The following is a 230,686-nucleotide window of genomic DNA, read 5'->3' as shown; positions in this document are numbered from 1 at the left end:
ATTTTAATTCTTTAGCTAGTTCTTCTTGACTCATACCCATTCTTATTTCTTCATGATCTTCTATATAACCAGCACGTATATCATTCGCATAATAGTCAAAGTCTAAAGGATATTTTGCAAACATTGATTTTTTATAATCAATTAAATAATGGGTTGCTATACGATAAACCCATGTATTAAATTGTGAAGCATAATGAAATGATGATAAATGAGTTATCACTTTTATTAATATATCTTGGGTTGCATCTTGAGCATCAGCAATTGTTCCTAACATTCTTAGTGAAAGGTTAAAAACAAAATCTTGAATATCTGATATAACTATTTCTAATGCTTTTTTATCTCCTTCTACTGCTAATTTAATAATTTCTTCTAATTCTTTATTTGTCATTCTTTTTCTCCTCTCTGTAATTAGACATGAATTTCATATTTTGTGACATTTATATAGTAAAATGGTATGACTTTTTTTAATCATACCATTAAATAACTTCTTTTTTCATATAAATATAGGGATAATACCATATATTATTGTAAATTAATTGATAACATTCTATCAAAATTATAATTGGTATCTTAAGTTAGTAGATTTATGCCAAATTCACCCTTGTATTTAACTATCTCATAATTTGTCAAAGTAATAAAGATAATACTACCAATTCATAACCTGAAAATTATCTTGTCACCATCAATATTTTCAAATGTCGAACTATGTCAATTTACAATCATTGACAGTTTAGAATATTTAATGCTATTCTTAAAGTAGATAAGACTAATCTTTAATAAATAGAAATGCTAATATAATAATCAAACTTCATAATTTATTAAATAATTATAAGAATATACAAAAAAATTCCCAATAACTCCCATTACAATCCCATTGAGATTTGTACAAGGTCTACAAAACTTTATAGAAAGGAGGAAAATGTCCTTGCATTATAATAACTAATGTAAAGTTTTTAAGTTATTCACAATTTTATACAAGGAGGGATTTATTTTGAAAAGAACAATTTCTATTTTTACAATCTTATTCTCGCTTTTCATAGCAATCAATTCTGTTTATGCTACTGATTCAAATACTGGAGTCAGTAATGAAGACGAAGTACAAGACCTTCCCCAAGAAGAGATTGATTCTAAAATAGCAGAAACAGAAAAAGAAGCGCTTAAGACAACTATGGCTACTAATAATCAAATAAGCCCTAGAGCAGCCTACAATGATCGTACTTATAGTATGTATGTAACTAACTTCAAGCAAGAGAAAACAACTTGGTGTGGACCTGCAGTTACTCGTCAGGCATTAAGTTTTCATAGAGCTTACAATCACATGACTATTTCTTTGCCATCTCAATCTACATTAGCTTCTAAATTAGGTACAATATCTGCTGGGGCTACATCTAGTGCTGCAATTGCCAATGTCATGAACAGTTACAAGACAACATTTCGCTTAAAACAGTCTTATACAGCTACAAACGTTTTAGATAAAACAAGTCCAAGTGCATTCTTTTCATCAGCACTTAAGTCTCAAATTAAAGGCGCTTATACTGCACCTATAATCTTAATAGACACTGGTCATGATTCAGGTATCTCTCAGTATAGAGGGGTTCGCTATAGACACTATAACACTATAAAAGCGGTAGTTGATAGAGAAAATTATTCAACTGGCACAAGTATAGTCATTAGTGCAACAAGAGTTGATCCTCATTATGACAATAAATACTATGGTGTATATAGCAATCCAATATCTCAAATCTATCAAGCGGTCACTCAAGCTGAAAGAAACGGATCTAATAAAGTTTTGGTATATTAGAATGATGAAACGAATAATTATTGTATTTCTTTTCATTCTATCAGGATGTACACCAGAAAAGAAGAATCCAGAGTCTCAAAAAGAACCACAAGCTGAAAACGTGAATATAGAATGCATTTATGAGATTCAAACACCATATATTGATATATGGTCTCCCAAGGTTATCGAACCTATGATTTATATGGGAGCATCTGACCGTAGTAAAAATTCAGATATTATTGATACGAGATTGCTAGTTGAATATAATATTGAAACCAAGAAAACAGAAATCCTATATGAAAGCGAGTATGACAGTGCAAATATTCAGGGAATAGAAGTTAACGACAATTGGCTCGTTTGGCAAGATATGGAGATATCTGGGACGCAGGACAATATTTATGTCATGAATAGAAAAACAAGAGAAACGAAAAAAGTGAATTCTATAAAAACCAGTGCTCCATCATTCACAATACCAGCTTTGATTGATGATTCAGTCTATTGGATTGAAGAAGAGGAATTAATAGATAATACAATTAAGGGCAGTATCAAGAGATATGATTGTATCAACGGTAAAGTAGATGTTATTTCTCAATTAAATAGTATAGGAGTTCATAATATTCATCTAGAAAGAAATGCAAACAAATTATTATGGAGTGATGAGAAAGATAACAAGTCATATTATTATATTTATGATACAACAAATGGTAAAAAAGATATAATTCAAGCATCATCAAATGCTGTAATGCATCCTATCTTAGTTGGTGATTATATTATTTCTATGGAGGCTAAAAACCACTCAGAAATTCATGATCTTTATATTTATAACATCAAAACAAAAGAAAGTAGAAAAAACAATCAATACATCAATGGTTATTATCGCTTTAACAATATGATTGTGTGTAATGACGGATTGATAACATCACTATTTTCTATTGATGAAGATTTAAGCATAACACCAAGAAAGGTATTTAGCAATCAGGCAGATAATTATGAAGTAACAAATGGTGAGTACATTATATTTTATAAAGAAAATGAAAAAGGAATTATAATATATATTTATGCTTCAAAAGATAATTAATCTGTATCATGACTAAATTAATACAATCATAAATAATATCTTATGACCTTTTCATTTCAAATAAATGCCCAACATATTCACTTGTGTGTTAGGCATTTTTAAATTATGAGAATGTAACTAGTGTTTTCAATAAGATTTGAGAAAATTTATAAAAATTAAATCATTTTTATTGATATTGTCCAGTAAAAGCTAACAATATCAATATATTTTACAATACATATTAAGCTATTTTTTTCTTCATATAAACATGAGGACAATACTCATCTAGATATTCTTCACCAAAATTAATATACCCATTTTTTTGATAAAAAGATTTTGCTCTGACTTGAGCTGATAAACAAACAGTTTGATAATTCAATTCTTTAGCCTTTAATTCTAATACGTGCAATATATCACTTCCAATGTGTAATGCTCTATATTCTTTTAAAACTGCTATTCTTCCTAAAATCATATTCTCTCTTTCAGGATACATTCTGGCACAGCCAATTGGTTCATTATCTTGATAAACAACGAGGTGTAAACTTCTTTGATCAATATCATCAAATTCATTTTCAAATCCTTGTTCTTCAACAAATACTTTTTGTCTAATCATTTTAGCATCTTCTATTAATTCTTTATAAAACACAAACTTCATCTTTAATCTCCTTTGGAAAAAATACTTTCTTATCTGATTTATACAATTTAGAGTTTAAGATAGCTGAAACAATTTCCGATTTGCTTGGTAATGGTGATAATTCACCACTAGGAGATAATATTTCAATTTCACTTAATTCTCCACTCTCTCCATAATGTAAATATGGTACCTGCTTTTGATTATCACTAATAATATAGTAACGAGGGTCATATCCTAATGAAGATGATATATGTTTGATATCATCAAGTTCTTCTTGATTTCTTAATTGTTTATATTTAAATAATTTTCGATTTAGAAATCTTGCTGATAAATCTTTCAAAATAAAATCATCTTCATTCATAAACTCTCTAAAGTAATACAAAACAACTGCTTCATCTAATCTTGTAAAATCATCAACAGTTAATTCATCATATAAAAAAGGTAATAAATACTTCAAATCTGTTTTGTAAGAATATCCTTCTGAGAATAAATCTTTAACACGCTGAAACACACTTTGTAATAAATGTTCATAGCTTCTTGCAGTTGGATGATAATAAACCTGCCAATACATGTGATATCTCGCTAAAATATAATTTTCTATAGCCTGAACACCAGACTCTTTATAAACTATCTTTCCATCACAGATTCTCATTGTTCTAAGAATACGAGACATATCAAATTGTCCATACGTTGTCCCTGTCATATAAGAATCTCTTAGTAAATAATCCATACGATCAGCATCAAGCTGACTAGATACCATTTGAATAAGAATCTGATTTTTATGTGTATGTTGAATAATAGCTGCAATATCCGTTGGCAAATCTTCATGAACTGTTATCAAGATATTATGAACTTCGCTGTCTTCTAAAATCATTCTCACAGTTATATTTTCATGATCTTCTTTAAATACGCCTTCAAAAGAATGAGAAAACGGACCATGTCCAATATCATGTAACAAACCAGCACACATGACACATAATTTATCATAATCATTTAATTCATTATCTAAACATTCTGTTTCCAACATTCTGCGTACAACTTGATAAACACCTAATGAATGTACAAAGCGGGAATGTTCTGCACTCTGAAAAACCTGATAGGTTCCTCCTAATTGTTTGACTCTTCTTAATCTCTGCATTTCTTGTGAATTGATCAAATGCCAAATAACCAAATGATCAACATGAATGTAATCATGAATAGCATCTCTTAGTACCCTTTTTTCATTCATTTCTATATCTCTTAATGAAAAATTTTCTTTATTCATATTTTCACCTTCTTTACTATATTTTACCAAATCCTAAGTAGCGAAGTCTATTCTTTATTGACAAATCAAAAAGATTGTTTGAGTTTAAAAATAGGCGTATACTATATATATAGGAGGAAAGAATAATGTTAGATAAGAAAGTTGCTGATCTTTTAAATGATCAAATCAACAAAGAAATGTATTCAGCTTATTTGTATTTGGATTTTGCAAATTTTTATACGCATAAAGGTTTAAATGGTTATGCCAACTGGTATAATGTGCAAGCGAAAGAAGAGATGGATCATGCGATGGGGATTTTGCAGTACTTACAAGATAATGATTATGAAGTGACTCTATCAGCAATTGCAAAACCTGATAAAGTCCTTGATAAACTTGATGATGCTCTTAAATATGGTTTAGAACACGAACAATATGTGACAAGTTTAATTCACAACATATATGACGCTGCTCATAGTGTGAAAGATTATCGTACCATGAAATTCCTTGACTGGTATGTGAGTGAACAAGGTGAAGAAGAAAAAAATGCAACTGAACTTATAACTCAATTTGAATTATTTGGTCATGATCCAAAATCTCTTTATTCTTTAAACAATGAACTTATGCAAAGAACTTATACACAAAGCTCTATATTAGTTACTGAATAGACCAAAAGGTCTTTTCTTTTTGGTATAGACTTTGATATAATAATGAGTAAGGAGGATTTATATGTACAATAAAATTAATGAAGCTTATAAGTATATTTTCGAACAATATAGTCAACCTATTGACATTGCAATTATTTTAGGATCAGGTTTAGGACCATTAGCTGATGAAATTGAAAACCCTATTGTTATTGATTACCAGGATATTCCTTTCTTTCCCAAATCAACAATTCCAGGTCATGAAGGAAAACTTTATATTGGGAAAATTGCTGGTAAAACTGTCTGTGCTATGAAAGGTCGTTTCCATTATTATGAAGGGCATGATATGGATATTGTGACTTTACCAATCCGTGTTTTTGCAAAACTAGGTATTCAATATCTGTTTGTAACAAATGCTTGTGGTGGTATCAGAGAAGATTTAAACCCAGGACAAATTACATTGATTACTGATCATATTGGATTTATGGCACCAAGTGCTTTACGTGGTCCAAATTTAGATGAATTCGGTCCTCGTTTTAAAGATATGACAGAAGTTTATTCAAAAGATCTAAGACAGATTGCAAAAAATGCTGCTGAAAAAACAAATGTGAATTTAAAAGAAGGTGTTTATTGTTTCTTTAAAGGACCAATGTTTGAAACACCTGCTGAAATTAGAGCACTGAAAGTGATTGGTGCTGATATGGTTGGAATGTCAACTGTTCCAGAAGCAATCGTTGCTAGACATTCAGGAATGACAACCTTAGGTATTTCTTTAGTGACGAATAAAGCTGCTGGGCTTGGTGCAAATGAATTAGACCATAAAGAAGTTATGGAAGCTGCAAACTTAGCTGAAGTCAATCTTGTCAAATTAACAAAACAAATTATTAAAGATATGTAAAAACAAGGACCTTGCATCTTCAGATGTAAAGTCCTTTTGTTATGTTTACAATTATGTTTTTATTTATAAATCTTATAATGGCAAATCACGTTTTTGAAAAATACGACATGCAATGATAGCCATAAGAATCGCAGCTACAAACAAGATGACTATATTGATAAGTGCCATTGAATCAAAACCAGTTAATCCTGTGGCATCAAACAAGGTTAATGGTGTTAAATATTTTAAGAAATCCATTTTATCTCCAATTTGTGATAACATCTGGATAAGAATAAATACCAATCCAAGTCCTGCACCAATACCAATAGAAAACTTTGTTTCATTAAAACTACAAGCAAATAGAAAACACATAGTCGCAAGAAATGCATGTAAAGCATATAACCCTAAATTCAATGTCAATAACTCTTTTAAAGGAATAAGTTCATCAAACATAATCTGTCCACTCATTAATATAAGCCCAGTGACATAGACAACTAAAATCAATAATCCCCCTAATAAGACAATAAGTTGGGTTATGATAACACTGAATCGACTTCTTGGTGTTGCTAATAAATACGCCATAGAACCTTTGTCAATATAACGTGCAACTAAACGCTGACACATAATAATTGTAAAGACAAAAGGTATTGCAATCAAAATAAATCCATAAAGATAATTCGTAATTAGATCTAAAAGAGTTGTTCCTGGATTTGACATTCCAAAAGCAGAAAAGATTTCTGGCATACTTTTAGCTAACATATTCATACTTTCACCAAGTTTTGGATCATACATAGCCACAATAATAACTGAATACATCGATAATAATGCCATAAAAATTATTAAGATAAGAAGATTAGCCTTGAATTCTTTTTTTAATAATGTCCCAATCATGATTGATTCCCTCCATAATAATGTAAGAATAACTCTTCAAGTGATTGTACCCTTACACTCAAATCATCAATAGTATACTGTGATAACGCTTTGATTAAAGTATCTGCACTTCCTTGAAGAGAAAGTGAGACAACGGTATCTCTGACTTGACTCTCAGGATATTGTTGATGGAATAAAGTTGCTTCTTTCACATCATGGAAACAAATCTCATAATATTTTCGACGACTATGTCTTAAATCTTCCATCTTTTCAGTTGCTACAATTTCACCTTCTTTAATAATGACAACACGATCACAAGTATGCTCTACTTCTTCAAAAATATGTGATGACATTAAAATTGTCTTACCTTCTTTTTTTGCCTTATGAATCAGTTCAACAAATTTATTTTGCATTAATGGATCTAATCCACTTGTAGGCTCATCTAAAATCAAAATGGGTGCATCTTGCATAAATGCAATCACAAGACCAATCTTTTGTTTCATTCCTTTAGACATTTTCTTCATTTTATTTTTAGGATTCAATTCTAAAAATTCTATTAATTCCTTGGCCTTACTCATATCTTGAATATTTTTCATATTTGCTACAAACTCAATAAAATCCATTCCTGTCATATCATCCATAAAGGCAATTTCTCCAGGTAAATAACCTAATTGCGCTTGAACTTCAGGAGCGTTTTTAAAACAATCCATCCCCTGTATATGAACAGTTCCCTGATCTGGTTTAATAAATCCCATTAATTGACGGATTGTTGTTGTCTTCCCAGCCCCATTTGGTCCCAAGAACCCTAAGACTTCACCCTTCTCTACAGTAAAATTCACATCAAAGACACCCTGATGATTGCCATAGTCTTTAGTGATTCCATTGACTTCTATTACACTCATAAATATTCCTCCTTATAACACATCTTTTTAAACATATTTTTCCAACTATTAAAATCAACTAACATATCTTCTACACTAATATCTTGCTGTGTTCTTTGTTTATCCAGCATATATCCATCTATCATCCACAATAACATTTGATAGATTTGCTGTGGATCAATTTCGTCTCTAAATTTACTCCAATCTGTATTTTTAAAATATATATCAAATGTTGTTGAAATTGTTTCTTCAATCATATGATTAATATCTTCAGTGACCGCCTCTTTTTGTGAATAATAAGCCTTCATAACAAAGCTCATTAGATAAGGATAATCTACAATCATTCTCATTTTTAATGCTGCACCACAATCCATAATATCAAAAAAATCTGTAATTTCTTGAATTCTACTACTATTAATATAATCCAGCATCAATTCTGCACAATAATCATATAAATATAAGTAAAAGCTTTTTTTGTTATGGAAGTAATAAAATAACAATCCTTTTGATATTTCTGCTCTTGCTGCAATATCATCAGTACTTGCACTTTTATATCCATACTTACCAAAATATTCCATACCAGCATTAATAATTTTCAATTGTTTTTCTTTTGGTAATTCAAGAAATTTCTCATTCATAAATGATCCCCCCCTTTAACCAAATGAGTCAAACTCTTCTAGTCAATTCTTATTGTACTTCATTGACTATTTTTTACAACCCCATCTCTTCACGAAATAAACAAAAGAGGTACTCTAGAGTACCTCTTGAAAACGATAAATCTGTTGTATATATGGATATTTTTCTTTATCTACTTTTGATATAAACATATCATATGGTCTTGCATATATTTTATCTTGATCATGAAGATCTTGATAAATGACCATTGTTTCATTTGTCTCTGTGTGCATTGCTATACACAAAACCAAATATTGATGACCTTTAAAATGTTTATAAACTTTCCCCACATGAACTTCCTGCATTGGTTTCTCCTATAAAAACTCTTTTAATTCTTCTATATATCTTTTTGAAATATCTTCAAAATCATCAGCAAAAGCTTTGATTTTTGGATCAACATTCTCCTCTTTATTTAAAAGATGAGTCATTGTCATAATAGCTTGATTACTACCTTCTGTTAGCATTTTTGCTATTTTAGCATCATCACTTAAAATAGTTTTCATTTCAATCATTGATTCTAACATAAATTTATTTTTCACTTCATCTTCTGTATGAGGAAATGTCTGCATAATTTTTTCTTTTAAATCATCATAATTTTTTCTTTGATGAACAGCAATTTCTTTCAACTTTCTGTTCTCAATCTTATCAACCAAATGATCAATTGCAATCTTTCCCATATTTAAACCATTAATTAATTCTTCTATACATGTATCATTATTCATATCTATCACCATTTATAGTATGGCTTATATTGCTTTTAAATATTCATACTTTATCCAGCCAACTTGATTTTTATAAATAACATATGCATATTCATCATAGACACCTAAAAGTTTAACATATTCTCCTGATAAAGCAGAAATCATAAAATCCGTATAATCATCTAAACAATATGTTTTATTTTTTTTCTGATATAAAAATTCATTTTTAATAAGTAATCTTTGATGGGTTTCAGCTTGATAACATTCAGAAAATTGTGACCCACTTTTTTCAACCTTGACTTCAAAATGAGGATAACCTATTTTATGAACATATTCCATTGGTTCATAAACATCTTCAATAATCCAATAAATTGGTAATGGCTGAACATGTTCACATGTATACTGAATCTGATTGTTTTGACTTTCAATAATTAAAGCATTCAACTGTGAAACTGCTTTAACTCCTGTTCCACCATCTATACAAATGATCTTTTTCTTTTGATCAATAATAATATCATTACATATATGGTCTGCAAAATAATTGGAAGTTGGCAAATGTCCAACAATAACTGTTTCATCTAATATATGTCCTTCATCATAAAAATACTGCATCTCTAATAAAGAAGATAATGAACTCTCTTGATAATCTTTTCTTTTTTCTACACCAGCATGAACAAATATAAATTGATTGAATTTTAATGTAACTGGTAAATGAGAAATAAATTGAATTTCTTCTTTTAAATACTCTGCGAGTTTCTTTTGAACACCAAGCATTGTTTCACTACCGTCATCTAAATGAAGTAGATGATAGACATCTCGAATACATCCATTTGTAGAAACTCTTTCTAAGTATTGAGGGATTTGCCCTGCCAGTTCTGGAACTGTTAACAATGCATCAAGTGCCCACTCACAATTCCCTGCAAGTACAAAAGTTCTTTTGTTTTGACTTAATTGTTTAACATAATGGATTGTCTCTATAACTTGATCACCTTTTTCTACAAAGTCACCTAAAATAATTAAATAATCATCTGGTGTGTATTTGACTTTTTGTAGAAGTGCTTTGAATCGATCTAAGTGTCCATGAATATCGCTTATAACAATCAAACGATAATCACCTTTTATACTCTTTTTTATATGTTTTGGAGTTATCATCATATCACTTCCTTAGTATTAGTATACACTATTTATGAAAATGATGAATACAATTTTTTATGACTTCTCGTTTATTGCTTTATAAACAAAAGATTTATTTTCTAATAATCTTCTTTTGGCTTCTTCAATATTACAATTTAAAAGTTTCATAACAATAGCATATTTAGGTTTTTGCTCAGATTTTAGAAAAACATCTCTTGCTGATTCATAATCACATTCACATGCTTCCATGATCATTTGTATTGATCTTTCTATGAGTTTTTCATTTGATGCATGTAAATCAACCATTAAGTTTTGATAAGTTTTTCCTATCCCAATCATAGAAACAGTTGATAACATATTTAAAACAAGTTTTTGAGCAGTTCCTGCTTTTAAACGTGTTGAACCTGTAATAACTTCAGGTCCAGTTTCAACCTCAATTGCTATATCGGCAATCTTTCCAATTGCACTTTGATGATTACAAGCCACCGCAACTGTATAGGCTCCTAAATCTTTTGCTTTTGTTAATGCCCCTAATGTATGAGGCGTTCTTCCACTTGCTGCAATCCCCACCACAACATCCTTATCTGTCACATGAGCATGAGCAATATCTTTTTGACCTTGATCAAAACTATCTTCCACACCTTCCTGTGCCTTGACAAATGCAGTCTCACCACCAGCAATCAAACCTTGGACTTCATATGTTGTAGAAAAGGTAGGTGGGCATTCAACTGCATCCAACACCCCTAGTCTTCCACTTGTTCCACTTCCTATATAGATAAGTCTACCTCCTCTTTGTAAGGCGGATATTATATGTTGAATAGCGATTTCAATATGCTCAATTTCTTTTTTTACACATAAAGGAACCTGGCAGTCTTCCTCATTCATAATTTCCAGACATTCCCGAATACTCATCTGGTCCAATGAAAATGTATGAGGATTTCTTTGTTCAGTTGTTAATTGTTTAAGATTCACTTTCATAGTGATTATACCTCTCTTTCATTGTAGATAATGGAACAAGACGAATAGATGTACTTCCATCAATAGACTCTAAAGCTTCTACATACTCAGGATGAACAAACCCAATCACATTGACTCTTGCATCACTTGGCAAATCACATTTTAAGATTTGAACTTCTCCACAATATCTTCCCATAAGATGATTGTCAATGGTGATATCACCTTTTTTCCTTCTATCATTATGATAAATATCAATATCTTTGACTCTTGGCGTCTGAAGTCTAATGACTGCTTCAGACAAATCATCTCGACATGTCAATATTTGGTTATAATAATGTTTATATCTTTCATCAAGATGAACCTTTAATGTCAATATATGATGCTCCATATAATCTTTGATATATTTCAATGTTTCATATTGAATTCGGCTATCACCTATCATAATATCATCTATCTGATATTTTTTCATTAATTCAAGAGAAGCAACATAGGGATGTATATCCCTATGTTTTTCTAATGTAGGTAATCCTTCATATAAAGGAAATCTCTTTAAGTCATCACCACAAACAAAAGCCTGTATTTTTAAACCATATTTATGAAAGAGAGCATTTTTTTCTCGAAATGTCTCTACTGATAAACCCGTATGAGTCTTAGGGTAGAAATTATGTGATAATATGAATTGATGAAGTTGAATACCAGACTTCTCTGCTTCTATTAATAATGATTCATTAACAACACTCGCATTTAATATAATCTCAAAGTCTTTTGATAATTGTTTTATATTCTCTATATCATCAAATCCATAATCTAATCTTAAAGCCTGAATGCCCATCTGCTTCAATGCAGAAAAATCACCTAACTTTAAGTTTAATTTTTCAAAAGTAACAGGAGATACATCAGGAACAATTTTCAATTCTAAATCTTGACAAAGTAAAATAAATTGAGGGAGTTTTTTATCTAATTGACTATAATCTTCTTCAGGTATATGTAAAGATGTAAAGACATATTGAATACCTATTTGGGCACAAGTTTTAATATACTGCTCATCTAAATCTTGAAAATATACTGAAATTCCTAACATATTTATATTCTCCTTTACTTATTCATTATCAAAAAGCGGAGCATGCATATAAGCTTTAACAGGATGAGGACATCCACCTTCTATAGCTCGAACTTTTAACTGAGCCTGATAATATTCCTGATAAGGGACAGTATTCACTTGACCATTAAAAATAGTATAGTTTTTCAAAGCATTAAACCAAGTTTCAACAATAATATCATCTAGTGAAACATAGCATGTAGGAATAAATCCTATCAGATCTTCACAATTTTCACCATACAGCAATTGAATAGAATGACCTTCTTGTCTCAATTGCAAAACAGCTTGCGTAACTGTTTCATATGTATAGTAGTGACGAGGGTGCATCGTTCCACGCCAATGTGTAATTACACAATCAACTTTTTCTTCTCTCATATAGGCTTTTAGAATTTTTATAAATTCATTTTGAGCTGGTACGGTTGCAGATGTGTATCCCATATTATAAATATCACACCCCATCTTTTCAGCCACTAACTGATTCTCTTTTCTTATATTTTCCAGATAGGCTAACTTTTCTTGTTCAGTGACCTGATTGCCTTCTAATCTTCCTTCAGTGACATTAACCATTGTGCAATGAGCACCTTTTTGAGCATATTTAATCATCAGTGGTCCACCCATGAGTTCTGCATCTAAATGATGCCCACCAATACTTATAATCCTATTATATTTCATCTTGAATAACCTTTCTATATAAATGATATGTTCTTAATACTTTCATTTGATGACGATCGTAAAATCTTTGTGCTGCACCACTTGTCCATAAGAAGTACAGATAAGGAATACCTCTAGATTTCATATCATACATCATACATTCAAACAAAACGCCTCCAATACCTTTGGATCTTAATGATTCATGAATTCCTACAGGTCCAAATCGTGCATCATTCCCATCAATCTTTCGCATACAAAAACCTAAAATATGTTCATCTTGATCTATACAAAGGAGAATTGTTTTTTCAGCCTCTTTCTTTTGCATAGCCATTAAGACATTTCTTTTCCAACCAGAGCCAAACTCTTTAAGCACAAAATCCAATAAATTTAACATATATTTCTTTTGATAAGGAATGATGTGAATTCCTTCTGTTTCTAAGTCTTTACGTTTTGTTTTTATATTTTCAGACATTTGAAAATCCCAAAGGTCTCTTTGCATACTTACTGCCTGATTTTGATATTGATAACCATGCTTCTCAAAGAATAACAATCCTTCTTGATAACGTATATCAATACCAGGTGTAAAATAATTTGGACTATAAGCACATAATGTTATTTCTTTAACACCTTGTTTTTCAAATTCTTTCTCAAGGCATTGGACAAGTTTTGAAGCTATGCCTTGATGACGTAAATGAGCATCAACTGCAATCATATTTATCCAGCCACGTGTTGGTTCTAATCCTCTTTCTAGATAAGGAATTTTTCTTTTAATGCCAAAGCAAAATGCTATAATTTTATCTTCAACAATAGCAACTTTTAAAAGTTGAGGATCAAAATTATCATCTAATAAAATCATATCTGTAAATCTTTCTTCATTTATCAAATCATAAATAAGGTTTTCATTCCAACATCTTAATACCTGCTGTAAATATTCCATTTGAAATGATTGAATTTGAACATTCATTATTATCCCACCTTTCTATTCATTTTCTATAAACATTTCTTCTTCATTTGCTTTTTGAATAGCAAGTTCTTGTCTTTCCATAACTTTAAAGAATGGTAAGAAGATAAAGAAGAGAATAATCATATTCATAATACTAATGAGCAACGCCACAAAATTAAATCCTGAGCCAATAAATGCCATAAGTGGCACTGGCATTGTCCATACAACATTAGCAACAATTGGAGGTGCTATGCCAATAACAGTTAAAATTGCATTAAAGATAAATAAAACAGCAAACCCTAATACCCAAGGAACAAACATTAAAGGATTTAAAACAATAGGTAATCCATACATAATTGGTTCAGCAATATTAAATATAGAACCAGCAATAGATAACTTTCCTAAAACTTTAAATCTTTTGACTTTTGAAATAACTAACAAAACAGCAATTGGGAAAACACTCAAACGAACATAACTATTAATCCATAATGAAGAAAACAGATATGTAATATCTTGACCAGCCATAAAATCAGCAAGATTTTGACCCATCATCGTTTCCCAAATTGGTGTCATAATAGACCCAACAATATTAGAGCCATGTAAACCAACAAACCAGAAAATTCTATCTAATACAAAGGCAATAAACTGTGCAATTGGATGACTTCCTCCAACAACCAAATGAGAACTCGCATCATTAATAAGTGTTAAAAAATGAATATTAGGAATATTTCTTCCAACAAAAGCTGAAAGAATAACAATAACACTGACAGGAATAATACTTGTAAATGCATCAGCAACCATTGGTGGAACACCAGCAGGCATTTTGATTGTTATTTTCCTTGCAATAAACCAACGATAAATTTCAACAGAAACAATACTTAAAATAATTGCACTAAATAAACTAGGTGCCCCTAAAATATAAGATGGCCAATCAAAGTTTTCAGATAATGTTGTAAAATCTATAAAACTAAGAAAACTTATTAAACCAACAATACCACAAACTATTGGACTGATTTGACTATCTTTGTCTTTATAGTAATCACCTAAAAAATAACTATTCAAAACAACACATAAGAATGCCATAAGATTAATACTTACAAACACAATCTGTAACAATGCAGGCTGTATATTCGCAATAACTGCATTAATCATATCTGCAACTTCAGGCATATTTAGCCCTGTTCCTTCAGCAAATAAACCACCTAAATTGAGAATGAGTGTTGCGGTTGCACCAAGAATCATATATGGCATCATGACCATAAAGGTTCTTTGAAGAGTCTGTAGATATCTCACTTGAGAAATGCGAATGAGTGGTGGAGCTAACTTATTTTCGATAAAATCTGTTAGTCGCTCTAATAATGTGATTTTCTTTGTTTCAGTACCCATATTTATCCTCCTTTTTCCATATCCAGTATAACGATCGTTTTTGGGACTTTTGTCAATTCCATTGGAACTAATTTTATTATACACACAAAAGAAACCGTTTACAATACTTTTTCTAAAATTTATGGAACTTTTCCCAGAAAAACCAAAAAAGTTCTTAGAATAAAAAATTTCATTAATACTTATCCAAAATATGGTATAATAAAACAAAGTATAAACAAGGAGGTTTATATGACACCTATACAACATATTCAATTACATAAAGATGAATTTACAAAATCAGAATTAATTATCATGGATTACATTCTTTCAAATCTTCATGATATTTCTTCATATCCAATATCAACCATTGCAGAAAAATGTAAAGTATCTAAATCTGCTTTATTGCGTTTCTGCCAAAAATGTGGATTCCAAGGTTATAGTGAATTCAAATATGAAGTCTCTAGATATTTACAATCTATTATACATATTACTGAAGGTGAGATTGCTAAAACACAAACAATTGTTGACTTATATACAGAACAAATGAATAAATTACCTCACTTATTAAGCACTCAATTTTTAGATCAATTTTCTCAACTGATGATAGATGCTAGAAAAATAAAAATATTTGGAGTTCATGAAACAGGCCTTTCAGCACAATACTTTTCATATCGTTTAGCAAGTCTTGGCATTGATTCAGAACCTGTTTTTGATTCAGGAATCTTTACTGAAAAAGCAACGATGTCAACAGATAAGGATTTAAATGTATTCTTAAGCCTTTCAGCTGAAACAACTGTCATTAAAGATTCTATTCATTATGCTAAAGAGAGTCAAAGCCACACTGTATTGATTACACAAAATGATCATTATCGCAATAAAAATAAAATTGATTTGGCATTCATTTTACCAGCATTTCAGCTTGATAAAAAGAATATCTTTGTTGATTCTCAAGCCCTTGTCTTTTTGACAATAGACCTTATTATTAATAACTTAGCATCACATTTAAGAGAACAAGATAGTCATAAGATTTAATTTCAACATAAATATCTATTATAATTAGAAATTTTCTACAAGCAAAAGGATACTTCTGTAATAAAAGTATCCTTATTTATTGTAGAATTTGCAAATATAAACGTTATATTAAAGGAAATAATAAATGAATACTTAAACTTCCCTCCTTATAAGAAGCCGTTATTTTGCCATTCATTTGTTCAGTTAATCCTTTGGCAATCGATAATCCTAAACCAGTAGATTTTTTTGCTGTAGTCACAGTATAGAAACGATTAAATAGTTTTCCAACGAGAACTTCATCTAATTGTACAGCCTGATTTCCTAGAAGGAAATCATTAATAATTTCAAAAACAACTCTTTTACTCCCTCTTAGATAATTATCATTAGGTATTTTCTTATCAGTTTCGAAAACTCTTTCTTCAGTTGAATATTCCAAATTATATATCTCAGGCTCATTTAACCTCCCATTAATATAATTAGCTACAAAAAGACATGAAAAAGCAATAAAATCGTCAAGAAAAATAATAGTAAAAAAAGATACCTCTTAATGAAGTATCTTTCATATCCTATAAATAACTATTTCTTATAGTCCTTTTTCAGTAATTTCTCTTGCAACATCATCTTTAATAGTGACACCTGCTGCTTCTAATTCTGCAATCTTTTCTGCAAATTGTGGTAAGTATTTCTTATGTGCTAATAATAATTCATCTAACACTCGTTTTGCATTTTCACCTGAAGGGATTTGTGGATTTAAGATGAATGCCTGTAATGCCATTCCATAATCTCCTGTCACTGCTGCTGCTTCAACACAGTGTTCCATGTTCTTCATACATTGTAACCATCCTTTTTCAGCTGGTTGTAATTCTCCAAAAGCGATTGCTTTTGCTCCTGTTGATCCAATATATGCAGAGACTTCTACTGCACAGTCTGCTGGTAAATCTGGTACTGCTCCATTATTCTTTGTTGTCACAACAATGTGTCTATTGGCATTTGAATAGATTGATGCAATTGTTTCACATGCTGCATCTGAATAATGTGCTCCACCACGTTTTGCTAATTGTTCTGGTTTATGATCTAAATTTGGATCTTTATATAATTCAAATAATTCTGCTTCTGTTTGTTTCACTTGTTGTCCACGTGTTCCCACTTCTGGATCACTGTATTCTTCTAATCCATGTGCTAACATTTCTTGTTGACGATAATAGTATCTATGATATCCACAAGGAATCATTTTCATAGTATCTAATTGTTCTTTGAAGAATGGGATGTCATGAATGTTAGCTGGTAATCCACCATCTTTACCTTCATACATTGCATCAATAATATCTTGAGTCACTTCTTTTCCATTTTCATCATAAACTTTATGCCAATGGAAATGATTTAATCCAGCAAACTTATAAGTCAATTGATCTAATGTTTTTCCAATTGTTTCTGGTTCTTTCATCATTGCACCAACTGGTACATTACATAATCCAATAACTTTATCCCATTTTCCATATTTCATAACTGCTTCTGTAACCATTCCACTAGGATTTGTGAAGTTGATTAACCATGCATCTGGACATAATTCTTTCATATCTTCAACAACACCTAAGATAACTGGAATTGTTCTGAAGGCTTTAAAGATTCCTCCAGCACCATTTGTTTCTTGTCCTAACATTCCATAAGAGAAAGGAATTCTTTCATCTTTGATACGAGCATTCAATAAACCAACACGGAATTGAGTTGTCACAAAGTCAGCACCAGGTAATGCTTCTCTTCTGTCTAAAGTCATATGAACTTTCACATCATAAGGAGATGCATCCCACATACGTTGAGCCATAGCCCCAACGATTTCCATTTTTTCTTTACCATCTTCAATATCTACTAACCAAATTTCTCTGATTGGAAGTTCATCATATCTTTTGATAAATCCTTCCATTAATTCTGGAGTATAACTACTTCCTCCACCAATTGTAACAATTTTTACAGGTTTCTTTTCCATTATTCGTCCTCCTTGTTTTTACACTTACAGTATAGTCAAAATCACATCACTTTGCACATTATTTTCACTTATTGAAAAAACTTTATCTTTTGATATCTCTTTTTCCGTTTTTCATAAAATCAATAATTTCCTCTTTAGAAACAATTAGATTGTGACTATATGTCACATGAGTAGAAATACTATAGAATCTGAATATATAAATACTTGTATTATTTCATGATAATTAATGAGACATTTTTCTATATCTACCCTTCCACAACAATTACAATCCTTTGTTTTGTTAATCTTTTCTATTTTTACAGTTACATTCAACGCTATTATAACAAAAAGCAAAAATACGTTTAATGAAGTAACATAAATGGAAAATAGATAATAATTGGAGAAATATAGACAATAATGTTATTCAATCCTGAATTCTCTCTACCTATCCACTATATTTTAGCATCTCCTCAAAATTGCCAATAAATATACCTACCATTTTCACTTTTGGCTGTAATTAAAAGAAAGATTCTTAGATTTGATTATAGGACAGATTATTATATTTTTAGAAATCTTCAATAAAATCCCTAAAATCGCAGTATGCTTTTCAAAAATATTTTTTCGAGCATTATCTCAGTTGTTTCACTTCTATATAATTAAAACTTAGTTCGTCAAAATAGAAAAAGTAAGTATTTCATCTATTTATTTTATCACTACTTTATTATACGTTTAACAAAAAACAATTTTGATTTAAATAGATTCAATATTGAACACAACTCATTGCAAATTAGCATTTTTGATGTTAAACTAAAAATAGATAAAGACATTTAAAATAATTGTAATATGCAGCCACATTTAATGTTACAAAGGAGGGATTACCATGAAGAAAATATATTTATTTATTGGCTATATGGCATCTATAATTTTGTTTCCTATTATAGTTTTTATGTTACCTGTTCCAAGTTCTATCTTGCATGATGCAGGGATAATCTATATCACATATTATATTGCAGTCATTTTCTCTTTTACAATAGCTGCATCAGTTGCATATGTAAAATTTTGGGACAGTATCTAATATTTCATATATATTGATATTGAGTTCAAGAGATTACTACTCAGCAATCACTTAAGACCTGTGCCATATCATATACAACAAGTGGGTATGCATACAAATATTATAATGAAGTGTACACTTTGCTTATAAATGAATTAAATATTTTTAGTAACTTCTTAGACTCAATTTCAAAAAAGCCTAATCATTTTGACTAGGCTTTTTTCATATCTACATATTTAAATTGAACAGATAAGGATTTTATACTGAGGAAATTTCTTATATCAACTTCTTCATAACATTAGAATCAGATTACTTCCTTAGCAATCTTTTCTACAAACACTTTGATGTTAGGCAATTGATGCCAAATAATGTGCATACCTACTAAATAAGCCTTGTTTTAACTATTTACATTAAGATTTAATACATTTTATCTTTTGATATCTCTTTTTCCGTTTTTCATAAAATCAATAATCTCCTCTTTAGAAACAACTGGACTGTCCCCATATGTCGTATGAGCTAAAACACCACTTGCTGTTGCATAATGAATTAATTCCTGTGGCTCCATATGTGTTAAATAACCATCGATAGCTCCTGCTGCAAAACCATCACCACCACCAACACGATCGAAAACAGTCAATCTCATTTTTGGACTCATCACCATTTTTGTTGAAGTCACCATATATCCTGTTAACTCTTCATCTTTACGAATGGTTCCAAAAATAAATTCTATATGATAATCCTGACACATTTGCATAAGAATATTTCTAAGTTGTTTATCATAAGGGAGAGATTGATCAACTTGTTTATGTAATAGAAGGGTAGCATCTTTATAGCCAGCAAAAACAATATCTGCTAAATTGAGCATCTCTTCATAAATATGTTTTATTTCATCATGCTCACCTGTCCATAATGATGGTCTAAAATTACAATCAAATATGACCTTAATATGTCTTTTCTTTGCTTCTTTTGCAAATGCAAATGCAACTTCTCTTAGATTTTCACGGAGCGCTAATGAAATGCCACATATATGCAAAGCATCCATTCCATCTAAACAGGAAAAATCATAATCAGAGATTTGACTTTTACCAAAAGAACTATCCAATCGATTAAGATATGTGATTTGACTTGCACGATTACCAATTCCTTGTTCTAAAAAATAAATACCAATATGATTTGTTCCATAACAAACATAGTCATCATGAATACCCAATTTACGAATATGTGCGCTCGCTGCTTGCCCTACAATATTATCAGGTAAACGTGTTGTTAAATATACCTCATGCCCCATTTGATATAATCCTGATAAAACGTTAACTCCTGTTCCAGTATATAAGAATTCCAATGTATCAACTTGAGATAATTTTTTATAATTTGGTGGCATCATACGCATCATGACTTCTCCAAATGCTATTATTTTCATTGTCATCACCTATAATCTTTTCATGATTTCTAATAAAGTTTGAATATCTTCTCTCTTTGTCTCACCAGTTTCTTTATCTACAATAGAAGTATAGACATGAGGAATAATTCTTTTCACCCCTGCCTCAAGCGCAATACGACAAATCTCTTCAAAATTTGTTAAATCAATACCTCCAGTAGGTTCCATCATAAAGTCCTCTGCTGCACAAGCCTCACAAACTACTCGATATTCTTCTTTTGTTGATAGACCTTTCATGGGAAAAAACTTAACCGAACTACAGCCCATATCCTTTAACATATCTATCGCAGTTTTAACAGGCACAAGAGCTGGTTTATCTAAAGAACTTAAAGGTCCTGTAGACACTTTAACCAATCCTGCTGTTCCACTTGGAGAAATTAATCCATTAACAATTGTTTCATCTTGCCCTAGCAATGCACGTGTATATCCAACACCAGTGAACACTTGATTGACATGTTGGGGTTGAATGTCTTTTGAAATTTCAGCAACCATTTTCCATTGATGAGGGTCACCCGCACCCAATCCAACTGAAATAGCATTATCAATAGTTTCAGCATAAGTTTTCATATCTTTTATAGCCGCTTCAACTGTTTCATAATTCTTTGAAAGCAAGCCAACAAGTACATGTCCCTCTGCTGCTTCATAAATTGCTTTGGCATTCTCTAATGAATTTGCCAAAACATTTAAACATATCTTGTCATTTAAATAATGAGGAGTTTTATTCATCTTTTCTACCTCCAATAATCTTCACTATTTTTTCATAAATCATATTTAATTCTTGGTCATTGACATCTCTTATATCAATTTCTATTTTTCCTTCATTGGCACGATAATCACGCGTATAAATATGAAGTTCTCCTTCTTTTAATGCCTGTGCAATCTGCAGTGCATTCTTAGACAATTTCTTCTCATCAAACGTTATTTCACTTCTCATAATCAGACGACCAGCACCATCTTGTATAATCCGTGCCGATATGCCATCATTGGCATTTAGTTTTTGGTTAAATATTTCTAAACGTTGAGATTGTTGTTGTAATGTCAAATGTTCTTTTGATAAATATTTTTCAATCGCATAAGTCAAGCCTAAAATATTCTCTTTGCCTACTTTCATGACACGGCCAATCCCCTGACTTTGTTTTTTCACTTGATCAATAAATACCTTTTTCCCAATCAGTAAACCAGAAGTCGGACCTTCAAAAGCTTTTGTCCCACTATAAACAACAGCATCTGCTCCTAAGTTGTCATAAACCTTTAAATCTTCCTCAGCAGCCGCATCGACAATCACAGGCAAGTGATAACGATGACCTAACTCAATGAATGCTTTCATATCCGGCATACCTTTTTGAACACAATGATGAGACTTCACATAGATAAGTGCAACTGTATTTTCATTGATTTTTGCTTCAATATGTTCTAATGTACATTTATTTGCATAACCAGCTTCAACAACATGTCCTCCACCCATTCCAATCGTCACTTCAATAGGTGTTCCATAATCAACATTATGCCCTTTACAAATAATAACTTCTCTTTTTTTGTTTTCAGGATTATAAATATCTAAGATGTACTGTAGCTTACCTCTTGATACACAGGCAGCAACACTTTGGGCAATAGCGCCAGAAGCACTATTGACAATATAAGCAGATTCTACACCAATAAGCGCTGCTAAATAATTGCCAGTTTTATCCAACAGATCTTTAACTTCAAAGAAATGTGATGCACCAATATTCATCTGCTGACAAATATCTTCACTGACTCGTGAACCACCTAAAATTGTCATTTTCCCAGAAGCATTAATAACTTGTTTAACTTGATATTTTTCATATATATCTTCCATTAACAATCCTCCTCAAGTTGAATATATTCGTTACGTATGATCACTGCAACTGGTTGAATATACTCGGATACAATGATTCTCTTTCCAGTCGAATCAACCAATTCTTTATTTTTATGAATAATCTTAAATATTGTAAACTCACCACAATAGCCTTTTTCAATCCGACCAAGATGTGATAAATTCAACATTTTTGCAGGATGGCTTGTCACACAAGCTATAACTTCCTTCAAATCATATCCTTTCCTATAAAGTTTTGACATTGTCGTCGCAAGATCATAAACAGGCCCATTTTGACGATTACGATAATAAATATCACTGCTAATACTGTGAACTTTTAGATCATTTTGATTCGCCTTATCTAATACATCAAATGAAAAACTATCTGTACCATGACCCAAATCAAAGAACACACCTCTTTGATAAGCATCAAATACACATTCTTTAATGTGACTATCTTGAATAATACCATTCGTTTTCGGATTGAAAATATGAGTGACAATATCCCCGCTTCTGATATTCGCTAAAACTGTCTCCAGTTTTGAAGGTGCAGTTCCAATGTGCACCATCAATGGCAGCTTTGTTTGTTCAGCAATTTTTAACGCTTCAAATAAAGGCAAATCACCACTTTCTTCAACAACACTCTTACTCATTCTGGCCTTCACACCAATAATAAAATGGGGATGTTTTTGATACGCCTGCATAAAAGCATCGCTATCAACATGTCGCATATCTGCCAATTCATTTTGTGCGTATAGCCCTGTTTTAGAGATATTTAATAATGAATATACATGTGTTTTACAATTTTTTACACTATCATAAAACTCATCAACATTATCTGCACCAGATGTTCCTGCATCTATCACAGTTGTTACACCTTTTTTATAGCCAATACTTTCGCAATTATCAGCATAGAGTTCAAACTTATCAAAACAATGCGTATGAGTATCTATCCAGCCAGCACTTACATAACTCTCATTATCTAAATGAATAACCTGAGTCTCATTGTCTACCTTTATAGAAGAAGCAACTTGTTGAATGACACCATTTTGAACAAAAATACTCACAATTCTGCCATCTACAAGTCTTGCATTTTCAATCATAAATTTATTCATGCTCAACCTTCTTTCCTAAAAAAATTTTAACACTTTCATGAATACACTTCAATCAAATCACAGTTATCAAACAAAATGTTCATTCATGAAAATTGAAATTTTTATACTTATCAATTTATAAACATTATATCATTAAATCTTATTCATTATGCACTTTGATTTTTTTATTTGATTATGTTATGATAAATACAATAATGAGTCATTTATCTGTATCAATAGATCTTCAAATAATGACTGAAAGGAGTCTTATATATGAATAAAAAAACACCTTTATATTACTCTATTATGGAAACCATTAAAGATTCAATTATTAATGGTGTCTACCCTATAAATAGTTTATTACCCACTGAGACTGAATTTGAAAAAATCTTTAATGTTAGTAAAATTACAATAAGAAAAGCTATTGACCTTTTAGAAAAAGACGGTTATGTTTCAAAACAAAGTGGTAAAGGCACAACCGTTATAAGCAATAGCATTTTCAATAAATTATCAAATGGTTATTCTTTTGCTAATCTTTTAAAACAGCAAGGATATCAAGTGACAAAGGAAAATACACAATTTGAATATATTTCATTAGATCCTCAACATGAGTTATTTCCTTATTTTGGGAGGAAAAGTCTAGAAATTACTCGCTTTTACTATCTAGATGGACAACCTTATATCCATCTGACACATTATTTACCAGGTGATATTGAAATCCCTGTTATTAAGAATCATAATGATTTTTCATTGTATATGTTCCTTTATAAGAATCACTATTTTATTGCTCATTTTCATGATGACTTTCTTGTTGAGTTTCCTCCAGTTCGTATATTAGAGGGGCTTAATCTAGAAAAAGGACCAGTCCTTGGAAGAAAAAGAATATCACATGATATTAATCAAAAAGTTGTTGAAGTCTCATATGCAAGATACAATACAAGAATTCATAGTTATCAAATTCAGTATGATGTTTAGTCATACTGAATTTTTATATTTATGCACCACCTAAATGCAACACAATTCCGACAACTGCACTTATAGCAACGAGAATAATTGGTGACCAAGTTGTTTTCTTAGATAACGTATAGAGAACGATAGCTAAAATAATTCCAGGAACAACAAATAAATCTAAGAGATGCCCTGTTGACTCAAACAGTGGGATATTCACTAAGGCAATTTTAATGACTCCAATTCCAGCTGATGCTATCATAGCAACAGAGGCTGGCCTTAAACCAAAGAAAACATCTTGAACAAGTTTATTTTCTTTAAACTTTTTTAACAATCGTGCAATCACTAAAATAATAATAACAGATGGTGTAATCAATCCAATTGTGGCAACTATACCACCAAGTATACCATCAACTTGATAGCCTGCATAAGTAGACATATTAATACCAATGGCTCCTGGTGTTGATTCTGCAATAGCAATCATATTGGCAATATCGCCATGTGTAAACCAGCCAAGTGTATTTGAGATATCATATAGAAATGGTAAAGTGGCTAATCCCCCACCAATGGAAAAAAGTCCTACTTTGAAGAATTCAAAAAACAATTGTAATAAAATCATTTTGCTTCTGCTCCTTTCCAGCGGTTTAACAAAGCTCCGACAACAGATGAAGAGAGAACAATGACATATAAAGGAATATCAGTAAACAATGTTAGTCCTAAAACCACAACAAATATAAGCAATGCCTTATGATTAATCATTGATTTTTTCCATAATCGTTCTACAGCATTAAGAATTAAAACACAAACACATACTCTTACACCAGCAAAAGCATTTTTGACAATGGCATAATCTGCAAAGTTATTTAAAAATATGCTAATAACCAGCAATAAGGCAATAGGAATTGTTATAAAGCCTAGACTTGCAACAATCCCACCAATTGTTCCTTTTCGTTTATTGCCAATGAATGTTGAAACATTCAAAGCAATAATTCCAGGTGTACATTGACCAACTGCAAAATAATCTAGAAGATCTTCATCGCTTTCCCATTTTTTATTTTCTACAATTTCTCTTTGAAGAATAGGCAACATAGCATACCCACCTCCAAAAGTTATACTGCCAATCTTGGCAAAGGTTATATAAAGTTCAAATAAATCCTTCATATATCTGTTTCCCCTCCATTTTCTATATTTCAGGCATTGCAGCACCATCTGCTCGTGGATCACTACCTCCTAATCTCAAACCATCTTCCTGAATTTCAATAATTTGACAAGCCCCTGAACAAGTAAATGGTTCAATCACTTTCAAAGTATGTCCCATCTGTCTTAATTTTTCTAGAACTTCTTCACCAACCTGTGATTCAATCTTTAACACATGATGAGATTTCCCTTCTTCATCAAACGTATGCATATCAGCCCATTTTCCATGTTCAACAGAGCTTTGAACATCTAATCCAAAATCTAATAGATTACAAACAACTTGCATATTCCACTGTGGTTGATTATCTCCACCAGGTGTATTTCCAACATATTTTAAACGACCATTGGAATCTGTAATTAAATATGTATTGAGTGTATGCATGGTTTTTTTATAAGGGGCAATAGCATTTGGATGACCAGCTTGTAAATTAAACCCAGTCCCAGCTCGATTGTTTAATAAAATACCTGTTCCATCAACAATCTCTCCTGAACCCCATGTTGCTGAAATACTATGAATAAAAGATACAGCATTGCCTTCTTGATCAACAACTATCATGCTTGTTGTATGTCCATTTTCATGTTCAAAGACATCATCTTCATTGGCGCAAGAATCCATATGGATACAACCTGCAACTTGCGAAGCATACTCTTCACTCAATAGAATTTCAGTTGGATTTTCAACAAATTCAGGATCTCCAAAATACTTCATACGATCTCTAAATGCAATTTTCTTTGCCTCCACCATCAAATGAATAGCTTCAGCACTATCTGGCTCATACTGTGACATATTAAATTGATTAAGAATAGACAATTCTTCTAGATGAATAATACCTTGTGAAACTGGTGGTGTTTGAAAAATACGATAACCTCGATAATCAACAGAGATAGGTTCTAATATTTGACAATGATAATTTTCAAAATCAGACTTTTCAAAAATCCCTCCATGCTCATGTGAATATTCTACAATCTTATCAGCCAGTTTACCTTTATAGAAACCATCTCGCCCATGTTCTTTTAAATAACGTAAACTCTTTGCATAATCCTTATTATAAACAAGTTCACCATAAGGATATGGTTTTCCATCTTTGAGATATAAATTTTTTAAGTTTTTAAACCTGCACATTTTTTGATAATCTGTATGCATGTGTCTGGCAACCTTTTCTGATACAGGTACACCAGTTTCTGATAATTCAATAGCATCTTCACATAGATCAGCAAAACTTAATGTTCCAAATTGTTTTAATGCCTCAAAATAAACATCAACAGCTCCTGGTACGGTCACTGAGAGCATACCATCTTTAGGAACAGATTTAAGTCCCAATGACTGATAATATTCAATCGTTGCCTTTGCTGGAGCTCCACCCGAACCATTCATTGCAGTTATTTTTTGAGTCTTTGCATCATAATAAAGCAAGAATGCATCGCCACCTAACCCACACATATCTGGTAAAACGACACCACTTGTTAAAGCCATTGCAATACAAGCATCCATGGCATTTCCACCTCTGTTTAAAACTTTTAAACCAGATGCTGAAATAAGTGTATGGGCTGATGAAACCATCCCTTTTTTACTCATAACTATGCCTCTATGTTTCATTTTTTATCCTCCAATCTTTCTATAAAAAGAGAAAGTTGAGAGTTTGCCCCAACCATCTCAAGTCTTTTATATTATTCAGTTGCTTCTGTTCCATTTTCTTGAGCAGCTAAACGTTCACGTTCTACAATCTTTACAAATGGATAGTAAACAATACCAGCAATGACGATTCCACAGAGTGCCCAAACGGCAGCAGGAATATTTCCTCCTGTTGCAAGATAAGAACCTATAACTGGAGGCATAATCCAAGGAATCTGCACAACAGGTCGACCAATAATATTAAAGAACATCAAGAAATAAGTTCCAGTAACTAAAATGGCATCAATTAATACAAATGGAATCATCATAACAGGGTTCATAACGATTGGTAATCCAAATGTCACAGGCTCATTAATTTCAAAAATACCTGCTGGTAATGATAAACGTCCTAAAGTACGCAAAGATTTTTCTTTTGAACGGCACATGATGATAACTAAAGCCAATGTTGCACCAGCTCCACCTAAACTCACAAACCAAGGAATGAAACCTAATGCAGTAATATAAGGAATTGGCTGTCCAGCCAAGAATGCTTCAGTATTTGCAGTAATGAATGTTGTAAAAATTGGTGTACCTACCGCATTTAAAACAGATTGACCATGTATACCAACACACCATAATAATTGTGAAACAACCATATAAACCAAAATACCAGGATATGAATTTAAAGCAAAGACTAATGGTGAGAACAATTGTGTAACAAGTTCTGGTATTTGAATTCCCAGTACACAACGTAAAATGAAAAGAATTGATAAAGCTACAATACTTGGAATTAATGCTGAAAAAGATTTAGATACTGCAGGTGGAACACCTTCTGGAAAACGAATAACCCAGTTATGTTCAACAAACAATTGTAAGATTTTAACACAGAATATAGCAACCAAAAGCGCTGTAAATATCCCCTTAGAACCAAAATATGTAGTTGCCATAGCAAATTCTTCATCAACCTGTAAAATCATAAATCCAATAAATGAAATGATACCTCCCATTAATGGGTCTTGTTTAAAAGATTTTGACAAGTTATATCCAACTGAAAAAGCAACAAACAAAGCAATGATACCAATCGTCATTTGATTTGGAACATTCAACATAGCCTTATATGGTTCGACAATTTTCGCCCATGTATCATTTGGAAACTGTGCAATAATAATAAACAAACTACCAAAAATAGTGAAAGGGACAGTTGCAATCATACCATCTTTAATACCTGTTAAATAGGGATTTGTCGCTAATTTAGCAAATATTGGAGCAACTTTATCTTCCATAAATGACATAAATTTCTTCATATTTCTTCATCCTCTCCTCTGAATTTGTTATTCAGATCCTTTCTTAACTCCATATTATCATAATAATGTTTTAAAGTAAAGGATATAATGTTTAATTATTTAGATTATATTGTTAATACATTATTATCATATTTATATTCAACAATATTTTCTATACTGAAAAATTGATGAATTTCTCTTTGAAAAAAAGTTGAATGAGTAATTTATCAAAAAATAAAGAGGAATAGGATAAGTCAAAAGTTTATATTTATTATGCTATATGTTAGAACATTTCCTTTAGCAGTTATACACCATACCAGGATTATTAATTAATGATAGATATCTTTCTATATATTCATTATGAATGCAAAGCAAAGACTCTATCTGATCATTTGACCAAATAGAGCCTTTTTTATTTACCTTTATTTGTATAGTATTTTCTAACCAAAACTTGAGTTTTTCTAATATGTTTTTGAATTGTTTCTTTAGCAAGTTCTTTATCATTAGCAATAATAGCATCTAAAATAGCTTTATGTTCCTTTAATGCTGTTTCTAATCTTTCAGGTTGTGTAATAGAATGACGACTTGTCACAGAAACATAATAATGAACATCTTTTAATAATTGTTCAAAATATTGTGACTGAGTTGCCTGATAGATTGTCTCATGATAAAGAATATTTAAATCATTAATTTTCTCTTGTTCTTTTTTTCCAGTATAGAACTCCATCAATTCAAAAACATCCTTAATCTTAACCAAATGAATTTCATCCATACGATCAATTGCTAATTGAATAGCAAGCCCTTCTAAAGCCAAACGAATTTCAAACATATCATCTATATCCCTTGGTGAAAACCCTTTGACATAAACACCTTTATTAGGAATACTTTCCACCAAACCCTCTAATTCTAATTGTTTTAATGCTTCTCTAATTGGCGTTCTACTGATTTTTAATTCATTCGCTAAAGATAATTCATTGAGTTTTTGTCCATTCTCATATTCTTCATTTAAAATACGATCCCTCAATATATCAAATATCTTATTTCCTAAAGAGCCGTGCGATACCTGATCAAACAAACTGTGTGACGGCATATAATTTTCCTCCTATAATTTTTCAATAATAGCTTGAGTAAATTCAGTCGTTGTTGCAGTTCCTCCAATATCAGGAGTTACGATTTTTCCTTCCTCAACAACTGCTGCTAAAGCATCTCTTAACTGATTCGCTTCTTCTAATTTCCCCATTGCTTCTAACATCAATGCAAAAGCTAACAATAAAGCACTTGGATTTGCAATGTTTTGACCAGCAATATCTGGAGCACTTCCATGAACAGCTTCATAAATACGATATTCGTCTCCTATATTACCACTAGGAGCAAACCCTAATCCCCCAATTAATCCTGCACATAAATCTGAAACGATATCACCATATAGATTAGGTGCAACCAAAACATCAAATGTCTCAGGTCTTAGAACAAGCTGCATACACATATTATCAACAATAACTTCTTGTGCTTCGATATTTGGATAATCTCTTGCAACATCTCTAAATGCTTCCAAAAAAAGTCCATCTGTATATTTCATAATATTTGCTTTATGAATAGCTGTCACTTTGTGTCTATTATTCATTTTAGCATACTCAAAAGCATATCGGCAAATCTTTTCACTCGCTTCACGTGTAATTAATTTAATACCATTCGCCATATTATCATTAATCATATATTCAATACCTTTATATAAATCTTCAGTATTTTCTCTTATCATAACCAAATCAATATTTTCATATTTAGAATCAATTCCCTTAAATGAACGAATTGGTCTTACATTTGCATAGGTTGCAAACTGTTGTCTTAAAGCAACATTAACACTTCTAAATCCAGTACCAATTGGTGTTGCAGTTGGACCTTTTAATGCCCATTTATATTCTTTTATCGCATCAACCAATCCTGGTTCAAAAACTTCTTTTGTCGTTGTGGCATATTCAGCCCCAGCCTGATATGTGATCCATTCAATATCTAATTTCATTGCCTCGGTAATATTTTCGACACTCTTTGCAATTTCTGGTCCAATGCCATCTCCAGGTATTAAAACTGCTTTCATTAAAAATCTCCCCCTAACTCTTTAATTGCATTTAATAATCCACCTTGTAAAATCATTACTTTTTCTCTAGGTGCCAATGATAACTTGGCAACAATAGTTTCTTTTGTATTTATATTTTGAACAGTCACATCTGTCCCATTTTCTACTGCATCTTTGACATCTAATAAAACATATTCATCTTGATCATTGAAGAAATCATATCCTACTTGATCAATTATCAATGGTAAGATTCCATTATTAATTAAGTTTGATCTATGAATTCTCGCAAATGATAAGGCAAAAATAGCTTTGATTTTCAAGTAATTAGGAACTAATGCTGCATGTTCTCTTGAAGAACCTTGACCATAATTGTCTCCTCCAACAATAAATCCTCCACCATTTTCAATTGCACGATGATAGAATTGATCATCAACTTTACAGAAAGAGAATTTAGCCAAATGAGGAACATTTGAACGATAAGGTAATAATTTAGAATCTGAAGGAACAATATGATCTGTTGAAATATTATCTCCAACTTTAAGCACCATCTTTCCTTGAATATTTTTTGCTAATTTTTCTCCTCTTGGAACAGGTTTTATATTTGGTCCCATATAAACCTCTGTATAAGGATCGTAATCATTAATAAAGAAGTTTGCATTCTTAATAAATGGTGTACTTGGAACTTCCTCTAAATACATATCATCTTCAAACATTGATGAAAAACATCCTTTCACAGCTGAAAGTGCAGCAACTTCTGGTGAAACCAAATAAACACCTGCATCATTTGTTCCAGAACGTCCTTTAAAATTACGATTAATCGTTCTTAATGAGACACCCTTTGATAATGGTGCCTGCCCCATACCAATGCAAGGTCCACATCCACATTCAAGAATTCTTGCGCCAGCCTGAATCATATCAGCCAAAGCTCCATTCTCTGATAGCATTGCTAGAATACTTGAAGAACCAGGTGCAATAACAAGTGAAACATGCTCTGCAACTTTTCGCCCTTTTAAGATTTTAGCAGCTCTCATCATATCAGCAAATGATGAATTCGTACATGATCCAATAACAACTTGATTGATAGCCATTCCTTCTAATTCTCTAGCTGGAACAACAGCATCTGGACTATGTGGCTTTGCAACCATAGGCTCTAATGTAGACATATCAATTTCTAATACCTGATCATAAGTTGCATCAGCATCAGCTTTCATTTCAACATAATCATTCTCTCTACCCTGTTGTTTTAAATATTCAAGAGTTCTTTTATCAGTTGGAAAAACTGAAGTTGTTGCACCAAGTTCTGCTCCCATATTACAAATTGTTGCACGATCAGTTAAAGACAGTGTTGCAATTCCTTCACCTGTATATTCAACAATTTTATTAACGCCACCTTTAACGCTTAATTCTTGTAAAACTTTTAAAATAATATCTTTCGCACTAACCCATGGTGCTTTTTGACCAGTTAAATTGACTTGAATCACTGATGGACATTGTAAGTAATATTTTCCTGTTGCCATTGCTACAGCAACATCTAATCCCCCTGCTCCAATCGCAATCATTCCCATTGCTCCACAAGTTGGTGTATGTGAATCACTTCCCACTAATGTTTCTCCAGGTTTAGAAAAGTTTTCTAATTGAAGTTGGTGACATACACCATTTCCTGGCTTAGAAAATGTAATTCCATGTTTTTTAGCCACACTACGAATAAACTCATGATCATCCATATTTTCAAATCCAGTCTGTAACATATTGTGATCAATATACGCCACTGCTTTATCCACCGCTACATGTCCCACTTCCATAGCTTCTAACTGTAAGTATGCCATCGTTCCAGTTGAATCCTGTGTAAGTGTTTGATCAATCTGTATACAAATTTGTTCTCCCGGAACAAGTTTCCCCTCTTTTAAATGTGAACTTAAAATCTTATATGCTAAATTCATATAACCCCACCTTTCTTTATTGTATACAATTATACATTATAGAGTATATACAATCAATATTATTATTTTATTTTTTAGCAGATTTTGATAACAACAAATATTTATTTTAAATATAGGGTGTAATATGTTACAATAGTTGCGGTGATAAAAATGATATTAGCTTGCTCATCTTTAAAGAAATCATTCCAAGGGATTGATTTGCTTAAAGATATAACTTTTAAAATTGAAGAACATGATAAATTAGCTATCATTGGTGTTAATGGTGCTGGAAAAACAACACTTCTTAAAATTCTTTGTGAAGAAGAATCTTATGATAGTGGTGATATTTTTAAGTCCAAAGAATCAACGATTGGCTATTTATCTCAACATAATACAATTGATCCTCAATTAACAGTCTATGACGCCTTACTCAATGTATTTCAACCACTTATCAAAAAAGAAGAACGTCTCCGCGTTTTAGAACAACTCATGACAACAACTCAAGATTTAGATTCTATTATGAAAGAATATGACCAACTCTCTTATGAGTTTGAAAGAGATGGTGGATATACATATCAAAGTCAAATTAAAGGTGTCTTAAAGGGGCTTGGCTTTGAAGAAGAGACTTGGAATATGACAATGAGTATTTTATCTGGTGGTCAAAAAACCAGAATTGCATTAGGAAGATTATTGTTGTTAAAACCAAGTTTACTTTTACTTGATGAACCAACCAATCATTTAGATGTTGAATCTATTGAATGGTTAGAAGCTTATCTTAAAAGTTATCCTCATGCGATTATTATGGTTTCTCATGATAGATACTTTATTGATCAAGTCACGAATCAAATTATTGAAATAGAAAACGGAAAATCAACCTTATATAAATGCTCATATCAAGAATATGCTATTATAAAAAAGCATAATCGTGAAGTTGATTTAAAACATTATATAGATAATCAAAAAGAAATCAAAAGAATGCAGGAAAGTATTGATCTTTTAAAATCATATAATCGTGAAAAACAAGTTAAACGTGCTGAAAGTAAAGAAAAAGCCTTAGAAAAAATGGAAAAAGTAGAAAGACCTGATGCCTTACCTCAATCCATGAAGATTCAGTTTCAGCCTGTTGTAGAATCAGGTTATGATGTTTTAAAAGTCAAAGATTTAGCTATGGCTTTTGATCAGCCACTGTTTGAAAATATTCATTTTGAAGTGAAGAAACAAGAAAGAGTCGCTTTAATTGGACCTAATGGGATTGGGAAGACAACACTTTTTCAAATTCTATTAGGGCGCCTTTCTCAAAAAAGTGGAAAAATCAAATTAGGTAGTAAAGTCATGATTGGGTACTATGACCAAGAACATACATCACTCTCTTTCAACAAAACAATATTTCAAGAGATTAGTGATACATATCCTCAAATGAATAACACTGAAATTAGAAGTGCCTGTGCTTCATTTCAATTCAAAGGCGATGACGCTTTTAAAACCATTGATGTTTTATCTGGTGGCGAACGTGGTCGTGTTGTTTTAATGAAGTTACTGTTATCAAGATGTAATTTCCTTGTCCTTGATGAACCTACCAATCATCTAGACATTGAATCAAAAGAAGTTTTAGAAGATGCTTTAATGTCTTTTCAAGGAACAATTCTTTTTATTAGTCATGATCGTTATTTTATTAATAAGCTCTCTACAAAAGTGGTTGAAATGACTGCTCATGGCTCACATACATATTCTGGTAACTATACAACTTATCTAGATCATAAAAATGAAGTTAAGGTTGAAAAAGAAAAAAACACTTCATATCTTGAACAAAAGAAAAGTCAGTCAGAGACTCGTAAACAACAAAATCAAATCAAAAAGATTGAAAAACAAATTTCTGAACTTGAATTAAAAATAAGTCAATATAATGAATCTCTTCATAATGAAGAGATATTAAATGACTATCAAAAATATAATGAAACTATAAAATGTATAGATGATTCTCAATATCAATTAGAACAATTATTAGAAACATGGGAAGAGTTACAGTCTTAGTTGGATATTATTATCCAACTTTTTATTTTCTCTTGTTCAAAGCAAGATTTTTTATATCTGAAATATAGCATAAGTTAAACGGATGACAATCCAAAAAAGATATGAAACTGATAAATTGCCTTGATTTATAACAAGATAGTTTGTTAAGAGCCATAAAATGAACAAAAAAAGCATCTTATGATGCTTAAGAAATGATTGTCTGCTTGCCTAAATAATCTTCTAAAAAAGATAATTTCCTCTTTGTCCGCTTCCATGCTAATGTTTCATAAATAGCGCAGTATTTATCAGCTAATAAAACAATATAACTCTCACGATATTTTGGCAGTTTTAATGTGAGCGGAAACATATGCTTCAAAATAATGTCTTTCTCACATTCAGTTAATTCAAAATCTTGACTCGCATTTTCCCATGCACGACGAGGATGATCAAACGCATGACGTCTATTTTCAGTTGATGGTATATGCCAATCATAGAGAAAATAATCATGAAGAAGTGCTCCACGGACAAGACTCCGCTCATTAATTTTGATACGAAGTTTTCCAGCTATACAAAGACTCATATAAGCAACAAACAAAGAGTGATTATATGTGCTTAACCTACCATGTTGTATAAATGTTTTTTCTAATTGCATATTCTTGGAGTTTAAGATATCAAAACCATGTTCATTTAATTGTATGATTGCATATATATTTTTCACAGTTTTCACCTCTTTGTATATCTATTGTACAAATATATGTTCTTATTTGCAAATAAATTCATGATTATTTTCATATCTTAAAAACTTTTTTCACAAAATGAAAGAACGTTATTCAAACCATCTTTTTATGTATAATGACAATGTAAATAAAATGCAAAGGAGAATGAATAATGTTACACAAAAACTTAAAACCATTTCCTCAAGATTTTCTTTGGGGAGCAAGTACTTCTGCATATCAAGTAGAAGGTGCAAATTTAGAAGACGGAAAAGGACCTTCTTGTCAAGATGTTAAAGAAGTACCAGAAGGAACATCTGATTTAACAGTTTGTGCAGATCAATATCATAGATATAAAGAAGATATTGCTTTAATGGCTGAAATGGGATTCAAAACTTATCGTTTTTCTATTTCTTGGTCAAGAATTATCCCTGAAGGAACAGGAGCAGTCAATCCAAAAGGAATTGAGTATTATAACAATCTGATTGATGAATGTTTAAAATATGGTATTGAACCATTAGTCACAATGTTCCATTTCGATATGCCTGCTGCATTAGATGAACGTGGTTCTTGGTCTAATAGAGAATCAGTTGATTGGTTCTTAAACTTTGCAAAAGTTATGTATGAAAACTTTGGTGACAGAGTGAAATACTGGTTAACAATCAATGAACAAAATATGTTAACATTAGTTGGACCAGTTATTGGTACATTAACTATACCTGAAGGTTGTACAAATGAATTAAAAGAAATCTATCAGCAAAACCATCATATGTTAGTTGCTCAGGCGAAAGCAATGGCATTATGTCATGAGATGTTACCAGGAGCGAAAATTGGACCCGCACCAAATATCTCATTAGTTTATCCAGCAAGCTGTAAACCAGAAGATAACTTAGCTGCACAAAACTATAATGCTGTGAGAAACTGGTTATATTTAGATATGGCAGTTTATGGTGTATATAACAATTTAGTATGGGCTTGGTTAGAAGAACATGATGCTACTCCTGATTTTGCTGAAGGTGATGCAGAAGCTTTAAAGAGTGGACATCCTGACTTTATTGGTTTTAACTACTATAATACAGCAACTTGTGAATGGGAAGATGGTTCTGTTGAATGTGATGGTGCAGCTGATCAACAAACAGCTCGTGGTGAAAAAGGAATGTTCAAAGGATTTAGAAACCCTCACTTACCAACAACTGAATTTGGATGGGAAATTGATCCTATGGGATTTAGAGCAACTATTCGTGAAATGTATTCTAGATATCGTTTACCAATGATTGTTACTGAAAATGGATTAGGTGCTTATGATAAATTAGAAGACGGAAAAGTACATGATCCATATAGAATTGAATATCTAAGAAAACATATTGAACAAGTTCAATTAGCAATTAGTGATGGTTGTGAAATGATGGGATATTGTCCTTGGTCTGCAATTGACTTAATTTCTACTCATGAGGGTATGGTAAAACGTTATGGTTTTATTTATGTAGATAGAGAAGAATTTGATTTAAAAACATTAGATAGATATAGAAAAGACTCTTTCTATTGGTATAAAAAAAGTTATTGCTACAAATGGTGAAGATTTAACAGATTAATAAGATGAGAACTTGTCAGTTATGACAAGTTCTTTTATAATATATCAAGAGGTGCTACCATGAAAAAAATAAAATATTTTATCCCATCTATACTATTTATGATTATTATCTTTTGGTTTTCACATCAAACAGGAACTGAATCATCTGGTTTGAGTACATATATTGTCAATTGGCTTGAGAATCATTTACATATTATTGTTCCAGAACTGATTATAAGAAAGATGGCTCATATGGGCGAATATGCCTTACTCACATTCACTTTTATTTATGGGTTTTCTAAGAATAAATTCATATTGCAAAAAGTTCTCCTTTTCTCTTTGTCTGCAACGTTTCTATATGCTTGTAGTGATGAGTTTCATCAATTATTTATTGTTGGGAGGTCTGGTCAATTGGCTGATGTCATGATTGATACGACAGGTGGAATAATCGCCATTATTCTCTTTTATTTCATTAAAAAGAAAAAGTGTTATTCGCAAGAATAGCACTTTATTCATAAGTTAATAAACCTTGTTTCTTTAGAATGGGTTTAAATATTTTCATAAAGATACCAAGTGTAGGACCAAAAGTCAACATTCCTAAAATTGTTCCTATCCCAATAGACCATGAAATATTAAATATAAGTGTTAATATCACAACAATTAAGACACTGATAACATCTGCTGCCTGTCTGACAACATGAAACTTAACTGGAATGATATCTGTTAAAGCCATACAAAATCCTTCTAATGCAAATGTAACTTCATCTAATAACATAACAATGGAAACTCCAAATGCACAAACAGTACTTGCTATGATATACATAATAATCCCACCTGCAAATGATTGAAATTCAAAAATTAAAAGTTCATAAAACACAAAATTAATAACCATCCCTAATAAAACACTCAGAGGAATCTGTAATAATTGAATCCATCTAAATTTCTTTCTTAAGATAATAATCTGACCAACAACACAAGTACAATTAAAGATCATCCCCATTGTTCCAACCTCAATACCAATTAAATCTGATACTGATTTTGCCATTGCATCCCAAGCTCCAACTCCAATTCCTGATTTCAGTGTAAATGCACAGCCTGTTCCAACAATCATAAATGCCAAAACAATCAATATATATCTTTTACTTTTTACATTCATACTTCTTCCTCCACAGTGTTATCTATTATATAGAATCTCATGAAATTGTCTCAATTATTTCACAAAATGAAAAAAGTTTTCAAAATAGAAAAAAAGAAACTAAAGTTTCTTTTCCATTAAGTAACGTCTTAATCTGACACCTCTTCTTTCAACAGTTTGTTCTGATAATTCAATAAATCCCTTCGCTTCAAAAAAGGGTTTAGATGTAATAGAAGCAGCAGTATTTATAAAAGCAATTCCCTTTGCCCTCACATACTTTTCTAACTGCTCCAAAATAAGCGAAGCAACACCTTGATGTAAATATTCATGACTTACATAGAGTCTGTCTAAATATCCAGTTTCCCCTACATTACCAAAGCCTATAATTTTCCCATCTTCTTCAACAACTAAAGTATGATTCTTATTTAAGGATGCCTCCCAACGATAAATATCTGGATCTTGAGGCGCCCAAGCATCTAATTGTTCCTTAGCATAATCATTTATACATACAGAATGTACATTATCATAAAATAACTTCAGAACAACTTCTAAATCAGTTGGCATATAAAGTCTTGTTTTCATTTTACCCACTCCTTCCTTTGAAAAATATTATACCACAAAATCATGAATTAAAAAAGGAGTTCATTAACTCCTTATCAGTTAGATTCCAAATAACAAATCCATATATGTTGGCATTGGCCAATATTTTTCATCAACTTTTGTTTCAATAATATCTACTGTTTCACGCAGTGCATTCATTGCTGCAAATACACCATCTCTCCAAATAATAGATTGATCCATGATATCAGCATCGCAGGCCTGCGCTCTGATAATTTCAGTATCTAAATTTTCCATTTTTATCTTCATATCTGAAATTAATTCTGATAGCACTTTAACATCATCTACTAAGAAGCCGTTATCAACACCAGTTTGTTTTACTTTTAATGCTGTTGATGCTAACTCTTTTAAATAAGCAAGAGCAGCAGGATAAATCTCATTTCTCGCCATCTTACTTGCAGTTAGAGCTTCTACCTGTATTGCTTTATTATAATTATCTAATAATATTTCATAACGTGATGCTAACTCAATTCTAGAATAAACACCTTGTCTATCTAGCATTTCAATATTTTTTTCTTCTTTCAAACATTTCATAGCATCTACTGTATTTTTATGATTAGCTAATCCACGTCTTACTGCTTCAGCTTCCCATTCTGCAGAATATCCATCGCCATTAAAAATAATACGTCGATGCTCTGAAAGGAATTCCTTAATGACTTCCATTGGTGTTTTTCCACCTTTAATTTCTTTAGCCATAATTCCCATTTCTTCAGCCAAAATCGTATTAAGAATTGTATTTGGTCCTGCAATAGATTGTGATGAACCAACTGCACGAAATTCAAATTTATTCCCTGTAAAAGCAAATGGAGATGTTCTGTTGCGATCAGTATTATCTTTAGAAAAATCTGGAACAACTGATACACCTGTCTGGAAACGTCCAGTATTGATGTCCTCTAATTCTTTTCCATCAACAATTGCATCAATTAATTTATCTAGTTCTTCTCCTAAAAACATTGAAATAATTGCAGGGGGAGCTTCATTAGCACCTAATCTATGATCATTACCAGCACTAGCAATAGACATACGTAATAAATCTGCATATTCATCTACTGCCTTAATTGTACAAGCTAATGCAGCAATAAAAGGTAAGTTATTCGCTGGATTATCTCCTGGATTAAATAAATTCACACCTGTATTTGTGATAACTGACCAGTTATCATGTTTACCAGAACCATTGACTCCTTCAAATGGTTTTTCATGCAATAGACATCTTAAACCATGCTTTTTTGCAATATCTTGCATTAATTGCATGAGAAGATGATTATTATCTGTTGTAATATTTACATTTCGATAAACACATGCAACTTCATGCTGAGCAGGAGCAACCTCATTATGTTTTGTTTTTGATGGAATCCCATACTTCCACAATTCTTTATCTAATTCTTTCATAAAAGCTGAAACTTTACGTTTAATACTTCCAAAATAATGATCCTCTAACTCCTGACCTTTTGGTGCCATAGCTCCAAATAAAGTTCTACCAGTTAATTTTAAATCCATTCGCTTTTGATAATATTCATCAGCAACCAAGAAATATTCTTGCTCGCTTCCTACAGATGCACTAACTTGTGTAACACCTTCCAAACCTAATAAAGGCAACAATTCACATGATGCTTTTGACAAAGCATCAACTGCTTTTAATAAAGGTGTTTTTTTATCTAACGCCTCTCCTGTATATGAACAAAATAATGTTGGGATATACAACGAACCATCTTTTACAAATGCTGGAGATGTACAATCCCAAGCAGTATATCCTCTTGCTTCGAAAGTTGCACGTAATCCTCCTGATGGGAAAGAAGATGCATCTGGCTCCCCTTTTCTTAACGTTTTTCCACTAAATTCAAGTAAAGCTTTATTCCCATCTGGTTCTAAAAAAGCATCATGTTTTTCTGCTGTTAAACCAGTCATTGGTGTAAACCAATGCGTAAAATGAGTTGCACCATTCTCAACAGCCCAGATTTTCATTGCATTAGCAATAACTGTTGCAGTTTCTTTAGGTAAAGGTTCTCCATTATCTAGAGCCTCATGAAAAGCTTTATAAGTAGATTTAGGAATACGTTCTTTCATAACATCATCACTAAATGTTAAACAGCCATAATCTTCTAGTAATTCATTCATATCCATTGATTAGTTCCCCCTTGTCATCACCCATTGTATCAATTTATGTCGACTCTGTCTACACAAAATAATCAATGTTTTTGAGGCTATTATATAGCCTTTGTGTAGGCATGTCAACATCGTTATAATATTGAAATATTGATATAAATATATTTATATTCCTATTGTATTTTTAAAAAGAAAGATTATACTTATATGCAGAGGTGAAAATTATGTTTAGTCAATTTAAAGCATTAATCATTCATAGCCATAAGGAAGCGAATGATCAAATAAAAGCATTTCTGGAAGATAAAGGATATCTTTGTAATCAGGTTATTCAATTCAAGGAACTTGAAGAATATTATGAAAATCATAGTTATGATTGTATTATTATTGAAGATGAGTTCCCTAGATTAAAAACGAATGAATTTCTTGTTCAGACCAAATTACGTGGACAGCCAATTCTCATTGTTATTAGTGATACATTATCATCAGATTATTTAGAGTCATTACTAAATGCAGGAGCAGATGATTATGTCACGATCCCATATAAACTCAAGGATATAGAATCAAAAATACAATCAGTCTATAAAAATGGGATTTTGAAACCAAGACGTATTTATAGATTTAAAGATATTGTTGTAGATACAACAGCAAGAACTTGTTCATGTGCAAACAAACCGCTTAATCTTACTAAAAACGAATTTAAACTATTAACAATTCTTATTTCTCACCCATATCAGCCTTTTTCTATTTCTTATCTATTTGAAGAAGTGTGGGGTTCATCTATTTATGAAGATGGAACTTCAATTCCTGGACTGATGAGTAATCTTATCATGAAATTAAGACTCATTAATAATGATCAAGAATATATTAAACGTTTTGGTAAAGATAGCTACAAAATGGCATTTTAAAAGGAATCGGATGATTAATCTGATTCCTTTTGCTTTTCTCTAGCAGCTTTTTTTTCTGCTTTTCTTTTTTCTTTACGTTGTTGTTTTTCTAATTGTCTATGAACATCAGTATATGCTTTCACTGTACAGTGAATTCTTTTATTTTCTTTCATAACAGCTGCTACGAACTCTACACGTTGTTTAGGGAAGCAGCAATAACGTTTTTTTGTATTTGTATATATTTCAATAGCATGTGGTCTTGTTGCAATATCAGCCCAACGAGAAACTGGATCACAAATTGTTTCACATTCCATCAAATCAACTTGACGTTTTCTCCATAAACGATAATGTATAGATAAACTCTTCTTTCCTATGATATATTTATATGGTCTAAATCCTAAGAAGAAAATACAACATAGTACACCAAATATTGCTATTGTTATGAATGTATTCATATCCTTAGTCACGGCAACATAGATTGTATATAATGCATATGCACATAAGAATATGATCGTTGCAACGTTCATTCTGACTTTAAATTCTTTTTCCATAAAAGCCTCACTTTCTTTTCTATTATACATGATTTATTACCAAATAACAACGCTTATTCATTACAAACATTATCCTATTGGTCAGATAGAAAAGAGATATTTTTTATTAAAAAAGGACGGTGTGTACCGTCCCTTTAATTTTTACTATCTTACAAATCTTATTCTGCAGCAGCAGCTTGTTTGTTTTGATATTTTTCGTAAGCAATTAAGAATGGGATATAAATTACTGTTGCAAAAGCAATTGCAATAATTTGGCTTACAGCTCCCATAATGTTTCCACCTGTTGCTAAGAATCCTAACAAGATTGGTGGCATTGTCCAAGGTACTTCAAGTACAACTGGTGGACAGAATTTCATAGTTACTAACAAGTATCCAAGACCGATACAAAGTGCTGGAGCTAAGATAAATGGAATACCTAAGATTGGGTTTAATACTAATGGAATACCGAATGTTACAGTTTCATTAATGTTGAATAAACCAGGAACGATAGATAATGTAGCGATTGCACGGTTATCTTCACGTTTAGAGAAGATAAAGATTGCAATAACTAAACCTAAAGTTACCCCAGAACCTCCCCATTCAGCAAACATTTGCATCATACCAAGGTTGAATGTATAGTATCCATGAGCTTTAATTTCTGGAGTTAAAGGAACTGATTTACCATCTGTAAATAATGCAGTATTTGCATATAACATAGGTTTGAAGATTGGTTCTTTAACAGCAGCTAACATGTTGTTACCATGAATACCTACTAACCAGAATAAAGAGATAAGTACATACATGAACATAACAGCGATTACATTGTCACCGATGATATTCATTAATGGTTCTTGAACAGAAGTTTTAATTAAGTCATTCAAGTATGAACCTGAAGCTAATTTCACTAACCATCCAATAGTACCTACAACTAATAAAGTTAAGAAAGTTGGAATTAAAACTTCGAATGCACGAGCAACACCAGGTGGTACTTGTTCAGGCATTTTAATTTTTAATGCGTCCATCTTACGGAATAAGTTATAGATTTCAAGAGCGATGATACCTACTAATAATGCAGTAAATAACCCAGTTGCTCCTAAATAACTACCTTCGAAACCACCTACAGTAGTGATAGCTTCAGTTCCAGCTGGTAATACAGCACCAGATGCTAAAGCATCAGTACCTTGCCAGATGTTTGTTGTAGTTGGAGTAACAACAGCCCATGACATGAATCCAAGAACTGCAGGGAAAGCACCAGTTTCACCATTAGCTTCTCCGATTTCTTGAGCTACTAACATTACGATACCAATTGAAATACATGAGATTGTACAAAAAGAAATTGCAGCAAATACGTCATTGATAGGTTTTAAAGCCATAATTGGTTCAAAAATTCCACCAAGACCTTGTGCGTTACCTTCGACAACGTTATCATTAACTAAAACGTTTGTCCAAAGTACACCGATAGCACCAGCGATAGTTGCTGGCATGAAGTTTTGGAATGCGTTCTTGATTGCGCCTAAATATTTATTTTGACCACACCAAGCACCAACGCGTCCAAGCTTATCAGCAAAAGCGTCCATATTTTTTTCCTCCCTTAAAATATTTTTGACACTAATAGTATAAGATTTATTTTATAAAAAGTCAATGCTTTTAAAACAAAAGTATGGTACTTTTCAAAAAAAGTACCATTTTAGGCTATAATTTGTTTTGATTTTTTTTCGACATTTTATGCGTAATCATAACCACGCCTAAAAGAAGTGGTATGTACAGACCCTATAAGGGTCTTTTGTTGCGGAGGTCTTCACCTATCGAAGCCTGACAGCCGCAACGTCTTTACTGGCTAGCCCTTAAAGGGCTTTTTCTTTTTGCCTTCTTCTACTGGCTCACCCGTAAACGGGTCTATAAACTCTTTTAAACTCATCTGATCATATAATTTGTCCTCCTGCAATTGATTTTGTATATATTCCCTTATCATTTTCTCATTTTTTCCAACTGTATCCACAAAATATCCTTTTGCCCAGAAATGTCTACTCCCAAACTTGTATTTCAAATTTGCATGTCTGTCAAATATCATTAATGTTGATTTTGATTTTAACTGCCCCATAAAATCCGATACTGCATATTTGGGTGGTATTTCCAATAACATATGTATATGATCTGGACATGCATGTCCCTCTATCAATTTGACATCCGGTTTCCTATTGATAAGCATAACCAATATGTTGATAACATCTTTTTTCAACCTATTGTAAATAATGAGCCTTCGATATTTTGGCACTATGACAATATGATATTTACATCTGTATGACGTATGTGATAAACTGTTTGTGTCTTTCATTAGACGACCTCCTCTGATGATTTTGTTTAGCTGCCAGGCCAAACCTATCTTATCATTGGAGGCTTTTTTACACAACGCTAAAGCTAAAATCTTTACCACGCGTATAACACGTGGTATCAATTTATAATAAAGAAAACCTATGATTTCTCATAGGTTTACTGTTGTACAACGATAGTTTGAAATTCGAAATCTGCATAATGATGACGTGCTAATGTATATTCAAAAATAGCTCCATTACTCAAATATGAGATTTGTTCTTCCTGAATATATGGTTCATATTCATTCAATTCTAAATATTGTTGTTCCAATGGTGTTGATAAAGCTGCATTAATTGTTAAATGACAACTTTGAATTTTTAATTTTAAAACTTTTTCAATATATTCATAAACTGAGCCTTTCAAATGCTCTAATTTTAGATTTGGAATTAAACTAATTGGCATATAGCTTATATCGATAAGATGTGGCTTTTTATCTAAAAATCTTAAACGAATAATATGATAAACAAAATCTCCAGGTTCAATCTGTAATTTTTTAGATAAATGCTCATCTGCAGGTATAACTTCAAATTCCAATACTTGACTAGTTACTTCTTTAATACCTTCATATTTAGCAGTTAATCCACGGGCAAATTTATTTGTTGCATTTTCGATTGAACTATCGTAATCCTTTACAAATGTTCCTGCTCCACGTCTTCTAATGATCAATCCTTCTTTGACCAAAATATCCAATGCCTTTTTCATTGTTTCCTTATTGCAATGATAGCTCATGCATAAAACATATTCATAAGGGAGTTTTTGACCAAAAGTATATTCTTGATTTTTAATTTTTTCACGTATATCATCTGCAATATCTTTATACTTTGCCATACTCTCACCTCACCAATATAAAAATACCATACTTTTACTTTGATTTCACGGTTTTTTTATATATTTTTATAATTTTATACTTTCAATCAACTCTTTTTCTAATGAAAAAATCTTTAACTCATCATTTTCATAAACTCCATAACTTTTGACTCCAGCTTTTGGCAAAGATATTGATGATGGATTAAAAATAACGATACCATCAATTAATTTTGCAACTGGTTTATGGAAATGACCATACATGAAAATATCACCTTGATTTAATAATGGCATCTCATCTTCATTATACAAATGACCATGAGTCACAAAGAAACGATGTCCATCTATATATAATTGCGTATAATCTGCACGCATTGGAAAATCCAAAACCATTTGGTCTACTTCTGCATCACAGTTCCCTCTCACAGCAATAATTTTATCTTTATAATGATTCAATAAAACAGCCGTTTCTTTAGGGTTATAACCCTCAGGGAGTGGATTTCTTGGCCCATGATATAATAAGTCACCTAATAATATAAACTGCTCCATATGCTCTTCTTCAAAGATTTCAACAATCCTTTTGAAATCCTCATAAGAACCATGAATATCAGAAACAATCATACATTTCATTCTAACCCCTCCAATTCAACTCCAACTGGACAATGATCAGATCCCATAATCTCAGTATAGATATAAGCATCCTTAATATTCTCTTTTAAATCTTCTGATACAACAAAATAATCAATACGCCAGCCTGCATTCTTTTCTCTTGCCTTAAACATATAAGACCACCAAGAATACATTTCAGTTTCAGGATATTTATATCTAAAAGTATCAATAAATCCTGAATTCAATAATTCACTAAACTTTGCTCTTTCTTGATCTGTAAAACCAGCATTCTTATGATTGGTTTTATCATTTTTTAAATCAATCTCATTATGTGCAACATTTAAATCACCACATAGGACAACCGGTTTAGATTCCTTAAGCTTTTGAACATGCTGTCTAAAGGCATCTTCCCAAACTTGACGATAATCTAATCTTTCTAACTCTCTTTTTGAATTAGGCGTATAAACAGCAACAAAATAAAACTTTTCAAATTCAAGTGTTATTAATCTTCCTTCTTGGTCATGTTCTTCAATTCCCATACCATATATAACATTCATTGGTTCTTTCTTTGTATAAATAGCAACGCCACTATACCCCTTCTTGATTGCATCATTATAATAAGAAGTATATCCTTCAAACTCTAAATCAATTTGATTTCTTTGTAATTTCGTTTCCTGAATAGCAAAAATATCAGCATCAACATCCTTAAAAAAATCTTCAAAACCTTTTTTCAAACAAGCTCTTAATCCATTAACATTCCACGATACAAATAACATGATAATCTCCTCCTTAACAAGAAAAGGGGTTATACCCCCTCTTCCTCAATAGCATATCTGACAATTGTTTTTAATTTATCTGGCGATACCTTCTCTGGATCATTCAAATAAATCTCATGATGGAGTCCAATTAACTTCATATTTTGAATTGTAATATACTCCATAATTTGAATTGTTGTATCAATCTCTGTATTATACGCACCCTTATGTAACATCTGAACGCATTTGCCTTCAGTATACTTCTTTAAATATGCATCAACAATATATGGATTGTCTTTTTTAGCAGCTACATACTCTTTAATCTTCTCAAATGTTTCCTCATTCAAAACCTTTGGCTGAGCAATCATTAAAGTAAACTTTATCATTTTCTTTCTTGTGACATCAAATTGACTATTATCATACGTATCCCATAATCCCTCTAAAGGTGATATCAAATATAATAAATCTAATTCTTGCTTAAAGTAATCCTTAATAGCTTTAGATAATAAATGCAAAGCTTCAGATTTTAATTTAAACTCTTCTACATTAGGATTTCCGATTCCATCAATCATAATGAAATTGAATTCTGGCACATCAACAACATCTATTCTTCTAGTTGAAGCATCATATTGTGCTTTATACTCTTTTCTTATGCCTTCTTTCATTGGAGAATTCCTCCTTTCATTGCCTTACCATTATATATAATTTCAAGATAAATTTCCACCCTATTTTTAGGATTTTTTTATTTTTAAAGATAATAATTTTCATTTTTCACACAAATAATAAATTATTCAACTTAACGACTAAAAAAATAACCTTTTAGGTTCCCCTAAAGATTATTTCTCATCCCATAAAACGATTTGATTTTGTTCACGTGTTTTCTTCATATCAATCACACGTTGATTATTTGACCCTCTAAACTTCAAACGAATATTTTTTTCAGCCTGTATAAAAGGTCCATCCACTAAAACATCAATATAACTTAAAAGTTCATCACTCACAAAACAATGTGCCCGTCCACCTTCTAAAAGATCTTCTAAATCATAGCCAGTATAACACCAAACATCTTTGGAAGGAAGTTCCTGATGCATTTTTTGTAATAATGGTAATAATCCTTCTTGATTAGTCGGTTCCATGGGTTCTCCACCCAGCAAACTTAAACCTTGAATATGTGGTTGTCTCATAAGTTCAATCAAATCATCAATTGTCTGACTTGTAAATTCTTCTCCATAGTGGAAGTCCCAAGCAACTTCATTAAAGCATTCTGGACAATGATGTGTGCAACCAGAAACAAAGAGTGAGACTCTCACTCCCGTTCCATTGGCAATATCAACCTTTTTTATTGTTGCGTAATACATAATTATAAGTGAAGAACACGTTCTTTAATTTCTTGTGTTCTACCTTGATTCCAGAATTGCGTACCAATATATCCACATGTACGTCTTGCCACACTCATCTTGTCTTGATTTGTATTTCCACAACTTGGACAAACCCAAATTAATTTTCCATCTTCATCTTCCTTAATTTGAATTTCTCCATCGTATCCACATTCCATACAATAATCACTCTTTGTATTTAATTCAGCATACATAATATGATCATATATATGCTTCATAACAGTTAAAACAGCATCTAAATTATCTTGCATATTTGGTACTTCAACATAACTAATTGCTCCACCTGGTGATAGTTTTTGGAATTGTGATTCGAATGTTAATTTTTCAAATGCATCGATTTCTTCAGTTACATTGACATGATAACTATTTGTAATATAGTTTTTATCAGTCACACCAGGAATTTTTCCAAATCTTTTTTGTAAACATTTAGAAAATTTATATGTTGTAGATTCGATTGGTGTACCATATAAACTAAAATCCATATTCTCCTGTTGTTTCCATTCATTACATCTATCATTTAAATGTTGCATAATTTCTAAAGCAAATGGTGTGATTTCAGGATCAGTATGTGATTTTCCAGTCATGTATTTTACACATTCACAAAGTCCCGCATAACCTAAAGAAATTGTAGAGTATCCACCATATAATAATTTATCTAAAGTTTCACCTTTTTTAAGTCTTGCTAATGCACCATATTGCCATAAAATTGGTGCAACATCGCTAGGTGTCCCTTTTAAACGTTCATGACGGCACATAAGCGCTTCTTTACACAAATCTAATCTTTCATCCATAATACGCCAAAAAGACTTCATATCGCCCTTAGAAGAGCACGCAACATCAACTAAATTGATTGTCACAACGCCTTGATTAAAACGTCCATAATATTTTGCACGTTGTGTCTCAGGATCAACAAAAGGTGTCAAGAAACTACGACATCCCATACATGTATAACAATGCCCATCCCCATTTTTATCAACTTTTAAGCTTTTCATTATCTTTTCAGAGATATAATCAGGAACCATACGTTTTGCAGTACATTTTGCTGCTAATTTTGTTAAATTCCAATACTTACTTCCTTCAGTAATATTATCTTCTTCTAAAACATAAATTAATTTTGGGAATGCTGGTGTCACATAAATCCCTTGTTCATTTTTAACTCCAACAATTCTTTGATTTAAAGTTTCTTCAATAATTAAAGCCAAGTCATCTTTTGTTTGTCCATCAGCAACTTCATTCAAATACATAAAAACCGTTACAAATGGTGCTTGTCCATTTGTTGTCATTAAAGTAATGACTTGATACTGAATCATTTGTACACCACGATTGATTTCTTTACGAACTCTGTATTCAGCCAATTCATTGACTTGCTGATCACTCACTTCAATTCCTTCTTGGTCAAATTCCTCACGCACCTCTTTTCTAAACTTTTGGCGACTCACGTCAACAAAAGGAGCCAAATGAGATAAACTGATACTTTGACCACCATACTGTGAACTTGCAACCTGTGCAATAATTTGTGTTGCAATATTACAAGCAGTTGAAAAACTCTTTGGTCTTTCAATCATCGTTTCACTAATAACAGTTCCATTTTGTAACATATCTTCTAAGTTTACTAAACAGCAGTTATGCATATGCTGAGCAAAATAATCAGAGTCATGGAAATGAATAATCCCTTCTTCATGAGCTTTGACAATATGTTCTGGTAATAATAAACGTTTTGTAATATCTTTACTCACTTCACCAGCCATATAATCTCTTTGAACACTATTCACAGTTGGGTTCTTATTAGAGTTTTCTTGTTTGACTTCTTCATTATCACACTCTATTAAACTTAAAATTTGTTCATCTGTTGTATTCGCTTTACGCACTAACGCTCTTTTATAACGATATGTAATATATTTTCTTGCAACTGCAAAAGCATTTAATTTCATAATTTCATTTTCAACTAAGTTTTGAATTTCTTCAACACTTAATGCACGTCGCATTTTTTCACATTGATATTTCACATTATTTGTAATGTTGTCAATATCCTCATCAGATAATCTTTCTGTCTCAACAGCCTCAGCATTTGCCTTTTCTATTGCAGCTGTAATCTTGAGTTCATCAAAACTGACCTCTGAACCATTTCGCTTAATAATTTTCATATTTCATTTCCTCCCTCACTCTTCGAAAATATAACAGCAGTTTTATTTTAACAAATTCATTTGTTATGAAATATTTCGCTATGTCATCATAACACACGCTTTCTCTATTATAAAGCAATATGAACGATAGGTCATGCAAAATTTTCAGCTTTTTTATTCATAAAATAAAAAGCATTGAATATATCAATACTTTTTCTATTTTAATTTTTTTATTTCATTTTACAGATACCATGTACCTATGAGGATATCTAGTATTTAATTTCAAAAGAATGCTCATTATTTAAAACATCCAATAATTCTATTTCCATCTTATCAATATGAATATACCGAATTGTTTGCATATGCTCAATTAACTGATCAATACGTCTTTCCTCACCTTGAAAACATGCCTCCACATTTCCATTAGATTGATTTCTTACCCATCCAGTTAAACCTAAGCGTGAGGCCACCTGATAAACCGTAATACGGAAACCTACACCTTGTACACGCCCATGAAAAACATAGTGTTTCCTAACCATAAACATCACCTCTTTTTTATTTTATCACAAAGAAAAAAAGAGCCAAGCTCTTTTAATGTTTTTTAGCAAAGTTCCAAGTATCACGGCACATATCTTCTAAAGTTTTTTCAGCAACCCAGCCAAGTTCTTCTTTTGCACGTGTTGGATCAGCATAACAAGTTGCAATATCTCCAGGACGTCTTGCTTTAATCTCATAATTGACTTTAACACCATTGACTTTTTCAAAGGCCTTTACAATGTCTAATACACTATAGCCTTTTCCAGTTCCTAAATTACAAATATGAACTCCTGGCTGACTGTATTTTTCAATTGCTGCAACATGTCCTTTTGCTAAGTCAACAACATGAATATAATCACGAACTCCTGTTCCATCAGGAGTGTCATAATCATCACCAAAAACACCTAAACATGATAATTCCCCAGTTGCCACTTTCATAACATATGGCATTAAGTTATTAGGAATGCCTTTAGGATTTTCTCCAATTAATCCAGAAGCATGTGCCCCAATCGGATTAAAATAGCGCAGTAATGTAACTGACATTTGTGGATAAGCATGTTGAACATCAGTTAACACTCTTTCCATCATAGCCTTACTTGTTCCATATGGATTTGTTGTTTCTCCTAGTGGACAGTCTTCTGTTAAAGGCACAACTTTTGGGTCACCATAGACAGTTGCACTAGAACTAAAAACAATATTATTGACATGATAATCTCTCATCATTTTTGTAACAATTAAAGTTGTCATGAGATTATTTGTATAATATTCAATTGGTTTTGATACTGATTCTCCAACTGCTTTGAATGCTGCACAATGAATAATTGCATCTAGTTGATTTTCCTGAAAAACTTTTTCAGTTTTTGCTTCATCTAAAATATTAAACTCATAGAACTGAACATTTTTTCCTGTAATTTCATGAATATACTCCAAAACCTCAGGCTGTGAATTTGAAAAGTCATCAATCACAACAACATCATGCCCAGCTTGAAGTAATTCTACACAAATATGACTTCCAATATACCCTGCTCCACCAGTAACTAATATTTTCATTATTTTTTCCTCCTTAAATAATCATCGAAAATATTCTGTATAATTTCCTTGCTAGCAACACCTTCATGTAACTTTTGATCTCCATCAAAAAAACAAGGAACATAATAATAATCATAAGAGTCAGCCAATTCTACTTCTCTTGATTCTTCAATCATTTCAATCAGAATTTCTTTATAGATAGGATTTTCCACATACAATTCCTGCATCCAGTTTCTCGCTCTTTGGCAGTGTGGACAATTTTCCAGATAAAAAAGTTTCATTATATTAACCTCATCGTTTTTATCACAATTGGTGTCTTTGGACAATCCTGAAAATTTGTTTGAGCACTTGCAATTTCATCAACGACATCTAATCCATCTATAATTTTACCAAAAGCAGCATATTCGCCATCTAAATGCGGTGCAACATCATGCATAATAAAGAATTGTGAACTCGCTGAATCTTTGACCATTGTACGAGCCATTGATAAAACACCACGTGTGTGCAATAAATCATTTTGAACACCATTACTGCGAAACTCACCTTTAATTGATGGACATGCTTTTTCTTTCATTTGAGCATCTAATCCACCACCCTGAATCATAAATCCAGGAATCACACGATGAAAGATTAAACCATCATAAAAATTTTTTTCAATTAAACTTATAAAGTTTTTCACTGTTATTGGAGCAACATCTGGATATAATTCTCCTGACATCATTTTTCCATTTTCCATTTCAATTTCAAATTTCACTGTTTCCATTATTTATCCTCTTTTTCTTCAATAATTCGATCAGTAGCATCAATGATAATTGGTGCATCTTTTTTCTTTTTCAAATATAATTTAACCCCAAAAAATAAAGCAACCAATCCTGCACATCCTAATAATAAATAGAATATCTTCTCCATTTGTTTAAACTGATAAGCTAACGCTACAGTTAAGCACAAATTAAGAATAATCAATGCACCTGTCGTCTTTATTCTATGGTTATAAAGGCAATCTAATGCTAAAGCATTTGATAAAAATAATATAATAATTAATCCAACTTCCATATTTTGCCCTCCTCTGTAAACATCATATCATTTTTTTAAATAAATTTCACTATAATTATACTGTAACCGTTTTCATTAAAAATGAAGTGTGTTAGAATAAAAGAAAGAAAACTTAAAAAAGGAGCGTGATATTATGAGAACTTATCACTCAAACGAAATTGGAAATGTTGTCGTGTTAGGCCACTCTGGGAGTGGTAAAACCAGCGTGATTGAAGCTATGGCTTATCGGGCTGGAATTACAAATCGTATAGGTACGATTGAGGATGGAAACACTCTGAGTGACTATTCAGCAGAAGAGGTGAAAAGACAAACCTCGATTGGTTTAACAGTTATTCCTTTAGAATGGAATGATTGTAAAATCAATATTATTGATACACCTGGTTCATTTGACTTTATTGGTGAAGTTGAAGCTGCGCTTAAAGTTACTGAAAGTGCTTTAATTGTTGTTCCTGCTACAGAAGGTATTAGTGTAGGAACAAAACAAGCTATGCATAAAGCACACAATAAAGCAAAAATCATTTATTTAAGTGGGCTTGATTATCCAAATGCAGCTTATAAAGAGAAATTAGAAGAATTAAAATTAACTTATGGAAAAGCAATTGCCCCTATTCAAGTCCCAATTATGGAAGGCAACAAAATGGTTGGCTATGTGAATGTAGCAAAAATGGAAGGACGTTATTTTGAAGGTGAACAAACCCACCCTTGTCCTATCCCTGATAATATGTGGGATGAAATTACTCCAATCAAAAATATGATTGATGAAGCTGTGGCCAATACAAATGATGAACTTTTAGAAAAATATATTAATGAAGAACCTTTTACAAAAGAAGAAATATCATGGGCATTAAGACAAGGTGTTATGAATCATACTTTAATTCCTGTTTTGTGTGGTACCAATCAAATTGGCATACAGATTGTTTTAAATTCGATGGTTGCTTTCTTTAGTGCTGCTGGTGATATGGTCAATTCTATGGTTGTAAAGAACGAAGACACTGGTGAAGAAGACTTAATTGGCTTTGATGAGTCTTTACCAACATCTCTATTTATATTTAAAACAATTGCTGATCCTTTTGTTGGTAGAATTTCTCTATTTAAAGTTTGTACAGGTTGTGTTCATACAGGTACTTCTTTATATAATGTTCGTAAAAAAGAAGTTGAAAAAATGAATAAACTTTATGTTATGAAAGGGAAAGAATTGATTGAAGTTGATACTTTGAATGCTGGTGATATAGGTGCTTTATCTAAATTAACACATACCCAGACAAATGATACTTTATGCACTTTAGATTATCGTGTTTTATATGAACCTATTCGTTTCTCTCATCCATATTTTGGTAAGGCGATTAAACCTGTTGGAAAAAGCAATGAAGAAAAGATTGCAAATGCACTAAATAAATTATTAGAAGAAGATCCAACATTACGTTTTGAAAACAATTCTGAAACAAAACAACAATGTCTCTATGGATTAGGCGATATTCATATTGAAACAGTTGTTGCAAAACTGAAAGAAAGATTTAAAATTGATGTTGCTTTAGATGATATTATTATTCCATATCGTGAAACAATTCGTGGAAGTGTCACACACCGTTATAAATATAAAAAACAATCTGGTGGTCATGGTCAATATGGCGATGTAGAAATGACATTTGAACCACTCAATGATTATAGTGTTCCTTTTGTATTTGAAGAAAAAATTTTCGGTGGAGCTGTTCCAAGAGCTTATTTCTCAGCAGTAGAAAAAGGTATGCTTGAAGCAACGAAAGCTGGTATACTTGCTGAATATCCTGTTCTTGGCATTAAAGCCACTCTTATTGATGGTTCTTATCATAGTGTTGATTCATCTGAAATGGCCTTTAAAACAGCTACTATCATGTGTTTTAAAGAAGCAATGCCAAAAGCAAAACCAGTTTTATTAGAACCATTTGTCACATTAAATGTTTATGTTGATGAACAGTATACTGGTGATATTATGGGACATTTCAATAAAAAGCGTGCTCGTGTTATGGGTAGTGAAATTTTAGAAGATGGCATGATTAAGATCACTGCTGAAGCACCTCAATCAGAAGTCATGAACTATGCTGTTGATTTAAGATCAATGACACAGGGTCAAGGATTCTTTGAAATGGATTTCTTAGGATATGAATTTGCCCCTGATATTGTTGCTAATCGTATTATTGAAGATAGAAAAGTCTAAAATACATCAAATGTTTTGGGTCATATGTTTGCTGATTATGATATAACAATGGTACGGAAGACTTCGAGGATGAAATGAATATACATGTGATATGTATCTTCGTTTTATCCTTTCTTTGTTCTACTGAAAAGAGTCCATTATGCCTAAGATCTCTATCTTATCAACCCATGTTTATTATTATCAACTGTCTATTAACCATTTATTATGATATCAGTATTTATCAGTCCATATCAATGAAGAAAAAATAGACTTATAGACAATGAATACTATTTGATAGACAGTCCGATATCATTTATAGCATAATCTAAAGGGCAAAAAATCAAACAGAGTTGATCTATTATCACATCAAATAAACATGATTTCCCAAATATTTTCTATGTGTTTCAATTGACACATACGCAAAAGTGTTTAGAATAAGAAGTGTAGATAAAAAGGAGGGATTGTCATGTCTCGTCAAAAAAAGATATTTATAGGCTTTTTTACTCTATGTCTTATGACTGCTTTTTCTTTGAGTTATATATCAGTTCAAGCAGAAGATTTTAAAGGTCAAGAAGAAAAATACATAAAACTCTGTTCATCTTCCAAGTTAACAGACAAACAACAAAAAACATGTCAAGAATTTAATACATATCTCAAAGATAAAAACAAAGAACTAGCCAAAGATACAAAAGAAACTCAAAAGAATGTTAAAAATACAGAAAATACGATTCAAGATATTATTAAACAAATGACAGATTTAGAAGCCAAAGCAGCTTCCACACAGAAAGAATTAAAATATATTCAAGATAGTATTGAATCATATAATAAGAACATTACAAAAAAACAAAAAACGCTTGAAGAACGTATGTATGCAATGCAAACAACAATGAATTCTGGCATTTATGTTTCTTATTTATTAGGGGCTGAAGATTTTACTGATTTCATGAGTCGTGCAGCTAATTTTAAAGAATTAACTCAGTATGATAATGATATTATAGAAGAACTTACAAACGCAATGAAAGAAGTGCAAAAGCAACAAGATACACTCAAAATTCTTAAAGAATCAATAGAGCAAGATAAACTTGCTCAAGCAGAACTGAAAGAAAAATTCACTGCAAAATTGAAAGAACAAAATAAAGAATTAGCAGCTAATAATGCTGAAGTCTCTAAAAATCAAGAATCTATTGAGAGTATTCAATCAAATCTTGCAGCCATCAAAAAAGCAGCTGAAGAATCAAAGGTCAATAATGTGACTCAAGCAACTCCAAACAAAAAACCATCAAAGCCTAATAACAACAATACTACTAACAACAATCAGAATAACCCAAAACCTCCTGTTGATTCTAACAATTCACAAACTGATAACAATCAATCTGATAACAATGATCAATCAAATAATGATTCATCAGATGATTTATCATCAAATGAAAAATTAGGATTACAGATAGCTAATAAAGCATTAACACGTCAAGGTTATTTATATGTATGGGGTGGTGGTCACTCAACAAGCAGTGTTCAAAATCCAAACTGGACAAAATTTGACTGTTCAGGATTAGTTAACTGGGCTCATTATCAAAGTGGTGTTAATATTGGTGTTGGTAATACCAAAACATTAGCAAACTCAGGAAAAAGTATTTCCAAGAATCAATTGCAGGCTGGGGATATCATTCTTTTCAGTAGTAATGGAACTTATAGTGGAATCCATCATGTTGGTATCTATATTGGAAACAATCGTATGGTCCATGCCCCAACTGAAGGCGAACCAGTTCAAGTATCTAGTTTAAATAACAGCTATTGGCAAAGAGAATGGTATAGTTGTAGACGTTTATATTAAACAAGCATCGAGATGCTTGTTTTTTTATGGTATAATAAAAATAGAAATGAGGGAGAATATGAAATTATTATTTAAACAAAGATTATTTTCATGGTTGGATAGCTATGACATTTTTAATGAGAACAATCAAATAACTTATAGTGTACATGGAAAATTAAGTTGGGGGCATTGCTTACATATCCATAACCAAAATAATGTGCATATTGGTACAATAAAAGAAGAGGTTTTCACTTTCTTACCTAAATTTAATATGTATATTCAAGATGAATATATTGGTCGTATTTACAAAGAATTTTCATTCTTTAAACCTGTTTTTCATTTAGATTGTAATGATTGGAAAGTACAGGGCAATTGGTTAGAGTGGGATTATCAGATTGTTAATTCTCAAGGAATTATTATTGCAACAATCTCTAAAGAAATTTTCCATTTTACAGACACTTATGTTATAGATGTTGTTCAACCTGATAATGCTTTATATGTTTTAATGATTGCTTTAGCTATTGATGCTGAAAAATGTTCACGCCAAAACTAACCGTTAATATAACGGTTTTTTTACTCAAACAGCTATAATCTTCATAAGAACTCAATAATATCAATCAAAAAAAGATAAAGCTGGGCTAGTTCTCAACGAACTGAAGATGAAACACCTTATTGGCGCCAATGGTGAATTGAATCCCAAATACCCTGGTGGTATTATTGCTCAAAAAGAAAGCAGAGGGACATACCATTATTCAAAAAGGTCATAAAAATATCAGGAGGTTCTTTTTGAACTCAATAACACTACAATCTTAATATGAATATTCAAAAAGCAGTCTTTCAAATATAAGAAAAACTGCTTTTTAACATTTATATATTTTTTTGACACTGTGGACAAAAATAAATAGTTCCTCCCAAATAGTTTGCTTTTTCTATAGGAGTTTGACATCTTGGACAAGGTTGATGAAGTGTTTTTTTACTCAATCGTGTTCTATATCCACCAAAATAACCAAAAATATTTTTCTCCGTATCTCTGCCACCTTGTTCAATCATTTCACCAAGAATACTTTGGATAGCTTGAAAAAGCTGTTGACTTTCTTGCTTTGACAACGAATTGACTTTACGTTTTGGATGAAGAGACGCTTCCCATAAAATATCCTGCAATACACCATTACCAATCCCTGGAAAACGCTGCTCAGTTGCTAAAAAAGCTTTGATGCTCATGGTTGGCTTTACATTTTCTAATACACTCACAAAATAATGATATGTAAACTGACTTGAAATTGGTGAAATCTTCTCTAAACTTTTCAAATAGTATTCATTTTCATAGTTTCCATGATGGCAAATAAGACTTCCATACATCGCAACTTGAAAAACCAAACTGGTTTGATCTTCAAAAAGTATAGCTAACTGATATTTTTCTGGTATCTCATCACAGGCAGTAAATACAGTCATATTCACACCATCATTGACACACATATAAACACCTTGATCACACTCAATCTCTACAAAAATCCCAAATCCTCTTGCTCCTTTTATCATATGTCCTTCTAATTGAGCAGGATAAGAAGCCACATCCCCTTGAAACCAACAAAACTTATGAGGTGATGTCGGTAACAAAACTTTAACAATCTTTTTGCCTATCAAAGCATTATTCAACTCTTTAGCACGTGACAAAGCCTCTGGTAATTCTATCATCGTTTTTCTCCTTTATTATCAAAGAGATGATGTTGCATCCCTTCTGGATTATCTAATACCAATTTATATGTTTGATAAATATCTGTTTCCTTAAATTCCACTTTTTGAAAATAGGAATTCAAATCATAAATGATGCCATCTCGATAGGAAAGCAAAATGGGTGAGTGGGTACTTATAATAAACTGTGAACCCTCTTTAACCAAGTCATCTATTAAGACTAACAATGCCAATTGTCGTGATGGTGATAATGCCGCTTCTGGTTCATCTAAAATATATAAACCTTTTTTTGAAAAGCGATTCATCATCAATTGAATAAATGACTCTCCATGTGAACAAGCATGCAGACTTTTTCCACCATAACCATTATACATTCTTGAATCTTCAGTCGCAATCTGATCTATTTCAGTCGCAACATTATAGAAACTCTCAGCCCTTAAAAAGAATTTTGTTTGTGGTTTATATACACCTTTAGAAACTTTTAAATAGTGATGAAGTTGGGAATGTGTTTCAGCAGTATGAAAATAAAAATTTTCAGTTCCCCCTTCAGCATTCAATCCTAATGCTACTGCTAGTCCTTCAACAAAAGTGCTTTTACCCACCCCATTTTCACCTATAAAAAAAGAAACTGGTTTTTCAAAAGATAAAGAATCGAAGTGTTGAATGAGATCAATACAAAAAGGATATTGATCAGTCATACTTTCATCTTTTACAAGTGTTACCTGTTTCACAAATAAATCATTCATAATTATCACCCATCCTATAATCTATTATATCAAACAATAGAAAAAGGTTAACAATTTTCAAAATTATATATTAGATTTCTTTTTAATTTCCAATGATATACCACCTATCGTCAATGCAATAGAAAGACTTAGAAAAACAGAGACAATAATAACTTTTATATTCCCATCTAAATAATACTCATTCCATACTCTTAAATTGATTGGTGAAAATGCAAATGACTGATGATGAATCAACATCATCAATACACTATTCATACCAAAACTAAAGACTCCTATAATAAATAAACATATAGCTGTTTTCCATAAACTATTTATATGCAAATAGCGTATGATAAACATCATTAGCCAAAATGGAAAAACACATACCAGTGTCACAGGTAATCCTATAGATATAATTTCAGTTCTATAACCACTATAAAACATTGTTGTTCCTACTAATATCAGCAATAAGATTGTCATGATTGTAAAATAAATCACTGTTTTATGCTGATAAAATGGGCTTGGCAAAGGTAAATCTCTAAGCAAAAAAGGCAAGACTACAAAAGCAAATCCAAAGAATAAACAAACTGCTGTTACGAAAAACCAGTCTCCACCTGTATATATGCAACTCGTTAACAGCAAGAGATTTAATGAAATATAAAAACTTCCTAAGATAATCCATTGTTTATTCTCCCCTTTCACAAGATTAGGTAATGAAGTGATTGTAAATGCCACCATCTCACCTGATAAAACAATAAAAAACCATGACAATTGCTGTTCAAGTATAAGATTAACAATCATGCAGACAAATAATGAAACCGCATAACAAATATAGAAAAAAACTGAATATGTTTTCATAAGACGACGAAAATATTTGGCTTGGCGTTCTGTTTCCCTTTGTTGAAAATCTTCACTGCAAGTAATCAATTCATGCTCACTCACTTCTAAAATTTCACATAGCGATGATACTAAAGATATATCTGGATATGACACTCCAGTTTCCCTTAGTTAAAGATATGAACCCTCTTTATCAGTCTACTTTTCCAATAAATCGGTAGTATATCTCTATTTCCTGTATTCTTTCGTTCTCCTCATTCGTTGTTGCTTCGTGAATAAGGATTTTTTCTATCATTGCATTTAATAACGGTGCTGTCAGTTCCTTTGGTACGGAATACTCCTTGATTAACTCAATCCACTTTTCAGCACCTATCATATCCTGTTCCATTTTACTTAATTCTTCTCTTAGGTTGGTTATCTGCTGTTCAAGTTCTATCTGCTCTTTTTGATATTTCCCCGACAGCATGATGAAGTTTCGTTCCGTTATCTTCTCACAGGCTCTATCTTCATACATTTTTGCAAATAAACGGTCAATCTCATTTTGTCGGTTCTCGGCTTTCTTCAAGGCACTTGCCTTTTTCTTCTTTTCCCGTATTCGCTCTGCATTGCCGACTTTCTGTATTTTGTTCAATACCTTTTCTTCGTCCTGCTGTACTGCCTTAGCCCAATACTGCAATCGTTCCAATACAGCTTGATACAGCACATCATAGCGGATATAGTGCATAGAACAATAACCTTTGCCAAACTGTCCGTAGAAACTACAAGAATAATAACTATACGGTGTTTTATTTGCCTTATTTGTCGCAAACCTCATAGACCAGCCACAATCCGCACACTTGACAAGCCCTGCAAATATCGGCGTTGCCTTTTCCTTTGTCTGTCTACGCCTTGATTTTATCTGCTCCTGCACACGATAGAACACTTCCTTGTCAATAATCGGTTCGTGCGTGTTTTCTACTCGAAACCATTCGCTTTCGGGCTTTCGTACTTTCTTCTTGCTTTTGAAAGAAACGGTTGATTGTCGATTATGAACGCTGTTTCCGATATAGACTTCACTTTTCAATATCGCCTTTACATGAGCAATCGTCCACTCATAACGCTTGCTTTCGGGCTTTCCCTCAAAGATATGAGCAAAAGTACCGTACCTTGTAAAATTCAACCAAGACGCTGTCGGGACTTTTTCTTCTCGCAGTATTTTTGTGATTTTGGCACTACCGTAACCTTGATAGGCTAGAGAGAAGATTTTTTCAACAATCCATTTTGTTTCCTCATCAACCAACAGTTTCCCTTTGATGTCGGGGTGTTTCTTATATCCTAACGGAGCATAAGCCCCATAATACGCACCCTCTGCAAATTTCGTCTTAAAGGCTGATTTCACTTTACGGCTCGTATCTCTTGCCACCCATTCATTGATGATGTTCTTAAATGGTGCAATCTCACTTTCGCCTTTTTCGCTGTCCACACCGTCGTCAATCGCTATGTAACGGACATTATGGCTGGGAAAATACAATTCTGTATATTGTCCTGTCATAATATAATTTCTACCAAGTCGTGATAAGTCTTTTGTTACAACACAGTTGATTTTTCCTGCCTCTATATCCTCAATCATTCTTTGAAAACTCGGTCTGTCAAAATTTGTTCCCGACCAGCCGTCATCAATATATTCATCAATCACATTCAAATGATGTTCTTTTGCATATAGACGCAACATACTTCTTTGTGTGGTAATGCTGGAACTTTCGCCCTGTAATTCATCATCTCGGCTTAACCTAAGATAAAGTGCAGTATTGTAAATCTGTTGTTTCATTGTCAGTTATCCTCCTTTATAACTAACCCGTGTTTACAATACCTGCTTGCAAGTAAAGTATAACACGGGTACTTTTTGTCATTCAATCTATTTCTTACAACTGCACCGATTTTATGCGATTGTCTGCTTTGCTTTTTCCAACATGACATCAGTTAGAAGTTCTTCCATTGTCTTTCCCTTTTCGGAGAAATGCTCTTTTACAACAATCTTTGTCTTTCCTCTGTTGCCAATGCCACACTTGTTATTTTTCTTTTGAATTGTTTTTACAGCATTATCAATAACACATACCCCCTTTCTGTAAAATCTTTCTAAGCAATTCAACGGCTTTTGTCATAGCCCACAGGACTTCCACCTCTGCATAGTTCTTATGTAGCCGTACCCATTGCGTGCGACGCTTTTAACGCTCAAGCTGTGGCTGTACGGGAGTATCATTATCTGACAGCACAGGTCATGGCGATAAAAGAGGACAAATCTTTTACAAGAACACAGATAGGTTGTCGCTCACTTTTGCAGGAGAAAGGTCATGGCGTATCTGTTTCAACGGCTCGCTGTCTGTCAAAGGTATTGAATTGCTTTATTCAGTTGTCAAAGAGCGATTGAAAGAAGAAAATCATCTTTCCTATATATCGCGTTGGAAAAGAGTAAAAGCGTAACCAATATTCAAAACTTTTTTCTTTTCTTGTACCATATAGGGAAAGAAATTGTCATTCTGCTAAGTTGATGATGAAAAGATTTCTTTTCACACCCTAACTACCTATGCAATACCGTTACTGCCAACTATGAAATGAAAGATTTTGTTTGCTCCATATAGGGAACGACAACTACCAAATGTTAAGTTGAGAATGAAAATATTTTCTTCTTTTCACATCAACACTCAACTGCTAATACCTGTTTGAATACAAATTGAAGATACTTTGTCTTCTTTCACATAACACTGTCCACTCATCTTGAATTTCCGACATTTTTTCAAAACTTTTCTTCTTTCACTCCATATAGGGAATGGAAACCTTGATTTGATGACCTATTTTCAAAAAAAGTTAGATTTCCTTTTCTCGTACCATATCTGTACACAAGTTGATGTTTTGTTGCAGATATTTTGAAGAAATTAAAAAATACCGTCATTCTCTTGTGGGACAGCGGTATCTATGCGTTCTTCTATGGTTGATTTTTCTAATTGTAATAAGTGTTTATGCTTATCTTTGAGTTCTGCCTGCTCAATCATATCTTTCAGTATCGTTGTATGATTTTCTCTGTCTAATGCTTGTACCATTTTTATGGTTGGTGCAACCTGTCTTTGTAACCAATGTAATGCCTTTTGTAAAGTATAAGGTTCTGGTTTAGTCGTTAATCGTATCGGCTCTCTATTTTCCCCTATAAACCATGCCCAATCATCATTTGTTTCCCATTGACTTTTCGGTTTATCATCTTCTCTATCAACAAAGCGGACATAATGATTGATGATAGAAAAAGCGGTGCGTTCAGCGTCCCGATAGGTCAGTAAATCTACAACCGCATAATAGGCTCGTTCATTCTTCATGCGTATTTCAAAACGGTTCTTGATTTCTGTATCTTCAACTTCTATGCCATTTTTGACATACTGCTCGTAATTTTTCTGATAGGCACACATATATAACTCACTACTGGTTGAACCGAGATATAAGGTTTCTCCTGTATTCTTTGGTAAATCGCTACCACATTTTTCCGTACCGCTGTAATCTTTCTGCATACGAAAGTAGGAGATACATTCGCCAGCCTTGTATTTTTCCTTTAACTTTGGAATATCTAATATTCCTGCTTTATCATTGATTGCCAAGTCAAGTCGTTTCATCTTACCACCTGCCGTTAAACAATCCAGCATAAAGTCATACCATGAGCGTTCCTGTGCCAATAGATAACTTTCCATTTGCCGACACCCTCTGCCTTTTAGTTCTAATAAAACACCTAAATGCTCTTGCATGGAACACATGATGTTGATGTCGCCTAAAACATATTTGCTTTCATATCCGTATTTTCCAAAATCTTCATAAAGCATATAATCGGCTTTTAGTTGTAATACTTCACGAATAATCTTTAATGCGTCTGTCGTAGGAAAGCGGACACGGAAGTAATCAATCAACAGAAATAGTGGTTCTTGCGGATTGAAACGCTCAATCTGTTTTTCTATCGTTTGTTTTAGTTCAGCAGAGGGAACAACAGTCCCATTCTCTATCTGGTTAAAATATGTACGACTGATACCACAGGCAACAGCAAGTTTTCTTTGTGTTACTCCATATTCTTCACGCTTTTGTCTTAATTCTTCTATAAAGTTTTTATCATTCATTCTTCAATTCCTCCAATCAAAAAAGGCAACTACCATATTTGATAATTGCCTATACTTAAATTTCCGCAAAAGAAAAGACAATCAATTTCTCGTTTGAAATCAACTGTCTTTCCTATGTCTTATTCAATTTTTATGTATTAAATGAGTGCTTTTTAGTTAACACCCTATTAAAAGCGATTTTACCTTGTAAATACAGCGTTTTCCGCTTAGTAGTGTATATTGTTTCTTGTTTTTTGTGCCCCCCTTGTTAGATAACGGGGGCTTACTGTTCGCTCGCAAGCTCGCTCAACTGCCGGAGTGAACCAGCCACTAAAAACGGTGGAAAAATCTAAGAGATTTTCCCACCGCCGTGTCTGGATCACTCCGCCTATTATGCTTTTTCGCTTTACCTTTTAATCCCCAATCATATTATACCTCTAATGCACGAATTAGATTTACCATTTCAATAGCTCCCTGTGCACATTCAGAGCCTTTATTTCCTGCTTTGCTACCAGCTCGTTCTATCGCCTGTTCAATCGTATCTGTCGTAAGAACACCAAACATAACTGGTGTTTCGGTATTTAAACTGATTTGAGCAATTCCTTTTGATACCTCACTACACACATAATCATAATGGCTTGTACTACCTCGAATAACTGCTCCCAAACAAATAATCGCATCATATTTTTTACTTTTTGCCATTTTAGACGCTATCAAAGGTATTTCAAATGCTCCCGGAACCCAAGCTACCTCTATGTCCTTTTCACCAACATTTTCTCTTTTCAAATTATCTAATGCACCTGCTAATAGCTTAGAAGTTATAAACTCATTAAATCTTGCTACAACAATACCGATTTTTATATTTTCTGCTACTAAATTTCCTTCAAAAGTGTTCATTTATTTTTCCTCCATATTCAAAATGTGTCCCATTCGGTCTTTCTTTGTCTTTAGATAAAAACTATCATAAGGATTTGCTTCTATTTCAATCGGTACTCTGCTTGAAATTTTCATTCCATAATCTTCTAACTGATAAACTTTATCAGGATTATTTGTAAGTAAATGCAATGATTTTATTCCCAAATCTCTTAAAATCTGTGCACCGATATAATATTCTCTTAAATCGCCTTGAAATCCTAATGCAAGGTTGGCGTCAAGTGTATCCATACCGTTATCCTGTAAATGATAGGCTTTTAGTTTATTGACAAGCCCGATACCTCGTCCCTCTTGTCGCATATAAAGCAATACACCAGAACCATTTTCTGCAATCATTTTCATTGCTTTATCTAACTGCTGTCCACAATCACAGCGTAAAGAGCCAAAGGCATCTCCTGTTAAGCACTCTGAGTGGACACGACATAGCACATCGTTTCCATTATTCAAATCTCCCATAACCAATGCAACATGATGTTCTCCATTCAATTTATTGATATAACAATGTGCTTTGAAATTCCCATATTTTGTAGGCATTTCTACAACCGAAACACATTCTACAAGCAAATCATATACTTTTCTGTATTCCTGTAATTCTTTAATTGTGAGGGTAGGTATATGGTGTGTTTGAGAAAACTGAATTAAATCAGGTGTTCTCATCATTTTCCCGTTTTCATTCATAATTTCGCAACATAAGCCACATTCTTTTAAGCCAGCCAACCTCAATAGGTCAACCGTTGCTTCTGTATGTCCATTTCTTTCCAAAGCACCTCCGTTCTTTGCAATCAGAGGAAACATGTGCCCCGGTCTACGAAAGTCAAAGGGATTTACATTCTCAGTCACACACATACGAGCCGTTAATCCTCTTTCTTCGGCAGAAATACCTGTTGTAGTATCCTTATAATCAATAGAAACTGTAAAGGCAGTTTCATGGTTATCTGTATTATCTTCAACCATAGGGGAAAGCATGAGCCTGTTAGCCAGACTTTCACTCATAGGCATACAGATTAAGCCTTTTGCATAAGTCGCCATAAAATTAACATTTTCTGTTGTCGCAAATTGTGCCGAACAAATTAAATCCCCCTCATTTTCTCTCTCTTTATCGTCCATAACCAAAACAAGTTTTCCCTCTTGTAACGCCTGCAATGCCTCTTTTATTTTTTGATATTTCATAATTCCTTTATCCTTTCTGCTAAAATCCGTATCGGCATAACAACTCTTTCGACAACTCTGTTTCATTGCTGTTGTCTATGAGTTTCTGCACATATTTCCCTAATATATCATTTTCAAGGTTTACCATATCCCCGACTTGTTTATTCTTGAGAATTGTTTGCTCCAAAGTATGAGGGATAACGGATACCGAAAAATCTGCTTTCGATACTTTTGCGACAGTAAGACTAATACCGTCAATAGCAATCGAACCTTTTTCAACAATTAGATTTAAGATTTCTCTTTGCGTATTGATTTGATACCACACCGCATTTTTGTCTCTACGCACAGACGATATTCTGCCTGTCCCATCAATATGCCCCGTAACAATGTGACCGCCCAACCTGCCATTCATAGGCATAGCTCTTTCTAAATTCACAAGGCTTCCATGTCTTAACAGGCTAAGAGCCGTTCTGTTCCATGTTTCATTCATCACATCAACTGTAAAAGATTGTCGAGTGAAACAAGTAACTGTAAGGCAGATACCATTGACTGCTATGCTGTCGCCTAAATGTATATCCTCTAATATTTTTGAAGCTTTAATGGATAGTTTACAGTTACAAGTATCTTTCTGTATTCTTTCTACTTTACCGATTTCTTCTATTATTCCTGTAAACATGGATAAATCACTTCGCTTTCTATGAAATAATCATTTCCCACTTGAGAAAAAGCATATGGTTTAAGCATAATGGCGTCATTAGGAAAAGCAACACCTTGACCACTTACAGGGCTTTTTGCACTCCCACCAAATATTTTAGGTGCTATATAAATTTGCACCTCATCAACAATCTGTTGCTCAAGAGCACTCCAATTCATTGCACTTCCACCCTCTAAAAGTAGACTGTCTATCTGCATATTTCCTAAACATTGCATTAAATTCATTAAGTCAATATGATTACCTTTTTTCTTCGTATAAATAATTTCACAACCACATTTTCTGTAAAGAGCAATCTTACTTTCATCAATAGAAGAAGTAGCGATATATGTTTTAATGTCATTCGCTGTTTTGATAATTTTTGATGTAATGGGTGTTCTTAAATCTGTATCACATACGATACGAATAGGATTTTCCCCGTTTTCTAATCGGCATGTCAGTAAAGGGTCATCTTGAATAACGGTATTCACTCCTACCATGATCGCAGTAACCTTATGCCTGAATTGATGTACTTGTTTTCTCGCTTTTTCGCCACTTATCCATTTTGATTGATTTGTATAAGTTGCTATTTTCCCGTCCATTGTCATTGCATATTTCATAAAAACATAAGGAATATGCCTTGTAACATATTTTCTAAAAACTTTGATTAACTGTTGACACTCCATTTCTAAAATTCCTATCACAACTTGAATGTTGTTTTCCTCAAGTACCTTTACACCTTTTCCAGACACAATAGGATTACAGTCTAAAGTTCCGACGACTACTCTTGTAATGCCACTTTTAATAATTGCTTCTGTGCAAGGTGGTGTCTTACCATAGTGACAGCATGGTTCAAGTGTTACATAAAGTGTTGCTCCTACAGGTGACTCCCTACAATTTTTTAATGCATTTCTCTCTGCATGCAATCCACCAAAGATTTCATGGTATCCCTGTCCTATAATTCGATTATCTTTTACAATTACTGCCCCAACCATAGGATTAGGATTGACATAGCCAGCACCTTTTTTTGCCAGTTTTATTGCTAATTTCATGTATTCTGTATCGCTCATTTTTACACCTCCAAAAAAATACATGCCTTGAATAAAATCTATCCAAGACATGCAAAAGAGGATTTATGCGATTAAAGAAAATGCTCTGAAACAATATAAAATCATTCCAGAGCACGCAAAAAAAGCATAAACTTACTTTCATCTTCTTTCATCCAGACTATACTGTCGGCTTTGGAATTTCACCAAATCATGCCTTTCGGCTCGTGGGCTATACCACCGGTAGGGAATTACACCCTGCCCTGAAGATAGTTATTCAATTACGGACAATTATAATATCTGATATTATATCTGTCAATAAAAAGTTTTTTTCTCGTTTATCCAAATACAATAATTTGCAAGCAGGTAAACACAGGTTATTTCTTAATATCCTTTTGTTTGGGAAACTCCCCTTTCCCATTTTGAAACAGCTGATTCAGTTACATATAATTGTTCTGCTAATTCTTTTTGAGTTAAATTTCTTTCTTTGCGTTTCTTCACAATAAATCTTCCAAACGTACTCTTCTCTTTCATAATAAGCCTCCTCATACTTTAACTCAGTTATATAGTGTGTAAACAATTTTGTCAACAAAATGACCAAAATAACAACTCGACTCTTAAGCCAGTCTCTATTCTATTACGATTTTGACAAAAAAAATGAAGTATAAATAATACCTCATTTACTTATGATAAGTTTCATTTTTCATAATCTTGAATGCACGATAGACTTGTTCAATAAGAATAAGTCTCATTAATTGATGCGGAAAAGTCATTGGAGAAAAACTTAACCTCAATTGAGCACGAGACAGTATTTCTTCACCATGTCCTAATGAGCCACCAATCACAAAAACAATTGTACTTTTTCCATCAATCATACATTTTTCAATATGTTTAGAAAAAGCCACAGAATCCATTTCTTTGCCACTGACATCTAATAAAATCATATAATCATCTTGTTTGACTTTATCTAAAATTTTTCGTCCTTCTTTAGCTTTCACTAACATTTCCTCTGCCAACGAAGCCTTATCAGGAATTCTTTCATCCATAACTTCAATCATTTCTATATCTGCATAAGCAGATATTCTTTTTGCATATTCCTTAATACCATCTTTTAAATACTTCTCTTTCAGTTTCCCTACAGTTATAAATTTAATTCTCATGCTTTCCTCCAGAAACAACATCAACTTGACTTGCAACCTTAATATAATCAAATTTTATATTTTGTTCATCAAAAATAGAGTAATAAGTTTCTAATGCCTTTTCAGCTGTATTTGCCTCTTGCGATAAGTGGGCTAAAATAATCTCTTTGGTTTTGTCACCAATCATTTCACTCATTAATCTTGCACTATATTCATTATTTAAATGGCCAACATCATTTAAAATCCTATTCTTTAAAAACATTGGTCTTTTTGTATTCATTAACATCTGAATATCATGATTACTTTCAATTATATAATAATTTAAATTATTCATATATTTTCTATTCTTTTGTGATACATAACCTGTATCAGTCATATACAATAAAGTTTCATCTGTTGAAATGACGAATCCTATAGGGTCACTTGCATCATGGGAAGTTTTTAAAGTCAAAACATCAAAAACATCAAATTGACGATGTGTATATGGTATAAGTGTATGATACTCGTCTAAATCAGGCATATTTTTCTTTGCTGTATATATCTTATCCTGATCAAATATATGTATATTTTTATTATGATCATAATGATCATGTGTTAAGAAGACATATGTGATATCTTCTTCATGAAAACCTAATTGATTTAATTTAAATAAAAGCTGTTTTCTTGTAATACCGCAATCTATTAAGATTCCACAGCCATCTTCATAAATAAATGTCGCATTACCTTTTGATCCACTTGCTAAAACATGAAATTCCATTGCTATTCTCCTCGTATAATATATTTTGTAAAGATGACTAGTCATCTTTACAAGTTTATTTCAATATTGGATTTTCCTAAGTTATAATAGAGTTACTAGTCACTCTATTATTGGAATTTATTCTAATTCTCCTTGAAGTATCTTCATGATATCTTCTATAGAAAGTCTGTTTCTCAACTTTAGAATGTCTCTGCTTACCGAATGTTGTTTGTTCAATACTTTTGTGATACGTAGCCTTTGATCTGTATTGTTCTATTCTTATGGCGAGGTCGCATCATGTCTAAAGAACGGAGGTCTTTCCAATATTTTGTTTCTAGTTTTATCTTTTTTGAAAGGTGGTGATCCCATGAACACTCTCTTTGTAGGTATTGATGTTTCAACCAAAAATAATCAAGTCTGTGCTGTTAACTTTAATCAGGATGTTTTCTTTAATCTCTCTTTTCCAAATAACCCTGATGGATGTGATCTTCTCATTACATCTGTCTTGGCTTTTGTTGATAAAGAAAAGTTCGATTCCATCATCATCGTTACTGAATCAACTTCTATATATGACTATCATATTTGTGCTTATCTTTCATCTCAGCTTTCGATTGTCGGCACTTCTGTCATCATATATTCTGTTAATGCCAAATCCATTGCCAATTATAAGAAGTCTTATATTGAAATGGAAAAAACTGATCTGGGTGATGCTTTTTTGATTGCAGATTTTGCTCGTGTTGGTCGCTGTAAAAAGCTTCGTCCCTTTAAAGCTGCTCAACATATCGCTCTTAAACGTCTCACTCGTGAACGTTATCATTTAGCTGAGCAGCTTATTAGAGAAAAGAATTACGTTCTCAACAATATCTATTTAAAGGTTTCTGGTCTTATGACCCTTCCTCATAAGGATTTGCCTTTCAGTGATAATTTTTCTGCTTCCAACACGAAATTTTTAACTGATTATGCTTCCCCTTTTGATTTGGCTGAAAAACCTTTGGATGAAATCATTGAATATTTCAAATCTGCTTCTCAAAACAGATGTGATGATTATGGTAAAATTGCTTCTCTTTTTGATAAAGCGATTCGTTCTTCCTATAGACTTGATAAAACTGCATATGACCCTATAACTATCTCAATTACTGCTTCTATCAACCTGATTCAATGCATTGAATCTCAAATCAAGATGGTTGATAAGGCCATTGAGAAGGAAATGAAAGGTCTTTATCCTAACGGATATCAATCTCTGATGTCTATAACAGGTATCGGACCTGTCTTTGCAGCAGGTATACTTTCTGAAATTGGTGATATTTCCTATTTCAAAAGTGATGCTTCATTGGCTAAATATGCCGGTTTCCATTGGAAGAAGAATGACTCGGGCAATTTTATTGCTGATGAAAAACATTCAGCGAATTCATGTAATAAATATTTAAAATATTACATAACTCAATCCACACAGATGTCAGTGATGCATGGCTTTGATTATACGACTTCTTTTTATCGTAAGAAGTATAACGAAGCCTCTACACACAAGCATCGTAGAGCACTCGTCCTTACATCAAGAAAACTAGTTCGTTTAATTTATGTCTTGCTACGTGACAGTAAATTATACGTTTCTGTGTCTCATGACACAGTCATTGAGTAATTTGTCAATTTCATAAATTTTTTCATACTTCTTTTTAGTGTACTCTTTTTTAGATGATGGTTTTTGATTTATCTAAAAAAGATTTTATTTATTTTCTTGACATTTTACCGAATGACTTTATGCTTTTATTATACAAATTTGTTTTCTTAAAAACAATAAATTTATCTTGTGAAAATAATGTCATCATTTTTTGATTTATGTTAGAATAGAATTATAAAGGGGGAATGTTTTATGCCTAGAATTATGACTATCGCTAGAGAATATGGTTCAGGAGGACGCTTAATCGCTCAAAGAGTAGCAGAGAAATTAGGTCTTGTTTATTATGATAATGAAGTTATTGATATTGCTGCTAGGGAACTTGGAATTGATGTTGATACGATTCGTAAGGCATCGGAAGAAAAAACATCAAGTTTTATGTATACTATGTCATCTTCAGCTTTTACTTTACCATTGAACGATCAGGTCTTTGCTATGCAATCAAAGATTATTCGTCATTTAGCTAAACATGATTCTTGTATTATTGTCAATGGATGTGCTGATTATATATTAGAAGATTACGATGATGTCTTTACTATTTTCATACATGCACCTTTAGAATCAAGAATCAGACGTGTTCAAGAAGATTATAAAGAAGAACAGGAAGACTTTAAGAAATATGTTATGAAGAAAGATAAAAGAAGAAGCAATTATTATAATTACTATACAACAAAAAAATGGGGTCAATTAAAGAACTTTGATTTAACAATCAATAGTGATTTAGGAATTGAGAAAGTTGCTGATATCATTGTTGAGTTGTTTCAACAAGGAGATAAATAAGTAATGGTACAAGAAAATAAAATGGGGACAATGCCCGTTAATAAACTTCTGATATCCATGTCATTACCAATGATTATCTCCATGTTGGTACAAGCAATGTATAATGTTGTAGATAGTGTATTTGTTGCCCAAATTAGTGAAAATGCATTAACTGCTGTCTCTTTAGCCTTTCCGCTGCAAAATCTGATGATTGCTTTTGCTGGCGGAACGGCAGTTGGCGTTAATGCATTATTATCCAGAAGTTTAGGTGAAAAGAATCAAGAACATGTCAATCATACAGCAACCAATTCAGTCTTTATTTTTCTTATGACTGCACTTATTTTTATGATTGGCGGTCTTACACTTTCTCATCTTTTCTTTACCGTCCAGACAAGTAATGCTGAAATTGTAACTGCTGGAACACAATATTCCATGATTGTTGTAGGATGTTCAATTGGATTGTTTAGCCAATTCTTATTTGAAAGACTTTTACAGGCAACAGGAAGAACAATCCATACAATGATTACACAGGGACTTGGAGCAATTATTAATATTATATTAGACCCTATTTTTATTTTTGGACTGTTTGGAATGCCTAAAATGGGTGTCGCTGGAGCGGCAATTGCAACTGTAACTGGTCAAATCATTGCATGCCTATTGGCAATTGTCTTAAATCTCAAATATAATCATGATATTCAATTTCAATGGAAATCCTTTAAACCAAATATACAAATTATTAAACAAATTTATTCTGTTGGTATTCCATCTATCATTATGCAATCTATAGGAAGTGTCATGACATTTGGAATGAATACAATTTTAATTGGATTCTCTACAACAGCAACAGCTGTCTTCGGAGTTTACTTTAAACTGCAAAGTTTTGTCTTTATGCCTGTCTTTGGATTAAATAATGGTATGATTCCTATTATTGCTTATAATTTAGGTGCCAGACAAAGTAAGCGAATGTTTGATACAATAAAATTAGCTATGATTTATGCAACTGGAATGATGTTAATTGGTGTTATTCTTTTTGAATCCATACCTCAAATCCTCTTAGGATTCTTTAATGCTTCACAAGCCATGATTCAAATTGGAACACCAGCATTAAGAATTATTGCTATTCACTTTCTCTTTGCTGGTTATTCAATTGTCTGCAGCGCACTCTTCCAAGCTGTTGGAAAAGGTACATATAGTTTATTAACATCACTTATTAGACAATTATTTGTCTTATTGCCTTGTGCATATCTTTTGTCATTAACAGGTAATATTCATCTTATTTGGCTATGTTTTCCAATTGCTGAAATCGTTTCAGCAACAACATCAACAATTCTTTTTAAGAAAATGAAAAAACAGATAAGCTTTTAATCTCTCTTGAATCAGGAGAGATTTTCTATTAAAGTGTCATATCATACAAGAAAATGAATTGACAAAATGCTAGAATGAACACAAGGAGGAAATCCATTTATGTCTCAAATTCAAGAACAACGTCATGTCTATTATGATTGTGACTTAGCTATAGAAGCCTATAACCTCAGTGGAATTGTTCAAAAGTTTCCAAATCATTTTCATGAATATTATGTCATTGGTTTTGTTGAAGGTGGCAAACGCCACCTTTGTTGTAAAGGTCAGAATTATGAAGTAACAGCTGGTGATTTGCTTATCTTTAATCCCCATGATAATCACTTTTGCGCACCTGTAAATGGTGAAATATTAGATTATCGTGCAGTAAATATTAATCCTGATATTATGTTAAAAGCTGTTGAAGAAATTGCTGGTCATGCCTATATGCCACATTTTACTCAAAACGTTATTTTTCAAAGTGATATTACACAATCTATTGGAGAATTGTATGATGCTATTGTACATCATGCTCCTAAATTAGAAAAAGAAGAAGCATTTTTCTTTCTTTTAGAACAAATTCTTCAAGAATATGCAACTCCTTTTGATTTTGATAATATCGATGAACCTAATGATGAAATTAAAAATATATGTATTTATATTGATGAACATTTTGCTGAAAACATCACATTAGATGATTTATTAAAAATGACTCATTTCGGAAAGTCCTATTTATTACGCTCTTTTACAAAACAGATTGGTTTATCACCTTATCGCTATTTACAAACAGTTCGACTTGATAAAGCAAAGAAATTTCTTGAGCAAGGTATATTACCAATTGATGTTGCATATATGACTGGTTTTACTGATCAAAGTCATTTTACACACTTTTTTAAGTAATTTATTGGTTTAACCCCTAAGCAATATCAAAAGATTTTTATTCATGAAGAACCTATATTAGAAAAAGGCATAAAGCTATGAAAAACAAAATAACTTTTGGCCACTGTGCTGCATTGATAACAATCATTATTTGGGGAACAACCTTCATATCAACAAAAGTTCTTCTCAATATTTTGAGCCCAATAGAAATTCTATTTATACGTTTTTTAATAGGTTACATAATCTTGTGGTCTATTTATCCTCATCATCTCCATTTAACCCACAAAAAAGAAGAACTCTACTTTATGGCTGCAGGTTTATGTGGTGTAACATTATACTATCTCTTTGAAAATATTGCATTGACCTATACATTAGCATCTAATGTTGGTGTCATTATTTCCATTGCTCCTTTTTTTACTGTTATTTTCGCCTGCCTCTTTTTACATGAAGAAAAGCCGCATATTCGCTTTTTTATAGGCTTTATCATTGCAATGATGGGAATCTATTTGATTAGTTTTAGCGGTTCACAATTACAACTCAATCCTTTCGGTGATTTTTTAGCAATCATTGCTGCTATTATTTGGGCTGGCTATTCTACATTAACAAAGAAACTCGCTGGTTTTGGTTACCATATTATTCAAACAACAAGACGTACATTTTTTTATGGACTCCTGTTTATGCTTCCATTTACATTAATGATGGGATTTGATGTTGATTTTTCACAAATTGTAATGCCAATCAATCTTTTTAATTTATTGTTTTTAGGACTAGGTGCATCAGCACTCTGTTTCGTCACTTGGAACTTAGCTGTTAAAATTTTAGGTTCAGTCAAAACAAGTGTTTATATTTATATTGTTCCAGTTATTACAGCTATGACATCAACTTTTATATTGCATGAGAAAATGACTTTCACAACACTACTTGGAATCATCTTAACATTAGTAGGTCTATTGTTATCTGAAAACAAGAAAACAAAAAAGGAGAATATAATTTATGAATATACAGAATGAAAAATGTGTTATGGTTTTTAATGAGGAACTCCCTTTAGGAATCATTGCTAATACAGCTGGTATCCTGGGAATAACACTTGGAAAATATATTCCCGAAACAGTAGGACCAACAGTATTTGATAAAGATCAATATCAACATCTTGGTATTATTACAACACCAGTTCCTATTTTAAAAACAACACAAGAGAAGATAAAAGAAATAAGACAGCAGCTTTATCTGCCTGATTTTAAGGATTTAATCGTTGTTGATTTCTCTGATGTTGCTCAACGCTGTAATATTTATGATGAATATATAGAAAAAGCAAATCAGACACCTGAAGATGACTTTACTTATTACGGGATTGCGATTTATGGAACGAAGAAACTTGTTAATAAATTAACTGGGAGTCTCCCACTATTAAGATAATCTATATTTTCTACTTAAAAACTGCTAACAAAGTTAATTCTTTGCTAGCAGTTTTCATTATATTTTATGTTTTCTCATAAAAATATTTTTAATTCCTCTTTGAATGACTTGAAAAAAACTCAATGAACGGACTAAGCGTTCTGATGATATATATTGATTCACTGAACGTAATAACGCCTTATTATGACGTGTTGAAAACGTAAATCTTCCATTATTTTTAGTCTCAATTGCAAAGCGAGGAATCCATTTACCTTTAAACATGACAGAGGCCATAATATAGTCAACTTCTTCCCATGGAATTTGAATATAATCTCTGATATTTTTTTCATTATAAAATTCAAAGGCTTTATCTCCTACCATCACTTTACCATAACTTGCTATACCTAGATATGAAGTTGCTTCAATTGTGAAATCAACTTTTGTATTTAATGATTGTACCATATTTGTCCTCCATCATAATGTTTAGAAAAATTATAAAACACGCATCTTTTTACATAATACCAACAACACGTGCCAACACACCAATAATAAATAATGTGACAATAATAACAATTGGTGAAACCTTCTTCTTTAATAACCAGCAGCATAATAATGTTAACAATAATGCTGATAAGCCTGGAATTAATTGATCTAAGTTCTGTTGCAATGTTGTGACCTTTTCAGGATTTAAGCCATTGGCTCCTAAAGTTGCATATTGTTCTAATGCTGATTTTATCCCATCTGCACCTGCCTGAATTTTACTCCAATCAATATATGCTCCCTCTGATTGAACAACTCGAGAGACAACTGGCGTAAATGAAATACTTACCCAACGTTGGACCAATGCTCCAATAATGAACATCCCAAGAATTGATGCTCCCTGTGTGATTTTTCCTAACAACCCACCAGATAAATCCTGAGCAATAGATGTTCCAACTTTATAACCAAATTCTTGTGTATACCAGATAAATGCCATACGAATAATATTCCATGCAAAGAAGAATAACAATGGTCCAACAATGCTTCCACTTAAAGCCAAAGAGGCTCCTAGTGCACCTAGAATTGGTCGAAGTGTAAACCAGAAGACAGGATCTCCTACTCCAGCCAAGGGTCCCATCATTCCAACTTTAACACCTTGAATAGCTTGATCATTAATTTCAGCTCCATTTGCACGTTCTTCTTCTAATGCTAATGTCACTCCCATAACTGGTGCTGATACATAAGGATGTGTATTGTAAAATTCTAAGTGTCTTTTTAAAGCTGCAATTCTATCTTCTTTTTGAGGATATAATTTTTTAATAGCTGGAATAATTGAATAACACCAACCACCATTTTGCATACGTTCATAGTTCCAAGATCCTTGAAGGAACTGATGACGCCAAGCAACTGCTAAACGATCTTTTTTTGATAATGCGATTTTTTCTGCCATTTTTCTTTCCTCCTTCAAGATTAATAATCATTTAAGATATCGCCTAATGGATCTCCAGTTCCACCAGAGCCACCACCATGAGTTCCACTGTTTTCTTTTAGCCCTAAGTAAATAAGTGCTAAAGCAACACCGATAACCCCTAATGCGATTAATGTTAATTGTCCAATTGCTGCCAAAACAAAGCCAATTGCAAAGAAAGGCCATGTTTCTTTAGAAGACATCATGTTAATAACCATGGCATAACCAACAGCAGCAACCATTCCACCACCGACAGCCATACCACCTGATAACCAGTCAGGCATTTGATTCAACGCACCTGTGACAACAACTGCTGGCACAACGCATAAAGCCGCTGCTGGAATGGCAATTCTCACACCTTGTAAAACAATTGCAAGAATCTGCCACATTTCAATTGTACGGAAACTTCCTTTTTCAGCTGCTACATCCATAAAATGAACCATTGGAATTGCGATTGTACGACAAATCATCGTTAAGAATAAACCTGCAACTGATAAAGGGATAGCAACAGCAATTGAAGTTGTAATAGCTGTTGATGAATCAACACTTCCATCCTGCAACGCCAAAACCATTATAATAGCTGAAGCAACTGAAGCCAATGCGGCATCAGGTGCAACTGCTGCTCCTACATTCGCCCATCCAAGAGCAATCATCTGTAAAGAACCACCTAAAATAATTCCTTCACTTAAGTGTCCTGTGACCAAACCAATTAAAGTACATGCTACTAATGGTTGATGGAATTGAAATTCATCTAGAACTCCTTCCATTCCCGCTAGTAAGGCAATGATAATAATTAAAATTATTGTAATAATAGACATTTCATTATCCTCCTTTTAAGAATTCTTTAATTCATCTTTTGCCTTTTTCAAAAGATGATCCATATTTTCTTTTGAATCAGCTGGGACTTTACGAACATCAAAAGTCATTCCAAGTTCCTTTAATTTTTCTAGAGTCTCAACATCATCTTTTCCCATTGCAATGGCTTTATTGACAACAACTTTACCAAGTGAATGAGCCATTGATCCAATATTTAATTCTTGAATATCAACACCACCTTCAATTGCACGTAATGCATCTTGAGGTGTTTCAAACAACAACATTGCTTTCGTATTTCCAAAACGTGGATCCTTAGCAACTTCAATCATTTTTGAAACAGGGACAACATTTGCCTTCACACCTGGTGGGGCCGCCTGTTCAATCATCTGTTTACGCAAATTATCTTTTGCAACCGAATCAGAAACAACAATAATACGATTTGGTTGTGTCATTTTTGTCCAAGTCGTTGCAACCTGACCATGTAATAAACGTGTATCAACACGTGCCAATACAAACTTAATATGGCCATCTCCTAAAACTGTTCCTTCTGGAATAGCACCCTGTGGTGAAGCCACTTGTACAACCTCTTTCACTTCTTTTTGTGGTTCTAATGTTTCTGGACGTGTTTTGACACCTTCTCTTGCAACTTCACAAATATGTGTTGCAATTTCATGTGCAGTTTCCATACTCATGCGTGATGCATAAGCTTCAATCAGCATAGGTAAGTTTAAACCTGTGACAATTGCCCATTGATCTTCATGACCATTGATTAATCCATTTGCCTGATTAAATGGTGTTCCACCCCATAAGTCAACCAAGAAAAGAACTTCATCTTGATTATCAAATGTTGCAATTGCCGCTTCTAATTTTGCTTTTAAGTCATCGGGCCCTTCGCTTGGCTCTAAAGTCACTGCTTTCACATCAGGCTGTTCACCAAAAATCATCGTTCCTGATTGTAAGATTCCATTTGCGAATTCACCATGACTAGCAAGAATCATTCCTACCATTAATATTTTCCTCCCTTTCTTTTGACATTTAATAATGCAAAAAAAGGCAGACAATCTATGCAGACAATCTATTTTAAAAGGAGTTAAAAACACACTATAAAAAGGGTTACTCTCTTCTAAAATAGTTATTGCCTGCCTAACAGTTACACACTATTAAATATTCATTTTTCTAAAAAAATATTACCATTAATTGTAAAACGTGTCAAGCACTGTTTTGATTATCTAATGTTATTGATAAAATTCTTTCTAAATGCAGTGCCAAATAACCAATCTCTGTTTCAGGTAAGTCTTTATTTAAAACTTTAGATAAAGCTTCACACATATGACGGGCCTGTTCATATGCAAATGGAAATTTATCTTTCGTAAATTCACTGATATCCATCTGTAATTTTTCATTTGTATTTAATCGTAAAATTAAGAATTTAATATGATTCATAAGCCTTACATAGGAAATAGATTGAACATCAATAATAATATGTAAATCACTTTGCAATTGCAGAATTCCTTCATGAATCACTCGTGTTGCTTCCATAGATTCAGCAACTTTATTTGAGGAAATAGCAGAATGAATGTGAAGTGTTATAAAGCCAATTTCATCATCATTAATCACTTTTCTTACATATTTTTGAATAACATCTTTGCCTTGCGTAGCAACTTCATACTCATCTGGAAATAATAATCTTATATCATTTGTAAATGGATTAGATGGCATAATATTTTCATCCATCCGTTTGATTGCATAATAAATATGATCAGCTAATGGCAGTAAAATATCATGACTTACTTTTGCAAATTTTATCTCTGCTAATCTAATGATTTCAGCTGCTATTTCTAAATAAATAGGTTCAATATAATTAATAATATCATAGATATTGTTTTTTGTTTGATAACTCTTCTGCATTAAATACCTTTTCGCTTGATTTGGGATTTCAAAATACTCCCCTGCTTTTTTACCAAAGCCTATTCCCTTATACATGACAATGACTTCTTCATTATCTCTATGAGCAAGAATTGTATTATTATTGAGCACTTTCACAACCTCATACATAAAATCCCCCCATTCTTTAACTCTGTATCTTTAATATTGTTTGACCTCTTTTTTTATCCCCATATATTTTTTCTATGAATGCACCTTCATCTAGTTTGGTCATCACCATAAGAAGACTTTCATCAGTTGCATTTTCTTTAATATACTCAAGATCTGCATTCCAAAGCAAGTCTCCTTTTTGAACTCTTTGATGAAGTTTAACCAACAGTTCAAAACCAACACCATTTAAATTAACAGTATTTGTACCAAAATGCAATAATAATTCAATTCCATTATCTAATTTTAATCCAATAGCATGTTTAGTTGGATAAATCATAGTAACAATTCCATCACATGGAGAAACAATTAACCCATTATAAGGTTTAATCATAATACCATCACCTAATAACTTGTGAGAAAAAATTTGGTCACAAGCATTTTCAATTGGTAAAACTTCACCATCTACAACATTACCAAGTTCAAAAGTTTTATCATTATACAATGTTAAAACCTCTTGATAATCATCATACTCTTCTGGAACAGTTAATAAATATTCATCTAGTTTACTTTTGATTGAGGAAGCCTTAGGACCATAAATAATCTGAATGCCTCCACCCTGTATCATGATAGCTGCAGCTCCTGCTTGTTTTAAAAGACCTTCATTAATCAAGTCTTTATCATCGATAGTTGCTCTTAAACGTGTAATACAGCAATCTAAATCACTAAAATTATGTCGTCCACCTAATCCTTTAATAATCATTTGAGATTGATGATCAATTGTTGATTTATCAAAAGTATAATCAAATTGACTCTTTTTGAAAATTGTTAATTTATTATTGTCATCACGACCTGGTGTTTTTAAGTCAAATTTTTTAATTAATATTTGAAAACTAATATAGTATAAAAAGAAATAGAGAATCCCAAAAACAATGACCCATACCCAATTTGTCTTATCATTGCCTTGCAGAACACCAAAAACAATAAAATCAATGAAACTGGCAGAAAAGGTAAAGCCAATTGCAATTTGAAAAACATGTGCAATAACAAAAGCAGTACCAGCTAAGAAAACATGAACACCAAACAACAATGGTGCCACAAAGATAAAAGTAAATTCAATTGGCTCTGTAATACCTGTTAAAATACTTGTGAGAGCAGCTGATAGAAAAAGACTACCAATGACTTTTTGAGATTCTTTCTTTGCTGTTTGATACATTGCCAATGCAGCACCAGGTAATCCAAACATCATAAAAATAAATTCACCAGAAAAATAACGTGTTGCCTCACTACTAAAGTGACGAATTGCAGGATCAGATAACTGAGCAAAAAAGATATTTTGTGCACCATTTACCAAAACACCATTGACAACCATTGAACCACCAATGGCAGTTTGATAAAATGGCATATAGAAAACATGGTGGAGCCCAAAAGGAACAAGTGCTCGTTTGATAATACCATATATAAATGTTCCAAAATAACCTGAATCAACAATAAATTTTCCTAATCCAAAAATCATATTTTGGATAAACGGCCAAATAAAGAACATGACAATTCCAACAAACAAATAAACAATTGTAGAAATAATTGGAATAAATCGTTCTCCTTCAAAAAAGGGTAAGATATCAGGAAATTGCACTTGATAGAAACGATTATGTAAAAAACTAACTCCTAACCCAACTATAATGCCACCAAAAACACCCATTTCGAGTGATAGTATCCCACATACCGAAGTCACTGTTCCTTCTAAAACTTTACTATCAACAATTTGATTATTAACAATACTCCCATTAATTGTCAGCATTCCATTGATTGTGGCATGCATCACAAAGAAGGCAATCACTGCTGATAATACCGCAACTTCTTTTGATTTTTTTGTCATCCCCAGTGCGACAGACGCTGCAAAAATAATTGGTAAATTATCAAAGACAATATTTCCAACAAGCATCAAAAGAGTTAAAAACTGATAAAGAAAAGTCCCTTCCTGTAAAATAGCTTCTAAATGTAAAGATGTCATTGTTGCCTCATTTGTTAAAGAACTTCCAATTCCTAAGAAGAGTCCTGCAATTGGTAAAACTGCAATTGGCAACATAAAACTCCGACCTATTCTTTGTAAAACACTAAAAATGCCTTTTTTCATTTGCATCTCTCATACCCCTCAATTTCTCATTTTTATATGAAAATATGTATAATTTCACTCTTATTTTAAGGAAAGGATATAAAAATGTCTATAAAATTATCAATATTTTCCAATTCTTTACGTCTTCTATGAACAAAAGCTATGTTCTATAACTCGCAGAATCAATCTTATATATGAATAAAAAAGGCAAAAAGAAAAGAGCAGATATCTGCTCTTGGTTTCTTATTTAAGTCCGTATTTTTTGTTGAATTTATCAACACGTCCATCTGCACTAGCAAATCTTTGTTTCCCAGTATAGAATGGATGACAATTAGAACAAGTATCAACACGAATTTCGTCTAATACTGATCCAGTTTCAAATTCGTTTCCACAAGAAGTACAAACAACTTTTACTTTTTTATAATCTGGATGAATTCCTTTTTTCATTTTTACGATCTCCTTCCGCCTTGAAATATTTGCTACTTCAAAGTAAGTTGCTCAATTATAATAGCATTTCTTATTGATAAATACAATACTTTTTTCAACTTTTTCAATGATTATTCATCATCAATTTCATAACGAGAAATATGTGCACCTAAAGTAATTAATTTATGATCAATATTATCATATCCTCGATCAATATGATAAACATTTGTAATCTCAGTCTTTCCTTCAGCAATAAGCCCTGCAATAACCAATGCTGCTCCACATCTTAAATCAGTTGCCTGAACTCTTGCTCCATGCAATGATGTTGCACCATGAATATCACTAGAAGCTTCTCCTACTTCAATATAAGCTCCCATTTTATTTAATTCAGCACAATGTTTAAAACGCTCAACATATATCGTTTCTTTTACATGTGACTCACCTTGTGCCTGTGTTAATAAAGTTGTTAATGGTTGCTGCAAGTCAGTAGCAAACCCTGGATATGTTTGGGTTTTAATATCAACTGGATGAAGATTTTCTTGGCTTCCAAAGATAACTATACTATCACCAACAACATCCATTTTCACACCCATTTCCTTAAGTTTAGAAATCAATGCTTCTAAATGCTGTGGAATAATATTTTGAATAATGACTTTTTCACCAGCTGCAGCTGCAATAATCAAGAATGTTCCTGCTTCAATACGATCTGGTATAATTTCATGAAAAGTGCCATTTAAATGATCAACACCCTCAATTGTAATACTATCTGTCCCAACACCTCTAATTTTTGCTCCCATTTTTGTTAAAAGATTAGCAACGTCAATAATTTCAGGTTCTTTAGCAGCATTTTCAATAACTGTTTTTCCTTTAGCTCTCACAGCTGCTAACATAATATTAATAGTTGCTCCAACAGAAGCAAAATCTAAATATATCTGTGTTCCAATCAATTCTTCTGCTTCTAATAAATAAGTATCATCTTCATAAGTGATTTTAGCCCCTAAAGCTTCAAATCCCTTTAAATGTAAATCAATAGGACGTGGTCCTAAATAACAGCCACCAGGCATTTTAATTTTTACTCTTTTATATTTACCTAACAATGCTCCCATAAAATAATAAGATGCTCTTAATTTATTGACAGCATCACTCACAAGTGGAATATCCTCCATATGTGTTGGGTCAATTTTTATATGTTCTCCATCAACTTCTACTTCGCATTTTAATTCTTCTAATAATATCGCAAGAGCTTCGACATCTGAAATTTCAGGAACTCCAAATATCTCTACAGGTCCATCTGATAACACTGCTGCAGGAATTAATGCAACAGTTGCATTCTTTGCTCCACTAATTCTCACTGTACCATTTAATTTATATCCACCTTCAATAGCAATAACTTCTGACATTGATTTCTTTCCTTTCTCTCTTATAAATATATAAAAATGTATAATAGATTATACATACGATTTTGATTTCATACTGATTATACACGGGAATGATATAAATATCAAAACAATTTAAAAAAACATCTTTTTTCCATATCAAAACAATTTTTGACTTCTAAAAACATTCCAAATATTCTATAATTTTACAATTCTTATTATACATGCTTGTTCCTCATGGAACAAGCAAATAAATAAAAACTCTCAAAGTGAGAGTTTAATAAATAGTATATCCCATAGATGACCCATATCTTATTTCCTTAATTTGTGAATAAAGAGAATAAGTTTGTCCATCAATAATAGTTTCAATATCAAATACAATTTCCTCTTTATTTTTAATTTTTCGACTTAACTTCAATAATCTCTTCTCACTTAATGGTATTTTTTGATTCAATAAAACTTCATTCTTATTATTGTTCATTGAAGTTACTTTAAGATGCAATTCACCTGCCATTTTGCCTTCATATTTTATTTTTTCTTCCTGATAATAAGGCTTGATATCAAACTCAATACAATCAGCCATTAAATTCCATTGACCATCTTGAGGCAGATAAACACTCACATAATCTTGTAGGAAACGACTTAAATACATATAATCTGCTTGATAAAAAGAATCAACTTTTTTTGTTTTTCCATTATCAATATAAACCTTTATATCTTGATAATTGACAAATGGAATTTTATCATTAAATATAAAACGATTTCCTTCATTATGAGATGCTTCAAATATATATTCTTTATTATTCTCATCTATAAATCCAAACTGTACTTTAGTTTGCTCAGTATACTCTTTTAATACACATATACAGTTAACGTATATCAAAAGATGACTCAAATCATATTTTTCAACCTGTAAGGAAGAATTAGCTATATCTATAAGTGTTTCTGGTTCTGATACAGGTATGGAAGGATTGTTAACAATATATTGAGTCTCTGGATTAAAATAAATCAGCCAAAAAAACATACACATAATAACAATACTCGATATACATGTTCCAATAATAATCCAATCTCTTGTTCTTCTCTTTTGAGTTTCTTTTGTTAATTTATCTAACACCACTTTTGTTTGTTCATATATATGTTCAATTGACTCCTGAGAATTTTCTTTTTCGTCTACACCTAAAAGTTCTGTAACTGAAACATCATAAAATTGACTTATCGATAACATCATTTTCATATCAGGTAAACTTAAATCTGATTCCCATTTTGAAATCGTTTGTCGAGAAACGTGTAAAGCACTTGCTAACTCTTCTTGAGAAAGCCCTCTTTGTTGTCTTAAATATAAAAGCTTTTTTCCAATACTCATATCAACCCCTCCTCAACTCTCGTTTACAGCATCCTATGAAATAGTCTATCAATTTTCATTAACATTTTGCTATTTAACTTAACAATTCAAAAAAATAAAAAAAGTCTCTTTACACAATCTTGTAAAGTGCTATACTTATAATATGGTCCGTTGGTGAAGCGGTCAACACACTAGGTTCTCATCCTAGCATTCACGGGTTCGAACCCCGTACGGACTACCAAATAATGCATAAGGGGCTGTAACAAATTGTTATAGCCCCTTTTTTTACTTTATTCTTTTAAATTTCATACCACTATAAACTCTGATAGGGTTTCCTCTGACTATTTGATTGTGTTTATTCCAATTCAGATAGTCTATTCTTTTATGGTGAGATGAATTCACTTGATTTATTTTTTCCATCAATCTTAAATAAGCAATCTTTTTGTTTTGTAATTGACTTCTTTGATCCATTGCTACAACAGATATCCCTGTTGGTATATGAATAGCTCTTATGGCAGTAGAGACTTTGTTGACGTTCTGTCCGCCTTTACCAGAACTTCTAAAAGTTTCAAATTTTATATCCTCTACATTTTCTATTTTTAATTCTTCCTTTATTATTGATATATCTACGAACCAATTCCTTCTTTTATGATGTGGTCGAAAAGGACTTTGACATATCCACTGTACTGTCCCTTCTAAATAAGATAAATCTTCATGAATAGAGAACGTTATACTTTTCAAACATTTTTGATCACTCACATACCTTGAAACCACTTCTAATGATGAATATTCTTTTAATAGTTCTTGATAAAGCATATAACACGCATATTCGCATTCTTTTGGTCCTTGACCACTATTTATCTGAATTAACATTTATAAGTCACCATAGGCTTAAGTCGGACAACTAATTCTATACATTGATATTCTAAAAGTGTATTTATAACATCATCAATATTCTTATATGCTTCGGTTGCTTCTTCATATAAAAGTGATTTATGATGAGTGACAACTGTGCTTCCTAATTTAGATTTTTTAAGCTCATCTTTCTTGTATTTGTTTTCAAGTCTCCCTTTACAAAGGCTTCTTGCCCATTTTCTACCTGCTCCATGTGAAATCGAAAAAAGTGTATCAGATTGTGGTATACATTTGACAATATACGAATAACTTCCTCTTGACCCTGCAATAATAGCATACTCATTTTCAAGTGCAGAAACACTTCCCTTATGATGATAATAGTTACCATCAATAATTTCTAAATAATTATGCGTACAATCAATACACAATTGATTTTTATATTGAATATGAATTAATTTCATAAAGTCATTAGCCACTTCTTGTCTATTTTCTTTTGCATATAGAACTGCACTATTGTGCTTTAGAAGATAATTATAAAACTCTTCAGTCCCTTCTATTAAACCATGAATTGAGCTATATTGGCGGTATATCTCTTCTCCCATAGTTCTTGAACCACTATGAATAAGTAAATAAACATGACTTTTTTCAAGTGATAAATGATTAGCAAATTCTTGATTATAAATCTTATCTATTAATTGAATTTCTGCAAAATGATTACCTCCTCCAATAGAATATTTTCCAACAAGATTTGTATGTTCTAATCTTTTTAAGACTTTATCAATATGCATTTTCTTTAACTTGATATTGGTATCAAATAAGGACATACCACATCCTATATCATTTCCAATCAAAAACGGATATATTCTATGTTGACTACAAATCGTTGCTCCAATTGGTGTCTTTCCTGGATGTAAATCCGGTAATCCAGCAATATCATATACACCTTCAAAAGAAGCAATATTTTCAAGTTGATGAATAGCTTCATCTTCCATCCATAACTTGTTATTTTTTATTATTTTTATTCCCATTTTTCCTCCTGTGTCAATGATTACAAGAGTATAAGAAAACACAGTAGTTATTTACTGTGCTGTTAAAATCATACACTTGTGATTGACTACTTTTATTTTATTTATTCTATTTTGATTATGATTTCTTAACATAGCCATCACGTCCTTCCTCAATTGAAATAAGTATATCATATTTTCTTCTTCATGTAAATATTGGTTTATTTTCATACAATGCTTAAACATAAAAAAATCCTAAGATGAGACTCAGAAAATAATCTTCTGCCAGTTTATTTCTTCATCAATACAATTTTCTTCTACTGATGCAAAACAACATTCAGGGGATGATATAATGTATTTACCAACAAATACTTTAGCTCCAAGATATTTTGTCTTTGCTCCATTATGAATTTCTAAAAATAGAGTCTTAGTAGAAATCAATTCTACAACAAAAGTCACATGAGTTCTTTTTAATCTTGCCCATGACTCAAACAAACCAAAGCGTTCATTACCATATTCTATAAAGAAACCATCATAGAGACCCTAACAGATAATTGGTACAGCAAAACTTTTTTATTCATCGAATCATCGATAACTGCTAAAATTTCTGATTTTTATAGCCTAGTGAATCCACTTTTATCAGGAAATTTAATCTATAAGATATATTCATGATTTATTATCGATTTGTAAATAACATTATCTATGATTATTATTCTATAATAAGACTATTGAAAAAAACTCTATAAATGGTAATATATAGAAAGGACAAATAGAGATAAAAACTAAAAAAGTCGCTTTCACGACTTTGCTTTCTATTGGCTGGGGTACTTGGATTCGAACCAAGGAAATGTCAGATTCAGAGTCTGATGCCTTACCGCTTGGCTATACCCCAATAACCACATACTCTATTATAGAACCTTTTTTTAAAGTTGTAAAGGAGAAGAATATGAAAATGAGAACACGTTTTGCCCCTAGCCCTACAGGCTATATGCATATTGGAAATCTAAGAACTGCTTTGTACTGTTATTTAATTGCAAAACATGATCATGGTGATTTTATTTTGAGAATTGAGGATACTGATCAACAAAGGGAAGTTGAAGGTGCTATTGATTTGATTTATCAAGTTATGGAAGAAACTGGTCTTCATTATGATGAAGGACCTGATATTGATGGCGGTGTTGGTCCATATATCCAATCACAAAGATTAGATATCTATCATGAGTATGCTCAAAAACTCATTGATTTAGGTGGTGCACACTATTGTTTCTGTGAAGGTGAATTAGAAGGAGAAGATCCATGTTTACATTTATCACAGCAAGAGATTCAAGATAAGTTAGATGCAGGAATCTCTCATGTGATTAGACAAACAATTCCAACAACAGGAACTACTTCATTTGATGATGAAGTTTATGGTCACATTGAAGTAGAAAACAAGACTTTAAATGAAGGAATACTTATAAAAAGTGATGGTTATCCAACATATAACTTTGCCAATGTTATTGATGATCATTTGATGAATATCAGTCATGTTGTAAGAGGAAATGAATATTTATCTAGTACTCCAAAATATAATTTAATTTATAAAACTTTTGATTGGGAAATTCCTACATATATTCATCTACCACCAGTCAATAAAGATGAAACACATAAATTAAGCAAACGTAATGGTGATGCTTCTTATCAGGACTTAAAAGAAAAAGGATATCTTAAAGAAGCCATTATTAACTATATTGCTTTACTTGGATGGTCACCAGCAGATGAAGAAATTCTTTCTTTAGATGATCTCATTGCCCAATTTAATATTGAACACATTTCTAAGTCACCTGCTATTTTTGACATAGATAAACTCAATTGGATGAATGGAATGTACTTAAGAGAAATGCCTCTTAATCAATTCCATGAATTGTTATTGCCTTATTATCACTCAATAACAAGAAAAGTTGATTTATTAGAATTGTCTAAAGTATTACAACCAAGATTAGAAAAACTATCTGATGTTGAAGAAAGTATTGATTTTATCAATCAGGCACATCCGTTTGATGCCTCTATCTATACACATAAAAAAATGAAAACAAATCCTGAAAATTCTTTAGAAGCTTTAGAACTTGTTAAAGAAAGAATTGCTGATTTTGATGATTTTAATAACGATGAAGCTATGACAGAATTCTTTGTGAATCTCGCAAAAGAAAAAGAATTAAAAAATGGACGCATTATGTGGCCCGTTCGTGTCGCATTAACAAACAAATCATTTACACCTGGTGGTGCTGTAGAAATTGCTCATATTCTTGGTAAAGAGGAAACATCAAGAAGAATAGATCAAGCAATAATAGATTTACAAAATGTTATACAATAAACCATAAAACTCTTATCATTTTGGATAAGAGTTTTATGGTTCGGTATTTTTCTCCTGAAGTATATAGTTTATTATTTCTTGTTGATTTGATGATTGAATAAGCATATCAATATTTCTTTGATCTGACAAAAATCTTTGTATACACTCTATCATCTCTTCACTATGCATATGAATGTATAAAACAATAATTACTTTTATAAATTTGTTTTTCCATAAAATAGGTTTATTTAACACATAAATAACAATATGACTGTTATCATTATCTCTAACATAATGAATTAAAATCTGATGAGAGAGTTCAATTTCTTGAATCTCTTTTTCTTGATGATATATATACCCATAGACTTCTTCTTTAGACTCAACATTAATATAATATATATCTTCGCTCTTTATAAAATCTTTTAATGAATATGGAATATGAAAATGAAGATATTCTTTCAATATTTCTAAATCTTTTTCTGTACTAATTGGATTGACTTTAATAATTGGAATATGTGATTGTGTTATGATTGGAACAGTCGTTATGAGACAATCATAATCTAACAAATTATAATTATCAAGTTCACTTGCTGAAATTGTATTTTCAATAACCAAAAGGTCCCGATATGTCTTTAAGATAGAAAAACTCAATAATTCACTAATTGCAATACTATAATCATTAACCAATAAAACTCTTTTCTTAGATAAATTACGTTTTCTTCTTTCTAAAGCATACTGAAAATGAATAGCAATATAACCTATCTCATCTTCAATATTCACATAATTATTATGTAAAGCAATCGCTTTCCATGCTTCTAAACTCATCATATATGCCAATAAATATTTTTCTTTAATAAAATCAATTAATGGATTTCTTAAATATGTATTGAATTTCAAACGATTTTCCATGGGATGTATATGAATACCAACTGCTTTTCTTAAATACATATCCAGATGCAAATCAACATGAAAAACATGATTCACACGTTCTAACATATTTTGAACAATATCATCTATTTCTTTCTTCAACTGATTATTAATACAGCTTTCAATAGCACTTGTTGAATTACTCTTCTTACCAATAATATGAATAGCTAAATAAGCTGTTTCTTTTCTATTAAAATCAATTCCAAAATATTTTTTAATAAGCTGAGTGACATCTTTGGCAACCAAATACTCATATTCATTTTCTATATTTTCAATTTCATTCTGCATAAAATCAATAAAGCAATGATTTTCTATACGATCTAACTGGACTTGAATATGAATCACAAAATTTTGAAAAACACGTTCTGGCATGGTCATTCCATCATTAAAAATAAGTTCTTTTAAAGCATTCATAAACTTTTGATTTTTACCAATTTTTGTTACTAATATATCTGGTTTATGATAAATATATTCAGCCATGCATTGTCTATATCTAAATTCATTACCAATAATTTTTAATCCTCTACCAGTTTTTTGAATAATTTCTAAGCCATATACTTCTAAACATTCTCGCATAATTTTCACACTTCGACTGATAGATGTTCTTTCTATATATAATAATTCAGATAAATCATCAATCTTAATAAAATCTTGATTCTTTAACATTAAGCCTAAAATATAATACGCTCTTTCTAAGGGATTAGAAGGAACAAAGTCACTCCATTCATGACGAAAAGTTTCTTGAAATTGATTCAATAACTCATCATTATAAATCCTTAATTGATATCCTTTTGAGGGTATAGATTGTATTTCTGCAAAATCTTTAATCATTTGATTTAAGATTTTAATATCATTTTGGATTGTTTTTTTACTTACATTTAAAAGTAAAGATAACTTCTGACTTGTCAAACATTCTAAACCATCAAGAAATAATAAGAAAATACGTTGTTGCCTTTTTGTCATTGAATTGGACATATGTTTCACCCCTTTCTTTCATCTTTTTTATATTATAAAGTGAGATAAATTATGGATGCAAGTGAAAAGAAATCAGTTTTAATAAACTGATTTAAGCAATACGTGTTCCTGCTGTTGTTACAAAATCTCCATAAATAGGATCAGATGAATTCATACCATTGATTTCTGGTAAATATGTACATATAACTTGGAATATGACAACAATATTTAACCAAGATGAAGTCATAGGATATTCACCAATATGAATTGTTTGCTGATTGGCTTCTTGGAGTGTAGAAATGATAAGATGATTTTCTGTTTTTGATTTCGCAAAATGAATCAGATTTTTCATTAAGACTTCTCCAGCACCTTTTGTTTCTACCATAATCAAATATGAATGATTTACAATTGTACGATGTGGACCATGCATAAATTCTTCCATATCAAAATTCATTACAGGAATTTGCATAGTCTCTAATATTTTCAGTGTCCCTTCACGTGCAGTTGGATAATTGATTCCAAATCCAACAATACTCATTGCTTTTGCTCTCCCATTCATTATGTTCTTCACACCATTTTTTTGCATGTTGTATATTTTGAGGGAGTTCATTTATGCTTTGATGATATTCTTTGATTATGGACTGTGATGATAATTGGAAAAGTTTCATAATCATAAGATGAAGAGTCAAGACTGTGGCAGTAAATCCTTTTGTTTTTGGACCAACAGGTTCTTTACCACATGGCATATTGATATGTGTATCAGCTTGAATGGCAATTGGACTCTTATTATCTGCTGTAATGGCAATTGTAGGAATATAGTTATTTTTAGCGATTTGTAAGCATTCTAATGTTCCGATACTTTTACCTGTTTGGGATAAAACAATGAGTAATTTATGCTTATGGGGAAGATGTAACAATGGTGAATAATATCTTAATTGAAATGGTGTTTCTACTTGAATCAAACAACCTATTTCCTTTTCTAACATTGTTTTCACTAGCATTGCTGCATTGAGGGATGACCCTGAGGCTGTAATGATAATTTCTTTTTTATTAATGAATGCATCAGGAAGAGAAGATAGAATCTTTTCTTCTTGATTGAGGATATTTGTTAATACATCCTTTTGTTCATCAATATATGTCCACATCTTATTTTCCATTTTTATAAAATTGTGGAAGATAATCTCGATGTGCTTCCAGCATCTCCTCTAATAATGGTTTAGCAATATCATAATCTCTGACTAATGGATGAGCCACTAATGCTTGTAATGCAATATCTTTATTACCCGTAATCGCTGCTTCTACTGCTAATGATTCATATGTTTTCACTGCACTGATTAATCCAACAACAGCCTTAGGATAATCAGGAATGGTTAATGGCTGCATACCATTTTTACTGACATAACATGCTGTCTCAATAACTGCATCATCATCTAAGAAACGGACTGTCCCATTATTCGCAACATTGATAACCATCCATTTCCCAGTATCATTATAAATGGCATCCATGACACCAATAGCGACTTTGGAATATCCTCCTCCACCTCGTTTGGCTAATGTCTTTGGTTTATCATTATTAGACTCATCAGCATATTCTCTAAAGATTTGTTTTTCTAATTCTAGAATAGCTTCTCCCCTTGTTTTATCCTGTTCTTTTAACTGCTGTACTCTTTCTTTGGTATGGAAATAATATTGTGTATACTGACTTGGTATTAGATGCAATGTTTCCATCCATTCCTGAGATACAGTTGTACATTTCTTGATCACCTGACTAAATTCTTCATCTGTGATTGGTCTTCCATCAATTGTCATATGATATGTGAAATTCATATGATTTAAACCTAAATAATCATAATAAATTTTTTCTTCTGGCACATCCAATGCCTCAGATGCCCACCATCTTGGTCTTATTCCACCAGCACATAATCCAGCAATTTTAACATTGCAGATCTTATTTAATGCTTCAGTCACTAAACCTGTTGGATTTGAGTAATTAATAATCCATGCATCTGGACAATACTTTTCTACATCCTTAGCAATTTCAATCATGACTGGAATGACTCTCAATGCATTAAACATACCGCCTACTCCTGTTGTTTCTTGACCAATCAAACCATACTTTAAAGGAATCTTCTCATCATTAATACGTGCTTTATTTCCACCCACACGAATTTGTGTTGAAATAAAATCTGCTCCTGTAAAGGCTTCTTCTCTTGATGTTGTACTCCAAACCTTCACATCATAATTGAGATGTTGAATATAACGTTTAACAAAACCTTCCATAATGCCTAGTCTTTCTTCATTAATATCTAACAAAACTATCTCTTTTACTGGTAATGTTTTTCGATGTTGAGACAATCCCTCAATTAATTCAGGAGTATAAGAACTCCCAGCTCCAACAATCGCAATTTTTAAATTTTTATTCATCATTCATACCTCCACTTAATTCACCTGATAAACGTTGTCTTTCCATCGCTTTAAAGAATAGGTAATAAATAGCACCAGCAATGATTAACGAGAGTATATGCAGGAATATTTCCACCAGTGACGAAATAATGAGAAAAAATAGGTGGAATTGTCCAAGGAATATTAGCAACTGGTCTCCCAATAATATTCAGCATCATTAATAAATAAGTTCCTGCAGATAACGTTAATGTTGTAAGTGTATAAGGAATCATCATATATGGATTCATAACAAGAGGAACCCCAAAGACAACAGGCTCATTAATTTCAAATAAACTGGCTGGTAAACATAATTTTCCAAGAGTACTAAATCCTTTTTCTTTAGAACGAATCATCATCATGACAAGTGGTAATGTGGCTCCTCCTCCACCCAGGAAAACAAACATAGTAAATCCACTAGCTGTAATATATGGAGGCAATGTTCCAGCAGCATAAGCCGCAGCATTTGCTCCAAACATTGTTAAGAAGAATGGATCTGCAACAGCAAGAACTGCCCCACCATGGATTCCCACACTCCATAACATAGAACGAATAAACATAAAAACTAAGAATCCAGGTAATGTATTCAATGCGAAGACAAATAGTGAAAAACAATTCATTAGGATTTGGTTAACATCTAGACCTAATATAACTCTCACAATCCACACCAATGTCAAAACAGCTAAAGCTGGAATTAAAGACATAAATGATTTTGATACTAATGGAGGAACTGTATCAGGGAAATGAATAACCAGATTTCTCTTTTGGAAAAAATGCATAATTGTTCCTGTTAGCAAAGCCACAATAATGGCTGTAAATAAACCTTTTGTTCCAAATAGTTCTGTATTGATGCCAAACTCTTCATTCACAGTAATTAAAAGAAAAGCAGCAACAGAAATAATGGCAGTAATTAAAGCATCAATTTTTATATCTGTATATCCTTCTGCAAAATAGTATGCAACACTTGCTGCTCCTACTAAACCAACAATCCCAATCGTTACACTATTAACAGTTGTAATCATAGCAGCATAAGGTTCAAAAAATGATTTAATAAAATCTATTGGAATATTGGGAACAAGCAAAAACAGACTTCCAATAATTGTTAATGGTACAGTGACCATCATCCCATTTTTGACAGCATTCAAATGATGCTGATTCGCCATTTTATTTAATGGTGGTGCTAGTTTTTCTTCAACAAAATTTAATATTTTATTCATATTCTTTCCTCCTTCTCTTTCTTTGATGAGATCTCTTTTCTTGTACATTCATATCATACTATGTATTCGCTTTCATATGAATAGTCGAAACTTCTTCTACCTAGTGGAAATTATTGCACTAAAAAAATGGTTATAGAAACTAACCATTTTCAATATTTATACTTTTTAATTCACCTGTCACAGAATCCATAACATATCCATAAATATTCACATCACATGGAATTAATGGATGTTCCTGTAATAATTGTACACTTTGCCAAACAGATTCACTCACATTGAGAAAGCCTGATAACCATTGTTCAAAGTCAATCCCACAATATTTCATAGTCTCGATAATCTCCGAAGATACACCTCTTTCTTGCATTTTTACTAACATCTGCTGACTATCCATATGTTGAACTCCACAATCCGTATGTCCAATCACTAAAATATCTTCTACACCTAATTCATAAATAGCAATCAATAAACTTCTCACTGCACTTCCAAAAGGATGTGAAATAACACCACCTGCATTCTTTATAATTTTTGCATCGCCATTTTTAATACCAAGAGCAGCAGGTAACAGTTCAAGTAAACGTGTATCCATACATGTCACAATAGCTAATTTTTTATCTGGATATTTCGTTGTTTCATAAGGCTCGTATAGTTTGTTTTTCACAAACATTTGGTTATATTTTAAAATATCATTTATCATCTTTTTCTCCTTTGCCATGTATTATAACATTATCAAAAACAAAAAAATATAAGAAAAGAAGATTTTATCATTATCCATTGATAATAATAAGTCTTCTTTTCATGTTAAATATCATTCTCTTTTTTCTTTTTTAATAGGACATATCCTAACCCTAACATTCCTAACATTATAGCTACATAAATTCCCGTAGATGTTGTATCTCCTGTTTCTGGTTTCTTTTCTTCTCCATATGATACAATTCCATATGTTGAGAAATGTTCAGCTGTAAAGATAATTCTATTTCCTTCTACTCTTGATGGTATCTTTGTGATGTTACCTTGTTCATCTATATAGATGATTCCAAGTTGCTTATCTTTCAAGCTTTCATCAATTGTCAATGATACCTCAACTTCTTTTTGAAATCTATAGACTTCCTCATTTAACAGGAATTTCATGTCATAGAGTCTTTCTATTTGAGCAGTTTGTAAGAATTCTGAGTTTTGCTTCTCAATCTTTTTCATCAATTCTTCAATTTGCTTGTCATCTAACACTTCAGCTATCAATTGAATATCTCTTGGTAACTGTCCTTTTACTGTGACATCCTTATTGTTGTTATGGACTGTGATAACTTTATCTTCATCTGGTACATTGATTACTGGATCATCTTTCTTCTCTAATCCCTTGATTGCTGCCTGTAATGATTTTACAGCCTTATCAACTTCACTCTGTGAAACATTGACATTTTTATTGATGTCATTAGCCTTCTTTAATGCGGCTTCAAGTTCTTTGACTGTTTCTTTTGTATACTGATTCTTATCTATCGCTTCGGCTTTCTTGATTTCCTTGATCAATGCATCTTTATTGGCTTTCTTCACCAATCCATCAATAGCCTTCTGTAAACCTGAAACTGCTGTTGTCACTTGTTTTTGTGTTGCATTTTCATCAGCATAAACATTCTTTGCATCTTTTAACGCTTCATTCAAGACTTTGACTGTCTTTTCTGTATAGACATCAGTAGATATATCATTAGCTTTCTTAATAATATTTTCAAGTGCTTTCTTATCTGCCTTTAATGTTAATCCATCAATTGCATCTTTCAATTGTTGTTTAGCATCTATAATCTGTGAAGATGTTGCATCTTTATTCTTATAGACTTCAACCACATGATCTAATGCATCACGATATGCTGCCACACTCTTTGGTGTATAGTTAGAAACATCGATATTTTTATTTTCATCATAATATTCTTTGAGTTCTGACTTAAGTGTGAGACCATAAACCTCAAATTCCCAAAGTGAGTATCCATACTGACCAACTGGCACAATACCTAGCATTCTCACATAGCGCCCAACTGCTGAATTCTCATATGTGAATTCCTTGATACCAGCTTTTCCATCAGTGACATGACTGATATCTGTCCATGTTTGACCATCATCAGAAACCTGAATCTTATATTCTTTTCCACAGGCACCTTCCCAATTGAGCACAACTTTAGAAATATTATAGACATCCTCTAAATCAACTTGAATATATTGTGAATCAACATTGACACCTGGGTTATCTTTTCTTGTTGTTGAAACCCATCTTGATTGGAAATTATCTCCTCTATTTTCAGTACTTCCATCAAATGCATATTTTGATTCTAATACAAATCCTGTGACTGGATTCTTACGTTCACTACTGGCTGTTGATGGCTTATTTAAAGCAATATTAACATCTTCAAGTTTTACTAAATCACCATATACCTCAAACTCCCATAGTGAATAACCATACTCTCCTGCTGGAGCAATCCCTTGCATTCTGACATATCTTGCATAAATATCTTCTTCATAAAGATATTCTCTCACGTTATGTTTTGAACCTTTAGGAGCACTATTATCTCTCACCTTGGTAATAGTGGTCCATGTTTCACCATCTAATGAAACTTGTAAATCATAGTCTTTTCCACAAGCTTCTTCCCAATCTAAGACAATCTTTGAAATATTATATGTGTCTGTAAGATCAACATAAATCCATTCATCATTTGTCTTTCTATTAGATGCCCATCTTGATTGTTTAGAACCAACTTTATCATAATTTCCATCAAATGCTAATGATGAATAATAAACCTTATTACCATCTTTAGTATCCAAATATTCTGAACTTGCCTTTGAAGTTTTATTCAATGCAATATTAATTTCTTCTTCAACATCTGGCTCTTGTATATCTTTTACTTCACCTAAAACATCTAATTCCCAAATATTAATACCATATTTAGTTCTAGAAAAATAGGAATGAATTTTAATATATCTTGCTTCTAAAGTCTCATCAAACATAACATTATCAATAAAATGTTTATCACTTGCTGCGACAGTATTTGATTTCAATCTTTCTTTAACAGTTGTCCAATTTTCATTATCATTAGAAACTTCAATACTATAATTCTCTGAACATCCACTTTCCCAATCAATTTTCACACCATCAATATATGAAATTTGTCCTAAGTCAACACTCATCCATTCTTCTTGAGTCTCATACCCAGGGTCTTTTCTTCCTGATGACCATTTCGATTGTGTATTACCATCTACTGCTTTTGCAACCACCGTGTCAGATTTATAATCCGAACTACTATCCGCTGTTTTATTCAAAGCAATATTTCGACTCAAATTTTGACCATAAATACTTAGTTCAAAAATACTAATTCCATATTTCGATGCAGAAGCATATGAATGAATACGTACATATCTGCCTTCTACAGACTTATCTAAAACAATTTGATTGTTTAATGATGAATCAGGTTTTAAATTTTGTTGAACAGTTGTCCATGTTTCATTATCATTAGAAACTTCAATTGTAAAATCATTAGAACATGCACTTTCCCATAATACTTCTATCGCATCAATACGCGCTTTTCTACCCAAATCTACACTAATCCATTCCTCTTGCTTATCAAATCCAGATTCCTTTCTCAGTGAAGACCATCTCGTATTGGTATTTCCATCGACTGCATTTTCCTTTACATTTCCTGGATCATTGGTAGAAGTAGAACTTACCTCAACAGTTTTATTAAGTGAAAGTAATTGAGAATCGTGAAATTTCACTTCCTTAACTTGATAATGACTTCCATGACTATTCTTCATAGCAACCTTTATATATTTATAAAGACCACCAATAGTTATATTTTCTGTATTTCCCTGACCATCTGTTATAGATTTAATTTTTTTATAATTTATACCATCACTTGAACCATAAACATCATACTGAGTTGCATAATTATCACCCCATACAACATCAATACTATTGATATATTTACCTGATCCAGCGAATATAGAAATCCATTCATCACTACTTCCTTGACTTTCCCAATATGTTGATTCATTACCATCTATAACATTTTTAACTGGATGTCCAGTTGTTGAACTGCTCGCTAAATAACGATCATCCTGACCTTCAGTTAATGTGATTGGTTGTCCTGCATATGGTAAACCTTTTGAAACAAACTTCGTTGTTGTTTCTTGACCTTCATAAAAAAAATCAACATTAACTACTTTACTATCTTCAGTATCATTAACTGCAACTGTTATTTTTCTTGTTCCATTAGATTCGTCAATAATAATGTTACAAGCTTTATCTACACTGACTGTATAACCATCTTTATACTCTAAAGATCCAGCCTTATAGAAATTAATTTGTGTAATATTAAGATCTTTATGACGAACTGCTTGAATATCCTTCGTATTTGCCAAAATATCAATAGGGATATTCTTTGAATAAGTATCAACTTCTCCAGTTGTTTTATTAGGTAAAACAATATATTCATAACTTTCATCAACTGGTTTTACACCATGGTCTACCCATGCTGTAAATGTTTCTGGAGTTGCTTCCTTTTCTGCTTCCTTCCATAAAGATGGATTATCTTTTTGAAGTCTATTGCTTACTTTAAATGCTGTTTCTTTAGGGAAAATATATCCAATCTTATCATTATGAATCCATTTTCCTGTATAACTTCCTGCTTTTGTACCAGTTGGAACTGTTTGTCCATCCACTGTGACTTGATTAGCTTTACTTTGGTTCAATGTTGTATGAATCGCTGTTGATTCTTTAGAATTAATTCCAGCTCCCAATGCTACAAACTCATCATCAAAGAAGAAATAACTTTTTGTTGCCTGAGTTTCTTTTTTATTCATCACATAAGATATACTTCCGTATTGACCATTAGAAGCACCAATCATATGTGTTGATCCATTTGTTAATCTTCCTGAATTGGTATAATCAGGTGGTATTCTATTTGGAGTTGTAGTTCCTGGTGTATGTGCCCAATCAAAAGTTGGATAAACTGATGTATATTCATCACCATCTACTGTTACTGTTGATGATGCTGAAGAACTCCAGTAAATGAGATTTCCACCATCAGGTTGTCCTGACCAGCTACCACGCCATTCTCCACCAATGACACTCTTAGAATCCATTTTAATATTGACTCCATAGCCATCTTTCATATGTGCTCCATATCCAGAACGCCACATATAATAATTACCATTTTTACCATTAGATTCAGTTGGATTTTGAATGTTATTCAAAACCTTCTGATATTCATTTGCTCTACTTGGATCAGCAGTAATCATTCTTTTTAAAGGTTCAATATATTCTTCAGCATAATTTTGATAACCAACATCAAACTTATATGGACGATATCCTAAATACAATTCAATAATATCACCTCTAATTGTCCAGCTTGTTCCATTAAGCATATAATTGCCCATTCTTGTAACAACTTCCTGTCCAATTGAGAATTGTGTTTCACGCAATATATAAATCCAAAAACTCATATCTCTAAACATTGACATTCCATATCCATTAGAATAAAACTGTTTTCCATGCATATAGAAACTATTGTCAATCTGTACTGCTTCAGCAGTCTTATCATCTAATTGTGTAGATAAACAATAATTTAAGTAATCATCAACCATTTCTTTTAAACGTGTTTCATTCTTTGTCAATAAAGCATGATAAACATGATTTTGATCAAACCATAAATTATTTTGACCTGTTCCGTATTTAACAGGTGTTTTTTCAACTAACTTTGTTAAAATAATATTAAACGCTTCATCACTCATAATATCTTCCATAAACAAACCAATTCTTGAGAAACGGAGTTGAACACCAACTTCATTTTCCCACCAGTTTGAAGAATATGGTCCATCAGGTTTACCATTTCTCTTTCCATGTGTTACCCAATTTTTGATAGCTTTATCAAGACCATTTTTAGCAGCATCACTATGATATAAAGAATTTCCTTCTTTATGATAAGCAATCGCAATTGCCTGTAATCTATCTAATGCAAGATAAGGCGACCATGCTGCTCCATTGGCTGCATTGTTATGCGCATCATAATCAACATCTGCAAAACTGCCATCTTCTTGAATAAGCTTTAAATAATCTTCTGCTTTACTTACATAGCATGTTTCTACTTTTGAGCCATCATCAATTGTATCAAGTTCTAAAAAATAATCTTTAAGTCTTGTCTTGATTGTTGCGATGGCTTCCTGACCAGTTAAAACAGTTTGACTAGCCGCTTGGACAGTATTCCCTTGTCCAAAAATAAGACTTAAAAATAATGTCATCGCTAAAATGATTTTACTTAATTTTTTTGTCATTTCCCTTCCCTCCAATTATAAAGCGCTTACTTTATAATCCTATTTTTATTTACTTTTACTTGAATTTCAATTCACAATTACTTGAATTGCATTAAAAAAGAACATTTTTAAAGTCATTACAACTTTAAAGATGCTCTTTCGACAATCTTTACACTTAATAGTTGTGTCATCGGAGTATTCTCCTTACGATGAATTCGATCCATCAAGTTAGAGACAGCCACTTGCCCCATTAATTCTTTTTGTACTTGCACAGTTGTGATTTGTGGATTTGCTTTTTCACAAAGGGGTGTATCATCAAATCCCGTCACTCCAATATCTTCAGGAATTTTCAATCCCATATCTTTTAATGCAGAAATCACTGCAAAAGCATTTGAATCATTCGCACAAATTAAAACTTCTGGTAATTTTTTAGATTTCAGTATTTTCACAATTTCAGTAATTTCATTTGCTAAAATATATTTTTCTATATTATGAAGAAATGAATGTTCCTCTATATATGAATCTACCTCCTCTGAACTCACAATCTGATTTTGAATCAGTGCTTGTTTATATCCCATAAATCGATCCTGAAAACTAAAAGAATAATCCAAATCACCAAAGAATCCTATTGTCTTATATCCTTTTAACACAACATAATCAGTCAACATATATCCACCTTGACGATTATGTGTTAAAACACAATCACATGGATCACCTAAAGATGTAAAATCAACAAGAACTACTGGAATCCCAACCTTTTTTAATGCTTTTAAATGACTATCAGAAATCTTTCCCACAACAAGAACTCCAGCAACCTTCCTATCTACAATACATTCTGGCATATGAAAATCATTATCTTCAAAATAATTTAATATTGAAAAATAGCCAAAATTCTTTGCTTGTTCAACAATTGAACATAAAACAATTGAATAAAAATGCCCAGTATTTGCATAATAACTTTGCATTAAAACACATATATTAGACTTAGAAAATATAGAAAGATATTGTTTCTTTTGATTAATATATCCCATTTCATCTGCGGTACGCAATATTTGTAATCTCATTTCGTCGCTTACTCCTGGTTTATCATTAAGAGCTATGGAGACTGCATTAATAGAAACATTTAATCTTTTTGCAATATCTTTCATTGTTATTTTCATATCATTATTCTCCCTTCAGTACTCTTTTCTATAGTTTAACAACTTCATACCCATACAACATATAATTTCTATAACTCTTCACCGTTTGTTTCAATAACATGTTTAAACCAATGAAATGATTTCTTTTTTATTCTTCTCATATCTTTAAGATCGTCATTATCTCTGTTTACATAGATAAATCCATAACGTTTCTTCATTTGAGCACGACTACTTAAAATATCAACTGGTCCCCATGATAGATATCCACGACAGTCCACACCTTCTTCAATCGCAAGTTTCATTTCTTGAATATGTTTTCGCATATAATCAATACGATAATCATCAATAATTTCACCATTTTCATTGACTTGATCATCATATCCAAAACCATTCTCAACAATATAGATAGGCATTTCATATCGATCATAAAGTTGTCTTAATGTAATTCTTAGACCAATAGGATCAATTGTCCATCCAAATTTAGACATTTCTAAATAAGGATTCTTTTTAATAACAACATCATTCACATTTGTTAAACTTTCTTCACCATAATGAGAAATTGTAGACATATAGTAACTAATAGATAACGAATCAGTCATTCCTTTCTTCAAGATATCCAAATCGCCTTCTTGTATTTCAGGCATAGTTCCTTCATTTTTCATATTTGCATAATAATAAGAATTGTAATGTCCTCTTGCAAAGACATCTAGAAAAACATAAGCTTCACTTTGTGCTTTCATACTTTCTAATGTGTCTAAAGGATGACATGTTTCAGGATAACTTTGAACCACCGTTGCCATCCCCATAACTTTTCCACCCTTTGAATGAATATATTCATTTACCAAACTATGTGCAATTAATGTATTATGCATAATTTGATTATCAAAAGTTTGAGGATTGACATCTTTTGGGTAAACTGCTCCAAAAAACATTTTAGGTCCTTTTTGTAAAATTCCATTTTGTTCATTAAAAATAATCCAATGATGAACTTTAGAAGCATATCTGTCTACAATCTTTTTGCATAGTTCAACAAAAATATCAACAACTTTTCGACTCGCAAATCCATTATATTTTTCATATAACTCCACTGGCATTTCAAAATGATAGAGAGTGGGAATAGGTTCCATTCCTCTTTCTATCAAAGCATCAATAAACTGGTCATAAAATTCAAAACCTGCCTCATTATAAGTATTCTCATCACTCATCATTCTTGACCAATCAATTGAAAAACGATAAGCATTAAATCCCATTTCTTGAAACAAATCAAAATCTTCTCTATATCTATGGTAAGCATCTATACCATCTTTAAAATCTGAAAATTCTCCTGTTGATGTTAAATCACAAACCGCAGGAATCTTTCCACCTTCTGTATATCCACCTTCACTTTGGTGAGCAGTCACTGCTCCACCCCATAAAAAATCTTTTCTTAACATTTGACTTCTCCTTATCCTGTAAAGCTATTTTTAGATTCATTACATATGAAGGAGTTTTAAATTGAGGTAGTTTTGAATTACTTCTTCATATGTAAAATGATATCTATCATTAGTATGACAGTCATTAACTTGAATCTCAATTCTCATTTACTTGAAAAAACAGACTTTTTACTTGAAATACAATAACTTATCATAGAGATACATAATGTATCTCTATGATAAGTTATTGATTATACTTCTTTTTGGTATTCTTCAAAAGAATATAAATTCCTATAATTGATATTAATGATAACCCACTATATGTAATGAATTGTGTTTGATCACTTGTATTCACTTGCTCTTGAATAACTGTCTGACTGTCTATTTGATTATATGAAACAATAGCATACTGTGAAAAATGAGTTGTTTCAAAATTAATATATTGTCCTTCTTTTACTGAATCTAACTTATGAATATGTCCAGATTCATCAATATATATGACTTCTAAATTTTTATGACGTAAGTTATCATCTATCTGAATAGCAACTTTTACTGTTTCGTCTAAATTATATTTTTCTCCCTTTAAGAACAAATGAAGATCATAAACTTTTTCTAATGTTGCCCGTTTAAAAAATTCCGGATTTTTGTTTTGTAATTCTTTGAATACTTTCATCATTTCTTTTTGATTAAGAATAAATGACTCTAACTGGATATTTTTTGGTAATGCTCCAGAAATATGAACAGACTGATCTACACTTGAAATAATCACTTCATTTGGTTTTACATCAATTGATGGTTTTTGGATCAGATTATCATAGGCACTCTTGAGTTCCTGATAAATATTTTGAATTTGTTGTTCAGTAGCATCTTGATTGTTAAAAATATTTTGAGCATTGTTTTTAGCTGTCATTAATCCTTTTAATGATTCTTCAGTATAAAGAGATTGATTCAATTGATTAACTTCTTTTAATAAATTTCCAAGTTTTTGCTTATCTCCTCTTGTTATTAATCGACTTATAGCCTCTTTTAATTGTTGACATACCTCATCAACTTGTAATTGTGTAGCATTTTGATCTCGATAAACTTTTGTAGCTTGTTCAAAAGCCATTTGTAAATTTTTAAAACTACTAGGTGTATATTGTTCTGATTTTATAGTCTGAGCCTTATCAAGTTCAATCTTTAAAAGATCAGTTTGCGCTCTATAAATAAGTGCTTCGTAAACTTCATGAAGTTTTTTTAATATACTTGTAACATCAGTCTCTGATGCATCTTCTTTTTTCAAAATAATATCAGCTTGTTTTAATATATCTTGAAAAGCATGATAGTTATTAGGTGTATATAAGGATGCATCTGTATTTACAATGGCATTATAGAAGACTTCAAGATCTTCTTTTAATGCTTTTCCATATATTTCAAATTCATAAATAGAATATCCATAACCAATTGCTCTTTTGATTCCTTGCATTTTTACATATTTCACAAGTGTTGTATCAAAATAAATATTTTCTAATGATCCTTGTCCATTTGTTTCATAATGAATATCAAAATAATTGTGATCATCTAAAGAGCCTTGAATTTTATATCCCTTTGCATAAGCATTTTCCCAAAGGATTGAAACTTGATAACAAGGTTGTTCAAGATCAATAGTTATAGATTCATTATCGTTATTTTGGGCAGCCCAACGTGTATTGGTTTTTCCATCGGTAACTTTGTTAGCATCATTACTATCGGTTTGACTTGTAGCAGTAGCTGTCTTTTGGAATGCAATATTTTTAGCATCCTGACCAGTTATTGTAATCATAATTTCTGTTTTGATTCCACTACCATCGGTTGCTTGTGCAACGACTTTTACTATGCCGTTTTGTTTTGGAACTAGTTTGCCATCTTTAGTTATTGTCGCTAAATCAGTAACACTCTCATCTTGATTATAAACCGCCCATTCAACTGTCGTGATTGTCGCATCAACGGGTTGTATATTGGCAATCAACTGTAGCGGTTTATTTTTTACGGTTATTGTATTTTGACCCGATTCTGTTGAAATATTAATTTTATCAACATATGTTTTCTCATAATGGTCGCCATACACTTGGAATTCCCATAATGAACTTCCATACTGACTACTACTTTTTACACATTGCATTTTCACATAACGTGCTGGTTTGGCATCAAATGTTTTCTCTTCAATATTTCCTTGTCCTGATTTTTCAACATATAAATCATAGAAAGTTTTGTTATCCATTGAACCTTGAATTTTATATTCCAAAGCATATGACTCCCAGTACAAGACAACTTTATTCACTTGATAAACATCACCTAAGTCAACTGTAATCCATTGGTCATCACTTTGTTGCCCAGAAGCCCAGCGTGTATCAATTTTCCCATCAAAAGCATCTTGCAATGGATTTGCACCTTCAGCATGAGAAGCAAATCCCGGCTTTTGATATGCAAGATTTTCTTTATCTTGATTTTCAAGTGTTATAACCTTTTCCCCTTGAATATGACTACCATCTACTGCTTTCGCTACAACTTTCACTTTTCCATTTTTAAATGGAGTTAATTTACCCGAAGATGTTATTTCAGCAAGTTTTGTTTCCTGATTTTCCATATCAGTGACACTCCACTCTACTCTCTTATCAGTTGCTGTATCAGGTAAAACTTCTGCATACATTTGTAATGGTCTATTCTTAGTTGTAATTTTATCAACCTGATTTTCAGTACAAGAATTGAAGAAACTTCTGTTTCTATCTGATAATTACCATAAACATCAAATTCATACAATGAACAACCATATTTAGATTTCTCATTCGCATAAATACGGACATAACGCCCTAGTTTCGTTTCATCCATTAGTAATCTCACAATTTTCTTTGAATTTCCTTCATCTTCTACTCTTGCAATTTCAGTCCAATTGGATTTGTCATCTTAAACTTCTACAACATATCGTGGTGGTCTTGCATCTTCCCAATTCAAAACAATCAAATCAATTTTTGCTTGTGTACCCAAATCAACATAAATCCAAGGATTTTTTTCACCAGAATCAGCTATCCAACGTGTTGTTTCATCACCATCAACAGCAAAGCTTCCAGGATGATTATCTCCTACTGAGGAAGTCACTGTCGGTTTATCTTGAGATAGACTTGCTAAAGTTTGTCCTGAAATAGTCACAACCTTTTCTCCAACTATTCCACTACCATCTATTGTTTTAGCTAAAATTTTTATCTGTCCATTTTTCTTAACTGTCAACTCTCCATCACTTGTAATTGTAGCTTTATCTGTTTCTTGTCCATTGATGTCAGTAACTGACCAAATCACTCTTGGATCCATAATATTTGTAGAAGATGTAAGAAGAACTTGATATGATGTCACTTGTCCTCTTTGCATGATTTCACTTAAACCTTCAATTGCTACATTTTGTATCAACTCTGTTCCTTGATCAGGAAGAACTTCTGCAGTTGAATGAGCAACTTATTTATTGTTAATCCTTGTTGTGTTCCCATCATATTCAACTTGACTATTAGGCTTAGTTAAAACAATGACTCTAGCAGAATCTGCAAGCATTTTTAGTGTTTGTTTTCCAGTTACATTTTTAGCTAAATATTGTCCAGAAACAGAATCATATAAATCATAGTATTGATGCCCTAAATCAATTTCAACATCTTTACTTTCCATGAATGGATTATAGTATAAATATGTCTCATACATATCATCCTGATAATAATCTGTTTTATTACAATCTAATTTTAAAATCCCTTCAACATTCGTTTCCTCTACCAAAGCTCCTAAGAATCCAGTATAAAAACCACCATACAATCCAAAGTTTGTTGTATTTTCTCCTGCCATCCAACCAGATGTTGCATTCTGTTTAGTATCTCCTGTTGCATAGAAGTTTTTTCCATTACTATTTTTTCTAAGTGATTCATAAGCCAGAACATTGGCTTCTGTTTTCCCTATATAATCGCCATCTGTTTGGTGATCCTCACTCCATTCATTAGGTAAAAAATACTTCATAGCATTCGTAATATTAATCGCCCATTTTCCTGCCATTCTGGCATAACTTGGATCATATTTAGCAGCTGGTAAAATTGATGTCATTGGATAGATAGAATTGAAGAAATATGAATAACCATTATTGGGTTCTCCTGTCATTCCATAAACATCAATACCATCTTGAGTATAATTCACTCCTCCCCAATTTCTCACTGAACTTCCGCTCTTTGACGTAATCCAATTCCAAAACTTAGAAATATCATAATTTGTTCCCACTTCAGCATTCATCATTGCAGCTAAATAAACAGCATCAATCAGCATATTCTCATAATAAGGATTTGCGGTTAAGTTTTGTAAATAATCCATACAATATTGAGCATATTCCAAATATTGAGCAGCTTTTTGAGGTTGACTATCTTTAAATATTTTATAAGAATAATACAAAATAGGCTCTATAATTTAACTGGAGGATTTAAATAAATCTTTCAGTTTTATTTTATATTAAAATAGACATAACTATAACCTTGCTATAAAATTTATGTGCTACCAAAATTCTAGGAGGTTATATATTATGTCCAATACTGATTATATCAATGTTATTCTTGAAATTCTACAAATTAATGTTTTTTCTCATCTTTTTGTCCCTGCACCTTTTATGGATTCTTCTTCCTGTATTAAAAAAATTCCTGATTCCAATGGTGTCATTACCTTATTCATTCATCTTCAGTCTCCTGTCGCTCCTCTTGTCTGTCCTCACTGTGCTTCCTTTAACCATCATATCTCTAAAGGTTTGAGATCTATCGAACTTAAACATTTCTCCTTTGGCTCTATCCCTGTCGTTCTTGTCGTTTCCTATCACCGTTATATCTGTAAAGACTGTTCTTCCTATTTCTCTGAAAATATTCCTTTCCAGTTCGACAACAGAAAAGCAACTGTCCCTAATGTTCAGTCTGCTCTTTTTGAAATGAAGGAAAATCATTCTATGGCTTCCATCTCCAGAATGCATGGTCTTGGTAAAAATACAATATATCGTATCTTTAATGAAAATATTCATATCCCTGACAGGTTCTATCATCTCTCCTCTGTTATCTCCATTGATGAATTCAAGGCAACTTCCGATAAAGGAACTTATGCTTTCAATATCGTTGATCCTATCACTGGTAAAACTCTTGATATTATTGAAGATAGAAAAGCTTCTTTCCTTAGAAACTATTTCCTTAGATTTCCTTTCCATGAAAGAAAAAAAGTAAAATTCATTATTATGGATCTCTCTTCTTCTTTTTACTGTATTATGCATTCTCTTTTTCCTCATGCCCAGATCATATGTGACAGATTCCATTATATAAGACTTGCTGGTCAGAATTTCATACAGTCAAGACTTGATGCTTGTTCTTTCCTTCGTGACAAGCCTTTAGCTAAATCCATTAAAAGAAATTTGAGATTATTCTATAAATATAAAAAAGATCTGGATAATGACAAAACATGGTATGATTTTCATCTCAAAAGATATTTTACCTGTGCTTCATATATTGACTATCTTTACACTCTCAGCGAAAGAAGAAACAAGGATAACTGTCATCATAATACTATGTTTGATTCTCTCATTATTATGGAAATGCTTGACAACTATGAAATCTATCAGAATCTCTTAAAACTTATTCATGAGAAACATGATGATTATAAAAATGAATTAAACAGATGGCTTGATTATATCTTTGATACTCAAAACAGTTATTATCTTATAACTGCAAAGAACTTCAGGAAGAAATGGTTTATTCCTCTTTTGTGTTCACTTTCCTATACAACTATTTATAAAAGAAGAACAGGCTCATATAAGACAAGTTTCAATAATGGCTTTATTGAGGGTATGAACAATAAAATCAAACTTATCAAAAGAAATGCATATGGTTTCAGATATTTCTACAATTTAAGAAAACGCATATTTTTACATCTTGGTTATTCTTACTCTTTTACTTACAAAGATACGAAAAAAGGAATCCCTATTTTTCAATAGTTATTCCTTTGTCCTCCACTCTTGACACAGAGCCAGAATAATACAAAATACATCCTGTTCCAACCGCTGCATCTGGTTGATGCCATCCCTTAACAGCTTCCATATTCTCAAAATCAAAACATTGAATATTAAACAAATCATCTGGATATTTTTGTTTTAAAACATCAACCATATCAATCATACGATCTGCAACTGTTTCTTGTAATTTCAATACTTCTTCAGGTTTCCAATCCGGATTTAAGTAAGCTAATCGATAAAAATTCTGATTAGCAATTAATAAATACCAAAAATCTCCATAAGCATTAGAAACATTTTCCATATTCTGAAGTTTACTTTCAGATCCATTTGGAACATTAGTAAATACATTTCCCTTATCACCATTCCAAAAATATTTCAAAGCATTATCAAGATACGTATTAATTTCATAACCACCTTCTATTGTTGTTTTTCCTTTTAATTCCTTAGGTAATTCTTTATTCATATTAATACCTAATAATGATGCAACAATTAAAGCACTTGTTACAGAAATAGATTCTTGATCATCTTCACCATCATGTTTCTCTGTACTTCTTAATGGTCTATCTTCACCATAGAATGCTGGAATCATATACCCACCATATTTATCATCTCGATAAATTGTTGAGAATGTTCTTCCTTCTTTTACTGAAAATTCAGTTTTTTTATCAAAATTCGTTGCTGTATAATCAAATACAAAATCATTTAAATCTTTCCCTCTTTTTGCCCAATCAAGAATTTTATAATGACTTGATATATTTGGCATATTTTCTACAACTTCTAATGATCTTTGCTTTAAATTTCTTCCTGTTAATTCCTCGCTAGCATGGACTCGATTGAATTGAGACATAATCATCAAACACGACAAAGATAAGACTAATAATTTTTTACCTATTTTCATTTCAAATGCACCCCTTTCCTTAATACTATTATTTCAATATTCTTGACTTCAAACAATTCCCATTTACTTGAAAAACGAATTCTTTTACTTGAAACTTATAGTTGAAAATAAAAATAGATGCTATAATCTTGATAAAAGAGGTGAAAATAATGTCGAAAAATACCACTATGCAAGATATTGCCCATAAACTCAACATTTCTATTAATGCCGTTTCTATAGCATTAAATGATAAAGAAGGTGTTTCTCATGAATTAAGAATGCAAATTTTAGAAGCTGCCTCTGAAATGAATTATACTTTAAAAAACTCAATATTAAAGAGACTTTAAAGAATAAAACATTAGTTATTATGATTGAAAATAAGAAAAAGAATGATAAACATTATTATTTAGATTTACTTCACCATATGACAAACGAAGCACGTATTTTTGGTTATCGTATTTTAACTGAGTATTATGATTTTGCTCATTTTAATGTCCCTGAATGTGTGAGTGAACATCATGTGGCAGGCGTTATACTTCTAAGTGATGAAATGATTTATTCATTACATTTATATATTAAAGAAATTATTTGTGTGAATCATTCTATCCCTTATTTTAATATAGATACTGTTATCACAAATAATTTTTTAGGTGGATATATAAGTTGTGATTATCTTATTAAAAAGGGATATAAACAAATTGGATTTGTAGGCGAAGTTGAAAGTTCCAAGAACTTTAAAGAAAGATATCAAGGTTATCGACAATGTATGATTAATCACTTCCCTCCTCAAAAACATGAATTGATTTGTTTAACAAAGGGCATTGAAAAAGCAGTTTTAAATGATGATTATCGCTATATTCAAAAAATGTTATTAACATATCGAAAAATGCCTGAAGCTTTTGTTTGTGTTAATGACCGCAATGCAGCAATTGTTATCAATGCACTACAATATAATGGTTATAAAGTTCCACAAGATATTAAAGTTATTGGATTTGATAACATGCAATTTTGTCAATCTATGACACCAACACTTTCAACACTTGAAGTAAGTCGTTATGAAATTGCTAAAAAAGTTATTCGTAGAATTCATGAAATGCAACATGAAGTCACAATCCCAGAAACTATTATGCTATCCCCTCAAATTATTGAAAGACAATCAACGATTTCAACAAAGCTATAATCATGACTTTAACTAAGTATGTAATTACAAATACCCATTTGATGAGTATTTACAATTTATTTACCCATAACATGAGTAATTAAGTTATCGATAAATATGAACAATATCATAATATTTCATTGAAATAAGATAAAAGTCTCTTTCACATTATACTGAAAAGAGATTTTCTTATCTTTATACTATATTAAACGAAATATTTATTGGAACATTGGGGTAGATAAATAACGATCACCTATATCAGGTAATATGACAACAATATTTTTACCCTTGTTTTCTAATCTTTGTGCAACCTGAATAGCTGCATAAACTGCTGCTCCAGAAGATATTCCCACTAATATACCTTCATTATGTCCTATTTCTTTTCCTAACTGAAAAGCATCTTCATTAGAAACAGTTATAATTTCATCATAAATTTTTGTATTAAGCACTTGTGGAATAAATCCTGCACCAATTCCTTGAATCTTATGGCTACCTGCTTTCCCTGTGGATAAAATGGCAGAATCTTTTGGCTCAACTGCAATCACTTGGATATCTGGATTTTTGGATTTTAAATATTCACCAACACCACTAATTGTCCCACCTGTTCCAATACCAGCTACTAATATATCTACCTGACCATCAGTATCTTCCCATATCTCTGGACCAGTTGTTAAAGTATGGACTTGGGGATTAGCTGGATTTTCAAATTGACTAGGAATAAAACTATTCATAAGTTTTTCACTGAGTTCTTTTGCTTTTGCAATAGCGCCCTTCATCCCTTTAGCACCTTCAGTTAAAACAAGTTCAGCTCCATATGCTTTCATTAGTTGTCGTCTTTCAATACTCATTGTTTCAGGCATGACAATAATAACGTGATATCCTCTGGCTGAAGCAACCGAAGCAAGCCCAATACCAGTATTTCCAGAAGTTGGTTCAATAATAACAGTGTCTTTATTTATCAATCCTTTTGCTTCTGCATCATCAATCATTGCTTTTGCAATTCTATCCTTAACACTCCCAGCAGGATTAAAATATTCTAATTTTGCAATAATATTTGTTTCTAAGTGATATTTCTTTTCAATATTTGATAATTCTAATAATGGTGTTTTGCCAATCAATTGATCAGCTGATTTATATATATTCATAACTATTCTCCTCGTATAATATATTTTGTAAAGATGACTAGTCATCTTTACAAGTTTATTTCAATATTGGATTTTCCTAAGTTATAATAGAGTTACTAGTCACTCTATTATTGGAATTTATTCTAATTCTCCTTGAAGTATCTTCATGATATCTTCTATAGAAAGTCTGTTTCTCAACTTTAGAATGTCTCTGCTTACCGAATGTTGTTTGTTCAATACTTTTGTGATACGTAGCCTTTGATCTGTATTGTTCTATTCTTATGGCGAGGTCGCATCATGTCTAAAGAACGGAGGTCTTTCCAATATTTTGTTTCTAGTTTTATCTTTTTTGAAAGGTGGTGATCCCATGAACACTCTCTTTGTAGGTATTGATGTTTCAACCAAAAATAATCAAGTCTGTGCTGTTAACTTTAATCAGGATGTTTTCTTTAATCTCTCTTTTCCAAATAACCCTGATGGATGTGATCTTCTCATTACATCTGTCTTGGCTTTTGTTGATAAAGAAAAGTTCGATTCCATCATCATCGTTACTGAATCAACTTCTATATATGACTATCATATTTGTGCTTATCTTTCATCTCAGCTTTCGATTGTCGGCACTTCTGTCATCATATATTCTGTTAATGCCAAATCCATTGCCAATTATAAGAAGTCTTATATTGAAATGGAAAAAACTGATCTGGGTGATGCTTTTTTGATTGCAGATTTTGCTCGTGTTGGTCGCTGTAAAAAGCTTCGTCCCTTTAAAGCTGCTCAACATATCGCTCTTAAACGTCTCACTCGTGAACGTTATCATTTAGCTGAGCAGCTTATTAGAGAAAAGAATTACGTTCTCAACAATATCTATTTAAAGGTTTCTGGTCTTATGACCCTTCCTCATAAGGATTTGCCTTTCAGTGATAATTTTTCTGCTTCCAACACGAAATTTTTAACTGATTATGCTTCCCCTTTTGATTTGGCTGAAAAACCTTTGGATGAAATCATTGAATATTTCAAATCTGCTTCTCAAAACAGATGTGATGATTATGGTAAAATTGCTTCTCTTTTTGATAAAGCGATTCGTTCTTCCTATAGACTTGATAAAACTGCATATGACCCTATAACTATCTCAATTACTGCTTCTATCAACCTGATTCAATGCATTGAATCTCAAATCAAGATGGTTGATAAGGCCATTGAGAAGGAAATGAAAGGTCTTTATCCTAACGGATATCAATCTCTGATGTCTATAACAGGTATCGGACCTGTCTTTGCAGCAGGTATACTTTCTGAAATTGGTGATATTTCCTATTTCAAAAGTGATGCTTCATTGGCTAAATATGCCGGTTTCCATTGGAAGAAGAATGACTCGGGCAATTTTATTGCTGATGAAAAACATTCAGCGAATTCATGTAATAAATATTTAAAATATTACATAACTCAATCCACACAGATGTCAGTGATGCATGGCTTTGATTATACGACTTCTTTTTATCGTAAGAAGTATAACGAAGCCTCTACACACAAGCATCGTAGAGCACTCGTCCTTACATCAAGAAAACTAGTTCGTTTAATTTATGTCTTGCTACGTGACAGTAAATTATACGTTTCTGTGTCTCATGACACAGTCATTGAGTAATTTGTCAATTTCATAAATTTTTTCATACTTCTTTTTAGTGTACTCTTTTTTAGATGATGGTTTTTGATTTATCTAAAAAAGATTTTATTTATTTTCTTGACATTTTACCGAATGACTTTTTCTATTTTTTCAAATCCAAGACTTAAATCATCTATAATATCATCAATGTGTTCTGTACCAATTGATAAACGAATTGTTGTTGGCGTAATTCCTACTGATAATAACTCCTCTTGACTCAATTGAGAATGAGTTGTAGAAGCTGGATGAATAACAAGTGACTTTGAATCTGCAACATTAGCAAGTAATGAAAACAAATGAAGTGACTCTGTAAATTGTTTAGCTTGCTGTTCAGTTCCATTAAGTTCAAATGTAAATATAGAACCGCCACCACTTGGATAATATTGATTATATAAACGAAGTTGTGTCCCTGTTGATAATGATGGATGATTTACCTTTTTCACAAGTGGATGATTTTTAAGATGCTCAACAACCTTCAATGCATTTTCAACATGTCTTTCCACTCTTAATGATAATGTTTCAAGACCTTGCAACAACAAAAATGAATGAAAAGGTGAAAGACATGCACCCTGGTCTCTCATTAAGGTTGTACGTATTTTCATAATATATGCAATATTTCCACAAGCTTTACTAAAAACAATACCATGATATGATGGATTCGGTTGTGTCAATCCAGGAAATTTATCATTCTGCGTCCAGTCAAAATGACCACCATCAATGATAACACCGCCCATAACCGTTCCATGTCCACCAATAAATTTTGTAGCTGAATGGACAACAATATCTGCTCCATGTTCCAATGGTCTCAATAAATATGGTGTTGCAAATGTATTATCCACAATAACTGGAATTCCATGCTGATGTGCAATATCAGCTATTTTCTCCAAATCTGCAATATCACAATTAGGATTTCCTAACGATTCTAAATAAATTAATTTTGTATTATTTTGGATTGCTTTCTCAAATTGATCTATAGACTGACTATCTACAAAAGTCGTCGTAATTCCTGCTTCTTTTAACGTATTTGCAAATAAATTATACGTTCCCCCATACAAAGATTGCGATGCAACAATATGATCTCCAACTGTTGCAATATTTCTTACAGCATAATCAATAGCTGCTGAACCAGAAGCTGTTGCTAAAGCAGCAATCCCACCTTCCAAAGCTGCAATCCTTTGTTCAAAAACATCATTGGTAGGATTCATCAATCGTGTATAAATATTACCCTCTTCAACTAGTGCAAATCTATTTGCTGCTTGTTGACTATTCTCAAATACATACGATGTTGTTGCATAAATAGGTACAGCCCTTGCCCCTGTTGCTGTATCAACTTTTTCCTGTCCTACATGAAGTTGTAAAGTCTCAAATCTTAATTGTTTTGCCATCATTATATTCCCCTCTTTTTTAATTACCTATATTATCAATAGGTTTATAGGTATTATAGCACTTCATACCTATCTATTCAATAGGTATTACAAAAAAAAGAAAAAGATTCCTAAGAACCTTTTAAATACTATAGTCATTCCCGTCAATTGATGAATTCATTAAATCTGCAAGTGTTATCCCTTCAAAATACTCATCAATCATTTGATCAAGTTTTTGCCACATCGGTAAAGTTTTACATAACTGAGAACGTTCACATGTATTTGGTGAACATTCCAAACACGCAACTGGTGCCAAACTCCCTTCAGTCAATTTAAGAATACTTCCAACTGTATATGTATGAGGATCACGAACAAGTCTATATCCTCCTCCTTTTCCCCTTAAACCTTGTACAAAACGCGCTTGAACTAATATTTTTATAATAATTTCTAAATATTTTTCTGATATGTTTTGACGTTGAGCAATTTCTCTTAATGGTAAATATACTTCACAATCATGTTCTGCTAAGTCCAACATAATTCTCAATGCATAACGTCCCTTTGTTGAAATCATCATTGTTTTCACCTCAAACCTATTATACAACAGGGGTTATAAAAAACAAGTAAAACTAATGAGAGCTAACTTTCTCTTTTCTCCATTCTTTACATTTTTGAAGTCTTGGTGCTGGATCAAATCCCATATCTTTTCCCATTTCAGCACACATTTTACATGGAAATTCGTCACATTCTCCACAATGATGAAGTTGTTTACTTTCACAACATGATTTCACTCCGCACTGACCACCCCAAAATGGGAGTTCCATATGGATACATCCTGTACAATGAACACTTTCTTTTCGTTCACACTCATCACAACAAATACCACACCTTGATTGATACATTTTATTCTCCTCCTAATTCTTGCATTTTTTCTAATGATTCCTCATTTTCAATTTCTTGTTTAAATTCTATACACCATTTTTGTAAAGAATCTAGAACCATTATTTGTTGTTTCATAATCGTTCGCCCAACAAGCGGAATATTTTTCTTTTGCTGTCTTGTTATAGTTATGAAAGATAATGATTCTTCAATATTCTTTTGAATATTTTCAACATATTGCAAAGCTTCTCCTTTAGAAACCTTATTTAAACCTACAATAACAGCATTAAAGTCAAATAAAACCTGAAAACTTTTCTTAGAAAATTCTTCCATCATAATATCGAAATATTCTAAACCTTTCTGCGTTATTTTATAAATTGCTTTTTCAGGATTTTTTCCATTCTTAATAATCTTTTTTTTTAAATAACCACTTTCCTCTAAAACAATCATTCTTTTATAGATAGATGGTGTACTAATTTTAACCCAATAAGATAAATTCCGATATTCTATATGCTTTTGAATATCATAAGCACTTCTTGATTGATCATGAACCAATCCTAATAATACTAAATCTACAGTTGATGCCATAGCAGCCCTCCTATACTATATAGTATACTACTATAACATATATTAATCAATAATATATAAAAATTATATAAGATAAACGTATAGACATCCTTAATACTTATTTACGCATAAAGAAAAGGAACTTTCTTTTTTTAGAAAATTCCTATCAATATCATTAAATAAAGATATTACTAATTATCTATCTTGTTTTTTTATGTAACATATAAATTCCTATGCTGACACTTAATAAAATAACAGTTCCCCATATTTCTATAGCAGTAACATCACCAGTATTTACATCTTGAATTATTTGATTTTAATCTTTAGATTAATTATCTTTATGATTGTTATCAGATAAATCATCTTTTACATGGTCATTATTTAATGAATCATTATTATCAGGATCCAGATTAATAATTGGACTACGTAAAACACGTACTTGACACTTTCCATTTAATTTTTGATTCCATTGATCAATAACTTCATATTCGAGAACATAAATCCCTTCTTGATGGGAATTCAAAGTTCCAATAAAAGTCACATTATTAATTTTATTTCCATCTTCATCTTCAAAAACAAAATATCCTTTTGGATTAAAAAGTGTATCTATTGGTATCTCTACATTATCAGATCCTACTAAAGTTGGTAAAGAACAAACTCTTACCTGACATTGCCCACTCATCTGACCACCCCACTGGTCTGTCACTTGATATGTTAAATGATATATGCCTGCTTTCCTTGTATCTACTTTCCCTTTAAAAATAACATTATCTATCTTATTGCCATCAGCATCCTTAAATATAAATTGATCCTTCCAATTTAATTGATCATTTTGTGGAATGACAATAGAATCTACTTCTACAACTGGTAAAGCCTTATAAATAACTTCAATAATTTTATCACCAGTAATATCTGATTCATCATAATTCCATATCCCTGTATATCCATCTCTTACTGGAATATTAGGGAAAACAAAATCTTCTCCTTCAACATAATATTTTGTTTCCAAAATATTTCCATCACACATAAAAGTAATCTTATGTGTTTTTTTAACAATTAAATCAACTTCTCCACCAATAACAGTTGCAGGGTTATCTTCAATAATATTATAAGAATATTTAATTTTTGATGGAAATGAACGCATCGTAGATTTGACTTTCCATAATCCATGACCTAAATTTTCAAAGTCATCACCCTCTACTTGAATTCTCTCTGCTTCTTTAAATCCTTGTGTTGCAAAATCAACATATTCTCCATCACTTGTACAATATAAAGCAATCCCTATATTCTGATTTCCAAAAGCCCAATATTTTGATGCTGGAGTTCCACATGTTATAAGATTATTTGGATTTTCAAAAGTCACATCAATAAGCTGACAGTTCGTAAAAGTCGAATTACCAATAACTTGGACACTACTAGGAATAATTAATTTTTGTAATGCAGTATAACTAAAAGCAGCACTTTGTATAACTGTTACTGTGTTTGGTATTGTAATTTCTCTCAATTTATTACATTCATAAAATGTTTGTGCATCAATTGTTGTTGCTCCTTTTGACCATACAACAGTTTCTAAAGATTTACAATAATTAAAAGCTTGCTTACCAATACTAGTCACATTATCAGGAATAACTAATGTTTGAATATTACATCTGGAAAAAGCTTTATCACCTATAAATTTTACACTTTCTGGAATATTTAAATTTTTTAGACTATTCCATCCTTGAAACCCCCAATTCGATATTGTTTCAACACTTGAAGGAATCTCAAGTTCTAAACAACTCGTAAGCCCATTAAATGCATATTCAGGGATTTCTTTCAATTTGTTAGGAATATGTAATTTTTGTACACTTGTACAATTTGCAAAAGCATACTTACCGATTTTCTCAATACTATCTGGTAAATTTAATTCTTTTAAACTGATATTATCACGGAATGTATATTCACCTATTTCAGTGACGCTATTTGGAATAACAACACTTTCAAGATTCTGACAATTATCAAATGCATAATTTCCAATGGCTGGTATACCATCCATAATTTTAACACTTTTTAAATACTGATTATTACTAAATGCATTGCGCGTGATAAATTTAATTTTGACACCATCAATAGTTGAAGGAATAACAATATCAGTAATTGTTGATTGATCAACAGTACTTTTAAATCCTAGAAGTGTTCCAAATGTATTTACATTAAAATAACAGACAGTTAATAAGTGACAGCTTTATAATGGGATCACTAGATGAATTCGTACCAGAAGATCATCTCGTCAGACAACTTGATGAGTTCATTAGCTGGGATTTTATTTATGATATATGTGATCCCTTATATTCTGATATAGGAACATCTAGAGTTGATCCCGTTGTTTTATTTAAACTTATGTTTATTAATATCATATTCGGATATCATTCCATGAGAAGAACATGTGAGGAAGTTAAGGTCAATATAGCCTATAGATAGTTTCTAGGATTAAGCTTTGATGAAAAAGTTCCTGATCATTCCACATTCTCACAAAACTATATAAGGAAGTTCAAGAAAAATAATACAGCGATTCAGATATTTGAATACTTCATCAGGACACTTATAGAAAATGATGTCGTAGACCCAAGCATTGTGTTTATAGATGGCACACATCTTAAGGCAAATGCGAATAAGAATAAGTCAGTCAATAAGGAAGTAGAAATAGCAGCGAAAAGATATCAAAAGGAATTGGATGAAGAAATAGATAGAGATAGAGCGGAGCATCATAAGAAGGAAATAAAACGTAAAAAAAAAGAAACACACGACACAAAGGAAATCAAGGTAAGCACAAGCGATCCTGATTGTGGATATTTTCATAAAGGAGAAAAAGAGAAATGTTTTGCCTATAATGTGAATGTAGGATGTGATAGACATGGATATATATTAGGGATGAGCATAGACTCAGGTAATGTTCATGATAGTGTAGCCTTTTATCATTTAAATCTTGATTATGCATATAGAGAACAAATAGAGACAATGGTACTAGATGCAGGATATTCAACTGCACCAATATGTCATAGTGTACATAGCGAAGGAAAAGAAATCATCGTTCCGAGGAAAAGGGCTGCATCAAAAGGAAAAGGATATTATAAGAAATGGCAGTATGAATATAATCAAGAAGAAGATATATATGTCTGTCCATTGGGATGCATACTAAGATACAGTACAACAAATAAAGATGGAAGGAAACAATACAAATCAAATGAAAAACAGTGTAAAAGCTGTCCACATCTGAAAAAATGCACACAGTCAAGGAATTGTACAAAAGTGATAGAAAGACATGTATGGCAAGAGGATTTAGAAGAAAGCATAAAGCTACAAAAGAGTCAAGAAGGAAAAAGAATATATGATCAAAGAAAGCAAACAGTAGAGAGGGAGTTTGGAGATGGAAAAAGAAGACATGGATTAGATTATACATTATATAGAGGACACGAAAGAGTGTACGATCATACACTCCTAACATTTACAGGAATGAATATGAAAAAGTTATGCACATATTATAAAAAACAGAAGGAAAAGTACGCCAAAAAAAAGAGTTTTGGACATCAAAACGAAGAAGTAAAGAGAATAAAAGGACAGAAATAAGGACAGGATAGTCCGATTTTTTTAATATGGAAGAAAAAACAACCAAAAAACATGAAAGCATAAAAAAGATATTTAAATTTTAACGGGGTATACCCCTTACTCCTCAATTTAGCGGGGAGTGTCTTTTTTTTACTCTAAAATTTGTGGGGTGTATATTCATGTCACTTCCTCCCCGCTAAAAAAAGAGTCCTTTCATATGTTATCATTTGTTTGCGAAAACAATCTTAACTATGAAAGGAGAGTGCTTAACTCATGGATTATGATACTATAAACTTATTTGGTTTACAACCTACTGATGTTCAAAATCTATCTATTACTAGAGAAAATGATTTGATCATTATTTCTATTACTCTTACTCAAAAAATTGAAGTCTGTCCTATATGCGGTAGTCTTCATTCTCATGTCAAAGATTATAAACTTAGAAAAATATCTCATTCTCTCTTTAATATGAATAAATCTGTCATTTATTACAGATGCAGAAGATTTAAATGTATTGATTGTGGTAAAACATTTGTTGAATCTAACCCTTTTTCTTCTCGTAAACAAAGAATTTCTAATGCTACCATTCTCGTTGTCCTCAAAGATTGTAAAAGGCTTAATTATACTTTCTCTTCGATTGCTGAAAAAAATCATATATCTCCTTCCACTGTTATCAATATCTTCGATCAATATGTTGATATGAAACCTGCTCATCTTCCTAGAGTTTTATCTATTGATGAATTTTATTTGGGTACTTTCAAAAATAAATTTGCTTGTATTTTCATCGATTGGGAATCCGCTCAAATCATTGACATTTATCCAAGCAGAAAGAAATATGACCTTTATTCATATATGCAATATATTGATAAAAAGGACTTTGAAAATGTTCAATATGTCAGTATTGATATGAATACAACTTATAGAGATTTTGCTTATCATCATTTTAAAAATATCGTTGTCATGGTTGATTCTTTTCATGTCGTTAAAAACATCAATGATGCTCTTAAAAATTTAAGAATACATATCATGTATAAGTATGATAAAGATAGTGTTGAATATTATCTTCTTAAACATTGGTATTATCTTCTTATGATGAGAAAAGGTGATATTGAAGATAACTTACCTAAATTTAATAAGAAAATTGGATATATGATCAACAAACCTCAAATATTGTCATTGATACTTGATATAGATCCTTTACTAAAAAAAGCTTATCTTTGGAAAGAAAATTATTTAGACTTCAATGAGGATTATACATTTGATACTGCTTCTATAAGATATGATGAATTATATAATGAACTTAAACAAATGCGTATCAACGAATTCAAAGATGTCATAAGTTTTCTTGAAAATTGGAAAACAGAAATATTAAACTCATTTATCTACATAGATGAAAGAAGAATATCAAATGGTCCTATTGAATCTATCAACGGAAGAATAAAAGTACTTATGAAAACATCATTAAAATATAAAAATTTTGAAAGATTAAGAAACAGGATCATGTTTTGCATCAATAAAAATTCACTACCATTAATGACAAATGAAAAAAACTCACATAAAGTAGAAGGCAAAAAAAGAGGAAAGTATAAAAAAAATAAATAACCAAAAAAAGAATTGTTTTCGCACAATAAAAGGTATCTAAGACCCCGCTAGATTTTAGACACCTTTTTTCAACTATAAATAAAGTGGGGAGTTAATACTCCCCGCTAAATTATAGAGTCTTATTTTGACAAACCCCGCCAAAATTTAGAGACCCCATAAAAAAGACCATCAATAAACAGACTTGTTTGTCAACAGTCTGAAGAGGAACCATGACATTAGTCATGGTTCCTCTTTATAATTCAAATCATTTTCTTTTTAATATTTTTAATTTACTTTTTTTAGATTCATAATAGCTGAATTAATAAGTTGTGTTGCTTTATTAACTTCAGATTGTGTAGGATATTTTGAATCTAATATAGCTTGTGCTTCTGTAATTGCTTTATTTAAGTTTGCTATTGAATGTGCTGTATAGACATTTGTTTGACTCAGCAATTCTTTTGCTTCTTTCAATCTAGGAGCAACTTGAGAATCAGTTAAAATTTCTTCAAAAGTTATAGATATCTCAATAGAACTTCTACCACTCTCTTTAATATATTTAGCTGAATATGCTTTTCCTTCATCAACTTTTAATGATGGATTTGTCCATTCATACCCTTGTGGAAGTTCAACTTCACTTAATTCACGATTTGAAAAAGCAGTAATTCCTTGTTTGCCATATAAGTTAATAGCACTTAAATCATTTCTATCCAAGACTGTTAATGTAGCAACTTGTCTTTGAAGTTTATGAACTGGAGTAACTTTTCCACTAAATTCTGCATTTTTAGGATATGCTGTATAGTATATATTATATACTCCAGGTTCCAATAATTTTAAACTATCTACATCATCAACACCTTCACATCTCAAGAATGCTCCTGATGTTTTGCTATCTCCAGAATTATTAAACATAAATTCATCTTCTATTGAATAATCTACAACATATTCTTTATCACCAACATTTGTTACAGTAATTCCTTCTACCAAATCAGGTGTTTGTCCTTCTATCATAGAAACATTCTTAATTCCTTGCATAACTGGACTATCATTGTAATATTCATCATGAGATTCCTTTTGTTCACTATTTTGATAATAACGAACCCAATCAATTGCAAATTCTGTATTATCTTCTGCTAAATGATTACCAGCATTTTTTGCCCAGTTTCCTCCAGTTGCTAAATTCATCTGGATATATTGTGGTTTATTAAAGCATGCTTGTAAAGCTCTAATTCGTGCATCACTTTGATCATATTCTATTGTGCTGTAAATTTCACCATCTAAATACCATTCTATTCTATCTTCTGACCAATTAATTCCAAATATATGATACTCATCATTAAAGTCATCATCCATACCAATAGAACGTCCTAATTCATATGGTGAATAACTTCCATCTTTATCTGCATCTCCATTTGCATAATAGAAATGTGGTGTTGCATAAACAACTTTATTACTTTGATTTTCTTCATTTGTTTCATCAGTTCTAATTGTTCCACCAATCATTTCCATAATATCAATTTCGCCACAAGCTGGCCATCCATAACCTTGACGACTTGAGATATCACCATCTAAATTGAAATCAGCACCTAATGTCCAGAATGCAGGGAATGCTCCCTTACCTTTTGGTAATTTAGCTTTCATTTCAATTCTTCCATAAAGAAATTCTTTTTTTCCATGAGTTCTAACACTCCCTGAATTATAAATAACTTTACGGTTACCTCTTGGATTTATGTATTGATCTTCAAGTTTTCTATCTGTTACTTTTAAAACAAGATTTCCATCTCTAAGGAATACATTATCCTTACTATCTGTATAATGTTGTTGTTCATTACCACGAACTCTACCTAATTCATATCCCCAAATATCTTGATCTAATTCTTGACCATTAAAATCATCTTCCCATACATAACTATATTCAGCAGCTTGATCGATTTGAGTTAATGTTACATTATCAATATCTACAATAGCATCTCTACCAACAACATTCTCATCAGTCCATTTAACAAGCCCAACAGCAACATCATATTGATCACCTGCTGTAAATTCGATTGTTTGTTTTTGCCATTCTCCATTTGTATATTGAAGTGCTTTTTCAGCAACTTGTCCACGATTTGTTTCTACTGTTTTATTATAGCTATATGATGAATTTTTAATTGTAAGGAAAGCACCTCTTAATGTGCTTGTATCACCAGAACCATTATAACTTACTCTTACATCAGCAGTTAATCTATATTTTTTCCCTGGTTTTACATTCGCATATTGTAAGAGGAACCCATCAGACACTCCTTGTCCCAATCTTCCTAAACGATTACCATTTTCAGTAACTATAGAACCATTATTAGCTTTCCAAACTGTATTTGTTTTTTCAAAATCACCACTACTAATTAAACTTAATGGATCTAATTCATCGGCTATTTTACTTGTTTGAGCAGTTACATCTCCAATAATAGAATAACCTTGTGTTAATAAAGTTGTCATTAATGTTACAGCTATTGCTGCTTTTCCTACTTTTACTATATTTTTATTCATATATGACTCCTTTCTATCTTGTCTCTTCTTTTTTCTTTTTACTTACAACAAAGTAAATAACAGCTGCAATTCCCATACATCCTATTAACATTTCGACAGAACGAGTACTATCAGATGTATTCACTTGAGAAGATGATGTCTTATCATCTTGATTCATTGGATTATCTGTATTTGGATTTTCAGAACCATCTGGTTTATTTCCATCTGGTTTTGTAGAATCACTAGGTTTTACTTCAGATGTTTTTTCTTTATCAACTACCATTATAAATTCAGAGAATAAATGACTTTCAAAAATAACCTTACCATTTTCCTTTGTTGTATAAAGAGTATCAATCGTTTTTGAACCATCATCATTTTCATGTAATCTATAGATCGTTACTCCTCTATCATTAAATTTTTCATCTAAATCAATTTCAAAATCTAACAATAATGATGTTTCATCAAGTCTTGCAATTTCTCTTTTCTCAGAAGTATTTTGGCTATCTTTCGCATAAATAGCTAGACTTACATCTAAATATTGACCGATTTCTGTATCTTCATCTTTTTCAATATCTTTAAGATACTCATTAAGTTGAGTCTTATCTGTTGTACTTAAATCTGACACTGGAAGTGCAGATGATTCTGCAACAACTTCCACATAACTTCCTTTCTTTAATTCCTTTTTAACAATATCTAAAGCCATTGCATCATTCTTTAATACTTTTTCAGCTTCTTCTAAATCTTTAAATCCAACAACAACTTTATTGACTTCATCTTCAATTGTAACTGGAGTAATATTGACTGTATTATTTTCATAAGCAATCTTAATCAATTCTTCAATTGCAGTCATCAAATTCTTTGTTGCTTTATCTACTTCTTCCTGAGATGGTCTTGCAGCTTCATTAATCATATTTGCTTTTTCTAATGCTTTTATATATTTGCTAACAGATGAATTTGTATATTCTTGGAGATTAATAGTCTTTGTACTTTGAATAGCTTTTATAAGTTCATCTTTATTTACTGCTTCTGTATAACCAGTAGTTAAATCTATAGCTTCCTGACTTGTTAAAATTTCTTGAGTGACTAACACATATTCAATTTCACCTTTAAAATTAGTTATTCCATTTTGTCCACCAATTGAAACACTATTAATTGAAGACGTTATCTGTGAGAACATTTCAAAAGAACCTGTATTATTTACTTTTACTTCCTGCCCATCAACAGTTAAACAATATTGATAAGAATCAATAGACAATACCAATGTATGCCATTCATCCTGACTTAAAGTATTATTGATAAATCCTGCCTGTGACCCATCTTTTCCATAAATAATTTTTAAGATATTATTATTCATAATAACTAAAGAAGCATATGTTCCATTTCCTTTTAATTCAGAAGTGGCAGTATTGATACCAAATAATGCACTATTACCACTATCTGTTGAAGAACGTTTAAATTTAACAATAATTGATCCTGTCTTCATTAATTTTAAATCTTGTAATGAATGATTATCAGAATTGATATCACTATCTTGCAAAGTTTCAACTCTTTGTCCATCAAATGTTTGATTTCCTTCTTCAAATATCTTATTGATAATAGAATTATTCTTTAATCCATCAAAGCTTACCTGAGTGTCATGTAAAATTTGTTCATCTAAAATTCCATCATTGTTTTTAGCAGTCACTTTGTAATAATAATCTTTACCATATCCACATTCATAAATAAATTCATTTTGATTTTGAGAAGCACGTATTGTTTTAATGACTTCATATGTTCCATTTTCTTGGTCTGAAACAGAGATAACATATTGTTCTGCTGATGCTACATCATTCCAGCTTAGTCTCACTGTACTATAACGAGAAGTAATCTCTGCATCCAAATTATCTTTAATAAATGTAGATGTTCCTGTCACACGCATTTCAGCAATACTTGCAACAGCATTCTTTTGTGTCGTTGTAGAAGGTTTTGCTGCACCTTTAATGACTAATTTCACATATTTTATATTTAGTTTTTCAGCAAATGAAATAGATTTCCATCCATCAGATGCCATCCATGTTCCAGCTGCTACTTTATCATATGTATTTCCATCTGAACTCACATAAACTTCATAACTTGTAATTCTACCTTCATCATTGCCTTGTCTTGGTAAATATCTTATACCATTAACAGTTGATGGACTTTTTAAATTCGCTATAAAATATGCCCCATTCCCATTTACATTTGTTGTCCAATATGATAAAGAATCATCATCAAGTGCATTTAAAGCTTTTGTTGACTTGATTGTCGCACTTCCTCTAGCATTAGCTAATGGGATATCTTTTGCTTTATCTGCTTGGTTATTTCCAATATAAGCAATTGTATAAAGTTTATTATTATTCTTTTCTTTATCAAAAGACTGACCATAGACAGTATCTATTATTGCATCATTTTCAATAGAAACCGCAATTTCTCCATTATCATTATCTTTAACAACATATTTAAAGATTAATTCATTTGTTCCTGAACCAGAAACATATTCTGCAGTTGCATTTGTTCCATTAATCTTCAAATCAAGTTGACGTGTTTGACCATTCACCATAAAAACTGTCTGATCAAAAGTCACTTTAATTGCCAATTCATCATTAGCTTGAACAACTTTATTTTCATTATCAATCTTTATGCTTTTGACTTTAGGTGAGAAAACATTCACTTTATTTTCAGTAAGGTAATCAAAGTTTACTTTCATATACTGCATAATATAGCCTTCTTTTTCATATACGATACCAAGATGATTATCATCAATTTGAACTAAACTAGAATATGCAAATCCTCCATCATCAATTGTTTTATCATATTTAACATTTAATTCATCACCTTTTATTTCACATAATCTAATATGTCCTACTTTTCTTGATTTTTTTGTATCATGTGGTAACGTTTTTGTACTATATTCATTTCCACTAGCATTAGAAATCGCAATATATTCTTTACTGCCTTTACCATCTAAATCTGCTTGAACTGTAATTGCTGATAATTGACAATATGGTTCACGAATATCAGTATCATAAACTTGTCCCCAAGTTTCTCCATAATCCTCACTTATCGCATATTGAACAACTCCATAATCTCTATCTGCATCAAGAAAAGAAGTATTTCTCATAAATTGAACTAATCTGCCATCATTTAATTGTACAATTTGACTTTCTGTCAATTCATATGTAGAATCACCTTTTTGATTATTTAAAGTTTGTGAAGTAATTGTTCTTTCTTCATCTGTTCCTTTATTTACAATTCTTCCATCATTAGGAGATTCTCCTCTTATCCAAGTCTTTCCACCATCATCACTATAAATGTTTGCTGAACTTTGACTACCTAAATTTGTTCCAACTCCATTTGTTGTGTAATAAATTGGGAAGATTAAACGAGTTGAACCATCAGCCTTTTTAGCTTTAATACCAGCACCAGGCCCTGTTCCCACAAATTTCATATAATCTTCTTTAATATATGGTGTTAAATCTCTTGGTTGATCCCAAGTTTCCCCATCATCTGTGCTTGTAAACATCCAAACATAAACAGTTTTTAAAACATGTAATTCTCCACTTTTTGTTCCTGAACCATTTAAATAAATATTTCCAACATTAACACCTTTCTTCAATAATTCTCCATTACTTGTACTTGTTAATGTTTCTGCATTATATCCTTGTACAACATAATCAGTTCTATTTCCTCTTCCATCATAAACAACACCATTTTCTTTAACTGTATATCGGTTATTTTGTCTATCATAAAGATTTAAATACCATTTTCCTTTAATCTTTTCATATGCGCTTGTTGAAGTTGCATCTATAGCTCCATTTGACTCTGGACAAATATCAACAAATAAATATGTTGTTCCATCAGCATGTAAAAGAACAGGATCTATAGCAACTGCTGATTGAGTACGTCTAGAATTTGGATAATATCCATCTTCAATAAAATCTCTACTCTTATCAAAATTACTATTTGTAGGCATATCTATAACAACTTTATTTTCACCCCAAGTTTTACCATCATTTGTACTGATTCTTACTGCTGTTGCAATATCTCCCCAGTCATTATAATGGTACTTTCTGGCATCAGCTGCTGCTATAAGTTTTCCACTATCTGTTTTCACAATGGAAGGAATTCTATACATACTGACAGCCACACCATCTGGATCGTCGCTTTCTTCTCCTGAATTAATTTTTGTTCCTTTTTCCCACAACTTTGTCATTTCTGGGAGTTCAACAACATCTGTTGGTGTATGTAGCTCTTTGATTTGATCATCATTAATCACTTGATCATGAATCTGAACTATATCCATTGATCCATTCATAGGATATTTTAGAGGGTTAGTGTCCACCACCACTACTCCACCTAAAGTAACAATATTAAATCCATCTTTAACTTTATTAAAGTGAGTATACTCAACATTGATATTTCCAACATTCTGACCATCTAAATAAACTGTCATGTTTGAATTTGTAGTATCAGTTTCCTTAAATGTATAAGTGAGTGTATGCCAGTTTGTATTGTTCAATATATTTGATTCTAACGAAATACTAGAAGTCGCAATATCAGGACCAAAATTACTTCTTCGCTCAAATAGAATCTGATCTGCTGTTTCACTATTCCTTTTAACTCCTAAAACAGCATACTTATTTGAAGTTTCTGTTGTTGATAGACTTAACAATCCAACAGCTTCGCTACCATTTTCAATCTTATTGTTAAATTTAAATCTTAAAGTAATACTCCCTGATTTCATTGCAGATTTAACTTTTGTTAAATTTTCTGATGTATTGATATCTGTACTTTGTGCTGTTGCATTAGCAAGATTACCTTCTAGTTTTTTATTTTCTAATTGTATTATTGGTTCTATCGTATTCTCTGCAAAAGAGTTTGTCACTCCAGCAATGATTGAGAATGATAACACAGCTGCCAATAAAACTTTAATCGTTTGATTCTTTTTCATTGGTTATCCCTTCCTTCTTTTTTAATATGATTGGTATGATGAGTGCTGCAGCCAGTAAGACAATATATAATTCTGACTGATATTCATCTGATGTTTGTACTTTGTTTACGAATAGAGAATGTTGTTTGTTATTATCTACTTGTGTATTTGTATTCCCGTGATTTGGTTTATTATCATCTTGAGATGGTTCTTCAACTCCATCCTCTTTCTTTTCATATATAAAACTATATTGACTTCCTACTTGACCATTAAAAGTAATTTTATTTCCATTTCTTTCAAAAGCAACTTTTGGATACTCGTCTTCTATATTTTTAACCAAATAGAATGATTTCACTTCATCATTTAATAATTGATCAGGAATATCAATTGTGACTTTTATCAATGTATTTGTATTATCAAACTCATAAACTTCTTCATCATCTACCATTAATAAAGCTTTTAAACTATAAATTCCTAATTTATTTTCAATTCTCATACGTGCTCTTTGTCTCTGTTCAACAAAAGCAAGCTTAACCACAATCTTTTGTCCCTTATCTGAAGCTTCTTTAATGATAGCTTGAGCTTTTACATCATTTCTAATCATTAATTTGAATTGATCTATATCATCTACTAATAAATCATTATCTAATTCTACTTCTAATTGTGATGGTTTCACTAATTGTTCAATAGCATCATTTAATGCAGTCATTGCATCATCTATTTCTTTTATTGTTGGATTTGTTTTTTTATAAACAGTTTTAGCTGATGCTAAGGCTTCTTCAAATATTTCCTTTGAACTTGTTGTATATTCGCTTAAATCTTTTTTATCACATTCTTTAATCAACTCATTTAACTGTTCTTTATCAGTTAATTCAATATCCTGTAATATATAAGAAATCAATTCTGCTTTTGTAATACTACATCCAGAGACTGACACTTTATATTCTTGATGAGAAGGCAAGCCATCAATAGTTAATATGCCATCATCACCAACAGTTTCATATGTCTTTGTTCCTATTTGAACTGTTAATTTTATATCTTTAACTCCACTTAACTGATTTGTATTAAACGATATTGAATTTTTAGTTTTATCAAAATGTAAGTTTGTTGTTGTATTCTTTACAGTATTAAATGGCATTGTTATAAAAGTGTTAGGTATAAATGTATCTTCATCTAGAATACCAATTCCTTCAATAAATTGATGTGTCATCATTAAATGTCCATTAGCGCCTGGATGAAGTGCGCCTTTTGTAAATGCCCAATTATCACCATAAATATGATATTGATCTTGATACATATATGGATATTTACTCACAATATCATAAAATGGCGTATACTGATCTATAAAAATACAATCCCTTTCATATGCAACTTCTTTCATAACTTCTGTAAACTCTTTACATTTTGGATCTCTATCCGTCCATTGTGTTGGTAACGGTGATCTTAAAACAACAATGTCTGTTTTTTCCTTTGCCTTATCAACAAGTGTTTTTAAATTTGTTTTATAAAATTCTCTTGTTCTTACTATATCATTTGTTCCTAACATAATAGAAATTACATCAGGATTATAATCATTCAACCTAGCTTGAATATGTTTTAATGTTGAACTATCTGTATCTTTTTCATTTGCTCCATTAACTGTTGCTCCTGAAACAGCTGTATTAATAACTATATCTTTGCTTCTTTTTAAATCATCTTTTAAATATTTTTCAAATGATTGAGCAACTGTATCTTGTCCTAGGGTATAAGCAGCCCCATGTGTAATAGAATCACCCATAAACAACCATGTCAATGAATCATCATTTTCCATCTTTGTTTTTAATTGTTGTTGTAAAGTTGTTAATGTTTGTTTTTTTACACTTGCCTGTTGACCATTTCCAATAGTACCACTCATTGTTCTGATTTGTACTTTGCCATCTCTTGATTGAATTTTTAAACTATATTCTGTCCCTTTTTCCAATGAAGAAATACTAAATTTATGATTGACTTCATCAGTTATCGTTTTATCATTCAATGTTAAAGTATATACCCATTCTTGAATATCTTTATATTCTGGTATTTCAACCTCTAAAGAATTATCAGTACTTTGAATACTAGGTACAATGTCTTGAGCATATGTTTCTACTGTATTCATATTTTTAAGATTAAAATCAATACCTTTTGTACAAGGATAAAGGCTTGTTGTTTCGATAGTTGCCTCACTTAATTGTTCACCGATTTTATAATGACCACTTTGATTTAACAATCCATTTTTTAATGAATCTTCTGTTACATCATGATCAACGACAACTATTCTTTGATCATTCTTTGCTGTTGTAAATTCTGCTACAACGTCATCAACTGCCTGACAATATTTTTGAATTACTTGATCTGTTTGTGTATTATAAACAGTATGTGGTTTTTGGATGACTGCAAAGCCTTGATTATTTTTCAAAGATAAAGATGAATTGATAAACGTTTTTAATGCTTCTTTAAAGCCACTTACATCATCTTGACTATAATCCTCTTTTCCAACCATATAGGCCATCGCTTTAGGATTAAACTCATTTTTATATGATTCGAAATTATTATTTATATCTGTTAATGTTTGCCCTTTTCTCCCTGCATTCATTACATAGCGTTCTCTTTCAATAATATCACTTGTTTTGGTCCATCTTATATATTCCTCAAAATGACTCACATAATTTCTCATGCCTTGAACTTGATCATAACTTCCCTGAACCTCTTCACCACCAACAAACAACCATGTATTATCTGCATTTTTATTAAACATATTGCTTATTTGTGACCCTAATGATACATTTTTATTCAATTTGGCTGTAACAGCTGCTGTATAAGCCTTTGTTTCTTCGTCGGACATCACTTCATCTGTAATTGTGACATAAGCGATTTCACCTTTAAATCTAGCTACCTTTATACCATTATTTACAGCTCCTCCAATTGTTAAATAGTCTAATTTTGTAATAGAACTATTATTTAAAAAGTTAAGCAAATAATTACCATTATGATCATAGTCAAATTGAGTTTGCTTTTTTTCACCATTTACTCTATTTTTAAAATAAGAATTTTGTCCTTCAGTCTGTACCGATAAACTATAAGTAGTCCAATCATTTTCAGCAATTGCTTCTTCTAGACTATATTTAACAGTACTACTAAAATTATATCTTATTATATCTTTTGTTCCTTGCATAAAACTAATGCAATTAGCAGGATTTGAACTATCATTCACGTAATGACCACTAGCTGTTACAGCACTTTTATCTTTAATATTTAATAGAATTTCTCTATTTTTAACAGTCTTCTCTTCATCTGGTTTAAAAGAAATTAAAACTGTCCCTTTCTTTAATTCTTGTAATAAACTAATATTATGAGAAAATTCAAGAACCGTATTCCCATCAAATTTTTCTTTTCCACCTGATAAAGAAACATGAAAATTATTTGTTTCGTCCCTGGCATGTCCCTGCACCGCTTCAATACCAGTCTTATATGAATCTTTAACAATAGATGATTGAATACTTTCATCATCATTACATTTGATAACGTATCTTTCTTGTGTATTGACTCCAGCAGTTTCATCAATATATTCTTGACCTGTTACTGTTGTTATAAGAGAAAGTTTCGTGTCATCATCACCAACTTTATAAACATTATATTTGTCATGACCACTCACATTATTCCAGGAAATACGATTAGAACTATAACGTGCTTCTACCCTGGCATTAATCGTTTCGCTCGCATAAACATTCGAGGGCGACATTCCAATAATCATACTACTAATTAAACTCATAAATAAAACTTTTCTAATTTTTACCATATTTTACCTCCTCTAAATCAATGTTATTTCAATTTCATTATACTTTGACTAGTTAAAAAGTCAATATATTTACTAAAAATAATAATATTTTTATTATTATTTCACTTAAGTTTTAGTTAATTTTACTGTCGTTTTATGAAAATATAGTATTTTTTATAAATTATGATATAATTAATATATTATAGGAGAAGATATAAATGGCTAAATTAAAAGACGTAGCTCAACTTGCAAATGTATCTATAGCCACTGTTTCACGTATTTTAAATAATGATGAAACGTTGAGTGTTACGGAAGATACAAAAAACTGTTCTTGAAGCAGCTAAACAATTACAATATGTTGTTAAACCTAAAAAAAGTCCAAAAGCGACTTTTGCGATTATACAATGGTATTCAATTCAAGAAGAAATATGTGATCCTTATTATCTTGCTTTAAGACAAGGCGTAGAGAATTTCTTAAAATCTCAACAAATTGCTGTTAAACGTATTTTTTCAGATGATATTAATCTTTTTGAATCTTTTTATGATGTTAGTGGTATTATCTGTTTAGGGAAATTTAGTATTGAATATATTCGTAAATTAAAAAATTCATGTAAGAATCTTGTTCTTTTAGATATGGATTTAGTAAATCCCTGTAGTGAAGCATGTATTGTCTTAGATTTTGATGATGCAATGAAACAGGTTGTAGATTATTTTCATATTTTAGGTCATAAGAAGATTGGTTTTTTAGGAGGTATTGAACAAAGTGATGATAATCATACATATTTTGATGTACGTCGTAGTTCTTTTGAAAAATATTGTCAAAATTACCAAATGGAATATCAAAAATATATACGAGAAGATAAATTTACAAGTGAATCTGGATATCAAATGATGATTGAAATGATTCAATCAAATGATTTACCTGATGCTATTTTCGCAGCTAGTGATCCTATTGCTATAGGGGCCTTGCGTGCTCTTCTTGATAGTAAAATTAAAGTTCCTGAAGATATTTCTATTATGGAATTCGATAATATTGAAGCAACAAATTTCACTTCCCTACCGTTAACAACAATTCATGCTCCCGCTTATGAAATGGGACAATTAGGTGCTAAATTATTGTATTATTCATATTTAAATAACAGTTGCCCTAATCCTATGCGGATTCAGTTACCTTGTTATTTAATCGAGAGAGAATCATGTAGTGAAAATAAAAAAAGAATCTTTAAATTTCTTCTATCCAATTGTTAATGTTAATAAAACTATATTTCATTTTCTTTTCCCACTCTGTAGGTATCATAAGAATTTGTTTTATAGTTTTTTGTTTTAAGAAAAAAAGAAGTTCCGAAGAACTTCTCATTCATTATGCTTTATTTACACTTCCAAATAATTCCATTTTTTCTTTTACACATTCTTGAATTGCAGCAGCACCTGGTGCTAATAATTTACGAGGGTCAAATCCTTTACCTTCTAAATCTTTACCTGCTTCAATATATTTACGTGTAGCTTCTTGGAAATATAATTGACATTCAGTATTTACATTGATTTTAGATACTCCTAAAGTAATTGCTTTTTTAATCATATCTGCTGGAATACCAGTACCACCATGTAATACTAAAGGCATTGTTCCTGTTTCTTTTTGAATAGCATCTAATGCTTCAAAATCTAAACCTTCCCAGTTAGCTGGATATTTTCCATGGATATTTCCAATTCCTGCTGCTAAGAAATCAATTCCTAAATCTGCAATCATTTTACATTCCTTAGGATCGGCAACTTCACCTTTACCCACAACACCATCTTCTTCTCCACCAATTGAACCAACTTCTGCTTCAACTGATACACCTTTTGCATGGCATAATTCAACGATTTCTTTTGTTTTGGCAATGTTTTCTTCGATTCCATAATGAGAACCATCAAACATAATTGAAGAGAATCCAGCTTCTAATGCAGCTTTAGCTCCTTCATAACTACCATGATCTAAATGTAAAGCAACTGGTACAGTAATTCCTAATGAATCTACCATTGCACTTACCATAGCAGAAACAGTTTTAAATCCAGTCATATATTTAGCAGCTCCTTCAGATACTCCTAAAATAACTGGTGATTTTAATTCTTCTGCAGTTAATAAAATTGATTTAGTCCATTCTAAGTTGTTGATGTTAAATTGACCAACAGCATAGTGTCCTGCTTTTGCTTTTTGTAACATTTCTGTTGCTGAAACTAATCCCATATTTACAATCTCCTTTTCAATTTTTTACAACTCTATCATACACTGATTTCATTGAAATTTCCATAATTATTGACTATTTTTATAGATTTAAGCCCTTACAGTAACTTTTATTTCTTTTATAGCACTCTCTAATTGTTCCAAAGCCTGTTTTAAAACACTTCTAGGGCAAGCAACATTAAATCTTTCAAAGCCATCCCCACCAGTTCCAAAGATATAACCTTCATCTAACCATAGGTGTGCTTTCTTCAACATAAAATCCTCCAGTTCTTGATTATTCATACCAAGACTTCTCATATCTACCCAAACAAGATATAATCCTTGAGGATCAATCACTTTAATTTCTGGAAGATGTTCTGCAAAGAAAGTTTTCATATAATCAATATTACCTTGTAAATAAACTAAGAGTTCATCAACCCACTTTGCCCCATAAGTATAAGCAGCAATGCATGCTTCTAATCCAAAAATATTTGGATCACTTATTCCTGATGCTATCTTTTCATCAACAAATTTTTTTCTCATATCCTCATTGGCTATTATAATATTAGATGTTTGTAAAGCTGCCAAATTAAATGTTTTTGATGGTGATGTACAAATAATTGTAAAATCTTTAAATGATTGATCAACATTATAAAAAGCAATATGTTGATTATCTCCATAAACAAAGTCCATATGAATTTCATCACTTACAACATAAACATGATGTTTTTTACAAATCATACCTATTTGATATAATTCATTTCTTGACCAGACTCTTCCAATTGGATTATGAGGATGACATAAAATAAACATTTTTACATTATTTTGCACAATTTGCTGTTCAAAAACATCAAAATCACATATATATTGTTTTCCATTAAAAGATAAAGGACATTCTATAACTGTTCTACCATTCAATTGAATAGATGCATCAAATGGATAATAGACAGGCTTCATAATCATTACATTATCTGATGGTTTTGTATAAGCTCTCACCGCCAATTTTAATGCTGTTACAATTCCTGGTGTAGGAATAATCCAATCTTTCTCTACATGAAAATCATGTCTCGTCCCTAACCAATGAATAACTGATTGATAATAAGAGTCAGTTGGTGCTGCATATCCAAAAATTCCATGTTCTGCTCTTTTTATTAATACCTGTTTGACTTCAGGTAATGTTTCAAAATCCATATCAGCAACCCACATAGGGATAATACGTGTATCTTGAGCTTTTTCTCGATCATATTTAATACTATTTGTTTGTCTTCTATTTACAATTTTATCAAAATTATACATTATCTCTTAGTACCTCTTTTCTTTGAAATTGTTCTTTGGAAAAATGGAAAAGTGTAAGACCTAAAGCCATTGATAAATTCAATGAATCAATAGTTTCACTATGTGGTATAAAAACACTCTGACCATAATTCAAATAAGTATCATCTAAACCACTGCTTTCATTCCCAAACACTAATGAATGAACATTATTTGTAGATATTTGATGTATATTTTTGGCACCTTTTAACATGAATGGATAAAATTCATGATATTTATATTCTTGATAATATGATTCAAAATTATCATAATACTGTATATTGAGATGAAAAATAGCCCCCATAGATGCACGTATCACTTTTGGATCAAAAATATCTACTGCTGGACGTATAATAACCAAATGAAGGTATCCAAACCCCAGCATAGTTCTCATCATTGTTCCCATATTTCCCATATCCATTGGGTTTACCAAAACAACATGATTTCCTTCCTGAATTTGATCTGAATATTTTTTAAAAACACCAATTGCAAAACAATTGTTTTTAGGACTTAATTTATCTATTGTCTTATCATGGATTTCTATATGTATATGATATTGTTGACACAGTTCTTGAATTAATGGATAACCTTTATTTTGAATAATAGAAGAATGTACAACAACTCTTATGACATCTTGAGGTCTTTTTTTTAATAATTCAATTGTTGGAAACACGCCTAAAGTGTAAGATGTTTCATCATTCTTTTTATATATTTTCATAATTTTCTCTACTTTCCTTTTCATTTGACTGATTCAAAATCTCACTTGCGACTTGATAATAAGCCAATGATTTTTGATGATCCTTTTTCACATATCTTCCTAATTCATATAATTGTCCCAATAACAAACATGCATCTCGACTTCTTAACTGAGCTGCCTGATGTAAATATAACAAAGCTTTCTTTTCATCTTTTTCAACAACAAGCCCATCAAAAAGCATCATTGATAATTGATAAGTACTCTCTTTGTGCATAAAAAAGTACCCATATTCAAAATAGTGATAAGCTTTCTTTAAATCTATCTCTACACCTAATCCCATTCTTAAACATAAAGCAGCTCTATACAGACACTCAACCTGAAACAATTGTGCACCTTCAAAATAAGCCTCAAAGGCTCCAGCAAAATTTCTTTGTTCTTCTAAGAGCAGCCCTTTATAAAGGTATGCCTCTTCAAGATGACTTCTAGATAAGTGCTCATAAGCTTTCTTAGCATCATATTCAAAATACTGACCTAACATATAAAACGTACCAAGTCGATAATCAGTTAAATCATCCTGACGACTATGATAGTACATCATTGCTTTTTCAATATCTTGTTCAATACCATATCCATGTTCATACATAAACCCTAAATAATATGCACCACAATCATCCCCATGACCATAAAGATATGAATAAATTTCAAAAGCCTTCTCATAATCCTGCGAAACTCCAAAACCTAGGAAATACGTTTTTGCAATAATAGCAAGTTGAGGATAATCCTGACGTTCATATGCATCCTGTAATAAACTTAACATATCAGGAATTTCAAAATAATAACTAATCTCAGTTATAACTGTTTCAAAAACTGCCACGATAAAGATAGCTTCTTTTTCTTCACATTCTATGTTCTCCATTAAGTATTTGACATATCCATTACGATATATATCTTCATCAAAAATCATTGCATCATATATGCCAGTTTGAAAACCACGGATAATCCAAAAACACTCATCTAATAAATCTGGTGCTTCATCATTTAATGCTTCTTCAAAACGCTCTTCTTCAAAACGGATATTTTCACCATAATGATCAAATACATCTAAAATCACCTGAATTATACGAATATTCATAGTTCATCCTTATTAATATCTTGAAGTGTTTTTAATTCTTTTTGTGCATTTTCTCTTAAAGATTCAAAATGAGCTTTATCATAAGAAGCACCTTGATCAATAAATGTAATTAATTCATTATACTTTTCAACAATCAATTCAAATAATGACTCCTTAATTACATAATCTAATTCATTATGAGCCTGCATAGTCAATTGATTTACTGACTTATACTGTTCTTTAAATAAAGCATCATAATCCACCTTTTGTTTCTTAGAAAATAATCCCATAAGTCATACCTCCTTCACTTTTTCTATTATACCAATATTCCCAAGTAAAAGTAAACATGTTATAATGCTTAAAAAGGAGTGAGACTATGCATAAATTAGCTTGTCCGAAGTGTCATCAAACACTTCAATTAGAAGAAAAAACGTATAAATGTAATCAAAATCATTGTTATGATATTGCTAAAAATCAATATATTAATCTCTTATTAAATCCAGATAAATCATGTAATAATCCTGGTGATAATAAAGAAAGTCTGTTATGTCGTAAGAATTACTTAAATCAAGGCTATTATGATGTTATTCTCAATGAAGTTGTTTCTTATATTCGTCATCATTATCAACCTAATATGCATATTTTAGATTTAGGTTGTGGTGAAGGATATTATACTTATCGTATGAAACAAGAATTAGGTGATGATTGCACCTTCTATGGTTTAGATATTTCTAAAGATGGAATTCAAATGGCTACAAAATATACAAAGGATATTTATTGGATTGTTGGTAATTCAAAGAATTTACCTATTCAAGATCATTCACTTGATGTCATCACTGCTTTATTTACTGTTGTAAATGAGTCAGAAATTAAAAGATGTTTAAAAGAGAATGGTTATATGATTCATGTTACAGCAAATAATAAACATTTGGTTGAATTTAAAGAATTGATTTATGATGAAGTGAAAATAAAATCAGATGAACATATTCGTTTACCATTTGAAACCATTAAAAGTTATGACTTTACCAAAAAAATTCATTTAAAGAACCGTGAAGATACATTAAATCTCTTAAAAATGACACCACATTTTTATCATATCAAAAAAGAACGAAGATATGTTTTAGATACTTTAGGTGAATTTGATGTCACAATAGATATACGTATCACTGTATATAAAATCTAATGAATTATAAAGTTCATTACCCATATATTACATTTATTATTCATTCACCTATATCTATTGAAGACTTTTTTCATACATTTCATTTATCTAAAAAAACAATTCATCTTTTAAAACAGAACAAAGATTATACTGTCAACAAAAGATTTGTGTCTTCCTCAACAATATTACTCAAAGGTGATCATTTTAGTGTCAAAGCCTTTCAAGAAAATGATCAGTTATATCCTCCTCAATATGAAGATATAGATATTATCTATGAAGATGAATTTCTCTTGGTTGTCAATAAACCACCTTTTCTAAGTGTCTTTCCAGATAATCTCTCTCATACTGACTCTCTTGCCAATAGAGTGAGTGCTTATTATCAACAATGTGGATATAATATTCCTGTCCGATATATTCATCGATTAGACTATGAAACAACTGGGTTAACACTATTTTGTAAATGTAGTTTTATACAGCCTTTAATGGATTATCAACTGTCTATTAAAGAAATTCAGAGAAAATATTTAGCCATTGTGAAAGGTAAACTTACTGGTTATAAGCAACATTCAATATGTCAACCAATTGGTCGTGACCGACATCATAATCAACGTATGATTGTATCTTCATCTGGTAAAAGAGCTTGTACTTATTATCAGTGTATTGCTACAAATCAAGATTTATCTGTCGTTGAATGTACACTAGATACAGGACGCAAGCATCAGATTAGAGTCCATATGTCAGCAATTGGTCATCCACTATTAGGTGATTGTCTTTATGGCGAAAAATCTCACCTTATGAATAGACAAGCACTTCATGCATTTCAATTGATATTTACTCATCCTATTACAAAAGAAAAGATGACACTCATCTGTCATCCACCAGTTGATATGAAAAATATTATGCATTCTATTGATCCTATTTTATAGGATCTTTTTTCATGCTTACCATCTTATAAACATTATGACAATGGGTATCAAATAATATATCTGCATTTATGATTCTTCTCTCTCCACAATCTGAAAAAATAATATCATATCCATCCTTTGTTTCTATATATCCACTTAAACATACCCAATGCCAATTATCATCTTTTAATTCAGGGGCTCGATGATAAAGAATCAACATACCAATAGGATGACCCTCATCAATGTGCTTTAATACAAAAGACAAAGCATGTTTTGTATCTTTAGATTTCTTTTGATAAACAGGTTGTAAATAAATTCCTTCCTCACCCAAAATATCTACAAAAGTTCTAGCAAATTTATATAAAAAAGGATATCCCATCTGTCCAGGAGTCATATTCTTAAACATACGATTCATAATAGAAAGAAATTGATTTTTTGAAAATGTTTCTTGATGTTGATAATATGCATACATATTACTTGCTAAAACACTAGCACATCCAGCTTTTTGCGCCCATTCATCTTCAAACCAGTCTTGATTACCACCATATCCTATGAGTTTTTCTGAATTATAAATATGGGGAATATGTAACTCTTTCATTATTTTTATCACCTCGTTCTTTTCAAGTATATCCATTATAACAAATTCTTTATCAATATGCTGATATTTTGATTATAATTCATATCTTTGAATATACTCCATTAACATTTCTTATAGTCATTTTGTTATTATTCGAGTAAAATATGAATTTTAACTATATATATTACAAAAAAACTACCTCTCGGTAGTATTTCAATATCTGTATTCTGTTACGGGAAAACGAATACTATTATAGATATTTGGGACAGATACATAATAGCATAATTTTCAAGTAATTTTTTTCAAAATATGAAAACTATCTTTTAGTGAAATAAATTTCTATTGTAAAATAAACATTTCCTTCTTGATCTTTACCTTCTACAATATATCTTTGTTGTTGATGAGCTAAATATAATAAAACATCCTCCAAAGGTCTCACCTCTTTTTTATATTGAATAGACATATCACTAATAAAGTACTCTTTATGAATATTATAATCAATAAGATCCAAAGCCCATTGAATATATCTTGTATTATTCATATGCTGATTTGTATCAACATCACTATAAAGAACCTTTCTGGTTGTTGTATATATCATAGGTATATCAATGTCGATTGTTTTTGGTTCATCTAAATGAATTTCATGTGTAACCTCTGGTACTTGAAGTCCAATTCTTTTTGGTGAAACAATTCTTCTTTTATGTATATCAATCAATGTCCAAATTGATGAACAGTATCCAACTTCCTGATTATCTTTTGTAATGAAATAGTATCTTGGAAAAGATACAAAAGACCCATTATCTATTGTTGTTGATAAATCTATTCTATCTTTATAATAGAGGGGACGATTCAAATGTAATGTTTGCTTTGCAACAACCCACCCATATTGATTCATCATTTCTTCATTCCATAAACCAATCTCTTTTGCACTTCGTGTTGCTATTTCAGAAAATCTATTGAATAAATGATAAAGTTGATATTGTCCCATATAATCAACTTCACAGATTTCTATATTTCTTGTCTCTCTTGTCATAAAATTATTCATATTTTCACTTCCTTGATGTGTATTATATACCAAATTGTCGAAGATTTCACATATTTTCATTTTTTTCTATACGAAATGAAAAAATATATGTATAATAATAACATATGAAAGGAAGTTAAGGATTATGGCTGAAATTTTGTTAAGTATTTTTTCATTTCTATTACTCATCATTATTCTATGGTTCACCTATACAATTGTTAATATTGTTGTAACTATTTTTCGTTGTAAGAAGTTAGATAAATCCCTAAAATTCTGCTTTAATACAACAGGTAAGATATTTTATGGTCTCTTGACAATACTCTATATCGTTGGTTTTATAGGTGGTATTGGCGCAATGGTTTATGGGCTTTTTAATGATAGTTTAACAATTTATAGAAATGGCTTAAATGTTGCTGCATTTATGAGTGTTATATTTGGATATTCTGCTTCAAGTCTTGTTATGATTGGACGAAAGAATATGATGGTTGGAAGAATGATGATTGATTATCGTAAACTTAAAAAAGTTAATTTTACTTACAATAACAAAATGTCTTTTGTATATGCACAAAAAGATTATAGTTTCTCTACACGTTTTATTGATAAAACAGAATTAAGAAAAATTATTTCAAAATAAAAAGCGACATGTCGCTTTTTTTAGTTCTTCAAATCAAACTGACTATAATATAAATGATGATAAAAACCTTTCTTTTCTAACAATTCATGATGCTTACCCTGTTCAATAATATGACCATGGTCCATTACTAATATTTGATCTGCTTTTTGAATTGTTGATAATCGGTGGGCAACAATAAAAGTTGTTCTCCCTTGCATCATTGTATCAAAAGCATCTTGTATTTGCTTCTCAGTACGTGTATCTATCGAAGAAGTTGCTTCATCTAGAATTAACATAGGTGGCTTCATTAACATTATACGTGCAATACACAAAAGTTGCTTTTGTCCCTGTGAAAGATTCCCACCATCTTCACTCACCAATGTATCATAACCATCTTTTAATTGCATAATAAATTTATGAGCATGAGCGCTTTGAGCTGCTTCTACAATTTCTTCTTCAGCCACTTCTCGACCATATGCAATATTTTCTTTAATTGTTCCTGAAAACAACCATGAATCTTGTAAAACCATTCCATAAAGTCCTCTTAAATACTCTCTATCCATCGATTGTGTATTCACACCATCAATCAAAATCTGACCTTTTAAAGGATCATAAAATCTCATCAGTAAATTAATCAACGTTGTTTTTCCACAACCAGTAGGTCCAACAATCGCAACTGTTTGTCCAGGTTGTGCTTCAACATTGAGATTTTCAATAAGAGATTGTCCTTCTTCATATGCAAAAGATAAATTCTGAATTTGAATATGTCCTTTCACCCGTTCAATGGTTTGAGGCTGTAAAACAATATCTTCACTTGATGTATCCAACAGTTTAAATACTCTCGCTGCACTTGCAAAAGCTGTTTGCAATTCAGTAAATACATTTGAAATTTCATTAAATGGTTTCGTGTATTGATTAGCATAACTCAAGAAACTTGATAATGCACCAACGCTCATATTCCCAGCAACGACATACAAAGCACCTGCTAAACAAACACTAGCATAAACAATACTATTCACAACACGTGTACTTGGATTTGCCAATGCTCCCAAAAATTGTGATTTCACTCCACTTAAATATAACCTATGATTTATTTCTTCAAATCTTACCTGATTCTCATCTTCATATCCAAATGCTTTCACAACCTTCTGATTACCTATCATTTCTTCAACATAGCCACTTAACTCTCCTCTTAAAGCCAATTGTTCCTGAAAGAATTTATATGTCTTATTTGCAATAACAGTTGCTACAACAAGAGATAAAGGTGTCAAGATAATAACAATCATAGCAATAGGAACATTGATATATAACATAAATCCTATTGTTCCAACTATTGTAGCAACACCACTAAACAAATGTGTAAATCCTTGTAGTAATCCATCTCCAATTAAATCAATATCATTAATCATACGACTCATTAAATCACCATGAGCATGGGAATCAATATAACGTAATGGTAAGGTAGAATATTTTGAAAAAAGTTGTGTTCTTAAATCCTTTGTAATTGAATAAGTCATCATATTCGATGTTCTTACAACTAACCAATCAAAGATTTCAGCAATCCCAACACTACCTGCAATCAAAATAATCTTCCAAACTAATAAATCAAAGTCAACCAGACCTTTTCCAATAATATGATCAACTGCCTGACCAATGAAAACAGGAATTAAAAGTGTAAATATAATTTGAAGAGCAGAAAACATCAATGCCATAAATAAATACTTGAGATAAGGTTTACAAAAGGAAATGAGTCTTTTCATTGTTTTTATATCCATTATGCTACCTCCTCAGATAATTGTGATTTCGCAATTTCCTGATAAAGACTACACGTCTCTAATAATTCTTGATGATTCCCCATACCAACCAATTCTCCATGACTAAGTACCAATATTTTATCTGCATGCATCAAACTACTTACACGCTGAGATACAATAATAGTCGTACTATCAAGTGTCTTTAATGCTTTTCTTAAAGCCGCATCTGTCGCAAAATCCAAAGCACTTGCGCTATCATCAAGAATCAAAATTTCCGGTTTCTTAACTAAAGCTCTTGCGATTGTTAATCTTTGTCTTTGTCCACCAGACAAATTTTTTCCACCCTGATGGATCATACTATCCAATCCTTCATCTAATTCATCAACAAAAGTAGCTTGAGCAATTCTTAATGCTTCTTTTATTTCACTATCTGAAGCATCCTTTTTTCCCCATTGTATATTTTCTCGAATTGTACCAGTAAACAAAACAGCCTGTTGTGGAACAATTCCAATCATTTCTCTTAATCCCTTTAAAGGATAATCTTGAATCGGATTTCCTTTAATCAGAATTTGTCCTTGTGTAACATCATAAAAGCGTGGAATGAGATGAACTAAAGTTGATTTTCCTGACCCTGTTCCTCCTATAATCCCAATTGTTTCACCTTTTAAAATTTTAAAATTTAAATCTTTCAGTGCTTGTGCCCCCTGATAAGCAAAAGTCACATGATCAAAAGAAATAAGATTTTCCTTTTGAAAATTTGTATTTCCACTCCCATCATGGATATGGGGATGAATCGCTAAAACCTCCTGAATACGCTTATAACTTGCACTTGCCTTATTAAATATAACAATAACATTCGCAAATACAAACATAGACAATAGAATTTGATTCATGTAATTAATTAAAGCTATTATCTCTCCTTGTGTTAAAGAGCCAGCATTGACTCTTATACCACCTATGTAAAGAATAAAAATAATTGCTATATTTACAATAACACTTGTCAAAGGATTTAATAAAGCAGATATCTTTCCAACTTTAATTTGCATATCTTTTTGTTTTTGTGTTGCTTCTTCAAATCTATTTTTTTCTTGAAATTGTTTAGAGAAAGCACGAATAACACGTATACCTGATAAATTTTCACGACAAATTAATGAAACACGATCTAACTGTTTTTGAATACGTATATATAATGGTAACGATTTTGACATAACTAGAAAAATACACAAAGCTAAAAGTGGTGCACTTAATAAGAAAATCAAGGCCATCTGCACATTAATTTGAAATGCCATAATCAATGAACCAATAATTAAAAATGGTGAACGTGACACTAAACGAATAGCCATAGCAACAGCAAGCTGCAATTGATTCACATCATTTGTAATACGTGTAATCAATGATGGTGTTCCAATATCATCAATATTCTCATAATCATACGCATTCATTGCTTTAAACATATCATTACGCAAATATGTTCCAAACCCCTGAGAAGTCTTTGATGCAAAATATTGACATATCAATGCACAACAATAACCTATGATTGCTAATAAGAATAAAACAAACCCCATTTTTAATATATAATTGGAATCATTTTTAGCAATTCCGTTATCAATAATATCAGCCACAACCATTGGAACAATTAATTCAAAGAATGCTTCTGTCATTTTAAATAGAAAACCAATAATCGCTTGAATACGATAAGGTTTTATATATTTCATCCACATATATCCCTACCCCTTTCTTTTTCCATTATAGCCCAATCTTTACTATATGTATAATATATAATACATATATAAACTATATTTTAAATATATGACAAACTTCATATTTTCTTTTCTAACTCTAGTATTATATATGATATATCGTTTTAAACCAATATATTTTTTATCTTTGAAACATCATATAAGCAAAAAACTGTATTTCATTTTCATGAAATACAGTTACTTTTTCATAAGTCTCAAAATAATTAAAAACTATAGCTATATTTATATAACATATCTGTTACTGTTTGACAAAGATAGTTACCCAATAGTTCCCATATTTTGCGACTGCTGCATGCGTATTGTCTGCTAAGATATTTGCTTTATGACCAGCACTGTTCATCCACATATTGACCATTGATGAAGCTAATGGGGTTCCCATTCCAATATTCTCACCAGCACTTTTCCATGAAATTTGAATCATGTCAAAGATATCACCACCATTAGGTCGTGTATGAGAAAATTGTGTAACAATTTCTTTTGCACGAATCTTGGCTGTTTCATACAACGAATCACTCCACTGAAGAGCAGCTAATCCTTGTTTTGCACGCTCTCTATTTTGCAGTTGAAATGCTTCTTTTGCACTCGCTAGATCATAACTTCTATCAGTTTCTCCAGATTCATGTAATGAAGGACTTGAATGGTCTTTCATCTTTGGAGGCTTTACCACTGTCACTTGATTCCCTTGGTTATCTTTTTCAATTGTTTTTGTTGCACCATTTGGTAACGATTCTACTGTTATTTGACATTTTGCCTGAACTCCATTTGCTTCAGCAATAATAGTCGCTGTTCCACTTTTTATAGCAGTTACTCTTCCTTGAGTATTAACCACAACAATTGATGTATCACTAGATTGAAATGTTACCTTTGAATCATTTCCCTTAACTTCTGCTTTCAAAATAAGATTTTCTTCTTCATATAATGTTGCATTGGTTTTATCTAATCGAAGGGTCGGTTCACTAATATTCACCATAATATCTTTGACTTCTTTATTATGGGAAGAATCAGAAGCAGTAACTGTTGTTTGATAAACACCTACTTTTGTATAATCAACTCGAGAATGATCAATGTGTACTGTTGTTTCATCTAAATCTTCTACACTCAATAATGTTTTTAATTCTTCATCTGATGGTTGCTTCCCCTTCATAAATTCAACTTCAGTTATAAAATCTTTAAATACTGGAGCAATTGTATCTTTGACATACAACTGAAGAGTTGCTTTCTCATTTTTATATGACAATATAATTTTATAATTTCCTATAGCAGGATAATCTTTACCATTTTCATATATTATAGCTGAAGTATCCATTTTAATATCTGAAATCATTTCTTTCTTGGTTTGATCAAGATCTAAATAATCAGTTATCTCCATTGATAACAATTCACCATATTCTAATGTTAAAGACTTATTTTTAAGAACTATAGCTTGAGACTTATTTCTTAATATTGTTATTGTTAGAAGAATGATAATAGCCCCCACTATCATTATCCAAATATTCTTTTGACTTATGTCATCACGTTTTAACTTCATTTTATACCTCCTGTTCAATATTTGTATTGAATACTTAAAAAATAACTTTATATTTTCTATGTATTTGTTAAAATATTTTTATTGAACAAATGCATTATACAACATTGTGGATATATACACAATGTTAATAAATTCCATTTTCTTTATAATGGATTAAAAAGGAGTGGTCATGATGATAGATTATAGCCCATTATGGGAAACAATGAAGAAGAAAAATATTTCACAATATCAGTTATTAAAACAAGGTATCGATAATAAAACTTTGAATAGACTAAAAAACAATAAAAACATTACTGTTCTTACACTTTTGAAATTGTGCGAAATTCTTGATTGTACTCCCAATGATATCATTTATACGAAAAATAAAGTTTTATCCGTTTAATCTATAACAATACATAAAAAATGCTTTTTTGAAATGAATTTCATAATTATCACTTTTTGAATATATTTATAAAATATATAGGAGAATCAGCATGGATATCAAACAAATGATTTATTTTAAAACAATAGTTGAAGAAGGAACTATTTCAAAAGCTGCACAAGTATTACATATGGCTCAACCCCCTCTATCTACTCAATTAAAACAATTAGAAGATGAGCTAGGTGTTCAGTTATTAAAACGAGGACACCGTAAAGTTGAACTGACACAAGCTGGTAAACTCTTTTATAAGCGTAGTCTCCAAATATTGACTCTAAGCGAAATGACACTACATGAAATGAAAGAAACCCAAAACGAAATTATAAGAATTGGAATTACCTCGTCAAATTCAGGTCTTATTGAAAAGATTCAGGACTATCTTATCAGAAATAAATTATTATCATTTCGTATTCATGAAGGAACCACATATGAAATGATTGATCTTTTATTAGCTCATAATATTGATGTTGGTCTTGTCAGAACACCTTTTGATCAAAGTCATGTTTTTACAAAACATTATAAGAGTGAACCAATGGTTGCAGTTGGTCATTCTTCCTATCTCAATGAAAATATGCAATATATAAAAGACTATCAGCATTCTCCTCTTATCATTCATCAACGCTATTTAAGCTTAATAACTGATTACTGTCTCAATCAGCATTTTAATCCTTTTATCAAAATGACAAGTGATGATTGTCGAACATCTTTAACATGGGCTTCTTGTGGGCTAGGTATTGCTATTATTCCTCAAAGTGCCCTTTCACTAGTCGATAATAAGTCATTAATAAGCGTGATATTACATGATGAAGAACTGTATACAGATATTGTATTTATTACCAGAAAACAAGATGAAATCGATCAAAAAACACAAGATTTTATTGAACAGTTCTTCCATTCATAAAGAATCTTGTTATAATATATATTAAGGAGTAAGACCATGATACATAATGACCGTTTTTTCAAATTAGAAATGTTAATCTTAGCTATTTTAAATCAAAGAGATTGCACAAGTGAAGAATTGACATCCTTTTTACATTTTCAAAATACATTAAGTATCAAAGAAGGCGTCGTATTAACTTCACTGTTCTTCTTTCTTGAATCACATTTGATTACTCAATACAAAAGAGATAATCATACTTATTATCATATAGAATCTGCTGGAACTGTTAGACTTGATACATTAAAACGTCGTTATCTAGAATTAAAAGAAGTTATTAAGGATATTTTAAACAATGAAAACATTAAAATTTCAAAATAAAGAAACAAAAAAATATTATAAAAAGATTCGTTCTCGTTTTCCTTTATTAGGCAAACAAGAAAAAGCATTTCTTATTTATTTACAAGAAATGCTTCAAGAATTTGAGACTCATCACCCCGATTACAAATGTGATGATTATTATGAACAGTTTGGTATTCCAGAAACGATTATAGCAGCATATTATGAACATATTGAAAGTGAATTCATTATTAACCATATGAAAGTTAGAAAAATAATAAAACGCATAGGGATTTTTCTTATTACTATTTTTCTTTTAACAGCAACATTTATCATTTATACCTATTATCGTGCATTACAGGAAATACAGGAGAGTCAAATCACTTATGAAGAAACGATTATAGAGGATTATGGGGAAGTCGTTGAAGATTAACCATTAAAATAACAGCATTACCAAATAGGTATGCTGTTATTTTATACATGATCTCTTTTCTCTAAATCTATATTAGGTAAAGTAAATCCACGTCCTTTAACACTATGGATTTCACTACCAATAATAAAAGCAGCTGGATCTATTTCCATAACCAAATCATTTATTTTTGCATATTCACGGTTATTTGCAACACAGAGAACAGCTTTTTGTTGATGATGAAAATATCCAGTTGTTACATTTACAAAAGTACACCCTCTATCAATTTCATTAAAAATAGCCTCAGCAATTTTTTCGTGTTCAGCTGAAATAACAAGAACTTGAAGATTCTTTTCTCCCATAACAATCACCTGGTCTAAAACAAATGTCGATACAAAGACAGTAATAATTCCATACAGGATACCTTCAAAACTAGAAAAGAAGACTTGTCCTACTAATATCATAATATCTAAAACATTAATAGCCAAAGCAACTGAAACACCTTTCTTTTTATTCAGGATAATAGGTGGAACATCCATTCCCCCTGTACTGTATCCTAATCGAAAAACAATTCCTAGACCAACACCAGTAAAAATCCCAGCATAAATAGCAGACAATAAAATATCATTTGTAATATGTTGAAATTGGGGAATAGCTTCAAATAAACCTAAGAAAAAAGGAAAGATGAAAGAACTAAGTATAGTCCCAGCAGCGAATTTCTTTCCTAAAACCAAAAAACCAATAATCAACATAACCATGTTGATACCAAATACAATCGTTGCATAGTTAACAGAAACAAACTGTTCAATAATTAAAGATAAACCAGTTGCTCCGCCAACAATTAAATCTGACGGGACAGCAAAAACAGCAACTCCAAATGCTACAACTGCATTTCCTAACACAACCAAAAGACTATCTCTAATCACTCTTTTTAAACTATGCATCTTCATCCTCCTTAACCATTGCCTTTAAATAAGCATAAATACAATCATCCAAATCACCATCTAAAATAGCTTTAGGATTATTGGATTCATACCCACTGCGATTATCCTTAACCATTGAATAAGGATGCAAAACATATGAACGAATTTGACTTCCCCATTCAATTGCCTTTTGTTCACCCTTAATATCACTTAACTTTGAAGCTTGTTCTTCAAGCATGACTTGATATAATTTAGATTTTAACATAATAAGAGCTTGTTCTCTATTTTGTATCTGAGAGCGTTGTGATTGACAAGTCACAACAATATGAGTAGGAATATGTGTAATACGGATAGCTGAATCCGTTTTATTAATATGCTGCCCACCAGCTCCAGAAGCTCGATATGTGTCTATTCTTAAATCATTCTGATCGATTTCAATTTCGATATCATTATCAAATTCTGGCATAACATCTACTGAAGCAAATGATGTATGACGTCTCTTAGAAGAATCAAAAGGAGAAATACGAACAAGACGATGAACACCTTTTTCAGCCTTGAGATGCCCATATGCATTATACCCAATAAATCGTAAAGTAACTGATTTCAATCCAGCCTCTTCACCATCTAAATAATCTAAAACTTCAACTTTAAAATCTTTTTTATCACCATATCTTTGATACATACGCATTAACATAGCTGCCCAGTCTTGAGATTCAGTTCCCCCAGCACCAGGATGAATTTCTACAATTGCATTATGATGATCATATTCACCAGAAAATAATAATGTTTTCTCAAAATCATTAAGATGCTTCTCAAACAACTCATAATCTTGATCCAATGCTTCTTTGAAATCAGTATCCTCTGTTTCTTTTACATAGTCATATGTTTCATCTAAATCATTGAGTGATGATACGAGATCATCATATGTATCTGTTGTTTTTTTCATTTCATTTAATTGATTATATATCTTTTTTGCTTGTTCTTGATTATTCCAAAAGTGTTCATCTAATGTCTGTACAGTTAAACCTTCAATTTCTCTTTTTAAACCCTCAATATCAATAGAAACAAATAATTCATTGAGTAATAAACGGGCTCTTTCAAGCCCATTTTTTACTTCATATAATTCCATTAATCTGCTTTAAACTCCAATTCAATTTGAATTGCTGGAATTTCTTTTTCTTGTTCACTTCCAGGAGCAATTCCCATATGAACAATATTTCTAGTGATATCCTGAGAAATTGATTTTGTCATTTCTTCAAACATATAAAATGCTTCTTCTGTATATTCTTGTAATGGATCTTTTTGAGCATATGCTCTTAAGTAAATACCATTTCTTAATTTTTGCATTGCATCTATATGGTTAATCCATGTATGATCAATAACACCTAATAAAACTCTTCTTTCATAATCAAGCTTAACTTCTGCAGGCAAATCTTTATTAAATCTATTTTGATATTGCATATAAACAACTTCAGATAAACTCTTCGCTACCTTTTGTGGATCGTTTTCAACATTTTCTTTATGATTTGCTTTTAAAGTCGCCAATAACATATAATTCTTAGAAATATAATTTAAAACACCATCAACATCAACAAGATCATGTTTACCATCAGACTTTGTAAAACTACGTACTGTATATTCAACAGATTGTTCAAACATACCTTTAACAATATCACCTAAATCATCTTCAGACATAATATCATCACGTTCTTTATACATAATTTCACGTTGTTGTCTCATCACATCATCATATTGTAACAATTGTTTACGAATATCGAAGTTCTGACCTTCAACACGTTTTTGAGCACCCTCGATTGATTTTGTGACCATCTTACTTTCAATAGCTTCATCTTCTAAGAAGTTACCAGTAAACTGCTGTACTTTCTCATTCGCAAATCTTTGCATTAACTCATCTTCAAATGAAACAAAGAATAATGAGCATCCAGGATCTCCTTGACGTCCAGAACGTCCTCTTAACTGATTATCAATACGTCTAGATTCATGTCTTTCACTACCAATAACCATTAAACCACCAAGATCATAAACACCTTCACCTAATTTGATGTCAGTTCCACGTCCAGCCATGTTTGTAGCAATTGTAACAGCACCCATAACCCCTGCTTTTTCAATAATTAAAGCTTCTTTGGCATGGTTTTTCGCATTTAAAACATTATGTTTAATTCCACGCTTATTAAGCATTCTACTCAGTAATTCAGATGTTTCAACAGAGACTGTTCCTAAAAGAATCGGTTGCCCATAACTATGTCTTCTTTCAACCTCATCACAAATCGCTTTAAATTTTGCTTTTTGATTAGCAAAAACCAAATCAGGTTTATCATCTCTAATAATTGGTTTATTCGTTGGAATTTCAATAACACGCATATTATATATTGTTCTGAATTCTTCTTCTTCTGTTTTTGCAGTTCCAGTCATACCCGCTAACTTATTAAATAAACGGAAAAAATTCTGATAAGTAATAGTTGCTAGAGTGACAGTTTCTTCCTTAATAGGAACTCCTTCTTTAGCTTCAATAGCTTGATGAAGACCGTCACTATATGCACGTCCTGGCATAACACGACCTGTAAATTGATCAATAATCATAATACTTGCATTACGAATATCATGGCTTCCATCTTCTGTTGCAATCATATATTCAACATCACGTTGCATTGTATAATTGGCTTTTAATGCCTGATTAATATGATGAACTAACGCTGTATGTTCAGGATCATATAAGTTATTAATTTTAAATCCCTTTTCTGCTTTTTCAATCCCACTAGATGTTAATGAAACAGTTTTACTTTCAATATCTACTTCATAATCTTTTTCAACAATCAAAGACTTTACAAATTTATCTGCTTGAACATATAAAGCTGCTGTATTTTTCTTACCACCAGAAATAATTAATGGTGTTCTTGATTCATCGACTAAAATAGAGTCAACTTCATCAACCAAAGCATAATTTAATGGTCTTAAAACTTTATCTTCTAATCTTGTGACCATATTATCTCTTAAATAATCAAATCCAAGTTCAGCATTTGTTGTATAAGTGACATCACAAGCATGTTGAGCTCTTTTTTCTTCCTTAGTTAATTCACGCATATTTAAGCCAACTGTTAGACCTAAAAATTCTAAAACTTTCCCATTGTCAGTTTTATCACGACCAGCTAAATAATCATTAACAGTAACAACATGCACACCTTTACCATCTAATGCATTTAAATAGACAGGAAAAATAGAAGTTAAAGTTTTTCCTTCACCGGTTTTCATCTCAGCAATATCACCATTGTGCAAAGAAATAGCTCCCATAATTTGAACCTTAAATGCTTTTAAACCTAATTTTCTAAAAGCAGCTTCTCTTACAGTTGCAAAAGCTTCAATCAAGATATCATCTAGACTCTCACCAGCATTGATTCTTTCTCTAAAAATATCAGTTTGATGAGCAAGTTCCTCATCACTCATTGCTTGATAAGTCGCTTCTAAACCTAAAACCTGTTCAGCTTGCTTTTCTAGTTTTTTTAATATTTTATTATCCTGTGAAAAAGCTCCTTTAATTGAACCAAATAATCCCTTTTTCTGTTTTTGTGGTGTTGTATTAAATTCAATAGGTTGTGCAGGTTTTTTTACAACATCTTCAAAAGTTTCTATTTGAATATCTTCACCTAAATCATCATTTAAATCAACAACTTCTACATCAGGGTTTAACCCTAATTCTTCTAGTTCTTTTGCTTCCTTTTTCTTAATCTGTTTTCTTATTTCTTGCTTTTTACTTGCCATGAATAAATCTCCTTTCATGCATACTAAAACATTTTCATTATAGCATATAATTTTATCAAAAAAAAGCATTATCCTAATACTTGGAATCATTCTCAAAAGAAAAATAGCACATCATGTGCTATCCTCTAAACCTTTACAACATTCTTTGCTTGCAATCCACGATCACTTTGATAAAGTTCAAACTCTACCACTTCACCTTCATTTAAAGATTTATATCCATCTTGAACAATTTGACTATAATGAACAAAGACATCTTTGCCTTCTCCTCTATCAATGAATCCAAATCCCTTTTCAGCGTTAAACCATTTTACTTTACCTTGCATAATAACAACTCCTTTACTTCATGGTCACTCACATTATATGTTCTTCTTATTAAATAATTCCTCAAAACATGTCGACCATTTTCCAAAATATAGATTTTTTATAGGTAGACTATAAGCATTTTGTCTATTCTTGTTTATTTCCTTGGAAATATGTCAAAGGAGAGACTGAATCTCTCCTTTAGCAAACCTCAATTCTTCCTATATTCTTGGTTGAAAGAGCCAACAATTCAACTGACTGTGGTTCTTGTGCCAAGACAAGCAATAAACAACTATGAAGTGTTGATCCTGATGTTATAACATCATCTAGAATCAAAACTTTTTTTCCTTTTAACTTTTCTCCATCTCTTATATCAATTCTTCTAGCTACTCTTTTTCTTTCTTGATACGACAAATCACTTTGCTTATACTTTTCTTTCTTATAAAGACCATTAAAGATTTGACTAGAGAAAGTTTGGGCAATTGTTTCTACTGGTGCAAATCCTCTAAGTTCATTATCTTCTTGTGAACTGGGGGCCACAACGATTATATAATCTTTATATTGATTATCAAATTCACTTTGAAACAAGCATAAAAAAGCATCTTTCAAAGCATGGTCATATAAACCTTTGTATTGAAATAATAAAGATTGAAAAAAATCATTATAAGTATAGAGAATCGTCAAAGGGTAATGATAGAAATCAATGCAAGTTTGAATAACATCGAATTTTTGAAGACAATGTTGGCATAACGGAATTCTTTTTACCAAATGAGCAAAAGAAATATCTTTAAGGAGTGGTGTTAAACAGATTAAACATTCATCTGATTGAGCCGTCGGATTGTCTTTATGCACTGTGTAATTCCTTTTGTCCTTTCACTTGTTAAAATATAAACCTTTCCTGTAGGAAAATCCGGTTTTCTACCAACACGTCCCGCTATTTGAATAAGTGTTCGTTCATCAAACAAAACATGTTCTCCGTGATAAACAATGACTTGAACATCTTCAACTGTCATTCCTCTTTCTAATAAAGTCGTTGATACAATAACTTGAATTTTTCCCTCTTTTAATTCCTGTATTGTCTTTTGATTATGAGGATGATGAGAAGAGACACCTTCTATATCAACAATTGATCTCAGCGTATGAACAAGCTGATAGACAATAGCCACAGTTGGTACATAAACAATAATCTTCTTATGCATAAATAAAATAAGCAAGACAAGAATCAGTTTTTGTAAAAAGCTAGGAGAAAGTATCATTTGCGGGACTGGCAAGTCATATCCATGATATCGTCTATTCATGAATAATAACTCTTCGCCTTGAATATCCTCAGATGCAAAAGTTGCACTCAATTTAATATAATTCCCCAAACAACACCTTGTAAAAATTTCATTGAGAACCCTATTCTGATAAAAAGGGAAAGCATCAACTTCATCAGCAATCATCAAATCAAAACCTATATCATTCTCAAATTTATACAACTGATGCATTGTACAAATTATAAATTGAGCATCAAGATTTTGTTGATACCCACCATAAAGCACACCAATGACAGTATGACTAAATGACTGGCAAATGCGTTCATAAAGTTCTTTCACCAACTCCTTTCTTGGTATACAGAAACAAACACGCTGGCCTTGAGACAAGGCATAGCAAATGACTTCATAAACAATTTCTGTTTTTCCAGAACCACAAACTGCCAAAACCAAAGAGTTTTTCTTTTGCTGATAATTCTCAACTAATTTTTGTGAAATCTTTTTTTGTTGTCGTGAAAGTTCAAAATCTAATTGATAATGATGATAAATCAAAGGATATTGAATCTTCTTTGTAAACCTCTCCTGTTTAACATAAACACGATGAAATGATATACATTCTCGACAATAGTATTGACCATTAACTTTATATAAGTGTTGAAGATTTGTATTATGGCATCTTGGACATTGCATTTCTATCACCCATATCCATCATATCATGAAACTCTTATGAGTGGGTCTCAATCTGTTACTCAATTTGACACATAAAATTCTCATCTTTTCTTCACTATCGCAAGATGAATGACTCCTAGAATAAACACTTCAATATGGAGAAATCATTATCTAATGAGACTTATTTATAAAAATCAAGAAAAAAATTTGAGAAAGACGATTTTTAAACAGAATTATCTCAACACTTACGCTATTCTTAAACTATTTTTACATATCTAGATAGAAAAAACTATGGAATCAATTGAATCCCATAGTTTTCCATTCTATTTTAAAATAGTTAATTTTCGAGTTATAAACTGTTCTGAATGACTGGCTATTAAAATATCTACAGTTCCACTTTCAATCAAATGATTCATTTGATAATCCCATATTTTAAAAGTTTCACTATCAAGATGAATGACAAGACTACAACAGCTTTTTGCTTCTATATATATTTTTTGGAATGCTTTTAACTCTTTGTATCTTCTTGTGATTGTAGATTCATTATCAATTATATAAATTTGAACAATTTCATACCCATCTCTTTGACTCACATTCTCAACATCCAAAGAAATATCTATTCCTTTTTCTTCTAAATCCTGAATTGTTATTTCAGTTTGTGAAAGTTGGATATGGTGATATTGAAATTGACTATAACTCAAACCATAACCAAATGGATATAATGGTTTCCCTGACATATCTATGTACTCTTCTTTTGCCCCTGAATACTTCCCATTATAATAACAAGGCAATTGCATAGATGACTGAGGAATTGACATTGACAATCTTCCACTTGGATTATGATCACCAAAAATTGTTTGAGCTATAGCTAACCCACCTAAATTACCTGGGTACCACGCCGCAAGCACAGCTCGACTGTCATTAACAATATTCCCAATAGAATGTGGTCTTCCTTGAATTAAAACTGTAACAATTTGTTGATTGACCTGTTTTATCTTTCTCAACAATTCAACTTGTAAGCCTTCCAAATCCAATGATGCTTTATCAACATTTTCCCCACAATTCATTTCGTTTTTATCATAACTTGTTGTCACTGCTCCATTACTTTCAAAATCCATTTTAAAATGACGTGCACTAGAGCCCCCTAATGCCATGATGACAACATCACTCTGACTTGCAAGTTCAACAGCTTCTGCTAAATCTGCTTTTGAACAATCACGAATATGGCATCCTAAAGCATAATTGACTTGGACTTCCTCTCCAAGAACTTGTTGAATCCCCTGATAAAGAGTCGTAACATCTTCCGCTTTTTGAAATGATGTATAATCACCTAACATATTCATGACATTGTGAGCATTTGGTCCTATGACAGCAATACTTTTGATGTCTTTTCTTAATGGTAAAATACCATCATTCTTTAAAAGAACTTGACATTCTTGAGCAGCTTTTAAAGCCAGCTCCTTTTCTCTAGATGGATAAACCGTGACTTGCCTTTCTTCAAAAAGTCCTAATTCAAATTTTAACTTAAGAATTCTTTTGACACTTCTATCAAGAACTTTCTCATCTAAATAGCCCTGTCTCACAGCATCACCTAATAACGGATAAACATGATCCCATAAACTTAAATCAACACCTGCTTTTAAAGCAGTGGCTGCCATCAACGGTATGTCAGAATTCATAATACTGAGTCGATCTAATGCACAACCATCTGCCATAACAATACCATTAAATCCATACTCTCCTCTTAGCAGTTGTGTCAGAAGTGCTTGATTCACATGACAGGGAATCCCATCAATCTCATTATACGCCGCCATAACACCTTTGGCTCCACTTAAAACCCCAGCTTTGACTGGTGGTAAGAACACTTCACGCAATTCACGTTGTCCAATAGAGGCAGCTCCAGAATTATGTCCACCTTCACAAGCACCTTGGGCGCAAAGATGTTTTAAAATAACACCAACACCATTCCTATCATTCAACTGAAAACCTTTGACAGCTGCTTTCGTCATTTCACTTGTTAAATAACTATCTTCACTAAAGCACTCTTCACTTCTTCCCCAACGTGGATCACGCATCACATCTAATCCTGTAAATAAGGCAAGATTCCCACCCTTAGATGCAAGTTCACAACTCACTTCCTGACAGATCTCTTTTAATAAATCAGGATTCCATGTCATTCCCATAGAAATATTAGCTGGATACATCATGCTGTGTAATCCCTGATGTCCATGTACACATTCCTCAGTTATTAAGGCAGGAATTTTGAGCCTTGTTTCTGTTTTTAAATAATTTTGAATCATTTCAATAACTTGTAAACTCTCTTCTTTTTTAACGCCATTGACTTCATTCATTCCTGACCATGCATCAGCTCGTAAGATACCATAAATAGCTCCAACGCCACCAAATTTTTGAACATGATCTTTAAAAAGCTGTGTCAATTCATAATCTCCATCCTTATTTTTACAGAAACACTGCCATCCATAAAGATGCTGATTTAATTGTCCAACCTTTTCATCTAATGTCATCATAGATATCAGTTCATCTATTTTATCAATTGATATAGACATTCACTATTCTCCTCTAATATAATATGAAACTTTATAGTTCATATCTTCGATTTTTTCTTTATCTAATTCATGTAACTTTTCAAAAAGCATTTCTAAAATAATGAATTGTGACATTTCAGTTACCAAAGTACTGCCTTCTCTCCCCATCTCTTTTCCAGCAGTCAAAAGAACAATATCTCCTAATCTTGCTAATGAAGATTCTTCATGATTGGTTATAGCAATAACTTTTGCACCATTTCTTTTAGCCAAATCAATAGACTCAATAGTCGATGAATTTTCACCAGATATACTTAATCCCAAAGCAACATCTTCACTACCCATAACATTCGCTGCAAGAACCTGCAAATATTTATCATCAGCAACAATACATTTATAACCAAAGGAAGTTAAACGCATTTGTACCGCCTTAGCAGTCAAACCAGAAAAACCACTTCCAAAAACATAAATCGTTTGACTATGAATAATTATTTGAGCAGTCTCAGTTAATTTGTTGTCATCAAGTAATTGTGTAGTTTCCTGCACCATTGTATGAATATTTCCTAATGTTTTGTTTTGATGTCCAGTGTTTTGTTGACCATCCTTTTCAATTTGTAGGATTGCTTGTTGCTTAAACTCATAATATCCCGAAAATCCAAGATGTTTACAAAATCTTAAAATAGTTGTTTCACCAACTTCGCATTGACTCGCTAAATCACCAATACTCAAATAAATAATTTGATGAAAATGTTCATTCACATATAGTGCAACTCTCTTTTCAGATTTAGTTAAATCAGGAAACAAACTTTTAATCTTTATAATAATTTCATTATTCATTATTTTCACCTACTTTTCATAAAGAAACAAATTGTATCATTTCATCAAAATATCCTTCAAGACATTCTCTTTAATTTATTCTTGATTTTCACTCAACATATTTTCATCTACCTTATTACTCACCTTTACAAATGGAATATAAATCATAACATCTAAAGCCAATAAGGCTAATGATAAGAAAGCTGCCATAAAATCTCCACCTGTAGCAAAAAATGCATAAAATCCTGGTGGCGTAATCCATGGAACTTGAGCAACAACTTTACCCACTAAATTCATATTTGTTAAAATATAAGCAATAACTAAATTAATTGATGGAACAAGAATTGCTGGAATCATAAAAATAGGATTCATGACAACAGGTAGCCCAAACATAATAGGTTCTGATATATTGAATAAAGAAGGAACAAGTCCTAACTTGGCAACTGTTTTATGATCTTTACGTTTTGATACAATAAAGATTGCAATCACTAAGGCAAGAATACATCCTCCCCCACCAATTAATCCATACATATTCATAAATGGTTCTGTTACAATATTAGGAATCGAATTTCCAGCACCACTGGCAGCAATATTCTGTGTTAATGCATCTAACATTGGAGCACTTCTAATTGGTGAAAGAATTGATGATCCATGAATACCAAATACCCATAACAAATCAGATATAAATTGTAAGAAAATTAATCCAGGTGATGATAAAACAAAATTGCTCAAGGGTTTAGAAATCATTGCAGCTATTAAATCTGGAACTGTGACTCCCCATATTTGATCTAGTCCAAATACAACAATTGCAAAAATAGTAATTGTTATTAATTCAGGAATTAAAGCATTAAATGATTTTTCAATAGCTGGTGGAACATTTTCTGGCATCTTAATTCTTAAACATTGAATAGATGCAAATCTCACAAAAATTTCTGTTCCTATTAATGCAGTTAATAATGAATAAATTAATCCACTACTAGATGTTAATTCTTGTGCAAACATTCCAGAGATAATGGCAGGATCTTTTAATCCTTCAACAACAACTGATTGAGTTACTGGCATTAACATAAACATTAAAGCAACTGCAAGACCGCCCGCATGTATTTTGGTAAAACCAGAATTAGCAAGTTCAGGTTTCACTCTTAAATAATAGTCAGCTAAATTATTAGCAGTTGTAAAAGCAATAAGGATAGATAAAACCCCAAGTGTCCCTTGATTAACAACTGTTGCAATCCCTGAAAACATATCAGTATTAAAAAAATTAGTCCCCAATGCATTTAACAAAACAAATAAAGATGCACCCATAACTAATGGCATCGATATAATAAAACTATCTTTTACCGCACTTAAATGACGTTGTTGTGAAAGTTTTGTAGCAATTGGTAAAAGCTTATTTGCAATTTTCTCTAACATACATTTTCTCCTCAAATTATTTTTTGTACGTCCTAGGTTACGATACATTTATAAAATAGCACACCTCCACCTAAAAGGAAATATACTTTTTATTTTTTATATAATTTTGGAAGTTTTATTCCTTTATCACCATTTTATTCCCATTATAACTTAACAATTTGGAAATATCGTTCCTTTTTATCTTGAAAATAAAAGCATATTTCAGTTCTGAAATCATACAATATATGGGGTGAAATATATGTGTGGTATTGTTACAATATGTAATTACACAAAAAATTTATTAGATTATGATGAAAAGTTCATGACAATGGTGAGCTTACTTGCAAAGCGAGGTCCTGATCATGAAGGGTATTTTTTAACACCTCATTGTTTAATGGCACATCGAAGATTATCAATTATTGATATAGAGAATGGTAACCAACCTATGCTTTATACATTTAATGATAAAATCTATAGAATCACTTATAATGGTGAAATCTATAACATGATGGAAATTAAGAATCATCTGGTGAGTCTAGGATATACATTTCAAACAATGAGTGATACAGAAGTTGTCTTAGCTAGTTATATTGAATATCAAGAAAATTGTTTAGACTTATTCGAAGGAATATTTGCTTTTGTGATTGATGATGGTGATAAACTCTTTGTTGCAAGAGACCCTTTGGGTGTGAAACCACTCTATTATTATTTAGAAGATGAAACAATTGTTATTGCAAGTGAAATAAAATGTATTTTAAGTTACATTGGAAAAGCTGTTGTTGATCAGGAAGGTGTTAAAGAACTCTTAGGATTGGGGCCAAGCATGACTCCTGGTCATACAATTTATAAAGGTATTTATTCTTTGAGACCTGGTTACTATATGTATTTTGATGGACATTGCGAACCGATCTGTTACTGGAAATTACATGATGAAGAACATACTGATAACCTAGAAGAAACGACTCAGAAAGTTAAAGAGTTAGTTATTGATAGTGTCCAAAAACAATTGCTTAGTGATGTTCCACTCTCTACAATGTTGTCTGGTGGTTTAGATTCAAGTATTATCACTGCTATAACTAAACAATATGTACAACCACTTACAACTTATAGCATTACTTATGAAGATCAGGAAAAGTATTTTAAAGCCTATGATTATCAAACATCTATGGATGATGATTATATACGTGAGATGGTAGAACGTTATCAAAGTGATCACCATAAAATCACTTTAAAACAATTAGATTTACTTAATTCATTAGAAGAGGCATTAATAGCCAGAGATATGCCAGGTATGGCAGATGTTGACTCTAGTTTCTTATTATTCTCAAAAGAAATTGCTAAAAACCATAAAGTCTCTCTCTCAGGTGAATGTGCTGATGAAATCTTTGGAGGATATCCTTGGTTCTATAAAGAAGAATTGTATAATCAACCATACTTCCCTTGGATGAGAGACTTGGATATGAAAATAGATCTTTTCAATGAAAAGGTAAAAGCACTAAATATTAAAGATTATATTATAGAAAAATATCAAGATACTCTACAAGAAATTCATACAACAGACAAGAAGAAACAAATGATTTATTTAAATACACAGTGGTTTATGCAAACTCTTTTAACACGTGCAGATAGCCAAACAATGCGTTCTTCTATAGAAGTTCGTGTTCCCTTTGCATCTATAAAAATCCTACAATATCTTTATAACATGCCATATGAATACATGTTTATTGATGGAGAAGAAAAGGGAATACTCAGAAAAGCCTTTGAAGATTTTCTTCCTGAAGATATAGCTCATCGAAAGAAAAACCCATATCCAAAAACGCATTCTCCTGTTTATAGTGAATTCATTCAAGCAAAATTAAAAGAATCATTAGATGATCCTTATAATATACTCTATGCATTCTTTGATAAAGATAAACTTATCAACTTCATTGATACCAATGGTGATAGTTTTACTGCACCATGGTTTGGTCAATTAATGATGGGTCCACAATTAATGGCTTATTTCTATCAAATTTATTTATGGGGAAAAATATATCACATTCAATTAGAATTCTAGAACAAGCTTTGAGCTTGTTCTTTTTCTATATAATGATATTTTTGTAAACAATCAAAAATAAATGAAGCAAAACCATATGTAAAAGTTCCTCCAATTGTATTAAACAAAATATCATTCACATCAAATGATCTCAATAATAATCCTGAATATGTACCAATCAACTGAATAACTTCTATTGTCAGTGAAAATCCAAAGCAGATGAAAATAAAATAACGTATACGTATTCTTCGTTTCAATGTCAATGGAAGTAGCACACCTAATGGAACAAACATAATAGCATTCATGATACATTGAGAAAAATCTTGAGAACTCAAGAATCCTCCTTGATTATTACTTAATGGAATGATATTCACAAAATGAAGTAATTCTTGAACTTCAATACTTTGAAATGAGAAAAATGGTGGAATTGTAATCAAGAATACACACAAAAGATAACATATAAAAACAATATAAAAGAAAAGATTTATCCTTTTTTTCCACCTTTTTGGAAACAATATATAAGTAAAAAAAGATATTGGTATACTCATCAAAATAATATATGGCATTTCATTTATAAAATCATACATCCATTTAACCTCCTGTTATTAATGTGGTTTTCGGATACCCCTTCCCATCATAATAATAATATTGAAAATGAGTCTTTTCATATTCTTCTACAGTTAACTTTCCAAGATGAGGATAATTCGTTATTAATCCACAAACTCCCATATCTAAATACTGTTTCATTTTCTTAGTATTATCAACTGTCCAAATATAAATAGGTATCATATGCCTAACTGCCTTTTGAATAAAAGCTGTACTTGCTCGATTCTCTTCCATTGCCAGAAAATCGATATCCATCTCCCAAATAGAATCATCAATATCGCCAACACTTCCATAGATACAATAACCTACCCACCACTGTGGCTTTTCTTTTTTGATAACCTGTACACTATCATAGTCTAACGACATAAATATGGATTGTCTTGAGAACTGATACTGTTCTATAATATCAATAACTTTATGGGCCATGTCTTCTCCATTATCTTGAGTTGGTTTTAATTCAATTAATAAACCAACTGCCATTTTATCTCTTTTCATTTTTTTAATTAAGTTCTCTAAAGTCAAGATATTTGATTTATGATTATTTTGTGAAAGTGTTATTTCTTCAAGCTCAGTTGCTGTTAAATCAGAAACCTTCTTGTTGACATCAGATAAACGAGATAAAGTTGCATCATGAAATACAATAGGAATTCCATCTTTGGATAACTGAATATCAATTTCGGCATAATCTACTTGACTATTGTTCGCATCTTGAATTGCCTCATATGTATTTTCAACAAAATATCCAGAACCACGATGTCCAATAACCCAAGGTCTATGAACAAGAGCATCCTGATGCAAATAAATAATCATGAAACATATGATAAAAATACCAACAATACATCTAGAAAACAACTTATGTTTCTGGTAAAAACGAAAATGAGCTAATCGTTTTTTCATATAATATATGATTTCTCTAACAAAATTCTGTCCTTTCATAATCCATCCATTTAAATAATCTATCTCAACTGGAATCTGGTCCACCGTCATGAGAGTGTCTTCATATCGTGAAACCAAATTGATGATATAACGCATGAAGAAAGTCATAGCTATAATGGAGACAAAATAGAGAAGAACATATTGTATAGCACTATAGCGAAATGCTGTTGAATTGATTGTATATTTAAGGAAATACCAATTAAAATCACGATTATGTAAGATTGGATAGGGAATTAAATTCATAATCATATATTCTATAAATATCCATAAAAGCAAATAAACAAGTAAACTTCCCTTTTCTTTAAGAGTTATTTTTTTAAATAAAGAGAAACTTTCTTGTGTTGCTGAAATGATACTCTTTCCTTTAAAAACCATGTATACTGGAACAAAAATCATTATTATAAAAATCAAATAATAAATAATAGAAACCAGACAAATCAAAACATTGCCACCTAGTGTTAACTTCAATTCACCAAAAATAAAATTAGGAATATCCCATCTTTGAATATAACTGTTTAAATATCCTATATGTACAAGTGGTAATAAGAAAACAATATAAATACCACATAATGGTAGTGATGGATAATGAAGAGATTTTAAAGAACAAAAACTCTTTAACATAATTTTTCTTAATGATAATTTCTTATGTTCTTTATCTAATGCAATAATATTCATAACAACATAAATCTCATAAAAAATAATTAAGATCATCAATATAAATAAAAACAAACATATCACAATACCTTTAAAAGATAAAAACTGATAAATAATATCTTGGTTAAAAGCAATTCCATATGTGACACTATCTAAATATTCTTGAAGAATTCTTCTTAAAATAGGGCTTAAGATAAAAAGAGTCATCATCTTATAAAATATTTCAAACTTTAAGATATTTTGAAATAATGAATAATACTTATAATTTCTTATTCTTTCCACCTTGTTTCTCCCCTTTTGACTTAAACATTATATTTCAACAGTATGGAATTATTGTGTTAAATTCATCTTCTTATTTGTGTATTTATAAATAATATAAGTGACAACTATACATACAAGTGCAAGATAGAATTCTGGATAGCAAAGAGCAATACTTAGGTTCAAATCAAATTGTCCGCTAATTGTTAAGATATGCCATGTCATAAACTCATAGATTTCCATAACAATAATGCCAATCATTCCAATACTTCCTATGATTTCACTATTATAACCAAAATTTGTCCAAATGCCAACAAAAGCAAGAATAATACATGTCAGCGCTACTGGATTGTCTAATAATATAACACCATAAACTTCTTCTACACCTTTCATACCTCCAAACCAAGGTAATAGCATCGTTAATAAACTCAAGCTCAAAGCAACACTCATGATTATTTTTCTTTTCATATACTCATACCTCCTACACTATGAGTATACTCTTTTTGTACAAAACCTTTTTGTAATACTCGCTTAAAAATTTCTTAAGATTTACTTAAGATATCAAATAACTACGTTTCAATTTCTATTTCTCTAGCATTTCTTTAATTGTATAGTTATATATTTATTCTTCTAATTCATAATCAATATGTTCTAATGTCATTTTTAACTTTTCATCCTTATTTGCCTTATTATAATGTAAGTAATGTGTATATAAAATATCTATCATGATCAATGCAGGTATTTGGGGAGAAATTTTATCTGAAATAGCTAAATTCTTTAATCCACCCATTAAAACAAGTTCATCATAAAAACTACGATATTCATAAACCTTTGCAGCTGATAACATGATTGTTTTTGCACCTTTTTCTTTAGCAGTTTTCAGTCCTTCAACAACTTCCTCTGTTCTACCACTTACACTAATTCCAATCACAAGTGACAACTTATTAACTCTCGTTATATTCATACGAATAGAATGTGCCTCAGCTAAATAATCGACATCCAAACCAAGACGCATAAATCTTAATTTAAACTCTCTTGCAACAACTGATGAAGAACCTATCCCATAAACATACACACGTTCATATAAATCTAACATTTGTGCTAATCTAATCATCTGTTCATTATCAATTAATGAATATGTTTTCTCTAAGACCTTTTGGTATGAATTCAATACTTGCCTTGTTAATATATCTAAATTCTTTTCACTCTTCGTAGAACCTTGAAATGCAAAAAGAAATTCACGATATCCTCTAAAACCAAGTTTCTTTGAAAATCTTGATAAAGATGCTTCTGAAACAAATAATCTTCGAGAAACTGCTTTTGAGGATAAGTCCTCTCCATTGACATAATTAATAAAATAATCTGCAATACTTTTTTCTACATTTGTGAGATCATCATAAGCTGACTCAATAACAGGAATAACACTTTTATTATAAGATAACATTACACATCCTCACTTTCTTTTTCATTATAGCACAAAAAGGAAACTTTCGTTTCCTTAAATATATTCTTGAATGATAGGCTTAATTAATCTTGTTAATTTCTCATAACCCAATTCATTTAGATGAAGTCCATCTTGATAATACTCTATCAATGCTTCTTTATTTTCATCAATAAACTCCTCAAATATAGAAACAAATCTTGTCTTTGGATCAATAATTATGTCCTGACATTGTTGATAAATCATCTCAACAAGATCATTACAGCGGATACCAGGAACTTGATGATAACTTCTTAAAGATTCTACACAAGGCAATGTAGAGAGTAATAAGATTTGTGTTTGTGGACAATTCCCTCTTATTAAGTCAATAATATTTTTAATATTGACCGCAATTTCTTTAGGAGAAAGCATAACGGTATTTCCTAGATCATTAATTCCTATCATCATAACAACAACCTTTGGCTGATATTTAATAACAGCTTCATCACATATCCATAAAAGTTCATTTGATGTTGCACCACCAACACCACAATTATATTTAATAGAAATATCTTGATAATAATGTTCAATATTATACATTTCTGTAATAGAATCACCAAAGAAAATGACTCCTCCTTCTAAAGCTATTTTTGTTTGTTGTATAATAGAAAGAATTCTTTGGAGTTGTCCTTCTCTTAATTGATAATAACAAGGGTTATATTTCATTGTTTCTCTCATGGTTGAACCTCTATTTTCATTCCAATTTCAAACATTCTTTTCCAAGGCATATCAATTTCTAGAATATGGCATGGATGTACATGACTTATTTTAAGGGAGTTATAATATGTCTGTAATTTTTCCATAATTCTTTTTTCTACAACCTCTTGTTGATCCTTGAAATCATAATAAGAAAGACCCAATTCTACTAAGTCATTCTCTACCATATCTTTACGAACAATCGCTTGATAAAAAACATCCTCTATTATTCTATAACATAAATTAAAAATCAAATCCTTTTGTCCAATAAACATCTGAGTGAGAGTTGTCCCTAATGAGTTACAATTTGTATTCCATCCTGCATAACTGATAAGTTTATCTAAGCACCCAAGTTGATCTAAATAGCGTATAAGCTGTAGTTCTCCTCCATTGCTGAAGGCACTATCACACAAAGCAACTTGATAACCTAGTTTCACATAACTTTGTATACGATATGCAAAATCTAATAAATTCCTGTAACTTGTATAAGAAATATCAAGCTCATTATTATCTACAAATGATTCTTGCATAATCTTCCCAGGACAATTGATTGCGAGTAAATAATCTGCATCATTAGCATTATCAACAATAACTGCTTTACAGACACGAATATGTGACTTGAGACTTTCATACATAGGTCTATCTTCATATTTAGGAACAAGAGTAGGTCCTAGAATGGATGCATAGAATGGATAAACCTTTGGTTCAATATGATAATATTCATGATAAGCTCTTGCTAGTAAGGACATAGCAACTTCATCTGCACCTGGATAGATCATCACTTTTGTATCTAGATTTTTTTCTTTAACCTTTTGAACAATTGTCTTTTGAGATATTGCAGTGTATCCATAAGGTGATGAATCATCTTGTGGAATAACAAGAAAGTCAATATAGTCTTCTTCTAAATATTTAATAACCTCTAAGTTCATAGATGTATTAAAATCTCTTCTGGTCTCATAATCATTCACAATATCCTCTGGTATACAAATAGCTTCAAGTTCAGCTTCCTCTTCATCTGTGAGACTATGTCTTTTTTTATAATCGAGTAAATATGCTCTTTTGAATAATGCATATCCATACTCTTCATAATAATCTGGTTCTTCTTCACTTGAATTATAACTTGGTGCTCTCATAATACATAAGAAAGCATAAATCTTCATCTTTGGGTTGATTTGTTTTAATTTCTTAATAATACTTAATCGGCTCAATGCTTCTTCACGTGTAAGATGATGAATACGTGAAGGAATGAGACCACCATATAAAATCATATCTATAGAAAGAACAACATTATCACAATCTTCACTATTTTCTAGTAAAAAATCACTTATTTGTTTTGTATCTGTTGGTTCTTTTTTATGTCCAAATAAATCCATGTCTGGAACCAATAAATCAATATCTTGATTTGTCTTTCCAATCATTTCAGGAAAGACTCTATTACAAGGTCTTTCATCTAATGGTATTAATAATGTTTTCATTTCTTCTCATCCTTTTTATCCACAAAATAATATGGATCCTTCTTTAATATTGCCAATCCTTTTTCCCAAACTGCTTGCGCATTCAAAACATAGCATTTTGCTTCTAAAACATTTCCAACTTGATAATCCGTATTATCTAAAACATCAAGTATACGATCATATCGCTGTTGATAACCTTTAAAATCATGACGAAGAACATCCATATTTATGACACTTTTATCATGACATATTACTTTATAATCAAAACTTCCTCGATACAAATAACTTGGCACACACATTTCTTCAACTCCATGCATAGATGTATTACATAAAAGTCCACAACCTAGCATAATAATCTTCCCTTTTCTTCTTTTGACCTCGTGAAGAGGTGAAGAAGGTCCAACAGGACTAAAATCTCTTTGATGAGCGCTTGCTATTATCTTAGCATCTTTTCCCCATACACCAATGCTATGTGTTGGATTTATACTGCGATAAACATCTTGATTTTGTCTAAAAATTTCAGGTAATATTCCTACACAACTAGGAGTAGACATCACATCAAAAATACGATGATCAACATTGACATCTAAATAACTTAATGTCGGCAACATCAAAGTGCCCTCTTGAACTGTTGCTTTTAATGCATCAATCACTGCCTGAGGTCCACCTTCAATAACATCGTGACCTTTTAAAGCATTGTAAGAAGAATGCACAAGAATTGTATCGTCTTCTTTAATACCTAATTTTCTTAAATCATCAATCAAAGTTTTTGCATCCATCGTTCTCTCCTTATCCCTGAACTTTTGTTATAATATCTTGTAAAGCTTCTAAAATACTTGTTTTTCTATGACATTTATATTGACAGTCAATATCTGAAACCAAATAGCCTTCCTTTGCGATAGGAAACATACAAAAATCATTAGGAGCATCACCTATTGCATAAATCTCATAGTGAGGATACAAGATTTCAATAGCGTGACCTTTTGATGCTGATTGATGTAATATTTCTAAAGATGTTTGTGAAGTCTTTATTGCCTTTGTATTTTGATAAGTTGAGTTCACATAAGTCTCTATCTCATCAAGTTGTTTTGTATCTCCAATGAGTAAAAAGAGAACTGTTGGCTGGCAAAGAATAATTTCTTCAAAATCATCTTTTATAATATGTGAATCATAAAATTCTTTTGGGAAATCAGGATCTCTATCTGTTTTCCAATAACGATTAGATACTGTATTTAATTCAATACGAATATCTTTTGTTTTTATATCTTTATATATTTGTAAAGCATCTTGTTTATCTAATAAGGTTGCTTGATAATGATCATCTCTATTAATAACAGCACCATTTTGAGAAATACGATGAGTCATATGTAAATGATATCGTTCATCTACTTTAATAATATCATGGTCTAGTCTTCCCGTACAGACAGCTAATGTACATCCCAGTTCATGAAGTGAACTCAAACATTCTAATGTTTGAGTCCCCCCAATAATTGCATTATGACTGTCGAGTAAAGTTCCATCTAAATCAAAGACAACAACTTTATTCTTCAACTTGTTCAGCTCTTTCTTTATTCATAACTTTTACAAATGGGATGTATATAAGAACTGAAACAATGAGAATAACAAGTCCAACAACTCCAGACATAATATCTCCACCAGTTGCTAGAAAAGCACTGATGACTGGTGGTGTTGTCCATGGAATCAGAACATAAGTATGTGCCATAATCCCAATTTGAGTTGCAAGTGCACCAATACCAAGTCCTGCTAATGTTGCTCCAATCATAGGAATAATAAGGATTGGATTCATAACAACTGGTAGTCCAAACATTAATGGTTCAGAAATATTAAATAGTGCAGGAACCAGTCCAAGTTTACCTATAACTTTATAATCGTTTCTTTTTGAAACAAGGAAGATTGCAATAACAAGTGCCAACATATTACCAGCACCACCCATAAATGCAACTGAATCTAAGAATGGTTTTGTAATAATTTGTGTAGCTGCTTCTCCTGCATTTATCGCATTCACATTTAAAGCTAAGCTTGCTAAATAAATAGGTTCTAAAATTGGATTAAAAATATATGCTGAATGTATTCCAAATCCCCATAATAACATATATAATATATAGATAATAATTAATCCAATAGGTGATGAAACAATCGCCGTAAATGGTGTTTGTATCCAAGTAAAAATCAAATCATTTAATGGTGCTCCCATAGCATCAGTTACAATTCTTACAATTGCAAAAATAATAACTGTTAAAGCAACTGGAATAATTGAATTAAATGATCTTGCAATACCTGTTGGAACACTTTCAGGCATTTTAATAATTAAAGCTTTAAAACTCATCAAGAAACGAAGCACTTCAACTGATAATAAAGCTGATAGAAATGCTGTAAACATTCCTGCTGCCCCTAAATAATAAGTTGTCACATATTCACCAATTGTTGCATCAGCTACAAAAGGAGTTAAACATAAGAAACTCACAACTGCCATTGCCCCTGTAATTGATGTATCCATTTTGTAATTCTTTGCTAATGCTTTTGCAGTCGTAAATGTTAATAAAATTGCCATCACTGACATTGATGCTGAACCAATAACACTTCCTAATTGTGCAAACTCACTACATGGCAACCCAAACCATTTATCTAAATAATTCCCTTCACCAACAAATACACTGTTTATAAGCGTAAACAGTGATGCAGTGATAACTAATGGCATAATTGAAATAAAACCATCTCTAATTGCTGCTAAATATCTATTCTTTGATAATTTTTCAGCAATTGGTAATAATAAATTTGAAATTTTATCCATCATATTTTTTACCTCTCCTTCTTTATTTCATCTACAAATCTCTTTGTAATGACTTGTGGCCTTGTGATAATTGACCCAACAACCACACTATAACAACCTAATTCTAAAACTCTTTTCACTTTTAAAGGAGTATCAATATTTCCCTCTCCAATAACTGGATGTTGAACTGAAGAAATAATATCTCTGATAATCTTAAAATCATCTGCTTCAATTTTATGACCATAACTTTGTGGTGTATACCCCACAAGTGTTGTTCCAATAAAATCAAATCCAAGTTGATCAGCATGTTTAGCTTCTGCAACTGTTGAACAATCAGCCATAAACAACTGATGAGGATATTTGTTTTTGACTGCTTTAAAGAATTCATCTAAACTTTGCTGATTTAAACGGAGTTGCTTTGTTGCATCCATCGCAATGATATCCACACCCACTTCTACCAAAGCGTCGACTTCCTTCATAGTTGTAGTAATGTAAATATCTGTTCCATCATAATCTTTTTTGATAATTCCAATAATAGGCAAATCAACTTCTTTTTTAATAGCACGAATATCTTCTACACTATTAGCCCTTATTCCCTTAGCTCCACCCATCTTTGCAGCTAGTGCCATCTTTGACATAATGTAAGACGAATGTAGTGGTTCATCCTCTAATGCTTGACATGATACAATCAGATTATTTTGAATTTCTTTCATCTTTTTTCCTCCTCTGATATCAATTTACTGATATTTTTAATTATTCACAAGTATTTAAGGATATTTAGAAATTACTTTCACTTTTTCTTTGTAACCGCTTAAATTTAGTCGGCTTTTGAAAGTAATTTCGAAAAAAAGATAAAAGGTATTTTTATATCTTTTAATCAATAATTCCTAATAATCCTTATTGAATTCATTCTGTAGCTCCTCCGCTATTAGTAAACATATTTGATATCTTGAAGCAAAAATATGTTTTCACTACTGACTGATTCTTACCTGAACATAAGATGATTCCTATTGGAGAATTATCTCCTTCATTCATGAACTCTCTTTTGTAATCATTTACATACATCTGTATTTGTCCTAAATTTCGATAACGAAACTGAGTTGCTATGAGAAAGTTTTATAATACTTTTCCAATTTCAGGTCTTTGCCATACTCAGCACGTTCTTTACTACCTTGCTTTTCTACAATCATTTTACCAATCTGCCAGTCAGTTTTTACCATTGTAAAGTTAGCAGTCTGATAAAACTGTTTGTCTAACTATTACTCATCAGTGATTGAATCTCTTTATAAAAGTGTAGAGCTATGTAATCTAATTCTGATTCTTCTTTTGTCATAAAATAACCCTCCTATTTCTATATACAAGTTTTTAAGATCATTTTTCTTTTTTATACGAAAAAAACAAGATTCTAAGCAGAACCTTGTTTCTTTAAACTTTCTTGTTTATCCTTTTGTGTTTTAATGACTTTTTGACGTGAGAACTCTTCTCTATCTTTTTCATCTAAAGCTTCGCTAATAAACTTAACTGTCGATTCAAATCCAGGAATTGAAATGTTTTTAAGAGCATTCGCTCTTTTTTGAGTTTTACGTATAGCATTTGCTAAACGATAAACAGCATTTTCAATTTCAGCTAATTTCACAGTTAATTCTTTAACATGATAGAAACATCTATAAGCATAATCCACTTTAGAATTGGCTCTTTCAAAACCATATCCTAGACGAAGAGGTGTTTTTTCATAAGAAACTTTAGGGATTTCAACTCCCATAACACTTCGATAAGTGACACTAATTCCTTCATCAATAGGGACTGCTTCTACAATATCACTGATAATTCCTAAAGACATATTGGCTTCTTGAAGAGCATAATATGCTTTTTCATAAGATTCAGTGATATCATCTCTAATCATCTTGACATCATCTAATAAACTCATCATTTCTTTGATTAGAACATTTCTTTTCTTATCCATCAAGTCATATCCTAGATATGCTAGTTCTAATGACTTTTTGGTAGCAATCAAATTCCCTTTTGTTGGAAAGACTTGATTAGCCATTATCTACTGCCTGTTGTAATTCTCTAATTGAGCCATCTTCCTGAAGACCAAATTGAGATACAGCTTTTTCATGATCATAGAATTGTTCTAATACAGCATTATCAATACGGTCTAATTCGTTCTTTGGAAGAACTGATAATAGTGACCAACCTAAATCAAGAGTTTCCTCAATAGATCTATTGGTATTGAAACCTTGATTAATGAAATAGCGTTCAAATAAACGACCAAATTCCATATACTTCTTATCAACTGCAGATAATTCATCTTCACCAATAACTGATGTTAATGACTTAACATCTTGAACATGAGCATATGCTGCAAACAATTGGTTAGAAACTGATGAGTGATCAGCTCTTGTAAATCCTTCACCAATACCATCTTTCATTAAACGTGATAATGATGGAAGAACGCTAACTGGTGGATAAATACCCATTGCATTCAATTCAGAATCAAGTGTAATTTGCCCTTCTGTAATATATCCAGTTAAGTCAGGTACAGGATGAGTAATATCATTGTTAGGCATTGTCAAGATTGGAATCTGTGTGACAGAACCTTTTGCAGAATTTGCAATCCCTGCTCTTTCATATAAAGAAGCTAAATCTGAATAAAGATATCCTGGATATCCTTTACGACCTGGAATTTCTCCCTTACTTGAAGAGAATTCACGTAACGCTTCACAATAAGAAGTGACATCAGTATAGATGACTAAGATATGCATATCATGTTCAAATGCTAAATATTCAGCAGCTGTTAATGCACATCTTGGTGTTAAGATACGTTCAATGATTGGGTCATTTGATAAGTTCAAGAACATAACAACTCTTTGCATAACTCCTGCTTCTTCAAATGAACGTCTAAAGTATTCAGCAACGTCATTAGTTACACCCATAGCAGCGAAAACAACCCCAAATCCTTTTCCTTCATCATCAGCAACTTTTGCTTGTTTAACAATTTGTACTGCTAATTGATTATGTGGCAACCCAGATCCAGAGAATATTGGTAATTTTTGACCACGAATCAAGGTTGTTAAACAGTCAATAGATGAAATTCCTGTATTAATATAGTTTCTTGGATAAATACGAGCCACAGGATTTAATGGTAAACCATTAATATCCATTGATTTCTCAGCATAGATTTCTCCAAGTCCATCAATAGGTTTCCCAGCTCCAGAGAAAACACGACCTAAAATTTCTCTAGAAACAGGTAATTCCATTGGATGACCTAATAATCTTGTTTTTGTATTTGCAAGGGAAAGTGAGTTTGTTCCTTCAAAAACCTGAACAACAACTCTTTCACCTTCTATTTGAACAACACGTCCTAAACGTGTTGAACCATCTTTACATTGTAATTCAACCATTTCGTCGTATGATGCACCTTTGACATGATCTAATACGACTAATGGACCGTTAATTTCATTCAAACCTACATATTGAAGACTCATAACTTATTCCTCCTTTAGTCTATAGATGCAACAGCTTCATCAATGTCTTTATAATAATCATCAAATAAATCTAAATGATTATTTGGAACATCATATTTCATTTTAATGACTTTATCAAAGATACCAGTTTCCATAATCAAACGAATTGGTTTACCAGCATTAACAACTTCTTTACCACGTTTATAGAGATAAAGAATGACTTCCATCATTTTTAATTGTTTTTCTAATGGTACATAAGTATCATCTGGATGGAAAGCATTTTGTTGTAAGTAACCAACACGTACTAATTTAGCAACTTCAATAATTAATTTTTGATCATCAGGTAAAACATCAGATCCCATTAATTTAACAATTTCCATTAATTTTGTTTCTTCAGCAAGAATACTAGATAATTCTTGACGATCTCTTAAGAATTTAGGATCAACATTTTTGTTAAACCATCTTTCCAAATCAGGAATATATTCACTATAACTTTGATTCCAGTTAATTGCAAAATAGTGACGAGCATAAGCTAATGCTTTATCTAATGCCCAGAATGTACGAACGAAACGTTTTGTATTTTGAGTAACTGGTTCAGAGAAGTCAGCTCCCTGAGGAGAAACTGCCCCGATAATTGTAACAGAACCTTTTGTTCCATTTAAATTGTTCATATATCCAGCACGTTCATAGAATTGAGATAAACGTGAAGGCAAGTATGCAGGGAACCCTTCTTCAGCAGGCATTTCTTCCAAACGTCCAGAGATTTCACGTAATGCTTCTGCCCAACGAGAAGTTGAGTCAGCCATAATCGCAACATGGTAACCCATATCACGGTAATATTCAGCCAGTGTAACTCCAGTATAAATAGAAGCTTCACGAGCTGCAACTGGCATATTAGAAGTGTTTGCAATTAAGACAGTTCTGTCTGTTAAAGGTTTATTTGACTTAGGGTCAATCAATTCTCTAAATTCTTCAAGAACCTGTGTCATTTCATTTCCACGTTCTCCACAACCTACATAAACAATAATATCAGCATCACACCATTTAGCAAGCTGATGCTGTGTCATTGTTTTTCCAGTACCAAATCCACCAGGAATAGCTGCTGTCCCACCTTTAGCAATTGGGAACAATGTATCAATAACACGTTGTCCAGTAATAAGTGGCATTGAGATAGGAAGACGTTTGGCAACTGGTCTAGATTGTTTGATTGGCCATTTTTGAGTCAATGTACATTCAATAATCTTTCCTTCTTCATCTTCAATCTTCATCACAACATCATCAATTTTATATTGACCACTTGGTGCAACTTCAATAACTTTACCTTTTGTATATGGCGAAACCATACATTTATGCATAATTAAATCTGTTTCAGGAATAGTTGCATACACATCTCCACCTTGAACTTGATCACCAACTTTAGCAACCACAGTGACATCCCATAATTTATTCTTATCAAGTGGGTCAACATGACTTCCTGTAGGAATAAATGATCCAGATTCTTTTGCTATTTCTTCTAGGGGTCTTTCAATCCCATCGAAAATATTTCTTAAAATACCAGGCCCAAGAGTTACAGAAATAGGTTGACCTGTTGGATAAACAGGTTCACCTGGTTTCAATCCTGTTGTCGTTTCATAGACTTGGATTGTTGTAAATTCTTTTTTGATTGAGATAACTTCACCAATCAATCTTGCATTTCCAACATAGACCATTTCTAACATAGAAAAGGCATCAGTATCTTTTACTGTAACAACGGGACCATTGATTGAATAGATTACATTTTCATTCACTTTCAAATCCCCCTTGTTCTTATTTAATGATTAATCCAGAATTTTTATTGAACCATTCCTTTTGATTTGCCAAAGCAAAATCTAAAGTTTCATCAACAACCAAAGAAGATTCTTTGTTTTCAATAATAAATCCACCAATAGTAATATCTTCACTTGCTTCTACTTTAATATCAGATCCAAAAGCTTTTACTAAAGCTTTCTCCATTGATAAATCTTTTGAAGCAACAAACATAATTGAGTTTGTTCCTACAAAATCAGCAGCAACTTTCTTAATCTTTTCTTCCATAAAAGATGCATATTCTTTACTTTGAGTAAAAGCAACTAATTCTTCTCTTGCTTTTGCAAAAATAGTTTTAACATATTCATCTCTTTTTTCAATTAATTTTTTAGTTCTTTCAATATGACTTTCAGAAATTTCAGCCGAAGCATTAGAACTCATTTCTTCTTCTTCTTGTTTCAGTTTTAAATCTGCATCTCTTTTTGCTTCAGCACGCATAGATTCATAAGCTTCATCTTCAAGAGCTTTCACTTCATCAAGAATAGATTTTTCTTCATTCTTAGCTTGTCTTTCAATTTCATCTTTCATATAGAGAAATACTTGATCAATATTTTGCATAATCACATTCTCCTATAATTTTACACCAATTGCTTCTGATACATAACCATCAATTGTTTCTCCGATTTTAGAGTTTCCATGACGGTCAGGTATTTCAGTAATTAATGGCTTCTGTTGTTTTAATTTAATTTCAGATATAATATCTGGACACATATCGACTAACTTTGTTGTGACCAAAATAATTGCAATTGTTTCATCCTTCATTTTACTTTGAAGAACACTCAGAAAATCTTTTCTGCTGTGAACAACAACACCTTCAATTCCAACAAGTCTTAGTCCCATCAATGTATCAATATTATCGCTGATTAAGAAAAACTTCATATAATCAGACCTTTCTTTTCCAAATTATAAAGCGTTGATAATTAAGATAGAAATTAATAACCCGTAAATAGCAACCCCTTCACCTAAGGCAACGAAGATCAATGCTTTACCGAAGTTATTGTCATTTTCAGAGAATGCTCCAATTGCTGCAGGTGCAGCAGCAGCTACGGCAATACCAGCACCTAATGCAGAACATCCAGTTGCTAATGCAGCAGCGATAAATCCTAAACCTTGAGCCAAAGTCCCAGTCATACCTGCATCAGCAGCGAATGCTGAACTCATTGATAAACATAAAGTTAAAGCAACAGCTCCGAAGAACCCACCAACATGAGTTAATAAACGCCATTTCGCACTTTCTTTGCTTACTTTAGAAGTAAACATTTTAACTAATGGTAATGATAATAAAACAACTGCAACTAATGGTAAAATAAACATTAAAATAGACATAATAAATTTCCTCCAAATATAATTTTATCTTTCTTTAATAGAGATAAAAGGTTTCCCTTTTCCTTCATAATAACGTGAGAACATTTCGTAGAATTCAAGACGTAAAACTTGGATACCCACAATCATACCTTCCAAACACATAACGAAAGCATTCCCAATCACAACAACCAATAAATAACTCAATGTAATTGCTGTTCCACCTGCAACCATTTCAGCAAGTGTATAAACAACCATCATCATCCCAGCATGTGATAAAACGAAACCACCAACACGTAAGAACGACATTGTGTTCGCAATAAATGTTAACATAACTTCAAACAATTCAAAGAATGCTTCTGTAAAGAATGCTCCAAATCCATGTGGGAACATCTTTTCACCTTCAAGTTTGTAAGATAATGGTTCTTTTAAGAAAATCATAATGACTGGCATTGCAATTAAAAGTCCAATATAAAGTGGTCCACCAAGTGGTAAATTTAATCCCACTAACATATTTGCAACTAATAATAAGACTGAAACATAGAATACAAGTCCAGCAATACCATTTTGAGAGAATAATAAATCTCCCCAATGTTTTTTCTTTAAATTCAATATAATATTAAAAGCTATTGAAATAATAATTAAGATAACTCCTGTGGCAATGGCTGCCATCAATAGCGTCATTGTATTTTCAGACTCCATTGGTAAGAACATTGGTTCCATAAAATGTTCAAATAATGCTTCACTACCAAAAATAGAACCAAATACAAACCCAAATATAGTACTTGAAATACCTAAACGCATTCCTACAGCCCCTAATTGCATACCTTTCCATTTATAGAAGAAGTATCCAATAAGCGATAAAACAATTCCTTGACCAATGTCACCAAACATCATTCCAAATAAGAATGTATAACTGATAGCAACTAAATTTGTTGGGTCAAAGTCTGTATAAGATGGAACACCATACATTTCTACAAACATTCTAAATGGTCTTGAGAACCAGTTGTTCTTTAATTTTGTAGGTGGTGTCAAACGTGAATCTCCCATTGCTGGCTTGATTTCAACATGTACATCTTCAATTGTTTCAAATTCATTTTTTATTTTTTCAGCATCTTTGTCTTCTGCAAAACCATAAACAGCTGCATTTTTACCAAAGACAACGACATATTTTTGAGCATCATATGTTTCATTTAATTTCTTAGAAACAGAATAAATTTGATTCATTTCATCAATACTTTGTTGAAATAAATCTTTAATTCTTCCATCTAAAACAACTAAATAATTCTTAGCTGTTTCATCTTCTTCTTTTAAGACTCTTAAAGCTTCTTCAGGTGTTCCATGAACAAACTCAGGAATATGAATTCTTTCAAAGTATAAAGATGAGAAGATATTATCAATCTCTGGTGCTTTTGTTTCTGTTGTCATATACATACAATAAGTTTCTTTTGTTCCTTTGTGGAAAGTCTTAAACAAAAACTCTTGTGCTCCATAGTATTGAAGTTTATCTAAGTTAACAGTTGGAATACGCCCAAATCTCACTTGTAAATAATGACAGCTAAATAAAGTATCAAAATCTACTTCTGCATTAATCATATGCTCTAATTGAGAAATTGTCCCCTCATTCTCTTCAATCATCTGTTGAAGATCTTCTTTAACTTTCTCAATCTTCGTCACTTGTTCTAATACATTACAGAAAAATGTATCTGCTTGTATAATATTAATTCTTGTATTGTCAACATCTTGACATTTTAAATCTAAATGATATCCATCTCTCGCTTCTTCCATACGCGCGATTAAATCAGCATACGGGTTTTCCCTATTTAAAACCGATAATCCTTGCACAGAATCAGCAAATTTCGAAGCATATTCAGGATGAAATCCATCCAAATTAATCAATTTCATTAAAACCGAATCATATTGCTCGGCAGGAAATTCGATTTCTAATAGCTTCAACTTTGCTATTGCCATATGTTTCTCCTTCCTCTACTTTGTTGATTTCTTCTTGATGATTGATTTAGCAAAAACCAAGACAAGGCAAGCAACGACAACAATAGCGACTGGTGTAACAGGCCAGTTTATATGAGCTTCATAAACACATCCCAAATAAACAAGCAATGCATATACAACAATCAAACCACAAATTCCCTTCATTGAGAGAACTCTTTCAATTGTAGAATTTTCTAAATACATTTTTTTAAATGCATTAATTGTAAACGTTCCTGCAATTAAAAGAACTATTCCATCAACAAGTTTAAACACTGTTGACAGTGGTAATGCTATTGCTGGGTAAAGATTCATTGTATAGAAGAGATCTCCATAAATCAATCCGCCTAGCATTGATGCTATACCTAATGAAAGAAGTAATGACCCCATTTTCTTCTTTCTCATCAAAAGTCCAAGCAATGCTAAGATTGCTCCAACTCCTAAATCCCCCAAAAAGATAATAAAGACTGCATAGTAAAGAACTGCAAATGCAATTGTTGTATCAATCTTATCAGATTGTTTCACTTTACTTACTGCCTCAAATGGTTTGACAATTTTTGCATTATGCACAACTGTTGGTGCAACAACTTGTTGATGATCTAAAATATCAGCAGGTAATTTTTGATATTCCATACTCTCAATATCTTTCATCTGATTTTTAAATTCATCAAGAATACGTGTTGGAATAAATCCATAAATTGCACATTTACTTTGATAATCAACCACAAAAATTTTATATTCTTCTATTCTTTGTAAGAACGAAGCTGTTGAATATAACTTCAACAAATCAACTTTATGTGTTTCTCTTAAAATTGTCATCTTTTGATCCATACGCAAGATATATTCCTGCATTGCATCAATTTCATCTTTTAATTCCTTTTTTGCATCCTCTAATTTCCCATGCACAAATGAAGGAATTTTAATTTCTTCAAACCCTAACGCTTGGAAGATGTTGTCAACCTCCAACTGTAAGTTATTTGTTACTATATAACAGCACCAAACATAATGATGATCTTCTCCAAGTTTATTAAATATAAATGGTCGACCCTCATAGTACTTAATCTTATCAAGATTTTGTCTTTTAAAACGACCAAATCTTGCTTGTACATATTGACATTCTAATAATTGATCTAGATTGACTTCAGACAAACTCAAACGATTTAACATTTCTAATGTTTTCTCATTTTCATCTTTTTCTTGTATCAATTGATCTTGAACATCCTTAATTTTTTTGATTTCTTCTTCCAGACCAGTTAAGTAATCAGATTTAACTTGATAATCTAATGTATGTCCTGGAGCTAAATCACGATTTAAATCCAACTTTATATCAGATGCAATCTGAATCAAACGATCTAATAACTGAGTATAAACATTGTCTTCTTGTAATGCATGTACACCTTTGACGTTATTAACAATCTTTGAAGCAGATTGAGGATAAAAGTACTGTGAACCTTTTAATTTAAATAAGACTTCGTCAAGTTCATGACGATCAAAAGTCATATTTAACAATACCATTTCTTCTATAGCCATAAATAAATCCCCCTAGTAGATTAACATCGATTCAATTTGACTCGGTGTCTCTCCATATCTTAAACCTTCAATTATATGCTTAAGATTATCTATTTCTACTTGATATACAATCTTATACGTCATATAAACCAATGCACTATCAGTTGAAAAACGCATAAAACGTTTAGCCAAATGATAATTAATCTTCTCTGTATAATATTCAATGTAAACAAATTCATTATCATCTACAAATAATTTATACGGTGATTCAGCAAGTTTTTTTAAGAATTCACTTGCATCTTTTGTTTCAATCAATTCACTCATAACACTTCTTGGAATACGACTATATTCTAAGAAAAGAGTTTCTTTGATTTGTTCTGGAGTTGCATTGAAATATTTCTTTAAACGATATATTTTTGTAATATTCTGTAACTCTATAGAGGTATTGATCATTGTTAATAAATCTTTACGTTTTTTTCCTTTAAATAATTTATTGACTGTATCAACATACTCTTTATAATAAATATGTTTTAATTCTAATTCTAATAAGTTAGAATCCAATGGTTTATCATCATCTGGTTTATATTTTAAGAATGCATCATAATACTTTGTTCCTCTTAAGAGCACCAACAAACTATCATAATCATTCACCGCTAATAATCCATACAAATCAAAACTTGCATACTTATTCAAATAATCAGGAACTTCAATTTCATATCCTGTGTAGTAATCAGAGACAATTAATCTTGCTTTTGTCAAAATTAATTGAATTTCTAATTCAGTTACACCTAATCGATAGAATTCTAATTCCTTTTTAGAAGCATATCTCATTAATCGGTTTAACCTTAAAAATATTTCTTTATTTAATAAATTTTCTAACTGCCCACGATGAATATTGATTTCTTTTATATCAGATAAGATATCACTATAAGCAGTTTCACTTTTTAGATAAGCGACTAAATCATTAATACTTCTTCTTTTTAGTAGTTCTTCATAATTTTGCTCAGTTAATCTATGTGAATACATAGACCTTGCTTTTGCAAGAATGGCATTTGATGAAAAAGAACTCATACGATCACCTCTTCTCTAAATTTCTTTACAACGATTAACAAGCGTAGAAACCCATTTCTCTTTGTTCTGCTCGTAAAGACTTGAGAGTTGACTCAGTGATTCTGTGTACTCTTGTTCATTTTTGACCTTAGTTTCTTGAATTTGTGCCTCTAACTCTTTTTTATGAGCATCAACTTTTACCTGATATTCTTTGACAAAAGAGTCATAGATTTCTTTTTTCTTTGCACTCATATTGGATTGAACATCTAATTTCTTTTTCTTAGCTTCTTCAACCTTTGTAGAGCACTCTAAATCGACTGCAACAATATCCTGAATAATCTTGTCCAAAATAATCCCTCCTCACTTTATCTTTTAGTTCCTCACCTAGTTTACTCCTATTTTTTTGACATTTCAAGAAAAATAGTTTATTTGAAAAAAGATTGAATCATGCGCAACTTTTCACAAATTCAAACTTTATTCAATAATTTTAACTAATTCATTCTAACTGGTTATTTTATCTTGTATTTATCAATAAAAATCATCTATTCATCAAACTTGAACAATTTGTTTTTTTGTTCACATTAGACTTTTATTTTTATTCATTTACAAAGATTTGTCTAAAGATTTTTCTAATTAACGGACCAGCAAAAAAGATTTGCCATCCTAATGCCATAGGAAAATTTATGACTGTTGTTTGTAGCCACACTGCTATGAAATGTATTCCAGCATTCTTAAATAAAAATGTGGCTATAAAACTCATCATAGGACACATGAGACAGACAATCATTGAACAAAGTATAATTGTTATATGGAATAAATGATCTGCTTGTGAATCAACCAATCTAAACGTTAAACTCTGTGCAATTTTCTCTACAACAAATAATTCTAAAATAATAGCTATTGGCCACATCACAATCATTTCCTGAAAAGCCATTATGAAGACTTGATTTGTCATCCCTCCTGTAGCAATTGCGATATTATAGCAAATCATGGCATAAACCATTAAAAAAGCCATCATCGATGTAAATATAAAATTCTGTAATTTTGTCTTAGGCATATTGTACCCTCCTTTATTTTAGGCACAAAAAAACATGTGTGTTGTTCATAACCATGTGACACACATGTACCGTTTCCAATTATACCAATATCATATTTTTTTTGTAACATAAAGTATATTATCATATTTTTAAATTATATGTAAGAACTTTTCTTATTTTTTTATTTCTGACTGAGGTGCTTTAAACATGATATATATAGGAACAGCCAATAAAACACTTCCACCTAATATATTCCCTAAGGTCGATAATAACATATGTAATGGTAATGTTAACCAATTCACTGTATTTCCTAATTGAGTTAGTCCCATTGTAAAAATTCCACCATTAGCAATACAGTGTTCAAAACCTGGTAATACAAATGCCATGACAAACACCATAATCACAATTAAACGTGCTGTTTCATCTTTGATTTTAACACCTGAATAAGCTGCAATACAGACTATAAAATTACATAAGATCCCTTTAATCAATAATTCCATAACATCAAACTGAAGTTTAGATTCCATAACCCCTTGTAAATAAGGAATCATGATTGCTTCCTGTGCTCCACTTTTGATATATAAGAAACAAACCAAAGCAATTCCTACCATATTCCCAATATAGCAGACAATCCACATTGGAAGAATCTGATGAAACTTTAATTCTCCTTTTAAAACTGGCATAATGCTCACAAAACAATTTCCAGTAAAAAGTTCTGCACCTAAATAAACAATTGCTACCAAACCAATTCCAAATGTCCCTGCAACAGCAATCTTCCCAACAACTGTATGATCATTAAGTAAAGCACCTAAAGTATAAGATAAGATTGCTGCAACACCTAAATAAGCACCTGCCATAAATGATCTCACAAAGAAACGTAATGGATCAGTTTTCATTATATTATATTTAATATGTCCCAATTTACATAATACATCAATATCGCTAAACATAGTATCCCCCTTAAAACCAATGTTATTATATAGGATAGAGTATAAAAAGGCAAAGTATTTCTAATTATATTAAAGGTATTTTGTAAAATTGCGAATTTAATTGATTTCTTAAAACTCAAACTTATTCATATATAAATTTTCTTTGATCATAAGAATAACTTTATATATGTTCTCAATCTTGTTGGCAGTAACAAAACACTAAAAAGAGATATATGGAAAGATAATTCGGAATAAATTCGCGCTTATATTGAAAAACAAAGATAGAAGATATAGTTCAAATCTCTCCTCGTTCTTAATTTTTAATATATATTCTATAGATACACCATTCTGGAATTATAATATTCTTGAGTTTCACATCTTCTTTAATTATTAACTATTAATAGTTTTCCTCTTTGATATAAATTCGTTTTTGAATCATTTTCGCTTTATCTGTTCAACAGTGAAATACGGTATTTCATTCTTATCATCAATCGCTATATCAAGCCTTGTAAGATGAAATCGGTCTTTACCCACTATTTGTATACAAGTATCAAAGAAATCACTATAGGTGCTTTTGTAGTCTGTAACAAACTATAATAATCATATCCTTGTACACTCAAGACCAAATGGCATTCAACTTTATTTGTACCATCATTTAATTGCCTATCTCCATACACCTTGATTGTACCAAACTGATATAGACGTGTATAATCTTTATGTTTAACTTTAGCTTTCTGTATTAGGTAGTATTCTAATAGCAATCCTAATACCCTGCGTATCAGTACCTCCGCTTTCATGTTTTCAAAGATCATGCTTAGATAATCAATCTTAATGCTCAACTCTCTTTTCAACATATAGATGTATCCTCCCTGTTTTTTCAACCTTATTTACTCATAGCGATTCCATTTGCTACATATCATCAGAAACTTTTTCCTGTTTCTATTATTAGTACAAATGTACATATGAATTTGGCAAAATTTACAAAACTTTTTATCTCCCTCACTATATATCTCGTCATCAGGAGCTAATTTATCGCATTTTCAAGAAAATCTCTTACATTTTGTTATTTTAACTATTTCTACAACAAAAAACTTTGCGGCCATAAATCGGCTGCAAAGCATTATGTAGAGCCTGTTTTCTGCTCTTTGGTCTGTATTGTGTAGGGTGGTGCTAGTAATGCGCCATATAAAGATTGTCGCTAACACTCCAATCCAAGCCATTTCCCATGCTTACACTTTGTTCGCTAGTCGTAGCTTGATTAAATTTTCTATAAATCGATCTAAATAATTCAACTATTGAAAGTTTGGCTTAATCCATAAAGATTTTAAGTTATTATTATCTATAACTACAAAAATATCTGATGCAAACATAATGGATACACCTTTAACATTTTTATCACCAATACATACCCATCCATTTTTATTATCGTAGTATGTTTTCCATTCATTAAATTCTTTTTCCCTATATGAGATACCTGAATCATAATCATTTTCCAATTCTACAATTCCGTTGATTGTTTGAGGAACTGACAATTTTTCATCTATCCAATTACAGAATGGATGTAATCCCCATACACTAACTAGTTGATTAGTTAGTGAATCTATACTTAATTGTAAATAACCAATAAGTATAGAAACATCCCCTCTTTTATTTGAAATAAAATCAAAAGAATTTTCATTTTTCCTGTAAATTACTTGTCCTTCATTTATTTCATTAGAATATTTATATGTAATTTTCATTTTTTACCTCCCATTGAATAAGAAATGTACTATTGTATTACTGTCCATATCAACTACTAACTCCCAAGTGCCAGTAATTCCTCTAAATGTTCCAGGAACATTCCATTTAAGACCATTATTTAATATTGTATCTTTAACTGGTGTTCCTCCATCAATAATACTTTGTATTGTTTGATTAGAATTGATGTATGGTCTTGTTAAATCTCCTGCCTCTTGAATAGTTATATATTCTCCATCTTTTCCAATAATCTGAACTTTATTTTTACTTACAGTATCATTTAAATGATTTTTTACCGTTTCTGACAATTTCAAATCTTCAACTCGAATATTTTTATTAAGAGATTCACCAGCTCCCTGATAGCCACTATTAGATGAAGAGGGAGGTGCATAGCCTGGACTTGTATTTCCTGATGAAGCATATCCTTTTGATGTACTGTTTCCTGTACTTCCATGTCCCCCTGAACTTGTTGTATTCCCTATATCTCCTACTGATGAATTACCTATGCTGCTATTTGCATGATTTGTACTTTCACCACCATTTGTACTACTAGGTCCTTTTATACTATCTTTCCCTGTTACCGTGCCTGCTCCTGTATATGGATTGTATGACTGATTTGCTGCTCCTGCTATTGTGGCTAGAAATTCAAGTAACTCTGCATGCTCCTGTATCTCTGCTCCCCATGGCACAAATGTTGTGTATAGCCAGTTTCCATATGCATGATACTGCTTGCTTCCGACATGATAGACTGCATCTTCCCATCTGCCTCCACTGTATGTCCCTGTATCTCTCCATATCTTGACTGGCTTATATTCCCTTGGATGAGACCAGATGTACTCCATCATATCTCTACTATGCTCATTCATATTTGTTACATACTGCTCTGTTAACTGTTTGGTTCCATATGAATAATTATAAATAGTATTAATCTTTGATGCAGTATTCACTCTTACACCTGGAAAGTTACAGGCCTGTGTTCTCACATAATTTAATAGTTCTATTGCCTTTGATATATACGTCTTATGGATAGTACTTGCACAACTATATCCTACGCTTGATTGTACAGCAGATTCATTCACATTTCCAGCATGTTTTATGGTTTCGCATATGATTTTATATTTTCCTACCAGTACAATTTCTGAGTCTTCTGATCTTATTATTCTTTTTAGTGAATAATTGATTGATATATAATCAAGATCCATTGTGTCACAATAAGCTTTGACTGCTTCATTCAAAAGACTCTTATCCATACTGTTATACTTTCTATATGCTTCATCTATTCCATGATTTTTGGCATATTCAACAAATGACTCTTTCTGTTTCTTCTGCTCTGCTGCCTTCTTTTTTGCAGATTCTTGTTTTTTCTTTTCTTGATCAACCTTATCTGCGACTTTCCTTATAGTGTTGCTTGATCTACTGATAATTGAATTGACAACATTCTTTACGACTTTGACTGCCTGCTGAATGATTTTCTTGTTTACAAAGTCTGCTGCCTTCTTAACTGTATTGACAATCGCCTTTGTAACAGTTTTAGCTCCATTATAGATTGTACTGATAGCCTTCTTTGCCCCATTATATATATCCGACACTACTTTTTGTATTCCATCCCATAAATCGCCCAGCCACGAATGTCCACTGGGATCCTTATACATAGATGGATTGTTCAATGCATAGATATACTGATTGTATTCACTTGCATTTCTCTCTCCCAGATAGTTATCTCTTGACAGGAAGCGTCCATTTGCTGTCTCATAGTATCTTGCTCTAAGATACTGGTAGTTGTACTCCGTATTCTCTCCTCTATAGGCATAGCTGTCATTGATATTCTCTAGACTTTTTCCAAAGTCATCATACGTAAAGATATGCTTATCCAGTCCATCATCACTGATGACACTTCCTTGTCTTTCAACTCCCTATCTTCATACTTATTGATTGTACCAAATAGCTAAAGACGAGTGTAATTCTTATGATTAACTTTAGTCAAGAAATACTCCAATGGCAATCCTAACAATCTACGTATTAACTCATCATCTTTGAGGATATCTAATACGACACTTAGATAATCAATCTTGATACTTAATTCTTTCTTTGATATGTTTATGTCCTCCTTGTCTTCCACACAGTAACTGCCCACAGAGAAGTGATTTGTTGCATATTTATAAAAATTTATCATATTATTTTAAATCATAAGATTCTACAACAAAGAACTTTGCAGTCGTAAATCAACTGCAAAGCCTTATGTAGAGACTATTTCCTGCTCTTTGGTCTGTATGTGTAGGGCGGTGTTACTAATGCGCCCTATAAGGATTGTCACTACGCTCCAATCCAAGCCACCTCCCTTGCTTACACTTCGTACGCTAGGAGTGGCTTGAAGCTTCAACTTCTTACCAGAGCTTCACAAAAAAGGAGCTTATAAAGCTCCGATTCTTAAACTAATATCAATTTATCGACTGCAAAATACTATCAGCTACAATCATACAATCTTCTATAGTATTTAAAAATACATCTTCACCAAACGTCTTTTTGAAGACATTGTAAATGATTTCTGATAAATATTGATGTTCAATATTTACTTTGTCTTCAATAACACTATATATTTTATTTATTTCATAATCGTATTCATCAGGCGGAGCAAATGGTAATAAATCAATAGGGTCCCATTCATCTATGATTTTCTTTATGCGTTCTTTTTTTATATTATTCATGCCTTTTACTTATCCTTCCTTTAAAAAATATTTAACGATGTAATCTTGAAAATGATTATTTACCTTTACCAAACAATTTATCTACGATCTCTAGCATATTAGCATCAAAATTTGCGCTTGACCAAGTTGTCACTAATTTCCCATTTGAAGTAACAACAGCAACACCATCACGAGAAACAAAAGCATATTTACCATTTCCTTGAGATAATGCTTTACCATTTGCTACATAGCTATCTACCATTTCTTGATTAATCCCACGTTTAACCATTGAGTCATTCGTAGCATGGTCAGCATATTGCTCCCAATCTACTTTTAAACTTGGCTTTTCTACATAAGTACCCATTTTACCAAAATCATCACCAAATTCAGCTCCACTAGCTCCCTGCGGGCTGGGTTTGACTACTTATTTTTTAAGTGGTCAAATACTGGATATGTCCTTATTTTACCACGTTTTCTTTGCTTTTTCATCTTCTCTTATGCACTTGCTTTACTTTCTTCTCTTTTGGTAGGTATTTGATAGGCTGTTTTCCTCTTCATCATACTGTAAATGATGTTCACTAATCTTCTCATGATACATAATAATGCTTGTATCTTTGTCTTTCCCTCTGCTATTTTGCATTCAAAATAAGCTCGCATAATTGGGTTGCGTGCTTCGCCTTTGGTATTTACCTGTATTTGTTGCATAGTTTAGAAAAGTTTTCTATTCTCTTCACAATGAAACACAAATGCAAATGTGAATTTGTCTACCATTTTAGAAAACATTTTATCTTTTCTACTATTATTACAAATGAAAGGTAACGAATTGGCAAGATTCTTAAAATTACTTACACTATTACTACTGTTGCAAAGACCTTAATTCCGTAAAATGAGCAAAACTTCATTAAACATTTATATTTACTCCTATTTTTTGGCATAAAACTGTGCAGTAAAAAAACAGGATTTAAGCCATTAAAATAACCTATTTCCTGTTTCTTGGTGTGTATGTGTAGGGCGGTGTTACTTGTCGCCCACACAAGGATTGTCAATAACGCTTCAATCCTCAAGCCCTTCCCTCTGCTTACACTTCGTACACAGAGAGGACTTGATTGAGTTGCAAATTCAACCTGTTAATTTTTGACAAAGAAAAAGAGCACTCTCACTATGAATACTCTTTCTCTGATGTATATTATTTAATTTTTAATTTCTCTAACAATAATACCTTTTTTAGTGGCGCAATCATTTATTTCTTTTATTAAATTATTTCTATAGATTGCTATTGCAGCATGTATCTCTCTTTCTCCATCCCCACCTTCATATTCGGGAAAAATAATATAATTGGTTTGGTCCATTTTTTTAATAATGAATTCATTCCCCTCAAATTCTCCATTTCTGATATGAAATGATGTGATGAACAAAATAATATCATCATATAACTCTTGCGTGTTAATTTCTGATTGTAAAAATCTTTCTAAAACGTTCATGATATTTTCCTTTCTATTTAACAGGAAATGCACTTAGCATACCTCCATCTTCTGATAAAACAATCTTAATTAGCGTTTCACCCTTAGTTCCAATAACTTTCCCTACATCAATAATAATTTCATAACTTTGAGACCCAAGCTTTGTTATGCCATTGTCTGCTATGGTTTTAATTGTTCCATTCTTTAACCCTTCTCTTAATATTACTTCTGCCTCTGCCTTGGAACCTCCTAGAAATTTAGTTCCATTACCACCACTAGTTGATAGATGTTTTGGCTTTACATAAGCATCATCAAGATTAAACCTTTTTAAGACATCTTTTCCTTTATTAAATATTGAATTAGCTCCACTAACTCCCTGATAGCCACCATTAGATGAAGAGGGAGGTGCATAGCCTGGACTTGTATTTCCTGATGAAGCATATCCTTTTGATGTACTGTTTCCTGTACTTCCATGTCCCCCTGAACTTGTTGTATTCCCTATATCTCCTACTGATGAATTACCTATGCTGCTATTTGCATGATTTGTACTTTCACCACCATTTGTACTACTAGGTCCTTTTATACTATCTTTCCCTGTTACCGTGCCTGCTCCTGTATATGGATTGTATGACTGATTTGCTGCTCCTGCTATTGTGGCTAGAAATTCAAGTAACTCTGCATGCTCCTGTATCTCTGCTCCCCATGGCACAAATGTTGTGTATAGCCAGTTTCCATATGCATGATACTGCTTGCTTCCGACATGATAGACTGCATCTTCCCATCTGCCTCCACTATATGTCCCTGTTCCTACCCATACTCTTACTGCCTTATACTCTTCTGGACTTGTCCAGATATGTCTTATCATATCATTACAGTGACTATTCATGCTTGATGCATATTCGTTTGTCAGCTCTTTTGTCCCATATGGATAATTGTATATTGTATTAATCTTTGCTGAGACATTTATATTACTCCCTGGAAAGTTACAGGCCTGTGCTCTTGTATCCGAAAGCACTTCAATAGCCTTTCCTAGATAGACTTTATGCATGCTTGACTCGCTGCTATATCCTACACTTGATTGTACAGCAGATTCATTCACATTTCCAGCATGTTTTATGGTTTCACAGATTGTTGTATATTTTGATAAAAGTGATAATCCCTTCTCTACTTTTGATATGCTCTTTAATGCATCCTTCACTGATGTATATTCTAGGCCTAATGTATCACAATAGGCTTTTACTGCCTCCTCCAGCAGTGAACCATCCATATTCTTAAACTTCCTGTAGGCTTCATCTATTCCATGCTGTTTTGCATACTCAATAAAGCTGTTTTTCTGCTGTTGCTGCTGTTTCTTCTTGTCTACTGCTGCTGCAGCCTTCTTTACATTGCGAGTGACCTCATCAACTATCTTCTTGGTTTTCTTGGCTGCCTTATTGACTTCCTTTTTAACGACATTGGTTGCACCTTTCATGCCTGTTATCTTGCCCATCCAGTCTAGACCCTTGCTCAGTAGCTCTGCTCCCTTATCTATATGATCCTGTGCCAGCTTCTTTGTACTTGATATCATGATATCTGCAATTGCTGATATACTGAAGTGTCCACTGGGATCCTTATACATGGATGGATTGTTCAATGCATAGATATACTGATTGTATTCACTTGCATTTCTCTCTCCCAGATAGTCATCTCTTGACAGGAAGCGTCCATTTGCTGTCTCATAGTATCTTGCTCTAAGATACTGGTAGTTGTACTCTGTATTCTCTCCTCTATAGGCATAGCTATCATTGATATTCTCTAGACTTTTTCCAAAGTCATCATATGTAAAGATATGCTTATCCAGTCCATCATCACTTATAACATTTCCTTTTCCATCATAGATATAATTCATTGAAAGATCATCAATGGTCATTGAAATTCTATTGTTTCCATACGTGTATGTTTCGACCTGTTTGTTCTGCTGAAGTTCCAGAACCTGTGTATGCTCATATGTGATATCATTGACATAGAATGTTTTTACATCTATTCCTTCACTTGTCAGCCATGTTGATGTCTGGTTTGGCAGTTCGTGACTAAATGCATCCTGATATTCAGCTTTCTTTCTATCAAGAACTTCATCTAGTTCTTCATATGATGTAATCATTTTGTCAAGATCAGGTATTTTGACATCTGTCTTAAGATAATTGATGAAGTCCTTTGAATCTATTGGGGCCTTTTCTTCTTTGGAAATTCTGTTTCCTAATGCATCATATCCATAACGAATCTTCTTGCCGTTTGTACTCTTCATAAGGACAAGTTCATTGAAATCATTATAGAACATTTTTTCCTTATGACCATCTTCATAAATCTTTTCTATAACATTTCCCTGTTTATCATGTCTGTAGATGGCTTTACCATCTTCCATAAGTTCATCATTAGCGTTATAACTACTGTGCTTGATGGTCTTTTCACCATTCACTGTTTCCTCATAAAGAATTCGGTTCCCTGATTCATCATAGGTATAACTGGATACCCTGATATCATCGCCAGCTGCTATCCGACTTGTTATGAGCTGACCTGCTTTATCATATGCCATTTCTTTAGTTTGTTTCTGACCATTGATATTTGATATCTCTTTTCGAGTATTTCCTAACGAATCGTACTCATACTGATAAGAGATTTGCTTATCCTTGAGATTTGTTTTACTTTCTATAATCTGACCAATCTCATTATAAGTCGTTTCTTTCTTCTGTAGTAATGATTCTTCTAGAATCTCTCTTCCTAAAGCATCATATGTATAATGTGTTGTCTGTTTTCCATCCTTAACTTCAATAACATGATCTAAGTCATCATATTTGTAGGAAACCTTTTGTCCACTTGGATAATAAACTTTAAACTGTCTGCCATATCCATCATAAGTATACTGAACACTTTGGTCATTTGGATCTGTGACTTCTATGATATCTCCATACTGATTATACTTAAAAGTTGATGCTTCTTTTTGAGTGTTTCTGTAGGCTCGTATTAATTGACCATATTTATCATATTGATACTCATTCTCTATTGTATCACAATAAAGTCTTTTTAACTGATTGGTTGGCGTATACTCATAATGAATGGCGGTTCCATTTTTATCTGTATAGGATTTTATATTTCCTCTGATATCATAAGTATAGAATTCTGTATTTTGCTTAGCATCCTTTTGCTCAGTTAGCTGATTCATATTGTCATACTTAAACTGATATTTATCCTGCTTGTTGACAGCTATCTTGATCATATTCCCCGATATATCAAACTGATACTGAATAATCTTTTGATCTTCGGTTTGAATACTTTCAACCTGACCCATATGATTATAATGATAAAGTCTTTCCTCACCAGCTTCATTAATTTCCTTTGTTTTCTGACCTAATTCATCATAGCCATATTCCTTGACCTGATTTTTAGCATTGGTTACTGTTAATACATGACCAGTAGCGTCATAAGTATATCTTGTTTCTTGTCCTAATGCATTGATCTCCTTAATGAGCTGATTTCTCTCATCAAACTCATAACTTGTTTCATAACCTAATGCATCAATATCTTTAATCACATTCCCTAAGCAATCATAAACCTGCTGTGTCACTTTTTCATTGACCCTTGTTTCAGTCACACGATCTAATTCATCATATGTATAGGTAGTGATATTCCCTCTCACATCTGTCTGCCGAGTCATGCGATTCATAACATCATATTCTATGTAGGAACTGTTACCTCTGATATCAACTTCCTCCTGTACACGTCCCAATGCATCATAAATTGTTTTTGAAGTCTGCTGTGCTCTATTGGTTGCTGAAATCTGTTGACCATACTGATTATATTCATATGTCAGTAGTACCCCATCATTATCATTCCATTGAACAACATCATCGTATGCATTATAAATATATTCCTTGAAATATCCATTAGGGGATGTTTCTTTTGTTTTTCTGCCATATTTATCGTATTCATATTGATAACGATTCGCCTGAACATCTAAACTTTCTATAAGTTGACCCTTTTCATCATAGATGTTTGCTGTTGAGGAACCATTTGGATAAACTGTGCGAGATAATAGATCCTGATCATTATACTCATATGTTGTCTGATTCCCTTTTGCATCTATAACCGCAACTTCCTGATCTAAATCATTATATTCTACTTTTTGCTGATAACCTAATTCGTTTGTAGATTCTATAACTCTCCCGACTTGATCATAAGCATTGAGTGTAAAGGTTAAATCTGGATTGATTTGTTTGAATGGTCTATTGAGAGCATCATATTCAAATGATGTTTTCTGATTCTTTTCATTAATAGTTGCAATAAGGTTGTTATTGGCATCATAGATATTCTTGGTTTTATATCCTAATGCATTTTTTGTTTCAATGACATTTCCTTTGGCATCATATTGGTATGATTTTGTTCTTCCTAGATGATCTGTTTCACTTTCTAATAAACCTATTTGATTATACTGATATATTGTGGTTATTTTATCAGTTGTCTTTGTCAGAACATTTCCAACCTGATCATATGTTAAGATTGTTTTTATACCTCTTTCATCTGTTTGAGAAATAACCTGACCTAGAACATTGAATTGACTTGTTGTTTCATTCCCTCTTATATCAGTTGTTTTGATAAGATAGCCATACTGATTATATTCATAGATTATTTTCTGATCTTTTTCATTTGTTTCAGTGATCGGCAGTCCTAAATCATTATAAGTCATTTCCTTGATATGACCATAATCATCTTCTGTCTTTATAACACGATCAAACTTATCATATGTATAACGTGTTTCCTTTCCATAAATATTAGTTGAAGAGATTAAGCGATGATAATCATCATAGACCTGTGTTGCACTTCTCCCCCTGACATCTTTTATTTCTATAACTTGACCAGCTTCATCATAAAATGTTTCAACACTTCTTCCTATAGAATCTGTTGTTTGAGATACATTTCCTAAAGGTGTATATGACGTTATACTCTCATTACAAAGAGGATCGGCTGTTTTTATAAGCTGGCCTTTTGCATTGTATGTATAAGTATAAACATTTCCTAAAGGATCTTTCATACTTGCCTTTTGATTTCTGGCTGTATATGTATATGTTGTTACATTTCCATTTTCGTCATATGATCGTATGACATTTCCATTCGCATCATATTCTGCGGATGTCTTATTTCCTAAACTGTCTGTTGTCGATAACAAATGATGATCACCATCATAAGTCATCGTATATATGTTCCCATTAGGCTGAGTTGTTTGAATTAGATTCCCACTTGGTGAGTAGAGATATGTTGTTGAATCACCTAATGCATTTGTCTCTTTGATTTTTCGTCCATAAATATCATAATCATAAGTTGTTTTTGCACCTTTGATTGTCTGAGATAATAACTGGTCATAGAAATATTCATATTCTTCTTTCATTCCATTTGTTTCTTTGAAACTGATATTTCCATATTGATCATATTGAAATGTTGTGATGATTCCATTTTCATTCTTTTCAGTTAATTGACCCTGATCATTATACTGATATGTATTGATTTTATCTAATCTCTGTTCTTTTATAATCTGTCCAAGTGAATTATATGTATGATAGGTACTTATTCCTTTTATATCCTGTGTTTCAATAAGCTGATTTTTATCATCATACTTATAGTATTCACTATATCCTTCTTCATTGGTATAGCTTGTCTTATTTTTTAAAGCATCATATGTATATGACTTTGTAAATCCTAATTCATCTGTTGTTTGAATGATATTTCCATTGACATCATATTCTGTCTTAACAGTTCCATAGGCATCTTTTTTCTCAATCAATCGAGATAATTCATCATATTTATAATAAATACCATGACCATTGCCATCTTCTTCATAGACAAGATTTCCATCACCATCATATGAATAATGCTTTGTACTTGTAGGTGATATTTCTTTAATTTTTTGTCCTCTTTGATCTCTAACAAACTCAGTCTTATAATTCTCCTGATCTGTCTGCGAATTGATCATTCCTAATGCATCATATGTATACTGGATTGTATAGCCATTTTGATCAGTTTCCTTAACCTTATTTCCCTTATCATAAGTATAAGTCTTTTCCAGTCCATGAATATCTCTTTCATAAATCATTTGTCCATCAGCATTATATCGATTGGCAGTATATGTTCCATCAGGGTTGATTGTCTTTGTGACATGACCATATGAATCATATTCATATTTTGTTGTCTTTCCATCAAAGTCAGTCTTTTGAATAATATTATTGCCACTGTATGTATAAGTCGACTTCTTCCCATCCGATCTCACTTCATTAACCAACTGTCCCTGATTATTATAGATAAACTGCGTCTTTTGACCATCCTCGACTGTACTTGTTAACTGATTATCCGAGTTATATGTATGACTTGAAACCTGTCCATCCTGATTCACTTTTTTCGTTGTTCTTTTTTCACTATCTAAATAGACATATTCACTTTTTCCATCATAGCCATTTATTTTTGTATAGCTACTGTTATACTGAAATGTCACTGTCTGATTTTTAGCATCTGTCTGTTTTATAACACGTCCTAATGAATCAAATTCATTTGTAAGGATAATATGATTACTTTCACGACTTGTGTAAGTCTTTAATAAACCTTTTCCCTGATAGGCATAATGAATCTTATAGCCTTTTTGATCAGTAAAACCAATCATATTTCCCTGACTATCATAATCATACTGTATTTTTGTATAGTTTGGTAATTGAATACTGACAAGATAATGATTCTCATTATATGTAAAAGTGAAGACTTTGCCTGAAGAACTTTTCATCTGTTTGACATTATAACTGCTGTCATAGGAATAGACCATCTTATGACCATATTCATCTAATATAACTTCCTGAATATAACCTTCATCATTAAAGCGATAGACTTTATGTGTTGAGACATCAGTAATAATATAATCATAGATAGGAACAACAACCTTCTCCTGAACTGGTGTTTCCTCCTGATCATAATAACCACTGTCTACATAATAAATCTTTTCATCAACTTTTTCCTGTTTCATTGTCATCTGATATCCATCAGGCGACTGATAAGAATTTCCATTTTTAAAGAAAGTTAATATTTTTCCAGTTCCATCACTAAACAAGGCAGCATTATTGGCAAATGAAAGCTGATAATTCCAATTCAGGTCCCAGTTATTTCCATAGACCCCACTTTTTTCTGCTAGAGAATTATAGCTTCTTTCAAAATAATACTTCTCTCCATATTCTACAAAATAGGCATCCTGATTATTGTAATAAAGATTACCAGTATTATAATTAACAGGTTCATAACCATATTCACAATGTAATCCTCTCCCCATCAAAGCCATATCTATTGCTTTTTTATCATTGACAGTTAGTGTTTGGGATGAATAAGCTTTATTTTGATTTTTGGTAGGATTTCTTAAGAATAATAAGTTTTCCTGAACAAGCAGACTGTCAAACATATGATTATCCAATCTCAACTGACTTGTATTTTTAATTCCATAGAAATCAATAATTCTTGATATTCTATCAAAACCTCCTACCTTGTATAACTGAAAAGTTTCTGAATTGGTCCAATTTTTTGTTGCCTGTACATTTCCATTCTTGTCATATGCAGTCACTTTATATTTGATCTGATACAAATGATTATTCTCCAGTGAACTGCTTAATAGACGCTCATTCATCTGATAGTTACTGACCTTACGATAATATTGCTGAGCATTAGCTATCTTGTCATAGAGTGGAAATATACGATAAGTTGATGCTGCATTTGTTGTTTGATTGTAAACGACTTTTTGATTGACAGTATCAACAACCTGGATTTGAACATCACTGTCTGGTCTTGATAGACCATCAAAGCCTAAAGCAGTAAAATGTAGTAAGCCCTGTCCATTAGATTGTGTAAATGGTCTCATCTGAAGTGTTGTATCATCTAATGATAGATTAGGATTAATTGGTCCATCCTGAACATGACTCACTGTCATATATGGCAAAACTTCCAAATCATTGGAACTGGCATGATTAAAAATAGCCTGTGCTTTGGTATCAGCTGAATCTCCTTCTAAGATCAGTCCATGAGCTGGATTTCCCTGATACCAGTCATCAATCGCATCCGTTATATTAAATGAAATAAACTGAACAGTTCCTGGTTTTCTTGTCACTGTTTTTGTATCCAGTCGAACTGGGCTATATTCCTGATTTCTGTCTTTGTATTTCTGAAAGTAGGACTCATATTTTGTCCATTTTAGATTATTGTAATTATCAAAAAGAGGCATTTTTTCATTTAATCTGCTCATTGATAATGTTGATTTGTTTTTGATTGTCGTTGCTAGACGCAGACTCATACTGGCACTTTCAATGCGTCGATGCTCACCAATATATTTATTTACCAGAGCATTAAAATCCACCTTAATCAGACCAACATTCTCAGGGCTTGGTGTTCCCTCATTGATGGAACCTTGTGGGTCTCTTCCCACCATTGCAAAATGAGCATAATTGGAATTCACTTCTGGAGCATAGGATTTATCTTTATATTTATCTCCTGAACGAACACCATAAAGTTTAATTAAACTATAATCAGGATTCGTTACTGTCTTAACAGAGACCTCCATGCTGTAAGGAGCAGTTGTTAATTGTTTCATTTTTTCTTGCGTTGGCGCTATGACCAGTTCTTTCTCATTCAACTGTAATTCTAAATCATATAAATCAATAACATTTCCATCAGCATCCTTTAAACAGCCTGCTGATATCACCTGCATTGGCTTATCTTCTTGATAGATATAAGCTGCTGTATGATCATCAGTTAATTGAACAGTATAATCCTCTGGCAAGTGAAGACTGTAGCTTTGTGTAAGACTATGCTGCTTATCACTAATAGCACTCTTTATTTTCATTCCTGTATTATAGGCTGTAATACCATAATCCTTCTGATCCTCAGCATTGTGGTAATAGGCGGTATTCTCTTTAATCTCACCCTGTGTCTCTTCTATATGATTAAGACTCAATTCTATATTATCAATAATAATATGACTATCCTGATTTAAGGTTTCAGGTATCTGATAATGATGATCTCCAGATTTATTCTGATAGACTGTATATGAGCTTCTTACTTTTGATTTAACAAAATCATTGTCATATTCCCTCAACTGATTATTCTTCTTATAATAAACGGGTTCATTATAGATAATTGTCTGTTCAATACCATCATAAGAAAGAGTTTTTGAATTCTCTGTCCGTTTTGAGATATCTTCTTTATACCCCTGTTCTTTCAAATCATCTTCAATATTCTCTTTTGCAGTCTCAAAGAATAAGCTTTCTCTTTGATTCGTATCTCCAATAGATACAGTTTCATTCACTTCATTTTGATTATTTGAAGAATTATTCAAAGATACATTTTGACCTGTGACAGTTGCATCATACAAACGTATAAAACCAGATGCATTGACCTGACTCATTCCTAATTGAATACATATAAAAACAATGAATATTTGAAATGAATAGTTCTTTATTCTATGCTTCACGTCTGATCACCTCTATCTGTTTGATATTTTCATGAATAATCTCCATGCTTTTTAAAACCTCATCATACTTTTCCTGATTGAGATTATCCTCTATCTTGATTAACTCATTACCTATCACATAATAGCATTCATTGCTTCCATAAAAATAATGATATTTAAAAATATGATTTTCTAAATTGTGATTTCCAGTTCCACTATACTTAACACTCTGAAATCTTTGGCACTCAAATATCAGGCTTCTTCCCAAATTCCCCAAATAGGTAGCATATCCCTCATGATAAAGTTTATGAGGATTCCCAATAATATAAATAGATAAAAGTTTTTTATACAGTTCATCTTTTTTCTGATCCAGCATATCATAATAGACATAGACATCCTCATATGTATAGAATACCTTTTCAACTGGTACAACTGTTTCATTAGTCTGTCCTATCTCTCTTGCATTTTGCTGAGAATTATCCCTTTCATAATAATCTTGATCTTCCCATTCGTTTTCAAATTCTTCTTTTGCCCAATAGATACTATCAGGATCATGATTCTTATTCCTGTTAATCCATATTATAAAAAAAAGACCCACACAGACAATGAGTATTCCAAATAATGTTTTCTTGTACTTCATAAATATCCCCCACATTCTTCATATTTGCTTACATTCACTTGCATTATCCCTCTGTAGCTCTCTTACAGTCAAAGACTTTTACTTAAACGCCCTTATTTTTCACTTAAACGTAAAAAAAGAGAACTATTTTGATAAAAAATTCTCTTTTACGACTTTTCATAAAACGATATCTCAATACAAATAATATCGCTTTTTTATCTTTATTATAGAAAGTAAAATATAATGAAAATATGGCCGGATTCACCTTAGAATTATCATTAATAAAGCTATTGACTAGTCATTGAATTAACTTACGGTCTATTAAGAACCATGAATTGAAATCATCTTTTTATTTAGAATATCTTTTTTGTAAAATGATAATATATTCTTTCTATATCTTCTTTTGAATATACATCTTTTGATTGAAGATGATATTCTTTGATTGTTTGAATCAACTGTTTTTTCTGTATAACAGAAATATCTTTAAGATATATATCTAATTGACTATGATCTGTAAACGCAAGAATATATCGCATAGGGATAACTGTATTATCAAGTAATAATTCAAAATGATACTGAAAATTTTTGAATTCAGATATAGGAAAAGGAAGGTTTTGAACGATTTTTTCTTTATTCTTATTTTCAGTTATCTTTTTTAGTGTACCTTGATGACATATATAGTGCGCTGATTCATTATGAATTTGAATGACATACAATCCAGTTGTTAGTAATATAAGAATATAAGGTTGAACAATATTTTCATATTTTGTTTTGGTTATTTGATACATGATTCTATGTGAGCCTAATTCCCTTTCAAGCCAATAACTCTGTGACATCCTTTTTAGACTTTTTTTACGAGTTATATACTCAAACAATCCTGAATAAATTTCTGTATAGAAACTCGCTTTAAAAATATAATAATTACGAATAGTTTTTATCACCATCGCAATGCTAAACATGCAAAAGAACCCTATTAAAACCACAAACAAAGTCCGATTGTCATTCATCATAATCCTCCTAGTCTAATTCAGGACCAATATGTTTGTCAAAAATATATTGTTGGCTTGACCCAATAAAACGCATATAAGCTTTAATAAAGTCTTTCATAGCATCTTCAACTGCCATATTTAATTCCATATATTCTATATCTGGTTCATCTGCTAATGTTTTTATGAGAGCTTCTTTGGCATGTTTCATAAGATCAGTACAGACATTAATTTTATTGATACCACATGCAACTGCTTTTTGAATGTTCTCTTCACCAGCACCAGAACCACCATGTAAAACAAGTGGCATATTTAAAGCATGTTTTAATTGTGTTAATCTTTCAAAATCAAGTTGAGGAATCATCCCCTTTGGATAAGCTCCATGGGCAGTTCCTATTGCGACTGCCAGACAATCACACCCTGTTCTTTCAACAAATTCTTTAGCTTGCATAACATGAGTATAATAATCAATATTTTGACCATCAGCATTGGCTGCTAATCCAACATGACCAAGTTCTGCTTCACATGATTTACCAAGACTATGAGCAAGCGTTGAAACCATTGATGTTCTTCTTATATTTTCTTCAAAGTCATAAGATGAAGCATCAATCATCACACTTGAAAAGCCCCATTTGAGAGCCTGAGCAATATCTTCAAAATTTGCTCCATGATCTAAGTTAAAAGCAACTGGTACACTTGCTTGCTTGGCTAACGCTTGAATCATAGGAACCATGATATAACCATAACCATGTGCTTTAAGTTGTCTTGGCGAAATATTAATAATGACAGGTGAAGATTCTTCTTCAGCACTTTCAATAATAGCTTTGGCTTGTTCCATATTCACACAATTGATAGCCATCACAGCATAATGATGTTGATGAGCATGCCAAAGCATGTCTTTCATTGATACATACATATATCTAACCTCCATATTTTAAGAAGGGATGTCCAGCATCCCTCTCTTCTAGTTTGTTTCCACTGGTAATGGCTTTTTCCATAATGCATAGATGACACCTGTAATACAACTTCCTAAGAACCATAATCCTATAAATAATAATGGATGAGATGTCATAGGAATAACGAAGATTCCACCATGAACAGCAGGTGAAGCAAGTGACGTCACCATACATAATCCACCAGTAATACCACCACCAATCATACAAGAAACCACTACTCTTATTGGAGCTTTAATCAAGAAAGGAATAACTGCTTCCTCAATATAAACACAAGATAGCATCATTGCTGATTTGGCGTTTTCTCTATCAACAGCATCAAATTTCTTTTTTCCACCTAAGAATGTTGCAATCGCAATACCTAAAGGGGCTGTCATACCTGAACACATTTTTGCTGAAGTTGGAATAAACAAACCATCAGCATTCAAGCCATTGGTAACCATGGCTGCTGCCTTACTGACTGGTCCACCCATATCTACACACATCATCGCTCCAACAGCTGCTCCAAACACAAATTTGGACCCTGTATTTAAACTTAACAACCAATTTTGCATCGCTTGCATACACCACGCAATTGGATTTCCAACAACGTAATACATCATCAATCCACAAACAAGTGTTGTGACAGTTGGAATGACTAAAATCGGCATAACCCCCTGTAAGTTCTTTGGAATTGATATCTTCTTCATCCATAAAACACAGTATCCTACCATCATTCCACCAACAAGCCCGCCAACAAATCCAGCATTTATTGTATTCGCCAATGTTCCCATAGCGAGACCAGGAGCAATCCCTGGCTTATCAGCCAAAGCATATGCTGTAAAAGCAGCCACAGCTGGCACTGTAAAATTCCATAAACTTGTACCAATTAACATAATAACTTTAGCAAGTGTATCAACCTGATTCATATGACTCGCAATATCATATCCACCCATCATTTTAGCAATGGCTTGTAAAACGCCACCGCCAACGATAACAGGAATCATATAAGATATTCCAGTCATAATTGAATCTTTTAAAATTGCACTCTGACTTTTCTTTTGAGCATTCTTTCTTTTAATTTCAGCCATACTATTCTAACGCCTCCAGTAATTCTTTAACAATTCCATCAGCATCCTTAACTGCTTCCTGAACAGCAACTGTCATTGTGGGAACGTCATCAAAACGTTCGTGATTTTTAATTCTGATATCACTTGCAATAATTGCAGCATCACATTTTGCAAGATCATCACTTGTAATTTCATTTTCTAATCCTTGAGCACCTTGCGTTTCTACCTTCACCTCATGCCCTGCGGCCTTGACTGCTTTTTCTAAATTTGCAGCCGCCATATAAGTATGAGCAATGCCTACTGGACAAGCCGTTACACAAACAATGTACATAATTTTTATTCTCCCTTCATCGCAAATATTTTTTTTATTTCTTCAACAGATGAAGCATTTATGAGTCCGGACCTAAAATCCTCATCCATTAAATTCATAGCAAGTGTCGATAACATTTTTAAATGAACATTATCAGATGAATTGGGTGCAGCCAACATAATAATATAATTGACAGGTAAATCATCAAGTGACCCCCATTCTATTGGTTCATCAAGTTTGACTAAAGTAAAAGCTGCTTCTTTGACACAATCACTTTGGCAATGTGGAATAGCAATTCCGTTCCCAATTCCAGTTGCAAATTCTTTTTCTCTTTCAAATAGACCCTTTCTATATTGTTCCTGATTCGTGACTTTTCCTGCTTGAAACATCAGTTCTCCTATTTTATATATAGCATCTTTTTTATCTTTAGCATTCAGATGAAATTGAATAAGTCGTTCATCAAGCATATCTATCATCAACATGTTGTTCCTCCTTTCATAGAGTTGTTTTTTCTTTACACTCATATCTTATCAATCATCTTTGACTTATACAAATCAACAAATTGCACCAATATAGTGCAATTCTTCATCATTTTCTAATATTTGCATGTTCTTTTCTATAAATGTACATAAATAAAGAGTTTTGAAATAAATTCACTAACTTTTTTCACTTGATTGGTGATATTTATTAAATTTACTCCTGTATAACATATCTTTATAATAAAGTTAGAAATAGTTAAAGTGCTATTTAAGAAAGCGAGGGATATATCATGTTAAATTTTGAATTTTCAACACCCACAAAGATTATCTTTGGTAAAGGAACTCATGGAGAGGTTGGAAAAGAGATCAAAGAAAGAGGATTTCATAAAGTTCTTATCCATTATGGTGGCACATTCTTAGAGGAGAATGGTGTCCTAGATACTGTTCATGAAAGTTTAAGAGATGCTGGATTGGAGTATATCGATTTTGATGGTGTTATTCCTAATCCAAAATTAAAAAGAGCACAAGAAGGTGTTAAAATCTGTCAAAGAGAAAATGTAGATTTTATTTTAGCTATTGGTGGAGGGTCAGCCATTGATTCTGCAAAAGCAATTGCTTATGGAGTTGCTAATGATTTTCCCTTAGAAGACTTATTTTTAGGAAAAGTCACAACAACACAAATTGCCCCAATGGGATGCATTTCTACAATTGCAGCAACAGGTTCAGAAACAAGCAACTCTACAGTCATTGATATAGAGACTCAAGATCAAGGTATTCTGAAAAGGTCTTACAACCATGATTGTGCAAGACCTCTCTTTGCGATTATGAATCCAGAGTTAACCTATACATTGCCAATGTATCAAACTTGTAGTGGGGCTGCTGATATTATGATGCATACAATGGAAAGATATTTTACAAATGTGACTGATGTTCAATTAATTGATCGTATTTCTGAAGGATTACTCGTTACAGTGAAAGAAGAAGCTTTAAAAATTATTCATGATCCACAAAATTATGAAGTCCGTGCAAATTTAATGTGGGCTGGCAGTCTATCACACAATGGTTTAACAGGAACAGGGCGTATTGGAGATTTTGCGACTCACAAAATAGGTCATGAACTGAGTGCTATGTTTGATGCAACACATGGAGCAAGTTTAACAGCTGTTTGGTCTAGCTGGGCAAAATATGTTTACAAAACAAATATTGAACGTTTTGCACAATTTGCTGTCAATGTATTTGCTATTGAACCTAATTATTATAATCTTGAAGAAACTGCATTGAAAGGCATTGAAGCATGGGATCAATGGTGTCATCAAATTGGTATGCCAACAACGCTAAAGGAATTAAATATTATTCCAACTCATGAACAAATTGAAGAAATGGCTGAAAAAGCAGCTGATACTGGTCATGGTGTCATTGGCGGATTTATGCAGCTCAAAAAGGATGATATTATTCAAATTTATCAAATGGCTTTATAAATATGAAGAGGATATACGAAAATAACTTTTAAAATTTAATTTATTTCCATAATCTCATTAGACGAAAAAGGGCAATGATAATCACTGATTTCACTGTCCTTTTTGTTTTATGGAAACTTTCATGCCATATTTATTTTATTACAGTCACTTTTCATTTGCATAAAAATCATAACCTATTTATGATTCTTATGAACCTTAATCACTTTTGCAGGAACGCCAACAACAGTCGTGTATTCTGGAATATTAGAAATCACTGAACTTCCTGCTCCTATAATCACTTCTTTGCCTACTACAATATCATCAATAATGGCAGTCCCAACTCCAATAAATGTTTTTTGACCAATTTTTGTATGTCCAGCAATTGCTGTATTTGGTGAAATATTAACAAAGTCTTCTATAATACAATCATGCTCAATAATTGTTGCAGTATTAATAATACAACCCATCCCAACAGTTGCATTTGTATTTACGACTGCATTTGCCAAAACAATAGTCCCTGCTAAAACTTTGGCAGTAGGACTTATCAATGCCCTTGGATGAATAAGTGTACCAATCGTTATGTCCATAGTCTTTAACATTGTTATTTTATTTTCTCGAATATCATTATTTCCTGTTGCTACAAAGACTTCATCATATGATTTTAAAAATGTAGTGAATTCTACTTCATCTTCACTGTATACACGATAATGAGGAATATCGCGATGACCCTTCTCTTTAATTTCTAAGAAATCTATTTGACTATATTGCTGTGTTGCTAAAGCACATTCTAATGTCACAGTCCCCTGATCTCCTGCTCCCCATATCAATAATTTTTTCATAGATATACTCCTTATCTTAAAATAATGTTTTCAACAAATCTCAACTCTAAACCATCAATAATTTCATGCGCCTTGTATTCCCTATCCTTTTCTAAAAAAGCAATTGGTGAATGAGCATCATAACCATATAAAACCTGACACCCATAAGTAGAAACAATTTCCCAAAATTCACGAAATGGATATGCATATCGTTCTTCATACTTATTATCTTTATTATCAAATTGATAACATTTCTTACCATAACGAAATCCATTAAGATTAATTTCTAATGGAACATCATAATCTAAACTGATTCTTGCAATGCGATGAGCTGCTTCTCTACATACTTCTGAGAATTGTCTTCTTCCTAGCATAAAATAATCTGGATGAGCAATATATGTGATAAATCCTTTTTTGACTGCATTTTCAACTTGTTGAACATAGGATAAAACATCATCATCAGAACAATAACAATCATATTCATAACCCATATATTTAAGATGCTGACCCAATATGAAATAATCACATTCTTTTCTCAATTCTAAATAATATTCATCATATTCTTCAAAATATTCTATTTCATAACCTATCTTAATATCAATTTGCTCATGATACTTTTTTTGTAATTCTTTAAGACTTAAAACATATTCCTTCTTTTGTTCATAACTCATGCGATCTCCAGGCATTTTAACTCCAGCAAAAGGAATATGATCACTAAACCCTAACATCTTAAAACCTGCATCAATAGCACTTTCTACATATTGAATATCCAATCCTTCAGCATGACCACATCTTGTAGTATGAGTATGAAGATTAAATTTTTGTTTCACAAGTTCACCCCTTTTCATCACTCTTAATTTTATTTTAAGCATGGATTGAAGTGAAGTCAACGACATTTAGATTTATAAAAAAAGTTTAAGACAAGGAAGATATCTCTCCCACTCCTAAACTTTTGATATCTTGTCAATTCTTGTGCAGCAAAATGAAGATATAAAAAAGCTCATATAAAACTTTTATATCCAGCATAGTTACTGTTCTATTTGAAAGCGTTTAAAAATTCTTTATAATGATTAGCATCTAATATCTTTTGTATTTTGTCAACATCTTTGGTTAAAGAGGCTAATTGACCAAAAATAACTCTAAATGAATCTTTATTCTTAGGATCCAATGCAATCATGAGTATCATTTGCACCTTTTCTTCACCCCATTGAATTGGCTTTTTCAATGTCATAAATCCAATTCCTGGTTTCACAATGTGACCTTTAAAGGAGTGTGGAATCGCAAATCCATCACCAATAGAGGTAGGTGCTAGATTTTCCCTTTTCAATACAGATTCAATAAATCCTTCATCTACATACTTTTGCATAATCAAACGTGTTCCAAGCAACGTAATCACTTCTTCCCGACTACGACAATCACATTTAAAGAAACAAATATTTTCTTTAATATGAGAAACCAATTGACTGTATATACCATAATGATATGATTGCTTTTCTCGTGACTGTTCAAACATTTCAGTTAAGCGATTCATATCTGATTTCCCTAACATTGGTGAGACAACCACGACTTCAATATCTTCTAACTGTAATGGCACAGTTGAAATCACAAAATCCTGATCATCTTTATTCAATTCATGAGTCTTTAATAATGGAACTGTATCCTTAATAATAACATTTGGAAAAGCCAAATGAATTTTCGCTTCAATAAATTGAGAAGTGGACATCCCACTTCCACAAACAATGACAACTGTTGGATAGAGTTGAAGTGAATTCGCTTTTTTTCTTTTTAATGAAGCACCAACATAGAGTGCTAAATCACATATATCATCTTCCTTAAGCAAACAATAATGTTCACGTGTTAAAAGTTGAGAAATATAAGTTGCTATTTCATATTCATATGCTAAATCACTTTTAATTGTTTTTTTCAAAGGATTTTCAATATAGATAGAATTCATAAGTCTAGCAAATAAAGCATTCAAATGAATAAAGATTGATATCATTAATTCCTCATCTTCACTCAATCCCTCACCATAAACTGCATCTACTTCTCGCATAATCTCAACAATACCATCAAAGGTTTGAGGAGAAATCTGCCTTATACTTTCTAAACTTCTGTTTTGATAAATACGTTTATTTTGATATTTTAATCCAACAACATTGATATAAACATAATTTTCATCTTCAGATGAAATATGAATTTGAAAATAATTTTGAATACCTTGGACTATATATTTAGTAATATCCCATTCTAAATTATCAATTTTATCAATTGTATTAACACCTTGACAACTCTTTCCCTGATGAAGATGTTCCACCATAACTGCAAATTGTAAAATACAGTTGATATAAGAGTGATCAGATATAACCAAATCAAATTGTTCCTCAGCATTTTGAATAATCATTCCTATTGTTTTCAATTGAACATTATAGAAGAAAGGCTGAAGTTTTTCTAAAATCTCATTGCCCTGATAAACAACAATTTTTCTTAACACATAAGCTTCAGCAATTCTTTTTTTAAACTCTGTTCCTTTTAAAATCATTCCATATTTAACCGATTTATCTAATTTTAAATCAAAGTTTTCAAAAAAGGATATCAATTTATTGACATCATTCATAATTGTTCCTTTACTTACAAATAACTTTTCTGAAATACTTTCCATAGATATATATTTATCACTCCTTAATAGTTCTAATGCAATATAATATTTTCTTGTTTCAGGTAAAAAAGAAGATGCATTTTCATCCTTAAGTAACAAATTATCAAGATAAACCTTTCCTTCATTTGAATATTCCAGCCATAACCCCTTACCAGTCTTCGTATAGATGATACAACCAGTTCCAGTTAACTCATCTTTAATCTTTTTGATATCTGCTTTAATTGTTCTTGAACTTCTTTGCAAAAGATTAGCAATTTGAGAAGTTGTATATTCTTTATGTCCTGTATAAAGGAGTTCTAATATTTGTTTTTCTCTTGGCAATAACATTTCTTTCCCTCCTTTCGACACAATTCAACCATTTTATCCACATATATCATAACATTATGCTTATCATGTCTCAAATCATAAATTTGCACTAAGATAGTGCAAATCAGTTATATTCATTTAAACATTGATATTCATAAAAAGATATGATACGCTATCATATGAACTGGTTCGAGAGCCAAACCCAGTATAAAAAACTAAGGACATGAAAACAAGATGGCTCTGCCATCTTTTTTATGTCTGGCTTCTAACTGTACTTTAGAAGAAAGGAAAAGAAAATATGAAAAAACAAACAAAGATTCAAATGGTTGTGACCATAGGAATCATTTTGAATGTTGTTGGTGCATTTATAGCCATGACATTCTCCATTCCATTTTATATGGATTCAATTGGTACGATTCTCATTGCTGGATTACTAGGACCTAAGTATGCCATGTTAACAGGCGTTCTGGGAAGTATAACAAGTGGTTTTACTTTTGATATGTATTCCTTTTATTATGCTCCTGTACAATTGCTGACAGGATTCTTTGCTGGTATTCTCTATCACACACCTTGGTTAAAAGGAAAAAGAATGCCTATTGGAAGTCTTCTTGTTGGTATTCCAACATCAATAATGAGTGCCATCATTACTGCTTATGTATTTGGTGGACTCACTGCTGGCAGCAGCAGTGCTTTTGTCTTTTTGTTTCATAACCTAGGTTTACAACTTGTTGTAAGCATATTTATTGTTCAAATAATCACTGATTATACAGATAAGCTTTTCGCTGTCTATTTCACAAGATTAATTATTGAAAGAGGTCATTTAATGGAGAAATGGGGGATAACATGGAAAGATACAGCCACATTACAAACAAAGTCAAAAGAGAAATCGTTCTTTTAAAAGCCAGACCATGTATTTGGTCAAAATGTACATTTTGTGATTATATTGAAGATAATTCTACATGTACAAAAGAAATGATTGAAATAAACAATCAAGTCCTAGATTTAATAACAGGTGAATATGGTATATTAGAGGTTATTGATTCTGCTAGTATTTTTGAATTACCTAAAGAATCATTATTAAAAATCAAAGAAGTGATTAAAAAGAAACATATTCATACATTATTTATAGAAAGTCATTGGATTTATCATAAACATATTCAAGAAATCAGAGATTTTTTTGGTATCAAAACAATTGTGAAAATTGGTGTGGAAACTTTTGATGATCATTTTAGAAATGATTATCTTAATAAAAATGCAACCTTTCAATCAATTGAAGAACTCAAAAAATATTTTGATTCACCATGCTTAATGGTTGGTATAAAAGGTCAAACCAAAGACATGATAACAAAAGATATGGAGATTCTTACAAAGTGTTTTGAGTATGGAACAATTAGCGTTTATCGCAATAATTCTACGTCTGTCAAACGTGATGATGAACTCGTTCACTGGTTTATGCAAGAATATGATTATCTTATTGATGATGAACGTTATGATTTCTTATACGATCCAACTGATTTTGGTGTTGGTGAATAAATGTAAAAAACATTGATTTAATAAGATGAATTTGAGACAAAACTGAGACGCACAACAAGTTCTTCCATGCTATAATAGACATGTTATCAGTCCTCCCTTGAAAGGAGGTGAGAACAATGTTGGTTGAAGCAATTGTTTCTACCATCGTCTCTGTTATAGCAGGGTTAGTCTTGTACTTTCTTTGCAGATGGCTTGACAGTAGACGTCACTGATGATAAGCCGAGAAAACCCAAGGGAGGCAGTCCCTTGGGTTTTCGTTTGAGAACAATGTCTCTGCAATTGTTTCTTCATCAGTATCTTATCATAAATCTACTGACTATTCAAGTATATTCAAAAAATTCAATTTTCAAACAACCAATATGATAATCGAGAAGATATTTCTAAACCAAGTTTCTTTTGTAGTTGTAAAGATGCATAATTATCTTCAATAACTTGACAATAAGGAATCCAACTATGATCTATAAAATAATTAATAAGATAGCTTTCTAACATCATTGCATAACCTCTTCTTTGATATTGTGGAAGAACCTCTAACAACCCCATACTTCCCTCATTATGAATTCCAATAAACCCAGCCAATTCATTATTTTCAAAGAGTCCCCATAAATGTTTCTTTGCAATAAGTTCATCAATGTATTGAGAATCATCACTATGTTGATAGACTTCTTTTATTTTTTGTGAATATTGTGATGTTAATAAGCAAATATTCACTTCTAAAGGATATTCAATAGGTATATGTTTTGAGTGTTCATAAACTGCCTGATAACAGGCAAATTGCAATGTCTGATGATAATCATTCACCAATACATCAGCAATATCCTTTTGTTTAACATTAAACAATTGATATTGATGCAATTCCTTTTGTTCATAAAGTGTTTTAAAGTTATGAACATTATTCATAGAAATCATGCATGTATCACTTCTCAATTCATGAAAAATAATTCCATCTTCACCCTGATAAATTATTCGAACCTGATTTAATCTCATCGGTTCTAACATATCTATATCATTCAATCTATCTAGCTTAAGCATTTTGCTTTAACCAATCTTCTTTTTCTAAAACATAACAAGCACACTTCACTAAGTCATCTTTATCAATTTTTTTCTTCACAATAACTTCACCTGTATATTTTAATCCACATTTTTGCATCACTCTACCTGAAGCAATATTTTCCAGATGATGAATAGATCTCAATTTTGTTATTGGTGTTTGCGTAAATAAAAACTCAATAACAGCTTCAAAAGCTTCACTCATATATCCTTGATTCCAATATTTCTCACCAATAACATATCCAATTTCTCCATAACCATCCTGATAGAAATCGTTAACTGTACCAATACTCCCAATAACCTGATCTTCCCCCTTTAAAGTGATTGCCAAGTCAAGAGCATTATCCTTTTCTATACCAGGTAATTGAAATTGAGTAATGAAATCCCTTGTTGCCTGAACATCAACATGGGGATACCATGTTAAATATCGAGTAATATTTTCATTATGACAATAAGACTCAAACATGCTTTCTGCATCTGATAATCTAAAATTTCTAAGCAATAAACGTTTTGTTTCTATAACTGCTTTCATCTTTTCCCCTCCTCATTCATTTTTAGTATTATAACATATCTTCAATCTGATTTCATTTTCTCAATAAGAAATAACTGTTTTTTCTTTATGAAAATGTTTATAATAGACAAAGAGGTGAAAATATGAAGTTACTAGCAAGTGATTTTGATAATACGTTATGGTTTAATGATCATATGAAAGATAATGATGTTAAAAATATCAAAGAATTTCAAAAGCATGGAAATCTGTTTGGTGTATGTACAGGAAGATGTTTACATGGAATTGTCAATCCAAGTCAACCCTATAACCTTGAACATGATTTTTATATACTATTAAGTGGTGCCCTTGTATTAAATAAGGATAAGGAAGTCATTTTTGAAAAACAAATTCCTTTATCCCTAGTGAAAGAGATTTATAATTTTCTAAATCAAAAAGATGCATCTATTGTTTATAAAGATGTTATGTACAAGGTTTATAAAACAAAAAAGCCAGATTATCATGGTGTCTATATTGAATCAATAGACGAATTAAAAACAGAAACAGTAAGTGCTTTTTCTTTTCATTATGAATTAGATGAATTAGAGGAAGCCACAATAGCAACAGATTTGATTCATCAAAAATATGGAGATATCATTGAAGCTTATCAAAATAATCAACATATAGATTTGGTTGCTAAAGGATGTTCTAAGGGAAATGGCATAAAAATCATTCAAGATTATTTCCAATTAGATCTCAACGATATTTATGGAATTGGAGATTCTTGGAATGATTTACCAATGTTAGATGTTATTGAAAATGGGTATTCTTTTACATATGCACCTGTTCAAGTTCAAAGACATGCAAAAACAATTGTTGAAACTCTTGCTGATTGTATAAAAGACATTGAGAGTAAGTAGTCTTTCCTATATAATAAGGATAGAGCATTCTTATTATATAGGAACTCATTTTTAAAATATTAAATATATTTTTGTTATTTTCCAAAAGTTCATCTATCGTTTTTGATTATATCAAAAATTATTTCTTAAAAAATTGACAAATGTATACAAAGGTGCTATTATCAATGCAATAACAAAGGAGGACGTCTCATGATATTCATTATTAACATTTCCAAAACCATGATGTGTGTAAGAAAATGTTAGTATGAGACTGTCTTATTTAAGAGAAATCAAGAAAGCCTCGTTCATTCATGAGGCTTTTTATATTAGAGGGGGAATTCGATGAAAATTGGTGTAATTGGCTTAGGGACAGTTGGGTTTGGTGCTGTAGAAATATTAACTCAACAAAAAGAAAGATTAGAAAAACAAATTGGTGAAGAAGTTATTGTCAAATATGGATGTTCACTAGATGAAGTGACTTTACCAGAAGAAATCCTCTATACACAAGATTTTCATGATGTCATCAATGATGAGGAAATTGACGTCGTTGTTGAATTGATTGGCGGAACAACAATTGCCAAAACAATTATTTTAGAAGCTTTAAAAAAAGGCAAACATGTTGTCACTGCCAATAAAGCATTAATTGCTCATGATGGTCAGGAAATCTTTGAAACAGCATCTCAGCATAATGCAAAGATTTATTATGAAGCTGCAGTAGGCGGTGGGATTCCTGTTGTTGTACCTGCAAAAGAAGATTTAATTGCCAATGAGATTGAAAAAATTGAAGGTATTTTAAATGGAACAACAAATTTTATCTTAACATTAATGGAAACTGATAATCTAGATTTCGATGAAGCATTGACAATTGCTGATGGTTTAGGATTTGTTGAAGCTGATGCCAGTTTAGATTTAGATGGGATTGATGCAGCACATAAGATTCAAATACTTGCAATGAATGCTTTTGAAATGTTCTTTGATTTCAATAAAATACAAGCAACTGGTATCCGTAATGTCACAAAGAAAGATATGGATTATGCAAAGAAACTGGGATATCGTATCAAGCTTATTGCACAAGCTAAAAAACTTGATAAAGGTTATGGAATTGATGTTTCTCCTACTTTAATTGGTATAAAAGACATTGTTGCAAATGTGAATCAGGCATATAATGTAGTAGAGATAACTTGCAATTATTTAGAAAACGTGATTTTCTATGGAAAAGGAGCTGGACGTTATGTCACAGCAAGTGCTGTTGTTAGTGATATTATGAAAACACATAGACAGGATATGTGGAAACATGACTATCAATATGAAGATCGTATTTATCCAATCACATATTCTAAATATTATGTTAGATGTGATCATCCTTTAGATATTGATTACGAAACTTATTTCTCTCAAGATAAAAATCATATTTATATTACAAATAAGATTGAACTTGATGAATTATTAGAGCAATTACAAAATGAAACATATAACTTATTTAAAGTGAGGGGTTAGAATGAAAGTTATTGTCCAAAAATTTGGTGGTACCTCAACACGTAGTGTAGAAACCCGTGAGCATATGTATAAAAACATTATTCGTGAACTAGAAAATGGAAACAAGGTTGTAGCCGTTGTGAGTGCAATGGGACGCTTTGATGATCCATATGCTACTGATACACTTCTTTCTATTGTCAATACTGATGAATTAACAGATGAAGAAATTGATCGTTTAACAAGCATTGGTGAAACAATATCAACATTAGTATGCAAAAGTGAATTATCTGAAATGGGCTATTCAGTGGAAACAGTGACAAATACTGAATTAGGAATTTTAACAGATTCCCATCATATGAATGCAACAATTACAAATGTTGAAGGAAGTCATATTACTGATAAACTTAAGCGTGCTGATATTGTTATCTGTCCTGGATTCCAAGGTTATTCACAAAATGGAAAAGTGACAACATTGGGACGTGGTGGTAGTGATTTATCTGCTGTAGCAATTGGTGTTGCTATTGATGCAAGTGAGGTTGAAATCTATAGTGATGTGAATGGTATTTATACAGCTGATCCGCGTATTGTCCCTGATGCCATTCAATTAGAGTATATTAGTTATGCAGAAATGCTTGAACTTTCTAAAAACGGTGCAAAAGTCTTGAATCACAGGTGTGTTCAATTAGCCGCAAAGCATAATATTACCATTCATGCAAGAAGTTCATTTGATAGTCGAAAAGGAACATATGTGTTAGGAGATGAGAAAATCATGAAAGACCATTTAAATCAATTAATTATTTCAGGAATTACTGGTTCACAAAATGAAGCACGTGTCACACTTGTTGGTGTTGATGCCAAGGTGAATGGCGCTGGTCAGCTTTTTGAAAAGATTGCAGAAGCCAATGTGAACGTCAATGTTTTTAATCAAGCTTTAGTTGGTGGAGGAAAGATGGATATTTCTTTAATCATCAATGATAAAGATGTTCCTGGTGTTGTGGAAGTTATCAATGATTTAAAAGAAATCTTAAAACCTCAAAAAACAATTGTGAGAGGAAATATTGGTAAGGTAGCTGTTATAGGTGTTGGTATTAAAAATAACAAAGGAATGTTCCAAAAAGTATATAATACATTAATGAGTAATGATATTAATGTAGAAATGACTTCTTGTAGTGAAATTAACATTTCATGTTATATTGATCGAGATGATGTCAAAAAAGCCCAAGTGTTATTACATGAAGCGTTCTTAGGTTAAGGAGGAAATATAAAATGAAAAAATATAAAGTTGCAATTGTAGGTGCTACTGGTGCAGTCGGAAGAGAAATGTTGAAATGTATTTTTCAATTCAATTTCCCTTTTGAAAGTCTTAAACTTCTAGCTTCTGCCAGAAGTGCTGGTAAAGTTGTAGAATATGAAGGACATGAGTTTGTTGTTGAAGAATTAACAGAAAATTCATTTGAAGATGTTGAAGTTGCTTTCTGGAGTGCTGGTGGCAGTATTTCTGAGAAATATGTGCCCTATGCAGTGAAAGCGGGATGCATTAATATTGATAACACTTCACATTTTAGAATGGATCCAGAAGTGCCTTTGGTTGTACCTGAAGTCAATGGTGAAGCGTTAAGAAACCATAAAGGAATTATTGCTAATCCAAACTGTACAACAATTCAAATGGTAAGTGCGTTAAATAGATTAAATGAATACTTTGATATTGAAAGAATCATTGTTTCTACATACCAAGCTGTTTCTGGTGCAGGTGTTGCTGGTATGGAAGAACTTTATAGACAATCTCAAGAAGTGTTAGATGGAAAAGAACCTATTGCAAAAACACTTCCTTGTGCTGGAGATAAGAAACATTATCCAATTGCATTCAACTGTATTCCACAAGTTGATAAATTTGATTTAGATAATCATTTTTCTAAAGAAGAAATGAAAATGGTTAATGAAACAAAAAAAATCTTTGATAAAGATATCAAAGTGAATGCAACTTGCGTTCGTGTTCCTGTTTTAAGAGGTCATAGTGAGTCAGTTTATATTGAAACAAAGAAACCAATAGATATTGATAAGGTCTTTGAATTATTATCTTCTTCACATGGTGTTGAACTTTATGATGATATTGAAAATCAAGTTTATCCAATGGCAACTTTATTCATTGGTGATGAATTGGTACATGTTGGACGTGTGAGAAAAGATTTAGATAATGACCATGCTTTAAGTTTATGGGTTGTTGCTGATCAGTTAATGAAAGGTGCCGCTTATAATTCTGTAGATATTGGTTTAAAAATGATTGAGATGGGTCTTCTATAGAAATGTCAACTTATCTGATCCCTATCCAAGTAGCGATGATTGTTTTTCCTATCATCGCTTTTTGTTTGACTCTCCCTTATGCTATTTATCAATATTATAAGTATGGAGCCATTCCAATACTCAGAACTTTAATTATCTTTTCTTTTATTTATTATCTGATCAATGCCTATTTCATGACAATATTACCTTTACCATCAGTAGAATCAGTTGCGAAAATGACTTCTCCTACAATGAAACTCACACCATTTTATTCAGTTCCACAAATTATAAAAGCAAGTCCATTTGTATGGAATCAACCATCTACATATATATCAACATTATTAGAGCCAAATATGCGAGTCATCTTATTTAATATCCTTCTAACAGTTCCTTTCGGAATCTATTTAAGATATTACTTTCAGTTGAGCTTTAAGAAAACAATCTTTTTTACTTTTCTTTTATCATTATCATTTGAACTCATCCAACTCAGTGCTTTATTTGGAATTTATCCTCGACCATATCGTCTTTTTGAGATTGATGATTTAATCACCAATACACTTGGTGGGATGTTAGGATATGCTATATGTCCACTTTTTGCTCATTTTTTACCAACAAGAGAAAAACTTGATTCAATAGCCTATGAACAAGGACAAAAAGTATCAAAGCCTCGTAAATTCTTTGCTTTTCTTATAGATGCTTTATTTATTTTCATTCTTATTATGATTCTACATCTTTTGAAAGTTCCATATCATATCAGTTATTTTGGGATTACAATTCTCTTTTATATTCTTTTACCATTTATGCACAATGGACAAACACCTGGCAAAATAATGACAAAAATCGTTCTAGAAAATCCTTCTGGTACAAAGAAGTATCAATATCTTATTCACTATCTTCCATTATACTTCCTGATTATTCCAACTCCTTATTATTTCTATCAATTTCTTAAACTATCAAATCAACTATCTCCTCTATTGTGTTATGGAAGTATTATTATACTCATAATTATTTTCTTTCTCACAACATGTCAATTTATCTTATCTTTCTTTTCTTCATCTCATATGTGGTTTGACTATTATTCTCATCTTACTCATGTATCAGCTATCACTCAAATACCTAATCTCCCTCAAACACCTGAACTTTAACAGGTGTTTTTGATTAATAAAAAAAAGAATCAATATTCTCAGTTAAAAAATAAGTTCTCAAAAACTCAACATAACCATAATTCATTAAAGTATAATTCTTGCCTTTCAATTGAATTGGAAAATCATTATTTATGTCCATTATGACTTTTATTTTTTGATTTTCAGCAATAGAAAAGGCATTACCATCTGTACCTTCAACAAAAAGAGAAGAAATGTTTGATTAACCATTTTTGCCATTCAATCGAAAAACTGGCTATTGCTTACCAAAACCTATAATTTGAAAAAAATCATTACAAAAGTCATAGTCCCAATTTTCAGTACTACTGTCATTTTTAATAGCCAAAATATCCTTATAAGCTCATTTTTAATCATAATCTCTTAATGAAGAGATAGTGATTTTAAGTATAATGAACCTTTTATAAAAAGAAAAGAGCAAACAAAAATACATAAATATATGTATATTCATTTCACTCTGAAAACTTTTCCACTTTTATTATTGCACAAAGCATCCCATTATTCAATGCTTTAAGCCATTATATATTGACGTATCCAAATTCTTATAAGATAAAGAAGCTCAGTTTTGAAATGGAATTGAGCTTCTTGTAGATGAATTTATCAATTTTTAGATGACTTCATTGATTTTAAATATCGCTTTCTTAAATATAAACTTCCTAATCCTGTTATTACAAACAAAAGAGCATATCCTAAAAAGTTGAAAGTATCAGCAGTTTCTACACTATCATTCTGAGATTTTTCTGGTAATTTATTTTCTATATTATCCAATTTTTGCCACTTTGCATATAAGTCAATATTGCCTATACGTTGACTTATTTGTGTTATTGCTTGACCTTCAAATTTTTGATTATTATACCACCCTATAAATTTATAACCTTTTTTAGTTGGAGTTTTTAAATGTATTTGATCTTCTACTGTAAAGCGTTCAGTCGTTACGACACTTCCATCATAATAATTTATTGCATATTGAATTGCTGATAATGATGGTACAAGAACAATATCCTGTGTGATAGGACTTGATGATTCAAATAGATCATGACTACCTTTTATTTTCCAACCATCAAATTGATAACCAGTTCTACTATCATTTGGCCATTTCTCATCGATTTCTTCTTTGAAACTTGAACCAGCTGATATCTTAAATTCTTTTATTTGCTTATTAAAGAATTCAAATCGAATTATATATACACGGACCAATTGATTATATGCTGTTGTCAATTCAGTTAATGTATCATTAATCACTTGTTGATTATCACTTGAAGCAACAGTATCTTTTGCTTTATTTAACGCTTTTATAAAAGCTTCATAGCTTGATTTTGTATATTGTTGACTTGATATATTTTCTTTTTCTATTTTAGATATTTTCTTTTCTAAGTCAGCTTTATTGACAACTGCTTTATATTCTCCAATGATTTGAAAACCATTAATAATCATCTGAGTTATATCTAAATTTTCACATTCTATACGATATTCTCCATTAACCCCATAATAAGCAAACAATATATGAGGATTTGTCATTGAGCGCTTATTTGTAAGTCTTGTATCTATCGTTTCTGTCTTTAAAACTTCTTCTTTTTGATTCTTTATAGTATATAAAGTGACTTTAATTAATCCTGTCTGAGCAGTTTGACCTACTGATAATTCTATACCATCACCATAAAATGCAAAAGATAATTTCGCACCTTTTTCATTTGTAACTAAAGCATTATTTTCTAATGTAAACTTTCCTTCTTGCTTAATATTAACATGATCACTTGGTACTGTTGTACTTTCTTTAAGTAACATAGCTTCTTTAGCAGTTTTAAGAGTAATAACCATATCATCTAATTGGCTTTGTGTTGTTGCTGAAATTAATAAATTTTTTGCATGAACCAATTGAGTGATGAAATCTGATTTATATTGATTGTCTTGATATTGATTGAAATTGATTTTTTGATATTCATTTATCAGTTCCATCAAAGCAGTCTTCTCCAATGTTTCAATATTTGCACGTTCTACATGTATATAGTCAATAATTGCATTAGTATCACGATTCGTTGCAATTGAATTTTTTTGGCCTGTATTTATAATATCTAAACGATAGTTTCCATTATCCTCTTGTTTCCAATGAAACAATAATTCTTTATCTTTTTTTGTTTCACTATAACAATCTATATCTTCTGATATAATTTGTTCTTCCCTATTATCTTTCAGGTCAGTAATAACAAATCTTACTGTTCCAGTTCCAACTGCCTTTCTTCCATAAACAGAAACTTCATTTCCATTAATCATGAGACTTAGTTTTTCATCAGTTGCTCCTGACTTTAAAGCAGTTCCTTTATCCAAAGTCTCCTCATTTATTTCTACCCAATTACCAGTACGATTAATAGCACTGTCTTCAGCATCAAAACGAATTTGGATTAACTGTTTTTTAGCTTGACTTAGTGAGTCTACCATTTTATCTATTTGATTTTGAGTTAAATTGTTTTTCTTTAGTAACTCAATTGCTTCATTCAATTGCTTTTTAAACACATCTTGTTTATCTAAAATAAAATCATTTAAGTTTAAACTTTGACAATTATGAATTAAATTTTCTAAAGTTTTTGTATGTAAAGGTTCTTCATTGACTTGAGGTTCATGCCCTTCTTCGACTATCAGTGTCGTCGTTGCTGTAACTGTATTTCCATTATAAGTTGCACTCGCAGTCACTTTGTATTGTCCAGGCTGTGTAACTGTTAAAATATGATCTTTAACTTGACCACCATTATTAATAGAATATTGAACTGGGATTGTTACATCTTGAGGATAACAAGTATCCATATAAGTATGCGCATTCATAGCAATGCTTGCATCACTTTTCCCAAAAGGAATCGTTAATAATGTTGGTTTTTCAATAACTATTCCTACAACTTTATCATTTTGACACCCTGGTTGCATATCACTACCTGAAGCAACCTCACTTGTTAATGACATAAAATTTGATGCTTTCCCATTTTCATTATTATAAACTTTAACAATATAATCTTTATTATCAGAACTTAATCCTTGTAAGTCATTAATAGTCACTACATCAGCAGATGCATTATAAGTATTATAATTCACTGTTTTCACTGGTGTAGACAAATTCCCTTTTTCAAACACATCAACTCGTACATTTCCTGCACCTGCTCCACGTTTGAATTTCATTGTCCCACCAGTTCCTGTAAATGGTATTTCAAGATAATTATTTAATTTTTTGGTATAAATAACTGGTTCATCATTAAAAGTTGTGTTCACCCACTTTGTATCTGCTTCTAATACGCTTTCTTGAATAACAACTGTTTGTAAAGTTCCATCACTGAAATAACGTTTAACATTATTATCATCAGCTTTCACTGTCTGTGCTTGTGGTATCTCCTTAACATTATGTCCTGGACCAGCAATTGCTCCAAGATTATAAGATGTTAATGGTTGACCAAGAATATCCTGTTGACCATTTCCAGAAACATTAATACTTTTATTGATATATGGTGAAGTTGTTTTCAATGCTATTTTAGAAAAAGCATTTTTCTGACTCAAGTTAAATAAAGAATTACCACCAACAAATTGGGGATCATCAGTATATTGATTATCATCTTGTGGTGCTATACAACCAATATAAGCATTGTTGTCAAATGTTGAATTTTTTCCAGGTTGAAAACATTGATTACGACCTGCTACAGTTGGATTTGTAAAATACCAGATATTATTATTATAATTAACTTCATCTCCTTCAAAAACTGCATGACAATCTTTATTAGAAATAAAAGTATTATTATATACTTTTGCACTTTCAAGTTTTGTCACATCTGTTTCTCCAACTGCAACAATTTGAGCATTATAATCTAAAAATGCTCCACTGTCATTGACTGATAAATTATAACGAATTGTATTATTGCGATTATATGATTTTTGACGAACATGTAACATATAACCACCACCATAATTATCATGTGTATAATTGTATTGAATCACTCCATCACGTGTCATATCATCTAAGTTAAAGGCCATACCATCTTTCCCATTTTGACCATTACAAACTTCATTATATTGAAAAATCATTCCATTAGCTCGATCACACCAAATACCACATCCATATCCTTCTAATGTGCTTTGGAAAGTATCAACTTTGTTGTGTTCAACAATAACTCCACTTGTATAAAGTGGGATAATTCCAGCTCTTGTGACATTATGAATATAATTATTTCTAATAATAACATTTGTATGTCTAAAATCTACATCATCTAAAGTTCCTTTAACATTTGTTGTGGTAATACCATTAGCTTGACAATTTTCAATTTTATTATTTTCAATTAATACATCATTAAACGTTGTGACTTTCTTTGTCGTATCTAATTCCTGTACAGCAACATTAAAATCATTAGGTGCCTCTGTTTCTCTTGCTGTATAAGTTACTAAATTAATACCACCAGTACGATGAGTTGTACGTGCTCCCCAAAATGTATTAGATGTGTTAGGATTAGATTGATCCCCTCCCACATAACCATCTAATGGACTTCCATCTGGATTTGTTGGAACAACTGGATAAATATCATCTTGACCATTATATCCTCTTACATCATGAATATCACAATTACGAATATATATATGATTAATTTGACCATAATCATACCCTTCTATTCTAATACCACTACGATCACGATTAACATTATCTCCAGTATTTTTAACATCAAGATTATTGATTTCAATATATTCTTGATTATACAAATAAACTGCTGCTCCTATTTGATCACCATTTTGACCAGTAAAAGCACCTTTCCAATTTTTAACTTGAGGCATAAAATAAGAACCATTTGCATCAATAATAGGTTTATTCCCTTCACCATACATATCAATAACAATTGGATATCCAGCACAACCTGAACCTTTTGGCCATAATGTTCCTGTAAATTGTGATCCTGCTTTAATAAGCACTTTATCTCCAGGCTGTAACATCAAATTATTGATATCTTCTAAACTATTAAAAGCATTCTCTTCACTGAGTCCATTACCATCATTCTTAGATATGTGAGAATCCAAGTAATATACTTTTCCATAAGTTTTCTCTTCACTTGCAAATACAATTCTAGGACTGATAAGTGAAAAAATCATAACAATAATTATAAAAATCTTAGACAATAATTTCATAATACTCTCCCTCTTTATCGAATTGAAAACATAAAAAGGCAAGAACTGTAAGTAAAAACTTACAAGCCTTGCCTAATTGAATAGTCACAATCCATCTTTTCATTATTATAACACGTCGATTAACAGAAAACAATAATTATTAAAAACAATAACGACAAATAGTGACAATGCTTTATAAAGAAAAGCTCATCATGAGATAAGATGATGAGTTTTCAATAACTAACATTTATATTTTCTTTTTTGTTCAAAAATAATATATGCTCCAGCAAGCAACATAATTCCTCCAATAAACGGTATATTTATATTATCACCTGTTTGAACAGAATCTTGAGTTTTCTCAATTAATTCTAATGCTATTGTTGCATTTTCAAATGCAACTTTCGCTTGAATATATGTTTGGCCATCAGTGTCATCTAGTGGCAAACTCATTAAGTAATGATAAGCATTTAAATATTTTTCATAAGATTCTTTTGTATATAAATTTGAATTTTTTAGGACAATAGCTTTTCTATATTCATCCATTGAAGTTGCTCTTTTCTGCAAGTTCAATAATGCTTTATTCAACTGATTGATCATTTGAGCCATCAATTGATTTGTTCCATTAATCATTAATTGATCAGTTTGTCCTAATAAAGTCTTTACTGTCTTCCAAGAAGTCAATGTATATAGATTTTCATCAAAAGATTGAACCTCTTTAATTTTATTCTTTAAAGCAACTGTTGATACCAACTCTGTTTTCGCTTTTAAAATAGCTTGTGCATAATCATAATCATAAGCACTATCATGTGGTTTTGATGCATCTGCAATCGCTTTAGTTAACTGAGTATATGAATCTGTTGTATAATGCTCTTTATTTAATGTTTTTGCTTCCTCGATAACTTCTTGTAGATTGACATTTGGCTTTAAAGTTAATTTAGATTTGGCAACATTAATCTTTTGAATAGCTGATTCAACTTGTGTCTTTGTTCCAGTCTCTAACAGTTGAGTTCCTTCATTAATAGCGTTCTTATAATCCTTAAATGTTTCTACAATATATAACTTTTCTGGATATGAATTAAACTCTTGAATTAAGTCTTTTAAGATTGTAATATCAGCCAATTGTTCTTCAACAGTTTTTAATGTTTGAATTAATTTTTCAATTTCATCTGGATGTACTCTTTCTTGTTGAGTTGTAGCATTTTGATCTTTAGTTATAGCATCTTGCAATGTTTTTATAGCCTCTTGATAAGCTTTATAACCTGCCTTTGAATAAGAGTTTTCATCATAAGATTTTAACTCAGATAATGTAAGTACAGCAATTTCCTGCTGATTTAAAGAATATACAAGATTATTCTTTGCCATTTTTAATTCATCTATTAATTGTGTTGCTTTTTCTATTGATAAATCTGCATCATTGACAACTAACTTAGCCTCACTTAAAGCATCATAATAGGCTTGATAAGTTGCTGCTGTATAGACTCCAGTATCATTGTCTACAGATTGCTTAATTAAATCTTTTAATTCTGTTCCAACATATTTAATCAATTTATTAGCAATCGCTGATTGAATGCCAGAAATAGCTGATTCTATTGAAGTCACAGAAGCATTTTCATTATCATAAATATTCTTTGCTGTTTGATAAGCCATCTCATATTTCTCTTGAGATGAATTTGTCCATGCTTGAGTATTTTCCTTGTTATCTAATAATGTTTTTAAATTCATTTTAGATGCTGTTGTATCCATCGCTGTATTCATCAAAATTATTTCTGCCAATTCAGGTATTTTGTCAAGCCATGTAACAGATACATTTTTAAATAAGTATCCATCTGGTAATTTGAACTCACTAATTGGCTGATTTAATGTTCCTAGTGTTATACTTTTTGTTGTAGGCGTTGTAGAGCGCCCTTTTGTAGTCACATAAACTTCAGCATTCACTTTAGCATTTGAAACTTCCCCAACTTGAACAAAACGAATTGATTTCATTTCATTTGGATTAGATACATGATAAATGAATGAACTATTTGGTTGTGAAGATTTAAAAGTCGTTGATAAATCATTATCCAACATATGAGAAGGAATTTTACCTGGCTCTTCAATAGCATCAAGTGTAAAGTCATGGTTAGATTCAGTTGTCACATATTCATTATTATTAATAACAATTTCATTAAATGCAGCAAATCTATCTTTATATGGTGCTGTAAATCTCACTCTTAAATAACGTCCAACCGCTTTTGCACCATTTGCTAATATATTTTCTTTATACATATTTCCTGGATTCACACTATCATGTAAAAGTTCAGAGTATGTTTTTGCAGTTGTACTACTTCCCCCATCAGTATCCGCTCCTGTATTCTCTACTCTATCTCCAATTTCTAAAACTGGTGTCCATGATGAACCTGCAGGATCATTTGAAACTTCAAAAATAGCATCTCGTATATAATTTTGATCTGTTTCTTTAATATAATATCTCAATGATGAAATAGTTCTTTCTTGACCCAAGTCAAACGTTACATATCCATCTTGAGTTGGATATCCTGCAATACTTGCAGATGTTGATAATTTTCCATCAAAAATATTATATGAATTTTTAGCACGACGCATATCTCCATCACCATAGGCTGCATTGATTTGTATATTAGAATCATAGAAACCTGCTTTTTTAATACTAAATGTTTTCACTTCAAATTGATTAAATGTTATATTTTTATTTGAACTTCCTGTATTTACAATTCTTATATAACGTGCGTTTATAAGTTTTGCCAACTCAAAATTAGCACAGTCAATCCATTCAATACTATTCTTTGAAACCTGTAACTTTATATTTGAAGATAGTGCAATATCAGATGTCATACTTTCAATCATTCTAATATTAGGTAATTGAATACCAAAATATTCATTCACTCCTAATGTTAATGTTGCACCATTCAAACTATAAAGATCTTCCTCATAATTAGAGAGAATTGGACTGTTATCTTGATTTGTGTAAACATAATCTTTGATACCACTCTTTATCTCTTTCACTGTAAATTCTGAAAAATATAACCATTTTGTAATTCTTTCATCATTAACAATACGAATATAACGTGCTTGAATTCCACCTAAGTTTTCATCAATAACATCTTTTTGAGTCGAACTTGTATATGTATTCACTGTTGTCCAGTTTGTATTATCCACAGAGTATTCTAAATGATATTTTGTCCATTTATCACTAGAACCATTACCAATAACGATATGTGCACTAGCAAGAGATGCGATTTTCCCTAAATCATAACCAATATAATCACCAACTTCACTTACATCATTTGTACGTCCTTCATCACCATTATTTGCCGGATCATAATAAGCAGCAGTATTATCATCACCATCATATAACTTGCTATCATTATCACTTTCACTACCACCTGCACCATTTCTCCATGTTGGTGTCTTTATAACAGTATAAGAGAGTGGAGTAGTATCATTTGATGTGTCAAAAGCATAAACTGTTATTTCACCAACACGCCACCAAATATTCTTATTAGCAGTATTTTGAATACGAATATAACGCATTTGTATTCCATTACCATTAAATGTTTGTCTTTGTTCAGTCGACAAATCAGTTAATTTTGTCCAATTTATTTTATCCTCACTATACTCAATAATTGCATTGCTTGGAACATCTGCTCCATTGCTTAATCCTTGAACAAAAGCAATTGATCCTACATTTTTACTTTCACCTAAATCAGCAATAATGGCTGCTCCAGCTTCAATATTATCAGCACCACTTGGATTTCTAAAAAATGTTTCTGTATTTTCATTTCCATCTGTCAAATTAGCAATATTTCCACCATTAGGAGCAATGACAATATTCTCCAATTCAACATTTGTAATTTCTAATTTTTCAGGTTCTTTATCAGGATTTCCTTCTGCCTTATTAATAGTTATTTCAGAAACTATTAGCCATGCATCAACAGCATTATCTTGAGTCGTTATTAAACGAATACCTTTGGCAGTTAAAGATAATTCATCAACCTTAATTTCAGCAGGATTAGAAATATTTGTTGCAAAATCATAAATAGTTCCATCTAAATCTGTCCATGTTGTTCCATCTGTTGTATACTGCAATTTTGAATGTTCAAATTTATTTTTACCACTACCAAGTAAAAATCTAATATCATGAATTTCAATAGCCTTATTAAATTCAACACCTACATATTGACCAGATTTAATCCACTGTTCATTTTGACTTGTTGTTGTATATTGAATATTCGTTGCATCATTTCCATCAAAAACATTATCTAAGCTTCCATTTGGAAAATCAGTACGATTTGTTATAAATGTCTGCCCAAAATAGTTTGGATCTGTAATCTCTTCCACTTTTTTATTTAAATAACTAGACATATCTTTAATCAATGGTGTGATATATTTTGATCCAACTAAAGCATATTCATCATTTGTATTCTTTGTAATAAAATGATGTTTTTGAGAATCTGCAAGAGCCTTTGAACCTTTTGTATTATATTCAATGATGGCATTACTATCATTATTTAAAGATGCCTTGATTCCCTCTAAATAAGAAATACCAGATTCCATTGTATCATCCCAACAGTTTAACCATGGTGCCATTTGTTCTCTTAAACGTTTGTTTCCTGAATTCTTATAATATGCAGCTGACTCTTTTAATTTTTGAAATTCTTGTATTAAAGCATCACATGTCTCAACTGTTACTGTATTATTTGTTAAAGATGATCTAAAACTATTTAATTGAGATTTTAAATCTAATGATTCATCTAATCCCGTATTCTGAGCAATCATATGTTTAGAAATCTCACGCAAAGATTTTGAT

The 230,686-nt window shown here is 31.6% G+C and carries 199 protein-coding genes, 2 tRNA genes, 2 pseudogenes and 2 riboswitches (2 of these 205 running past the window's edge); of the genes and pseudogenes, 47 read left to right on the top strand and 156 right to left on the bottom strand.

Annotated features, from left to right (window positions below):
• Positions 1-388, bottom strand: partial view of an RNA polymerase sigma factor gene (locus tag GQF29_RS12025; protein WP_008787576.1) — the 5' end (the start) only. The gene continues 455 nt to the left of window position 1, outside the view; the window shows 388 of its 843 coding nt (coding positions 1-388); it begins with the start codon at positions 386-388; the stop codon falls past the left edge of the window.
• Positions 389-991: 603 nt separating this feature from the next.
• On the opposite strand from GQF29_RS12025, the gene GQF29_RS12020 reads away from it, so the two are divergent.
• Both GQF29_RS12020 and GQF29_RS12015 read left to right on the top strand, forming a co-directional pair.
• The gene (locus GQF29_RS12020; protein WP_008787575.1) at positions 992-1,801 is read left to right on the top strand and encodes a C39 family peptidase; all 810 of its coding nucleotides are present in this window, start codon (positions 992-994) and stop codon (positions 1,799-1,801) included.
• A 1-nt stretch (position 1,802) separates the two neighbouring features.
• Positions 1,803-2,858 (top strand): hypothetical protein, encoded by a 1,056-nt coding sequence (locus GQF29_RS12015; RefSeq protein ID WP_008787574.1) that lies wholly within the window; start codon positions 1,803-1,805, stop codon positions 2,856-2,858.
• A gap of 220 nt (positions 2,859-3,078) precedes the next feature.
• Here GQF29_RS12015 and GQF29_RS12010 read toward each other — a convergent pair whose 3' ends face one another.
• Together GQF29_RS12010 and GQF29_RS12005 are read right to left on the bottom strand one after the other, a co-directional pair.
• Positions 3,079-3,492 carry a GNAT family N-acetyltransferase gene (locus tag GQF29_RS12010; protein ID WP_054689100.1) on the bottom strand — a complete coding sequence of 138 codons (414 nt, stop codon included), beginning with the start codon at positions 3,490-3,492 and terminating at the stop codon, positions 3,079-3,081.
• On the bottom strand, positions 3,473-4,735 hold the full coding sequence (locus tag GQF29_RS12005) for an HD domain-containing protein (RefSeq protein WP_008787572.1): 1,263 nt from the start codon (positions 4,733-4,735) through the stop codon (positions 3,473-3,475). Before GQF29_RS12005 ends, GQF29_RS12010 begins: the two co-directional genes overlap by 20 nt.
• A gap of 125 nt (positions 4,736-4,860) precedes the next feature.
• Here GQF29_RS12005 and GQF29_RS12000 point away from each other — a divergent pair, with 125 nt between their 5' ends.
• Both GQF29_RS12000 and GQF29_RS11995 read left to right on the top strand, forming a co-directional pair.
• Entirely contained in the window at positions 4,861-5,379 is a 519-nt protein-coding gene (locus tag GQF29_RS12000) for a ferritin (RefSeq protein WP_008787571.1), read from the top strand.
• 61 nt (positions 5,380-5,440) lie between these two features.
• Complete coding sequence (locus GQF29_RS11995; protein WP_008787570.1) at positions 5,441-6,253, top strand: purine-nucleoside phosphorylase; 813 nt, start codon at positions 5,441-5,443, stop codon at positions 6,251-6,253.
• A 72-nt stretch (positions 6,254-6,325) separates the two neighbouring features.
• Here GQF29_RS11995 and GQF29_RS11990 read toward each other — a convergent pair whose 3' ends face one another.
• The 11 genes from GQF29_RS11990 to GQF29_RS11940 form a co-directional block, all read right to left on the bottom strand.
• Entirely contained in the window at positions 6,326-7,123 is a 798-nt protein-coding gene (locus GQF29_RS11990; protein ID WP_017143891.1) for an ABC transporter permease subunit, read from the bottom strand.
• Entirely contained in the window at positions 7,120-8,004 is an 885-nt protein-coding gene (locus GQF29_RS11985; protein ID WP_008787568.1) for an ABC transporter ATP-binding protein, read from the bottom strand. Before GQF29_RS11985 ends, GQF29_RS11990 begins: the two co-directional genes overlap by 4 nt.
• Positions 8,001-8,621: a TetR/AcrR family transcriptional regulator gene (locus GQF29_RS11980; protein WP_008787567.1), complete on the bottom strand. Its 621-nt coding sequence runs from the start codon at positions 8,619-8,621 to the stop codon at positions 8,001-8,003. The genes GQF29_RS11985 and GQF29_RS11980 overlap by 4 nt, the downstream gene beginning before the upstream one ends.
• A 114-nt stretch (positions 8,622-8,735) precedes the next feature.
• Positions 8,736-8,963, bottom strand: a complete 228-nt coding sequence (locus GQF29_RS11975; protein ID WP_008787566.1) for a DUF1653 domain-containing protein — start codon at positions 8,961-8,963, stop codon at positions 8,736-8,738.
• A gap of 9 nt (positions 8,964-8,972) precedes the next feature.
• Positions 8,973-9,380, bottom strand: a complete 408-nt coding sequence (locus GQF29_RS11970) for a hypothetical protein (protein WP_017143892.1) — start codon at positions 9,378-9,380, stop codon at positions 8,973-8,975.
• A 24-nt stretch (positions 9,381-9,404) separates the two neighbouring features.
• Positions 9,405-10,511 (bottom strand): metallophosphoesterase, encoded by a 1,107-nt coding sequence (locus GQF29_RS11965; RefSeq protein ID WP_017143893.1) that lies wholly within the window; start codon positions 10,509-10,511, stop codon positions 9,405-9,407.
• A gap of 57 nt (positions 10,512-10,568) precedes the next feature.
• On the bottom strand, positions 10,569-11,471 hold the full coding sequence (murQ, locus tag GQF29_RS11960; RefSeq protein WP_008787563.1) for an N-acetylmuramic acid 6-phosphate etherase: 903 nt from the start codon (positions 11,469-11,471) through the stop codon (positions 10,569-10,571).
• Positions 11,455-12,531, bottom strand: a complete 1,077-nt coding sequence (locus GQF29_RS11955) for a MupG family TIM beta-alpha barrel fold protein (protein WP_008787562.1) — start codon at positions 12,529-12,531, stop codon at positions 11,455-11,457. The genes murQ and GQF29_RS11955 overlap by 17 nt, the downstream gene beginning before the upstream one ends.
• An 18-nt stretch (positions 12,532-12,549) precedes the next feature.
• On the bottom strand, positions 12,550-13,221 hold the full coding sequence (locus tag GQF29_RS11950; RefSeq protein WP_008787561.1) for a PIG-L deacetylase family protein: 672 nt from the start codon (positions 13,219-13,221) through the stop codon (positions 12,550-12,552).
• Positions 13,211-14,164 (bottom strand): GNAT family N-acetyltransferase, encoded by a 954-nt coding sequence (locus GQF29_RS11945; RefSeq protein ID WP_008787560.1) that lies wholly within the window; start codon positions 14,162-14,164, stop codon positions 13,211-13,213. Before GQF29_RS11945 ends, GQF29_RS11950 begins: the two co-directional genes overlap by 11 nt.
• Positions 14,165-14,179: 15 nt before the next feature.
• Positions 14,180-15,529 (bottom strand): PTS sugar transporter subunit IIC, encoded by a 1,350-nt coding sequence (locus GQF29_RS11940; RefSeq protein WP_008787559.1) that lies wholly within the window; start codon positions 15,527-15,529, stop codon positions 14,180-14,182.
• A 228-nt stretch (positions 15,530-15,757) separates the two neighbouring features.
• Between GQF29_RS11940 and GQF29_RS11935 the strand changes: the two genes are divergently transcribed.
• A complete protein-coding gene (locus GQF29_RS11935; RefSeq protein ID WP_008787558.1) occupies positions 15,758-16,540 on the top strand; it encodes a MurR/RpiR family transcriptional regulator in 783 nt (260 codons plus the stop codon).
• A gap of 103 nt (positions 16,541-16,643) precedes the next feature.
• Here GQF29_RS11935 and GQF29_RS11930 read toward each other — a convergent pair whose 3' ends face one another.
• Together GQF29_RS11930 and GQF29_RS11925 are read right to left on the bottom strand one after the other, a co-directional pair.
• Positions 16,644-16,955, bottom strand: a complete 312-nt coding sequence (locus GQF29_RS11930) for an ATP-binding protein (protein WP_008787557.1) — start codon at positions 16,953-16,955, stop codon at positions 16,644-16,646.
• 147 nt (positions 16,956-17,102) lie between these two features.
• Complete coding sequence (locus tag GQF29_RS11925; RefSeq protein ID WP_008787556.1) at positions 17,103-18,503, bottom strand: 6-phospho-beta-glucosidase; 1,401 nt, start codon at positions 18,501-18,503, stop codon at positions 17,103-17,105.
• A gap of 859 nt (positions 18,504-19,362) precedes the next feature.
• Between GQF29_RS11925 and GQF29_RS11920 the strand changes: the two genes are divergently transcribed.
• Complete coding sequence (locus GQF29_RS11920; RefSeq protein WP_017143894.1) at positions 19,363-19,557, top strand: hypothetical protein; 195 nt, start codon at positions 19,363-19,365, stop codon at positions 19,555-19,557.
• Between the two features lie 406 nt (positions 19,558-19,963).
• Here GQF29_RS11920 and GQF29_RS11915 read toward each other — a convergent pair whose 3' ends face one another.
• From GQF29_RS11915 to GQF29_RS11900, 4 genes are read right to left on the bottom strand one after another with little or no spacing between them, the layout of a single operon-like run.
• Positions 19,964-20,956, bottom strand: a complete 993-nt coding sequence (locus tag GQF29_RS11915) for a sugar kinase (RefSeq protein ID WP_017143895.1) — start codon at positions 20,954-20,956, stop codon at positions 19,964-19,966.
• Between the two features lie 9 nt (positions 20,957-20,965).
• On the bottom strand, positions 20,966-21,700 hold the full coding sequence (gene dagF, locus GQF29_RS11910) for a 2-dehydro-3-deoxy-phosphogluconate aldolase (RefSeq protein WP_008787554.1): 735 nt from the start codon (positions 21,698-21,700) through the stop codon (positions 20,966-20,968).
• The gene (locus GQF29_RS11905) at positions 21,693-22,811 is read right to left on the bottom strand and encodes a DgaE family pyridoxal phosphate-dependent ammonia lyase (RefSeq protein WP_008787553.1); all 1,119 of its coding nucleotides are present in this window, start codon (positions 22,809-22,811) and stop codon (positions 21,693-21,695) included. The genes dagF and GQF29_RS11905 overlap by 8 nt, the downstream gene beginning before the upstream one ends.
• Positions 22,811-23,923: an amidohydrolase/deacetylase family metallohydrolase gene (locus GQF29_RS11900; protein ID WP_008787552.1), complete on the bottom strand. Its 1,113-nt coding sequence runs from the start codon at positions 23,921-23,923 to the stop codon at positions 22,811-22,813. Before GQF29_RS11900 ends, GQF29_RS11905 begins: the two co-directional genes overlap by 1 nt.
• A 252-nt stretch (positions 23,924-24,175) precedes the next feature.
• Between GQF29_RS11900 and GQF29_RS11895 the strand changes: the two genes are divergently transcribed.
• Positions 24,176-24,877 carry a GntR family transcriptional regulator gene (locus GQF29_RS11895; RefSeq protein ID WP_008787551.1) on the top strand — a complete coding sequence of 234 codons (702 nt, stop codon included), beginning with the start codon at positions 24,176-24,178 and terminating at the stop codon, positions 24,875-24,877.
• Positions 24,878-24,896: 19 nt separating this feature from the next.
• Here GQF29_RS11895 and GQF29_RS11890 read toward each other — a convergent pair whose 3' ends face one another.
• The 7 genes from GQF29_RS11890 to GQF29_RS11860 form a co-directional block, all read right to left on the bottom strand.
• On the bottom strand, positions 24,897-25,469 hold the full coding sequence (locus tag GQF29_RS11890) for a chromate transporter (protein WP_008787550.1): 573 nt from the start codon (positions 25,467-25,469) through the stop codon (positions 24,897-24,899).
• Positions 25,466-26,011, bottom strand: a complete 546-nt coding sequence (locus GQF29_RS11885; protein WP_008787549.1) for a chromate transporter — start codon at positions 26,009-26,011, stop codon at positions 25,466-25,468. Before GQF29_RS11885 ends, GQF29_RS11890 begins: the two co-directional genes overlap by 4 nt.
• 22 nt (positions 26,012-26,033) lie before the next feature.
• Positions 26,034-27,644, bottom strand: coding sequence for a gamma-glutamyltransferase (gene ggt, locus GQF29_RS11880; RefSeq protein ID WP_008787548.1), 1,611 nt, complete (start codon positions 27,642-27,644; stop codon positions 26,034-26,036).
• A 71-nt stretch (positions 27,645-27,715) separates the two neighbouring features.
• Complete coding sequence (locus tag GQF29_RS11875; protein WP_008787547.1) at positions 27,716-28,963, bottom strand: PTS sugar transporter subunit IIC; 1,248 nt, start codon at positions 28,961-28,963, stop codon at positions 27,716-27,718.
• A 391-nt stretch (positions 28,964-29,354) separates the two neighbouring features.
• Positions 29,355-30,032 carry a GntR family transcriptional regulator gene (locus tag GQF29_RS11870; RefSeq protein ID WP_008787546.1) on the bottom strand — a complete coding sequence of 226 codons (678 nt, stop codon included), beginning with the start codon at positions 30,030-30,032 and terminating at the stop codon, positions 29,355-29,357.
• Between the two features lie 12 nt (positions 30,033-30,044).
• Positions 30,045-31,037, bottom strand: a complete 993-nt coding sequence (locus tag GQF29_RS11865) for an isocitrate/isopropylmalate dehydrogenase family protein (protein WP_008787545.1) — start codon at positions 31,035-31,037, stop codon at positions 30,045-30,047.
• Positions 31,037-32,956 carry an aconitate hydratase gene (locus tag GQF29_RS11860; protein WP_008787544.1) on the bottom strand — a complete coding sequence of 640 codons (1,920 nt, stop codon included), beginning with the start codon at positions 32,954-32,956 and terminating at the stop codon, positions 31,037-31,039. The genes GQF29_RS11865 and GQF29_RS11860 overlap by 1 nt, the downstream gene beginning before the upstream one ends.
• Positions 32,957-33,106: 150 nt before the next feature.
• Here GQF29_RS11860 and GQF29_RS11855 point away from each other — a divergent pair, with 150 nt between their 5' ends.
• Positions 33,107-34,966, top strand: coding sequence for an ABC-F family ATP-binding cassette domain-containing protein (locus GQF29_RS11855; protein ID WP_017143896.1), 1,860 nt, complete (start codon positions 33,107-33,109; stop codon positions 34,964-34,966).
• Between the two features lie 184 nt (positions 34,967-35,150).
• Here the strand turns inward: GQF29_RS11855 and GQF29_RS11850 are convergent, their stop codons facing one another.
• A complete protein-coding gene (locus GQF29_RS11850; protein ID WP_008787542.1) occupies positions 35,151-35,663 on the bottom strand; it encodes an HD domain-containing protein in 513 nt (170 codons plus the stop codon).
• Between the two features lie 170 nt (positions 35,664-35,833).
• Between GQF29_RS11850 and GQF29_RS11845 the strand changes: the two are divergent.
• Both GQF29_RS11845 and GQF29_RS11840 read left to right on the top strand, forming a co-directional pair.
• Positions 35,834-37,250: pseudogene (locus tag GQF29_RS11845) on the top strand (glycoside hydrolase family 1 protein).
• Positions 37,251-37,309: 59 nt separating this feature from the next.
• Positions 37,310-37,732, top strand: coding sequence for a VanZ family protein (locus tag GQF29_RS11840; protein WP_008787540.1), 423 nt, complete (start codon positions 37,310-37,312; stop codon positions 37,730-37,732).
• A 4-nt stretch (positions 37,733-37,736) separates the two neighbouring features.
• Here the strand turns inward: GQF29_RS11840 and GQF29_RS11835 are convergent, their stop codons facing one another.
• From GQF29_RS11835 to GQF29_RS11825, 3 genes are all read right to left on the bottom strand, one after another.
• The gene (locus GQF29_RS11835; protein WP_008787539.1) at positions 37,737-38,384 is read right to left on the bottom strand and encodes a YczE/YyaS/YitT family protein; all 648 of its coding nucleotides are present in this window, start codon (positions 38,382-38,384) and stop codon (positions 37,737-37,739) included.
• A 99-nt stretch (positions 38,385-38,483) separates the two neighbouring features.
• Positions 38,484-38,945 carry a GNAT family N-acetyltransferase gene (locus GQF29_RS11830; protein ID WP_008787538.1) on the bottom strand — a complete coding sequence of 154 codons (462 nt, stop codon included), beginning with the start codon at positions 38,943-38,945 and terminating at the stop codon, positions 38,484-38,486.
• A 78-nt stretch (positions 38,946-39,023) separates the two neighbouring features.
• Positions 39,024-41,102: a glutamine synthetase III family protein gene (locus GQF29_RS11825; RefSeq protein WP_008787537.1), complete on the bottom strand. Its 2,079-nt coding sequence runs from the start codon at positions 41,100-41,102 to the stop codon at positions 39,024-39,026.
• 206 nt (positions 41,103-41,308) lie between these two features.
• Here GQF29_RS11825 and GQF29_RS11820 point away from each other — a divergent pair, with 206 nt between their 5' ends.
• Positions 41,309-41,989, top strand: coding sequence for a response regulator transcription factor (locus GQF29_RS11820; RefSeq protein ID WP_008787536.1), 681 nt, complete (start codon positions 41,309-41,311; stop codon positions 41,987-41,989).
• A 14-nt stretch (positions 41,990-42,003) separates the two neighbouring features.
• Here GQF29_RS11820 and GQF29_RS11815 read toward each other — a convergent pair whose 3' ends face one another.
• The 14 genes from GQF29_RS11815 to GQF29_RS11750 form a co-directional block, all read right to left on the bottom strand.
• Positions 42,004-42,519, bottom strand: a complete 516-nt coding sequence (locus GQF29_RS11815; RefSeq protein WP_008787535.1) for a PH domain-containing protein — start codon at positions 42,517-42,519, stop codon at positions 42,004-42,006.
• Positions 42,520-42,677: 158 nt separating this feature from the next.
• Positions 42,678-44,075: a PTS sugar transporter subunit IIC gene (locus tag GQF29_RS11810; RefSeq protein ID WP_008787534.1), complete on the bottom strand. Its 1,398-nt coding sequence runs from the start codon at positions 44,073-44,075 to the stop codon at positions 42,678-42,680.
• Between the two features lie 260 nt (positions 44,076-44,335).
• Complete coding sequence (tnpA, locus tag GQF29_RS11805; protein WP_008790923.1) at positions 44,336-44,833, bottom strand: IS200/IS605 family transposase; 498 nt, start codon at positions 44,831-44,833, stop codon at positions 44,336-44,338.
• A gap of 155 nt (positions 44,834-44,988) precedes the next feature.
• A complete protein-coding gene (locus GQF29_RS11800) occupies positions 44,989-45,699 on the bottom strand; it encodes a GntR family transcriptional regulator (protein ID WP_008787531.1) in 711 nt (236 codons plus the stop codon).
• Positions 45,700-45,765: 66 nt separating this feature from the next.
• Positions 45,766-46,305, bottom strand: a complete 540-nt coding sequence (yfcE, locus tag GQF29_RS11795; protein WP_008787530.1) for a phosphodiesterase — start codon at positions 46,303-46,305, stop codon at positions 45,766-45,768.
• Positions 46,302-47,060, bottom strand: coding sequence for an exodeoxyribonuclease III (locus GQF29_RS11790; RefSeq protein ID WP_008787529.1), 759 nt, complete (start codon positions 47,058-47,060; stop codon positions 46,302-46,304). Before GQF29_RS11790 ends, yfcE begins: the two co-directional genes overlap by 4 nt.
• Positions 47,061-47,089: 29 nt before the next feature.
• Entirely contained in the window at positions 47,090-47,704 is a 615-nt protein-coding gene (locus GQF29_RS11785) for a GyrI-like domain-containing protein (protein WP_008787528.1), read from the bottom strand.
• A 171-nt stretch (positions 47,705-47,875) separates the two neighbouring features.
• A complete protein-coding gene (gene nrdG, locus GQF29_RS11780) occupies positions 47,876-48,397 on the bottom strand; it encodes an anaerobic ribonucleoside-triphosphate reductase activating protein (protein ID WP_008787527.1) in 522 nt (173 codons plus the stop codon).
• Positions 48,398-48,399: 2 nt separating this feature from the next.
• Positions 48,400-50,580 carry an anaerobic ribonucleoside-triphosphate reductase gene (gene nrdD / locus GQF29_RS11775; protein WP_008787526.1) on the bottom strand — a complete coding sequence of 727 codons (2,181 nt, stop codon included), beginning with the start codon at positions 50,578-50,580 and terminating at the stop codon, positions 48,400-48,402.
• A 248-nt stretch (positions 50,581-50,828) separates the two neighbouring features.
• On the bottom strand, positions 50,829-51,098 hold the full coding sequence (locus GQF29_RS11770; RefSeq protein ID WP_008787525.1) for an acylphosphatase: 270 nt from the start codon (positions 51,096-51,098) through the stop codon (positions 50,829-50,831).
• Between the two features lie 52 nt (positions 51,099-51,150).
• Positions 51,151-52,146 (bottom strand): UDP-glucose 4-epimerase GalE, encoded by a 996-nt coding sequence (gene galE / locus GQF29_RS11765; RefSeq protein WP_008787524.1) that lies wholly within the window; start codon positions 52,144-52,146, stop codon positions 51,151-51,153.
• Positions 52,146-52,406, bottom strand: a complete 261-nt coding sequence (locus GQF29_RS11760) for a glutaredoxin family protein (RefSeq protein ID WP_008787523.1) — start codon at positions 52,404-52,406, stop codon at positions 52,146-52,148. Before GQF29_RS11760 ends, galE begins: the two co-directional genes overlap by 1 nt.
• Positions 52,406-52,888, bottom strand: a complete 483-nt coding sequence (locus GQF29_RS11755; protein ID WP_008787522.1) for a peptidylprolyl isomerase — start codon at positions 52,886-52,888, stop codon at positions 52,406-52,408. Before GQF29_RS11755 ends, GQF29_RS11760 begins: the two co-directional genes overlap by 1 nt.
• Positions 52,888-53,178 carry a hypothetical protein gene (locus GQF29_RS11750; protein WP_008787521.1) on the bottom strand — a complete coding sequence of 97 codons (291 nt, stop codon included), beginning with the start codon at positions 53,176-53,178 and terminating at the stop codon, positions 52,888-52,890. The genes GQF29_RS11755 and GQF29_RS11750 overlap by 1 nt, the downstream gene beginning before the upstream one ends.
• Before the next feature lie 133 nt (positions 53,179-53,311).
• Here GQF29_RS11750 and GQF29_RS11745 point away from each other — a divergent pair, with 133 nt between their 5' ends.
• The 3 genes from GQF29_RS11745 to GQF29_RS11735 all read left to right on the top strand — a co-directional run bounded on the left by GQF29_RS11745 (position 53,312) and on the right by GQF29_RS11735 (position 57,717).
• Entirely contained in the window at positions 53,312-55,372 is a 2,061-nt protein-coding gene (locus GQF29_RS11745; RefSeq protein ID WP_008787520.1) for an elongation factor G, read from the top strand.
• A 445-nt stretch (positions 55,373-55,817) separates the two neighbouring features.
• Entirely contained in the window at positions 55,818-57,185 is a 1,368-nt protein-coding gene (locus tag GQF29_RS11740; RefSeq protein WP_008787519.1) for a C40 family peptidase, read from the top strand.
• 58 nt (positions 57,186-57,243) lie between these two features.
• Positions 57,244-57,717, top strand: coding sequence for an LURP-one-related/scramblase family protein (locus GQF29_RS11735; protein ID WP_008787518.1), 474 nt, complete (start codon positions 57,244-57,246; stop codon positions 57,715-57,717).
• A gap of 314 nt (positions 57,718-58,031) precedes the next feature.
• Here the strand turns inward: GQF29_RS11735 and GQF29_RS11725 are convergent, their stop codons facing one another.
• The 13 genes from GQF29_RS11725 to GQF29_RS11660 all read right to left on the bottom strand — a co-directional run bounded on the left by GQF29_RS11725 (position 58,032) and on the right by GQF29_RS11660 (position 70,239).
• Entirely contained in the window at positions 58,032-58,859 is an 828-nt protein-coding gene (locus GQF29_RS11725; protein WP_008787517.1) for a formamidopyrimidine-DNA glycosylase, read from the bottom strand.
• On the bottom strand, positions 58,856-59,602 hold the full coding sequence (locus GQF29_RS11720; RefSeq protein ID WP_008787516.1) for an AAA family ATPase: 747 nt from the start codon (positions 59,600-59,602) through the stop codon (positions 58,856-58,858). Before GQF29_RS11720 ends, GQF29_RS11725 begins: the two co-directional genes overlap by 4 nt.
• 63 nt (positions 59,603-59,665) lie before the next feature.
• Positions 59,666-60,574, bottom strand: a complete 909-nt coding sequence (locus GQF29_RS11715) for a hypothetical protein (protein ID WP_008787515.1) — start codon at positions 60,572-60,574, stop codon at positions 59,666-59,668.
• A 37-nt stretch (positions 60,575-60,611) separates the two neighbouring features.
• Entirely contained in the window at positions 60,612-62,225 is a 1,614-nt protein-coding gene (locus GQF29_RS11710) for a recombinase family protein (protein ID WP_008394611.1), read from the bottom strand.
• A gap of 111 nt (positions 62,226-62,336) precedes the next feature.
• Positions 62,337-62,546 carry a hypothetical protein gene (locus GQF29_RS11705; RefSeq protein ID WP_008394616.1) on the bottom strand — a complete coding sequence of 70 codons (210 nt, stop codon included), beginning with the start codon at positions 62,544-62,546 and terminating at the stop codon, positions 62,337-62,339.
• A 784-nt stretch (positions 62,547-63,330) separates the two neighbouring features.
• Entirely contained in the window at positions 63,331-64,545 is a 1,215-nt protein-coding gene (locus tag GQF29_RS11695) for a replication initiation factor domain-containing protein (RefSeq protein ID WP_160340749.1), read from the bottom strand.
• A 408-nt stretch (positions 64,546-64,953) separates the two neighbouring features.
• The gene (gene ribH, locus GQF29_RS11690) at positions 64,954-65,421 is read right to left on the bottom strand and encodes a 6,7-dimethyl-8-ribityllumazine synthase (RefSeq protein ID WP_008394619.1); all 468 of its coding nucleotides are present in this window, start codon (positions 65,419-65,421) and stop codon (positions 64,954-64,956) included.
• Positions 65,422-66,627 carry a bifunctional 3,4-dihydroxy-2-butanone-4-phosphate synthase/GTP cyclohydrolase II gene (locus tag GQF29_RS11685; protein WP_008394621.1) on the bottom strand — a complete coding sequence of 402 codons (1,206 nt, stop codon included), beginning with the start codon at positions 66,625-66,627 and terminating at the stop codon, positions 65,422-65,424.
• Between the two features lie 19 nt (positions 66,628-66,646).
• Positions 66,647-67,282 (bottom strand): riboflavin synthase, encoded by a 636-nt coding sequence (ribE, locus tag GQF29_RS11680; RefSeq protein ID WP_008394622.1) that lies wholly within the window; start codon positions 67,280-67,282, stop codon positions 66,647-66,649.
• On the bottom strand, positions 67,267-68,367 hold the full coding sequence (ribD, locus tag GQF29_RS11675) for a bifunctional diaminohydroxyphosphoribosylaminopyrimidine deaminase/5-amino-6-(5-phosphoribosylamino)uracil reductase RibD (protein ID WP_008690020.1): 1,101 nt from the start codon (positions 68,365-68,367) through the stop codon (positions 67,267-67,269). Before ribD ends, ribE begins: the two co-directional genes overlap by 16 nt.
• Before the next feature lie 136 nt (positions 68,368-68,503).
• Positions 68,504-68,618, bottom strand: a riboswitch (FMN riboswitch).
• Between the two features lie 109 nt (positions 68,619-68,727).
• Positions 68,728-68,877, bottom strand: a complete 150-nt coding sequence (locus GQF29_RS11670; RefSeq protein ID WP_008787513.1) for a helix-turn-helix domain-containing protein — start codon at positions 68,875-68,877, stop codon at positions 68,728-68,730.
• A gap of 146 nt (positions 68,878-69,023) precedes the next feature.
• Positions 69,024-69,503, bottom strand: a complete 480-nt coding sequence (gene rlmH / locus GQF29_RS11665) for a 23S rRNA (pseudouridine(1915)-N(3))-methyltransferase RlmH (RefSeq protein WP_008787512.1) — start codon at positions 69,501-69,503, stop codon at positions 69,024-69,026.
• Positions 69,493-70,239, bottom strand: coding sequence for an MBL fold metallo-hydrolase (locus GQF29_RS11660; protein WP_008787511.1), 747 nt, complete (start codon positions 70,237-70,239; stop codon positions 69,493-69,495). Before GQF29_RS11660 ends, rlmH begins: the two co-directional genes overlap by 11 nt.
• Positions 70,240-70,585: 346 nt before the next feature.
• Between GQF29_RS11660 and GQF29_RS11655 the strand changes: the two genes are divergently transcribed.
• The 6 genes from GQF29_RS11655 (at position 70,586) to GQF29_RS11630 (ending at position 76,285) form a co-directional block, all read left to right on the top strand.
• A complete protein-coding gene (locus GQF29_RS11655) occupies positions 70,586-71,857 on the top strand; it encodes an IS110 family RNA-guided transposase (RefSeq protein ID WP_008790900.1) in 1,272 nt (423 codons plus the stop codon).
• 231 nt (positions 71,858-72,088) lie between these two features.
• Positions 72,089-72,673: a cytidylate kinase-like family protein gene (locus GQF29_RS11650; protein WP_008787509.1), complete on the top strand. Its 585-nt coding sequence runs from the start codon at positions 72,089-72,091 to the stop codon at positions 72,671-72,673.
• 3 nt (positions 72,674-72,676) lie between these two features.
• A complete protein-coding gene (locus GQF29_RS11645) occupies positions 72,677-74,017 on the top strand; it encodes an MATE family efflux transporter (RefSeq protein ID WP_008787508.1) in 1,341 nt (446 codons plus the stop codon).
• A 99-nt stretch (positions 74,018-74,116) separates the two neighbouring features.
• A complete protein-coding gene (locus tag GQF29_RS11640) occupies positions 74,117-74,890 on the top strand; it encodes an AraC family transcriptional regulator (protein ID WP_236916429.1) in 774 nt (257 codons plus the stop codon).
• A gap of 77 nt (positions 74,891-74,967) precedes the next feature.
• A complete protein-coding gene (locus tag GQF29_RS11635) occupies positions 74,968-75,879 on the top strand; it encodes a DMT family transporter (protein ID WP_117599075.1) in 912 nt (303 codons plus the stop codon).
• The gene (locus tag GQF29_RS11630) at positions 75,863-76,285 is read left to right on the top strand and encodes a DUF2000 domain-containing protein (RefSeq protein ID WP_054325604.1); all 423 of its coding nucleotides are present in this window, start codon (positions 75,863-75,865) and stop codon (positions 76,283-76,285) included. The genes GQF29_RS11635 and GQF29_RS11630 overlap by 17 nt, the downstream gene beginning before the upstream one ends.
• A gap of 57 nt (positions 76,286-76,342) precedes the next feature.
• Here the strand turns inward: GQF29_RS11630 and GQF29_RS11625 are convergent, their stop codons facing one another.
• The 9 genes from GQF29_RS11625 to GQF29_RS11580 all read right to left on the bottom strand — a co-directional run bounded on the left by GQF29_RS11625 (position 76,343) and on the right by GQF29_RS11580 (position 85,842).
• Positions 76,343-76,726 (bottom strand): DUF956 family protein, encoded by a 384-nt coding sequence (locus GQF29_RS11625; RefSeq protein ID WP_054690108.1) that lies wholly within the window; start codon positions 76,724-76,726, stop codon positions 76,343-76,345.
• Positions 76,727-76,775: 49 nt separating this feature from the next.
• Positions 76,776-77,693, bottom strand: coding sequence for a PTS system mannose/fructose/sorbose family transporter subunit IID (locus tag GQF29_RS11620; RefSeq protein WP_054325605.1), 918 nt, complete (start codon positions 77,691-77,693; stop codon positions 76,776-76,778).
• A 20-nt stretch (positions 77,694-77,713) separates the two neighbouring features.
• A complete protein-coding gene (locus GQF29_RS11615) occupies positions 77,714-78,529 on the bottom strand; it encodes a PTS mannose/fructose/sorbose transporter subunit IIC (RefSeq protein ID WP_008787502.1) in 816 nt (271 codons plus the stop codon).
• Between the two features lie 15 nt (positions 78,530-78,544).
• The gene (locus tag GQF29_RS11610) at positions 78,545-79,534 is read right to left on the bottom strand and encodes a mannose/fructose/sorbose PTS transporter subunit IIA (protein ID WP_017143899.1); all 990 of its coding nucleotides are present in this window, start codon (positions 79,532-79,534) and stop codon (positions 78,545-78,547) included.
• A gap of 202 nt (positions 79,535-79,736) precedes the next feature.
• Positions 79,737-80,582, bottom strand: coding sequence for a PRD domain-containing protein (locus tag GQF29_RS11605; protein WP_160340812.1), 846 nt, complete (start codon positions 80,580-80,582; stop codon positions 79,737-79,739).
• A 16-nt stretch (positions 80,583-80,598) separates the two neighbouring features.
• Positions 80,599-82,701: a PTS sugar transporter subunit IIABC gene (locus GQF29_RS11600; protein ID WP_117599074.1), complete on the bottom strand. Its 2,103-nt coding sequence runs from the start codon at positions 82,699-82,701 to the stop codon at positions 80,599-80,601.
• A gap of 216 nt (positions 82,702-82,917) precedes the next feature.
• Positions 82,918-83,121, bottom strand: coding sequence for a 50S ribosomal protein L31 (rpmE, locus tag GQF29_RS11595; RefSeq protein ID WP_054690117.1), 204 nt, complete (start codon positions 83,119-83,121; stop codon positions 82,918-82,920).
• A 110-nt stretch (positions 83,122-83,231) separates the two neighbouring features.
• Positions 83,232-84,500, bottom strand: coding sequence for a UDP-N-acetylglucosamine 1-carboxyvinyltransferase (locus GQF29_RS11590; protein ID WP_008787496.1), 1,269 nt, complete (start codon positions 84,498-84,500; stop codon positions 83,232-83,234).
• Positions 84,501-84,753: 253 nt separating this feature from the next.
• Positions 84,754-85,842, bottom strand: a complete 1,089-nt coding sequence (locus GQF29_RS11580; RefSeq protein WP_236916428.1) for a helix-turn-helix domain-containing protein — start codon at positions 85,840-85,842, stop codon at positions 84,754-84,756.
• 144 nt (positions 85,843-85,986) lie between these two features.
• On the opposite strand from GQF29_RS11580, the gene GQF29_RS11575 reads away from it, so the two are divergent.
• A tRNA-Glu gene (locus GQF29_RS11575) sits at positions 85,987-86,062 on the top strand.
• A 44-nt stretch (positions 86,063-86,106) separates the two neighbouring features.
• Here GQF29_RS11575 and prfH read toward each other — a convergent pair.
• The 4 genes from prfH to GQF29_RS11555 all read right to left on the bottom strand — a co-directional run bounded on the left by prfH (position 86,107) and on the right by GQF29_RS11555 (position 88,572).
• Entirely contained in the window at positions 86,107-86,694 is a 588-nt protein-coding gene (gene prfH / locus GQF29_RS11570) for a peptide chain release factor H (RefSeq protein ID WP_008787493.1), read from the bottom strand.
• Positions 86,688-87,704, bottom strand: coding sequence for an RtcB family protein (locus tag GQF29_RS11565; RefSeq protein WP_008787492.1), 1,017 nt, complete (start codon positions 87,702-87,704; stop codon positions 86,688-86,690). The genes prfH and GQF29_RS11565 overlap by 7 nt, the downstream gene beginning before the upstream one ends.
• 243 nt (positions 87,705-87,947) lie before the next feature.
• Positions 87,948-88,175 (bottom strand): hypothetical protein, encoded by a 228-nt coding sequence (locus tag GQF29_RS11560; RefSeq protein ID WP_008787491.1) that lies wholly within the window; start codon positions 88,173-88,175, stop codon positions 87,948-87,950.
• 321 nt (positions 88,176-88,496) lie between these two features.
• Positions 88,497-88,572 (bottom strand) — tRNA-Gln (locus tag GQF29_RS11555).
• 54 nt (positions 88,573-88,626) lie between these two features.
• Here GQF29_RS11555 and gltX point away from each other — a divergent pair.
• Positions 88,627-90,033 carry a glutamate--tRNA ligase gene (gltX, locus tag GQF29_RS11550; protein ID WP_008787490.1) on the top strand — a complete coding sequence of 469 codons (1,407 nt, stop codon included), beginning with the start codon at positions 88,627-88,629 and terminating at the stop codon, positions 90,031-90,033.
• Between the two features lie 33 nt (positions 90,034-90,066).
• Here gltX and GQF29_RS11545 read toward each other — a convergent pair whose 3' ends face one another.
• From GQF29_RS11545 to GQF29_RS11490, 13 genes are all read right to left on the bottom strand, one after another.
• Entirely contained in the window at positions 90,067-91,914 is a 1,848-nt protein-coding gene (locus GQF29_RS11545; protein ID WP_054690126.1) for a BglG family transcription antiterminator, read from the bottom strand.
• Between the two features lie 91 nt (positions 91,915-92,005).
• A complete protein-coding gene (locus tag GQF29_RS18680; RefSeq protein ID WP_236916427.1) occupies positions 92,006-92,431 on the bottom strand; it encodes a phosphoheptose isomerase family protein in 426 nt (141 codons plus the stop codon).
• A complete protein-coding gene (locus tag GQF29_RS18675) occupies positions 92,388-93,038 on the bottom strand; it encodes an SIS domain-containing protein (RefSeq protein WP_236916426.1) in 651 nt (216 codons plus the stop codon). The genes GQF29_RS18680 and GQF29_RS18675 overlap by 44 nt, the downstream gene beginning before the upstream one ends.
• Before the next feature lies 1 nt (position 93,039).
• On the bottom strand, positions 93,040-94,317 hold the full coding sequence (locus GQF29_RS11535) for a 6-phospho-beta-glucosidase (protein ID WP_236916425.1): 1,278 nt from the start codon (positions 94,315-94,317) through the stop codon (positions 93,040-93,042).
• Between the two features lie 50 nt (positions 94,318-94,367).
• Positions 94,368-95,549, bottom strand: a complete 1,182-nt coding sequence (locus GQF29_RS11530) for a PTS sugar transporter subunit IIC (RefSeq protein WP_236916424.1) — start codon at positions 95,547-95,549, stop codon at positions 94,368-94,370.
• Between the two features lie 139 nt (positions 95,550-95,688).
• Positions 95,689-96,243 (bottom strand): beta-class carbonic anhydrase, encoded by a 555-nt coding sequence (locus GQF29_RS11525; RefSeq protein ID WP_054325614.1) that lies wholly within the window; start codon positions 96,241-96,243, stop codon positions 95,689-95,691.
• 104 nt (positions 96,244-96,347) lie between these two features.
• Entirely contained in the window at positions 96,348-101,858 is a 5,511-nt protein-coding gene (locus GQF29_RS11520) for a discoidin domain-containing protein (RefSeq protein WP_054690132.1), read from the bottom strand.
• 116 nt (positions 101,859-101,974) lie between these two features.
• Entirely contained in the window at positions 101,975-102,997 is a 1,023-nt protein-coding gene (locus GQF29_RS11515; RefSeq protein ID WP_008787483.1) for a LacI family DNA-binding transcriptional regulator, read from the bottom strand.
• A gap of 68 nt (positions 102,998-103,065) precedes the next feature.
• Complete coding sequence (locus GQF29_RS11510) at positions 103,066-104,409, bottom strand: glycoside hydrolase family 1 protein (protein ID WP_008787482.1); 1,344 nt, start codon at positions 104,407-104,409, stop codon at positions 103,066-103,068.
• A 223-nt stretch (positions 104,410-104,632) separates the two neighbouring features.
• Positions 104,633-106,993 (bottom strand): discoidin domain-containing protein, encoded by a 2,361-nt coding sequence (locus tag GQF29_RS11505; RefSeq protein WP_236916423.1) that lies wholly within the window; start codon positions 106,991-106,993, stop codon positions 104,633-104,635.
• Between the two features lie 17 nt (positions 106,994-107,010).
• Positions 107,011-107,235, bottom strand: coding sequence for a hypothetical protein (locus GQF29_RS11500; RefSeq protein ID WP_008787480.1), 225 nt, complete (start codon positions 107,233-107,235; stop codon positions 107,011-107,013).
• Between the two features lie 75 nt (positions 107,236-107,310).
• A complete protein-coding gene (locus GQF29_RS18875; protein WP_017143901.1) occupies positions 107,311-107,808 on the bottom strand; it encodes a discoidin domain-containing protein in 498 nt (165 codons plus the stop codon).
• 45 nt (positions 107,809-107,853) lie between these two features.
• Positions 107,854-108,819 (bottom strand): hypothetical protein, encoded by a 966-nt coding sequence (locus GQF29_RS11490; protein ID WP_008787478.1) that lies wholly within the window; start codon positions 108,817-108,819, stop codon positions 107,854-107,856.
• Positions 108,820-108,946: 127 nt separating this feature from the next.
• Between GQF29_RS11490 and GQF29_RS11485 the strand changes: the two genes are divergently transcribed.
• Positions 108,947-110,389: an ISL3 family transposase gene (locus GQF29_RS11485; RefSeq protein WP_029158198.1), complete on the top strand. Its 1,443-nt coding sequence runs from the start codon at positions 108,947-108,949 to the stop codon at positions 110,387-110,389.
• Here the strand turns inward: GQF29_RS11485 and GQF29_RS11480 are convergent.
• On the bottom strand, positions 110,376-111,305 hold the full coding sequence (locus tag GQF29_RS11480; RefSeq protein WP_008787475.1) for a hypothetical protein: 930 nt from the start codon (positions 111,303-111,305) through the stop codon (positions 110,376-110,378). The genes GQF29_RS11485 and GQF29_RS11480 overlap by 14 nt on opposite strands.
• A gap of 149 nt (positions 111,306-111,454) precedes the next feature.
• Between GQF29_RS11480 and GQF29_RS11475 the strand changes: the two genes are divergently transcribed.
• Complete coding sequence (locus GQF29_RS11475; protein ID WP_008787474.1) at positions 111,455-111,631, top strand: LacI family DNA-binding transcriptional regulator; 177 nt, start codon at positions 111,455-111,457, stop codon at positions 111,629-111,631.
• 20 nt (positions 111,632-111,651) lie between these two features.
• Positions 111,652-112,464 (top strand): substrate-binding domain-containing protein, encoded by an 813-nt coding sequence (locus tag GQF29_RS11470; protein WP_008787473.1) that lies wholly within the window; start codon positions 111,652-111,654, stop codon positions 112,462-112,464.
• 197 nt (positions 112,465-112,661) lie between these two features.
• Here the strand turns inward: GQF29_RS11470 and cysK are convergent, their stop codons facing one another.
• A complete protein-coding gene (gene cysK / locus GQF29_RS11465) occupies positions 112,662-113,588 on the bottom strand; it encodes a cysteine synthase A (protein WP_008787472.1) in 927 nt (308 codons plus the stop codon).
• Between the two features lie 346 nt (positions 113,589-113,934).
• On the opposite strand from cysK, the gene GQF29_RS11460 reads away from it, so the two are divergent.
• On the top strand, positions 113,935-115,206 hold the full coding sequence (locus tag GQF29_RS11460; RefSeq protein ID WP_008790900.1) for an IS110 family RNA-guided transposase: 1,272 nt from the start codon (positions 113,935-113,937) through the stop codon (positions 115,204-115,206).
• Between the two features lie 104 nt (positions 115,207-115,310).
• Here the strand turns inward: GQF29_RS11460 and GQF29_RS11455 are convergent, their stop codons facing one another.
• From GQF29_RS11455 to GQF29_RS18975, 5 genes are all read right to left on the bottom strand, one after another.
• Complete coding sequence (locus tag GQF29_RS11455; protein WP_199805893.1) at positions 115,311-116,609, bottom strand: aminotransferase class I/II-fold pyridoxal phosphate-dependent enzyme; 1,299 nt, start codon at positions 116,607-116,609, stop codon at positions 115,311-115,313.
• A 121-nt stretch (positions 116,610-116,730) separates the two neighbouring features.
• The gene (locus tag GQF29_RS11450; protein ID WP_428076125.1) at positions 116,731-117,159 is read right to left on the bottom strand and encodes an RrF2 family transcriptional regulator; all 429 of its coding nucleotides are present in this window, start codon (positions 117,157-117,159) and stop codon (positions 116,731-116,733) included.
• Between the two features lie 55 nt (positions 117,160-117,214).
• A complete protein-coding gene (locus GQF29_RS11445) occupies positions 117,215-117,487 on the bottom strand; it encodes a DUF3795 domain-containing protein (protein WP_008787468.1) in 273 nt (90 codons plus the stop codon).
• A gap of 1 nt (position 117,488) precedes the next feature.
• Positions 117,489-118,052, bottom strand: a complete 564-nt coding sequence (locus GQF29_RS11440) for a PadR family transcriptional regulator (RefSeq protein WP_017143903.1) — start codon at positions 118,050-118,052, stop codon at positions 117,489-117,491.
• Positions 118,053-118,359: 307 nt separating this feature from the next.
• Positions 118,360-120,168 (bottom strand): leucine-rich repeat protein, encoded by a 1,809-nt coding sequence (locus tag GQF29_RS18975; RefSeq protein WP_270601589.1) that lies wholly within the window; start codon positions 120,166-120,168, stop codon positions 118,360-118,362.
• Between the two features lie 92 nt (positions 120,169-120,260).
• Here GQF29_RS18975 and GQF29_RS11430 point away from each other — a divergent pair, with 92 nt between their 5' ends.
• From GQF29_RS11430 to GQF29_RS11420, 3 genes and pseudogenes are all read left to right on the top strand, one after another.
• Positions 120,261-120,491 carry a transposase gene (locus GQF29_RS11430; RefSeq protein WP_008787464.1) on the top strand — a complete coding sequence of 77 codons (231 nt, stop codon included), beginning with the start codon at positions 120,261-120,263 and terminating at the stop codon, positions 120,489-120,491.
• Between the two features lie 12 nt (positions 120,492-120,503).
• A pseudogene (locus GQF29_RS11425) lies at positions 120,504-121,637 on the top strand (IS1182 family transposase); the annotation flags it as partial.
• 252 nt (positions 121,638-121,889) lie between these two features.
• Positions 121,890-123,218, top strand: coding sequence for an ISL3 family transposase (locus GQF29_RS11420; RefSeq protein ID WP_117598760.1), 1,329 nt, complete (start codon positions 121,890-121,892; stop codon positions 123,216-123,218).
• Between the two features lie 264 nt (positions 123,219-123,482).
• Here the strand turns inward: GQF29_RS11420 and GQF29_RS11415 are convergent, their stop codons facing one another.
• From GQF29_RS11415 to GQF29_RS11405, 3 genes are read right to left on the bottom strand one after another with little or no spacing between them, the layout of a single operon-like run.
• Entirely contained in the window at positions 123,483-125,723 is a 2,241-nt protein-coding gene (locus tag GQF29_RS11415) for a family 16 glycosylhydrolase (protein WP_160340811.1), read from the bottom strand.
• Positions 125,724-125,736: 13 nt separating this feature from the next.
• A complete protein-coding gene (locus GQF29_RS11410) occupies positions 125,737-130,671 on the bottom strand; it encodes a discoidin domain-containing protein (protein WP_160340810.1) in 4,935 nt (1,644 codons plus the stop codon).
• Positions 130,649-134,464 carry a GDSL-type esterase/lipase family protein gene (locus tag GQF29_RS11405; protein WP_008787460.1) on the bottom strand — a complete coding sequence of 1,272 codons (3,816 nt, stop codon included), beginning with the start codon at positions 134,462-134,464 and terminating at the stop codon, positions 130,649-130,651. Before GQF29_RS11405 ends, GQF29_RS11410 begins: the two co-directional genes overlap by 23 nt.
• A 197-nt stretch (positions 134,465-134,661) precedes the next feature.
• On the opposite strand from GQF29_RS11405, the gene GQF29_RS11400 reads away from it, so the two are divergent.
• A complete protein-coding gene (locus GQF29_RS11400) occupies positions 134,662-134,778 on the top strand; it encodes a LacI family DNA-binding transcriptional regulator (RefSeq protein WP_017143906.1) in 117 nt (38 codons plus the stop codon).
• Positions 134,747-135,691, top strand: coding sequence for a substrate-binding domain-containing protein (locus GQF29_RS11395; protein ID WP_008787459.1), 945 nt, complete (start codon positions 134,747-134,749; stop codon positions 135,689-135,691). The genes GQF29_RS11400 and GQF29_RS11395 overlap by 32 nt, the downstream gene beginning before the upstream one ends.
• Before the next feature lie 112 nt (positions 135,692-135,803).
• Here GQF29_RS11395 and fba read toward each other — a convergent pair whose 3' ends face one another.
• The 5 genes from fba to GQF29_RS11370 form a co-directional block, all read right to left on the bottom strand.
• Positions 135,804-136,670, bottom strand: a complete 867-nt coding sequence (fba, locus tag GQF29_RS11390; protein WP_008787458.1) for a class II fructose-1,6-bisphosphate aldolase — start codon at positions 136,668-136,670, stop codon at positions 135,804-135,806.
• 87 nt (positions 136,671-136,757) lie between these two features.
• Entirely contained in the window at positions 136,758-137,942 is a 1,185-nt protein-coding gene (locus GQF29_RS11385) for a MalY/PatB family protein (protein WP_008787457.1), read from the bottom strand.
• Positions 137,935-138,675: a TrmH family RNA methyltransferase gene (locus GQF29_RS11380; protein ID WP_017143908.1), complete on the bottom strand. Its 741-nt coding sequence runs from the start codon at positions 138,673-138,675 to the stop codon at positions 137,935-137,937. The genes GQF29_RS11385 and GQF29_RS11380 overlap by 8 nt, the downstream gene beginning before the upstream one ends.
• Positions 138,662-139,786, bottom strand: coding sequence for a tetratricopeptide repeat protein (locus tag GQF29_RS11375; protein WP_008787455.1), 1,125 nt, complete (start codon positions 139,784-139,786; stop codon positions 138,662-138,664). The genes GQF29_RS11380 and GQF29_RS11375 overlap by 14 nt, the downstream gene beginning before the upstream one ends.
• Positions 139,783-140,055: a hypothetical protein gene (locus tag GQF29_RS11370; RefSeq protein ID WP_008787454.1), complete on the bottom strand. Its 273-nt coding sequence runs from the start codon at positions 140,053-140,055 to the stop codon at positions 139,783-139,785. The genes GQF29_RS11375 and GQF29_RS11370 overlap by 4 nt, the downstream gene beginning before the upstream one ends.
• A gap of 86 nt (positions 140,056-140,141) precedes the next feature.
• Here GQF29_RS11370 and GQF29_RS11365 point away from each other — a divergent pair, with 86 nt between their 5' ends.
• Positions 140,142-140,948, top strand: coding sequence for a methyltransferase domain-containing protein (locus tag GQF29_RS11365; protein WP_008787453.1), 807 nt, complete (start codon positions 140,142-140,144; stop codon positions 140,946-140,948).
• Positions 140,948-141,853, top strand: a complete 906-nt coding sequence (locus tag GQF29_RS11360; protein ID WP_008787452.1) for an RluA family pseudouridine synthase — start codon at positions 140,948-140,950, stop codon at positions 141,851-141,853. Before GQF29_RS11365 ends, GQF29_RS11360 begins: the two co-directional genes overlap by 1 nt.
• Here the strand turns inward: GQF29_RS11360 and GQF29_RS11355 are convergent.
• Both GQF29_RS11355 and GQF29_RS11350 read right to left on the bottom strand, forming a co-directional pair.
• The gene (locus GQF29_RS11355) at positions 141,843-142,430 is read right to left on the bottom strand and encodes a C39 family peptidase (RefSeq protein ID WP_008787451.1); all 588 of its coding nucleotides are present in this window, start codon (positions 142,428-142,430) and stop codon (positions 141,843-141,845) included. The genes GQF29_RS11360 and GQF29_RS11355 overlap by 11 nt on opposite strands.
• Before the next feature lie 295 nt (positions 142,431-142,725).
• Positions 142,726-143,454: an acyl-[acyl-carrier-protein] thioesterase gene (locus tag GQF29_RS11350; protein ID WP_008787450.1), complete on the bottom strand. Its 729-nt coding sequence runs from the start codon at positions 143,452-143,454 to the stop codon at positions 142,726-142,728.
• 124 nt (positions 143,455-143,578) lie between these two features.
• On the opposite strand from GQF29_RS11350, the gene GQF29_RS11345 reads away from it, so the two are divergent.
• Positions 143,579-144,067, top strand: a complete 489-nt coding sequence (locus GQF29_RS11345; RefSeq protein ID WP_008787449.1) for a hypothetical protein — start codon at positions 143,579-143,581, stop codon at positions 144,065-144,067.
• Positions 144,068-144,087: 20 nt separating this feature from the next.
• Here GQF29_RS11345 and GQF29_RS11340 read toward each other — a convergent pair whose 3' ends face one another.
• The 3 genes from GQF29_RS11340 to GQF29_RS11330 form a co-directional block, all read right to left on the bottom strand.
• Positions 144,088-145,821 (bottom strand): ABC transporter ATP-binding protein, encoded by a 1,734-nt coding sequence (locus GQF29_RS11340; protein WP_008787448.1) that lies wholly within the window; start codon positions 145,819-145,821, stop codon positions 144,088-144,090.
• Entirely contained in the window at positions 145,821-147,515 is a 1,695-nt protein-coding gene (locus GQF29_RS11335) for an ABC transporter ATP-binding protein (protein WP_428074322.1), read from the bottom strand. Before GQF29_RS11335 ends, GQF29_RS11340 begins: the two co-directional genes overlap by 1 nt.
• 283 nt (positions 147,516-147,798) lie before the next feature.
• The gene (locus GQF29_RS11330; protein ID WP_008787446.1) at positions 147,799-149,088 is read right to left on the bottom strand and encodes a CAP domain-containing protein; all 1,290 of its coding nucleotides are present in this window, start codon (positions 149,086-149,088) and stop codon (positions 147,799-147,801) included.
• Between the two features lie 172 nt (positions 149,089-149,260).
• Between GQF29_RS11330 and GQF29_RS11325 the strand changes: the two genes are divergently transcribed.
• The 4 genes from GQF29_RS11325 (at position 149,261) to GQF29_RS11310 (ending at position 151,155) form a co-directional block, all read left to right on the top strand.
• Complete coding sequence (locus GQF29_RS11325; protein ID WP_008787445.1) at positions 149,261-149,470, top strand: helix-turn-helix domain-containing protein; 210 nt, start codon at positions 149,261-149,263, stop codon at positions 149,468-149,470.
• A gap of 91 nt (positions 149,471-149,561) precedes the next feature.
• Positions 149,562-150,407, top strand: a complete 846-nt coding sequence (locus tag GQF29_RS11320; protein ID WP_008787444.1) for a LysR family transcriptional regulator — start codon at positions 149,562-149,564, stop codon at positions 150,405-150,407.
• Between the two features lie 36 nt (positions 150,408-150,443).
• A complete protein-coding gene (locus GQF29_RS11315) occupies positions 150,444-150,764 on the top strand; it encodes a hypothetical protein (RefSeq protein ID WP_008787443.1) in 321 nt (106 codons plus the stop codon).
• Positions 150,739-151,155 (top strand): DUF6120 family protein, encoded by a 417-nt coding sequence (locus tag GQF29_RS11310; protein WP_008787442.1) that lies wholly within the window; start codon positions 150,739-150,741, stop codon positions 151,153-151,155. Before GQF29_RS11315 ends, GQF29_RS11310 begins: the two co-directional genes overlap by 26 nt.
• 41 nt (positions 151,156-151,196) lie before the next feature.
• On the opposite strand, the gene GQF29_RS11305 is transcribed toward GQF29_RS11310, so the two are convergent.
• The 9 genes from GQF29_RS11305 to GQF29_RS11265 all read right to left on the bottom strand — a co-directional run bounded on the left by GQF29_RS11305 (position 151,197) and on the right by GQF29_RS11265 (position 162,825).
• On the bottom strand, positions 151,197-152,075 hold the full coding sequence (locus tag GQF29_RS11305) for a YitT family protein (RefSeq protein ID WP_008787441.1): 879 nt from the start codon (positions 152,073-152,075) through the stop codon (positions 151,197-151,199).
• Positions 152,068-153,183, bottom strand: coding sequence for a peptide chain release factor 2 (gene prfB, locus GQF29_RS11300; protein WP_008787440.1), 1,116 nt, complete (start codon positions 153,181-153,183; stop codon positions 152,068-152,070). The genes GQF29_RS11305 and prfB overlap by 8 nt, the downstream gene beginning before the upstream one ends.
• Positions 153,183-155,831 (bottom strand): preprotein translocase subunit SecA, encoded by a 2,649-nt coding sequence (secA, locus tag GQF29_RS11295; protein WP_008787439.1) that lies wholly within the window; start codon positions 155,829-155,831, stop codon positions 153,183-153,185. Before secA ends, prfB begins: the two co-directional genes overlap by 1 nt.
• Before the next feature lie 125 nt (positions 155,832-155,956).
• Positions 155,957-156,154, bottom strand: coding sequence for a cold-shock protein (locus GQF29_RS11290; protein ID WP_008787438.1), 198 nt, complete (start codon positions 156,152-156,154; stop codon positions 155,957-155,959).
• Between the two features lie 178 nt (positions 156,155-156,332).
• Positions 156,333-156,983: a ComF family protein gene (locus GQF29_RS18970; protein ID WP_017143909.1), complete on the bottom strand. Its 651-nt coding sequence runs from the start codon at positions 156,981-156,983 to the stop codon at positions 156,333-156,335.
• The gene (locus tag GQF29_RS11280) at positions 156,941-158,074 is read right to left on the bottom strand and encodes a DEAD/DEAH box helicase (protein ID WP_008787436.1); all 1,134 of its coding nucleotides are present in this window, start codon (positions 158,072-158,074) and stop codon (positions 156,941-156,943) included. The genes GQF29_RS18970 and GQF29_RS11280 overlap by 43 nt, the downstream gene beginning before the upstream one ends.
• A gap of 302 nt (positions 158,075-158,376) precedes the next feature.
• Positions 158,377-160,620 carry a glycoside hydrolase family 3 N-terminal domain-containing protein gene (locus GQF29_RS11275; RefSeq protein WP_008787435.1) on the bottom strand — a complete coding sequence of 748 codons (2,244 nt, stop codon included), beginning with the start codon at positions 160,618-160,620 and terminating at the stop codon, positions 158,377-158,379.
• Between the two features lie 3 nt (positions 160,621-160,623).
• Positions 160,624-161,433 (bottom strand): MurR/RpiR family transcriptional regulator, encoded by an 810-nt coding sequence (locus GQF29_RS11270; protein WP_017143910.1) that lies wholly within the window; start codon positions 161,431-161,433, stop codon positions 160,624-160,626.
• 75 nt (positions 161,434-161,508) lie between these two features.
• Positions 161,509-162,825, bottom strand: coding sequence for a PTS sugar transporter subunit IIC (locus GQF29_RS11265; protein WP_008787433.1), 1,317 nt, complete (start codon positions 162,823-162,825; stop codon positions 161,509-161,511).
• Between the two features lie 238 nt (positions 162,826-163,063).
• Between GQF29_RS11265 and asnB the strand changes: the two genes are divergently transcribed.
• Positions 163,064-164,860: an asparagine synthase (glutamine-hydrolyzing) gene (gene asnB / locus GQF29_RS11260; RefSeq protein ID WP_008787432.1), complete on the top strand. Its 1,797-nt coding sequence runs from the start codon at positions 163,064-163,066 to the stop codon at positions 164,858-164,860.
• Here the strand turns inward: asnB and GQF29_RS11255 are convergent.
• From GQF29_RS11255 to GQF29_RS11070, 36 genes are all read right to left on the bottom strand, one after another.
• Positions 164,857-165,426, bottom strand: a complete 570-nt coding sequence (locus tag GQF29_RS11255; RefSeq protein WP_017143911.1) for a VanZ family protein — start codon at positions 165,424-165,426, stop codon at positions 164,857-164,859. The two genes, asnB and GQF29_RS11255, sit on opposite strands and share 4 nt — an antisense overlap.
• Before the next feature lie 4 nt (positions 165,427-165,430).
• Positions 165,431-167,317, bottom strand: a complete 1,887-nt coding sequence (locus GQF29_RS18965) for a glycerophosphodiester phosphodiesterase family protein (RefSeq protein ID WP_017143912.1) — start codon at positions 167,315-167,317, stop codon at positions 165,431-165,433.
• Positions 167,318-167,365: 48 nt separating this feature from the next.
• Positions 167,366-167,761, bottom strand: coding sequence for a hypothetical protein (locus GQF29_RS11245; RefSeq protein WP_008787428.1), 396 nt, complete (start codon positions 167,759-167,761; stop codon positions 167,366-167,368).
• Positions 167,762-167,915: 154 nt separating this feature from the next.
• A complete protein-coding gene (locus GQF29_RS11240; protein WP_008787427.1) occupies positions 167,916-168,737 on the bottom strand; it encodes a MurR/RpiR family transcriptional regulator in 822 nt (273 codons plus the stop codon).
• Between the two features lie 54 nt (positions 168,738-168,791).
• Positions 168,792-169,451 (bottom strand): SGNH/GDSL hydrolase family protein, encoded by a 660-nt coding sequence (locus GQF29_RS11235; protein WP_008787426.1) that lies wholly within the window; start codon positions 169,449-169,451, stop codon positions 168,792-168,794.
• Complete coding sequence (locus GQF29_RS11230) at positions 169,448-170,944, bottom strand: DUF4127 family protein (RefSeq protein WP_008787425.1); 1,497 nt, start codon at positions 170,942-170,944, stop codon at positions 169,448-169,450. The genes GQF29_RS11235 and GQF29_RS11230 overlap by 4 nt, the downstream gene beginning before the upstream one ends.
• A complete protein-coding gene (locus GQF29_RS11225) occupies positions 170,941-171,702 on the bottom strand; it encodes an AAC(3) family N-acetyltransferase (protein ID WP_008787424.1) in 762 nt (253 codons plus the stop codon). Before GQF29_RS11225 ends, GQF29_RS11230 begins: the two co-directional genes overlap by 4 nt.
• Positions 171,703-171,712: 10 nt before the next feature.
• Positions 171,713-172,474, bottom strand: coding sequence for an HAD-IIB family hydrolase (locus tag GQF29_RS11220; RefSeq protein ID WP_008787423.1), 762 nt, complete (start codon positions 172,472-172,474; stop codon positions 171,713-171,715).
• Positions 172,464-173,738 (bottom strand): PTS sugar transporter subunit IIC, encoded by a 1,275-nt coding sequence (locus GQF29_RS11215; RefSeq protein WP_008787422.1) that lies wholly within the window; start codon positions 173,736-173,738, stop codon positions 172,464-172,466. The genes GQF29_RS11220 and GQF29_RS11215 overlap by 11 nt, the downstream gene beginning before the upstream one ends.
• Before the next feature lie 5 nt (positions 173,739-173,743).
• The gene (locus GQF29_RS11210) at positions 173,744-174,427 is read right to left on the bottom strand and encodes an N-acetylmannosamine-6-phosphate 2-epimerase (protein ID WP_008787421.1); all 684 of its coding nucleotides are present in this window, start codon (positions 174,425-174,427) and stop codon (positions 173,744-173,746) included.
• A 193-nt stretch (positions 174,428-174,620) separates the two neighbouring features.
• Positions 174,621-174,821 carry a PDDEXK nuclease domain-containing protein gene (locus GQF29_RS19050; RefSeq protein ID WP_373116016.1) on the bottom strand — a complete coding sequence of 67 codons (201 nt, stop codon included), beginning with the start codon at positions 174,819-174,821 and terminating at the stop codon, positions 174,621-174,623.
• Between the two features lie 298 nt (positions 174,822-175,119).
• Complete coding sequence (locus tag GQF29_RS11195; protein ID WP_008787419.1) at positions 175,120-175,761, bottom strand: V-type ATP synthase subunit D; 642 nt, start codon at positions 175,759-175,761, stop codon at positions 175,120-175,122.
• Positions 175,754-177,202, bottom strand: coding sequence for a V-type ATP synthase subunit B (locus GQF29_RS11190; protein WP_008787418.1), 1,449 nt, complete (start codon positions 177,200-177,202; stop codon positions 175,754-175,756). The genes GQF29_RS11195 and GQF29_RS11190 overlap by 8 nt, the downstream gene beginning before the upstream one ends.
• A gap of 14 nt (positions 177,203-177,216) precedes the next feature.
• Complete coding sequence (locus tag GQF29_RS11185) at positions 177,217-178,968, bottom strand: V-type ATP synthase subunit A (RefSeq protein WP_008787417.1); 1,752 nt, start codon at positions 178,966-178,968, stop codon at positions 177,217-177,219.
• Between the two features lie 19 nt (positions 178,969-178,987).
• Positions 178,988-179,584, bottom strand: a complete 597-nt coding sequence (locus GQF29_RS11180) for a V-type ATP synthase subunit E (protein ID WP_008787416.1) — start codon at positions 179,582-179,584, stop codon at positions 178,988-178,990.
• A 12-nt stretch (positions 179,585-179,596) separates the two neighbouring features.
• Complete coding sequence (locus GQF29_RS11175; protein ID WP_008787415.1) at positions 179,597-179,905, bottom strand: V-type ATP synthase subunit F; 309 nt, start codon at positions 179,903-179,905, stop codon at positions 179,597-179,599.
• Between the two features lie 24 nt (positions 179,906-179,929).
• On the bottom strand, positions 179,930-180,352 hold the full coding sequence (locus GQF29_RS11170; protein ID WP_008787414.1) for an ATP synthase subunit C: 423 nt from the start codon (positions 180,350-180,352) through the stop codon (positions 179,930-179,932).
• Positions 180,353-180,376: 24 nt separating this feature from the next.
• Positions 180,377-182,299 carry a V-type ATP synthase subunit I gene (locus tag GQF29_RS11165; RefSeq protein WP_017143914.1) on the bottom strand — a complete coding sequence of 641 codons (1,923 nt, stop codon included), beginning with the start codon at positions 182,297-182,299 and terminating at the stop codon, positions 180,377-180,379.
• A 15-nt stretch (positions 182,300-182,314) separates the two neighbouring features.
• Complete coding sequence (locus GQF29_RS11160) at positions 182,315-183,844, bottom strand: V-type ATP synthase subunit I domain-containing protein (protein ID WP_008787411.1); 1,530 nt, start codon at positions 183,842-183,844, stop codon at positions 182,315-182,317.
• A 12-nt stretch (positions 183,845-183,856) separates the two neighbouring features.
• Complete coding sequence (locus GQF29_RS11155) at positions 183,857-184,894, bottom strand: V0D/AC39 family V-type ATPase subunit (RefSeq protein ID WP_017143915.1); 1,038 nt, start codon at positions 184,892-184,894, stop codon at positions 183,857-183,859.
• A 15-nt stretch (positions 184,895-184,909) separates the two neighbouring features.
• Entirely contained in the window at positions 184,910-185,221 is a 312-nt protein-coding gene (locus tag GQF29_RS11150; RefSeq protein WP_008787408.1) for a hypothetical protein, read from the bottom strand.
• Positions 185,222-185,468: 247 nt separating this feature from the next.
• Positions 185,469-185,930 carry a DUF2798 domain-containing protein gene (locus GQF29_RS11145; protein ID WP_008787407.1) on the bottom strand — a complete coding sequence of 154 codons (462 nt, stop codon included), beginning with the start codon at positions 185,928-185,930 and terminating at the stop codon, positions 185,469-185,471.
• A gap of 153 nt (positions 185,931-186,083) precedes the next feature.
• On the bottom strand, positions 186,084-186,860 hold the full coding sequence (locus GQF29_RS11140) for a formate/nitrite transporter family protein (protein WP_008787406.1): 777 nt from the start codon (positions 186,858-186,860) through the stop codon (positions 186,084-186,086).
• A 512-nt stretch (positions 186,861-187,372) separates the two neighbouring features.
• Complete coding sequence (locus GQF29_RS11135) at positions 187,373-187,693, bottom strand: hypothetical protein (RefSeq protein ID WP_008787405.1); 321 nt, start codon at positions 187,691-187,693, stop codon at positions 187,373-187,375.
• A 438-nt stretch (positions 187,694-188,131) separates the two neighbouring features.
• The gene (locus tag GQF29_RS11130) at positions 188,132-188,578 is read right to left on the bottom strand and encodes a hypothetical protein (protein WP_008787404.1); all 447 of its coding nucleotides are present in this window, start codon (positions 188,576-188,578) and stop codon (positions 188,132-188,134) included.
• 3 nt (positions 188,579-188,581) lie between these two features.
• On the bottom strand, positions 188,582-190,438 hold the full coding sequence (locus GQF29_RS18650) for an RHS repeat-associated core domain-containing protein (protein WP_336603417.1): 1,857 nt from the start codon (positions 190,436-190,438) through the stop codon (positions 188,582-188,584).
• A 576-nt stretch (positions 190,439-191,014) separates the two neighbouring features.
• Positions 191,015-191,281: a DUF1871 family protein gene (locus GQF29_RS11115; protein ID WP_008787400.1), complete on the bottom strand. Its 267-nt coding sequence runs from the start codon at positions 191,279-191,281 to the stop codon at positions 191,015-191,017.
• Between the two features lie 55 nt (positions 191,282-191,336).
• Complete coding sequence (locus GQF29_RS11110; RefSeq protein ID WP_008787399.1) at positions 191,337-191,624, bottom strand: hypothetical protein; 288 nt, start codon at positions 191,622-191,624, stop codon at positions 191,337-191,339.
• A gap of 826 nt (positions 191,625-192,450) precedes the next feature.
• Complete coding sequence (locus GQF29_RS11105) at positions 192,451-192,741, bottom strand: hypothetical protein (protein WP_008787397.1); 291 nt, start codon at positions 192,739-192,741, stop codon at positions 192,451-192,453.
• A 13-nt stretch (positions 192,742-192,754) separates the two neighbouring features.
• Complete coding sequence (locus GQF29_RS11100) at positions 192,755-202,240, bottom strand: DUF6531 domain-containing protein (protein ID WP_160340809.1); 9,486 nt, start codon at positions 202,238-202,240, stop codon at positions 192,755-192,757.
• Positions 202,230-202,859: a hypothetical protein gene (locus GQF29_RS11095; protein WP_008787392.1), complete on the bottom strand. Its 630-nt coding sequence runs from the start codon at positions 202,857-202,859 to the stop codon at positions 202,230-202,232. The genes GQF29_RS11100 and GQF29_RS11095 overlap by 11 nt, the downstream gene beginning before the upstream one ends.
• Positions 202,860-203,191: 332 nt before the next feature.
• On the bottom strand, positions 203,192-203,845 hold the full coding sequence (locus GQF29_RS11090; protein WP_008787391.1) for a hypothetical protein: 654 nt from the start codon (positions 203,843-203,845) through the stop codon (positions 203,192-203,194).
• Positions 203,846-203,855: 10 nt separating this feature from the next.
• Positions 203,856-204,740, bottom strand: coding sequence for a class II fructose-bisphosphate aldolase (locus GQF29_RS11085; RefSeq protein WP_008787390.1), 885 nt, complete (start codon positions 204,738-204,740; stop codon positions 203,856-203,858).
• Positions 204,741-204,788: 48 nt separating this feature from the next.
• Positions 204,789-205,847, bottom strand: coding sequence for a PTS fructose transporter subunit IIC (locus tag GQF29_RS11080; protein ID WP_008787389.1), 1,059 nt, complete (start codon positions 205,845-205,847; stop codon positions 204,789-204,791).
• A gap of 1 nt (position 205,848) precedes the next feature.
• Positions 205,849-206,157 carry a PTS fructose transporter subunit IIB gene (locus tag GQF29_RS11075; protein ID WP_008787388.1) on the bottom strand — a complete coding sequence of 103 codons (309 nt, stop codon included), beginning with the start codon at positions 206,155-206,157 and terminating at the stop codon, positions 205,849-205,851.
• 5 nt (positions 206,158-206,162) lie between these two features.
• Complete coding sequence (locus tag GQF29_RS11070) at positions 206,163-206,618, bottom strand: PTS sugar transporter subunit IIA (protein ID WP_017143921.1); 456 nt, start codon at positions 206,616-206,618, stop codon at positions 206,163-206,165.
• 287 nt (positions 206,619-206,905) lie between these two features.
• Here GQF29_RS11070 and GQF29_RS11065 point away from each other — a divergent pair, with 287 nt between their 5' ends.
• Entirely contained in the window at positions 206,906-208,093 is a 1,188-nt protein-coding gene (locus tag GQF29_RS11065; protein ID WP_008787386.1) for an iron-containing alcohol dehydrogenase, read from the top strand.
• Positions 208,094-208,266: 173 nt separating this feature from the next.
• Here the strand turns inward: GQF29_RS11065 and GQF29_RS11060 are convergent, their stop codons facing one another.
• The 3 genes from GQF29_RS11060 to GQF29_RS11050 all read right to left on the bottom strand — a co-directional run bounded on the left by GQF29_RS11060 (position 208,267) and on the right by GQF29_RS11050 (position 211,873).
• The gene (locus GQF29_RS11060; protein ID WP_008787385.1) at positions 208,267-208,911 is read right to left on the bottom strand and encodes an acetyltransferase; all 645 of its coding nucleotides are present in this window, start codon (positions 208,909-208,911) and stop codon (positions 208,267-208,269) included.
• Between the two features lie 11 nt (positions 208,912-208,922).
• The gene (locus GQF29_RS11055; protein WP_017143922.1) at positions 208,923-209,720 is read right to left on the bottom strand and encodes a PHP domain-containing protein; all 798 of its coding nucleotides are present in this window, start codon (positions 209,718-209,720) and stop codon (positions 208,923-208,925) included.
• A 206-nt stretch (positions 209,721-209,926) separates the two neighbouring features.
• Complete coding sequence (locus tag GQF29_RS11050) at positions 209,927-211,873, bottom strand: BglG family transcription antiterminator (RefSeq protein WP_008787383.1); 1,947 nt, start codon at positions 211,871-211,873, stop codon at positions 209,927-209,929.
• A 157-nt stretch (positions 211,874-212,030) separates the two neighbouring features.
• Positions 212,031-212,077, top strand: a riboswitch (PreQ1 riboswitch).
• A 73-nt stretch (positions 212,078-212,150) separates the two neighbouring features.
• Between GQF29_RS11050 and GQF29_RS11045 the strand changes: the two genes are divergently transcribed.
• Positions 212,151-212,750, top strand: a complete 600-nt coding sequence (locus GQF29_RS11045) for an ECF transporter S component (protein WP_008787382.1) — start codon at positions 212,151-212,153, stop codon at positions 212,748-212,750.
• Positions 212,696-213,385: a radical SAM protein gene (locus tag GQF29_RS11040; RefSeq protein ID WP_008787381.1), complete on the top strand. Its 690-nt coding sequence runs from the start codon at positions 212,696-212,698 to the stop codon at positions 213,383-213,385. The genes GQF29_RS11045 and GQF29_RS11040 overlap by 55 nt, the downstream gene beginning before the upstream one ends.
• Before the next feature lie 339 nt (positions 213,386-213,724).
• Here GQF29_RS11040 and GQF29_RS11035 read toward each other — a convergent pair whose 3' ends face one another.
• Both GQF29_RS11035 and GQF29_RS11030 read right to left on the bottom strand, forming a co-directional pair.
• On the bottom strand, positions 213,725-214,417 hold the full coding sequence (locus GQF29_RS11035; protein ID WP_008787380.1) for a GNAT family N-acetyltransferase: 693 nt from the start codon (positions 214,415-214,417) through the stop codon (positions 213,725-213,727).
• Positions 214,410-214,967 carry a GNAT family N-acetyltransferase gene (locus GQF29_RS11030; protein WP_117598754.1) on the bottom strand — a complete coding sequence of 186 codons (558 nt, stop codon included), beginning with the start codon at positions 214,965-214,967 and terminating at the stop codon, positions 214,410-214,412. Before GQF29_RS11030 ends, GQF29_RS11035 begins: the two co-directional genes overlap by 8 nt.
• 122 nt (positions 214,968-215,089) lie before the next feature.
• Here GQF29_RS11030 and GQF29_RS11025 point away from each other — a divergent pair, with 122 nt between their 5' ends.
• The 5 genes from GQF29_RS11025 to GQF29_RS11005 all read left to right on the top strand — a co-directional run bounded on the left by GQF29_RS11025 (position 215,090) and on the right by GQF29_RS11005 (position 220,722).
• Positions 215,090-215,842, top strand: coding sequence for an HAD-IIB family hydrolase (locus GQF29_RS11025; protein ID WP_054325410.1), 753 nt, complete (start codon positions 215,090-215,092; stop codon positions 215,840-215,842).
• A 321-nt stretch (positions 215,843-216,163) separates the two neighbouring features.
• A complete protein-coding gene (locus tag GQF29_RS11020) occupies positions 216,164-217,318 on the top strand; it encodes a homoserine dehydrogenase (RefSeq protein WP_054690013.1) in 1,155 nt (384 codons plus the stop codon).
• Between the two features lies 1 nt (position 217,319).
• Positions 217,320-218,549, top strand: a complete 1,230-nt coding sequence (locus GQF29_RS11015) for an aspartate kinase (protein WP_117598753.1) — start codon at positions 217,320-217,322, stop codon at positions 218,547-218,549.
• 14 nt (positions 218,550-218,563) lie between these two features.
• Complete coding sequence (locus tag GQF29_RS11010; RefSeq protein ID WP_117598752.1) at positions 218,564-219,598, top strand: aspartate-semialdehyde dehydrogenase; 1,035 nt, start codon at positions 218,564-218,566, stop codon at positions 219,596-219,598.
• 2 nt (positions 219,599-219,600) lie between these two features.
• Positions 219,601-220,722, top strand: coding sequence for a VanZ family protein (locus GQF29_RS11005; protein ID WP_008787374.1), 1,122 nt, complete (start codon positions 219,601-219,603; stop codon positions 220,720-220,722).
• 615 nt (positions 220,723-221,337) lie between these two features.
• Here the strand turns inward: GQF29_RS11005 and GQF29_RS11000 are convergent.
• Positions 221,338-225,882: an InlB B-repeat-containing protein gene (locus GQF29_RS11000; RefSeq protein WP_017143924.1), complete on the bottom strand. Its 4,545-nt coding sequence runs from the start codon at positions 225,880-225,882 to the stop codon at positions 221,338-221,340.
• 219 nt (positions 225,883-226,101) lie between these two features.
• Positions 226,102-230,686, bottom strand: partial view of a beta-N-acetylglucosaminidase domain-containing protein gene (locus GQF29_RS10995; RefSeq protein WP_008787372.1) — the 3' portion only. The gene runs 1,460 nt beyond the window's last position; only the last 4,585 of its 6,045 coding nucleotides appear in the window; its start codon lies off the right edge, out of view; it ends in the stop codon at positions 226,102-226,104.

Origin of the sequence: Coprobacillus cateniformis (assembly GCF_009767585.1) — a bacterium.
Taxonomy (GTDB): Bacteria; Bacillota_I; Bacilli_A; order Erysipelotrichales; family Coprobacillaceae; genus Coprobacillus; species Coprobacillus cateniformis.
Note: the sequence above shows the minus strand (reverse complement) of the source record. Positions and strands in the feature narration are given on the sequence as shown.

Excerpts from the sequence above, each read along its gene's own strand:
- GQF29_RS11600 (WP_117599074.1), bottom strand. The coding sequence starts at position 82,701 with ATGCAAATGAAAAAAGGCATTTTTAGTGTTTTACAAAGAATAGGTCGG.
- GQF29_RS11040 (WP_008787381.1), top strand. The coding sequence starts at position 212,696 with ATGGAAAGATACAGCCACATTACAAACAAAGTCAAAAGAGAAATCGTT.
- GQF29_RS11335 (WP_428074322.1), bottom strand. The coding sequence starts at position 147,515 with ATGAAATATATAAAACCTTATCGTATTCAAGCGATTATTGGTTTTCTA.
- GQF29_RS11655 (WP_008790900.1), top strand. The coding sequence starts at position 70,586 with ATGAACACTCTCTTTGTAGGTATTGATGTTTCAACCAAAAATAATCAA.
- GQF29_RS11020 (WP_054690013.1), top strand. The coding sequence starts at position 216,164 with ATGAAAATTGGTGTAATTGGCTTAGGGACAGTTGGGTTTGGTGCTGTA.
- GQF29_RS11110 (WP_008787399.1), bottom strand. The coding sequence starts at position 191,624 with ATGGGTACTTATGTAGAAAAGCCAAGTTTAAAAGTAGATTGGGAGCAA.
- GQF29_RS11610 (WP_017143899.1), bottom strand. The coding sequence starts at position 79,534 with ATGGTAGGAATGATTCTTGCTAGTCATGGTGAATTCGCAAATGGAATC.
- GQF29_RS11050 (WP_008787383.1), bottom strand. The coding sequence starts at position 211,873 with ATGTTATTGCCAAGAGAAAAACAAATATTAGAACTCCTTTATACAGGA.
- prfB (WP_008787440.1), bottom strand. The coding sequence starts at position 153,183 with ATGGAATTATATGAAGTAAAAAATGGGCTTGAAAGAGCCCGTTTATTA.
- GQF29_RS11905 (WP_008787553.1), bottom strand. The coding sequence starts at position 22,811 with ATGGAAGATATATATGAAAAATATCAAGTTAAACAAGTTATTAATGCT.
- GQF29_RS11255 (WP_017143911.1), bottom strand. The coding sequence starts at position 165,426 with ATGTATGATTTTATAAATGAAATGCCATATATTATTTTGATGAGTATA.
- GQF29_RS11130 (WP_008787404.1), bottom strand. The coding sequence starts at position 188,578 with ATGAAAATTACATATAAATATTCTAATGAAATAAATGAAGGACAAGTA.
- GQF29_RS11840 (WP_008787540.1), top strand. The coding sequence starts at position 37,310 with ATGAAAAAAATAAAATATTTTATCCCATCTATACTATTTATGATTATT.
- ggt (WP_008787548.1), bottom strand. The coding sequence starts at position 27,644 with ATGAAACATAGAGGCATAGTTATGAGTAAAAAAGGGATGGTTTCATCA.
- GQF29_RS11325 (WP_008787445.1), top strand. The coding sequence starts at position 149,261 with ATGATAGATTATAGCCCATTATGGGAAACAATGAAGAAGAAAAATATT.
- GQF29_RS11270 (WP_017143910.1), bottom strand. The coding sequence starts at position 161,433 with ATGAATAATGAAATTATTATAAAGATTAAAAGTTTGTTTCCTGATTTA.
- GQF29_RS11025 (WP_054325410.1), top strand. The coding sequence starts at position 215,090 with ATGAAGTTACTAGCAAGTGATTTTGATAATACGTTATGGTTTAATGAT.
- GQF29_RS11790 (WP_008787529.1), bottom strand. The coding sequence starts at position 47,060 with ATGTTATTTGTATCGTGGAATGTTAATGGATTAAGAGCTTGTTTGAAA.
- GQF29_RS11160 (WP_008787411.1), bottom strand. The coding sequence starts at position 183,844 with ATGGCTATAGAAGAAATGGTATTGTTAAATATGACTTTTGATCGTCAT.
- GQF29_RS11825 (WP_008787537.1), bottom strand. The coding sequence starts at position 41,102 with ATGGATATGAATGAATTACTAGAAGATTATGGCTGTTTAACATTTAGT.
- GQF29_RS11670 (WP_008787513.1), bottom strand. The coding sequence starts at position 68,877 with ATGAAAGAGAAGAGTACGTTTGGAAGATTTATTGTGAAGAAACGCAAA.
- GQF29_RS11070 (WP_017143921.1), bottom strand. The coding sequence starts at position 206,618 with ATGTTGATGATAGATATGCTTGATGAACGACTTATTCAATTTCATCTG.
- GQF29_RS11820 (WP_008787536.1), top strand. The coding sequence starts at position 41,309 with ATGTTTAGTCAATTTAAAGCATTAATCATTCATAGCCATAAGGAAGCG.
- GQF29_RS11015 (WP_117598753.1), top strand. The coding sequence starts at position 217,320 with ATGAAAGTTATTGTCCAAAAATTTGGTGGTACCTCAACACGTAGTGTA.
- GQF29_RS11165 (WP_017143914.1), bottom strand. The coding sequence starts at position 182,299 with ATGGCAATAGCAAAGTTGAAGCTATTAGAAATCGAATTTCCTGCCGAG.
- GQF29_RS11530 (WP_236916424.1), bottom strand. The coding sequence starts at position 95,549 with ATGAATAAAATATTAAATTTTGTTGAAGAAAAACTAGCACCACCATTA.
- GQF29_RS11240 (WP_008787427.1), bottom strand. The coding sequence starts at position 168,737 with ATGTTATCTTATAATAAAAGTGTTATTCCTGTTATTGAGTCAGCTTAT.
- GQF29_RS11405 (WP_008787460.1), bottom strand. The coding sequence starts at position 134,464 with ATGGTAAAAATTAGAAAAGTTTTATTTATGAGTTTAATTAGTAGTATG.
- GQF29_RS12000 (WP_008787571.1), top strand. The coding sequence starts at position 4,861 with ATGTTAGATAAGAAAGTTGCTGATCTTTTAAATGATCAAATCAACAAA.
- GQF29_RS11085 (WP_008787390.1), bottom strand. The coding sequence starts at position 204,740 with ATGTATGTATCAATGAAAGACATGCTTTGGCATGCTCATCAACATCAT.
- GQF29_RS11075 (WP_008787388.1), bottom strand. The coding sequence starts at position 206,157 with ATGTACATTGTTTGTGTAACGGCTTGTCCAGTAGGCATTGCTCATACT.
- GQF29_RS11970 (WP_017143892.1), bottom strand. The coding sequence starts at position 9,380 with ATGAATAATGATACATGTATAGAAGAATTAATTAATGGTTTAAATATG.
- GQF29_RS11235 (WP_008787426.1), bottom strand. The coding sequence starts at position 169,451 with ATGAGAGAAACAATGAAATATAACCCTTGTTATTATCAATTAAGAGAA.
- GQF29_RS11635 (WP_117599075.1), top strand. The coding sequence starts at position 74,968 with ATGAAAAACAAAATAACTTTTGGCCACTGTGCTGCATTGATAACAATC.
- GQF29_RS11720 (WP_008787516.1), bottom strand. The coding sequence starts at position 59,602 with ATGAATGATTTATTTGTGAAACAGGTAACACTTGTAAAAGATGAAAGT.
- GQF29_RS11740 (WP_008787519.1), top strand. The coding sequence starts at position 55,818 with ATGTCTCGTCAAAAAAAGATATTTATAGGCTTTTTTACTCTATGTCTT.
- GQF29_RS11755 (WP_008787522.1), bottom strand. The coding sequence starts at position 52,888 with ATGGAAACAGTGAAATTTGAAATTGAAATGGAAAATGGAAAAATGATG.
- GQF29_RS11450 (WP_428076125.1), bottom strand. The coding sequence starts at position 117,159 with ATGATTTCAACAAAGGGACGTTATGCATTGAGAATTATGTTGGACTTA.
- secA (WP_008787439.1), bottom strand. The coding sequence starts at position 155,831 with ATGGCAAGTAAAAAGCAAGAAATAAGAAAACAGATTAAGAAAAAGGAA.
- gltX (WP_008787490.1), top strand. The coding sequence starts at position 88,627 with ATGAAAATGAGAACACGTTTTGCCCCTAGCCCTACAGGCTATATGCAT.
- GQF29_RS11915 (WP_017143895.1), bottom strand. The coding sequence starts at position 20,956 with ATGAAAATAATAGCATTTGGAGAAGTCATGATGCGTATGATGCCACCA.
- GQF29_RS11375 (WP_008787455.1), bottom strand. The coding sequence starts at position 139,786 with ATGAATATTCGTATAATTCAGGTGATTTTAGATGTATTTGATCATTAT.
- GQF29_RS11955 (WP_008787562.1), bottom strand. The coding sequence starts at position 12,531 with ATGTTAGGAATTTCAGTATATTTTCAAGATTTAGATGAGCAGTATATT.
- murQ (WP_008787563.1), bottom strand. The coding sequence starts at position 11,471 with ATGAAAGTGAATCTTAAACAATTAACAACTGAACAAAGAAATCCTCAT.
- galE (WP_008787524.1), bottom strand. The coding sequence starts at position 52,146 with ATGAAAATATTAGTTACTGGTGGAGCAGGGTATATTGGAAGTCATATT.
- GQF29_RS11065 (WP_008787386.1), top strand. The coding sequence starts at position 206,906 with ATGTTAAATTTTGAATTTTCAACACCCACAAAGATTATCTTTGGTAAA.
- GQF29_RS11695 (WP_160340749.1), bottom strand. The coding sequence starts at position 64,545 with ATGAATGATAAAAACTTTATAGAAGAATTAAGACAAAAGCGTGAAGAA.
- GQF29_RS11135 (WP_008787405.1), bottom strand. The coding sequence starts at position 187,693 with ATGTTGAAAAGAGAGTTGAGCATTAAGATTGATTATCTAAGCATGATC.
- GQF29_RS11215 (WP_008787422.1), bottom strand. The coding sequence starts at position 173,738 with ATGATGGATAAAATTTCAAATTTATTATTACCAATTGCTGAAAAATTA.
- GQF29_RS11145 (WP_008787407.1), bottom strand. The coding sequence starts at position 185,930 with ATGCCTAAGACAAAATTACAGAATTTTATATTTACATCGATGATGGCT.
- GQF29_RS11310 (WP_008787442.1), top strand. The coding sequence starts at position 150,739 with ATGAAAACATTAAAATTTCAAAATAAAGAAACAAAAAAATATTATAAA.
- GQF29_RS11950 (WP_008787561.1), bottom strand. The coding sequence starts at position 13,221 with ATGAAATATAATAGGATTATAAGTATTGGTGGGCATCATTTAGATGCA.
- GQF29_RS11030 (WP_117598754.1), bottom strand. The coding sequence starts at position 214,967 with ATGAAAGCAGTTATAGAAACAAAACGTTTATTGCTTAGAAATTTTAGA.
- GQF29_RS11305 (WP_008787441.1), bottom strand. The coding sequence starts at position 152,075 with ATGCATAGTTTAAAAAGAGTGATTAGAGATAGTCTTTTGGTTGTGTTA.
- prfH (WP_008787493.1), bottom strand. The coding sequence starts at position 86,694 with ATGTTAATTCAGATAAATAGTGGTCAAGGACCAAAAGAATGCGAATAT.
- GQF29_RS11810 (WP_008787534.1), bottom strand. The coding sequence starts at position 44,075 with ATGGACGCTTTTGCTGATAAGCTTGGACGCGTTGGTGCTTGGTGTGGT.
- GQF29_RS11445 (WP_008787468.1), bottom strand. The coding sequence starts at position 117,487 with ATGTATCAATCAAGGTGTGGTATTTGTTGTGATGAGTGTGAACGAAAA.
- GQF29_RS11900 (WP_008787552.1), bottom strand. The coding sequence starts at position 23,923 with ATGAATAAATTTATGATTGAAAATGCAAGACTTGTAGATGGCAGAATT.
- GQF29_RS11980 (WP_008787567.1), bottom strand. The coding sequence starts at position 8,621 with ATGAATGAGAAATTTCTTGAATTACCAAAAGAAAAACAATTGAAAATT.
- GQF29_RS11415 (WP_160340811.1), bottom strand. The coding sequence starts at position 125,723 with ATGAATAAAAATATAGTAAAAGTAGGAAAAGCAGCAATAGCTGTAACA.
- GQF29_RS11830 (WP_008787538.1), bottom strand. The coding sequence starts at position 38,945 with ATGAAAACAAGACTTTATATGCCAACTGATTTAGAAGTTGTTCTGAAG.
- GQF29_RS11620 (WP_054325605.1), bottom strand. The coding sequence starts at position 77,693 with ATGGCAGAAAAAATCGCATTATCAAAAAAAGATCGTTTAGCAGTTGCT.
- fba (WP_008787458.1), bottom strand. The coding sequence starts at position 136,670 with ATGGGATTAGTTTCAGCAACAGAAATGTTACAAAAAGCAAAAGCAGGA.
- GQF29_RS11945 (WP_008787560.1), bottom strand. The coding sequence starts at position 14,164 with ATGAATGTTCAAATTCAATCATTTCAAATGGAATATTTACAGCAGGTA.
- GQF29_RS11340 (WP_008787448.1), bottom strand. The coding sequence starts at position 145,821 with ATGGATATAAAAACAATGAAAAGACTCATTTCCTTTTGTAAACCTTAT.
- GQF29_RS11180 (WP_008787416.1), bottom strand. The coding sequence starts at position 179,584 with ATGCAAAATATTGATCAAGTATTTCTCTATATGAAAGATGAAATTGAA.
- GQF29_RS11400 (WP_017143906.1), top strand. The coding sequence starts at position 134,662 with ATGGCTAAATTAAAAGACGTAGCTCAACTTGCAAATGTATCTATAGCC.
- GQF29_RS11440 (WP_017143903.1), bottom strand. The coding sequence starts at position 118,052 with ATGGCATCAACTGTAGATTTAGTATTATTAGGATTGGTTCATGATCAA.
- GQF29_RS11460 (WP_008790900.1), top strand. The coding sequence starts at position 113,935 with ATGAACACTCTCTTTGTAGGTATTGATGTTTCAACCAAAAATAATCAA.
- GQF29_RS11625 (WP_054690108.1), bottom strand. The coding sequence starts at position 76,726 with ATGGTACAATCATTAAATACAAAAGTTGATTTCACAATTGAAGCAACT.
- GQF29_RS11000 (WP_017143924.1), bottom strand. The coding sequence starts at position 225,882 with ATGAAATTATTGTCTAAGATTTTTATAATTATTGTTATGATTTTTTCA.
- GQF29_RS11535 (WP_236916425.1), bottom strand. The coding sequence starts at position 94,317 with ATGAATAAAAATTTAAAAATTGCGATTGTTGGAGCTGGGAGTTCTTAT.
- GQF29_RS11580 (WP_236916428.1), bottom strand. The coding sequence starts at position 85,842 with ATGAGTATTGGAAAAAAGCTTTTATATTTAAGACAACAAAGAGGGCTT.
- GQF29_RS11510 (WP_008787482.1), bottom strand. The coding sequence starts at position 104,409 with ATGTTAAGAAAAGATTTTTTATGGGGTGGAGCAGTGACTGCTCACCAA.
- GQF29_RS11430 (WP_008787464.1), top strand. The coding sequence starts at position 120,261 with ATGGGATCACTAGATGAATTCGTACCAGAAGATCATCTCGTCAGACAA.
- GQF29_RS11105 (WP_008787397.1), bottom strand. The coding sequence starts at position 192,741 with ATGAACGTTTTAGAAAGATTTTTACAATCAGAAATTAACACGCAAGAG.
- rpmE (WP_054690117.1), bottom strand. The coding sequence starts at position 83,121 with ATGAAAAAAGGAATTCATCCAGATTATAAAAAAGTAAAAGTTGTTTGT.
- GQF29_RS11365 (WP_008787453.1), top strand. The coding sequence starts at position 140,142 with ATGCATAAATTAGCTTGTCCGAAGTGTCATCAAACACTTCAATTAGAA.
- GQF29_RS11645 (WP_008787508.1), top strand. The coding sequence starts at position 72,677 with ATGGTACAAGAAAATAAAATGGGGACAATGCCCGTTAATAAACTTCTG.
- GQF29_RS11080 (WP_008787389.1), bottom strand. The coding sequence starts at position 205,847 with ATGGCTGAAATTAAAAGAAAGAATGCTCAAAAGAAAAGTCAGAGTGCA.
- GQF29_RS11520 (WP_054690132.1), bottom strand. The coding sequence starts at position 101,858 with ATGACAAAAAAATTAAGTAAAATCATTTTAGCGATGACATTATTTTTA.
- GQF29_RS18675 (WP_236916426.1), bottom strand. The coding sequence starts at position 93,038 with ATGTGGACATATATTGATGAACAAAAGGATGTATTAACAAATATCCTC.
- GQF29_RS11480 (WP_008787475.1), bottom strand. The coding sequence starts at position 111,305 with ATGAAAATAGGTAAAAAATTATTAGTCTTATCTTTGTCGTGTTTGATG.
- GQF29_RS11010 (WP_117598752.1), top strand. The coding sequence starts at position 218,564 with ATGAAAAAATATAAAGTTGCAATTGTAGGTGCTACTGGTGCAGTCGGA.
- GQF29_RS11155 (WP_017143915.1), bottom strand. The coding sequence starts at position 184,894 with ATGAGTTCTTTTTCATCAAATGCCATTCTTGCAAAAGCAAGGTCTATG.
- GQF29_RS11650 (WP_008787509.1), top strand. The coding sequence starts at position 72,089 with ATGCCTAGAATTATGACTATCGCTAGAGAATATGGTTCAGGAGGACGC.
- GQF29_RS11660 (WP_008787511.1), bottom strand. The coding sequence starts at position 70,239 with ATGGAATTTCATGTTTTAGCAAGTGGATCAAAAGGTAATGCGACATTT.
- GQF29_RS11990 (WP_017143891.1), bottom strand. The coding sequence starts at position 7,123 with ATGATTGGGACATTATTAAAAAAAGAATTCAAGGCTAATCTTCTTATC.
- GQF29_RS11090 (WP_008787391.1), bottom strand. The coding sequence starts at position 203,845 with ATGAATGACAATCGGACTTTGTTTGTGGTTTTAATAGGGTTCTTTTGC.
- nrdG (WP_008787527.1), bottom strand. The coding sequence starts at position 48,397 with ATGTATTACGCAACAATAAAAAAGGTTGATATTGCCAATGGAACGGGA.
- GQF29_RS18680 (WP_236916427.1), bottom strand. The coding sequence starts at position 92,431 with ATGAGTATTGTTGGATTTGGAATCAATTATCCAACTGCACGTGAAGGG.
- GQF29_RS12010 (WP_054689100.1), bottom strand. The coding sequence starts at position 3,492 with ATGAAGTTTGTGTTTTATAAAGAATTAATAGAAGATGCTAAAATGATT.
- GQF29_RS11590 (WP_008787496.1), bottom strand. The coding sequence starts at position 84,500 with ATGTCAGAAGTTATTGCTATTGAAGGTGGATATAAATTAAATGGTACA.
- GQF29_RS11290 (WP_008787438.1), bottom strand. The coding sequence starts at position 156,154 with ATGCAAGGTAAAGTAAAATGGTTTAACGCTGAAAAGGGATTTGGATTC.
- GQF29_RS11060 (WP_008787385.1), bottom strand. The coding sequence starts at position 208,911 with ATGAAAAAATTATTGATATGGGGAGCAGGAGATCAGGGGACTGTGACA.
- GQF29_RS11210 (WP_008787421.1), bottom strand. The coding sequence starts at position 174,427 with ATGAAAGAAATTCAAAATAATCTGATTGTATCATGTCAAGCATTAGAG.
- GQF29_RS11315 (WP_008787443.1), top strand. The coding sequence starts at position 150,444 with ATGATACATAATGACCGTTTTTTCAAATTAGAAATGTTAATCTTAGCT.
- GQF29_RS11940 (WP_008787559.1), bottom strand. The coding sequence starts at position 15,529 with ATGGGTACTGAAACAAAGAAAATCACATTATTAGAGCGACTAACAGAT.
- GQF29_RS11505 (WP_236916423.1), bottom strand. The coding sequence starts at position 106,993 with ATGGAAAATCAGGAAACAAAACTTGCTGAAATAACATCTTCGGGTAAA.
- GQF29_RS11370 (WP_008787454.1), bottom strand. The coding sequence starts at position 140,055 with ATGGGATTATTTTCTAAGAAACAAAAGGTGGATTATGATGCTTTATTT.
- GQF29_RS11095 (WP_008787392.1), bottom strand. The coding sequence starts at position 202,859 with ATGAAGTACAAGAAAACATTATTTGGAATACTCATTGTCTGTGTGGGT.
- cysK (WP_008787472.1), bottom strand. The coding sequence starts at position 113,588 with ATGAATATATATAAATCAGCTGATCAATTGATTGGCAAAACACCATTA.
- GQF29_RS11230 (WP_008787425.1), bottom strand. The coding sequence starts at position 170,944 with ATGAAAACATTATTAATACCATTAGATGAAAGACCTTGTAATAGAGTC.
- GQF29_RS11470 (WP_008787473.1), top strand. The coding sequence starts at position 111,652 with ATGATTGAAAATAAGAAAAAGAATGATAAACATTATTATTTAGATTTA.
- GQF29_RS11745 (WP_008787520.1), top strand. The coding sequence starts at position 53,312 with ATGAGAACTTATCACTCAAACGAAATTGGAAATGTTGTCGTGTTAGGC.
- GQF29_RS11710 (WP_008394611.1), bottom strand. The coding sequence starts at position 62,225 with ATGAAACAACAGATTTACAATACTGCACTTTATCTTAGGTTAAGCCGA.
- GQF29_RS11685 (WP_008394621.1), bottom strand. The coding sequence starts at position 66,627 with ATGAAATATCAAAAAATAAAAGAGGCATTGCAGGCGTTACAAGAGGGA.
- GQF29_RS11485 (WP_029158198.1), top strand. The coding sequence starts at position 108,947 with ATGTCCAATACTGATTATATCAATGTTATTCTTGAAATTCTACAAATT.
- GQF29_RS11035 (WP_008787380.1), bottom strand. The coding sequence starts at position 214,417 with ATGCTTAAGCTAGATAGATTGAATGATATAGATATGTTAGAACCGATG.
- GQF29_RS11835 (WP_008787539.1), bottom strand. The coding sequence starts at position 38,384 with ATGAATGTAAAAAGTAAAAGATATATATTGATTGTTTTGGCATTTATG.
- GQF29_RS11875 (WP_008787547.1), bottom strand. The coding sequence starts at position 28,963 with ATGAAGAAATTTATGTCATTTATGGAAGATAAAGTTGCTCCAATATTT.
- GQF29_RS11725 (WP_008787517.1), bottom strand. The coding sequence starts at position 58,859 with ATGATAGAATTACCAGAGGCTTTGTCACGTGCTAAAGAGTTGAATAAT.
- GQF29_RS11545 (WP_054690126.1), bottom strand. The coding sequence starts at position 91,914 with ATGTCCAATTCAATGACAAAAAGGCAACAACGTATTTTCTTATTATTT.
- GQF29_RS11855 (WP_017143896.1), top strand. The coding sequence starts at position 33,107 with ATGATATTAGCTTGCTCATCTTTAAAGAAATCATTCCAAGGGATTGAT.
- GQF29_RS11885 (WP_008787549.1), bottom strand. The coding sequence starts at position 26,011 with ATGAAGGATTTATTTGAACTTTATATAACCTTTGCCAAGATTGGCAGT.
- yfcE (WP_008787530.1), bottom strand. The coding sequence starts at position 46,305 with ATGAAATGTATGATTGTTTCTGATATTCATGGTTCTTATGAGGATTTC.
- tnpA (WP_008790923.1), bottom strand. The coding sequence starts at position 44,833 with ATGAAAGACACAAACAGTTTATCACATACGTCATACAGATGTAAATAT.
- GQF29_RS11640 (WP_236916429.1), top strand. The coding sequence starts at position 74,117 with ATGTCTCAAATTCAAGAACAACGTCATGTCTATTATGATTGTGACTTA.
- GQF29_RS11355 (WP_008787451.1), bottom strand. The coding sequence starts at position 142,430 with ATGAAAGAGTTACATATTCCCCATATTTATAATTCAGAAAAACTCATA.
- ribH (WP_008394619.1), bottom strand. The coding sequence starts at position 65,421 with ATGAACACTTTTGAAGGAAATTTAGTAGCAGAAAATATAAAAATCGGT.
- GQF29_RS11320 (WP_008787444.1), top strand. The coding sequence starts at position 149,562 with ATGGATATCAAACAAATGATTTATTTTAAAACAATAGTTGAAGAAGGA.
- GQF29_RS11420 (WP_117598760.1), top strand. The coding sequence starts at position 121,890 with ATGGATTATGATACTATAAACTTATTTGGTTTACAACCTACTGATGTT.
- GQF29_RS11895 (WP_008787551.1), top strand. The coding sequence starts at position 24,176 with ATGAATAAAAAAACACCTTTATATTACTCTATTATGGAAACCATTAAA.
- GQF29_RS11475 (WP_008787474.1), top strand. The coding sequence starts at position 111,455 with ATGTCGAAAAATACCACTATGCAAGATATTGCCCATAAACTCAACATT.
- GQF29_RS11770 (WP_008787525.1), bottom strand. The coding sequence starts at position 51,098 with ATGGTTAGGAAACACTATGTTTTTCATGGGCGTGTACAAGGTGTAGGT.
- GQF29_RS11630 (WP_054325604.1), top strand. The coding sequence starts at position 75,863 with ATGAATATACAGAATGAAAAATGTGTTATGGTTTTTAATGAGGAACTC.
- ribD (WP_008690020.1), bottom strand. The coding sequence starts at position 68,367 with ATGAGCGATACAGAATACATGAAATTAGCAATAAAACTGGCAAAAAAA.
- GQF29_RS11865 (WP_008787545.1), bottom strand. The coding sequence starts at position 31,037 with ATGAAAGCAGTTTTAATACCTGGAGATGGCATTGGACCAGAAATTGCA.
- GQF29_RS11985 (WP_008787568.1), bottom strand. The coding sequence starts at position 8,004 with ATGAGTGTAATAGAAGTCAATGGAATCACTAAAGACTATGGCAATCAT.
- GQF29_RS11385 (WP_008787457.1), bottom strand. The coding sequence starts at position 137,942 with ATGTATAATTTTGATAAAATTGTAAATAGAAGACAAACAAATAGTATT.
- GQF29_RS12005 (WP_008787572.1), bottom strand. The coding sequence starts at position 4,735 with ATGAATAAAGAAAATTTTTCATTAAGAGATATAGAAATGAATGAAAAA.
- GQF29_RS11350 (WP_008787450.1), bottom strand. The coding sequence starts at position 143,454 with ATGAATAATTTTATGACAAGAGAGACAAGAAATATAGAAATCTGTGAA.
- GQF29_RS11760 (WP_008787523.1), bottom strand. The coding sequence starts at position 52,406 with ATGAAACTTTTTTATCTGGAAAATTGTCCACACTGCCAAAGAGCGAGA.
- rlmH (WP_008787512.1), bottom strand. The coding sequence starts at position 69,503 with ATGAGAATTAAATTTATAACTGTAGGGAAACTGAAAGAGAAGTATTTA.
- GQF29_RS11360 (WP_008787452.1), top strand. The coding sequence starts at position 140,948 with ATGAATTATAAAGTTCATTACCCATATATTACATTTATTATTCATTCA.
- GQF29_RS11870 (WP_008787546.1), bottom strand. The coding sequence starts at position 30,032 with ATGCCGTCACACAGTTTGTTTGATCAGGTATCGCACGGCTCTTTAGGA.
- GQF29_RS11890 (WP_008787550.1), bottom strand. The coding sequence starts at position 25,469 with ATGATTTTATTACAATTGTTTTTTGAATTCTTCAAAGTAGGACTTTTT.
- GQF29_RS11115 (WP_008787400.1), bottom strand. The coding sequence starts at position 191,281 with ATGAATAATATAAAAAAAGAACGCATAAAGAAAATCATAGATGAATGG.
- GQF29_RS11380 (WP_017143908.1), bottom strand. The coding sequence starts at position 138,675 with ATGAAAATATATAAAAAGAATGATGAAACATCTTACACTTTAGGCGTG.
- GQF29_RS11800 (WP_008787531.1), bottom strand. The coding sequence starts at position 45,699 with ATGGCAAAGTATAAAGATATTGCAGATGATATACGTGAAAAAATTAAA.
- GQF29_RS12015 (WP_008787574.1), top strand. The coding sequence starts at position 1,803 with ATGATGAAACGAATAATTATTGTATTTCTTTTCATTCTATCAGGATGT.
- GQF29_RS11175 (WP_008787415.1), bottom strand. The coding sequence starts at position 179,905 with ATGAAGTTTTTCTTAATCAGCGATAATATTGATACATTGATGGGACTA.
- GQF29_RS11605 (WP_160340812.1), bottom strand. The coding sequence starts at position 80,582 with ATGTATGAGGTTGTGAAAGTGCTCAATAATAATACAATTCTTGCTCAT.
- GQF29_RS11275 (WP_008787435.1), bottom strand. The coding sequence starts at position 160,620 with ATGTCTATATCAATTGATAAAATAGATGAACTGATATCTATGATGACA.
- GQF29_RS11735 (WP_008787518.1), top strand. The coding sequence starts at position 57,244 with ATGAAATTATTATTTAAACAAAGATTATTTTCATGGTTGGATAGCTAT.
- GQF29_RS11785 (WP_008787528.1), bottom strand. The coding sequence starts at position 47,704 with ATGAAAGAAGGCATAAGAAAAGAGTATAAAGCACAATATGATGCTTCA.
- nrdD (WP_008787526.1), bottom strand. The coding sequence starts at position 50,580 with ATGAAAATTATTAAGCGAAATGGTTCAGAGGTCAGTTTTGATGAACTC.
- GQF29_RS11815 (WP_008787535.1), bottom strand. The coding sequence starts at position 42,519 with ATGGAAAAAGAATTTAAAGTCAGAATGAACGTTGCAACGATCATATTC.
- asnB (WP_008787432.1), top strand. The coding sequence starts at position 163,064 with ATGTGTGGTATTGTTACAATATGTAATTACACAAAAAATTTATTAGAT.
- GQF29_RS11005 (WP_008787374.1), top strand. The coding sequence starts at position 219,601 with ATGTCAACTTATCTGATCCCTATCCAAGTAGCGATGATTGTTTTTCCT.
- GQF29_RS11920 (WP_017143894.1), top strand. The coding sequence starts at position 19,363 with ATGAAGAAAATATATTTATTTATTGGCTATATGGCATCTATAATTTTG.
- GQF29_RS11345 (WP_008787449.1), top strand. The coding sequence starts at position 143,579 with ATGGCTGAAATTTTGTTAAGTATTTTTTCATTTCTATTACTCATCATT.
- GQF29_RS11515 (WP_008787483.1), bottom strand. The coding sequence starts at position 102,997 with ATGAAAATAACAATGAAAGATATTGCAAAAAGATTAAATGTTTCTATT.
- GQF29_RS11410 (WP_160340810.1), bottom strand. The coding sequence starts at position 130,671 with ATGAAAAAGAATCAAACGATTAAAGTTTTATTGGCAGCTGTGTTATCA.
- GQF29_RS11995 (WP_008787570.1), top strand. The coding sequence starts at position 5,441 with ATGTACAATAAAATTAATGAAGCTTATAAGTATATTTTCGAACAATAT.
- GQF29_RS11330 (WP_008787446.1), bottom strand. The coding sequence starts at position 149,088 with ATGAAGTTAAAACGTGATGACATAAGTCAAAAGAATATTTGGATAATG.
- GQF29_RS11935 (WP_008787558.1), top strand. The coding sequence starts at position 15,758 with ATGACACCTATACAACATATTCAATTACATAAAGATGAATTTACAAAA.
- ribE (WP_008394622.1), bottom strand. The coding sequence starts at position 67,282 with ATGTTTACAGGAATAATAGAAGAAATCGGTAAAGTAGAAAGAATACAG.
- GQF29_RS11265 (WP_008787433.1), bottom strand. The coding sequence starts at position 162,825 with ATGTTAGAGAAAATTGCAAATAAGCTTTTACCAATTGCTACAAAACTT.
- GQF29_RS11190 (WP_008787418.1), bottom strand. The coding sequence starts at position 177,202 with ATGAGTCTTCAATATGTAGGTTTGAATGAAATTAACGGTCCATTAGTC.
- GQF29_RS11500 (WP_008787480.1), bottom strand. The coding sequence starts at position 107,235 with ATGGATGAAACGAAACTAGGGCGTTATGTCCGTATTTATGCGAATGAG.
- GQF29_RS11170 (WP_008787414.1), bottom strand. The coding sequence starts at position 180,352 with ATGTCTATTTTAATGTTTATTTTACCATTAGTTGCAGTTGTTTTATTA.
- GQF29_RS11965 (WP_017143893.1), bottom strand. The coding sequence starts at position 10,511 with ATGATAACTCCAAAACATATAAAAAAGAGTATAAAAGGTGATTATCGT.
- GQF29_RS11925 (WP_008787556.1), bottom strand. The coding sequence starts at position 18,503 with ATGGAAAAGAAACCTGTAAAAATTGTTACAATTGGTGGAGGAAGTAGT.
- GQF29_RS11140 (WP_008787406.1), bottom strand. The coding sequence starts at position 186,860 with ATGTTTAGCGATATTGATGTATTATGTAAATTGGGACATATTAAATAT.
- GQF29_RS11225 (WP_008787424.1), bottom strand. The coding sequence starts at position 171,702 with ATGGATGCAAAAACTTTGATTGATGATTTAAGAAAATTAGGTATTAAA.
- GQF29_RS11615 (WP_008787502.1), bottom strand. The coding sequence starts at position 78,529 with ATGTCTATTATTACAATAATTTTAATTATTATCATTGCCTTACTAGCG.
- GQF29_RS11195 (WP_008787419.1), bottom strand. The coding sequence starts at position 175,761 with ATGGCTAATCAAGTCTTTCCAACAAAAGGGAATTTGATTGCTACCAAA.
- GQF29_RS11245 (WP_008787428.1), bottom strand. The coding sequence starts at position 167,761 with ATGAAAAGAAAAATAATCATGAGTGTTGCTTTGAGCTTGAGTTTATTA.
- dagF (WP_008787554.1), bottom strand. The coding sequence starts at position 21,700 with ATGAATAAAACTCCTCATTATTTAAATGACAAGATATGTTTAAATGTT.
- GQF29_RS11975 (WP_008787566.1), bottom strand. The coding sequence starts at position 8,963 with ATGCAGGAAGTTCATGTGGGGAAAGTTTATAAACATTTTAAAGGTCAT.
- GQF29_RS11565 (WP_008787492.1), bottom strand. The coding sequence starts at position 87,704 with ATGGGAATAAAAATAATAAAAAATAACAAGTTATGGATGGAAGATGAA.
- GQF29_RS11280 (WP_008787436.1), bottom strand. The coding sequence starts at position 158,074 with ATGCAATGTCCAAGATGCCATAATACAAATCTTCAACACTTATATAAA.
- GQF29_RS11860 (WP_008787544.1), bottom strand. The coding sequence starts at position 32,956 with ATGAATTTAGCATATAAGATTTTAAGTTCACATTTAAAAGAGGGGAAA.
- GQF29_RS11525 (WP_054325614.1), bottom strand. The coding sequence starts at position 96,243 with ATGATAAATGATATTTTAAAATATAACCAAATGTTTGTGAAAAACAAA.
- GQF29_RS11750 (WP_008787521.1), bottom strand. The coding sequence starts at position 53,178 with ATGGAAGTTGGATTAATTATTATATTATTTTTATCAAATGCTTTAGCA.
- GQF29_RS11455 (WP_199805893.1), bottom strand. The coding sequence starts at position 116,609 with ATGGCAAAACAATTAAGATTTGAGACTTTACAACTTCATGTAGGACAG.
- GQF29_RS11045 (WP_008787382.1), top strand. The coding sequence starts at position 212,151 with ATGAAAAAACAAACAAAGATTCAAATGGTTGTGACCATAGGAATCATT.